This window comes from Dongia sp. P2_B8 (assembly GCF_056404715.1).
Map to the genome: position 1 here is coordinate 55,438 of NZ_JBFUDM010000007.1, position 214,788 is coordinate 270,225.

Below are 214,788 nucleotides of genomic sequence, written 5' to 3' on the forward strand. Positions count from 1 at the left end.
GGGCGAACTCCGGCGCGATCGCGTGGGTCCAATCGGCGTAGAACAAAGCGGGGGCTGCGGCACAATCCGCGAGGCTGAACGCATCGCCCACCGCCCAGATGCGGCCTTTCATATGGTTGTCAAGCCACTGATAGATCGTCTCCAACATCGTCTTCGCCTCCGAGACACCATAGGGGTCCCGGTTCTCTGGCGTCCGGAGACTGTCAAAGACGCATCTCTGCAGCGGGGTCGAGACATAATTGTCGAAGATGCGGTCCAGGCGGCGCACATCGAGCGCTGCCTGGGGGTCGGCCGGTATGAGCTTCACCGGTCCTGGATGATGAAGGTCGAGATGCTCGACGATAATGCTGGCCTCCATCACCGTCCGGCCACCGTCGACCAGCAGCGGAAACTTCTTGATCGGCCAAAGTGCCTCGAAGTCGCGCCCGGTCTGTTCGTCGGTCCATAGCACCTTGAACTCGAAGGGGATCGCATTCTCGTAGAACGCGATCAGGGCCTTCTGCGTGTAGGACGAGAATGGATGGCCATAAAGCTGCAGCGCCATGGATGCCTCGCGATTAACTGGTTGTTATTAGCAATCGGTCTAACACTATCCAGACCGATTTCATTATGCAAGCGGATTTTGCCCGAATAAGCGCGCCCCGGATGCGGGCAAGGTGCCTTGCCGGCCCTGCAAAACCTACCCAAGATGGCCGCCAAATGGATGTCCGGGGTGCAGAACATGGACCAAAAGGCATTGGAGCAACTTCTGCAGCGGGCGGCCACCCATGCCATCCGTTATCGCAGCAATGTCGGTGCGGGATTTCAGGGCGCCAGACGCTCGTTCCTCGACCAGCGTAAGACCTTCAGCGAGCCGGTCCCCGAAACCGGTACCGACGGTGCCGGTCTCATCGACCAGTTGGTACAGGATGCCGAACCCGGCCTCAATGTCATGACCGGCCCGCGCTTTTTCGGTTGGGTCATCGGCGCCTCACATCCCGTTGGCGTCGCCGCCGATTGGCTGACCAGCGCCTGGGGCCAGAATGCGGGCAATCATGTGGCCGCGCCCGCAGCAGCGGCGGTCGAAGCCATCGCCGCCGGCTGGCTGCTGGATCTTCTCGATCTGCCGCGCGAGAGCTCCGTGGGCTTCGTGACGGGTGCCACGGTCGCCAATTTCGTCTGCCTCGCGGCGGCGCGCAGCGAGGTGCTGCGCCGCGTGGGATGGGATGTAGAGGCCGCCGGCCTCTTCGGTGCCCCGCCGATCGCGCTCATCATCGGCGACGATGCGCACACCACGGTCTTTTCCGCGTTGCAGTTCTTGGGGTTGGGCCACGACCGCGTCCGGCGCGTGAAGACCGATGCACAAGGCCGCATGATCGTCGCCGACTTTGCGACAGCCATGTGCGAGGTCGCAGGCCCGAGTATCGTCATCCTGCAGGCAGGCCAGATCAACACCGGCGCCTTCGACAATTTTGCCGAACTCATTCCACTCGTGCGCGAAAAGGGCGCCTGGGTTCATGTCGACGGCGCGTTCGGCTTGTGGGCACGCGCCAATCCCGACCTCAGGCATCTCGCGGCGGCGATCGAGACCGCCGATTCCTGGGCGACCGATGGCCATAAATGGCTGCAGACGCCCTATGATTGCGGCTATGCGATCGTCCGTGATGAAGTGGCGCATCGGCGCGCCATGACCATCGCCGCAAGCTATCTGCCACCAACGCAGGAAGGGGAGCGCGACCCCAGCCACTATGTGCCGGAACTATCGCGCCGGGCGCGCGGCTTTGCCACCTGGGCTATCATCAAGCATCTGGGACGCCAGGGGATCGCCGCGATGATTGGGCGCCATTGCCGGGTCGCGCGGCTGATGGCCGACCAATTCACGGCCGAGCAAGGCATCACAGTCCTGAACGATGTAACGCTTAATCAAATGCTGCTGCGCTTTGGCGCCGACGAAGCGCCGGATCAAGCAGACCTTCTCACGCAACAGACCATTGCCCGCATCCAGCGCGACGGCATCTGCCTTGCCGGTGGTGCCAAATGGCGTGGGCAGCAGGTGATGCGCCTCTCCATCATCTCCGGCGAGACGAATGAAGTGGAAGGCCGCACGGCTGCCGACGCGATCTGCGCGGCCTGGCGCATCGTGCGCCAGCAGCCGCGCTGATCGTCCGCTTTAATGAGCCGCCGCGGCTTTGACTTCGGCTAGATGCTTGGTCGAAGCGAGATATTCCGCCAACGTCAGTGCCTTTTTGCCGGTGAGATGTTCGACGTCATGCGTCACCACATCCAGCAAACCCTTGGCGCGGGCAGCTTCGATGCCGCCAATGGCATCGACCACGAAATCCGGCAGGCCGGCTCCCTTGAGCGCACCATTATACTGTTCCTGAGTCACATCGACGGCAGCGACCTTCTTGCCGAAGACCTGGCCGATGATAGCAGCCACCTCTGCCGGCGTTTGCGATGCGGGACCCGTCGCCTGATAGAGGAAGCTGTCATGGCCCTGCGCTGCCAGCAAAGCCGCAGCAGCGGCGGCCACGTCGCTGCGAGCGACATTGCCAGCGGGTGTCGGCGCGGTCGCGGCATAGACGCCAGCACTCAAGGCATAGGCGATCGTGCCCATCCACAGATTGTCGTAATACATGCCCATGCGCAGGATGGTCCACGCCAGGCCCGAGGCATAGATCGCCTGTTCGGTCTCGAGATGTGCGGCAAAAAGATCCTGTCCGCGATGCGCACCCACGGTCGAGATGTAAATGACGTGCTTCACGCCGGCCGCCTTGGCCGAGGCCACCGCCGCCTTATGCTGCGGCGTGCGGATGCCGGGACGCAGATCATTGCCCGGGATGATCAGCAAGCGGTCGATGCCCTTGAAGGCCGCCGTCAGTTCGGCCGGCTTGTCGAAATCGCCGGCCCGAACCGCAATGCCCTTGGCGGCATAGGCCGAGAGCTTTTCCGGGCTCCTGGTAATGGCGACAATGTCCTTGGGCGTCACACCTTTCGCCAGCAGATTGTCCAGCACCTGGCCACCCAATTGGCCGCCCGCACCCGTTACACCGATGGTCATGTCCGTCTCCTTGAGAGGCGCGAAAGATCTGTTGCGCCGGCCGAATTTCGTGTATGTTACCGATCAGTAACATTCATACTGTTACCGATCGGTAACATAGCCGTCAAGAGACATTTCATGACCGCGCGAAAAACGCTGCCGCTCGCCAGAAAATCTTTCCCCGTGCTGGAAAAATCGGAGTTGCCGCCGCGCGCCAGAATTCTCAAGGCCGCCCATGAACTGTTCTATGGCCAAGGCATCCGCGGCGTCGGCGTCGAGGCGGTAGCTGCCACAGCAGACACCAACAAGATGACGCTCTATCGCCACTTCACCTCGAAGGACGAATTGGTCGCTGCATATCTGCGCGAGGTGGCGGCCGAAATCGAAGGCAGCTGGGACCAGGCCGGCCTTGCACATAAGAATGATCCGCGCGGGCACATCCTCGCGTGGCTGGCCGAGACGGGCCGCCAGATGGAACGGCCGGAGAGTCGCGGCTGCCCGATCACCAACGCCGCCATCGAACTGCCGGAGCCCACGCATCCTGGCCGCCAGGTGATCGAAGAACATAAGAAAGGCATGCGCCGCCGCTTTGCCGAGAATTGCCGCAAGGCCGGCCTCAAGCGCGCCGACATGATCGCCGACCAATTGCTGATGCTGCTTGATGGCGCCGGCGTCTCACTGCAGACCATCGGCCGCGCCGACAGTCCCACCGCCTCGCTCCTGCGTCATGCCGAATGGCTGCTGGGGGTCGAAGAGGCGGAAAAGTAAGGCAGCTGCAATCGCTGTGCTTTTGTGATTGCGGCGACTTGCAGGTCCTCTATCATTCGGCGTCCAAAGAACGGATTGATGCCGAACAACCCATGCACCCTCTATTGCAAACTGTCCTTACCCTGTCGCTGCTCCTCGCCGCGGGACCATTGCGGGCGGAGGAGGTGTTGACGCAGGGGTCATCATTTGCGACAGCTACCCGGGAGCAGGTCGGGGAGCAGTGGACCGTTGCACCCGAACTCTACCAAGCGTGCCCAGATACGTTTGACATGCGCATTTCCTTGGCATCCGATGGCAAAGTCACCGGCACCGAGATGTTGACGCCCGCCGACCCGCGTGACGCTTGCGTGGCCATCCGCGAATCTGCAAGGCGGGCGATCTTGAAAGCGAGCCCCCTCAAGCTACCTCCGGGCCATACCTTCTCCGCTCTCAAAATCCACTTCGACCCATCGATGCCGTGATTATGCGAAGAGGTGCGACGTTCAAGTATTTTCGCCACACCCTGATGGCGCTTGCACTGCTCTGCGTTGCCTGTACCCAAGGAGATCATCTCGGCCAGGCCGTGCATGCACCAAAGCCACCGGCTGACTACGTCTATATTGGCAGCGGCGATACCAGCGAAGAAAAGAAAATCGACGTCAATGTCAATTTCGACCTGATGAAGTCGAAGGACCCGGACAGCAATTTATCGCTACTCTTTGGTATGATCTTCGCCGGCTCCGTCAGCGACGCAAAGCCTGTCACCGCCAGCAGCAAGGGGACCGGGCTCAGCCATCTCGACCCGATCCTCTTCGATTCCGTGGAAGACAGTGCTGAACTGGATGCTACCGCCAACTATCTCGCTGCCCGCTTTCCTGATCGGGATAAGGTGATCGGTCATCTTTTCCGCAGCCCCACACAGCGCTATCTGGTCTGGACAATCTTCGAGACGGATGCCGGCAACAACGCGCTTCTGTTCGATGTCACAAGATGGGCCGCTTTCAAGCGCAAGATATATGCCCAATAGAGACGGCCCGGAACGGACCTTGCCATGCCGGCGCGGCCGCGAAATTGAGCGGCGCAGGTCGAGAAGAACGCCGCAAGCATCATGAAGATCGCCGTCTACACCATCGCGCTCAATGAAGAGCCGTTCGCGCGGCGCTGGGCGGATTCTGCTGTCGATGCCGACTATCGCATCGTCGCAGATACCGGTTCCACCGACGGCACGGTCGCCAGATTGCACGACGCCGGGGTGGACGTGCACAAAATCGCGATTGCACCCTGGCGCTTCGATCAGGCGCGTAACGCAAGTCTTGCCTGCGTACCGGTTGATGCCGACATCTGCATTGCGCTTGATATGGACGAGGTACTCGTGCCCGGATGGCGTGCAGCGCTGGAAGCAGCCTGGGCGTCCGGCACCACGCGCCTGCGCTACCATTTCGTCTTGAACTGGGACACCAAGGGCCGGCCGAAGATCTGCTACTTCGCATCCAAGATTCATCAGCGTCACGCCTATGTGTGGAAGCATCCTGCCCACGAGCTGATCTATCCCCTGCCCGGTATAGCCGAGCAGCTGGCATGGACCGAACAGCTGCATATCCATCAGCATGCCGATGCCAGCAAATCGCGCGGGCAGTATCTGGATTTGATGGCCCTGGCGGTACGGGAGGATCCAGCCGACGACCGCTGTGCGCATAATCATGGCTTCGAGCTGATGCAGCATCGGCAGTACGAGGCGGCCATCGCCGAACTCAACCGCCACCTCGCTTTGCCGAGCGCCACGCGCCGGGCCGAACGTGCTGCTTCCCTGCGCTATATCGGGCGCTGCCACGTGGCACTTGGCCGGCCTCGAGAAGCGCGTGCCGCGTTCGAGCGGGCTTGCACTGAAGCGCCGGAGGCGCGCGAGCCCTGGTACGATCTTGGCAAGTTCTGCATGGCGCAGAAGGATTGGGTGGGCGGGATCGACGCGGCCCGCCAGATGCTGGCCATCACTGAAATGCCGCGCGACCATGTTCACATCATGAAGGCCTGGGGTGTGGCACCGTATGATATCGGCAGCTTGTGCGCCTATTACGCCGGAGAAACGGAGCTGGCGCGAGACTGGTTGACCAAGGCGCTGGAACTTGAGCCGGACAATGCGCGTCTGATCAAGAACGGCGGCTGGATCTTCGGGCAATAAGAATGGAATTGCCAAAAATGGCCAGCAAAAGGGGCAGTCAAGTCGCCTTGGCTGCCCCAGTTTGGCCCCCACCGGATCGTCGCCCTTTTCGGGATCGCCGCCCCTAGATCGGGAGAATGTAAGACCGGCCTATGCCGCTTCGGATTTGCGGTGATAGGCGATGCCGCAATGATGAGCGCAATAGGGCCGGCCGGCTTCCGCGACGTCGCCGCAGAAATGGAAGCCCGGCTGCTTGGGATCACCCACCGGCCAGGAGCAGGATTTCGACCCCGCCTGGGCTGCGACACGAGGTGCCGCCGGCGCCTTCGGCACGGCGATTTCTGCAGCGCGGGGCTCGACCTGAACGTCCGGCGCATGGGCGGTTGCTGCAAAGCGGTTTTCCGACTGCCCGCCCAACTGGGCACTGGGCGCAGGCTGGCTGGCATGCGTCACCGCATGGCGGGCCGGCGGCATCGGCGCCAGGCTTGGCTGCTGCCGACGCTGGGCCGCCGGCTTGCGGCGAGGAGCTGCCGCTTCGGCACCTTCGCGCTTGATCGGCGACGGCCGGCCGGTGAGGCCCAGGCGATGCGCCTTGCCGATCACCGCATTGCGGGTGACGCCGCCCAAAAGTGTCGCAATCTGGCTAGCCGTCTGACCCTGGCCCCAGAGCTTGCGCAGCATATCAATCCGCTGTTCGGTCCATTCCATGATGTCTTCTCCCCACCGGTTCTGTGCTGGCGATATGGCTGGCGCCATAAGCCATAAAGGCGGGGCCAGCTCAAGATATTGAGTGGCCGTCATTTCACCGCACAAGATGCGGGGAGGCAAGAGGGGAAAATCAAAATGTTGTGGATAACACCAGATTCTATTGGAACATATGGTGTTCGACCCACATTATCGGCGACAGGATCGAACCGTGGCACGACCCGCCTGCGTCCTTTCGCCCATCGATCCCCCCGGTCTTAAGTGATCCAGCCTAATCCACCAGGTTCAGCTGGCGGTCGAGGAGGTCGATCAATTCGGGGAGGCGGCGCGAGGATTTGATCTGCCGCTTGCCGGCGAGGAGGATGTAATTGGGATCCTTGTCGCCCCGCAGCAAGACCTTGGTAATGGCGAAGGTCGGCTGCTCCTGAGCCCGCCGGTAGACCGAGAACACCGCCATATTGCTGCGATGGTCGATGGCGTAATCGCGCCAGACGGCATGCGCCACCTTACGGCTGTAGATCCCCAGCAAAAGATTGAGTTCGTCGCGGTTGAAGAAAACCCGGCGACCCTGGCGGCGGTAATCATTAAGAAGGACGAGCTGCGCCATTCGGTCCTTATGCTCACTGAGACGACTCGGCCTTCACCAGAGTCCGAGTAAAGTGTCGCCCAAAGTCGGGAATCCGTAAAGCACCGATCGCCAAAAACGGCGCGTCAGCGCGCATAGGGATAGATGTCGACCTCGGTGGTGGCGGTCCGGTCCGGGGTGTCGTAGCACACCACGCTGGCGAGATGCTGGTAGCAATAGCCCGGATAGGGCCGGTTCTTTTCGGCCTGTTCCTGGGCCATTTCGGCCGCTGTCCGGCAGTATTTGCCCGTCTTGGTGTAATCGATGAGCGAGCAATCGTCGCCCGTGGCAATGGAGGCCAGATGGTCGGAGGCGGTCTTGCCGGTCTGATTCAGCGCCACCCCTTCGACCACGGCATAGGCTGTGGTGCCGGAAATAAATGCTGGAATCGCGGTGGTATCGCAGCCCGGCAGAATGAGTACCGCCGCCAGCAATCCCAGCCACACACCCGCTTGGTTCTTGTCTTGCCGTGCCATCGCCGCTACCCGCCCTCTCGCTTCATTCGGTCCTGACCTCAGGGTAAAGCAATTCCCGTTCCAACCCCGCGCTCCAGGCCCGTCCCCGGCCGCCATCGCCAACACCGTCGCCAGCGCCATCCCTGGCACCAAAGCACGCGCCGGCTGCGGCAAAGCGTTGGTTGGCAAGGCGCAGGCCTTGCCTGTATGTTAGCCCGCAAATAACCGCCCTGGGAGCATGTTCCGGGGCCCAATAAATGTGCCTTACGGGGTTCCAGGGGTCATAAGTGGCTGATATCTTTCAAGAAGTCGACGAGGATCTGCGCCGCGATACAGCGAGCGCCATGTGGGCGAAATACCAGAATCTTGTCTATGGGCTGGTGGCGCTGATCATTCTGGGTACCGCCGCCGTTACCGGCTGGCAGATCTATGACCGCCAAGCGCGGGAAAAGGCCGGAAACGCCTATCTTGCAGCCTTGCAGGCGGCCCAGCAGGACCCGAAATCGGCACCCCAGGTGCTGGGCGAACTGGCTCATGCCGGCGGCCCCTTCGCCGACCTCGCCCGCTTCGACCTTGCCCATGCCGCTTTGAAGGCCGGCGACAAGCAGGGGGCCCTCGACCTTCTCACGACAATGGCGGGCGATGCCAGCTTTGCAGCACCGCTCAAAGGCGCTGCAGCCCTCATGGGCGGCTATGTGGCGCTTGATCTCGGCAAGGCCGATGCTGCCTTGGCGCTGGCCCAGCCGCTCACAGCGGATGGCCAGCCCTACCGCCTGTCCGCGCTGGAAATCACCGGCCTTGCCGCCTATGCGACCGGCGACAAGGCGAAGGCCAAGGAAATCTTCCAGGGCCTTGATGATGTCTTCAAGAAAGAAGCAGCCGCGGGCATCGACACAGCACCGGCCAATCTTCGCAACCGGGTCACCATCATGCTCGACCGTCTCGCCGATTGATCGGCGAGCGGGCGATGCACAGCAGGATCGAACCCAAAATGATTGATGGCGACATGATGGCGACACGGCTCACCACCAAGCCCGCCCAAGGTGACAAGCGGCGAGGCAATCGGGTTATGGCTTTGCTGAGCGCGGGCCTCGCCTGCTCGCTGCTGCTGGTGGGTGCCTGCGACAAGAGCAAGGTGCCGCTGCCGGGCGATCGCGTTTCGGTGTTGCAGCTCAACAGCGATCTCTCTGCCGACCCGACCCTGAGCGATATCGCCGTGCGCCTGCCCAAACCCTATGTGAACAAGGATTGGGCCCAAGTCGGTGGCAACCAGTCTCACGCCATGTATCACCTGCAGGCAGGCTCCGACGTGTTGCAGGAAGTCTGGTCGGCCGATATCGGCTCTTCGGCCGATTCCGCCAACCGCCTGCTGGCCGAACCGGTGATCGCCGACAACATCATCTATACGCTCGACGCCGAAAGCCTGGTGCGTGCCTTTGACGCCACCACCGGCCAACGGCTGTGGCAGGCTGATTTTACGCCAGACGACGAGGATGACGATCTTTTCGGCGGCGGCATCGCTGTCGCGGAAGGCAAAGTCTTCGTCACGACACCCTATGCCAAGGTTTATGCCCTCGACGCCAAGACCGGCGCCTTCATATGGGCAGGCAAGGCACCAGCACCGATGCGCGCCGCCCCCGCGGTCAGTGACGGCCGCGTTTTCGTGACCACCATCGACAATCAGCTGGTGGCCTTTGCCACCGATGACGGCCGCAGACTGTGGTCGAATGCCGGTGTCGAGGAAGCCGCCGGCCTGCTGGGTGGCTCAACCCCGACTGTGCTGGGCAACGTCGTCGTTGCCGCCTACACCTCCGGCGAATTGCTGGCCTTCGACGTGGTCAACGGGCACTCGCTGTGGACCGACAGCCTCGCTGGCAAGGCGCGCACCTCGTCGGTCGCCGCCCTTTCCGACATCCGCGGCCGGCCGGTGATCGACCGCGACCGCGTCATTGCGATCGGCAATGGCGGCGTCATGGCGGCAATCGATTTGCGCCGTGGCGAGCGCTATTGGGACAAGGATCTGGGCGGCACGCAGATGCCCTGGGCCGCCGGCGATTTCGTCTACATCCTGACCTCACAGAGCGAAGTGGTGTGCCTCACCCGCGACGAGGGCAAGATCAAATGGCTGACAGCCCTGCCGCCTTTCGAGGACATGGTGGATCGTGAAGATCCGATCTATTGGTCAGGTCCGGTCCTGGTTGGCGACCGCCTGCTCATCACCGGGTCGAACGGGCTCGCTCTGTCCATTTCACCCTATACCGGCGCATTGCTCGGCAAGCAGGAGCTGCCCGACCGTTCGCACCTGCCGCCGGTGGTGGCAAACGAGATGGTCTATATGCTCTCGGACGACGCCGACCTCATCGCGCTCAAATAGTTTTAGCGCCCGGTAGAACTTCCGGGTTTTTATTGATCGGCACTTAATCTGATGTCTTTGACCGTCGCCATTGTCGGCCGCCCCAATGTGGGCAAGTCGACATTGTTCAACCGTTTGATCCGCAAGCGTCTCGCCATCGTCGACGACACGCCGGGCGTCACGCGCGACCGGCGCTATGGCGAAGCGCATCTGGGCGACCTCACCTTTACCGTAATCGATACCGCGGGTCTCGAAGACGCGGTCGACGACAGTCTCGAAGGGCGCATGCGCCAGCAGACCGAAGCTGCGATCAACGAGGCCGACGTCACCTTGATGGTGTTCGATTCCCGCGCCGGTATCACGCCATTGGACGAGCATTTCGCGCGCATCATCCGCAAGATGAAGAAGCCGGTCATTCTCATCGCCAACAAGGCTGAAGGCCGCGCTGGCGCCGGTGCCGTCAACGAAGGCTTCAGCCTGGGGCTGGGCCAGCCGTTGCCCCTCTCCGCCGAACATGGCGAGGGACTGGGCGATCTCTTCGACGCCCTTGAGCCATTTGCCCTCAAGAAAGCGGGCGAAGAATCAGGCGCTCATCTCGATGCCGATCTCGAGGAAGTGGCGCCGCTCGATCTCGACGAGGACACGGGCGAGGATGATTTCGTCGAAGCCCCGCCGGCGCCCAAGCATATGCAGCTCGCCATCGTCGGCCGCCCCAATGTGGGGAAGTCGACGCTGGTAAATGCACTCCTCGGTGAAGAGCGGTTGCTGACCGGACCTGAAGCCGGCATCACCCGCGATTCCATCGCCATCGATTGGGAATGGCAGGGCCAGGCGATCCGCTTGATCGACACGGCGGGCCTCAGGCGTCATGCGCGCGTGGTCGAGAAGCTGGAGCGTCTCTCTGGCGCCGATACCCGCCGCGCCATCCAATATGCCCATGTCGTCGTCCTGGTGCTCGACGGCAATGACATGCTGGAAAAACAGGACCTCACCATCGCCAGGCAGGTGGTGGAGGAAGGTCGCGCCCTCATCATCGCCGCCAACAAATGGGATGCGGTCGAAGACAAGAACGGCGCCCTCAAAAAGCTGCACGACCGTATTGAATGGTCACTGCCGCAGGCCAAGGGCATTCCCGTCATCACCATGAGTGCCATGACCGAACGCGGCCTTGATAAGCTGATGGCCGCGGTGCTCGAGATCTACCAGACTTGGAACAAGCGGGTCTCGACCTCGAAACTCAACCGGTGGCTCGCTGAGATCACCGCGCAACATCCGCCGCCCTTGGTGAGTGGCCGTCGCATCAAGATCCGCTACATGACCCAGATCAAGACGCGTCCACCCACCTTCGCGATCTTCGCCTCCAAGGCGGACGATCTGCCGGAATCCTATCACCGCTACCTGGTGAAGAGCTTGCGCGACGTGTTCGATCTGCCGGGCACGCCCATCCGCCTGCTGATGCGCCGCACGGACAATCCCTACGACACGGACCGGGAATAAAACCCGCGCGCATTAATTCTCTCTTTACGATTGCGGAATCAAAATTCTCCGATAGCAAACAGCTCGGAGAAAACCTTATGGATTCAGCCTTTCTTGCATTTGATACGCTTTTGAAAGTCGAAAGCCTCGCGAATTATCAATCAGTCCTGCAGCTGGGCGTCGGCCTCAACGTTGTGCTTTCCGGCTATTCCGAACTTCGCCAGAAGTTGGAGTCTGAAATCGAAGAGAAAACCAGCCTCGCTGAAGATCGCATAAAGCAGATCATGTGCCACCGGAAGGAACAGCTTTCGCTCGATTCCAAGAATCAGCGCAGCCGGGACAAGCTGGAACGTGCTCAAAAATACAAAGATAAACTGTCAGAATTTAATTCGGACTACTACGGTGCAAGGACAATATGGCGAAGGAAAGATCAGTTGTTCCTTTCCTTATTGTTGTGCTCTGCGTCCCTATGCCTTTTGTTCTTGCTCGCGTCCAGCTCTTCGAGTTTAGCGATCAAAGCACCTGCCGTCTTGCTGCTGGCATTATCATGCCTGTTGTACTGCCCAGCCGTTGGAGCAATTGTCAGAGCGCTATGGCTCTCTGGCAGCGTTCGCAGAGGATATAGAGCGAAAGCCATGTATGTCACGGGCCAGGTCACCAAGATGTACAATGCCGATTTCAGGCAATTCAATTCCGCCGGTATCGAGCCAAACCAGCATTAGTCCGTGCAGCCTTGGATAAGCTAGCGGCCCTGAGCGGGACCAAGCCGCATTTGGCCGATGTGTCGCTCAGGTCCCGGCTACCTCGCCCCGCCGCCATCCATGACGATGGTCTGGCCGGTGATGTAGCTGGCACCGGCGAGCAGATAGAAGATCGTCTCGGCATAGTCCTGCGGCGTGCCGGCGCGCTTGAGGGGTAGTTTGGCGACCGTCTCGGCCAGTGCCGCGGGATCGAATTTGCAATCCCAACCGGACCCATCCACGACATTCGGTGCGATCGCATTGACGCGCACTTCCGGTCCCATGGCATAGGACCATTCAGTGGTGAGCAGGATGAGCGCCGCCTTGGTCGAGGCATAGACGCTGGAGGATGCTCCATAGCCAAGGCCGGCAGTTGAGGCGACATTGACCACGGCACCCCGGCTCTTCTTCAGATAGGGTGCCGCGGCTTTGAGGCAACGATAGGGACCGATCTGGTTGATGGAAACCAGCTTCGCCCAGAAGGCTTCATCCATGCGGGCAAAATCGTCGACCGGGATCGGCGCGTTGGTGCCCGGCGTACCGGCATTGTTAACGAGATAGTCGAGCCTTCCATAATGGGCGACTGCCGCCTCGATCATCGCTACCACGTCGTCCGGCTTCGAGACATCGCCGGGAAACGCCGCCACGTCATGACCCAGTGCCGTCAACCGCGCAACCTCAGCCGCGAGGCGTGGATTGCCGTGGAGATCGTTGATCGCAACCTTGGCCTTGTTGGCGACCAGCCGTTCGACCGTGGCAAGCCCGATCCCTGATGCTGCCCCCGTGACGAAGGCCACTTTGCCCGATAGATCGGCGCTGATCATGCTGTCATCCCCCATCATGCAAAACCTCCCCAGTCGTAGCTGGGGAGGTTTTCATCTGTCAAATATGATACTGCGTCAGGCACGATCGAGATTGCGCCACAGATTGATGCCAAAGCAGACGATTCCGATGACGGTGACGACCGAGAAGATGCCGGCCAACGGCTCGCCGATCTCAGGATAGCCGGCATGAAGGAGGGCCACGCCGAGCAGCATCAGCGGCGCACCGATATTGTGAAACCAGAAATGCACCTGGGCCAGGCGCGTCGCCGCAAGGTGTGGCTTCAGCAGATAGATGCAGCCGATGATGCCAAAGCTGACCCAACCCAGCAGATTGAGATGGGCGTGCACGGCGACCTGAGAGAAATCCTGCGTCGCACCCATGAAGGCGCCGAGACAGACGGCGAGAACGAAATAGAGTGCGGCGATCTTGAGCAGTCGGTGGGCCATTTTTCGGTATCCCCTTTTGCGGCTGGTGGCGTTGCATGTGCCACGGGCTTATCGCGCAAATGCCCTCCCCGGCAGTGAACGCGATCACAATAATCATGGCATATTTCGTTGCTGGACGAAGCATCAATTGGCTGCGGCAGGTTAGAAAGGACCAGTCCAACCGGGAGAAAAGCCATGTCCGTCACCGTCTTTATCCGCTACCAGATCGACCCCTTCCAGTTGGAAGCGTTCCGGGAGTACGCCGAAAATTGGGGGCGTATCATCCCGACCTGCGGTGGGCATTTGATCGGTTATTTCCTGCCCCATGAAGGCACCAACGACATCGCCTGGGGGCTGATTTCGTTGCCCGATCTTGCCGCCTATGAAGCCTATCGGGCGCGCCTGCGGAAAGACCCGGCCTCACGCGCCAACTTTGCCCTGGCGCGGGAAAAACGTTTCATCCTGCGCGAAGAACGGACATTCTTGGGCGACGTCACCGGCACACGCGACCGGATGCCAGCAGCCGAGGGAGAGCCAGCATGATCGCCATCATCTTCGAAGTGGAACCGGCCGAGGGCCATCGCGACGCCTATCTCGACATCGCGGCCAAACTGAAGCCGGAGCTTGAGAAGATCGACGGCTTCATCTCAGTCGAGCGATTCCAAAGCATCACCAACCCGGGCAAGATGCTCTCGCTCTCCTTTTTCCGCGACGAGCAGGCGGTCATCGCGTGGCGCAATCTTGAAGCGCATCGCAGCGCGCAGGCGGCCGGACGCGGTGGTATCTTTGCCGGTTACCGCCTGCGTGTGGCGCAGGTGCTGCGCGATTACGGCCTCACCGAGCGCGCGGAAGCGCCCGGTGATAGCCGCAAGGTGCATGGATGAAGGTGCTGGCTAGGCGCGCGCGTCGCGCGCGACATAGCTCCAGAAATTGATCGCCAGCGCGACGGCACCCAGAGCCAGGGCTGCCATCCCGATCATGGCCAGCAAATGCCCGGTCGCAAATGCATCCAGCTGGGTCATGGTGAGGCCGATGAGCAGCACCGGCAGGCCGATCATATGGAGCCAGAAATGCGCCAGCGCGAAAACCGTCTCGGTGAGCGCCGGGCGGATGAGATAGATCGCCCCGACAAGGCCGAGGCTGAGCCAACCGAGCGCGCCGATATGGGCATAGACCACGCCCAGCCGGTAATCGGCGATGAGCCCCATATGAAACCCCAGCGCTATCCCCAGCACGAAATAGATCGCCGAAACACCCAGAAGAATGCGTGCCATGAAAACCCCCGCGCCTGAAATTGCGTGGTGGCTCAACCAGGCAACTGCGATTTCGTTCCCGCGTGGGCGAAAGCCCCCTCTCCCCGACCCTCCCCCACGTTGGGGGGAGGGAGTGCCGCTGAGTTCGCTTCAACGGCAGTGTTCAACCTCGCTTTGATTCCCTCCCCCCAACGTGGGGGAGGGTTAGGGAGAGGGGTATCTGTCAGATCTAATGCTTATGCCCGCAACCACCGCTGCCACAGCTGCCGCCGTGGTCATGCGCCGGCGCCTTTGCGGCGCGGGGGTCGCGGCTGAGGCCGTGTTGCTTCAGTGCATCGAGATAGCCTTGCCAGATCTGCGCCTGGTCGCGGCCGAGATCATAGAGATAGCGCCATGAGAAGATGCCGGTATCGTGCATGTCGTCGAACTGGATGCGGATGGCGTAATGGCCGACCGGTTCCACCGCCATGATGCCGACATCGCGCCGGCCCGGCACGATGGTCTTCTGGTTCGGACCATGGCCTTGTACCTCGGCGGAAGGACTTTCCACGCGCAGCAGTTCGGCCGGATATTGGAAAACCTTGCCGTCATCGAACTCGATCTCGATGAGCTTTTCCGCCTGGCGATGGCGGATCTCGACCGGCCAATGCTCCGTGCCCATGGAATCGGTCATGTCACTCATCCACGTCGAGCGGCCGCGCCTCGTCGACCAGCATGATCGGAATACCGTCGCGGATCGGGTAAGCGAGGCCTGCGGCCTTGCTGATCAGCTCCTGCTTCTGCCGATCAAAGACCAGCGGCCCCTTGCTCACCGGGCAGACCAGGATCTCAAGCAGCTTGGGATCGATCAGAATGTCGTTCTCGGGCACGGGATTTCCTATCTCAATGCGGCCAGTCTCAATGCAACCGGTGTTCGCCGCCGCTGGCGGTGACACCGTGAACCTCGAACAAGGCCACCATCATTTCGACGACGGCATCGAGATCGGGGCATTCCAGCAGCGATTGTTTTTCTTCCGGATCGAGCGGCGACATCTGCGCCATGGCGACGACCAGTTCGTCATCCGCCACTTCCTCGATGCCCTTCCAATCGAGCCGCGCCTGCCTTGTCTTCAGATATTCCTGCAGGATGGCGAGAAAGCGCGGCCGGTCGGCCAGCTGGAATTCATGTTCCGCCATGTCATGGGCAAAGGGCTGGAAGTTGGGCACGATCACGCGGTAACCGCCCCTGGCCATCGGCCGCTCTTCCTTGATACGGAAACGAATGAGGCCGGAAAGAATGAGTTGATAGCGACCGTCCGGTGTCTCTTCGAACGAGACGATGCGCCCGGCACAGCCGACCTGATGCACCGCCGGCATATGGTCGGTATGTGTCTGACGGTCGGCACCCCGGCTTTCCACCCCCCGACTTTCCACATTGGGTTCGATCGGCTGCACCATGCCGATCAAACGGTCCGGCGTCTGCAGCGCCGCCCGCACCATGGCGAGGTAACGCGGCTCGAACACATTCAACGGCAGGCGCCCACCCGGCAGCAGCAAGGCATTGGTCAGCGGAAAGATCGGCATGTCGCCGGGCAGATCGGCATAGCCGGGATCGAAGGGACCAAGATTGCTGGGGCCGGAGCGCATGCTGAACGCCTCCTCGTTACGAGAACAGCAGCGACGAGAGGCGCCGGCGCGCGCTCAGGGTCAGTGGGTCGGTGGGGCCCATCGCCTCGAAGAAGGTGACGAGCTGTTTCCTTGACGCCTCTTCATTGTGGGCGCGGTTGATGCGGATGCTTTCCAGCAGCTGGTCGACCGCCCCTTCCTTATCACCGGTCGCAAACAGGGCCTGGGCGAGTTCGACGCGGGCTTCATGGTCCTTCGGATTGGCCTCGACACGGGCCCGCAGCGCATCCGACTGGCCGGCGGCCTTTTGCCCCGCCAACGCCACATCAAGCTGCGCCTTGGCGGCAGCGATCGCCGGATCGTTCAGCTTGTCCTTGGGCGCCTGCCCCAAAAATTCCGCCGCCTGCTCAAGTTCGCCCAAGGCGATCAAGCAGCGCACCATGCCGCCAATGGCTTTCACATTGCCCGGCTCATGTTCCAGGATCTGGCCGAAGATTTCCGTGGCGGTCGCATGATCACCGGCGGCATGAGCTTCATCCGCCTGCTCGAGTGCTTCCTCGATCGGCGACGGGCCGGCTTCACCGCCCGACAATTTCGCAAGGCGTGCCACGAATGCCTTCAATTGCCCTTCGGGCTGCGCGCCCTGGAAGGCATCGACGGGACGGCCCTGGAAGAAGGCGAAGACAGCCGGGATCGACTGGATGCGCAATTGCCCGGCCAGTTCCTGGTTCTCGTCGACATTGATCTTGACCATGCGCACGGCACCGCGCGCTTCCTTGACGACCTTTTCCAGGACGGGCCCGAGCTGCTTGCACGGCCCACACCAAGGCGCCCAGAAATCGACGATCACCGGCACCTGCATCGAGACGTCGATGACATCGGCCTTGAACGCCTGCTGGCTGCTATCCTTGACGAGGTCGGCCGCGGCCGCGGCTCCGTTCGCCAAGCTGGCGCCAATCATATTGTCCATCGTGACACTACTCCTGAAAGATCAGCCTAGATTGGCTCTATAAATGGGCCTTTCGGGCAGATGAATCAACCATCCAACAGAAAGCCCTAAATTCAATGCGGTCAAGGCGTTAGGCGAAGTCAAGGAGCTGCGGTTGGTGCCCCTCTGCCTCGAGAAACGCCAGGAGGTCGGAAGGGGCGATCGCGGTCGATTTGAAATTGACCAGCGGATGCGCATTGACCGGGTTGCAGTCGAGGAGATGCCGGTCCAGCACCATCTTCACCTTGGCACCCTTGTCATTGATGACGGCAAAGGGTGTCACTGCCCCCGGCACGACACCCAGATAAGTCATGAGGCGGTCGGCGGACCCGAAGGAGAGCTTTGCCGCCCCGCCCGTCTCGCCGGTCAGCTTCTCGCCCAGCGCCTTCAGATCCACGCGCCGGCTTTCCTCGACGGTTACCAGCCACATCTCTTCCTTGCGGTTGCGCAGGAACAGGTTCTTGATGTGCCCGCCCGGCAGTTCACCGCGCAAATGCTGACTTTCCTCGACCGTGAAGACCGGGTCGTGATCGACCGTCCGGGTCTGGATGCCCAATGCCTCCAGCCGGGCCAGGAGCTGTGCCGGGCTGGTGGGAATCTGGCTCTGCGCCGCGATGGCGGCTGCGATCTCGCCAGCACGGTCTTCAGGGCTTGTTTGGACGGCAGCGGTGTCGGACATGGCTTCAGGCTTTCGTTAACAGGATTGAAGCCGGGTATAGCCGGGGAAGGCGCCTCCTTACAATGGCCAGCCAGGGGGTGGCCCGCGACGCGCTCGATTCCGCCCTCCGGCCAAATTGGGTGAATCTGGCCAAGTAGCTGATTTACAAAAATAATAAGCCCACTTGCAAATGCGCTGCCGATGCGTATGATGCGCCGCGCTCGTGACGGTTAGCCATCGCGGGCCGCGCAAACAGGGTGCGGGCGTAGCTCAGGGGTAGAGCACAACCTTGCCAAGGTTGGGGTCGAGGGTTCGAATCCCTTCGCCCGCTCCAGTTTGCCTCCAAACGGCCCTTCCGGGGCCGTTTTGCGTTTTACCGGCAGGCGTTGGTCAGATCTTCATTCCTGCCGGCGCAGAATATCGGCGGAGAGTTGACCGACGCATGGCCTTGCCGATGAACTGGTATCGTGCCCTCGCATTCCTTCTCTTGATCGTTGTTTTCCCGACCGCGACCTTCGCGGACGCCGCACCCATCCGCATCAGTTTCCTCAATCCCGGCAAGCATGACGAGTTCTTCTGGCCGGCGGTGAGTGCCGTCATGCAGGCGGCTGCCGACCAGTTCGGCTATCAGCTCGAGATCATCTATGCCGAGCGCGACGCCCAGGCGATCGGTGCCTTGGGCCGGCAGATCATCACCCGCGCCGATCCGCCGGATGTCCTGGTATTGGTCAATGAGTTCCAGGCCGGCGCCAACCTGCTCAAGGCCGCCGACGCAAGGGGCATCAAGGCCTTCATGCTGTTGAACAGCTTCTACGGCGATGAAGCCACCGCCATGGGCAAGCCGGGCGAGATCTATCGGCATTGGATCGGCAGTCTGGTCGCTGACAATGAAGCTGCCGGCCGTCGTATGGGGGATGCACTCACAGCATGCGCCCACAAGACCGGCACGGCGGATGTCGACGGAAAATTTCACGTCCTGGCACTGCTGGGTGATTCCACAACGCCGGCCTCGATCGACCGGACAAACGGTCTTCATGCCGCGATCGCCGCCCATCCCGACATGATCCTCGAGCGGGAATTCAACACCAATTGGCAAACACCCAAGGGCCACGATCTCACCGCGAACTTCCTCAGCTGGGCCGCGGAAAATCAGGTGCATACCGCCGGTATCTGGGCGGCCAATGATGCCTTGGCGATGGGCGCCATCACCGCCGCCGAAGAACGGCAGCTGCAACCCGGCAAGGATCTGTGCATCGTCGGCCTCAACTGGTCACCGGAAGGTTTGGATCTCGTACGCACCGGCAAGATGGCAATGACCGATGGCGGCCATTTCCTGGCCGGCGGCTGGGCCATGGTGATGATCCATGATTATCTCGTGGCGCAAGCGGAGGCCCCGGCAAATACGCCGCACCGCGCCCTCACCTTCCAGATGGCGCCGGTCGACGGCAACAATGTGGCGGAGTTCTTCACCAAGCTCGGCGACCGCGACTGGCACCGCATCGATTTCAAGAGCTTCTCACGGTCCGGCGCCGACAGCGCGGGCGCCACCGATGTCGCCGACGGCCCCTACGAGTTCACACTGCACCAGACGCTTTATCACGCAGAGATGCCAGCGACAGGCGAACCTGCGAACTAGCTGCCGCCCAGCTCAGCGCTGCTACTGCTTCACCACATTGTTGGTGCCCTTCGGCGCCATGTCGATCACCAGCAGCTTCACCGCATCGCTGCCTATATTGGCGGCCTTGTGCCATTGGCCAACCGCTTCGACGATGAAGCCGCCCGTCTCATAGATGTTGGTCTTGCCGGTATCCACATTCGTGACACTGAGCTTGCCCGCCAGAACATAGGCATAGCGGGGATAGGGATGCTTGTGTACCGGCAGCTTGGCGCCGGGTGCTATGTCATAGGTTGATGCGGAGACCTCGGCATCCTTCTGCGGCAGCACGATCGGCTGGCCACTCGCTGTGACGTCGGTGGTCATCACAGGTGTGACGACAACGGCGGGTGCGGGATTGCTCTCTTCTGCCTGCAGGGGTGCGGCAAGGATCAAGAACATGACGGTCAACGAAATCAGCTTCATATGGTGCCTTTCAATGTTCCGCACATACTATGCAGATTGCGTGAGTGAAGCTGCCAGCTTCTCCAGCAGGTCGCGGGTACCTTCTTCGCGGCTTTTCACCGAATCCATGGCGTCGAAAAAAGCATCCTGTTCGGTAAAGACCAGGCGCGTGCCGCTGCCCTGCGCCAGCAACTCGACCGTCGAGAGTGAAGCTGAGAGCGGCTTGCCACCCACTGTCATGTGATAGGAATAGACAATGCGCCGCTCGGGCACGATGTCGTGATAGTGGGCATGAAAAGTCATCTCCGGCCCATCGCCGAACCGAAAGCGCGTGGCTTCGATGCCACCAACACGAAAATCGAGATCGTAGCTGAAAATCTCCCAGCCCTCACCTTCGGCAAACCAGCGCCGCTTGGCAGAAGCCTTGGCAAAGGCCGCAAAGACCCGCGCCGGGCTTTGCGGATAGACCCGCTCGATGCTGAACGTGGCGTGCGCCACATCGAAGCCGTCACCGGCGATGGATGCCTTCTGCGCCGTCATTTTCGCTTTCCCTTCTTCGTCTCCGTCTTTCTTTGATGGGTCCGCTGAGTCGCCGCCGCATCCTCTTCCGCAAGAAGTGCCCCGAGGCGATCGAACCGCCGCTCCATCAGCGCGCGCCGCTCCGCCACCCAGCCGGCCAGAAGATCGAGCCCCTTGGGCTCAAGCCGGCACGTGCGCACGCGGCCAACTTTCTGGCTCACAATGAGCCCACTCTCCTCCAACACCTGGAGATGCTGCACCACAGCGGCCAACGTCATCTGAAAAGGTGCCGCGAGATCACTCACCGACGCCGGCCCCAAACTCAACCGATCCACAATCGCCCGCCGCGTAGGTTCGGCAAGCGCGCGGAGACTGGTGTCGATGGCTGAATAGTTAAGCATTGACTTGAGTATTGGCGATTGAGACGAAATTGTCAAGTCGTGGCTAAAGTAATCGAACCAAAGAGATGGACATGACATCTTTCTTCCTCACCCCCGGGAATAAACCCTCTCCTGCGGCATCTCCTTTCTGTCACCTCAACAGTCAAGGAGACTTCCCATGCGGCCCATTCTTCGCGCGCTTCTCGCCGGTGTTGCGCTTAGCGCGGCTTTTACCTTGCCGGCCTTTGCCGACGAGCCCGCCATGGTTGGCGATAGTTCAGCTGGCAAGATCCTGGTCGATCACAACGGCATGACGCTTTACACTTTCGACAAGGATTCCGAGGGCAAGTCGGCCTGCAATGGCGATTGTGCCGCGGCCTGGCCGCCGCTCAAGGCCGAAGCCGGTGCCATGGCGACGGGCGAGTATTCGGTCATCACCCGCGATGATGGGTCCCTGCAATGGGCCTATGACGGCAAGCCGCTCTACCTCTGGGTCAAGGACAAGGCGCCGGGCGACATCACCGGTGACAAGTTCAAGGACGTCTGGCACGTCGTGCAGCCCGACTAAGGGCGCTATGATCGGCGGGATGCGGGCACTTCCCTCCCCGCATCCCGCCGCATCAAGAAGGAGCCGCCAGCCACGTGAGCGTCGATCGCATAGCAGCCGAGATCGAACCGCAGATTCCGGGTCTGCGGCGCTATGCCTATGCACTGACGCGCAACCATGCGGCGGCCGACGATCTGGTGCAGGATACGCTGGAGCGCGCCTTGTCGCGCTGGCTGCTGCGGCATCGGGATGGTGACCTCCGCGCCTGGCTGTTTGCCATCCTGCGCAATCATTATCTGGGGCAATTGCGGCAGATGAAGCGGCGCGGGGCCCATGTGACGCTCGAGGATGCGCCGCCTTTGCCCGTGCGCGCCCAGCAGGAAAGCAACCTTGAAGCCAAGGATCTGCTGGCGGCCCTGGGTCATCTCCCCGAAGACCAGCAGAGCCTGCTGCTGCTGGTGGGGATCGAGGACTTTTCCTATCAGCAGACGGCCGGCATCCTTGGTATTCCCTTGGGCACGGTGATGTCGCGCCTGTCGCGGGCACGGACCAGGCTGCGCGACATTCTCGACAAGGGCCAAGTCACGTTATTGCGGAGAGTGAAATGACGCCGATCGGCGACGATGACCTGCAGGCCTATCTGGATGGCCGCCTGGAAGGCGACCGCCTGCAGGCGGTCGAGGTCTATCTCGCTGCCAATCCGGAGGTTGCCGCAGGTCTTGCGCACGACCGCGAGATCGGTGCCGCCCTTCGCACTGCCCTGCAGGCGAAATTCACCGAGCCGCTGCCGCAGCGCCTCCGCCTTGCGGAGATCCAAGGGATGCGCCGGCGGAAGCAGATGCGCCAGCTGCGCCTCATCGCCTCCCTCGGCTTTGTTCTCCTGACCGGGGCCGCTGGCGGCTGGTTCGCGCGGGATATGCTGGCTCCCACAAGCCCTGGTATCGACTCTGGCAGTGTCGCTGCCCTCAGCTTCACCCGCGATGCGCTTTCCGCCTATCGCACCTTCGTCGTCGAAAAGCGCCATGCGGTCGAGGTCGATGCGTCGCAGGAGACGCATCTGGTGAGCTGGCTTTCGAAGCGCCTCGGCCGCCAGATTCAGGCGCCGGCGCTTGAGGCCTTCGGCTTTCACCTGATGGGCGGCCGCTTGCTGCCGGCCACCGATGCCGCCGGTGCGGACGTCGCTGCGGCCCAGTTCATGTATGAGAATGACGACGGGCGTCGCATGACGCTCTATGTCCGCACGGGTTCCGACAAAACGGGGGTGGGCGCCGAGACAGCCTTCCGCTTCCAGCAGAGTGGCGATGCCGCGACCTTTGCCTGGATCGACCGGGGCTGTGGTTTCGCCCTCACCGCCCCCACCGACCGCGCCCAGCTGCTGCCGATTGCCGAGGCGATCTATGAGGCCTATGACACAGTCACAGGCGGCTGACTCTGGCAGGAGACCTTCAGTTTCGTCAGCGCTTCACCACATAGCAGCGGTCTGGTTCGGCACTCTCATTGCCGGCGAAGAAGAATTCCAGCCGGTCCCGGGCGATCACCGTGCGGTGCACCGATTTGAAGAAATGGATGCCGACCACGCTCTCGCCGACCTCGACCGGATGTTCGGGATCGTAGACCAGAATGGCGCCGGTATCGGAGAGCGTATATTTGCCCATCACCAGCTTGGGGATGCGGAACAGCGTGTCGCGGCCGGCAAAGATGCCCTCGATCGTGACGCGCTTGGGGCCGCGGCTTTCATAATCGCCACCGGCAACGTCACGCCGGGTCATCTCGACCAGGTCGCGCTTGTCCAGTCGCTGCTGATCTTCCGCACTGATGCCCGTGACGCCGAACAGCACGTCATTGATTGGCATGGTGCCGGCACCCGCCGCCTGTGCCGCCTGCGCCTCGTCCAGGAATTTGTCGATCGACGGGCCGGCATCGGTCACCACCGCACAATCCTCGGCCCAGGCGGGCACGGCCGCCAACGACATGATGCCGCACACGGCCAGCAGCATCAGGCGATGCTGCCAAAGGCGAAATTCCATTGCAGTCCCCCGATCGTGGAGCGCCCAAGCCCATGAAGCGCCTCGATTATAGGTCGCTTCGCCGATTATCGGATGAAAATATTGCGGAGCCACCATCGGTTGACCCAGATCAACGCCGCTATCGCCTATCGCGCCTAGGCTGCGGGTATTGGCAAAACCAACCGAGGACCTGCCCATCATGATTCGCGAGGTTGAAGGCGATATCCTGCTTTCCAAGGCGCAAGTAATTGCCCATGGCGTGGCGCCGAATGATCATTTCGACAACGGCCTAGCCTTGGCTTTGCGCACAAACTGGCCAGCGATGGTCAAGGATTTCCGCCATTTCTGCCAGGAGCGCCATCCCAAGGCAGGTGGGATCTGGTTCTGGTGGGCGCCGGGCGGTCAATCCGCCGGTGTTCAGGGCATCGTCAATCTGCTGACCCAGGAAGGGATCCATGGGGAGGGCGTCTACGACCATGGCGGAAAGCCGGGCCGCGCGACGCTGGCCCATGTCCATCATGCGCTGAAGTCGTTGGCGAAATTCATCCGCCAGGAAGGTATCCGGAGCGTGGCCCTGCCGCGGCTGGCAACCGGTGTCGGCGGGCTGGACTGGGCTGCGGTAAAGYCGTTCATCGACCAGCATCTCGGCAATCTCGGCATTCCGGTCTTTGTCTACAATGTCTATCGCAAGGATGTCGCGGCCATGGAGCCGGGTATTGAGCCCTTCATTCTGCCCGTTGCGGCACCCGGCGGACGCACGGTGCAGCCGAACGTACTGAGTGTGCCATGAGCCATCTGCAGACCATCCGCCTGGAGCTTGCGCGCACCAAAGAGCAGCCGGCGGCCGACCCCGCCTGCGGTTATGAATTCACCGCCCCGCTTACCGCCAACGGACATCTCGATGCCGACGCCTTCAAGTCGCTGAAGAGCGCCTGCCGCGTGCATCGTTTCTGGCAGGGCGAGAAGGCGCAGGAAGGCGCCTTGCGCCATCTTGGTCCGGATCGCTGGGTGTTTTCCTACGCGCCCGGCACCGACGATGATGAGCCGGCCTTCAAATTCGACAAGCATCGCTTTGCCGTCGGTGAGTATGTCTCGATCACCGAGCATGACGGTGTGACGCGCCCATTCAAGGTCGTCTTCATGCGCTAAGATACGCCGCCGCTATCTGAGGGAGATGCCGCTATGCTCACCTACAACGATTGCCTGGCACTGTGCGGCCTCAGCAAGGGTGAAATCGCGGCGATCGCCGAACACGAGCATATTCCGGAAATGCTGGCGACTGAAATGGGGGCCTATCTCTGCCACAACACCGCCGGCGAACGCTGCATCCAGCGCTTCATTCTTGACGATATCGTCGCTGCGGAAGCACGCCATGACCATCGCCACGCCGCGGTACTGCGCGCTGTCCTGCGGCATTTCGTGGCGACCCATCCAAACGCTGATTCCAGCGCCCAGAAGCCGCGCGCTTAAATTCCCCGGTGTTTAAATTCCCCGGCGCTTAGACGCTGGCGATCAAGCGACCCGCGATTCGTGCATCACGGTCGCGGCACGCGACCTGCCATGTGGCTGCCAATGCGCAAAAGCAGGCTCGGTCAGATGGCTGTCATCAATGGTGATGATGCCATCCAACCCACGCACATGAAGGACACAGGCAATGTCTTCGAAGAACTGGCGGTCCCGCTGGAAGGCCGCCAGCAGGTGCCGCGCGTCGGCATTTTTCAGGCCCGCCCGCGCCAGCACGGCTGATCTCGTGACCTGGCAGATGACCGGGCCCGACCAGCTCAATCCGGTGAAGACCACGCAGGCTTCATCGAAGTCATAAACCGGAATTTCATTCACGAATTTCAGCATAGCGATCCACCCATTCATCGACCCGCACAGAACTTAGCTGCAGGATCGGCGATGGCAAATAACGCAAGCTTAACAAGGGCCGCTGAATGGCCTGGGTCACAGACTGTTCACATCTAGGTACCGGCTCTGCCACGAGAGCGGCAGCATTTTATCGGTACGGGATATACGCGGGTGTGGGCGCGATACTAACAAAAAGACGGAGAAAAGGTGACGCCTCATGCCCGGCGATAGGTATAGGCACCGATGCGCAGGATGTTGCCGCTGATTTCGCCCGTGAGCACGAAGTCGAAATCGTCGACGAAGCGGATTCGGGTGCCCTGGCAGGAATAGCGACCGCTATAGGTGCTGTGCCGTATTCCCTGCGTCTTGCTGTAGGTCCCATCGCGGGTGAGAGCGAGGCGTGTCTGGCCGTTGGTATCGTTGATCCAAACGCCCGTTGGTTCAACGGGCGCCAGGCTCTCGACGTCGATGGCGGCAGCGGCATTGCTGCGATGGGCTTGCAAATATTCCATGGTCTTTCCCTCCTCTGGGAACTGGCGGGCGATCAAGGCTGCAGCCGGCCATGACGGGAAGATGGCGCAAACCACCTCTTTGGCGGTAGACCAGAACTGTTTGATTATTGCCCGATCCTCCAAGAGGCTCTCTTTGGGCTTTCCCGGACGCCCAAAGCCGCTATATCCTCCTTTCCAGGCGATCGGGGCTTAGCCTCTGAAAAATTGCGAATTTCCGCCGATTTTTAAGGATGACAATCATGGACCAGCAGACCGAATTTGCCACATTGATTGATCAATACGCCAAGGGCGATGGCCTCCATGAGACCGCCCTGCCGCGGGTTGCCGTGATCAAGGCGAGCAAGCCTTCTGAACCCTTTCACGGCGTCCATCAGCCGACGCTGTGCATCCTGGCGCAAGGGCGCAAGCAGGTGATCCTGGGAGACAAGATCTTCTTCTATGACGCCACCCAGTATCTGGTAGCCACCGTCGATGTGCCGGTGGTGGGCCAGGTGATCGAGGCGACGCCGGAGAAGCCTTATCTCTGCTTCAAGCTGGCCCTCGATCCGAAGGTCATCAGTACGTTGATCCTGGAAACCGGCCTCGATCAAAAGGGGCCTGTTCCCGCCAATCAGAATCCCGGCAGCAGCCTTTCCTTGAGCAGCGTCACGCCGGAACTGCTCGATGCCTGCATTCGCTTGCTGAGGCTCCTTGCCAACCCACGCGATCTGCCGATCCTGGCGCCGATGGCGGAACGCGAGATCCTCTACCGGTTGCTGGTCGGTGCCGATGAAACACGGCTCCTCCAGATCGCCCAGGCCGACAGCAAGCTCCACCAGATCAACCGCGCCATCGGCTGGATCAAGCAGCATTTCGCCGAGCCCTTCAGCATCGAGACGCTGGCGTCGGAAGCGCGCATGAGCGCCTCGGCACTCCATCATCATTTCAAGTCAGTGACGGCGATGAGCCCGCTCCAATATCAGAAGCAGCTGCGCCTGCAGGAAGCCCGCCGTCTCATCCTGCTGCAAGGCTCGGATGCCGCCACCGCCGGCCATCAGGTGGGTTACGAATCCCCATCGCAATTCAGCCGCGAATATAGCCGCCTGTTCGGCGCCCCACCGCTGCGCGATGCAACACGGCTGAAAGCAACACCTGAGATGCTGATGAGCGCTTGAACATGGCGCTCGATCTCGCCCACGTCCGTGCCGACACGCCGGCCACGCAACGCCGTGCCTATCTCCACAATGCCGGTGCGGCACTCACGCCGGCGCCGATCGTCCAAGCGATGCAGGACTATCTGGCACTCGAAGCCGAGATCGGCGGCTATGCGGCAGCGGCGCGTGAGGCTCAGCAGCTGGACGGTGTCTACGGCTCGGTCGCGCGCCTCATCAATGCCGAGGCGCGCGAGATTGCGCTCGTCGAGAACGCGACCGTTGCCTGGCAGATGGCCTTCTATGCCCTGGCGCTCACTTTCCGGCCCGGCGACCGGATCCTGACGGCGGAAGCCGAATATGCCGCCAATTATGTGGCCTTCCTGCAGATTGCCGAGCGCACGGGTATTGAAATCGAGGTGGTGCCAAGCGACGCGGCGGGCGCCCTTGATGTCGCAGCCCTCGAACGCATGATAGATCCGCGTGTGAAGCTCATCGCCATCACCTGGGTCCCCACCAATGGCGGCCTTGCCAATCCGGCGGCGGAGGTGGGCCGCATTGCGCGAGCGCACAACATTCCCTATCTCCTTGATGGCTGCCAGGCGGTGGGACAGATGGTGGTCGATGTCGCAGCACTTGGCTGCGACATGTTCTCGGCCACCGGGCGGAAATTCCTGCGCGGTCCCCGCGGCAGCGGTTTCCTCTACATGCGCCGCGATCTGATGTTGCAGCTGGAACCACCGATGATCGATCATTTCGCCGCCGATTGGGTAGCGCGCGACCGCTACGAACTACGCGATGACGCAAGGCGCTTCGAAAACTGGGAAAACAATTACGCAGCGCGTCTGGGGTTAGGCCTTGCCATCGATTATGCGCTCGACATCGGCATGGGCGAGATCGAAACCCGCTGCAAATCCCTGAGCCGGCATTTGCGCACGGAGCTCAGCGCTCTTCCCGGCGTTACCGTGCGCGATCTTGGCACTCATCCGTCCGCCATCGTCAGCTTCACAATCGAGGGCATCGCTGCCGAAACTGTGGTGGCAAAGGCGCTCAGCGCCAACATCACCATCGGTGCGTCCGACCCCGCCAGCACGAGGATCGATGCCGAACGCCGCGCCCTCCCCACCCTCATCCGCGCCTCGCCGCATTACTACAATACGGAAGAGGAAGTGGACCGGCTGGTAGCGCTGTGTGCTGCGTTGAGATAGGCGCGATCAATAGCACGCCCATTTCGGCATCAGCCTCCCCCCTTGAGGGGGAGGCCGCGCGTCAGCGCGGGAGGGGGGTATGGTGCGACTGGCCGCGCTATGAGTCTGTTCGGAACAACACCCCCCTCCCTAACCCTCCCCCTCAAGGGGGGAGGGGATGTTCCTCACTTCCGGTGCAGCCACCAGCCGGTTTCACTCAGTGAGAAGATCGGTTGGTAGTGTTTCACGGTGTTGGCGGGCACCACGGTCTTGATCTGGTTGTCGAGCAGCAAAGGCGTATCGCCTTCATAGACGATCAGCACGGCATGGCCGACATTGAGATTCATGTCCCGCAGCGCCAGGACGCGCATGTCTTCGGCCGGGATGCCCAGCGCCTTCAGCGCCATGAATTTGGCGATGGCATAATCCTCGCAATCGCCGTCCATCTTCAGGAACTGATAGGGCGTCGCCCAATAGTCCTCGACCCCCCAATTCTTGCGGTCGATGATATAGCGTTCGCCGTTGAAGTAGCGGTTGACCTCTTTGATCTGGGTCATCCGGTCCTTGCCCTTGAGCTCCTCCAGCAGATCCGCCCAGCCATCGGTCGTGCAATCGCCGGCATTGCAGGGTGCTGCTTCATGCCAACGCGCCAGCATGTCGCCCCATTTCGGGAATTTCTTGATCCCCTGATTGGCGAATTCCTTGGTGTTGAAGATCGGCGGATAACCACGCGCTGCCGCCGGATCGGGGAGGATCAGCAACCCCATCAACAGCAGCATGGCGATCCGGATTGTCATTCGGCCGCTGCCTGCGACAGCCTGTTGGTCGACGCGCCACGCACTGCCGACTTGTTCACTTGGGCTTTCAGCTTCTGCCCAACAGCGACGATGGCTTCGATCGCCGGCACCAGTTCGCGGCCGAGCGGCGTCAGCACATAATCGACCGAGGGTGGCGAGGTCGGGCGCATCATGCGTTCCACCACGCCCTTGGCTTCCAAATCCTTGAGGCGCGCACTCAGCATTTTGGGCGAGATCGGCGGCATGTCGCGCCGCAATTCGCCAAAGCGGCGGGGGCCGCCGCTGAGATGCCACACCACATTGGGCGTCCACGCCCCACCCAGCAGCGCCATGCATTCGCCGACCGCACAGGCTTCCGGCGGCAACGGTGATCGATTCTTACGCAGCTTCAAGGCCATGGGCAGTTCCAGTTACCGCGCGGTTACCGGAAAATAGGCTGTCACCCGGTGACGCGGTATACAAAGGTTACCATATCCCTCTAATCTCCGCGACAACAAGCCGACAACGGTTTCCTCGCAGGGTTTCCCTCTCAATTTTCGGAGCAGATTGCCATGGATCCACGCTTTCAGGAGCTGACCGCCGTCTTATCCCTCTATTTCGATGGCCTCTATCACTCCGACACCAAGCGACTTGCCCAAGTGTTTCACCCGCAGGCGATCTATGCCTGTGCAACCGAAGGGACGCTCACCTATCACACGATGGCGACCTATTTCCCGGTGGTCGATGCGCGACCGGCGCCGGCCGCCGGCAATGCGGCACGCGCCGACCGGATTATCTCGATCGAGTTCGCCGGGCCGGTCACGGCCATTGCTGTCGTGAATTGTGCGATCGGTGCCAAATATTTCACCGACCTACTCACTTTCGTCAAACTGGACGGGCGCTGGCAGATCATGGCAAAGGTGTTCCACTTCGATGTGAAGATCCCAATTGCCGCCTAAGATCGGAGGACACGCAGATGTGGCCGGATCGCCGGATACTCGATCTCTTCGGCATTGAACTGCCGATCATCCTCGCCCCCATGGCTGGCAACGTGTTTGCCAACCTCACCGTGGCGGTGGCCGAAGCGGGTGGCCTGGGCTCGCTGCCGACCGCGACCTTCAGCCCGGATGAGCAGCGCACGCAATTGCAGCTCGTGCGCCAGCAGACCGGCAAGCCGATCAACCTCAATTTCTTCTGCCATCAGGCACCTCTTGCCGATCCGACGCGGGAAGAAAAATGGCGCACCGTGTTGAAGCCCTATTACAACGAGTTCGGCGTCGATCCCGCAGCGCCCATCCCCACCAGCAACCGCGCACCCTTTGACGAAAATGGCTGCCGCCTGGTGGAAGAGTTCAAGCCGGAGATCGTGAGCTTCCATTTCGGCCTGCCGGAACAGGCGCTTCTCGATCGTGTGCGCAAGACGGGCGCCAAGATCATCTCGTCGGCCACCAGCGTCGATGAAGCGATCTGGCTGGAGCAGCACGGTGTCGATGCCATCATCGCCCAGGGGGCGGAAGCCGGCGGCCATCGCGGCATCTTCCTCGGCGGCGATCCGCTCATCATTGCTGGCAGCCAGGCCGGCACCATGGCGCTGGTGCCGCAGGTGGTGGATGCGGTGAAGGTGCCGGTGATCGCCTCTGGCGGCATTGCCGATGCGCGCGGCATCGTCGCGTCCTTTGCGCTGGGTGCTTCCGCTGTGCAGCTCGGCACCGCCTATCTCTTCTGCCCGGAAGCCAAGGTGACAGCGGCGCACCGCGCTGCCTTGACCAACGCCAAGGACAATATCACGGCGCTCACCAACATATTCACCGGCCGCCCGGCGCGCGGCATCCTCAACCGCGCCATGCGCGAATTGGGGCCGATCAGTGCCTCGGCCCCAGCCTTTCCCCTGGCCGGCGGTGCGCTCGCCCCGGTGAAAGCCAAGGCCGAGGCACAAGGGTCCGGCGATTTCAGCTCGCTCTGGTCCGGCCAATCTGCGAGGCTCGGCCGCGCCCTGCCAGCGGCCGAGCTCACCCGCACGCTGGCCGCTGAAACGCTGGCCAAGCTCGCCGGACGCTGACATATGGTTTTATACTCACTAAGACGTCATCCCCGGGCGAAGACCCGGGGATCCACTGTTGCCGTGGAGAGTGTGGATGCCCGGATCAAGTCCAGGCATGACGATTCATATTGGAACTGTATCGAAAAGGACTTCTCATGCTGAAACGCCTTCTGCTCGCAAGCTTCCTCGGCGCCGGTCTGGTCATTGCCGGCTGTGCCGCCCCTGCCCCGCAGGCGGTGGCGGACGAGGCCGGTTTTGCCAGCCCCCAGGATCTGCTGGGTGATATCTACAAACAATATGCCGACAAGCCGGCCGGCAGCGGCATCGATCTCAGCACCCCTGGCATGGTGGAAAAATATTTCACGCCGGAGCTTGCGCAGAAGATCAACGCCGATACGGAACGTGCCAAAGCCAACAATGACATTCCGGCCTTGGATGGCGACCCCTTCGTCGATTCCCAGGATTGGCAGATCACCAACCTGGCGTTCGCGGTCGGCAAATCGGCCGAACCCGACAAGACCATGGCCGTGGTGAAATTCAAGAACTATGGCGAACAGAAGGAAGTGAAACTGTCGCTGGCCAAGACCGCTATCGGTTGGCAGATTGCCGACATCGATTGGGGATACGATTCCCTTGCAAAGATTCTGGCGGAGTAAGCGACATGGCAAAACCCCTCACCATCATTGCTCAGGTGCGCGCCCATCCGGGCAAGGAAGACGAGTTGCTGGCGGCCCAGCGCGAGCTGGTGGCCGGCGTGGTCAAGGAGGCCGGCTGCATCCGCTATGAACTCCACGTCTCCAACGAGCTGAAGGGCCGTGTCATCTTCGTCGAAAGCTGGGAAAGCTATGACCTCTGGCAGGATCACATGAAAGCCCCGGCCCTCGCCCAGTTCCGCGCCAAGGCCGGCCACCTGGTCGCCGAAACCATTCTCGACCAGATGACCCCGGATTTGTAAGCCGCTACCGCGCAATATTTACGTCATGCCTGATTTACGTCCTGCCCGGCCCACCTTTGAATCGAGGTTGGCCGGGCATCCGCCTGCTGCGTGAGCCCTGAAGGGGGCTCGACAGTCTCCGCGCAATAGGCTTTGCTGGCACCAATGGAGATGAAGCCGGAACCTGCTGGCAGTATCGAAACCTTGGCGCGCTATTGGCACAGCCTGGCGCGGGGCCAGACGCCGGAGCGCGCATTGGTCGATCCGGCGGCGATCAAGCCGTTGCTGCCTTTCCTCTACATCGTCGAATATGAATTCGACCCCTTCCGTGTGCGCTATATCCTGACCGGCACAGAGGTCGATGTGTGGAACGGCTTCAACCTCACCGGCCGCTATGTCGACGAATTCCTGGTACCCGATCCAACCGGCGCCAACCGCATCCTCCATGATTGCTATGCGGCGGCCCAGGCGAGCGGCCAGCCCGTCCTTGGCAGCTATCACTGGCCGACCCGCGCCGGCTATCAGCTCGATGTGGGTTTCGGCATGTTCCCGTTGCTGGTCGGCGGCATCGTTCGCCAATGCCTGGCCATCGAGGATTACAGCAGCTTCCCCGCCGATGCCGAAGGTATTCCCTTCGAAGATCCCGCCAAGGTCAGCCGGCGGACCGAGCCCAGCTGACCTGTTTCCGCTACTTCATCGCCCCACTACTTCATCGCCTTGGCGATGGTTGCCCCTTCCAGCAGCGTGCCGTCGAGATTGGCGTCGGTGAAATCGGCCTGCTCGAGGCGCGCATAGCTCATCCGTGTCGGCCATTGCCGCACACTGCCGTCGGGCAGAACGGCAGATTGCTGGCCGAGATCGGCGCCGCGGAAACTGGCGCGCCTTGCGATGAGATCGCCAAGATCGGCGCCCTTGAGATCGGCGCCGGCAAAGCTTGCCCCAGTCACATCGGCGCGGCTGAAATTGGCAAGCGACAGGAGCGCCTTCTCGAACCTTGCAGCACGCAGCTTGCAGCGCGCGAACACGGCACCGGTCAGATTGCGGCCGGCGAAATTGCCGCCCGAGAGATCCTTCTCGGTGAAATCGGCCCGGGCACCTTTGGCACCAGAGCTTTCGACCCACGCTTCATGCGCCTTGACGATAGCCTCAAGCGAGGCCGCGGCAGCCGCGGAATCATCGACCATGATCGTGTCGGTGAGATCGAGCTGGTCGAACACGGCCTTGGCGAAATCGACACCAAAGACATTGGCATCCTTGAGAATGGCGCCACCCATCTGCGCACCCTCGACCAAAGCGCGGTTGAGCAGCGCGCCGGTAAGGTTGCACTTCATCAGATTGGCACCGCGGAGATCGGCATCCTTCAAGGAGCAGCCGGACAGATCGGCTTCGGAAAGATCGGCATTGCGCAGGACAGCGCCGGAGAGATCCGTGCGGCGGATCAGGGCCTGGTGCAGCTTGGCCCCGGCGAGATCCGCGCGCTTCATGGTGAGGTGCTCGTCCTGCCCCGGCTCCAGGCGCAATTGCGCCGGCGCCACCACGCCGCCGAAACTGACCAGCAGCGATCCGTCTCGGAAATCGGCGCTGGCGAGCTTGGCGTCGGTGAAATCGGCGCCGGCCAGCTGCGCACCGCGGAAATCGGCGCGCCGGCAATCGGCCTGGACAAAATCGGATCCCACCAGATTGGCACCGAAGAGATCGGACTCCATCAGCTTGGCGCCGCTGAGGTCACAGCGCAGCATCTGTATGCCGGTCATTTTGGCACGGCTGAGATCAACGCCCTTGAGGTCAAGATGGCGGAAGGTGCGAAGTGTCAGATCGGCACGATGGCCATCGCGGGCATTGTTCAGCCACCGCCCATGCGCCAACACGATTTCGCGCAGCGCCTGATCGCGCGTTGAGTGGTCCAAGCCTGGCTCCTCTCCCCGTCCGTGGCATCCACCCAGAAAGATGCGCGCGTCCAAGAGCCCTGAAATTGGTCAGCCTTGACCGATGTCGCATCATTGTGCGCGCCTTGCTCCTTTAAAGCGAGAGGAGCGTGTTCCTGACGCGCATCGGCGTCCCTGCATTATGCGAATGCGAGCGTTGCGCCCGCGTGGGTACCGCAGGTGCGAGATGACCATTACATTCCGCGCCATCATTGCAGTGTCGGAAAGTTGTCATCCCATGCGACCAGAAGCGCCCCATCATCTCCATGACGCCAAGGCCGCGGCGCATGACCTGACATCCAACGCGGACATAGCGGCGCCACCACCGGATGCCAGCATCTCGCGCTGGATGACTTTCCTGATGGCGGCTTCCTGCGGTCTCATCGCCGCCAATCTCTATTACGCGCAGCCGCTGGTGGGTCCGATCAGCCAGTCGCTCGGCCTCTCGCCGCAGATGGCCGGCCTCATCGTCACCATGACCCAGATCGGCTATGGCACCGGCCTGCTGCTGATCGTGCCGCTGGGCGATCTCTTCGAGAACCGCCGCCTCATCCTCACCGTCATGGGTCTGGCAACGCTGGCGCTCATCGCGGCCGGGACCGCGACCCATGCAGCTCAGTTCCTGCCGGCAGCACTGCTCGTCGGCATCGGCTCCTGCGCTGTCCAGATCCTGGTGCCTTTCGCCGCACACCTCGCGCCAGAGGCCAAGCGCGGCCAAGTGGTCGGCAATGTCATGAGCGGCCTCATGTTCGGTATCATGTTGGCAAGACCGGTCGCGAGCTTCATCACCCAGGTGAGTTCCTGGCATGTCGTTTATGTCTTCTCGGTCACGGTCATGTTGTGCCTCGGCCTGGTTCTCTCGCGCATGCTGCCGCAGCGCCGGCCGACTTCGCAGATGAAATATGGCAGCCTCCTCCTCTCCATGGCGTATCTCGCCCTGAAGACACCGGCACTGCGCCGCCGCGCGCTCTATCAGGCCTGCATGTTCGGTGCTTTCAGCCTGTTCTGGACAGCGACGCCACTGCTCCTCGCCAGCCCCGCCTTCGGCATCAGCCAAGCCGGCATCGCGCTCTTCGCCTTGGCCGGCGTGGCCGGTGCCGTGGCTGCCCCCATCGCCGGGCGGCTTGCCGATCGGGGCTGGACACGGCCTGCCAGCGCCTTTGCGATGGTGGTGGCAGCCCTTGCCTTCCTGATGACGCGGATCGTAGAGCCGGGCTCGAGCCTGTCGCTGGGCCTCCTGGTCGCCGCCGCGATCGTGCTTGATTTCGGTGTCTCGGCCAATGTCGTGCTGGGGCAGCGCGTCATCTATGGATTGGGCGCCGAATATCGCGGCCGCCTCAACGGGCTCTACATGGCGACCTTCTTCATGGGCGGTGCCGCCGGCTCCGCGGTCGGTGCCTGGGCCTTTGCCGAAGGCGGCTGGCCGCTCACCGCCTGGATCGGCTTTGCCCTGCCGGTCGCAGCCTTCGCCTATTTTGCGACGGAGAAGCGCTAATCCACCTGCTTGCGTCGCTCGATCGGGATCATGATGATGACCAGCATGCCGATCTCCGCGGGTTCATTGGCATCGGCCAATGGCAGGGTCAGCACATCGTAGATGAGTTGCTGCCGGTTCATCACGAGATTGCGGTTGGCATGACGCGGCACGCGTCCCTCAACGGCGGCGGTGTAGGCATTGACGACAAAGGGCGCATAATCCGTCGGCAGCAATTGGTCGGCATATTTGCCCGTATAGTCGCCGTCGCCGAAATAGCTGACCAGCGCGCTGCCATAGAGACGGAAGCGAAAGCGCAACGGCGCCCTCTCGACGTCGACCAGGATCACATGCCCAAGCGCATAGCGGAACTCGATGGGATCGAGGTCGGCCCGGGCCGGCATCTCGCGCTCACCCGCTTTGTCCCGCCAATAGGCGAAGAACCGCCGCAACACAGGATGGCGGATCTCCGCAGCAAAAGCGTCGGCGTCGAAACCGCTCATGCATTCATTCCGGCCAAGTACCTTTTCCGGTTATCCCCCAATCGCACCAACCAGCATAGGCGGGCCTATCACGGGCTTCAACCGGCGTCCTTGGGCAGCCTCACCGAAAACGAGCAGCTCACCTCTTCAACTGCAGCAAATCCCATCTATTGCCATAAAAATCGGCAAACACCGCCACACTGCCATAGGCTTCATGTCGCGGTTCCTCCAGAAATCGCACACCTCGTGCCAGCATCGCCGCATGGTCGCGCGCAAAATCGTCGCTGTGCAGAAACAGGAATACACGCCCACCTGCCTGATCGCCGATCCGCGCCACCTGTTCCGGCGTCGTTGCCTTGGCCAGCAGCAAACGCGCGCCCCAAGTGTCAGTCCCGGCAGCACCGGAGCCTGGTGGCGCCACCATCACCCAACGCTTGCCCTCACCCTGGTCGAGATCGTCGACCAGGGTGAAACCGAGCACCTGCGTGTAATAGGCAATGGCCTCGCCATAATCCCGCACCAGCAAGGTGACGGCGCCGAGATGTTGATGGGCCGCACTCACACCTTCCACCCCAACCCGCGCATGAAGGCTTCGACGCGGTCGGTGTAGGCGCCGGGTAGGCCGAGCTCGCTGTTGATCTCGCCATGAGTCATCGGTTCGGGTTGCACCTCGACCTTGCCGCCGAGGCTGTTGGCCTTCTTGGCAAAGGCGCGGTTCTGCGGGCAGGAATCGGCCGAACGCTGGCGGCAGATGCCCAGCAAGGGTTGTGTCGCACCCTGCAGCCGGTCGATCGGTGAAGCGGCCGTCCAGGCAGCCGGGTCCTTGCCGAACGCCTCGTCATAAAGCCGCATGTGCCGCGCGTTCATGATGGCGGGCACATCGAGGGCGCCGGAATCGAGCGAGATCGTCCCCTTCCACATCCGCGCACCTTTGGCGGTCGCGATCCCGGGTGCCGCATTGATCAGCGCCACCAGGTGGGCCCCCGCCGAATGGCCCATCAGGATGACATTGTCGGGATCGCCGCCCCAGCCGGCCGCCATCGCTTGTACCTTCACCAGCGCCGCCGCCACATCGTCGGCTTCCTGGAGCGGCGTCACATTGTCATCCATGCGGTAGTTGGCGGTGACGAAGATGATGCCCTTGGGCACCCAGCGCGCGACCTTGTTTTCGACCACGCGGTCCATATCCTTGTCGCCATGGCGCCAGCCGCCGCCATGCACCATGAAAAGGATCGGCGCGTTGGCCGCATGGGCCGGCAGATAGACATCGAACTTCTGCGCACGGTCGGGGCCATAGGCGATGTTCTTCTGCAGGCTGACACCTTGGGGCAAGGCATCGGCCACCGCAGGCACGGTGAACAATAGGAAACCGGCGCAGAAGCCGGCGAGCAGTGTTTTCATCATCATCCCCGATTTCCCCTAGATACGATTTTGCCCATAGATACGAACTTGCCCATAGATACGAACTTGATTGTGGATACGACTTGCTTACATCCACGGGCGGCACCGGCAAACCCTGCGCGCCATCACTGCGCAGTGTTGCCGCCATCGACCAGCAGCGTGGTCCCAGTGACGAAGCTGGCTTCGTCCGAACCAAGGAACGCCACGGCCTGGGCGATTTCCGCCGGCTGGCCGACGCGGCCCATGGGAATGCCGGCGGCGTTCTTCTGAAGACCGGCCACCGTGTCGTCGCCGCGCTCTTTGATGCCACTCAAAAGCATCGGCGTTTCCACATCGCCTGGGCATACCGCATTGACGCGGATGCCTTGGCGGGCATGATCGAGCGCCATCGCCTTGGTCATCATCACGACCGCACCCTTCGACGTGCAATAGGCGAGCTCGCGCTTCCCCGCGACCACCGCCCAGTCGGACGCGATGTTGACAATGGCACCACCTTTGCCATCCGTTTCGAACTGCGCCACCATCTGCCGGATCGCGGCACGGCCGAAGCGGAACACGGCATCGACGTTGACGCCCATGATGCGGGCAAAGTCATCGTCGCTGGTTTCCAGGATGCTGCCGCGGTGGACGATGCCGGCATTGTTGACCAGGATATCCAGCCGGCCGTGCTGCATGACCGCCTGTGCCACCAGCTGGTCGGCCAAGCCCTTTTCCGTGACGTCGCCCGCGATAAAGCTGGCACTGAGCTTCTGGGCAAGCGCATCGCCCTGTGCCTGGTTGCGGCCGGTCAGGATCAGCCGCGCGCCTTCCGCCGCGAACCGCTCGGCAATGGCAAGGCCGATCCCCGACGTGGCGCCGGTGATCAACGCCACTTTGTTTTCAAGCCTTTTGCCCATGATGCCATCCCGCCTTTTGGTAAAATCATCGACGGCAACTTTAGCGGCGGATGAGGGCTGCTGTCAGCGCTTCTTTGCGACCGACTCGCGGATCACCAGATCGGCCTTCAGCATGATCTGCTCGCGCGGCGATTCTTCTGCCTCGAAGACGCGCTTGCGCATCATGCGTAGCGCATGTTCGGCAAAGCGGCGTACCGGCTGGCGCGCGGTGGTGAGGCCGGGACGAAACGCGCCGGCCCAGGGAAAATCGTCGATGCTGGCCACCGACATATCGTCGGGCGCTTTCAGCCCGCGATCATGGAGTGCCCGCATCACGCCGATCAGCATATTGTTGTTGGTGACGAAGACGGCGCTCGGCCGCGGCTTCAGGTCGAGCAGCGCCAAAGCCTCCTGGTAGCCACCGGCTTCCCGGAAATCGCTATGGCGCACGAAATCGGGATGGAGTGCCATGCCGGCATTGGCTATGGCGCGCTCGAAGCCCGCCAGCCGTTCGTCGCCGGTGTGATTGCCCTTGGGGCCGGTGATGATGGCGATTTGGCGATGGCCTTGGTCGATGATGTGCTGCGTCATCTCCATGGCCGTCACGACATTGTCGAGCGTGATCGTGTCGAAGGGCGTGTCGTCCCAGGCATTGTCGACGATCACCAGCGGCAGATCCTGCGGCCAGCTGCCGAAACGGTAATCCTCGCGCCGTCCGGCCGGGCACAGGATCACCCCATCGACGCGCTGCTGGCGCATCAGGCCCAGCATCTTCTTCTCCGTCGCCACGTTAAAGGCGCTGTCGGCGAGGATCGTCGCATAGCCATAGGCCTGGGCCAGCAATTCGACATCGCGCACGAATTCAGTGAAGAACGGGTTGCTGATATCGGGAATGATGAGGCCGATGAGATCGCTGCTGCCCGTGCGCAAGGACCGCGCGACGCCGTCCGGCTGATAGCCGAGCTCGGCGATCGCGCGCTCGACCCGCGCCTTCAGTTGTGGGCTCACAAAGCGCCGGCCGCTGACGCAGGCCGACACCGTCGCCACCGACACCTCGGCCTCGTAGGCCACATCGCGCATCGTCGCCATGCCCCGACTCCAATAACCCGGTCAGGCCCACCAATCCTTGGTGGCACCAGGCGCCCGCGCCGATTGCAGGATAGCGCCGGGGGTGATGGGTTCGATGTCCAGGAGATAGCGATGAATATCGCTCATGCGGTCATAGGTCGCTTGCACGAGATGTTCGCGCTGTACCAGCTGCTGCGGCAGGTCGCGCCGCGTATAGGTCAGGTGCAGCACCCGGCGCCGCGCGCCATTGTTGTTGCGTGTGCCGCTGTGCCACATGGACGAATTGCAGACGATGATCGATCCCGCCGGCGCCTCCACCAGTACTTCGCCGGGATAGGGTGCGCCAAGATCGACCGGCACTCTTGCCTGGTCTTCCGCTGACAAAGGCTGCGGCTGCCAATCATAGCGGTTGACCGCCGAGCAATTGAGCGGTGCCCAATGATGCGAGCCCGGCACCACGCGGGTGGGACCGTTCTCAAGCGTCATGTCGTCAAAACAGACGATGACGTTGAGCACCCACCAATCGCCGGCGAAATGCTTGGGCACGTCGACATGGAGATCCTGCTGCCCCTTGCCCTTAAGCGGCTCGCGCAGATTGGCGCCATGCACCTTGATCTCGCCCAGCAGATAGGCGGAGGCGGCGAGCACGGTCTTGATCTCGAGACAGCGGTCGAATTCGCTCGATTTGTTGAAGATGTTGGAGACGCGGGGGGCACCGGGCTCGATATGGACCTCGTGCCCGCCTTGCTCGCCCTCGACGCTGGAGAGCGCATCGAACGCCTCCCCCATCGCCCGGCATTCGGCCTCTGAGAAGATTCCTTTCCTAAGAAAGAACCCATTCTCGTCGAGCTGACGGCGCTCGGAATCGGTGAAATCGGCACCTGTCACGCCCAGTTCGTGGAGGGCTCTTTTGGTGTACATCAGGCATCTCCAAAAAACGGCTGTTTTCCGCCAGCTAATCGTTTAGCTAATCGATTAGCTAATCGTTTCGCTGGAGCTAATCACAGGTCCCGTTTGCGGGCAAGAGCAGCCCTTAGCTATGCCATGGGGACACACCTGCCTGCGCTTCTGGTATGACAAATTAACTGTCCTATTTTTGCTGCATGTGCGAAGAATACGAACAGCGCAAAACTCACGCCCGAGATGGTCCCAGATGGCCCTGCCGCGTTCGATCCTCGCCCTAGCCGCCGGATGCTTCGGCATAGGTACCACCGAGTTCGTGGTCATGGGGCTGCTGCCGGACGTGGCCCGCGATCTCAACGTCGACATCCCCCAGGCGGGCCTGCTGGTCACCGGCTATGCGGTCGGTGTCGTCATCGGCGCCCCCATCCTCGCCATCCTGACGGCAAGGTTGCCACGCAAGGGTGCCCTCCTCGGCCTCATGGGCGTGTTCATGCTGGGCAATCTCTTCTGCGCCCTTGCGCCCAGTTATGAGCTGATGATGGCAGCCCGCATCTTCACCGCCTTTGCGCATGCGGCCTTCATGGGCATCGGCGCCGTGGTGGCGGCCGATCTCGCCCCGCCGCACCAGCGCGCGCAGGCAATGTCGCTCACCATGGCCGGCCTCACGGTCGCCAATGTGCTGGGTGTCCCCGGCGGCACGGCTTTCGGCCAGGCCTTCGGCTGGCGCTTCACCTTCATCGCGGTCGCCGTCATCGGCGCCATCGCCGCCATCGCCATCACCTTCATGGTGCCGCGCATGAAGGTGGTAAAGGCCAAGTCGATGCTGGGCGAGTTCGCAGTCCTCAAACGCCCGCAAGTGATCCTCGGCATGGGCATGAGCGCGCTTTCGGCCGCCGCCATGTTCTCGGTCTACACCTACATCCGCCCGATCCTGACTGACGTCACCGGCATTCCGGCGACCTCGGTCACCTATGTGCTGGTCGTCTTCGGCGTTGGCCTCACCATCGGCAATCTCATCGGCGGGCGCCTCGCGGATTGGAAGCTGATGCCCTCGCTTATCGGCCTCTTCCTCGGCATCACCGGCCTCCTTGCGCTTTTCACCGTCACCGCCAGCAATCCCGTGACCGCGATCGCGACGCTGATCGTCTGGGGTGTAGCGGGCTTTGCCGTGGTGGCCCCCTTGCAGATGCATGTGGTGAACGAAGCCAAGGGTGCGCCCAACCTCGTCTCCGTCCTCAATCATGCCGGCTTCAACATCGGCTGTGCCTCGGGCGCGTTCCTGGGCGGCCTCCCCATCGCCCATGGTTTCGGTTATGCGACGGTGCCCTGGGTGGGTGCGGCGGTAGCCTTCGCCGCCGGCCTCGTCGGCCTCTTTTCGATGTGGCTGGCAAAGCACCAGGGTGAAGCCGAGCCGGTCTATGTACCGGAAGCGATCGAAGCGGCGCCTGCGGAATAACGCGAGAGATCTAGCCATTCAAGGTTGGGTGGGCCGAAACGGCCGGCTGGAGAAATCCGGCCGGCCGTTTTGCTGTCGCCGGTTTTACCAATTGGCCCCATCAGCACATCATCATCTGATTCTGCTGGATGTCTATCGATGCGGGATGACGGCGGCGCGCTGGTAAGCCTAAGGTTGCCGGCCGGGGTAGGCGGCCTAGTCACGCGCATGTCTCACATAGATCACGCTGGAGGGTGTCCCCATGGCTGAGCTCAATGTGTCCAAGCTTAAGAAAGTGGCCAAACGTACCGCTGACCGCACCCTGCGCGAGCAGGCGGAGCTGATGGCAGCGACCATGCCCACCGATCGCACCGACCATCGCAAGGCAGTCGCCAAAGCCGCCTCCACCCATATCGACGGGATCATTCCCTTGCGCCGCGACGTCACGGCGCTGCTGGCCAAGAGTGCGGCAAAAGCAATGGCGGCCGAAAAGAAACGCGCGGCACTGGCGGCGACGCGCGGCCGCGAGCGAAAGCCGATCCTTGCCAACATGGTCAGCCAGCGCATGAAGGCGTTCGAGACCATGGTGGACGCCGTCACTGTGCCGGCGGCACGGCGCTATCTTGTCAACACACCGATCGATACCTACGGTTACGCGCTCAACTTCGATTCCTTTGCCCTCGTGCCGTCCAACAGCTGGGTCAAATTCAGGATGGAGCGGAGAAAGAAGCCGGGGAGCAACAGCGCGGCGGTGATGTTCAACTTCGTCTGGCAGAACCCAGAAGACAAATATGCCGTCATCAATGCCAATGGCTATTTGATGCTCCATGGCCATTGTTACGTCCGCAGCGATGGCGGCACCTTCCCCGGCGCCCGTGCCGCGGGCCTTGAGATACGCCCGCGCCTCCAATTGTACGACTGGACCAACGAACCTTTTATGATGCTCGGCAGCCAGGAAGTGGCCCCTGCCATCAACCTGCACACGAGCACCGAGGGCTTCTTCGATGATGATGAAGAGGCGCTGGCAGACATATACCGCGGCTACGACATCGACCTGTCCTTGATCCTGGTACCACCGCGCGCCGTGATCGGCCTCGTCGTGTCAGCGGCGATCACATACTACGCTGACAAGGACAGCGGCATCGTCCAGGCCAATTTCTCGGACGGCGCCTTTATGGTCGGCGGTCCAGGGGTCCTGGTGACGGTCGTGAGCTGATGAGGGTCAGCTGACGGAGCACGACTGACGAGGAGAGCGGCCGCGCATGCCAGCACAACCTTGGTCCGGCAAAACGATAGAGTCAGGACCCCGCACGGCGGATTGTCGGGTAAACTGCCCGAACAATCCTCCGAATAGTCCTGCGTCATTGTGCACCACGGAACGAAAGGCATGCACCATCGTTGGATAGGCTTCACGGATCAGTGTGGAGTTTTTCGATGATGTGGGACGAATCAACCGGCATTGAACGGGCCGAACCCGATCGCGGGCACAGCATGGCGCAGCGGCAGATTGCCGTGACGCATAAGCATGTGGCGGCCCTCTCCGGCCTCAAAGTCTATCCCGGCCATCTACCGTTGGATGGTTTGTGCCTGGAAGATCTCACCCGCATGGGCCTCATCCGCCAGGTCCGCGACGGCTATGCCCTGACACCGCGCGGAGTCGAGACGCTGGATGAAGAAGTGGCAACCGCCAAGATGCGCCAGACGATCTATCAGGAGGCGTGAGCAGGGGAATCATAATCCCTTGGTCGGCGGTTCAAATCCGTCCGGTGCTACCATTTTCCCTAAGCATCATCCTAATCGTTAGGGCTCGCGACACGGTCGAGCGGAAGCAGCGACCTGCCGCCATATTGCGAGCGTAGAAGTTCGATAATTTCACCGTGATCGCTATAGATTTCGATCCACGAAGTATCGAATGCCACAACCTCGACCATCGAGGAATCTGACAGCCGTCCAATTGGGCGACCTGTGGTCAATTTTGCCCCCGAAAGGGAAGACGCATGAGTGCCATCTGATGCTACGAAGATGCCATCCATTAATTGCGGCTTCAAACGCACTGAGGCAATCAGGTCCGGGAGGCTTGGTACTACAGAGAGGTGGGCGGCCAAGTGGTCGTAGAATTGGGGGGCGCCGATGACATCAAGCCTGCCTGCATACCAAGTAGCCGAACGAAGAACGTCGGCGGCTCCCAGTAAATCGAGAATGGATGCAATTTGAAATCCGGTACAACTAACTGAGCTGCCGTCGATGTCTTTGCCGTTCAGCGCCCAAGCAAACATCCCACCCTCGTATCCATTGGAGTGACCACAGCTTCGGAGATTGTGTAGATATGATCAAGGAAGTTGCGCGCTATGTCATTCCATTGCAGTGTGTCCCCCGATTGTCACCCGCGCCGGCCAACCTATTGATATTGGCGATTATACTCAGGGGATCATAATCCCTTGGTCGGCGGTTCAAATCCGTCCGGTGCTACCATTCTTTCCAAGATTTCGTTTCGCGATATCCTGACAGGCGGAACAGCCGGCGCCTATTCAACAGGTATGTTGTACATTTTGGCGACCGCGCGATATTGCTCGCATGCTTTGTCGACCTGTCCCAAAGAGAGATAGTTTTGGCCTGCAAACATATGGTCGAACATACTGTTAAGCCTGTACATCTCTGCGGTGGGTGGGCCCTTAAGTGTTTTTGCGCGATCAGCCTCGGGAGCGAGTGTCGGCCATAGAATGGCTTCCATTCTGCGAGCATCGTCTTCTGAGCAGGACGTTGGCGAGTCGGATGACTTAAAAACTGGCGAAGGCTGATCGGATGGTGTTGATGCCGATGATTGAGCCTTCGAGCTACAACCACCAACAAGAATAACCGCCGACAGACAACAATGAAGTAAAAAAACCTGCCTCATTCCAATGCCCTTCAGGCCGTACTCTATAGTTTGTCAGTTCTGTTGAAGCACAAGATGGTTGCAGCCCGCTTCCTGAGATGTCAAGTCAATCAAGTTTGTCCCCCGAGTGTCACCCTCAGTAAGTAAGCCTCTGACATTGCAGATTATACTCAGGGGATCATAATCCCTTGGTCGGCGGTTTAAATCCGTAGGGTGCTACCACTGCTAGGCCCTTGAATGCCGCCATACTTTGACGGCCGAGATCAGCAGAATGCTGGCGAGTAGCGGCAGAATGGCCTCCGCAGGCATAATTCGTAGCAACTGGGCACCGGCAAAGGTCCCAAAGACCGATCCAGTCGCCATGGCTAGCACAAAGGATAAGTTCCGCCGGAGAACGGCGAAGCTGGCGTCTTGGCTGTAGCGGGCGAAACCCACTAACATTGTAGGCAAACTGATAGCCAGCGAAAGACTGCCGGCAAGCTTGACGTCCAATCCGAAAAGCAACGCGAGCGTCGGAATTAACAACTCTCCCCCCGCAACCCCCATCAGCGAGGCGACAGCGCCGATGACAAATCCGGCTGCGACGCCAGCCAGGATCAACTCCGGCCCCGCCAGCAGCGGATGCCCAGCCACGGCGTCATGGCCCATCAGCAGGATGCCCGCTATCAGCACGAGCAACACAGCGATGATCCGGTAAAGCATCTCTGCGCGAAGCCGCGTCGCCCAGCCAGCGCTGAGCCATGCCCCAATCAAACTCCCTGCAAGCAAATTTATTATCACTGGCCACTGAGCGAGGACGTCGGCGAGCGGTACGGCTGGAAGCCGGAACGGTAGGGCCGACGTCACCACTATTAGAATCATGGCCTTGTTCAAGATGACGGCTTCAAGGGCGGCGAAACGAAAGACGCTGATCAGGAGCGGCAACCGGAATTCAGCGCCGCCCAGTCCAATCAACCCGCCCAGCATACCGATAAAAGAACCACCGACAAATCCGCCGGCCCGGTTGGTTTTCGTCGCCGGCGATGGGTCAACCATAGGCTTTCCTCTTGTGGCCTGGTCCCATGAGTCAACTTATTTGAAGTTGGCCCACGCGCGGCCCGCGCATCCAGTAACCCAATACAATCGTTGCTTATACTCCGGCAATCATAATCCCTTGGCCGGCAGCTTAAATCCGTCCGATGCTGCGGGTTACTTCTCCGCAATGCCTTTCCAGTCCGCATTTCCTGCCCCTGCGCCACATCGTCCGGGGCCATTATGCCGCCAAATCCGGCGCTGGCCAGATATGCAGGTGCACCGGTTCGACGCGGCCGCGCACCGCGGTGGGGCCGAGATCGGCAAATGCCGGCATGTCCGGGACGGTGTCGCGCGCCGCGGCAAAGCAAGCATCTGATACCGCGATCCGGCAATCGAAGTCCCGTGTCAGGCGTTCGATCCGCGCCGCCACATTGGCGGCGTCGCCGACCACGGTAAATTCCAGGCGTTGATCGGTGCCGACATTGCCCACGACCGCGGGGCCATAATGGAGGCCGATGCCCAGGCGCACCGGAAACGTGCCACGTTGGGCGCGCTTGGCGCACCAGCGGTCCATCTCGTGCTGGAGTTCAAGGGCGCAGGCAAGGGCGTGGTTCGCCGCCACGGCGCCATTCCCATTCTCCAGCGCGCCGAAAGTCGCCATGAAGCCGTCGCCGAGATATTTGTCGAGCGTGCCACCATGACGAAAAACGATCGCGGTGGCGCGCGCCTGGAAACTGCGCAACAGAGCGACCACCCGTTCCGGTTCCAGTTTTTCCACCAGCGTGGTGAATTGCCAGATATCGGCAAAGAGCACGGCAACATGGCGTATCGCCGGAGCACCGAAGGCATTGGGCGCCTCTGCCAGCATGGCATCCGCGACATCGGGGGAGACATAGCGGCTGAGATCCGCCCGCGCCACTTCGGCGCGTGTCTGGCGCAGCAGCATGTTGCGCCCCCGTGCCACCGCCGCCGCCAGGAGACCGGTTGCAATGGCGGTGAGGACATTCTGCGTCAGCAATGACGAGATGCCGACATAGCGAGGATCGAGCACGATGGCGAGCACTTGAGGTGGCGTGAGATCGCTGCCTGTATCGGGGAAACGCACGGTATCGGGAAGATTGTAGAGCAGAAGGACACCCGTCGACCAAACCGCGATGATGCAGACTCCGGTCCAGATGACATTGCTGGGCCGATAGGACAGCGCAGAGCCGATCAGCAGCAGAATCAGATAGAGAAACTCGACAAAGCGGACACGCATCTGTACCGGCCAATCGTAGGCGATGCTGTCGGGCGGCTGCGTGATGATGACGGCGCTGATCAGCGCCACGTCGAGAAAGATGAAGACCAGCCTGACCGCTTGCGCATGGCGCCAGCGCCGCAGCATATGCGGGACGAGGCCGAGCAGGAAAAAGGCCGCGACCAGGCTGAGATAATAGTAAGTGCGCGGACCTTGGGTGACAAAAGGCAGCCAGATCGCCACCAGGATGACGGCGACGGTGCGCGCCCTGAACGCGAAGGCAAGGCCAGCCTGCTCCTCGGCGCCGATGGCCGCGGTCAGGCGGGCGTCGCCGCGCTGACCAAAGAGTGATCGCTTGCCCCAGAACCCCATGCCGCCACCGGAATCGCTGTTACAGGCGACATAGATAGGTAGCCGGACCGCCTCCCGCAATCCCAGTGTGGCGGATATCAGGGAACGCTTATCGCGCTCGTCCTTTGGGGAAGACATGAGTGAAAGCCGGTCTTGAGCAGCTCGCCGAACAGCTCCGGAAGGACGGCGCGGCTGAAATAGAATCCTTGCGCTTCGTCGCAACGATGGTCCTGCAGGAATGCCAGCTCTCTCGCCGTTTCCACGCCTTCGGCAACGATCCGCAGTTTCAGGCTACGCGCCATGCTGATCACGGCAGCCACAATGGTGGTCTCGTCGGGTGCCGCGGTGATTTGCCGAACAAACGATTGGTCGATCTTGAGAACGTTGATCGGGAATTTTCTAAGATAGCTCAAGCTGGAGTAGCCGGTGCCAAAATCATCGACAGCCAGATGCACGCCCGCCGCGCGCAGCTTCCTGAGGGTCGCTTCCGTCGAGTCAGCACCGTTCATCAGAACGCTTTCGGTCAACTCCAGCTCAAGAAATCGCGGATCTAAGCTCGTATCCTTGAGGATTGTGAATACACTTTCGAGAAAATCTTCATCTCGGAACTCCATGGCCGAGACATTCACCGCAATCGTCGTCAGCGGCGAGCCAGCATCCCGCCAGAGTCGGGCCTGCTTGCACGCTTCATGCAGGACCCATTGCCCCATGGGCAGAATGAGACCGCAATCTTCCGCGACTGGGATGAACTGAGCAGGAGAGATAGATCCGCGGCTGGGATGTGTCCAGCGGATCAAAGCTTCCGCGCCGGTAATCTTTCCGGTCCGCAGATCGACCTTCGGTTGGTAATGCAGGGAAAATTCCTGGCGTTCCAAGGCGCGCCGCAGATCCGCTTCGATCGATTGCCGTTCGACGGCTTTGATGTTCATCGCGGGTTTGAAAAACCGGTAGCTCTGGCGCCCATCTCCCTTGGCCTGGTACATCGCCGTGTCAGCGTTCTTGATCAGCGTCTCGGCATCCAGGCCATCATCGGGATAGATGCTAAGACCAATGCTGGCATTAACGTGAAGGTCGTGCTGGTCGAGGGAATGCGTTTCCGCCACGGCCTGCAACATCCTGCGCGCGGTCATGGCAACATCGGTCGATTGCGTCACTTCCGACAACAGCACGACAAATTCGTCGCCGCCCTGCCGGCTTACCGTGTCGGAACCGCGGACGCAGTCCGCCAGGCGCTTTGCGACCGATTGGAGAAGCTTGTCGCCGACCGAATGTCCCAGAGAATCGTTGATATGTTTGAAGCCATCCAAATCCAGAAACAGCACAGCGACTTTGGTCTTGTGACGCGGTGCGGACATAATCGCCTGGCCGATCCGGTCATTGAGGAGCATGCGGTTAGGCAGCCCGGTCAGGAAATCGTGCTGGGCCGAATGCGCCATCTGCAGCGCGATGGCCCGTTTGGCACTGACGTCCCGGAACACGATGACCGCGCCAGTCACCTCGCCTTCGCGGTTGTGAATGGGAGAGATGCAGTCTTCGACCGGAATCTCCAATCCTTCATGCCCGATGAGGATGCAGTTTGACGGCAGATGCACGGTCTGCTCTTGTCTGACCGCCATCTCCATGGGATCCGGGATGGCTTCCCGGCTGATGGCGTCCAGAAACCGGCAAACACCGCTCATCGGCTGTCCAACAGCTTCCTGCCATGACCAACCGGTGATTTTCTCGGCCACGATGTTGAGGAAGGTGATGTTGCCGGCGATGTCGGTGCAAATGACGGCATCGCCGATGGAATTGAGCGTGACCTGAGCACGTTCCTTTTCCAGGAACAGCGCGTCTTCCATGGCCTTGCGTTCGATGGCGTAGCGGAGCGCGCGCAGGAGCCCGCGCGATTCGATCTGACCCTTGATGAGATAATCTTGTGCACCCTGTTGCAGCGCTTGGGCTGCCAGCGTCTCATCGTCGAAGCCCGTCAGCACCACGAGAGGAATGCGGGGAGCTGCCGTGTGTGTCCGCCGCACTGCGTCCAACCCTTGAGCATCGGGCAGCCCCAAATCGAGCAAGATAATATCGGCCCATTCGTCGGCGAGATAGTCTTCGGCCTCGCTCATGCACGCGACGTGCTTCAATTTGGTGTTGTGTGAGCTCTGTTCGTTGAACATCTCGCGGAGCAGGCGCGCATCCCCCGGATTATCCTCGACCATCAGCAGCGTTTTCATCGCCTGTTGAATCATCCACCGCGCCCCTGCCGCGGCAGCTTGACCTTCATCAACCAGAAATCATTGATGCTTTTTACGAGGCTTTCGAACGCATCCAGCTGCACCGGCTTGCTGAGGTAGCAATTGGCCTGAAGCTGATAGCTTTTCACGACATCCGCTTCGGCTTCGGAGGTGGTCAGGATGACCGTCGGGATCGTCTTCAGGCCATCATCTTGCTTAATGCGGACCAGGACCTCGCGGCCGTCCATTTTAGGCAGATTGAGGTCCAGCAAAATGAGATCCGGGCGTGGGGCGTGAAGGTAGGCGTCCTCCTGCCGCAGAAAGGCCATTGCCTCGACACCGTCGGACGTCACATGCAGATGAACAGATGTATTGGCATCACGGAAAGCTTCCTGGGTCAGCCGGACGTCACCGGGACTGTCCTCCACCAGAAGCACTTCCATGGCCGCGTGAGATCTTGCATGAGCCGTCATGATTTCCTCTTAACTGCCGGCCAAAGTCATTTGACCAGGGAGGGCAAAGTGAAAGGTGGAGCCTTGTCCGAGCTGTGAGTCGACCGAAATATAGCCGCCATGGCGCTCGACAATCTTTTTGCAGATGGCCAATCCTATGCCGGTGCCGGCGAACTCCTCGCGCTTGTGCAGGCGCTGGAACATGCCGAAAATCCTGTCGAAATATTGCGGGTCGATGCCGAGCCCATTGTCGCACACTGAAAACATCCATTTCTTCTCGCCATCTCTTGTGGCGGTGACATGGACGCGCGGAATGCCCGGGTTTTGATACTTGATCGCATTGCCGATAAGGTTCTGGAACAATTGAACGAGCTGCATGTCGTCGGCGACGACGATTGGCAGGACGTCATAGGTCACCAGCGCACCACTGTCTTCGACAGCGCCGCGCAGATTGGCGAGTGCCTGTTGCAAGGCATCTTCACTCGAGGTCTCGAGCAGGTCCTTGCCCTTTGTCCCGACATGCGAATAGGCCAGCAGATCCTGGATCAGGCGCTGCATGCGGCTGGCACCGTCGACGGCGAAGGCAATGAACTGATCGGCATCCGCATCCAGCTTGCCTTTGTACCGCCGCGACAGCAGCTGTGTGTAACTGGCCACCATCCGCAGCGGCTCCTGCAAATCGTGCGAGGCGACATAGGCGAACTGGGTTAGCTCTTCGTTGGAGCGCCGCAATTCTTCCAATTTTTCCAGCAGCAGCGCCTTGGCCTCGTTGCGCGTGGTGATATCGCGAATCGCCGTCGTCACCAAGGTTCCCTCGGCGCTCTGCAGCGGGCTCAGCATGATTTCCATCGGGAATTCGCTGGCATCTTTCCGTAGGCCCCGCAACTCAAGCCCCTCACCCATCGGCCGTGTACGGGAGTGCGCCGCATAGTTCTGCCGATGCTGGGGATGCTTGCCGCGAAATCGTTCCGGGATCAGAATCTCGACAGGTTGCCCGATCAGCTCTTCCCTGTGGTAGCCGAACTGGCGCTCCGTCTCTGCATTGACCAGAATGATGCAGCCCTGCGGATCGGCGATGACCATGGCGTCCGGCGCCGCTTCCAGCAAGCCGCGAAACCGGTCTTCCATCTGCACGAGTTGCATCTGCGCCAGGTGCCGTTCCGCATGCTTGCGAACGCTGATGTCGCGAATGGCCGCCGTCACCAGAATCCCGTCGGGGCTTTCCAATGGGCTCAGCATGATCTCGATCGGAAAATTGCTTTTGTTCTTGCGCCGGCCGGTGAGTTCGATGCCCGTGCCCATCTGCTGCGCCAACGCATCCTCGGCAGAGCGCAGCCCATCCGCCAGCAGCCGTTCGGCAAAGCCTTCCGGGATGATATTCTTGACCTTCTGCCCCACCAGTTCGTCGCGGCGATAGCCGAACTGTTTTTCTGCCTGCAGGTTGAGAAGGACAATTTCTCCACGTTGGTTGACGACCACCATCGCATCGGGTGCCGCCTCCAGCAGCCCGCGATACCGGCTCTCCATCTGTGCCAGATGCCGTTCCGCATCCTTGCGCACGCTGATGTCGCGAATGGCCGCCGTCACCAAGATGCCTTCAACGCTCTCCAACGGGCTCAGCATGATCTCGATCGGGAAGTCGCTGCCGTTCTTGCGGCGACCATAGAGCTCGATCCCCATGCCGATCTGCTGAGCAAGCGCATCTGCCGCGGTCCGGGTGCCGTCCGCCAGCAGTCGTTCGGCAAAACCTTCGGGGATGATGTTCTTGACCTTCTGGCCCACCAATTCGTCGCGGCGATAGCCAAACTGCTTTTCAGCCTGCAGGTTGAGAAGAACGATCTCGCCGCTCTGATTGACCACCACCATCGCATCGGGCGCTGCTTCCAGCAGTCCACGATACCGGCTCTCCATCTGTGCCAGATGCTTTTCCGCATCCTTGCGCACGCTGATGTCGCGAATAGCCGCCGTCACCAGAATGCCATCTGGGCTTTCCAGCGGACTGAGCATGATCTCGATCGGGAAATTGCTTCTGTTCTTGCGCCGGCCGATAAGCTCGATCCCGGTGCCGATCTGCTGCGCCAGCGCGTCCTCGGCGGAGCGCAGCCCGTCCGCCAGCAGCCGTTCGGCAAAGCCCTCCGGGATGATGTTCTTGACCGGCTGGCCGACCAGCTCGTCACGGCGATAGCCGAACTGTTTCTCGGCCTGCAGGTTGAGGAGAATGATCTCGCCGCGCTGATTGACCACCACCATCCCGTCCGGTGCTGCTTCCAGCAGCCCGCGATACCGGCCCTCCATCTGCGCCAGATGCTTTTCCGCGTCCTTGCGCACGCTGATGTCGCGGATCGCTGCCGTCACCAGAATCCCGTCGGGACTTTCCAGCGGGCTCAGCATGATCTCGATCGGGAAGTCGCTGCCGTTCTTGCGCCGGCCGTAGAGCTCAATGCCGGTACCGATCTGCTGGGCGAGCGCATCCGCGGCGGTCCGCGTTTCGTCAGCGACCAGCCGCTCAGCGAAACCTTCGGGAATGATGTTCTTGACCTTCTGCCCGACCAGTTCGTCGCGGTGATAGCCGAATTGTTTTTCAGCCTGCAGGTTGAGAAGAACGATCTCGCCGCTCTGATTGACCACCACCATCGCATCCGGTGCTGCTTCCAGCAGCCCGCGATACCGGCCCTCCATCTGCGCCAGATGCTGTGCCGATTCCTGGCGCTGGGTGACGTCGAGGATCGCCGCTATCACAAGCTTTCCTCCGACTTTTTCCAAGGATAGCGCGTAGTCGGAGAATTGTGCCGACCTTGTTCGCCCTCGCTTTGTCCGACTTTGGTTTGTCTATTAGGTTGGCAGGGCGAGTAAATCCTGCGTAAAGCGAGGCTCATATACGCACAGCCTTTCCGTGAGACTGCAGCGCCGATCTCGCCGATTCCTCTCAGTAAGGCCATGGGGCCGCTGTTTAATGTGATACAGCCTGGCAGCCTATGGCGGCGCGAAACGGCACTGAATTGCTCGTATGCACAAACTACCATAGGTTTTTTCCGGAATAGAAAATAAAACTAATTATCGACAAACTACGGTGACAACATAAAGAAAGGCTTACGATCACCGAAATGAGTGAGAGATAATTCACCAATCTTTGTATGCGCGATCGTTTCGGCCGCGCGGCGTGCGCCGATGCCTGATGCCAGGAGAGGTCGCGCGAGCAATGCTGGGGTGCTTGAGACCCTAGAAACTCGCCCCGGAGAATCTGTTGAGCGGCATTCCGTCGTAGCGCATGAGCCCCACGCAAATGTCGCGGACCAGGGCGAATTTGTGCGGGCCGTGGTCAGGGTAGCGGACCATGTTGTCGCCATTATGCTGGAAGACAAAGCCGCCCTTGCCGTCATCGGTCGGATATTGCCACAGCCAATCGGCTGGCTTGGGGTCGTCTTCGGTCCCGATGTCGGTGAGCCAGAGGGCGCCGGCCGGCATCGACGACCAGCCCCGGGCATATTGGCCGAAGATGCCCTGCCAGCCGTCGAACTCGGGATCCATGTTGCGAAAGAAGCCGAGCGGGTCGTTGCGCACGCGCGCCTTGATGTTGGTGAAAGGGCGCGGCGGCACGGCCTCAAATGCGCTGAGGAACGGCAGCCATTGCACCGCCGGTTCCGAGCAGATGACCATGTGTCCACCGCGCGCGAGGAAATCCAGCAGCAAAGGCTGCAGGTTCCGGAGATGGAACTGGTCGTGAATATGCGGAATGTAAAGGATGTCTGTGGCGGCGAGATCGGCGGCGCTTAGCTGGTATTGCGGGCAGTATTTGAGCTTGCCACCCACCTCCGCCATCGATTGAGCCAAGCCTTCCGGCGCCCATTCCATCGACTCTTCGAAACATTGGAGATAGGTCACGGTAAAAATCGTGCGCACACGCGTTATCCCTAGCTCCCGGTTGAGCCAGGGATAAAAGGCCTTGAGGAAACGCTGGGCGGCCGGCATGAACCGTTCGCCATTATGGACATGAGGATCAAGCGTCGAGACCAGCAGGCGGCCGCCACCCTCGAGCTTGGGGAAGTCGAGCAGCAGGCTGCCGCTGTCATCATCGAGGTTGAGCGCACTGTGGCTGAGAGGATGGAAATCGAAGGCGCCGAACCAGTGCCAGCTCATGTCGGCAATCGGAATGATGTCGTTGAGCGGGTGACGCTGCGCCGGCACATGGATTTCGAGAGTGGGGTTCGGCCTGGTCCACCACAGCCAATCCTTGGTGTCGTTTGGGTGCCATTTGAGATCGACAACGTCGATCCATTCATGGATGCCCTTGCAATGGAAGATGATGAGAAAGCCGCCACCACGTACATAGGCGTTGAGTTGGTCCGCATAGCGCCTGATGCCGGCGCTGTCCATGCCATCGGGAATGACCACTGCGGCATATTGGGCAAGGTCATGGGTCTCCAGCTCGCGGAGATAGATCATGTCGTCGATCTGATGGGTATAATCCTGGAAGGTGGTGAGCTGGCTCGCGACACCCCAGGTGATGTAGGCGATCTTTTTCTGCATCTGCTCTTCAGCGATCGAAGGAGGGGGCGAAGGTGAACCGGCCGCTTTCGAAAGCCGCCCGCGCAATAGGCACGTCGTAGAGCATGGAGAGATTGTCGGCCGTGAGCACATCTTCGACCGGGCCATGGTCGTAGCGGCGCTGGTCCTTCATCAGCAGCACATGGCTTGCCACCTCCAGCCCATGCTGCGGGGCGTGGGTCGAGAAGAGGATCGTGAGGCCCAGGCGGCTGTTGAGGTCGCGCAACATGTCGATGACGATGGCCTGGTTGCGATAGTCGAGCGCCGAACAAGGTTCGTCGAGGATCAGGATCTCGCATTCCGAGGACAGCGCCTGGGCAATCATCACCAGCTGGCGCTGGCCGCCGGAAAGCTCGTTGAACGGGCGGTCCTGGAGATGTGCCACATTCATCTGTGCCAGATATTGCCGCGCGATCTCGTAATCCTTGGCGCGGGGGGCACCGAAAAGGCCGATATGCCGCGCCCTTCCCATCAGCACGATGTCGAGGACGGTGAAGGCGAAGGCCGACTGAAAGAGCTGCGGCACATAGCCGATGCGGCCACGGACCGTGGTGGTGCCGGCGCTGGGCTTGGTGAGGCCGACGAGACAGTTGAGAAGCGTGGTCTTGCCGACACCGTTGGCGCCGAGGACGGCGAGCACGCTGCCCGGTGTCACGGAGAGGCTGTAATCCTGCAGGATGATTTTGTCCGACAGGGCGACGGTGAGGCCGGATATCTCAATCATGGGACCAGCCGCTTTTCTTCTGCATGCGCCGCAGGATGAGGGCGAAGAAGGGCACGCCGATGAGGGCGGTGATGATGCCGATGGGCAGTTCGGCGACCGTCGCGGTACGCGCGATATCGTCGACCAGCAGCAGATAGATGGCACCCAGCAGCGCCGAGACTGGCAGCAGGCGCGCATGATCGGGGCCGACCAGCGAGCGCGCCATGTGCGGAATGATGAGGCCGACCCAGCCCACGATCCCGGAGGTCGCAACGACACCGGCCGAGATGATGGCAACCGCACCGAAGATGGTGGCCTGCACCAGTTCGATGGGCGCCCCCAGGGCGCGCGCCTTCTGTTCGCCCAGCGACAGGATGTTGATCTGATAGCGCAGCAGGAAAATGACGATGGCAGGCGGCACGATCGCCAGCGTCATGAGGAGAAGATCGCGGTAGCTGGTGGCGGCGATGCTGCCCATCAACCAATAGGTGATGGCCGGCAGCTTCTGCTGCGGGTCGGCCAAGAGCTTGACGATGGAGATGGCTGCTTCGAAAAAGGCCGAGACGACCACGCCGGCCAGCACCAAAGTGAGTGTCGAGGTGCGGCCGCGGACACTGGCAAGGCCCTTCACGATGAGGAGACTGCCGATGCCAAACGCAAAGGCGGTGCCGAGCACGATATAGCCGCCACCCACCAGCAGGATGGCAAGAGTTCCACCGAAGGCCGCCCCCGAGGTCACACCGATGATGCTGGGATCGATGAGCGGGTTGCGAAAGAGGCCCTGGAGGGCTGCACCCGAGATGGAGAGACCGGCCCCGATGAGTACGGCGGCGAGGATGCGTGGCAGGCGGATGGCTTCGACGACATCCGCCTGCACCTTGGTCCAGTCCGGCGTTGCTGACGGCACGACATTATCCCAGAGGATGCGGGCGACGTCGCCCATGCCGATACTGTAACGCCCGATGGTGATCGAGTAGAGCACGCAGAAGACCAGCAGCAGCGACAGCAGCAGGACGACAGCCCAGATCGGCATGCGAGTCAGCATCTGGACCCTGACTCGCTTATGCGCCATCGCCAGCATCAGTCCAGCTCAGCCGAAGATGTCGGCGTAGCCGGCAGATGCCTTGTTCTGCTCCAGCTCCAGGATGAAGCGCAGCTGCTCGTCCGTGATGTCCCGCTGATAGATCAGCTTGTAGCCGTCCTTCACCGTGTCGCGGAACTGCTTGGGGTCCGCAAAGCGTGCAGGATGGGCGATGCGCGCCAACCAATCGTCGGAGAGATAGATCTCGGCCGCATCCGGCGAGCGGTTGAATTGCGGGAACTTGTAGACCCGCTTGTTCTTGACCGCGTCCAGGCTGGCCAGCGTCTCATTGCCGTAGAAATCGGCCGGTGTCAGGTCCTGCGCATAAGAGGGGATGACGATGATCGCCGGGTTCCACACCAGAAGCTGCTCGGCATCGACCGTGCGCCACCATTCGCCGGTATTGTCGGCGGCGAGATTCGTGGTGCCGCTCAAGGTGAAGTCCTGCGAGCTGTTGGCAACGATGCGGAAACTGTCCTTGATCTCGTCGACCACCAGCATGCTGACCATCTCGTCAGTCTTGACCTTGGCAAAGACGTCGCGCAGCGCGGCGTTGGAGGCATCCTGCTTTTGCAGGATCTCCTGGGCGCGGTCGATGCGGCCCGACGTATAGCCGCTCAGCATCAGATAGTCGCGGCGATGCTGGTTGGTGCAGCAATCCCAGCCGATGACCTTGAGGCCGACACGCTCCAGGGGTTCGATGATCTTCGGGTCGAAGACCCATTGCAGAACGGCGTCCGGCTTCAGCTCCAGGATCGCCTCGACATTGGGGGCGAAACCGTCGCCGGCCACATTCATGTTGAGCTTCAGGAATTCCGGCAGGAGCTGGGCATAGAAGCTGCCCTCATAGGTCTTCTGCGCCTTCTTGTTGACGCCGACGAAATGCGAGCTGTCACCCTCGACCGCATAATGAACCAGCGGGCCGGAGGCGAACATCGAGACGATGCGCTGCGGCGGGCTGTCGAGCTCGATCACCTTGTTGCGGTGGTCGAGAAAGCGGATCTCTTCCGCTGCGGCGCCGGAAACCGCACCTGTCAGCAAGGCAATTGCCGCGGCGGCACCCAGGCCCCGCCCGGCCAATGTTGTCAAAACGCGCATAGCCATCATCCCCTCTGTGCCATTTCGGCAGGATGTCCTGGCATGCGCGCCCTGGAGATGTCTCCGGACGGTGGCTTGGACGTGTCGGTAGAATTGTGCGCAAGTGATACGCATTCGCAACAACGAAAGCAATGGGAATTAGACGGAGGAATTGCCCTTCGGGCGGGACCCCGCTCACCGACTCTCCCGCATTGGGGGAGGAAATAACGGCTGATAGATTATTCCGGTAGTACCGGCAACCTCTGCGCCAGTTCGTCGACCAGGACGCGGGTGTTTTCGGTGTAGTCGATGGGGATGGTGACGAGATGGACGCCGCCTTTGGCGAAGGCTGCCTCGAGTGTCGGGATGAAGGTGGCGATGTCGGTGACACGGGCGCCGTGGGCGCCGTAACTTTCGGCATATTTCACGAAGTCCGGATTACCGAAGGTCATGCCAAAATCGGGAAACTGATCGACCGCCTGCTTCCAGCGGATCATGCCGTAAGCGCGGTCCTCAAGGACCAAGACGACGAGGTTGAGCTTCAACCGGACGGCGGTTTCCATCTCCTGGCTGTTCATCATGAAGCCGCCATCGCCGCATACGGCCATCACGCGGCGCTTCGGGTAGAGCTGGGCCGCCATCATCGCGGAAGGAAGCCCGGCTCCCATGGTGGCCAGCGCATTGTCGAGCAGCAAGGTATTGGCGACCGTCGTGCGGTAGTTGCGCGCGAACCAGATCTTGTACATGCCATTGTCGAGGGCGACGATGCCGTCGGCCGGGATCACCTGGCGGATATCATGGACGATGCGCTGCGGGGTAAAGCGGTCTTCGGTGGCGCGGTCGGCGATGCGCGCCAGGATGCCCTTGCGCAAGGGCAGAAGAGCGCCGGCCTGGGGCAGCTTGCCTTCCAGCCGGTCGGCGAGCAGCCGCAGACTGGGGCCGAGATCGCCGATCACCTCGGCTTGCGGGAAATAGACCTGTTCGACGGTCGCCGGCTGATAGCCGACATGGATCACCTGCGGTCCCTTGGGCCCCATGATGAACGGCGGCTTTTCGATCGTGTCATGGCCGATGGTGATGATGAGGTCGGCGCGCTCGATCGCTTCATGGACATAGTCGCGTTCGGAAAGCGCTGCTGTCCCCATATAGAGTTCGGTCCCGCCAGGCACCGTGCCCTTGCCCATCTGTGTCGTGAAATAGGGAATGCGGGTGCGCAGCACGAACTGCGCGAGATCCGAGGTCACGCGCGGGCGCGAGGCCGCAGCACCCAGCATGAGGAGCGGACGCTGCGCTGCCAGCACCATGGCGGCGGCACGGTCGAGGGCCTGCTCGCCGGCCACCGGCAGTTCCACCGGATGCGGCGGCACCATCGGCACCAATGTCGCTTCCTCGGCCGCGACATCCTCGGGAAGCTCGAGATGCACGGGACCCGGCCGTTCCTCCTGGGCCACGCGGAAGGCTTCCCGCACCATGGTGGGAATCATGCGGGTGGAGACGATCTGATGGGTGAGCTTGGTCAAGGGCCGCATCGCCGCCACCACATCGACGATCTGGAAGCGCGCCTGGCGCGAGGATTTGACACCCTTCTGCCCTGTGATCATCAACATCGGCATGCCGCCCAGCAGCGCATAGGCAGCACCCGTGGTGAAGTTGAGCGCACCCGGCCCCAGGGTCGCGATGCAGACGCCAGGCTTGCCGGTGAGACGTCCATAGGTCGCGGCCATGAAGGCTGCCGCCTGCTCATGCCGGGTCAGTACCAGCTGAATGGACGATTTGCGCAAGGATTCGACGACATCGAGATTTTCCTCGCCCGGGATGCCGAAGATGCGATCGACGCCCTCATTCTCCAGCGCCGCCACCAACAGATCCGATCCCTTGCTCATCGCGCAGCTTCTCCTGTCCCTGTACTGTCCTTGGGGCGGCATCCTAGGACAGATCAGCCTGTGTCACATATGCGGATGCCGCGCGTGAGATATGCGTGCAAGATTCTGGTTCTGCGCCGTTTCAGCATGGATCATGCCGCGGAAAGGCAAGTCGATCCAGCGCAGCAGCGCGAACATCCTGGTCGATTACCCAGCCCACCGGAAACATCATGTCCCCTGCCCCGCCCGAGAGAGATGGTCCATCCGGGCCACAGCATCGCTTCTTCCTGCCGATCCTGGCGGGGGCCACCTGGCGCGACCGCTGGATCGCTTGCCTGGGGGCGCTGATCAGCATTGCCGCCACCTATTTCGTCTGCCGCCTCGGCCTCGGAGATTTCAACAGGGGTGCCACAGCGCATCTGCCGCTGCTGGTGGCACCGATGGGGGCTTCCGCCGTGCTGCTGTTCGCCGTCCCGGCAAGCCCGCTGGCACAGCCCTGGTCGATCATCGGCGGCAACACTTTGTCGGCGCTGGTCGGCATTACGGTCGCCCATTGGGTGCCTGACCCCGCGCTCGCCGCCGGGCTTGCGGTGGCGCTGGCCATCGCCCTCATGTCGCTGGCGCGCTGCCTGCATCCGCCAGGAGGTGCTGCAGCCCTGCTTGCCGTACTGGGTGGACCGCAAGTGGCGGCGGCCGGCTACATGTTCGCCTTCAATCCCATCGCCCTCAATGCGGTGATGTTGGTCCTTCTGGGCTTTGGTTTCCATAAAATGCTGCGGCACAATTACCCGCATGTGCCGGCGGCTGCAGTCGCCAACACGCACGGCACCAGCGATAAGCAGCCGGCAGCCCGGATCGGCTTCAACGCCGCGGACATCGACGGTGCGCTCGGCGATCTCGGTGAGGCGTTCGACATCGACCGCGGCGATCTTGACCGGCTGTTGCATCAGGTGGAGTTGCGTGCGCTCGAACGCAGCCATGGCAACCTGCGCTGCGCCGACATCATGTCACGCGATATCATCCGCACGCAGCCTGGGGGCCAGATTGCGGCGGCGCGCACGCTGCTGCTAGATCACCACCTGCGCATGCTGCCGGTGATCGACGCCGTGGGCCATGTGGTGGGATCCGTGGGCCTGCGCGAATTGCTGCGGCCGGGGGCCGTCATCGCCGACGTGATGTCGCCAGCCTGGACCATTCAGCAGGACCGGCCGGTCATCGAGCTCATCGCCCCGCTCACCGACGGCAAGACGCATGCCGCCGTGATCGTGGATACGGAGCGGCGCCTGGTAGGATTGGTGACGCAGACCGATCTGCTGGCAACCCTGGGCCGCGTCCCGGCGGCGGGGTAGGCCCTACCCTTTCCGACCGGTGATCAGGCGCGCACTCAGGGCGAGGCTCAGCACCAGCGCGCCGATGAGGGCGAAGGAAAGGCTGAGGCTGGTCCAATCGGCGACGAAGCCGATCGCTGCCGGGCCTAGCAGGATGCCGGCATAGCCGATGGTGGTGATGGCCGCGACCGCATGGCTGGGCGACATCACCGTTTGCGCGCCTGTTGCGGTGTAGAGCACCGGCACGATGTTGGAGGCGCCGATGCCGATGAGCACGAAACCGAGGATTGCCGCCACGTCATAGGGAGCCAGCACGGCCACCATGAAGCCGGCCGTGACGCACAGGCTGCCCATGATGAGGACACGCGTGCCGCCAAGGATGGCGACGATGCGGTCGCCGGTCAGGCGGCCTGTCGTCATGGCGATGGCAAAGGCCGCATAACCGATACCGGAGATGGCACGGTCGAAACCATGCTGGCTTTCCAGGAACACGGCGCTCCAATCCAGCATGGCACCTTCGGCGAGGAAGATGATGAAGCACAGCACCCCGATGAAGATGACGATACCGTGGGGCATGACGAAGAGCGGTGATTTTTTGCCACCTTCATTGCCATAGCGGAGATTGCGGCGGCTGGAAAACAGCAGGATGCCCAGCAAGAGAACGTCGATCATAAGGCTGGCCGGAAAGGGCGGCAGGCCCAGCCAGATGAGCGCGCCGATGACGCTGGCGCCGGCAAAGCCGCCCAGGCTGAAGAAGCCGTGGAAGCCCGACATCAGGGGCTTGGGTGCCGCCTTGTCGACAATCACCGATTGGATGTTCATCGCCACTTCGCCCGTGCCGACCGCCGCACCGAACAGGAAGAGCGTCGCCGCCAGCAAGGGGGCCGAAATGATGTAGCTGAGCAGCGGCAGGGTGGCGCAGACGAGGATACCCGAAAGCAGGATCACGGCGCGGCAGCCATAGCGCGTCGTGAGCGCACCCGATACCGGCATGGCGAGGATCGAGCCCGCTCCAAGGCAAAGCAGCAGCAGGCCGAGGCCGGCTTCATCGAGCCCGGCACGCGCCTTGGCATAGGGCACCAACGGCGCCCAGGCAGCGAGCGCCATGCCGATGAAGAAGAACGCAAGGCGCGTCGACATCTGCGCCGGGCGACCTGGTATCGGGTGTTCTTTGGTCACGGGGTCACGCAGGACTAAGGAGGAAAAGCGGCGCAGTCTAGGCGGCAGCTGCGCCAAGGGACAACCGGCCTTTGTGCAACCCCCGCCTGCCCCAGCAACAGGTCGCCCGTAACAAAACGGCGCTGCCCCCCGAAGACGGATGCAGGAACCGGCGAGGTGGAGGACCGTATGCGCAGAAAAGATGTGGCGATGGCGATCGGCTTCTTTGGGGTGATGGTGACCGGCCCGGCCCTTGCCGATCCGATCGTGGTCGAGCTTTTCACCAGCCAGGGCTGTTCTTCCTGCCCGCCGGCGGATGCCAACCTCATCAAGGTGAGTGACCGGCCTGACGTGCTGGCCTTGAGCTTCGGCGTCACCTATTGGAACTATCTCGGTTGGGAAGACACGTTCGCGCGGGAAGAGTTCACGCGGCGGCAGATGGTTTATGAGGGCAAGCTCGGCCATAGCGGCGCCTTCACACCGCAGATCGTGGTGGGTGGCAAGCGGGATGTGGTCGGCAACAATCTTGGCGAATTGGAAGCGCTGATCGCGGCAGTGGGGCCGGTGGTCAAGAGCCCGACCCTCGAGGTCACGAACGAGCGGCTTCTAATCGGCGCCGGAACGGCACCGGACCAACCGGCCGATATCTGGCTGGTGCGCTACGACCCCAACATCACGCAGGTGCCGGTGGCGCGCGGCGAGAATCGCAAGCGCGTCCTGCCGATCAAGAACGCGGTTAAGGAACTGACGCGGCTGGGTGGCTGGACCGGTTCTGCGACCGAAATTGCACTGCCGCCGGCACGCGACGGATTGGCAAGCGCCATTTTGGTGCAGCAGATTCTGGGTGGCGAGATCCTGGCCGCGAAGAAGCTGTAAAAGCGGCGGCGGAACCGGGGCCGGTCCCGCCGCCGTGCCAGCTATTTCTTGATGAACTCAAGCAGGTCCGCGTTGAAACGGTCCTGATGGGTTTGCGCCAGGCCATGATCGGCGCCTTGGTAAATCTTCAAGGTCGCGTGCTTCACGATCTTCGAGGAGAGCAGCGCCGAGGCGCCGATGGGGACGATCTGATCATCGTCGCCATGGAGAATCAGGGTCGGCACATCGATCTTCTTCAGATCTTCGGTGTAATCCACTTCGGAAAATTCACGGATGCAATCGAGCTGGCCCTTGAGGCCACCCATCATGCCCTGCAGCCAGAAGGAATCGCGGATGCCTTCGGAGAGTTTGGCGCCCGGCCGGTTGTAGCCATAGAACGGCACCGCCAGATCCTTGTAGAACTGCGCACGGTTGTCATAGGTGCCCTTGCGGATCCCGTCGAAAACCGAGAGCGGCAGGCCGCCGGGATTCTTGTCGGTCTTCAGCATCAGGGGCGGAACCGCGCCAATGAGCGCCGCCTTGGCGACACGGGACGTGCCATGGCGGCCAAGATAATGCGCGACCTCGCCACCGCCGGTCGAATGGCCGACCATGATCGCCTGCTTCAGATCGAGATGGTTGATCAGCTCGGCCAGATCATCGGCATATTGGTCCATATGGTTGCCGTCCCAGGTCTGGGATGAACGACCATGGGAGCGGCGGTCATGGGCGATGACGCGGTAGCCACGTTCGCCGAAGAACACCAGTTGCGCATCCCAGGCATCGGCACTCAAGGGCCAGCCATGGGAAAAGACGATCGGTTGTCCCTTGCCATGGTCCTTGTAGAAAATCTCCGTGCCGTCCTTGGTTTTGATGAAGCTCATCATCGTCTCCTGTCGTTACGTTTCTTGGAAGCGCGGTGAATTTACCGCGATGCAGCAAGATAGTCTGCTGTCGATTGCAGATTGGCGTAAGCAAAACCGAGAGCAGCCATAAAAGCCGTGTGGACTTGTTGCGCCGGCACTGTGACGCCATTGAATTCAAGATCGCGCGAGGCACACGCATCGTGGATCACCGTCGGCCTGTAGCCGTAATCGGCAGCGGCGCGGGTGATGCCATCGACACACATATGACTCATGGCGCCTGTGATGGTGAGGTCGGTGACGCCATTGCTCTCCAGAATGTCCTTGAGGCCCGTCTCGCGGAAAGCGTTGACGTAATGCTTGAGGACAACCACCTCATCGCCCTGGTTGAGGACCTTGTCATGGATCCTGGCGCCATCGGACCCGGCCACGAAGAAGGGGGCGTCGGGCTTCGTGAATTCGTGGCGGACATGCACCACCAGATCGCCCTTGGCACGGGCGTCGGCCAGCACCTTGGCCGCATTGTCGGCGGCAGCGTCGATGCCGTGGAGGGTCCATTTGCCACCGGGGAAATAATCGTTCTGGATATCGACGAGGATGAGGGCGCGCTTGGTCATGGGGCTGTTCCTTTGGGTGGGTTGTTGTCTGTGATGGACAAGCTACCGGCCTTGGCCCAAGCTGCCGATTGGCGGAATTGACATTAAAGGGGTCAAAACTGACAATGTTGCGGATGGCGCGGAAACCGAAGCAGGCCAGCTCGGCGGAGGTCGGCCCGGCGGAAATCGGCCTGCTGCTCTATCCGGGCGCGCAGCTGGCAGCCATTCACGGCCTTACGGACCTGTTCCAGGTGGCGGACCGGCTGGCGCAGACACGGGCCGGCACGGCCCAACCTCTGCTGCGGGTGAGCCACTGGCAGGCGGCGGAAACGGGTCCCGACATCCGGTGCGTCTTCGACACCGCGCCGGACTTCCCACATCGGCCTGTGATCATCGTGCTGCCACCCAGCCTCGGGAAAACGCCGCAGCCGGAGATGACGCGGCGCCTGTCGGGTTGGCTCAAGGGACAGCACAAAGCGGGGGCCATCCTGGGGTCGGTCTGCGCCGGCGCCTTCCTGCTCGCGGAGACCGGGCTGCTCGATGGACGCACCGCCACCACGCATTGGAATCTCGCCGAAGCATTGCAGGTGCGTTTCCCGGCGATCAAGGTCGACGGCGACAAGCTGATCATCGACGATGGTGATGTCATCACCGCGGGCGGCCTCATGGCCTGGACCGATCTTGGCCTCAAGCTGGTCGACCGGCTGTTGGGCTCCATGGTGATGATCGAGACGGCGCGTTTCCTGCTGGTCGATCCATCGGGGCGCGAGCAACGCTTCTACAGCAGCTTTTCACCGAAGCTGCATCATGGCGATGCCGCGATCCTCAAGGTGCAGCATTGGCTGCAGGCAGAGGGAGCGCGCGACGTCACCCTGGCTGCCATGGCGGCACGCGCCGGCCTGGAGGCACGCACCTTCCTGCGGCGCTTCGTGAAAGCCACGGGATTGCGGCCGACCGAATATTGCCAGACCCTGCGCATCGGCAAGGCGCGCGAGCGGCTGGAATTTGGCAACCAGACCATCGAGGAAATCGCCTGGGAGGTGGGTTATGCAGACCCTGGCGCCTTCCGCAAAGTGTTCTGGAAGATGATGGGCCTGACCCCCGGCGAATATCGCCGCCGCTTTAGTGTGACGCCGGCGGTGCATGGCTAATTGCCATCGTCTTTCCTGACCGCAAGCTGACAAAGACGTTAATTCGCCTGCTGACGGTGCCGCAAGGTTGCTGACGATGATGCGACTCTGATAAAGGCCTATGGGCTAAAGCTAGTGGGCCATGGGGCCCCTTGCCGCGACCGCCGTGGCTTTCCGCATTCCTGAGTGAGTTCTTTGATGAAGCTGGGCTTCAAGGTCACTGTCCAGAAATTTCCGCCACCGCTGCCGCTCGCCTGGGCTTTCTTGCCGGCGGCTGCGGGCGATGAGGTGACCAAGCTTCATAAGACCCATTACCGCTCGGTCTGGCGCAGCCGCAACTTTCTTGGCGCTGTGGAGATGGTGGGACTGTTGCTCTTGTGGCCGTTCCCGATGGCACCGCGCATCTGGGCGGCGACGCGACGCAACGGCGCACGCATCCAGCAACTGACCGGCAAATCCCTGCTCCGGCAGATGTTGGAGCAGTACTACCTGACGGCGCGCTCCGGCTTCCGACCGTCGGCCTATTACGCGATGGAATGGTATCTACCGGCACATGCCCAGGCGGTAGCCGGCTATGTGCAGCGCTCTGCGACTAAGGAATCGCTCTATCGCATGCTGGCGCCTAAGAAGGCGGCGACGCTCACCGACAAGGTCGGCTTTGCCCGCTATTGCGAGGCGCAAGGACTGCCGGCAGCGACGATCGTTCTGGCGCTGGATAAGGGGCGGGTGACCAGCGAGGGCTTTACCAGCCTGCCGCCACAGAATCTCTTCGTGAAGCGCACCCGCGGTCGCGGTGGCAGCGGTGCGGAAGTTTGGCTCCATGAAAACGGCCGTTACCGCCGTATTGGTGGCGATGCCGCCCAGCATGAGGTGCTGGACAGTGCTGCGCTGGTCGCGCGCCTCTGCCGACTCGCCGCGCACGAGCCCTATCTGGTACAGCCGCGGATGGTGAACCATCCTGACCTCCAAGATCTGTGTCAGGGCGCCCTGGCCACGGTGCGCTTGGTGACGGCCATCAATGAACAAGGCGAGCCCGAACCGATCCGCGCCGTGTTCCGCATGCCGAGCAAGGCCGAAAGTGTCGTCGACAATTTCCACGCCGGTGGCATCGCGACTGCCATCGATCTTGCGACCGGCATCATGGGACCAGCCACCGACCGCGGCCTTGGCCGCACCGTCGGCTGGGTCGACCGGCATCCGATTTCCGGCGCGCAAATCACCGGCCGCACGCTGCCGCACTGGCCGGAGATCCTGGCGCTGGCCCTGCGCGCCCACCGGTCCTACCCGACACGCCTGTTCATTGGCTGGGATATCGCTGACACCGAGGATGGACTGATGATCGTCGAGGGCAACGCCGCCACCGACACCGACATCGTACAGCGCGTGCACCGATCGCCGCTGAGCGAAACACGCTATGCCAAACTGATGAACTGGCACATCGCGAAACTGCCCCATATGTCAGGAAGCTGACGCCCGTTCTTGCACGACAGAAACAGATTTGGGCCGCGGCCCATCGTCCCTATATGTTGAACGCATCGACTTGAATCGCATCGCGGCAAGGCGTCAGGCTCCGCCGGGTACCATCTGGATCTATCGTTCATGAAACTCATCGCCACTCACCGCTACGCCAGCGCTTTTCTTGGCGCGACCTCGCTATTTGCCCTCTACATCATTCTCACACCCGGCACCGGCAATGACTGGATGCTGGATCCGCTCACTGGAATTGTGGCGATCGCAACCAGCCTGATCGTCTGTATGCGATTGGCCCTGGGCGCGCAGACGGAAACAGTTCGTCGCCTCTGGCTGGCCGTGCTCGCACTTTTGCTGCTGGTTTGCATCAGTCAGTTTGCTGAATCGTTCGGCGATCACATCGAAGCCTCCCTTGGCCTCGAGGATGTCGATGACGGTCTTCTCATGATCGTGGCACCGCTTCTGCTCTGGATAACGGCCCGATGCGAGCCGGTCCCCTCGCTCGCCAGATGGATACTCTGGCTGGCCTTCGCGTCGCAGTTTGCCGGCATGATCTGCGACTTCCTCGACGATGGCCGCATCTTTTTCAAGGATGATGCGACCTGGTCCGTCGTGTCGGATGTCTTTGATCTTGTCACCATGCAGCTTTACCTGTTGGGTGCGACGGTGCTGGTCGCGGCACTCAGGTGGCAGCTTTTTACGATCAACCGGCGTGTTTCCCATTTGGGGGATGTCGCGCGCTATCTGTTTGTCAGCCGCCGCCTGTTCGACAGGCATCGCTACCCGCGCATCCATGGCCTGCCCGTGCCCGGTGGCAAGGTGACCCTCGGATTGGTCAGATTCCTGGTCTGGTTCTGGAGAGTCGCTCCCAGGGTCCGCGATGCTTTCGGCCGCAGTTTATGGGATCAGTTTCGCGATATTTGCGTCTTGAGCTTTCGCCATGGGCTCGATGCCCAGGCCTATTACATGTTCGAGCTGTTTCGCCCGCAGGCGATGTCCCGTGCGCCGGGATACCTCACGCGTTACGAGACCAAGAATGGCCTGTTCAAGGTGCTGACCTGGCAGATTCCGAAGGGGCTGCATCGGACGAAATTGGGCGACAAGCTGGCCATGGCGGAATCGTGGCAGCGACACGGCGTTGCGCATATCCCCACCCTGATCGTTGCCCAAGCCGGCGCGCTGCGTTTTGCCACCATGGCAACTGACAGCTTGGCACAGGATCTGTTTGTCAAACCGACACATTCAAAAGGCGCCAGGGGCACGGAAGTTCTGCGGTATGCCGACAGCAATTTCATCGATGATGGCGGCGCGCTTCTGTCGCGTGACCAGATGCTGCAGCATCTCAAGGTCCGCTCAAAGGACGCCGATCTGATCGTCCAGCCACGGATCCAGAATCATCCGCATCTGGCGGATCTGGCGGAACAGTCACTGATCGTCATCCGCGTGATCACCTGCCTGGACGATGCCGGCACGCCGCAAGTCACCCACGGCATGCTGCGCATTCTTTGCAAGCTGGAGCCGACTTGGTCGATCGATGCCGAGTTCGGTGTCGCCGTCGATTTGGAAGCCGGTACGCTGGGCAGGATGGCCGGCGACAAGGCTGAGATTCTGCTCGACTGGTATGATGAGCACCCGATCACCGGTGCCAAGATCCTGGGCCGGCGCGTGCCGCATTGGGACGGCGTTCGTGCGGTAGCCCTTGCCGCCCATCGTCTTTGCTCGGATCGGCTCCTGGTCGGCTGGGACGTCGCCATCGGGCCTGACGGCCCCCTGCTGGTCGAGGGTAATTCCTATGCGGATGTAGACTTCCTGCAACGCGTCCACAGATCCCCGATCAGCGAAAGCCCGCTTGGCAGACTGCTGTTCGACCGCGTCATCGACATTGAGCACCGCATCGCGACAGCTACCTTGTGTGGCAAGTCGGGGGCCCTTCCCGTTCGATCCGGGCCCCCGGCTTGATCATTTGAATCTTGATCATTTGCATTATCCGGTGCGGCAGCCTTGATGCCGGCTGCCGCACTGTGACATCCCTTACGCCGCCTTTTGCGCGGCCTTCTCGCAATTGATCATCCAGGGAATGCCGAACTTATCGGTCAACATGCCAAAGCGGTTGGCCCAGAAGGTCTCCGCCATCGCCATGGTCACTTGGCCATCTTCGCTCAGTGCCTTGAAGATGCGTTCCGCTTCCGCCGGCGCGTCGATCAGAAGTGAGATCGACATGCCTTTGGTGTCGGCCTGGCATTCCGTATGGGCATCGGATGCCATGAGCACCTGATCGCCGATCATCATGCGCGCATGTGCGACGCGGCCCTGGATCTCTGCCGGCATGTCGTCCTTCATCGGCGTGTCGCCATAATTCATCATCATGATGATCTCGCCATGCAGGCACTTGGCGTAGAACTCGAAGGCCTGCTTGCAGTTACCATTGAACGTCAGATAGGGATTGAGCTTCATCTTGGTCTCCATCAAGGTGTGATCAAAGGGTGATGTCGGTCGAAACGCGGCGGACAGAATGAAATTCACGACGCGCCTCATGCTTGGAATTGATCGTCAGAGAATCAATCGTCAGGCGGCCACCAGCACGGTAAAGCCGCCGAAACTCATGCGCTTGGAGTCGAACGGCATGCTATTCATGTTCATGTTGTCGAAGCGCGGGTCGGTCATGACCTTGGCATTGACCTTGTCGCGATGGGCGCGCGACTTGAAGATGACCCATGAAAAAATCACCGTTTCATCACGCTTCATTTTGAGGAGGCGTGGATATGACGTACCGTGTTTCGTGTTGAGATCCTCGCCGACGCATTCCCGTACTTCGAGCGCCCCATGTTCGCGCCAGATCTTGGCGGCCTTCAGCGCCAGACGACGATAGGCGGGCAGGTTTTTCTTCTTCACGGCCAAGAGATAGCCATCGACATAAGGCATCGTCCGTCCTCCGATACATGTTCGGTTGATATAGCCGCCTGACGAAAGGTTGATATCAACATATTGACCGATTGTCAAACCTCGTGTGGCGTGAATTTCGTCCGAAAATTGGGCAGGATTTGGCTACACTCTCTCTATCTGAGAAAGGAACGATCATGCTGGAAACCCTGATCTACCCGTTAACATTGGCGTCAGCTCTGGGGGCTGGGCTGATCGCCGGCGCCTTCTTCGCCTTCTCCAGCTTCGTGATGGGCGCCCTCGCGCGATTGCCGACAGCGCAAGGCATCGCCGCCATGCAGTCGATCAACATCGTGGTGATCAACCCGGTGTTCCTGGGCGTGTTCATGGGCACGGCGATCCTGGGTGCCGCGCTGATCGCCGGTGCTTTGCTCAATTGGTCGACGCCAGGTGCGGCCTATCTGCTGGCCGGTGGTGTGCTCTATATCGCCGGCTGCTTCCTGGTCACGATGATCTGCAACGTGCCGCTCAACAATGAACTTGCCGCCGTTGCCGCAGATAGTCCCACCAGTGTGCAAGTATGGACGAAATATCTGACCAGCTGGGTCTGGTGGAATCATGTGCGCACCGTCGGTGCCCTCCTCGCCTGTGGCGCCTTCATTCTCAATCTGCGTGCCGGTGCCGGCTAGCATCTCATCGCTTGACATCGTTTCGTCATCTTGTGGCAACATAGTGGTCATGCCGCAAAGCTACCGTCGGCGCATTCATTCACCCCCTCGAATCCTAGGGAGCCGCACGATGTTGCACGCCACCGAAAACACCCTGCCAATGATGGGCCGCCGCCAGATCCTGAAATCCTTCGCCGGCATGCCCTTGCTGCCGCTCGCCAGCTCCGTGGGCGGTGCAGCGAGCCTGCTGTTCGGCAATGCCGCGATGGCCGCACCCTTGGTGAAATCGGCGCGCTTCGTGTCGATGGTGGCACCCGACCTTGCCAATGCCGCCGCCATGGCCACCACCACGGTCGCCTCGCGCATGGCGGTGACCTATGAGGATGGTACCACGCAGGATTTCAACCTGGCCTATGAACCCTTCTTCGTCACCGGACAAGAAGTGCCGGACGGCAAGGGCGGCAAGATCCTGGCCGGTGGCTATTACGACATCAAGGGAGCGCCGATCCTCGACGCTTCCTCGCCCGACAAGCCGCAATTCTTTTCCGATTGCCCGGATGGGATGAGCCTCATCCAACTGGAAGGCGCCAAGGTCGACGGCGTCAAGGGCAACCCGGTCTTCGCCGTGGTGCAGTTTGAATATACCAGCGAGGATTCAGCTGGCGGCGACATGTATGGCAAGCTGCCCTCGCCCATCGCCGTCCTCACCCTCGACCAGGACAAGGACACAGGCAAGCTTTCCCTGGTGAAATATTCGCCCGTCGATACCAGCCCGGCCAACGGCCTGTGGATCACCTGCGGCGCCAGCATCTCGCCCTGGAATACGCATCTCTCCAGCGAGGAATATGAACCGGACGCCAGCAAGATCGAGAAGAATGAGGAATTCCAGGCCTACAGCCAGAATCTCTTCGGCGATGCGGCGGCGGCCAACCCCTATCATTACGGCCACCTGCCGGAGATCGCCGTCAATGTGGACGGCACCGGCACGGCTACCAAGCATTATTGCCTGGGCCGCATCTCCCACGAGCTCATCCAGGTGATGCCCGACGAACGCACCGCCCTGATGGGTGATGACGCCACCAATGGCGGCCTGTTCATGTTCGTGGCCGACAAGCCGCGTGATCTTTCCAGCGGCTCACTCTATGTCGCAAAATGGGCCCAGAAGAGTGCTGAGGATGGCGGTTCCGCCGACCTCAGCTGGATCAAGCTCGGTTCCGCCACCAGCGATGAAGTCAAGGCATTGGCCGACAAGCTGAAGGCCGCCGACATCGTCGATGTCAAATGGGAAGACCCCAGCGATCCGAGCTATACCGCCATTCCTTTTAGCGGCAAGCCGAACTGGGTGAAGTTTGTGGACGGCCAGGAAAAGGCCGCGGCCTTCCTCGAGACGCACCGCTATGCCGCAGCCAAGGGCGGCAGCCTCGGCTTCACCAAGATGGAAGGCACCACGGTCAACGCCAAGGACAAGGTGGCCTATTCGGCGATGAGCTACGTCAAGAAGGAAATGACCAACGGGTCTGGCGGCATCTCGGTCAAAGGCATCAATGCCGGCGCCGTCTACGGGCTCAACATGAAGGGCGGCCAGGTGGACGATGGCGGTGCTGCCATCGACAGCGAATGGGTGCCGGTCGACATGGYGGCGGTCCTCTGGGGCGAGGATCTGGAAAAGCCCGATGCGCTCGGCAATCTCGCGAACCCTGAGAAGATCGGCAATCCAGACAACATCAAGTTCTCGGAGAAACTGCGTACCCTCTTCATCGGCGAAGACAGCGGGACCCACGTCAACAATTTCCTCTGGGCCTACAATGTCGACACCAAGGAACTCTCGCGCCTGCTCTCGACACCGTCGGGTGCTGAATCGACCGGCCTCCACGCCGTCGATTCCGTCAACGGCTTCACCTACATCATGAGCAACTTCCAGCATGCCGGCGATTGGGAATTGAAGAAGGACGAAGCCGGCAAGGTGACCGGCGGCCTCCATATCAACGTCTATGAAACGCTGGCGCCGCTGATCAAGCAGAACTATGCCGACAGCCGCGGCAAACTGGGTGGCGTGGTTGGCTATCTGACCGGCATGCCGAGCATGAATAGCTGAGTCTGTTGCATCCCCTCTCCCTAACCCTCCCCCACGTTGGGGGGAGGGAACTAGAGCGAGTGTGGTTGCAATACTGAAAACACCCTCATTGGAATCCCCTCCCCCCAACGTGGGGGAGGGTTAGGGAGAGGGGGTGCATCGACCGGGTCCTCTCTCTCTCAATTCCGCCGATAAAGCACCATGCCGGCGTGATAGAGCACACCGTCGCGGAAGTTGCCGTCGGCGGTGAAGCCGGTGTCGTCGACATAGTCGATGTGATCGCCGGTCAATTTGTAGCGGCCCTGATAGGCACTCTGACGCGATCCACGGGCTTCGTCGTAGCGGTTGTCGGGCAGCAGTTCGTGACGGATATGGCCGTCTTCCGTCACCCACATGCCGACATATTTATTCTGGCCAATATATTTGCCCTGATCCGTCATGCTGCGGTTCCTTTCCCAATACGATGGAAAGGAAGTTAAGCAGCGCGTCCGTTCACGCGAAGACCTGAAGCTCCCGATCTATTGCCTAATGCTGCAGATGCCGCAGCTTGTCGGGGTTGCGCACGATGTAGATGGCCTTGATCTTGCCGTCCTCAATATCGAAGGCCATGCTCTGCAGGGTCTCACCGATCTCGATAGTGACGTAGCCGGGGAGGCCGTCGATCTCGCCCTGATAGAGGATCTGCGGCGTCGCAAAGCCTGGCAGGCGTGCAAAGCCACCAAACACATGCAGCACCTTCTCGATGCCTTCGAGCGGCTTGGCAGCGGCCGGCTTCTTGCCGCCGCCGTCGGAATAGACGATGACGTCGGCGGCCAGCACCTGTCGCAGGCCCGCCATGTCGCCCTGGCGGGCTGCGGTGAAGAAGGCCGCGGCGATGTCGCGCCCCTGTTCGGCCGAGACCGGGAAGCGGGGCTTGGCAGCCTGGACATGGCTTCGGGCTCGCGCCGCCAATTGCCGGCAGGCGGCCGAATCGCGGTCGATCGCCTGCGCCACCTCGGTGAATTCCATGCCGAACACATCGTGGAGCAGGAAGGCTGCACGCTCCAAGGGCGAAAGCCGCTCCAAGGCCATCATCAGGGCAAGTGTCAAATCATCGGTATCGTCTTCCGCCGGCGCGTCCACCATCGGCTCCGGAACCCAGGGACCGATATAGGTTTCCCGCTGCACCCGGGCCGATTTCAGATGATCGAGGCAGAGCCGCGTCACCACCCGGGCCAGGAAGGCCTGGGCGTTCTCAACCGTGGCGCGGTCCACCTGGTGCCAGCGCAGATAGGCGTCCTGCACGATGTCCTCGGCCTCCGCCACCGATCCCAGCATGCGATAAGCGATGCGCACGAGCCGGGCGCGATGTGGAGCAAAGCTGGCGGCGGAGTCCTGAGGGACAGTCATGAGACTATGATTTGGGATGTGGCGTCTGGAACGCGACGTTGATGCGGTTCCAGGCATTGATGGTGGTGATGGCCAAGGTCAGCTGCACTTGTTCTTCCGGGGTGAATTGCGCCTGCAAGGCCTGGAAATCGGTGTCAGAGACAGGCGCGTTGTTGATGCCGGTGACTGCCTCGGTCCAGGCCAGGGCGGCCCGTTCACGCTCACTATAAAGCGGCGATTCGCGCCAGGCACTCAGCAAATAAAGGCGCATTTCGGTCTCATCGTGGGCGCGGGCGTCCTTGGCATGCATGTGCAGGCAGAAGGCGCAGCCATTGATCTGGGAGGCACGCATCTCGATCAGGCACAGGAGGCTGTGCTCCAAGCCGGATTTCTGCACGGTTTCACTGAAGTCGAGCAGTGCCTGCATGTTCTTGGGCGCTACCTGGAACGAATTGAGACGGGCTTTCATGATCATTTTCCTGCGTTTAAGGGGGATACGCAGATAAGACGAGCGGGCCAAGCCCCATGTGACATGGAACTTGAAAAAAGTCAGCGAGCCCGGCGAAAAGTGAGATTGATGCGCTGGGAGCCCAGGACCGGGTGCGATCCCGGCTTCAAGGGGGCGACACCATGATAGCGCAGGCGTGACGGCCCGCCCCAGACCACCACATCGCCATGAAAGAGCGGCACGCGCTGCTGCCGGTCGGTACGGCTGAGGCCACCGAACAGGAAAGTGGCCGGCAACCCCAGGGAAACCGACACGATCGGATGGGCATAGTCGCCTTCATCCTTGTCCTGGTGAAGGGTCAGGCGTGTGCCGGGTTCATAGCGATTGACCAGGCAGACATCGGACCTGAAGCCGGCGAATCCTGCGGCGGCCGCAGCCGCCGTGGCGAGATCGAGGAACTGTGCTGGCATGGCGGGCCAGGGCTGGCCGGTTTCCGGGTCCAGCGGGTCATAGCGATAGCCGCGCCGGTCGGAGACCCAGCCATAGGCACCGCAATTGGTCATCGCGACCGACATGCGAAATCCACCCGGCGTGATCAGGTGCCGGAAGGGTGAGGCCTCGGCGATCGCAGCCACGGCGGAGAGAAGGCCCGGTGCTGCATCGAGCGCAAATCCACGCAGCAGCAGGGCACCCTCGGCGAGGGTTTGCTGGGCAGTGGGCGTTTCAAAAAGATCGGCGGTCATTGTGCGTCGTGAAAGATCAGTCCCAATGTATGGCGGTGGCCGGCCGTGACACGGCTGACGCCATGGCGCAGGTTGACGCGGTAGGGACCGCGCGTCCCCTGCACCGGACGATGATGCACCGCAAAGAGTACGGCGTCACCCTTTTGCAGGGGCACGACCATGGGGCGGGATTGCTGGCGCGGGCGCTGTTCGGTGAGCACGAAGTCGCCGCCCGTGAAATCGGCGCCCGGCTGCGACAGCAGGATCGCAAGCTGCAGCGGAAAGGCCAGCTCACCATAGAGATCCTGATGCAGGCAGTTATAGTCGCCAGCCTGGTAGCGCAGGATGAGCGGCGTCGGCCGCGTTTGCCCCGCCGCATGGCATTGCCGGATGAAATCGGCATGCATGGCCGGATAGCGCAGGTCCAGCCCCATGGTTTCGTTCCAGCGGTTGGCGATGGGGGCGAGACGCGGATAAAGCGCCTGGCGCAGATCGCTCACCCGTGCCGGCAAGGGATAGGCGAAGTATTTGTATTCACCGCGGCCAAAACCGTGGCGTTCCATCACCACCCGGCTGCGATAGCGCGCCGCATCGTTATAGCCAGCGACAAATTCATCGCAGGCGGCAGGATCAAGAAAGGCCGGCAGGATCGCGTGACCTTCAGCATCAAGAGCATCGCCGATCGCGGTCCAGTCGTGTGCCAAGCCACCGGTCAAGTCCCTCGTCATGACCCCCGTCACGACTGGGCTTCCCAACCGAGCAGTACCCGTTTGCGGGCAACACCCCAGCGATAGCCGGAAAGCGCACCATCGCCGCGCAACACGCGGTGGCAAGGAATGGCGACGGCGACCGGGTTTGCACCGCAGGCCGATGCGACGGCGCGGACCGAATCCGGTGCGCCGATGCGCCGCGCGATGTCACCATAGCTCGCCGTCTCTCCAGCCGGGATCTGCTGCAAAGCCTGCCAGACCTGGCGCTGGAAGTCGGTGCCGCGCAGATCGAGGTCCAAGCCCAGCATCTGCGCCGGATCGCCGATCAAAGCTGCGGCCTTGGTGAAAGCGTCAGCAAGGCCCGTATTGTCGGCCAGCAGCTGAGCCTGCGGAAACCGGTGTTTGAGATCGGCCGTGAGCTCCACAATATTGTCGCCGAGCAGCAAGGCGCAGATACCCTGATGCGATGCGGCCAACAGCAAGGTACCCAATGCACTGGGACCGATCGCATAGCGAATGAGTTCACGTACCACATCCGGCTTGCATCGCTTGCAGGGTCGGAAGCCCGCAGCTTCCGCTTCCTGCGCTGTCGTGTGGAAGGCGATATTTTCCGGCCGCGCCGGACGAGCTTTGCAGGAAGGTCGACAATAGACGCCGCTGGTCTTCACTGAATAGAAAAAGCGACCATCGGCCCGGGGGTCGCGGGACAAGATTTGCGCCCAGCGCGGATCGCGGCTGGCGGCGGCAGCTGTCGGGGCAAGCTTGGAACGAGTCATCACGGTTTCTTTCCTCATGACCATGCTGCCGGGAGATGTAGCGGCCGCGCACCCCCCGCGAACTCCGCTTCTTGTGCCCGATTTTTGTGCCGGATTTTGTGGCCGCCCTGGGGCCGCCCAATCTCGCCGTCATCGCACCTTGATGTGAGACTTCAATCCTGCAATCCAGGCTTCAGGTCCTCGCCGTTAAGGGCTGCTTAAGATTTTGCGGACAAAATACCTACAAATTCCAGCGAAAACTCGGAAGAAAGCTTTTAGATGTCCATTGCGGTCCGCGCTTCAGGCATGTCGATCAAGACCATTCTGACCGGCGTCTTTGGTGCCATTGCCCTGCTGCTGGTTGTGAGCTCCGGCCTGTCGCTCTGGCATGGCTGGATGAACTATGAAAGCGCCAGGCACATCGAGGAAACCAGCGCCGTCGACAAGCTGGTCTTCCAGGCCATGCAGGCCCTGCGCGACGATCGCAGCGGTCTCAATCGCGCCATGCTGTCGAAAGATCCAATCGACGCGGATGGCCGCAAGGATCTCGACAAGGCTTATCAGAACGCAGCGACAAAGTTGGCAGACGCGCTCTCGGCGATCGCTGGGGGCGATCTGCCGGATCGCGACCAATGGCTGGCCAAATTGCAGCAGGGGGCAACAAAATATGACGGCCTCTATCGCCAGGGACTGGCGATGCTCGATACACCGTTCGAGCAGCGCAACATGGATCTGCGCAAGGAATATTACAATTATGCCGCCGACTTTGTTGGCGAGATGGGTGATGCCTCGGCGAACTTCGCCGGCTCCATACGTCTGGTCGATCCGGTGATCGATCAATTGCTGGCGGCGCGCAGCCTGAGTTGGGTCGTCCGCGATCAGGATTCAACGTTCCGCCGTCAGATCGAAGATGCGCTGATCGCTGGTGCATTGATGCAGGAAGGCAAGGAAAAGGCCATCGACGCGCAGGGTCGCGTGGAAACGGCCTGGGATATGCTGCTGAGCGTGCTTGATGCCGGCGAGACGCGCGCCGAGCTCCAAAGTGCGATCGAGGGCATCCAGAAAGGCTATTTCACCGAATTTGCGCCGAAGCGCGACGAGATCTTCGAGAAGCTGGTGGCCGGTGAAAAGGTCGAGATGTCCTCGAAGGAATGGCGCGATTTTTCAAAGCCCGCATCGGACCTGCTCAAAGGCTTCGTCGTCCTGGTTGTCGACGTTGCCCAGCTGCACGCTGCTGAGAAGACCGCGGCATACCGGACCGGATTGATCATGGATGCCCTTCTGGTTGTGGCAGCCTTGATCCTGTGTGCGCTCGGCCTTTATGTCGTCGGTCGCCGTGTCGTGCGGCCGGTCTCGAACCTCACGCAGGCGATGTCCAATCTGGCAAGGGGCGATACCTCGATCGAGATTCCGGGCCTCGATCACAAGGATGAGATCGGGGCGATGGCCGCGGCGGTGGAGGTATTCAAGGAAAATGCCGTCGAACGTCAGCGGCTGGAAGCAGCCCAGCAAGCCGAGCTCGCGGCACGCCAGCAACGTGCCAGGGCGGTCGAGGATTTGATCAGCAGCTTCGATGCGCAAATCAAGGACGTCCTCAACACCGTGACAGGTGCGGCCACCCAGTTGAATGGCACGGCGCAGGAAATGAGCGGGGCTGCCGCCGACAGTGCGGAAAAGGCGACCGCCGTGGCTGCCGCGTCGGAAGAAGCGAGTGCCAACGTCAAGACGGTGGCGGCGGCAACCGACGAATTGACGAAATCGACCCATGAAATCGGCCAGCAGGTCACCATGTCGCAAAGCATCGCGCGCCAGGCGGTGACGGAGGCGGAACGCACCAACGGTACCGTGGCCGGCCTGGTCGAAACCGCGGCCAAGGTGGGTGAAGTGGTGGAACTGATCAACTCGATCGCCTCGCAGACCAACCTCCTCGCCCTGAACGCGACGATTGAGGCGGCCCGCGCCGGCGATGCCGGCAAGGGCTTTGCCGTGGTGGCGTCGGAGGTGAAGAACCTCGCCAACCAGACGGCACATGCGACCGAACAGATCGCCCGCCAGATCCAGGCCATGCAATCGGTGAGCGGCGACGCCGCCCACGCCATCAAAGGCATCGGTGGTACCATCGTCCGTATCGACGAGATCGCAACCGCCATCTCGGCCGCCGTCGAGGAGCAGAATGTCGCCACGGCGGAAATCGCCGGCAATGTCCAGCAGGCCGCCCGCGGCACCGAGGAAGTGTCCAGCAACATCGTCCAGGTCAACGAAGCGGCCACGCGCACCGGCGCCTCGGCCCATCAGGTGCTCTCTGCGGCAAGGGAATTGACCCAGCAGGCTGAGGCGATGCGCAGCATGGTGTTCAAGTTCCTGGCCGAGATGCGTGTCGCCTGAGGTGGCTGGGATGCCGCTATGCCATTGTGTGGTCCAGCTCGGTGCGGCGAGATAGGTTGGCTCTTGCTCCGCTCGGCAGAATGAGTTGAGATTGCAGCTCATTGTTGCAGTGGTGGGAAGAATATGGACCGGATCGATGCCATGCGCGTCTTCGTGACGGCGCTGGATGAAGGCAGCCTGGCAGCAGCCGGCCGGCGCCTCGGCCATTCCGCCGCTGCCGTGACGCGTGCCATCGGCCTGCTGGAAACCCATGTGGGGACCCAGCTGCTCCACCGCACCACGCGCTCGCTCCGCCTCAGCGACGCGGGCGAGCGCTATGCCGCAGCCTGCCGCCGCGTGCTCGCTGAACTCGCGGAAGCGGACCTGCTGGCAGCCGGCGAAGGGGCGGCACCGCGCGGGCTGCTCACCCTGACAGGGCCTCTGGCCAGTGGTGCCCATGTATTGCGGCCGATCCTGGATGCGTTCCTGGATACCTATCCGGAAGTGCGGGCACAGCTGCATCTTCTTGATCGCAAAGTCTCATTGATCGACGAGGGCGTCGACGTCGCGATGCGCATTGCGCATCTTCCCGACTCCAGCCTCATTGCGCTGCGGGTCGGCGAGGTGCGCCGCGTGGTCACGGCAGCACCCAGTTATCTTGCCAGTCGGCCGAAGATCACAGTCCCGGCCGATCTCGCGCAGCATCAATGCATCGCCATGACCGTGTTCGGCTCGGACAATTGGACTTTCCCGCATGGTAAGCCCGGCAGCACCGCACAAACCATCAACATCGTGCCGCGGCTGGTGGTGAATACGGTCGAGGCTGCCGTTGCCTCGGCCGTCGAGGGGCATGGTTTGACGCGGGTGTTCTCGTATCAGGTCGCCGATGAGGTGCGCGTGGGGCGGTTGGTAAATGTGCTGGTCGATCCGCCATCGGCGGCCCTGCCGGTGCATCTGCTGACGCCGGAGGGCCGCCTGTCGGTGCCCAAGGTGCGGGCCTTTGTCGATTTCGCTGTACCGCGGCTGAAAGCCGAGCTGGCGCGGATTTCGCAGCTTTAACCCTTGCCGGCTTCCTGCTTGCGATAGTCCTCAACCGGCAGGCCACCCACACCCCAATCTTCAAGCTCAACCTCGTCGATGACAACGAAGGTGGCCGAAAGCGGCTTGCCCAGCACGTCGCGCAGAAGCTCGCTTACTCCCTTGATGACCGCGGCCTTCTGCGCGCGCGTGGTACCGCCTTCGCGGGTGATCTTGACATTGACGTAAGGCATCGAACTCTCCGTTGTTAGCCGGCAATCTGCCGCCCGCCAGCTTCTTAGCTGGCAATCTGCCACCCGCCAGCCTCTTAGCTGGCAATCTGCCACCCGCCAGCTTCTTAGCTGGCGATCTGCCATTGCCCGGCATGGGCGCCGCCATCGACATGCAGGATTTCACCGGTGACGAAAGCAGCCTGGTCGAGATAGAGCACAGCGTCAACGATCTCGGCCGTCTCGCCCAGGCGGCCCATCGGCTGCAATTTGGCGAGAAAGGTCCGGTCGGCATGCTCATTCATCGGCGTCCGGATGATGCCCGGCGAAACCGCATTCACACGGATACCGGCGGTCGCATACTCGGTGGCGAGCGATTTCGTGATGGCGGCAAGTCCACCCTTGCTGAGGGCCGCAAGACCCGTCGGCAAGACACTGAGCGGCTGATCGACCAAGGATGTCGTCACGTTGACGATATGGCCGCTGCCTTGCTGCAGCATCTGCCGCGCCGCGCGCTGTGTGATGTGAAAGAAGCCGGCGACATTGACGGACATCACGGCGTTGAAATCTTCGACGGAGTAGTCGACGAAGGGCTTGCCGATAAAGATACCGGCATTGTTGATCAAGGTATCGATGCGGCCAAAGCGCGCGAGCGCGCCAGCCACGACCTTGTCGGCCACCGCCGGATCGGCGATGTCGCCGGCAATGCTGAGAATATCCGCATCCTCGCTGGGCTTGACGCTGCGCGAGTTGGCGACCACGCGGTGACCCTGGCGGCGGAATCCGGCGACCAAGTCGGCGCCAATGCCCTGCGAAGCGCCGGTGATGACAATAACCTTCTGTACCTGTGCCATTTGACTTCCTTCCGTGACAAGACGCGGTTTGCGTCGGTCGTCCAGAAATAGGGGGCATGATCCAGCGCCGGAAGCGCTGCCGACCGAAAGGCAGCCTTCCGCCAAACAGCATAATCGCCAGGTGGCATTGCAGATCCCGCAATCAGCAGGCGCGCCTGGCGTGCGCAATTATTAGGGTGGCGGGAACCTGATGTCCCCGGGCGGGTTTATCGGCTGCTGCGGTTCATGTGGGGAGGGGTACCATGCGCTGGCTTGCTGCAATTATCATTGCACTGCTTTGGCTGTTGCCGATCGCCATCGGCTTCTTCACCCTGCCGGCAAGGGCCGGCGACGGTGTCTATCTCGCCCCGGCCGTCTGGGCGGACTATCAGATCTATTTGAAAAATTTGGGAAATGAGCCGGCTTATTATGCCGTCACCACGGATGGGCTGGGCGGTGCGCCCACCGGCTGTGCACTCACCAAATGCCTGCCCAATGCGGCTGGCAAGACTGGCGCCAGCGAAGATGAGGCGCTCAAGCGTTGCCAGGACGTCTCGCCGCCCAGCCGCAGCTGCGTGATCTTCGCCAAAGGGTCCGACATCGTCGTCGATTACGAGATGCGGGACTATTGAGGATCAGGGTGTGAGGGTCGGCTGCGTGTTAGGCGCGCGCGGGCCTTCTGCTTCGGTCACCTCCGAGAGCATTCCTTCGTTGACGATCGGCAGGATCTCACCCAGCCACAAGGCATGGACGAGATGATCGCTGCGCTCCCGGCCGGTATTGGGATGCACCAGGATGGCAAGCCCATGGCGGTTGAGCATCAGCCAGGGCACCAGCTGCGCGAAGGTCGGGACGTCGAAACTGATCTGGTACATGGCCCGGTCATGCGGCCCGACCAGCCGGTCATGGACGCGGCCCAAGGAGACGCTGAAGCGCTCGGCGATACGATCCCGTAGATCCAGGGCGACGGCCCGCTGTTCCGCACCATCAAAATAGATATGCGCGTGATAGCTGGCGATCTCGGCAATCGGGTGCAGATCCATGATCGGTCACCGCGCCGCCACGGCGACGGCGACACCGGCCATGACGCCGCCGGTGGTGCGGTTGATCAGCTTCATATGCTGTGGCGATGCGACCAGCTTGCGCGCCCGTGCCGCCAGCATCGCATAGACCATCATGATGGCCGTCAGGATCACCGCCATCATCAGGCACAGTTCAACGATGGCAAGTCCGCTCATGTTTTCGAGCGCCACTACTTGGGGCAGGATGGCGAGGAAGAACACCATGGTCTTCGGATTGCCGAGCGTCATGGAAAGGCCGCCCAAAGCAAGACGCAAGCCCTCGCCCTTCACATAGATCTGTTCGTCAGGTGAGGTTGCCGGCGCCCGCCACAGTTTCCAGGCCAGGAACAGCAGATAGGCGGCACCCGCATATTTGATGATGGTGAAGATCAGATAGAAATTCTGCGCCAGGACCGCCAGGCCGCTCACTACCAGGCCGAACCAGACCAGGTCGCCAGCGACCATGCCGAGGATGAAGGGGAAGGTGCGGCGATGCCCCGTCCCCATGGCGCGCGCGATCACCGCGGCAACGCCGGGCCCGGGCGTCACGACCGCCAGTGCATAGATACCGGCAAAAATAAGCAAGGCCATTGGTGACATGGGCGGAGCTCCAAAACGCAAGGATGCGGTCGCTTTTCTAACGCAAAAGAACGCCTGGGGCGACCCTGGTTTCTGCATAGCTCCCTTTGCAGAAAGGGCGAAAGCGGAACCCCCTTCGCTACCAATCGTTAATGGCATGGGATTAGGATCGGGGGGTCGCGTGGCAAGAAAAGTCGGTGAATGTCCAAGCCAATCAAGGTGATCAGCTGGAATCTGTGGCATCGCGGCGGCGCCCTGGTTTCCGACCTCGCAGCCCTCGTCGAGGCCGAACGGCCCGATCTCCTCCTGATGCAGGAAGCCAAGCTGCCGCTGGAGGCCCTGCCGCAATTGGTGGGCGGCTATTTCCATTGGCAGGCCATGCAGAAGCGGGTCTATGGCCTGGCCTATTGGTCGCCCCACGATCTTCACCAGGCCCATTCCGTACCCCTGCCCGTCTCGCCCTTTCCGTTGCGCGTGCCGCCACGCCTGGCGCAGATGCTCAAGTTCGGCGACATCACCTTTGCCAATGTGCATCTCTCCCACGGGCAGATGCTGAATCGGCGCCAGTTACTGACCATCGCCCATGCGACCGACGGGCCCACGGTGATCATCGGCGACTGCAATGCCGTGGGACCCATCCTGCTGCCGTCCTTCGACGAAGTCGGACCGGTCGATCCCACACACAAATACCGCACCCGGCTCGACCGCTGCCTGGTGCGCGAGATGTCCTGCCTGCAGGCACGTGTGCTGGCGCGGGGACCATCGGACCATCATCCGATCGAGGTGCTGTTGGCGCGGGGATAGCTTTGTCGTCATGCCCGGGGATGACGATTTAGGTTAACAACCATCGTCACAGATACGGCAGCAGCAGGCGCGCCGCGCGGTCGCGCAGGCGGACGGGCAAGGGACGTTGCCGGAGTCGTTTCACGGTCAGTGCTCGTCCCTTCTTGCGATCAATCTCAGCCTCGAGGATCTTGGCGAAGGCCGTGTCGAACACTTCGAGATTGATTTCGAAATTGAGCCGCATGCTGCGCACATCCCAATTGGCGCTGCCGATCAGCGACCAGCGGCCGTCGACGGTCAACAGCTTGGAATGTTCGAACGGCTTGGGAGCCCGCCAGATATGGCCACCAGCCTGGAGAAACGGCTCGACATGGGCCCGTGTCGCCCAATCGATGAAGGCATGGTCGGATTCGGCGGGAATCACCACCTCGACCGCAATGCCGCGCATCGCCGCCAGTGAGAGGGCGGTCACAAGCCTGTCTTCCGGCAGGAAATAGGGTGTCACGATCTTGATTGAGCGGCGCGCGCAGCCGATCGCCTGCTGGAACATGAATTCGATCTTGTCGACATCCTGATCAGGACCCGAGGTGATCACCCGGGCTTCGGCATGACCGGTCGCATCCAGCAGCGGGAACCAAATCTTGCCCTTCAACTCCTCGGCCGTGGTGAAGTGCCAGTCGGCGGCGAAGGCTTCCATGACCTGCGCCACCACCGGCCCGGTGATCTCAAAATGCTCATCGCGGATCGGGTCCGCCGGCTTCTCTTTCAACACATTGCCGGCAACGATGTTGATGCCGCCGAGGAAGGCCGTGCTGCCATCCACCACCAGGATCTTCTTGTGGTTGCGCAGATTGAGGAAAGCCATGTGCCAGGGTACGAAGGAATGCATGAAGCGCGCGACCGGCACCCCAGCGGCGCGCAGCTTGATGACCGCCGGGGAAAGCAGATAGCCGCTGCCGACCCCGTCAACCATGACGCGGATCTCAACCTTGCGGGCCTGGGCATCCATGAGCGCCGCGATGAAGGCCTCGCCCACCGAATCAGCTCGGAAAATATAGCTGGCAAGGGCAATGCTGGTCTGCGCGGTGGCAATCGCCGCCAGCATGGCCGGATAGGCTTCGTCGCCATTGCGCAACAGGGTGATGCTATTGCCCTTTTGCGTCGGCCAGGGCGTGATTTTGCCCACCGCCAATTGCAGCGGCGCCAGATGGTCACGCCGCAAGGGCGTTTCCGCATAGGCATGGCGGTGCAAGGCACGCCGCCTGCGGCTGATGCGCGTAGCCTTGCGCTGCACGCGGTTGATGCCCAGCAGCAGATAGAGAAAACTGCCGACGATGGGCGACAGCCATGCAAGACTCATCCAGCCGATGGCCGAGCGCACGTCGCGCTTGCGCAGCAGCGCGTGGAAGGTGACCGCGATAGCGCATGCCACATGGATGATGGTGAACCAGTGATTGCTGAGAAAGATCAGAACGTCGCTCATTGAAACCATTGCGGTCGACGTTCCGCGAGCCAGTTGATGAAGCGATGCATGCCGCGCTTGATGATCGGTATGTCGACGCCCAGCAGGATAAGGCCCAGCGGCAACATCCACAGGCCCAAGACCGGCAGGAAGCCGAAGACGCCGCCTGGAATGAGGCAGATCGCGACCGGCATGCGCACCCAGCGTGCCGCCGGGCGGCGAATCCAGCGAATCGCTTTGCCCGCCCAGGGCGGCAGATGCGAGATCAGCTTTTCGATGCGCTGCTCGGCGAGGATTGCTGACTGCGCCTGTTCCGTCATAACGACTTGAAATCCTTCGGCTGGTGGCGCCATAACCCTATGTGGTGTCATCGGTTCCGCAATGCACCAATGAGAATTCATGCGGCAACCAGTTGCCTTTCGTCCCGAAATGACTAGATATGTCGCGGCATGGTGATGTCGCCCGAGCAGCGTGATGTGTGATCCAAAACAGCCATCACCTTGTTTCGTCTATATTTTGGGAAGTCCAACCACCCGCGGCTATCGTACCTATGTGGGTTGGACACTCGATCTTACGCGCCGCCTGGCGCAACATAATAACGGCAAGGGTGCCAAGTCTACACGTGGCAGCACCTGGACATTGCTCTATTATGAGCAGTACGAGACGCGACGTGAAGCGATGAGTCGGGAATGGTATCTGAAACGCGACCGCGCGTTTCGCAAGAAAGTATGGCCCGTGTCGGTGTGACGATTTGGCGGTTGGGGATGACCGGCAAACGGCAAACGGGCAGCAGGCATGAGGGGTAGGAAAAATGATCGATACAATCGAGGCCTATGATACGGCAGCAGCGGAATTGATCGCACGCTATCGCGACAGCGCATTGCAGATCGCCAAGAGCCGCGTCGCGCAATTCGAAGGTGCGGGCGATTGGAAAATGCATCGTCGCTCTCTGATGGTCCTCACCGCTGTCGAGCGGTTGATGGAGCAGCCGCGCTGACGTGCTGATCGAGACCGAACGTCTCCTCCTGCGCACATGGGAAGATCGCGACCGCGCGCCGTACGCCAAATTTTTGAGCGATCCCATCGCGCGCAAATATTTCCGCAGCGTGATTGATGCCGAGACGGCAAGCCGGTGGATCGATGGCTATATCGACGAACTGGCGACGACCGGTTTCGGCTGGCGCGCTGTTGTGCGGAAATCGGATGGCGCCCTTATCGGCGATGCCGGCATCGGCATGATCGATGAACCGAGCCGTGCCGTGATGCACGGTGCCCCCCTGGTTGAAGCCGGCTGGACGATCGGCCGCGACTATTGGGGCCAGGGCTATGCCACCGAAGCCGCCACGGCCTGCCTCCATCACGCCTGGGCCCATCATGGCCTTGGGGAAGTGGTGGCCGCCGCCCACCGGGACAATCTGGCGTCGCACCGGGTCATGGACAAAATCGGCATGCAGCGCGATCCGGCAGGTGACTTTCTGGACCCGCGCTTTGCCGAGGGTCACTGGCTGCAGCCCCATATCCTCTACAGAATCAGCAATCCCGGCTTAACTAACTGCGGCGAAACACTAAACTGAGATTATTGGCCGGCATTTCGGTGATCTCCGGGGCGGAAAAGCCGGCTGATTTGGCCAGATCCACCACCACACCGAGGTCGCGAACACCCCAGGCCGGGTTCTGGTCCTGGAGCTGCCTGTCGAAGGCTTCGTTACTGCGCGCCGTGTGCCGCCCCTCCCGCTTATAGGGGCCGTAAAGATAGAGCGGCGCCCCCGGCCGCAACAGCGCCCCTGCGCCGCGCATCAGCCCCTCGGTCGCGGCCCAGGGAGAGATATGGATCATGTTGATGCACAGGATGGCATCAGCCGCCGTCACTGGCCAAGGCTGGTCGGTGGTCGAGAGCCGCAGCGGCGGCAGGATATTGGGAATGTTGCTGGATGCGACCCAGGCCGCGACGCTGCGCAGGCTGTCGACCGTGGGATCGGTCGGCTGAAAAGTCAGTTCCGGCAGATGACGCGCAAAATGGATGACATGCTCGCCACTGCCGCTGGCGATTTCCAGCACCGTGCCGCTGACGGGCAAGATCTCGCGCAACACCGCGAGGATCGGGTCGCGGTTGCGTTGTGCCGAGGGGGCAAAGAGCCTTGGGTCGGTCATCAGCTGTGCCCCGTCTCTTGCGTCTCGATCCGGGCACCGCTGGTGAGCGTCTTGTGGACCGGACATTTTTCCGCGATCTCGATCATGCGGGCACGTTGTGCCGCATCAATGTCGCCAGCAATGGTGATCTCGCGCGTGAACAGATCCGGCGGCGTCTGGTCCTTGTCTTTGCTATGGGCGACGCGGACGCGCAGATGATTGACCGGCCAGTTCTTCTGCCTTGCATACATGCGCAAGGTCATGGTGGTGCAAGCACCAAGTGCCGCACAGAGAATGTCGAAAGGCGCCGGACCGGAACCAAGACCACCCGCTGCGATCGGCTCATCGGCAATGAAGCGGGTGGCGCCAGCCTTCACCACGACCTGGAACTTGCCACCGCCGGTTTCCTCGACCACGACATCGTCGATCGGCATTTCATCCGCCAACTCCTGGTCGGCACCGAGATAGCGTGACGACCAGGCCGCAATGACATCGGCCGCATAGGCGGCATCGGCGGGCCGGGTCAGCAGATGATCGGCATCGGCCAGCGAGACATAGCTTTTGGGATGCTTGGCAGCCTGGAAGATGGCGCCGGCATTTTCGGCGCCGACAGTCTGATCGACCGGTGAATGCAGGATCAGCAAGGCGCGATGGAGATGGGCGATACGGCTTTTCTGATCATGCTTTTCGAGATCGTCGATGAAGGAACGGCGCATGTTGAAGGGGCGCCCGCCAAGATCGACCATGGCCTCCCCCTTATCCATCAGGGTCGCAAGCCCGTCGCCGAATTGCCCCTTTACGTGCTGGACATCGAAAGGCGCCCCGATGACGGCGACAGCGGTGACGCTGGGAAGATCTCCCGCCGCAGCAAGCACTGCAGCACCGCCCAAACTGTGGCCGATCAGCAGCTTGGGCGCCATGTTCTTGGCGGCCATTTCCGCCACCGCCGCCATCAGGTCGCGCACATTGCCGCTGAAGGTGCTGTCGGCGAAGTCGCCGCCGCTCTCGCCAAGGCCGGTGAAGTCGAAGCGCAGCACGGCAATGCCGCGCTGGGTCAGCGACCGGGCGATGCGCACAGCGGCGATCGATTGCTTGGTGCAGGTAAAACAATGCGCAAAGAGAGCAAAGGCGCGCGGCGACCCATCGGGCAGATCGAGCCGGCCGGAGAGTTGGTGCCCGTCCGCACTGGTGAAATCAAATGGTTCGGTCGCCATGCTCTTCTCCGCGAAAATCCCAGCCCGGCAGATGAGGCAGCATAAGGAGCAGTGCGCTAGGCCGCAACGCGTTGCATACGGGTGCGCCCCAGCAGCAGCCAGAAAGCGATCCCCATATTGACCAGATTCCAGGCAATGCCGTTGAGAAAAGCCACACGGTAGGAGCCAGTAAGATCGAAGATGAAGCCGGACAACCAGCCGCCCAGCGCCATGCCGACCACCGTCGACATCAGGACCAGGCTGACGCGGATACCGGCCTGATGCGCCGGAAAATAATCACGCACGATGAGCGCGTAGCTGGGCACGATGCCACCCTGCGACAGACCGAAGAGCGCCGACACGATATAGAGCGACGTCAACCCATCGAAGGGCAGATAGAAGATCAGCGCCAGGCATTGCAGGGTCGAGCCCAGGATCAGCGTGCCCAGGCCGCCGATGCGGTCGGCGATCATGCCCGACGCCAACCGGCTGACCACCCCCATGAACAGCATGATCGACAGCATTTCGGCACCACGCGCGGCGCCATACCCGAGATCGCCGCAATAGGCGATCATATGCACCTGCGGCATGGACATGGCGACACAGCAGGCGATGCCGGCGAACATCAGCACACCCTGCAGATAGCCCGGCGCCGTCTTATGCGTGGGGGCCGTGGTGATCGGCGTGCGCTTGCCGTCGGCTGCGCGGCCCACGACCAGCGGCCGGCGCCGCATCAGCAGCGCCAACGGCAGCATGGTGACGACGCACACGATTCCAATGCCGGCATAGGCGTGGCGCCAGCCGTAATTCTCGATCGCATGCTGCAACAAAGGCGGCCAGATGGCACCGGCGAGATAATTGCCGCTGGCCACGATGGCGACCGCAATGCCCCGCTTGCGCATGAACCACAGCGAGACATCGGCCACCAGCGGGCCGAAGGTGCTGGAACTGCCCAACATGCCGATGAGCAGCGCCTGGGCCAGGATGAACTGCCAGTAATTCTGCGAAAACGCGGCGGCCACGAAGCCGATACCCAGCATCGTGGTACCGAACAGCAGCGGGATCATGATGCCGCGGCGGTCGGCGAGGCGCCCCATCATGACGCCGCCGGCGGCAAAGCCGATCATGGTCGCGGTATAGGGCAAGGATGCGCCACCGCGGCCAACGCCAAATTCCTGTTCGATGGTGGGCAGGACAACGACCGCCGACCACAGGCCGATCCCGCCGATGGTGGCGATGGCAAGGGCTGCCAACAGGCGCCACCAGGCATAGCGGCTGTCGGCCAAATCCAGCAGCGCCGCGGACGGAACGTTCCCCATGATCCTGTCTTCTTCCCAGCTCGATCTTCCTGATGGCTCGCTGCCTTGGTAACCGATGGCCACCATGGCGGCAATTCATTCTGCGGCATGGCTGTCATGTTTCCTGGCATGCCAACTGGGATAATGTGGCGCAATCAGCTAGAACTTGGCGGCTAGAACTTGGCGGCCGGAACTTGGCAGCTGGAACTTGTCTCCAAACAATCGGGAGAATGCATTCGTGAAGATTGTCGTCCTGGGCAGCGGCGTCATTGGCGTCAGCACCGCCTATTATCTGACACGCGCCGGACATGAGGTGACGGTGCTCGACCGCCAGAACGGGCCGGCGCTGGAAACAAGTTTTGCCAATGCCGGCGAAGTCTCGCCCGGCTATTCGGCGCCCTGGGCCGCCCCCGGTATTCCCCTCAAAGCCCTTAAATGGCTGTTCATGCGGCACCGGCCGCTGGTGATCTGGCCCAAGCTCGACCCCGCCATGTGGCTGTGGGGCCTGCGTATGCTGAGGAACTGCACCACCGAACGCTATGCGCACAACAAGGGCCTGATGCTGCCCATCGCCAGCTATAGCCGCGATGTGCTGGCATCCTTGCGCGAAGAAACCGGCATTCAATATGACGCCCGCATGCAGGGCACCTTGCAGCTCTTCCGTCTGCAAAAGCAGTTGGATGGCACCGCGGCGGATACGCAGGTGCTTGCAGCAACAGGCATTCCCTACGAGGTGCTGGATGTCGAGGGTTGCCTGCGGGTCGAGCCCGGCCTCAGGCATGTGCGCGAAAAATTCGTGGGCGGTTTGCGCCTGCCGCAGGACGAGACCGGTGATTGCTTCAAATTCACCAACGCGTTGCGGGACCTTGCCGAAGCTGCCGGCGCGCGGTTCCGCTACAATATTGAGATCAAGGGCATCGTTCGGGAAGGTGGCAGGATTGCCGGCATAGAGACTGGCAGCGAGCGCGTCACCGGTGACGCCTATGTGGTGGCATTGGGCAGCTATTCGCCGCGCCTGCTCTCACCACTGGGCCTCCACGTCCCGATCTATCCCGTGAAGGGCTATTCGCTGACCTTGCCGGTGACGGCAGATGATGGCGCCCCGCAATCCACGGTGATGGATGAGACGCATAAGGTCGCGATCACGCGGCTGGGCGACCGGATCCGCGTCGGCGGCACGGCAGAGCTCGCCGGCTACAATCTCACTTTGCGCGACGGGCGGCGCGACACCCTCACCCATGTGGTGAGCGATTTGTTCCCGCAGGGTGGAGATATCGCGCGCGCCGATTTCTGGTGCGGCTTGCGGCCGATGACGCCGGATGGCCCGCCAATCATCGGCCGCACGCGCTATGACAATCTCTATCTAAACACAGGCCATGGCACGCTGGGCTGGACCATGGCCTGCGGATCGGGCCGCATCATGGCCGACCTGATTTCCGGCCGTCAGCCCGAGGTGGATATCAGCGGGCTCGGCCTGGAGAGGTATTAGTTCACGCCGCGCGGTACGGCAGGGCGCCGAGATAATCCTTCTTGCCGACATCGACGCCGTTGTGACGCAGGATCGCGTAAGCGGTCGTGATATGGAAATAGAAGTTTGGCACGACATGCTGAATGAGGAATTCCTCGCCGGAGAGAGTCTTGCCTTCCCAGCGCGGCTGCGTGATGCGGCGTGTCGCTGACTCGGCAAAATCAGCTTCGGTCAACTTGCGCAGGATCGCACTGGTGGCCGCGATGCGCGTCTTGATCTCCGCCACGGTCTTTTCCGTGTCCGGAAAGGACTGAACCGACGCCTCTTTGCCGATCAGCCGGGCGGCGCCGATATTGGCGGTGTCGCAGGCGATCTGGATCTGGCGCATCAGGTTGAACTGGTCGGGTGCCAGGCGCGAGCCCAGCAGCACTTCCATGTCGATCTTCTTCGGCTCGGCATAGGTCGCGGCCTTGTCGAGGATGGCACTGAGATTGCCGAGCATCTTGGAAAATTGCGGCACGACGATTTGATAGATCATGGCTGGTTCCCTTTGGCTATTGGATCTGCGGCAGACATTTGGCATCGGCGCGAACAGATACCCGATTCCAAAGCCGTTGGCGGCAGAAATCGACAGATCCCAGCAGAGGCGAAAGGCCCCAGCCGCGGCAAGGGGATGAATCCGGTTGTGCGGCACCGATGGGAATCAGGCTGCGCCCATATATCCCTGTGCCCGGTCGACCACGAAGTCGATGAAGAGACGCGTGCGCACCGGCAAGGCGCCGCTGCCGGCGGCCGCACCCAGGAAGACGGCGTGGATTTCCTCCTGCTCTTCCGTTTCATAGGCGCTCAATATCTGTACCAGCCGCCCGGCCTGCACATCCTTGGCGACATGATACCGCGCCAGCCGCGCGATGCCGAGGCCGGCCAGGGCCAGTTCGCGCAGGGTCTCGCCATTGTTGACGATGACATTGCCCAGCATCGGCACCGCCTGCCTGACGCCCTTCTCCTGGAAACTCACCTCGTTGACACTGCGCCGGAAATTGAAGTTGAGGCAATTGTGCCGGGCAAGATCCGCCGGCCGACGCACGGGCGCATGCTGCTTGAGATAGTCGGGGGCTGCCACCATCAGCCGCGGGCTGGTACCGATCTTGCGCTTCACCAGGCGCGAATCCTTCAAGGGTCCGACGCGAACGGCCACATCGGTGCGTTCGGCCAGAATGTCGATGACGTCGTCGGTGAGGTTGAGATCGAGTGTCACGCCGGGATGGACGCCAAGGAACTCCTTGAGAATCGGCAACAGCACGTGAGTCCCGAACGCCACCGTGGTGTTGATGCGGATGCGCCCGCGCGGTGCCACCGCATTCTGGCCGATGCTGCTCTCGGCATCCTCGATCTCTGCAAGGATCGCGCGGGCGCGTTCGTAATAGGCGTCACCCTCTGCACTGGGGCGGAGGCTCCGGGTCGAACGCAGGAAGAGGACCACGCCCAGCCGCTGTTCCAGCCGCCCGATCAATTTGGCGACCGCGGAGGGAGTCAGGGTCAGTTGCCGGGCGGCGGCGGAGAAACTGCCGGTCTCATAGACCCGGACAAAGATTTCCATTTCGCCTGATTTGTTGCCAAGCATGATTACCGAATTAATTTCATAAGTAATATTCTTAGCCGAACCATAGTCCAAAGTTGATCGGAGGTCCATGTTGCAGTGCAACGGCCCTCCCCCGGGCCTTCCTTTTGGACAGGAATGGGATCATGCCCGCAGCCCTCTTCGCCCTCACCGCCGGCGCCTTCGGCATCGGCACCACGGAATTCGTCATCATGGGCTTGCTGATGGAAATCAGCGGCGATTTCCATGTCTCCATCGCCAGTGCCGGCCTGCTCATCAGCGGCTACGCGCTGGGCGTGCTGGTGGGTGCCCCGATCATGACGGCGCTGACCGCCGCCTGGCCGCGGAAACGGGTGCTCCTCGGCCTCATGGTCCTCTTTACGCTGGGCAATCTCGCTTGTGCGCTCGCCCCCGATTACAACACGCTGATGGCCGCCCGGATTGTCACCGCCTTTGCCCATGGCGCCTTTTTCGGCGTGGGCTCGGTGGTCGCAACGTCCCTGGTCCCGCGCGAAAAGCAGGCGAGCGCCATCGCCATCATGTTCACCGGCCTCACCGCCGCCAACATCCTCGGCGTACCGTTCGGCACCTGGCTGGGCCAGGCCTTCGATTGGCGTGCGACCTTCTGGGCCGTGGCCGCCATCGGCATCGTCGCCACCATCGCCACGGCGATTCTGGTGCCGGCCAAGGACGATGTTGCCGGCCCGCGCTTGAGGGATGAAATGCGCGCTGTCCTGCGGCCGCAGGTGCTGCTTGGCTTTCTCATCACCGTGCTGGGTTTCGGCGGTGTGTTTGCCGCCTTCACCTACATCGCACCGGTCCTCACGCAAGTGACGGGCCTGCCATCCAGTTGGGTGGCGCCGATCCTGCTGCTGTTCGGCGGCGGCCTGGTGGTCGGCAATCTGGTCAGCGGGAAATTCTCCGACCGTGCGCTCATGCCGACTTTGGTCGGCAGCCTGGTGTTGCTGGCAACGCTCTTGCTCGCCATGACCTGGGCCAGCCAGAATGCGGTTACCGCCATCATCGGCGTGGGCCTGCTGGGGGCCGCCGGCTTTGCCACTGTCCCGCCCTTGCAGCTCCGGGTGCTGGGCCAGGCGAAGGGTGCGCCCAACATGGCCTCGGCGCTCAACATCGGTGCCTTCAACCTCGGCAATGCCATCGGCGCCTGGCTGGGTGGAACCGCGATCGATGCGGGTCTCGGTCTCACCTCTGTCTTCTGGATCGGATCTCTGATAACCGTCGCCGGATTGGTGGTCACCTTGATCAGCTGGCGCCTCGACGCACGAACTCAGCCAGCCGTTCTCGCCGCCTGCCCGGCGGCCTAACCGACCTCTAAAGGAGAACTCACATGATTCATGTCAACGCAAACGGTGCCAGCATCCCGGCCCTCGGTTTCGGCGTCTTCCGCGTCAACGAGGCAGATACCGCACGCATGGTGAAGCATGCCCTGCATATCGGTTACCGTCATATCGACACGGCGCAGATCTACGGCAATGAGGCTGCGGTCGGCGATGGCATCAAGGCATCCGGCGTGGCACGGTCCAGCATCTTCCTCACCACCAAGGTCTGGGTGAAGAATTTCAAGGCCGCCGATTTCGCCCGCTCGGTCGATGAAAGCCTTGCCAAGCTGAAGACCGATTATGTCGATCTGCTGCTGCTGCATTGGCCGAACAAGGATGTGCCTTTGGCCGAGCAGATCGCCAACCTCAATGCCGTGCAGAAGGAAGGCAAGGTAAAGCATATCGGCGTCAGTAATTACAATCGCGCCCTGATAGCCGACGCGGTCAAGCTCAGCGCCGCGCCTATCGTCACCAACCAGGTCGAATATCATCCCTATCTCGACCAGACGCCGCTGCTGAATGCGGCAAAGGCCGCCGGGATCAGCATCACCGCCTATTACGCCATGGCCGACGGCAAGGTGCCGACAGAGCCGCTGCTGCAGGAGATCGGCGCACGGCACGGCAAGAGTGCCGCCCAGGTGACCTTGCGCTGGATCCTGCAGCAAGGCCTGGTCGCCTTGTCGAAGACCGTGAGCGAAGCGCGCGCCGCCGAGAATCTCGACATCTTCGATTTTTCGCTGACCGCCGACGAGATGGCCGCCATCCACGGTCTTGCCCACAAGGCCGGCCGCATCGTCAGCCCCGATGGGTTGGCGCCAATCTGGGACGCGGCCTAAATCTAGCGGCGCGCGGCCTTCTTGGCGGGGACCTTCTTGACCGTGGCTTTCTTGGCTGCGGCCTTCGGCATCATGACCAGTCCGTCCCACGCCAGCATGGCCGCCTCTGCCGTGGCCAGCAAGGCGGCATGGTCTTGGGCATCGCGGGCCTGCAACGACATGCCTTGCTGCACGGTCATGTAGAAGGTGGCGACCGCGCGGCAATCGAGCGATGCCGGCAGCAGGCCGGCACGCACATCCTGCTGCAGGCGTTGGATCACGAGATCGAGCGCATGGGCGCGCCGCGCCGCAAGGCCCGCGGCCACGCTGTCCTCGGCATCGCCACCCACGATCGCCCCCAGCACGACGAGACATCCCGGCGGATTGGCCGGATTGGCATAAGAATCAGCGGCGGCGCGCAGCAAGGCACGGATTGCCATCTTGGCGCTGGGTGCCTTGGGCAGATGGTCCCAGAGAGCCACCCCCTCCGTCCGGCCATAAAGGTCGACCGCCTGCTCGAACAATTCTTCCTTGGTGCCGAACGCCGCATAGAGGCTGGGCGAGTTGATGCCCATGGCRTCGGTCAACTCCGCCATCGAGGCGCCCGCATAGCCTTTTGCCCAGAAAACTTCCATGGCACGGCGGAGTGCCGTGTCTTGGTCAAAGGCGCGGGGGCGGCCACGTCCAGTCATGATTTTTGGGTCGCTATCCGATTATTGTGACGATCGTTAAATAAATCACTTGCCCCTGCCTGGCAAGTGCGCGATTTAATTTGTATCGATCATTACATAATAGGATTTCATCATGACGAAACTGCTTGGAAAGACGGCCCTGGTCACTGGCGGCAGCCGCGGCATCGGTGCTGCCATCGCCCAACGGCTCGCAGCCGACGGCGCCGACGTGGCGTTCACCTATGCCAACAGCGCCGCGGCGGCGGAAAAGGTGGCGGCCAAAATCCGACAACTCGGGCGCAAGGCACTGGCCATCCAGGCCGATAGCGGTGATCCCGTCGCGGTCACCAATACCGTGAAGCAGGCGCGGGCTGAATTCGGCCGGTTGGATATCCTGGTGAATTCCGCTGGCATAGCCTTGCACACGCCCTTTGCCGAGATCAGCGTCGCCGACTATGACCGGCTGATGAACGTCAATGTGCGTGCCGTCTTCGTGGCGGCGCAGGCTGCGGCCACGGTGCTGGCGGATCACGGCCGCATCATCTCGATCGGCAGCAACCTTGCAGACCGCGCGGCGTTTCCGGGCCTAACGCTCTACACCATGAGCAAGACGGCGCTGATCGGGCTCACCAAGGGGTTGGCGCGCGACCTCGGGTCCCGCGGCATCACGGTCAATCTGGTGCAGCCGGGGTCGACCAACACCGACATGAATCCGGAAGACGGTGCCAATGCCGACGCGCAGCGCGGCCTGATGGCGATCCCCCGCTTCGGGACGGCGCAGGATGTGGCCGGGCTGGTGAGCTATCTGGCCGGCGACGAAGCCCGGTCGATCACGGGTGCCGCCTTCACCATCGACGGTGGCTTCAACGCGTGATGCCCCGCCCCCGGACAAGGCTTCGCCAGTGACCGGGCGTCAGACCATAGCGGCACTTGAACTGGCGGGTGAAATGGCTTTGATCGGCGAAACCGGCGCCTAGGGCGGCGTCGGTCAGCCCCTGCCCCGCTGCCATCAGACGCCGCGCCTGTTCAAGCCGCCGCATGATCAGATAATTGTAGGGCGAGGTACCGAAGATGGTGCGGAACTGCCGTGCCAGCGTGAACCGGTCGAGGCCGCTGATTTTCTCAAGCGCATCCGACGTCACAGTCTCAGCGCTGTGGGCGTCGAGAAACTGGCGGGCAAGATCTGCTTGGGCGTAGGCTGCCTTCGGCGGCCGGCCACGGGCGGATCTCCACGCCGACGGATCGTTTACCAGCAGCGCATCGGCAAGCGCTGCGGTGATATGATCGGCCGCCAATTCCTCCAGCGGCTGGTCGATATCGCTGAGCGCCAGATGCAGGGCCGCGACCAGACGCGGTTCGCGCGAGACGGCTTCACGCAGGAATGGCAGGTGCCGGGTCTTGCCGTCCAAGGCGGCCGCGATGAGATGCGGTGCCACATAGATCATGCGGTAGCGGAAGCCGCCTACCACGCCAGCGCGGCCGTTATGCGCTTCATCCGGATGCAGCACCATGACCTGCCCGGCCTCACTGTCGCGCCTGGCACCGCGATAGTCGAAACTCTGCACACCGGAGAGTGTGAGCCCCAGCGCATAGGTATCGTGACGATGATCGTCATAGGCATGGCCGGTGAAACGCGCCTCAAGCCGCTCGATGCCGGATGCCGCCGGGCCGAATTTTATCCAGTCGCCCCTATCCCTGTTGCCGTTATCGTCCGCGCCATTTCCACAGGATCGTTCAAGACCCGGGGCGTCCGGTTTGGTTATCTTCCGGCCCATGACAGATCTACCTCAACGTTTCGACACCAAGATCGCCATCATCGTGCGCGAGGACCTCGCCACCTGGCAGAAGCTGAATGTGGCGAGCTTCCTGGCCGGTGGCCTGCCTGGATCATATCCGGAATTGCCGGGCGATTTCTATCGTGACGGTTCCGGCCGGCACTATGGTAAGCTCATCCGCCAACCGATCCTGATCTTTGCCGCAAGCAGCGCGGAGTTGACCCGTACAAGACAGCGCGCCGCCGATCGCAACCTGCCAATCTCCATCTACACCAGTGAATTGTTTTCCACCGGCAATGACCAGGATAACCGCGCCGCGGTAGCCGCCGTGCCGACCGAGGCACTCGATCTTGTCGGCCTTGCCATCCATGCCGACCGCAAGGAGGTCGACAAGGTGGTGAAGGGGTTACGCCTGCACGGTGATTGAGCGCAGCATGTCCGCCGTTGCCGCATCGGCGGGCAGGAAGGTTTCGATGGCGAGCTCGGACAGGGTCACATCGACCGGCGTACCGAACACCATGGTGGTACTGAGGAACGAGAGCACCCCCAGCCCCGTCTGCAGGCGCAGCGGTACGGCGATGGCGGCATCGCCACCGGTTGGCACGGCGTCGTTGGCGGGACCTGGATAGCCCAGCAGCTCTGCCAGCAGATCCTGCAAGACGGCATCGCCGGTCGTGGCAATCTGCCGCTTCAGCCGGTCGAGGAGATGGTGCCGCCATTCACCCAGATTGACGATGCGTGGCGCGACGCCGTCGGGATGCAGGCTGAGGCGCAGCACGTTGACCGGTGTCGCCAACAGATGTGGTGCAGCCCCGGCGATCAACGGCGCCAGCATGGTGTTCGCCGCCACCAGCTGCCAGTGCCGGTCGATGGCCAGCGCCGGATAGGGCTCATGAGCTTTCAACAGGCTTTCGATCGCCGTTCGAACTGGCGCCAAGGCCGGATCATCCAGCCCCCGCTCCGGATAAAGCGGCGCAAAGCCCGCCGCCAGCAGCAGCAGATTGCGGTCGCGCAAGGGGATCTCCAACCGTTCGGAGAGACGCAACAGCATGTCGCGGCTGGGGGACGCACGGCCCGTTTCCAGGAAGGATAAATGCCGGGTCGAGATATCGGCATCGAGCGCCAGATCGAGCTGGCTCAGCCGCCGAAGCTGGCGCCAATGGCGCAGCTGGTCGCCGGCTTTGCTGGGGGCTGGGGCAATGTGTGGCTTGTTCATGAAAGCGATCATAGCGTCGGAAGATTATCGCCGCCATTACCTCCCACGTAATCGACGGTGCGCGGATCTGCCGCCACATTCCCCAACGTTCGCCATTCGAAACCTTGGAGGAATAAGATGATCAACGCACAGGAAATCGCCCGGAGCTATATCGCCTGCTGGAACGAGATCGACATCGACCGCCGCCGCGCCCTGCTGGAAACGCTGTGGTGCCAGGATGCGCTCTATGTCGATCCGATGATGAAGGGTGAAGGCCGCCAGGAAATTGACGCCCTCATCGCCGCTGTACAGGCACGCTTTCCCGGCCACAGCTTCACCTTGAAGGACGGTGCCGAGGCGCACAATGACCGGCTGCGCTTTTCCTGGTCGCTGGGAGCCAATGGCGACCGCACTGCCGCACCTGTCGCCCACGGCACGGACTTCGCCGTGATCGCCACCGACGGCCGCATCGCCAGCGTGACCGGGTTCCTGGATCAGGTGAACATGTAGCTGGGTCTGTTTTGCAGGCATCATCCCCGGCGCCGACCCTGGGACGGATCACCACCGTTCCGGGGTTTTCCCGTGCGGGACTATTCGGCCGCCTTGGTCTGCTTCAAGGGCAGTTCGGTCTGGCTGCGCAAGGCGGGCTCTGCCAGCAGCTTGGCAACGTCGGCCTTGGGCATCGGCTTGCCCAGCAGATAACCTTGTGCCTGGTCGCAATCTTCCGCCTGCAACCAGGCAAGCTGGGTTGGTGTTTCGACACCTTCCGCGGTGACCGTGATGCGCAATGAGCGTCCCAGCGCGATGACCGCACGCACGATCGACATCGAATCCGGATTCTTTTCCATTTCCCAGATGAACGACCGGTCGATCTTGATCTTGTCGAACGGGAAGCGGTGCAGATAGCTCAAGCTGGAATAGCCCGTGCCGAAATCATCGAGCGAGATGCGGATGCCGGCCGCTTTGAGCACCGTCAGGGCAGCCAGGGTGCGTTCGGTGTCCTCGATGAGGACACCTTCGGTGATTTCCAGTTCGAGCCGGTTGGGAGAGAGGCCTGTCTCGGCGAGAATGCCCAGGATCTCCTCCGCCAGATTGGCCTGGCGGAACTGAATGGGTGACAGATTGACGGCAACGATCTTGTCGTCCGGCCAGGTTGCCGCTTCGCGGCAGGCATTGCGCAGCACCCAGGCACCCAGCTGAATGATGAGCCCGCATTCCTCGGCCAGCGGAATGAAGTCGGCCGGCGAGACATTGCCCCGCTCGGGATGTTTCCAGCGCAGCAGCGCCTCGAAGCCCAGCACCGCCAGCTGATCGCAATCGACCAGCGGCTGGTAATGAAGCTCCAGGCGGTCGGCGGCCAGGGCCTGGCGCAGGTCGCGTTCGAGATGGCGGCGTTCCTGCAGCCGCAGATCCATTTCCGATTCGAAGAAGCGGAAGGTGCCGCCACCGGTTTCCTTGGCACGGCCAAGTGCCGTGTCGGCGGCACGGACCAGATCGTCCCCACTGACGCCGTCGCTGGGATAAAGCGCGATGCCGACGCTGGTGCCGACGACGATTTGATGGCCGCAAATCTCGAAGGGCTGGGCGATGGCCTTCACCAGGCGGTCCGCCATGACGGCCGGCCCATCCGGATGTGCCAGGCCCACCTGAATGAGGGCGAATTCGTCGGCGCCAAGACGCGCCACGGTATCGTCGGCGCGAATACTGTCGTTGAGCCTTCCTGCTACCTGGCGCAGCAGTTCATCGGCGATCTCTGGCCCCAGCAGGTCGTTGACCGGCTTGAAGCGATCGAGATCGAGGCACAGGATTGCGACCGTGGTGCCGCTGCGCTTGGCGCGCGCCAGCGCCTGGGTCAGGCGGTCGCGGAACAGATTGCGGTTGGGCAGCGCCGTCAGCGCATCGTGATGCGCCATATGGGCGATTCGTTCGGCTGCTTCCTTGCGTTCACGGATGTCGCGCACGGCAATCACGCGCGCATCGCCATTTTCGAACGGCATGGTGCGCGCATGGATTTCGACCGGGATCGCGCTGCCATCGGCATGGCGCAGTTCCATCTCGATGCGGGATTCGCCAATCTCCGGCGCTTCGCCGCGGGCCAGGGCCGACAGTTGCGTGCGCAACCGGTCATGGCTGGACGGCATCGAGATGTCATAGAGGCTGCGGCCGAGCAGCAGATCCTGCGGCCAGCCGAGGATCGCCGCCATGGCGGTATTGACGTCGATGATGATGCCCTCGCGGTGAATGACGAGGCCTTCGAAGGTCGCGTCAGCCAATTGCCGGAAGCGGGCTTCGCTTGTGCGTAACCGCGCTTCGCTGACGCGCAAGGCCGCGGCTTCTGCGGTGGCACGGGCCGAATGTGGCATGAGGTGAAAGAGGATATAGGCCAGACCCGACAGCACCAGAACGGCGCCGATGCCCAATAGCCACACGATCTGGTGTTCGGCGATGGTTTCGAAGGCGCTCAGCATTCCGGCTTCTCTCTGGTCCCCGGCAAGTGGCCGGGGCGGGTGGTGTACGGGCCAGGCCCGGACGCACCAGCCTTATAGGCCGGAAAGTCTGAATCAGAGATTAAGCGCCACACACCATGATATGTGCTGGGTATTAATCCCTGACCTGCATCAAAAGCGCAGGAACGGCTGGCCGAGGATGGCCTGGACGAACGTGCCGAGGACCAGCGCCAGCTGAAATGATGCCCCCGACCAGACGATCCGGCGAGCCAGGGCCGTCGGGGCCAGGGTCGGGGCCAGGGTTGGAGCCAGGCGATCGGCGAGCCAGCCCAGGACAGGCAGGGTCTGCATCAGATGGGTGGCAAAGAAATGAGGGACCCTGAGATCGCCGCCATCGGTCGACCAGCCGACCAAAGGCAGGCCAGCAGCATCGCTCCTCGTGCCGCCGATCCAATGGCCGGGCGGCAGGCCCATCGCCTCTGGAATCTGGCCGGAGCCAAGGATGCCCGCCGTGACCAGGGTCGCCAGCGCCCCCAAGGCAAGGCCGAGGCCGGCACCCAGGTGCAGGCCGGACCCGAGACCGGCACGCGGCGCCTTCAGGATGCGGATGCCGAGATAGCAGGCCGCTGCCACCAATATGACGGCGCCGACCCCCATCACCTGATAGAGGGTGAATTCGAGCATGGTGCCGTCGTTGAAATGCGAGGCACGGCCGCGCGCGGCCTGCAGCGCGATATAGCCGACCTCGAACAGGCCGGCCAAGGCGGATGCCAGGAAGGTCGCACGCAGAAGCGATCGGCCACGTTCGGCCGGCGCCACCAGCTGCACCAGCAAGGCCAGGGTGGCAAAATGGAGGGCCAGCGAGAGCTCGAACTTGATCGGCTTCACCCAGACGCTGATACCGTTCAGAAGCCGCGGATCGGTTTGCAGCAGCAGCAGGCTGGCCGGCAGCAGCGCCAGCATCAGCAGCAGACTCTGCAGCGCGATGAGGCGCGGCTGCTCTGCAATTGATACTGAGTCGCACGGATTTGCAGGGGCGCGTGAGGTCGAATGTGCGAGCATGGAGATCATCATGGCTACGCCCCCATGACCTGATTGTGGCCAAGCCTGCGCGCTGCCAGCACGGCATAGAACAGCAACAGCCCCAATGGCCCGAACATGAAGGTGGCGGCGAGGATCGGCGCCTGCAGGAAGCGGTTGAGGGCAATCGCGTCAGCACGTCCGGCGATCCAGATGCCGACGAAGAGATCGAAGGCGAGGTAGTGGATCCATCCGGCGAGCAGCACCGGATCGCTGGCAAACAGCCGCCGCACGGCATCGATGGAATCGAACCCGCCACCCTCGACCTGGAAGAAATAGCCAAGGATAAGCGTGACATAGGCCAGCGCGAGCATGGTCAGCAGGCCGTAGCGCAAGGTCTGCTGCAAGGCCGGCCAACGCGGCGCCAGGATCAACGCCAGCCAGCCCAGCATCGCTGCGCCATTGGCCATGCCGAACAGGGATTGCCAGTTCATGGACGTTCCTCCGCAAAGCCTAATCTAGTCAGTGACTAGATATTTTCTAGAATATGATCTTGCCATTGTCAAGATAGCGTTTGACGGGAATCCGCCGGAGCAGGTAAGCAGCTGCAACAGGAAAGTCGGATATGGCCAAGAAGGCGAGCTATCACCACGGCAATCTGCGCGCGGCCCTGCTGGCGGCGGCACTGGATCTCTTGGAAGCCGATGGCCTCCACGCTCTCTCTTTGCGCAAGGTCGCGGCGGAGGCGCGGGTCTCGCATGCTGCCCCGGCCCATCATTTCCCAAATCTCAAGGCCCTGCTCACGGCACTTGCCGTCATCGCCTTCGAGCGCTTCTCGGAATCAATGGCAGCAGCGCGGCAGGCGGCCCTCAAAGAACCGGCGGCGCAAGTACGGGCGGCAGGCGACGGCTATCTCAATTTCGCCCGCGCCAACCCCGCCCTCTTTCGCCTGATGTTTTCCGAAAGCCAGCTCGACTGGTCGGATACGGTATTGAAGGTGGCGGCCGAGGCGAGCTTCCGTCATCTGGTCGAGATCACGGCACCCTTCGCCGACCAGTTGGGTCTCACGACACCGGAAGAGCGGCAGGAGCTGGAGCGGCTGGTCTGGGCGAATGCCCATGGCTTTGCCCATCTCTATACCGACGGCAAGATGCAGGGTGTGGCAACGCCACCGGACCTCGTGCGATTTCTGCTGCCGCGCAATTCGCCATAAATTTCGAAGATCAGCCGGTGAACAATTCCAGCTGCCATTCCATTTCGCTGGTGGTGAGCGGGTAATCGGTCCCGCCGCGCGGATTCAAAGCCTGGTGCGGCGGGATGCCGGCGATCTTCAACTGCAATTGCAGCGCCTGGCGCATGGTGAGCTTCGACTTCCAGGCCAGGGCCGTCACCGCCTTGGCGCTCATCGAACCCAGGATCTTCTTCACGATCACAGCATTGAGGCCGGCATCGCGGGCAAGGGCTGCCATCACCTGGTCGCGCTTCCCGCCAGCGATGGCACCCGACATCGCCTCTTCATCGCCGGGCGCCGGCGTTGCCTGATTGTCGGCCGCGTCGCGTTGCTTGGTTTCGGCAGCCAGGCGCTTCTTCACGGCCTTCGCCACCGCCTTGGCCGTCGCCTTGTCGAGATCAGGCCGTGCGGTGAGGAGATCGAAAAGAGACGAGGAGACAAAATCCGCTAGCCGCTTGATGGCATTCATCGGCAGCAGCGGGCGCTTCACCAGCGGTTCCTGCCATTCTTCGACCGAGGGCGCCTTTTCCAGGATGAGGTCGAGCGTTTCTTCGCGGATCTGCGCGCTCTTATTGTTGAGGAGATCAGTGATGGTATCGGTTTCCTCCGGCACCTCGACGGCCGCCGCGACGATCGCATCGGCCAGCCGGTCGCCGACGCGGCGGCGCTTGGCGATGGCAGTAAGCGCGCCACGGATCGGCCCGTTGCTGATGATCTCCATGAGATCGTCATCGGTCAGGATCGGCGAATATTGCAGGACCGGACCAGCGACCTTGATTTCGAGATCGCGAGCCAGTTCCTGGATGATGTGCGCGGGCGCGTCGGTGAGGTCCTTCAAGGCTTCGGCGACGACGCGCCGGACCTTGATCGCCTCGTCGCGTGCCAGCGTCTCCAGGACTTCGATGGTGAGGTCGCGGATCTGCGTGCGTGCTTCCTGCGACAGTTGCGGCGCCAGGCGCGCGATCTTCTGCGCCAGCAATTCGCGCACACCTAGATCGGTATCGCGGGCCAGCAACAGGTCGGCTTGGCGTGGTGTCGCTTCATTGCCGGCAATGGCGCGGCGCACATCGGCCGATTTGTCTTCGGCGAGGAAATAGAGAATCTCGGGCCGCAGATCGTCGCGACGGGCAAGCTCGCGGCGCTGTGCGTCAGAACCGGCGGCAGCCAGGCGTTTTGCTTCTTCGTATTCCATCGCTAATCCACCACCACGTAACTGCCCTTGCCGCCATGCTTGATGCGGTACATGGCTTCATCGGCCCGCGCCATCAGTGCATCGAGCGAATCCAGCTCCCCGCTTTTTCCCCCATCCCTGCCAGCGTCGCGCAGCATGGCGATGCCGATGGAGAAGCCGAGCGGCTTTTCGACGCCGGGGGCAAAACGCGCAAGATCCCTGGCCGCCAGCTGCAAAGCTTCGGCCTTGGCAACAGCTTCGGCACGATCGATGTCGTCGAGCCAGGCCACGAATTCGTCGCCACCCAAACGCCCGATCGGATCGCGCACCCGCAACTGCGCCCGCAAGATGTCAGCCGTGGCAATCAGTGCCGCATCGCCCTGGGCATGGCCGAAGCGGTCATTGATCTGCTTGAAATTGTCGAGATCGATATAGAACAGTGCGCCACCGTGATGATCGAGCCTTGCCCGGKCGACCGACCGGGCTAGCGTGCTCTCGAAGCCACGGCGGTTGAGAAGGCCGGTGAGCGCATCGGTCGTGGAGAGATGGCGCAGCTGCTCATGGCCCTTCAACTGCTCGATCAGCACTGCCAATTGTTCGGCCAGTTCGCCCAGCAGGAAAAGATCGTCTGCCATCCAGTCGCCGCGCGCGATGTCGCGCCACAGGATGAGGATGCCGACCTTGTGCCCATCATGCCGGCACAGGAAGGCAAGGCCCAGGCGCTGGCCGTCCTGGGCGATGGCCACACCTTCGGCCGCCTGACCGGCAGCCTGGATCAGGATCGGATCGGCGGCAGACGTTTCTCCACCGAGATTTTCCAGTGTATCGCCGTCGGCAAAACGGCCGACCCGGCCGATCTCGGCGCCCACGGCCTGGATCGCGGTATTGAGCGCGGTGGCAATGGCCGCGGCCGGTTCGATGGTCCGGCGCAAGGAGCGCAGCAGGTGCACGACCAGCCGTTCACGGTGCCGGGCTTCCGCCAGTTCCGTCTCGCGCGCCTTCTGCGCGGTGATGTCGCGGGCAAGGCCGCGCGCACCCCGGAATGGGCCGGAGGGGCTGAGCGGCTGCCCCTGCACCAGCAGGCAGAGCGGCCGGTCGCCCTGGCCACGCATCCACAGTTCCGAGCTGCCATGAGCACCGGCAAAGGCCTGATCGGCACCATCGGCCAGGGCAAACTCCTGCGGCTTGCGGCCGATGAGGTCGCTGGGCGCATATCCCATGGCCTGCGGGCCTGAGACAAAGGCAAAGGCGCCCTCGGCGTCCAACTCCCAGGTGAAATCGGCGGCAGCATCGATGAGATCTTTGAAGCGCTGCCGGGAATCAATGAGCGCGCCACGGAGCGCGCGTTCCAGGCTGATATCGCGTGCCAGCAACAGCACGCCGCTGCCATCAAGCCCGGCGCCATCCGGCCCGGCGCTGGCCGGCCCGGGACAGGGCAGAATCGACAGATCAAGCGACAGGGTCTTGCCATCCCCCGAGGGCAATTCAAAAGCGGCGATGCGGCCGGCGGTACCGGTCCGGGCCGCCAGCAGGGCGGATTCCAGTTCCGCAGGCGGTGCACCGAGCAGCGCCACCAAAGGGGATGCCGCCGCATTGGCGGCGATGACACGTTCATCCGGCCCCAGCAGCAAGGCGGGATTGCGGTCTTCGGCCAGCGGTCCGCCGGGGGCAAAAAGCCTGGCGGCAGCAGCGAGCGGCGCATCATGGGGCGCATTCTCTGGCGGGGTAATCTTGGCCATCATGGCCAAGAGATTGCCTTTTCCATGATTAATACCGTGTTAAGCGGCTGATGCTTGCCCGCGGCGGTGACAGGTCATAAGGTCCGGGGCCACAAGGTCCGGGCAATAGAATCTGACGGCGCAGATTTCGCGGAAAGTCGTTGAGGGTCATGTCGTTAAGTGGGGTAAAACCGGTCGGTACCTGGATTTTCGATCTCGACAACACGCTTTATCCTGCGTCTTGCCGGCTGTTCGACCAGGTGCAGCTGCGCATCCGGCAATATATTCGGGAAAATCTGGGGCTTTCGGAGACGGAGGCCCTCAGCTTACAGAAACGCTATTTCCAAGAGCATATGACCACCTTGCGCGGCCTCATCGTCAATGACGGGATCGATCCCCACCACTTCCTCGATTTCGTGCATATGATCGACCTTTCAGCATTGGCACCCAATCCGGCCCTGGACCAGGTGATCGGCGCCTTGCCTGGGCGCAAGGTGATCTTCACCAACGGATCGGTACCGCATGCCCAGCGGGTCATGGAGCGGGTCGGCATCAGCCGCCATTTCGAAGCGATCTTCGACATCGTCGCCTCGGACTTCATCCCGAAGCCGGATCTTGGCGTCTATCGGCGCCTGTGCGCGGAATACCGGATCGATCCCGAGGCAGCCGTCATGATCGACGACATGCCACGCAATCTTGCGCCCGCCCATCAGCTCGGCATGACCACCGTCCTGGTCAAGACCGATGACGATTGGTCGGGTCCGGAGGGTGACTCGTCCTTTATCCATCACGTGACCGAGGATCTGACCAGCTTTCTGGCGCCCTTCGGCACGCTTCAAAATTCCAACGTGGAGAGCAAGTTATGAGCGATTTGGCCTCAACCATTGACGCCGCCTGGGAAAAGCGGGCCGAGATCAGTTCCGCGACCAAGGGCGAGGTGCGCGATGCGGTGACACAGGCGCTGGCCAAGCTCGATGACGGCACCCTGCGGGTCGCTGAAAAAATCGGCGGCAAGTGGCAGACCAATCAGTGGCTCAAGAAAGCCGTGCTGCTCAGCTTCCGCTTGAACGATTCCTATCTCATTCCCGGTGGCGGTGATTTCCCCGGCGCGGGTCCAGGTGCCTGGTATGACAAGGTGCCCTCGAAATTCGCCGGCTGGGGCGAGAACCGCTTCAAGGCCGCGGGCTTCCGCGCTGTCCCCGGTGCCGTCGTGCGCCAGAGCGCCTATATCGCGCCCAGCGTCGTCCTGATGCCGAGCTTCGTCAATGTCGGCGCCTATGTGGATTCCGGCACCATGGTCGACACTTGGGTCACCGTCGGTTCCTGCGCGCAGGTTGGCAAGAACTGCCATATCTCCGGCGGCGTGGGTCTGGGTGGCGTGTTGGAGCCGCTGCAGGCGGGACCCGTGATCATCGAGGATGATTGTTTCGTCGGTGCGCGTTCGGAAGTGGTCGAGGGCGTGGTCGTCGAGACCGGCTCGGTCATTTCCATGGGCGTCTTCATCGGCAGCTCGACCAAGATCATCGACCGGGTGACCGGCGAAGTACATTATGGCCGTGTGCCGGCCTATTCCGTCGTGGTCCCCGGTTCCCTGCCAGGCAAGCCGTTGCCTGACGGCACGCCGGGGCCCAGCCTTTATTGTGCAGTCATCATCAAGCGGGTCGATGAAAAGACCCGCTCGAAGACCTCAATCAACGATCTGCTGCGGGATTGAACATCTTGGACCCAATTCGCCTCGCCCAGGATTTGATCCGCCGTCCTTCCGTGACACCGAAGGACGAAGGCGCCATCGGCGTCCTTGAAGCGGCCCTGGGCACGGCGGGGTTCACCAATCATCGCCTGGCCTTCGCCGCACCTGGCACGGCGGAGATCCAGAATCTCTATGCACGCCTCGGTGGCAACCGGCCGGGGAAGAATATCTGCTTTGCCGGCCATACCGATGTCGTACCGGTCGGGCGCGCCGAGAGCTGGAGCATCGATCCCTTCGCCGCCGAGATCGTGAACGGCAATCTCTATGGCCGCGGTGCCGCCGACATGAAAAGCGCCATCGCTGCCTTTGCGGCAGCGGCGGCGCGGTTCACCGCCAAACGGCAGGGCAAGTTCGCCGGTGCCATTTCACTGCTCATCACCGGTGACGAAGAAGGCCCGGCGGTCAACGGGACCAAGCCGGTGCTGGATTGGCTGGCAAACAAGGGCGAAAAACTCGACGCCTGCATCGTCGGCGAGCCGACCAATCCCGCGAAGCTTGGCGAAATGGCCAAGATCGGCAGGCGCGGCAGCTTTACCGGACGGCTCACCGTCCATGGTATCCAGGGTCATTCCGCCTATCCGCATCTCGCTGACAACCCGATCCACCGGCTCTCCACCATGATCGCGGCCTTGACCGAGCCGCTGGATCAGGGCTCGGCGCATTTCCCGGCCACCACGCTGCAATTCGTGACGGTCGATGTCGGCAACCCGGCCAACAATGTCATTCCCGCCGAAGCGAAGGCGGTTTTCAATTCGCGTTTCAATGACCTTCATACCGCCCGGAGCCTGGAAGCCGAGATCCGGCGCAGGCTGGATGCGGTCGGCGGGCGTTACGATCTTACCTGCGAATGTTCCGGCGAATCCTTCCTGACGCCGCCGGGCGATCTCTCGGCTCTGCTGGTGGCGGCGGTCAAGGCCGAGACTGGCCTGACGCCGGAGCTTTCCACCACCGGCGGCACCTCAGATGCGCGCTTCATCAAGAATTTCTGTCCGGTGATCGAGTTCGGGCTGGCCGGCGCCACCATGCACAAGGTTGACGAGCATGTGCCGGTGGCGGACATCGAGGCCCTGAGCCGGATCTATGAGCGCGTGCTAGACGCTTACCTGGATGCCTAGCTGGGCCGAGACACTGGCAGCCATGTCGGGCCTGAAGCGCCTGTTGCGCTTCGATGCCACCTTCGTGCAATGGTTCGACCGCAGCCCGCAAGGCGCCTTGCGCTCCTTCGGCCTGATGATCCCGGCCATTCCACTGTTTCTGATTCTGCGCTTTGTCGACATGAGCCTGGCGCCAGGCGTCGACATGCTCCGTGTCGTCGCGGTCACCCTCATCAATTACGTGCTGAGCTGGGTGATGTTCCCGCTGATCCTCATTCTCATCGGGCGCGCGGTCGAGCGCGAGGTGCAGGCGATCGGCGCGCTTGCCAGCTATAACTGGTTCGGCGTTGCCTTGATGGCTGTCGGCTGCGTCTTCGTGCTTCTCGACAGCACGGGCCTCATGGGCGGGGCAACCGACGTTCTCAGCATCCTGCTGCTGATCGCCTCTCTCGTCTATGAGGTCTTTCTGCTGCGCGTCCTCATGGGCTTAGGGTATGGCGGCGCCGTCCTGCTGGTCATCGTCGACTTCACCCTGACGCAGAGCCTCTACATCCTGCTGATGTCACCCATCATGTCGACGACGGTGAGTTAGCGCAGGCGGCCTTACGCCGCGCCTGGTCCGATGGCGGCCTACGCCGCCCGCTCCGATGGCGGCCTACGCCGCCTGGGCCCTCTTCAGCCGCAGAACCCGCAAGCGGCTTTCGACATCTTCCTTGTTGAGATAGGCGCCCGCCAGACGGCGATAGCCGGTATAGGCGTCGCGGGCATGCAGCAGGCGCCAATTGTCGAACAGCACCACAGAACCCGGCAGCAGACGGCGGCGATATTGCAGGCTGCGATCGTTGGCAAGTATTGCGAAGGCCGCATAGGCCTCCTGGAACATCGCCATGCGGGCGGGTTCCAGCGCAAAGGGTGCGCGGTCATGATTGTTGAAGCTGATCTGCACCAGGCGGCCCGTCGAATCCTCGCGCAACAAGGGGCGGCGCGCCATCAGATGGATGCCCTTCTCATGGTCGATATATTGGCCCGGCACGTCGATCTCGGTCAGGATGCGATAGAGGTCGGGCGTCTGGCGCTTCATGATCTCGGCGATGCGGAACCCATCGACGAAGACATTCTCGCCGCCGACACAATCGACGCCCAAACAATGGAACATCTGATAGCCCGGCGCATCGAAGCTGTAGGTGCCGTCGGTATGCGGCCCGATTGCCAATGATGTATAGGCGGTGTCCTTATGTTCCATATTGGCGGTGAAATCCCAATAACTGCCAAAGATGGTCTTGCGGATATAGGAGATGCGCGTCGCCACCGCCTTGGTCGCTTCCGGGGTCGCCGGCGTTTCTTCAACGAAACAGAAGCCGAAGCGCTCGACCTTTTCGAGATAGGTCTCGAGCACCGTATCGTCCGCCATCAGCGCCGCGTAGGTGACCTGCGGGAAGTCGGCCGAGATTTCGGCATCGTTCCAGGTCGCGATTTCGGAGGTCAGGATTCCGACCGGCTGCACGGTCTGCTGCAATTCGTCCGCCGTGAAGTGGCTGGCGTGGCCGTCGGGCCAGGTGAGGCGCAGGCTCTTGCCGCCAGCACCCAATTCCAGCGCCGTCACGGCCAGATCCTTGGGCAGGGCAAAGGTGTCGAGCAGGCGCTGCTGGGTGTCCGGGTGCCGGCATTCGGCGCAAGTGCAGTGATCACGCAACCAGGAATTGGTGAAGGTGTGCGTCGAGCTGTCGGCAAAGGCAGTTTCGATACCGCCGCGAACCACCGCTGCATGGGTGAAATGGGTCATCTGCGCCTCCTACGCCAAGAAGATGTTGCGTGCATTCTTATTGTACGTTTGTATAACACTCAAGAAGAATCTTCGCGTGGGGCCAAAATTGGTTCGGACTTAGGGCCAGAGGGTATTAGTATTTGGTTCGGACCTAATCTGGGGACGTCAGGGGATACGACGCGTGGCTGACAAAGAACCTAAATTTACCCGGGACTTACCGGAGTCGCGGCGACGGCAGTTGATCGAGGCGACAGCGCGCAGTCTGGCGCGTCATGGCCTCGATGGCACCACTGTGCGCGTGGTGGCGGCGGAAGCCGGTGTTTCACCCGGCCTCGTGCGACATCATTTTGCCGGCATGCACGACCTCATCGCCGAGACCTATCGCTGGACCGGCAAGGAAGTCGAGAAGGCCCTGCGCACGGCCTTGAGTGCCGCCCCGGAAACGCCGGAGGCGCAGTTGCGGGCCTTTGTCGATGCCAGTTTCTCCTCGCCGATGCTGGACCCGGATCTTCTTGGCGTGTGGCTCACCTTCTGGAGCCTGACCCGCACCGATCCTGAAATCCATGCCATCCACAGCAAGGTCTATGCCGATTACCGGAAGCGGCTGCAGCGCTATCTCAGCGGCATTGCCGATGAGCGGAAGCTCGATCTCGATGCGCGCCTGGCTGCCCTCGCCTTCACCGCGATGCTCGATGGGCTGTGGCTGGAACATTGTCTCGACCCCAGCACCTTCACCGCCATCGAAGCCCGCCAGATCGCCCATGACTGGGTCGACAATCTGAAGGCCGGCAGGTTCATGGCGCACACAAGGACGGAAGCTGCCAAAGCAGACGGCGTGACGTCAGCCGCCTAGCCTTTGGAGTTTTGGCGATTGAGGGGTCCTGACACTCTTGTCATGATACGCGCCGCGTAGTACACTTAGCGTATGATCAGGTCGTTTCGCGACAAGGATACGGAATCGCTCTGGCATCACGGCAATTCACGCCGCTTTGGCAATATCGCGCGAGCAGCACTTCGCAAGCTTTACATGCTGCATGTTGCTGAGTCACTCGATGACCTTCGCGTCCCGCCAGCAAACCGGCTGGAGATTCTGAAAGGTAAATGGGCCGGATGGCACAGCATCAGAATCAATGACCAATGGCGAATCGTGTTTCGCTGGCAAGGGAAAGAACCCACGGAAGTCGGCATTGTTGACTATCACTGAGGATCGCATATGAAGCCCATCGTCATTCACCCAGGCGAAATTTTGCTGGAAGAGTTCATGCGGCCGCTCGACCTCAGCGCCAATGCGCTCGGCCTTGCCTTGCATGTGCCGGCCAACCGCATCCTCGCAATTACCAAGGGCAGGCGGTCGATCTCGGCCGACACAGCCTTGCGATTGGCGCGCTATTTCGGAACGACGCCGGAATTCTGGTTGAACCTGCAAGCACTGTTCGATCTCAAGAAAGCCAGCGTCGAGGAAGGTCCGCGCATCCGGCAGGAAGTCCGTCCCCGCGCCGCCTAATACACCACGCGGGTGAGATAGAGCCCGTCGGGCGGCGAGGTGGGGCCACCGGCGGCACGGTCGCGCGCATCGAGTGCGCGCGTGACATCGCGGGCCGACCATTTGCCTTCGCCGACCAGGCGTAGCGTTCCCACCATATTGCGCACCTGGTGATGGAGGAACGAGCGCGCCTCGGCGATGATCTGGATCTCCTCGCCCTGGCGCATGACGTCGAGGCGATCGAGCGTCTTTACCGGCGATTGCGCCTGGCAGAGGCTGGCGCGGAACGTGGTGAAATCATGCTGGCCGACAAGCCGCTGCGCTGCCTGGTGCATGGCATCTGCATCGAGCGGAATACTGACCAGCCAGGCGCGGCTGCGATCCACCGTCAAGGGCGCGCGGCGGTTGACGATGCGGTAGAGATAGGCGCGGCCGATCGCCGAAAAGCGAGCGTGGAAATCCCCGTCGGCGATGTCGCAGGCGATGACGGCAATCGGCTGCGGCTTCACATGGAAGTTGATGGCCGCCATCAGGCGCTGCGGGTCGATGGCCTTGGCGATGTCGACATGGGCGACCTGGGCCAGGGCATGGACGCCGGCGTCGGTGCGGCCGGCGCCATAGACATTGCAGTGCTCCTGCACCGTGGCGAGGACGGCTTCTTCCAATGCCTGCTGGACCGAGGGGCCATTCTCCTGCCGCTGCCAGCCGACGAACGGTCCGCCATCATATTCAAGCGTGAGGCGGAAGCGGGTCATGCGAGGATCGTTCCTTGCGGCAACTTTTGCCCGCGCAGGAAATCGGCCGCCGCCATCGGCTTCTTGCCGGCCTTCTGCAGCAAGGTGAGGCGCAGCGCGCCCTGCCCACAGGCGATGGTGAGCGCATCATCAAGCAGCATGCCGGGCGCGCCGGAACCTTTGACGATGTCGGCGGCGAGGAGTTTCAATCTCGTGCCATCGGGTGCCAGGCACCAGGCGCCCGGCACGGGTGCAAACGCCCGGATCTGGCGTTCCAGTTGAACCGCATCCTGCGACCAATCGATCTGCGCCTCGGCCGGCGAGATCTTGGCGGCATAGGTGACACCCTCTGCCGGCTGTGCTGTCGCCGGCAATGGCAGGGCGGCCAATGAAGCGACGATCATCCTGGCGCCAAGTACCGCCAGAGCATCGTGGAGCTGGCCTGCCGTCATGGCGGGGCCGATGGCCAAGGCTTCCCGCATCAGCATGGCGCCGGTATCGAGCCCGGCATCCATCTGCATGATGGTGACGCCGGTCTCGGCATCACCAGCAAGAATGGCGCGTTGGATGGGAGCGGCCCCGCGCCAGCGCGGCAGCAGGGAGGCATGGATGTTGAGGCAACCGAGGCGTGGTGCATTCAGCACCGGTTGCGGCAGGATGAGACCGTAAGCGGCAACGACCGCGACATCCGCCTTGAGAGCCGCAAAATCGGCCTGGGCTTCGGATGTCTTCAACGAAACCGGGGTGCGGACCGGCAGATTGTGCTGCTCGGCAAGGAGCTGCACCGGCGATTTCCGGAGATCCTGGCCGCGGCCGGCCGGGCGCGGTGGCTGGCTGTAGACAGCGACCACCTCATGCCCGGCGCCCTGGACCGCAGCCAAGGCGGTCGCGGCAAAATTCGGCGTGCCCATGAAGATGATGCGCATGCGGGAGGCCCGGTTCGTCAGGCCGGGACGCCGCCGGCGCCCGTCTTTTTGGCCTTCAGCAATTTCCTGAGGATGATGTTGCGCTTCAGCGAGGTCAAATGATCGATGAACAACACGCCGTCGAGATGATCGATCTCATGCTGCACGCAGGTCGAGAGCAGGCCTTCTGCCGTGAGCTCGCGCGCGACATTGTTCTCGTCGAGATATTTGACGACGCAGGAAGCTGGCCGCACGACGTCGGCGTAATGCTCCGGAACGGACAGGCAGCCCTCATTGTATTCGGCATCGTCGTCCGAGACCCAGACGATCTCCGGATTGGCCATGCGTAAAGGAGCGGGCGGCTCATCGTCGCCGGCAAGATCCAGCACGATGACGCGCTTCAGCACGCCAACCTGCGGGGCTGCGAGGCCGATACCGGGGGCCTTGTACATCGTCTCCAGCATGTCATCCATCAACTGCCGGATCTCGGCATCGACGGAGGCCACCGGCAACGATTTCTTGGCCAGGCGCGGGTCTGGTGCAACGAGGATCGGTAACTGGGCCATGGTCTCTTTGACTACTCCGTACGCAGCAAGCGGGTTCTAACACCCCTCACCCTAACCCTCTCCCCGCGAGCGGGGCGAGGGAATGACATGCAACGTGCTTTAAAGCCCCTCGCCCCTCTGGAGAGAGGGTTGGGGTGAGGGGTCTCAACACACTCGTCGCTTTCGCGCTTTACCTATGGATTCCGGGGGCTATCGTCAAGCAAGGAGGGGTGGCTTTCCATCCCGATTCGGCCTCGGCACGCTATCTTGGGGCCCAAATCCAAGGAATTACTATGGAATCGAGCCCTTTCCTGCTGGCTCTGCTTGCTTTCATCGCCCTGCTGCTGGTGGCGGTATTGGTGCTGGTCTGGCACGGGCGGCGCCCAGCCGAGGTCCAGGCCCCGGTCGACCCCCGGCTCGACCAATTGGCCGGGCAGCTGCAGGCCCTCTCCGCCGCCCAGGCCTCGGCCCAGGCCGCCATGGACCAGCGCCTGGATGCGCGGCTCAACATGCTCTCCGATCGGGTGCAGGAGCGTCTCACCTTGTCCGCCACCGAGGCTGGGCAGTCCCTGGGCGAGCTCAAGGAACGCCTGGCCGTCATCGATGCCGCGCAGAAGAACATTGCCGAGCTATCGACCCGCATGGTGAGCCTCCAGGACATCCTTTCCAACAAGCAGGCGCGTGGTGCCTTTGGTGAGGTGCAGCTCGCCGACATCGTCCGCACCGTGATGGCGCCCATCAATTACGAATTCCAGGCGACATTGTCAGGTGGCAAGCGCGTCGATTGCCTGTTGAAGCTGCCCAATCCGCCGGGTCCGATCGGCATCGATTCAAAATTCCCGCTGGAATCCTATCGCGCCATCCGCGATTCCGCCGACGATGCCGCCCTGGTCCTGGCACGGCGTGAGTTCTCGACCGCCATTCGCCTGCACGTCAGAGCCATCGCCGAGAAATACATCGTGCCCGGCGAGACCGCCGATTCCGCGCTGATGTTCGTCCCCTCGGAAGCCGTCTATGCCGAGATCCACGCCAACTTTCCCAATCTGGTCGAAGAAGCGGGGCGCGTGCGGGTGTGGATCGTCTCGCCCACCACGTTGATGGCGACGCTCACCACCATGCGCGCGGTCTTGAAGGATGTGCGCATGCGCGAGCAGGCCCATGTCATCCAGGCCAAGGTCGGCGAGCTGTTCAAAGACCTTGAGCGGCTGGATACGCGGGTCGGCAAATTGCAGCAGCATTTCGACCAGGCCGTCGACGACGTGCGCCAGATCCGCATCTCCACCGACAAAGCGCTCAAAAAAGCCGACGACATCGAAAGCGTCGGCTTGGAAGCACCGGAAGCCATGCCGGCGGTCGCGACCGTCGCGGTGCCAAATCCTCTCCTGGGTGCAAAGGGTTAGGCGCCACCGCACCGGTTTTACTTGAATCGCCGCGCAAGTCCCCTACATTCCTGTGACAATTGGTTGCAGGGGCGGTTGGTGGATCACCCGCCCTGGCCGGTAAACAACCGGTTTCGAAACAACCGGTTTTGCGAACAATCAGCCTTTTGGGGGAAACGCCATGTTGGGTACTTTTGCGATCTTCGTCATCGTCCTGATGGTCGTTGCCATCCTGCTGGTGTTCATGGGCATCAAATCGGTGCCGCAGGGCCGCGAATGGACCATTGAGCGTTTCGGCCGCTACACCCACACGCTGCGACCCGGCCTCAATTTCATCATCCCCTTCGTCGACCGTGTCGGCGCCAAGATCAACATGATGGAATCCGTGCTCGATGTTCCGACACAGGAGGTCATCACCAAGGACAACGCCATGGTGAGCGTCGATGGTGTCGTCTTCTACCAGGTGCTGGATGCTGCCAAATCGGCCTATGAAGTCAACGATCTCGAGAACGCCGTCCTCAACCTCACCATGACCAACATCCGCACCGTGATGGGCGGCATGGACCTCGACGAGCTGCTGTCGCTGCGCGACAAGATCAACGCGCAGCTCCTCCACGTGGTCGACGATGCGACCCAACCCTGGGGCATCAAGGTGACGCGCATCGAGATCAAGGACATCGCGCCGCCGAAGGATCTGGTGGAGAGCATGGGCCGGCAGATGAAGGCCGAGCGCGACAAGCGCGCCTCCATCCTGGAAGCCGAAGGCCTGCGGCAGGCCGCCATCCTGAAGGCGGAAGGCCAGAAGATCTCCAACATCCTCAAGGCCGAGGGCGAACGCGAAGCTGCCTTCCGTGCTGCCGAAGCGCGCGAGCGTGCTGCCGAAGCCGAAGCGAAGGCGACCGACATGGTCTCGACCGCCATCAGCAAGGGTGACGTCCAGGCGATCAACTATTTCCTTGGCCTCAAATACACCGAGGCCCTGCAGGCGATCGCCAGCGCACCCAATCAGAAGGTCATTCTGATGCCGCTTGAGGCCAGCAACGTGATCGGCGCCCTGGGCGGCATCGCGGAACTCGCCAAGAGCGCCTTGAGCGATCAGGCCGCAGCAGCACCCCGGCGCGGCAGCGTGCCCACCAACCAATCGTAAGGCCAACCAACCGTAAGGCCAACCAATCGTAAGGTAAGAGTACTGAGCCATGAGCGATATCGGCATCACCTTTCAGCTTGAATTCTGGCATTGGATGATCCTGGCCGCGGTCCTGGCCGGGATTGAGATCCTCACCCCCGGCTTTTTCTTCCTATGGCTGGGAGGTGCGGCACTCGTCACCGGGATCCTCGCCCTCATCGTCCCGGCTTTGAGCTGGGAGAACCAGGTGCTGGCTTTCGCCGTGCTGAGCGGTGCTTCAGTCCTGGGCTGGTACAAGTTCCGCCACACGCTCACCAGCGCCAGCGACGACATGACCCTCAATCGCCGGGGCGAGCAGTTGCTGGGGCGCAATGCGACGCTGTCCGAACCGATCATCAACGGCCGCGGGCAGATCAGGATCGACGACACGGTCTGGCGTTGCGAAGGGCCGGACCTTGCTGCCGGCACCCAGGTCAAAGTCGTGGCGATGCGCGGCGCCATGGTGACCGTGGAAAAAGCTGCCTGAACATCCCACAATCGGCGTTCATCACTTTTAAACTTTCTTAAGATCATCCTGGAAGGCGCACCTGCCGTGGCATAGAAGCGGCAGGTGGCGCTTGCCCCGACCCGAGGCCTGACCCTTCCTGGCCAGATCGACGGCAAACGACTAAAATCCAGGGAAAGATCAGAACCGTGAAAGTCACCGGCGCGAATATCGACGAGCTCACGCAGAAGGCGGAGCTGGAATTCCACGACGAAGCCACCACGCGATTTGCCGACATGAACCGCCTGCTGGACGATATCGCCAGCAATGGCGCCAATGACGGCTATGTTTCGGAATTGCTGGCACATGCCCATAATCTGCGCATCACCGGCAGCTCCTTCGGCTTTCCGGTGATCACCCTCATTGCCCAGCGTCTGGAAGCCTATCTCAACGATCTCACCCAATGGTCGGACAAGACCCAGCGCGATATCCAGGAATTTACCGACGCGGTCGGCGAGATGCTGGAGCGCAAAGCACAGCCCGACGATGATGAGATTGCCAAGCTGGTGCGCGGCCTGCCCAACCAAGTCAGCCGCACCTTCTCGCCCGGCGATGTCGAGATCCGCAATGTCGAGATCCTGCTCATTACCCCGGCCCGCTCAGTCGCCAAGATCCTCTCGAAACAGATCATGGCCTGCGGCTTCCGCGTCAACGCTGTCCAGGACCCGATCGAGGGCCTCACCACCGCCATGCGCCTGCGCCCGGACATGGTGATCACGTCCCAGGTCATGAAAGGCCTCAACGGCGTCGATCTCATCCGCGCCTTGAAAGCCATGGAAGGGACCGAGCAGATCCCCTGCGCCGTCCTTACCAGCCAGGAGCTTGATTCCGCCGCCTTCTCCCGATTGCCCCAAGGCAGCCCGGTGCTACGCTCCGGCGGCAATTTCGCCGACGATTTTGCGAAAGTGGTGACACAGTTGGGATTGGGGTGAGTTCTTCTTTTCTCTCTCCCTTTAGGGGAGGGGATAGTGTCGCGGTCAATCGGCAAAAACGACGCTAGGCTGCACAAGGTCGCTTTGGTCACCAGGATAATCGCCGAACGACCAGAACTTTCCCCACGGAACCGAAACAATATCCTCACGCCCAATGGTGGTAGTGGGTAAAGCTGGCTGTTTCGGGTCAACGAGATCTTCATCACGAGCAACAATGAATGTATCCCGCCCAAGGATTTGAGGCTCGGTATCGTTTGCGCCGCTGAGTTTAACGGATCTATCGGATATCCTGGCAATGTAGGAGCTATTGTCCGGGTCATTCAGCGCTTCGACGATATCCTTCAACGCCCATCCGACATGCGCCTTAAGACTGAGATTCTGCTGTGTGAGGGTGATGCTAGTTGCATTGACGTTGATCGCAAAGGTACCTGGCACGAAGATGTCGCCAGGCACCGCGATCATCCGGACCAACGTCGGCTCATAGTTGACCGACGCCAGTACTAATTGCCCGCGCTGCAGGTGGATTTTGTGCGGGTCATATTTAAACCCGTACAGTGTTTCTCCAGCCTTCACCAAAGGCGTATCGTCGGGTGCAAAAATGAAGAGCGGTGCGGGCAAACGCATTTGTTGCAAGGCAAGCAAAGAGAACACCGCGATGTTGACGATCAACATGGCGACAGACAACCAGCCGGGCACAATCCGAATGGTGGCTGGGTCTCGCAATGCGACCCGCCAATGCGCGAAGGCAGAAGCGGCACCGAAAACAATCCAGAAGCCCCCGATAAGCAGCAGCAGTAACAATTCGAAATGCCAAATGTGCGGCAACAGAATGATCGCCATCATGATTATGGAAAGTGCAACGGTCCGCCTTTGCCAGTCATTCGCCGCATCGCGCGCCGGCAGACCCAGATACGCGGCCCCAAGATAAGGAACGAATAGAGACAGCAGTGTCGCAAAGAGCAAATGTGGCCATAGAAAGTGGGGGCGCCTTTTTGCCTCAGCAGCTTCACTCAATGCCATCTCGCTTCTCCAATTTGAGCCTGCGCCATTGTAGGCGATGGCATGCTGCCATCACAATTATGGCGTGCTTTGAGTTCGTCATAGGCAATAATGACAGCGACTCTGTCTTATCTTCTGTTTCACCTCACCCCAAATCCTTCATTAACCATTCCTTTGCCTTAAAGGCCGGAGAATGCATTTAATGGTTCTGGGTTGATCCGCGGTGCCTTGGGGAGAGGTTGGGTACCGTTCGGTCGCTAGGAGGGTCATGAGCGACATGTCGGCGGTGCACGGGGTGGCACAACCCTGGCTGGCCAGCTATCCCACGGCGGTGGATGCCACGACGCCGATCGTGGCAAAGCCGGTCTATGCGCTGCTCGACGATACTGCGGCCCTTTACCCCACCAACGATTGCGTCGATTTCCTCGACAAGCATTACAGTTATGCCGAGATCAAGCGGGAGAGCGACAAGGTCGCCAAGGGCCTGCAGCGCATCGGGCTCAAGCCCGGCATGCGGCTGGGGCTGTTCCTGCCCAACTGCCCCTATTTCGTGATCTTCTATCATGGGGCGCTGAAGGCAGGCGCCTGCCTGGTCAATTTCAACCCGCTTTACGCCGAGCCGGAAATCGAGCGCCAGATCGCCGATGCCGAGGTCGATTTCATGGTGACGCTGGATGTCACCCAGCTGCTGCCCAAGCTCGATGCCGTGCTGGCGAAGTGCCGCGTGAAATCGGTCATCGTCTGCCCGATGGCAAACCAGCTGCCGTTCCCCAAGAACATGGTCTATCCCTTCATCATGCGCTCGACCCATGCGCGCATGCAGGTCGACAGCCGGCACATTTCCTATCGCGACCTGGTTGACAATGACGGCGCCTATGCGCCGGTCGAGATAGATCCAGCCCGCACCACCGCGCTGCTGCAATATACCGGCGGCACCACCGGCGTGCCGAAGGGGGCGATGCTCAGCCACGCCAATGTCTATATCAACGCCATCCAGTCGAAGCGCTGGTTCTATACGGTGGATTCCCCGCAGGCGAAGACCATCGGCGTCTTGCCGCTGTTCCATGCCTTTGCCATGACCTGCGTCATGAATTGGACGCTGGCGGTCGGTGGCTGCATGATCCTGGAGCCCAAATTCGACACGCTGAAACTGTTGCGGCTCATCCATCGTAAGCGACCCACCGCCTTGGTGGGTGTCCCCACTCTGTTCAACGCCCTGCTCAACTTTCCGCAATTCAAGGATTTCGACCTCAGCTCAATCGTCTTTGCCATTTCCGGCGGCGCACCCTTGCCCGCCGAGGTAAGGAAGAAATTCGAGGAAGAAAGCGGCTGCCGTCTCATTGAAGGTTACGGCCTTTCCGAGGCTTCCCCGGTCTGCACCTGCAACCCGGTCCATACCGGCGGCAAGGCAGGATCGATCGGCCTACCCTATCCTTTCACATCTTGTGAGATCGTCTCACTTGATGATCGGAAGACGCGCATGCCGGTGGGTGAAAAGGGCGAGATCTGCTTCCGCGGTCCCCAGGTGATGCAGGGCTATTGGAAGCGCCCGGATGCCACCGATGAGGTGATTGTCGATGGCTGCCTGCGGACCGGCGATGTCGGGCATATCGATGAAGACGGCTTCGTCTTCATCACCGACCGGCTGAAGGAGATGATCAACGCGTCCGGTTTCAAGGTCTATCCGCGCGTCATCGAAGAGGCGATCTATGAATATCCTTCCGTCAAGGAATGCGCCGTCATCGGCATCGACGATCCCTATCGCGGGCAGAACATCAAGGCCTTCATCGTCTTGAAGAATGGCGAGACCTGCACGCAGGAAATGCTCGATGCTTTCCTGGAGACCCGCCTCTCCAAGATCGAAAAGCCGCGCTTTTACGAATTCCGCGCCGACTTGCCCAAGAGCATCATCGGCAAGATCCTGAAGAAAAATCTGGTGGACGAGGAAAAAGCCCGCGCCGCCGCCCAAAACAAGCCCTAAGGGGGAGAAGAAATTATGCAAGAAGCCGTCATTGCGGGCTACCAGCGCTCGCCTTTCCATTTCGCCAACAAGGGCGCGCTCATCAAAGTGCGGCCCGATGATCTGGCCGCCGCGGTGGTGAAAAGCCTGATCGCCAAGACCGGTGTGGAGCCCAAGGACATCGAAGATCTGCTGCTGGGCTGCGCCTTCCCGGAAGGCGAACAGGGTTTCAACGTGGCGCGCCTCATCGACCTCATTGCCGAATTGCCGCAATCGGTGGCCGGCGCCACGATCAACCGCTTCTGCGGCTCCTCCATGCAAAGCATCCATATGGCGGCTGGCGCCATCGCCATGGGGGCGGGCGAGGCGTTCCTGTGCGGCGGTGTCGAAAGCATGACCCGGGTGCCGATGCTGGGCTTCAACCCGATGCCCAACCCGGCGCTGAATGAAAGGCTGCCCGCAGCTTACATCTCCATGGGCACCACCGCCGAGAACGTTGCCAACAAGTACAAGATCAGCCGCACCGAGCAGGAAGAATTCGCGGTCGCCAGCCAGAACAAGGCGAGTGCTGCGCGGGCTGCCGGCAAGCTGAAGGATGAGATCGTCCCCATCCAGGCGGGCAAGGATCTGGTCAGCGAAGACGGCACCATCCGCGACGGCACGACCCTTGAAGCCCTGGCCGGGTTGAAGCCGGCCTTTGACGCCAATGGCTCGGTCACCGCCGGCACCTCCTCGCCGCTGACCGATGGGTCGGCCTTCACCCTGGTCACCTCAGCCGACTATGCCAAGGCGCATGGCCTCAAGGTGCTGGCGAAGATCCGCGCGGTCTCGGTGGCCGGTTGTGCACCGGAGATCATGGGCATCGGCCCGGTCGCCGCCACGCAAAAGGCGCTGAAGCGCGCCGGCCTCACCATCGACGACATCGACATCATCGAACTCAACGAAGCCTTCGCCTCGCAGTCGCTGGCCTGCATCCGCGATCTCAAGATCGACATCGGACGCGTCAATCTCGATGGCGGCGCCATTGCGCTGGGGCACCCGCTGGGCGCCACCGGTGCCCGTATCACCGGCAAGGCCGCGTCACTGCTGAAACGTGAGGGCAAGAAGTTCGCCTTGGCCACGCAATGCATCGGCGGCGGCCAGGGCATCGCCACCATCCTGGAGGCGGTGTGATGGCCATCCAAAAGGCCTGCGTCATCGGCGCGGGGGTGATGGGGGCCGGCATCGCCGCCCAGATCGCCAATGCCGGCGTGCCTGTGCTCCTCCTCGACATTGTCCCCAAGGAGGGGCCAGGAAACGATGGGGGCCGGTCGGCCATCGCCAAGGGCGCCATAGATAAGCTGCAGAAGGCCGACCCGGCGCCGTTGATGTCGAAGGCGGCTGCAAAGCTGATCACGCCTGGCAATATCGAAGATGATCTCGACCAATTGGCCGATGTCGATTGGGTGGTCGAGGCGATCATCGAACGCCTCGATCTCAAACAGGGCCTCTATCACAAGCTGGAGGGCAAGCGGAAGAAGGGCTCGATCCTCTCTTCCAACACCTCGACCATTCCGTTGAAGACCTTGGTCGAGGGCATGCCGGAGAGCGTGCAGTCTGACTTCTGCATCACCCATTTCTTCAACCCGCCGCGCTACATGCGCCTGTTGGAGATCGTCGGCGGCGCCAAGACACGGCCACAGGTCATTGCCGACATCAGCGATTTCGGCGACCGCATGCTGGGGAAGACCATCGTTCACGCCAAGGACACGCCGGGCTTTGTCGGCAACCGCATCGGCGTCTTCTGGATGCAGGCGGCGGTCAACGCAGCGCTCGATCTCGATCTCACGGTCGAAGAAGCCGACGCCATCATGGGCCGGCCGATCGGCGCACCCAAGACCGGGCTCTTCGGCCTCCTCGACCTCGTCGGCCTTGATCTGATGCCCCATGTCGACAAAAGCATGGCAAGCCTGCTGGCACCCGACGACGCCTATATGAAAATCCGGCGACCCTGGCCGCTGTTGGAAAAGATGATCGCGGATGGCTACACGGGTCGCAAAGGCAAGGGCGGCTTCTACCGGCTCAATACGGCGGGCGGCGGCAAGGTCAAGGAATCGGTCAATCTCAAAACGGGTGAATACGCCACAAGCGACCGCGCACGCTTGGAGTCCGCCGATGCGGCCAAGGGTGGATTGAAGGCACTGGTCGGCTACAAGGATAAGGGTGGGCAATATGCCTGGCGTGTCCTCTCCGCCCTCCTTTCCTATGCCGCGTCGTTGGTGCCGGAGATCGCTGACGACGTGGTCGCTGTCGATCAGGGCATGAAGACGGGCTATAATTGGAAGCGCGGCCCCTTTGAAATGATCGACCAGATGGGTGCCGCCTGGTTGGCCGAGAAACTGGCCGCCGAGAAATTACCGGTGCCACCCTTCCTCAGCGTTGCTGCCAAGGCCGGCGGCTTCTACCGGGTGGCGAATGGTCAGATCGAGCATCTGAAGCCCGACGGCACCTACACCAAGCTGGTGAGGTCCGAAGGCGTGCTGCTGCTCTCCGACATCAAGCTTGGCGCCAAGCCGATCATCAAGAACGGCTCCGCGTCGCTCTGGGACATCGGCGATGGGGTCGCCTGCCTCGAATTCCACAGCAAGATGAACTCCCTCGATCCCGACAGCCTCGCCATGGTCAAGCAGTCGGTCGATCATGTGGCCAAGAAGATGAAGGCGCTGGTCATTCATAACGAGGCCGAGAACTTCTCGGTCGGCGCCAATATCGGCCTCGCCCTCTTTGCCGCCAACATCGCCATGTGGCCGATGATCGACGATCTCATCGGTACCGGCCAGGCCTCCTACAAAGCCGTGAAATTCGCGCCCTTCCCCGTGGTTGGCGCGCCATCCGGCATGGCGCTGGGTGGCGGCTGCGAGGTGCTGCTGCATTGCGCTTCCATCCAGGCCCATGCCGAAACCTATATGGGTCTGGTCGAGGTCGGCGTCGGCCTCATCCCGGGCTGGGGCGGATGCAAGGAGATGCTGCTGCGATTCCAACCTACAGGCCGCGACCCCAAAGGCCCGATGCCCCCGGTGGGCCAGGCCTTTGAGACCATTTCTTTGGCCAAGGTGGCGAAGTCTGCGGCGGAGGCCAAGGAGATGCGCTTCCTGCGCGCCCATGACGGCATCAGCATGAACAGGGACCGCCTGCTGTTCGACGCCAAAGCGAAGGCCTTGGCCATGCTGGCCGCCGGCTATGAAGCACCGAAACCCCAGGAACTGCGCCTGCCCGGTCCCACCGGCCGCACGGCGCTGCAGCTCGCCGTCGAAGGGTTTGCGCTCCAAGGCAAGGCGCTGCCGCATGATGTGACGGTGTCTGACGCGCTGGCGGAGGTGTTGTCCGGCGGCAAGACCGACATCACGGAACTGGTGACCGAAGATCAGCTGTCGAAGCTGGAGAAGAAAGCCTTCATGACCCTGCTGCGCACAGGCCCAACGCTTGCGCGGATGGAACATATGCTCGGCACCGGCAAGCCGCTCAGGAATTGATGATGATCGAGCCAGGTCGATCCACGCCCCCCTCTCTAGCTCTCCCCCTCAAGGGGGGAGAGGACTCCACCGAGCGTGTTGCTCGATCGAATCTCCCTCCCCCCTTGAGGGGGAGGGTCGGGGTGGGGGGTATCGTGCGACCGGGTTCAGACTCTGGAGAACAACATGCCCGCCTATAAAGCCCCCTTGCGCGATATCCAGTTCGTGCTCACCGAATTGCTGCAGCTGGAGAACCTGCCGCAGCAGATTCCCGATTTCGTCGAGGCGACGCCGGATCTGGTGCAGGCAGTGCTCGAAGAGGCGGCGAAATTCTGCGAAAATGAGCTGCAGCCACTCAACCATGAAGGCGATGAAGAGGGCTGCCATTACGACAAGGGCACCGTCACCACGCCCAAGGGTTTCAAGGAAGCCTATGCCAAGTTCATCGAAGGCGGCTGGACCGGCCTGCCCTGCGATCCGGCCTATGGCGGGCAAGGATTGCCGAAACTGGTGAACTTTGCGGTCGAGGAGATGATCTGTTCGGCCAATCTCTCCTTCGGCATGTATCCGGGCCTCTCCAACGGCAATTACAATGCGATCCATGCCCATGGATCGGAAGAGCAGAAGGCGCTCTATCTGCCGAAACTGGTCGATGGCACCTGGACTGGCACGATGTGCCTCACGGAACCGCATTGCGGCACCGATCTCGGCCTCTGCAAGACACGCGCGGAAGCCAATGCAGACGGCTCCTACAAGCTTTACGGCACCAAAATATTCATCTCGGCCGGGGAGCATGACCTCGCGGAGAATATCATCCATCTGGTGCTGGCGCGCCTCCCCGATGCGCCGGCCGGCATCCGCGGCATCTCACTCTTCGTCTGTCCGAAATTCCTGCCCGACAAGGACGGCAAGCCCGGCGCCCGCAATCCGGTGGTCTGCGGCTCCATCGAGAAGAAGATGGGCATCAAGGCGTCGTCGACCTGCGTCATGAATTTCGACGGCGCGCAAGCCTGGCTGGTCGGCAAGCCGCACAAAGGCATGTCGGCCATGTTCACCATGATGAACACGGCCCGTCTCGCCGTCGGCATGCAGGGCCTGGGCATTGCGGAGGCCGCCTATCAGGGTGCCGTCACCTATGCCCGCGACCGCTTGCAGATGCGCGCGCTCACCGGCGCGAAGTTTCCCGACAAACCCGCTGATCCGATCATCGTGCATCCTGATGTGCGGCGCATGCTGCTGACCATCCGCAGCCTCAACGAAGGGTGCCGGGCGCTCGCCTATTGGGTCGGGCGCGAGCTCGACGTGTCGCTGCATCACCCGGACCCGGAGAAGCGGCAGGAGGCCGATGATCTGGTGGCCCTGCTGACGCCGGTGGTCAAAGCCTTCCTGACCGATCACGGCTTCAATGCCGCCAATCTTGGCGTGCAGATCTATGGCGGCCACGGCTATATCCGCGAATGGGGCATGGAGCAGCTGGTGCGCGACGCGCGCATCACCCAGATCTATGAAGGCACCAACGGGATCCAGGCGCTCGACCTGGTGGGACGCAAGCTGCCGACGGGAACCGGGCGTCTCGCGCGCCGCTTCTTCCATCCGGTGAGTGATTACATCGAGACCGCCAGTGAGATTCCGGAGATGGCGGAATTCGTCCTGCCGCTTGCCAAGGCCTTTGCCAAATTGCAGCAGGCCACGGCCTGGCTGGCCCAGGCCGGCCTTGCCAACCCCAATGAGGCAGGTGCTGCGGCCACCGACTATCAGCGCCTGTTCGCGCTGGTGGCGCTGGCCTACATGTGGTGCCGCATGGTGGAAATCGCGCTCTCTAAGAAGAACGAGGATAGCGATGGCTTCTATGCCGCCAAGGTGATGACTGCGCGCTTCTACTTTGCGCGACTGCTGCCTGAATCGAATTCCCTGTTTACGACATTGATGGCGGGATCTGACTCATTGATGGCCATGCCGGCAGAGGCTTTTTAAGTTGCACGCCGTCGGAAAAGCTTAAGCGATTTTAAGCTTTAACCATAGAATCAGGCCTATCTGACAGGTCTGTCACACGCCCTCAGAAAAGTCGGGGGTTTGGTCACAGCCACCTCACAGCTGAGAGATTCTTCTCACAACGGAACTGTCGTAGTTTGTCGGCATTCTGTCTCGCATGGTGACTGGTCGAGTCGGCTTCAAGGGAAATGATCCCGACTCAGTCAAGGCAAGACGGGTTCAAACCTTGGCAGACAGGTCGCCCCAACGGGACGGGATGCTATCGATGATGCGCAACGCAAAGACGGCGGCGGCGAGAAGCCTCGCCACCGCGACGGTGGTGTTTGGCCTGACGGCAGGCGCCATGTTGCTGACGGTACAGACGGCATCGGCCGGTGTCGATGAAGGATCGCTTGGCTATCGCTTCGGGATCAGCCTCGCGCAATTCAAGACCATGCCGCTTCCCTTCGACGATTTACCCAAGGACGCCACTGTCAAATGCGGTGATGATCCCGAGCTGCACAACCGCATGGTGGGTTACGTTGCCCGCGACGAAGCGCGCTATGAGAGCGTCGGCATCAAGATCTGCCGCGTGGTGGCCCCGGATCCTGCCAACCGCTCCTGGTGGCGTCCGGTCGAATTCACCATCAACGGCGTGAAAGCGCGCCTGCGTTTTGATTTCATGGAAGTGGCCGCCAAGTCGGACGACGCCGAGGTAACCACCGTCAGCATGGACGAAACCGGCTTCAGCGACGCCCTTTACGGCGGCAACGACCTTTCCACCCCGGCAGCACACAGCTATGCCCTGGTGGCGGCCCGGGTCATGCCGGTTCATGCCAAGGATGGCTACAAGCTGATGGCAGGCCTCAACCAGCGTCTGGGCGAATCGACCGTCACCAAGGATCAGGTTGAAATCGCGCCCGGTATTTCCTTCAACATGCAGGTCCCCACCTGGCAGCGCGGCGACATGACCGTCACGGCGTGGGATCCCAGCGAACTTGGCCATTACGACCTGGTTTTTACCATGACCAGCGCCCGGCAGACCTTCCAATCGCGCCTTGGCGACATTCAATAAGGTAGTTTTGTCCATATAATTCAGGGTCTTGCAGAATTCTCGGAGCTTGCTGCGGCTTTGTGACCCGCGTCACTGCAAATCGGCGGCCCTTAGCCCAATATCATGGGTGTCGGCAGGTCACCCCCCTCCCTGTGGCCTGCCGGGAGTTTCCCTGAGTTTGCGATTGAACACTTGGGTGTCACCAGGATTGGACCTTCGCGGTCCCTAACCCCACACCCCGCCGGCGGGCCTCATTGCCCCCCTAAACTGCCCGCCGGCGACCCCTTTCTTTCACCGTTCCATCCCATGTCAGTGAAACGTCATCCGCAGTCGGTCATGTTGGCCAGCATGGGTCGTGGAAGCGTCATACCGATGTCATCGTCTCGACAAAATGATCCGGTAGGACTTGCAGCCAATGACGCAGGATCAGCAGACGAGAGCCTGACAATGAGCGTTGCCGCCAAACGAGAAGACATCTTCGTGAAACCGGTTTTGATCGGCGTGCGTGGCTGGTATTTCCAGCCCCTGAAGCAGATCCGGAGCGGCTATCGCGCCGTCCGTGCCAGCTGCCTGATGCCGCGCCCGGCTAACGACCGTTAGACACTGAAAACAAAAAAGGCCAGGCCCTGCCTACGCACGACCCGGCCCTTTTCTGGCCGCCGCTCAGATCTTCATCTCAACCAGGCTGTAGCCTGCGGGCAGTTTCGCCGCCTTGATGTCGAGATGATCTGCAACCAGCGGAATCTCGACGATCGTCCCCTCATCCAGCGTCAGGCGCACCGTTGCGTCGGTGAAGAGCGCCGCCTCCGCCCCCTCCCTTTCCACGAAGATGCGGTCGATACCCTTGGGGTAGGTCGCGTTGACAAGTTCGATCTTCGGCATCCATTCCAGCGGCGCGTCATGATCCATATCGTCCTGGGTCGCCACCAGCATCATGCGCTGCAACGGTTCCGTCTGGCTGGCATAGGTGATGATGACGGCACCGTTGGCGGTATCGCCGAACAGTTCATCGTCGGCCGCGGTAATCTTGGCATGGAAGGCAAAGATGCGCTCAAATTTGAACCCGCCATGGGCGCCCATGGTCGCCCATTGGCCCACCGGGCCTTCGCCGGTGGCGTTGAACAGATATTTGCCGCTCTCCAAGGAATAGACGGCATAGGTATCGGTTTCAACACAGCAGCCGTAGCGCGTCAGCGTCAGGAACGAACTGCTGGCCCTGACATCATTGGCCTTGCCCGTGATGGTGAAAGCCGCCTCACCCTTGCCCTTGTCGGTCAGCGGATAGGCCGTCACCTTGACCGTCGCTTCCTCGATCGATTGTTCGATCTCTGTCCCTTCAAGTGCCACCTGGTGTTCTTCGATCTCCAGCAGCTGATAGATGAGCGCGTTCTTGGCCGCGACTGAGGGCAGGACATTGGTCTGATAGCGCCGGCTATCGGTGGTGATGCGGTAATTGGCGCCGTCCTTGACTACGGCGATGGTGGATGGCGCCGTTTCCTGCACCAAAGGCTCGGCGTAAGCAAAACCAGGCAGCAGCAATGCCGCCGCTAACAAAAGCATGCGCATGATTCACCCATAATTGGCTGGCGTCCCCGAATAGAAAGGGTCTCACGCCTTGGTCGCAACCGCAAGGCGATGGGTTCACCCTAGAGCGGGATTTCAACGAGCTTGTACCCCGCCGGCAACTTGGCGGCCTTGAGATCGAGCCGGTCGGCCGTGATGGGAATCTGAACGGCCGTGGCATCGTCCAGCTGCAGCCGCACGCTGGCATTGCCAAAGACGGTAGCCGGATCGCCGACATGATCGACCAGGATGTCGTGGGTCCCCTTTGGATAGGTGTCACTGACAAGGTCCAGCTGCGGATACCATTCATGGGGCACGTTCTCGGCCATCGCCTCGACAGGAATCACCAGCATGAGCCGCTGCAGTGGCTGCCCCTGGTCGGCATAGCTGATGATGGCGGCACCATTGGGTTCGCTGGCAAACAATTCCGCGTCGGCAGCGGTTTCGCGGACATGGGCTGCGATATAGCGCTCCAGGCGATAGGTCCCTTGCGCGCTGAAATTCGCCCATTGGCCGGAGGGTCCGTTGCCGGTCGCATTGAACAGATATTCACCGGTCAACAGGCTATAGATGGCATGAGTCGGCTGCTCGATGCAGCAGCCATCGCGCGTCAGGGTCAGGAACCCGCCATAGGCGGTAACGCTGTCGGCCGGCGCCTCGATGGTATAGGCAAGCGGTCCCTTTCCCTGCGCGTTCAAGGGATAGACGGTGACCTTGGTGTTGGCTTCCAGGTAATGGAAATCGGCTTGCGGTCCATCGATGGCGACATTGTGCTGGTGAATGTCGAGCAGTTGCCAGATGGGTGCATTGCTGCGGTCGTACCAGGGCAGCACGATGGTCTGATAGCGCTGGCTGTCGCTGGTGACCCGGAAATTGTCACCATCCGACTCAATCGACAGGGCGGCCGGCGCCGTCACCGCGACCAGCGGATCGGCCACAGCCGGGATCGTGCCAGCGAGCAGCAACATCGCCGAAAGCAGGACGCGCATGTATCACCTATGGTTGGGGGATGCCCGACGAAAAGCGTCTCACGGCTTCGTCGTTCCTACAAGGCGGCCGGTTCAAACCGCTATTTCAGCGCGTCCTTGATGCCATAGGCGATATAGGCGCCGCGCAAATAGAGCGGCCGCAGGAAAGGCAGCGGGAATTTCGGCGGCGCGCGCCGGATGAAATTCGGCCGTTCATCGACGCCGCCCGAACTTGAGCCATTGGCCATTGCCCGCGCGGCGGCACGGCCCGCCCAGGTCCCCATGGCAACGCCATTGCCGTGATAGCACATGGCGAAATAGGTGCCGGGCTGATCGTCCCAGGCACCGACATGGGGGACGAGGTCCTGGGCCAGACAGAGCAGGCCCGACCAGCGATGGGTGATCTCGACATCCTTCCAGGCCGGATAATAGGCGCGGAAGCCAGCCTCGATATTATCGAGCTGCCGGTTGAGGGCGCCGGGTTCGGCCGACAGGCCACCGCGTCCACCGAACATGAAGCGGCCGTCGGGCAGCAGGCGGAAATAATGCAACAAGTAGCGGAGATCATAGACAGGCGTGGTGTTGGTCCAGCCTTGGGCGCTGAGCTCGCCCTGGCTCATCGGCCGCGTTACCACGATCGAGGACAGGGCCGGCAAGATGCGCCCGCCGAAACCATCATGCAGATCTTCCGAGGTATAAGCAGCCGTCGCGATCAGCACCTTGTCGGCGCGCACCCGGCCACGCGCGGTGGTCAGCACATGCTTCGCCCCGTCACGCGTCCAATGGATGACCTCGCTGTTGGCATAGATCCTGGCGCCAGCCTTCTGGGTCGCCGCGGCAAGGCCGTTGACATATTTCCACGGGTTGAGCCCGAAGCCATTGGGGTTGGCGACACCAGCATAAAGGCCGGGCGAATTGAAGCCGCCGGCCACCAGTTCTTCCTTCGACACGAAGACCTCATTGGCGCCGAAGGTCCTGGTCATGAAGGCAGCTTCTTCCTTGAGGCTGTCGATCATGTCGGGCCTGTGGGCCAGCGAAATCTCACCGGTTCCGGTCTTGTCGATATCGAGGTTCTCGTGCACGACGATGTCCGCCACCAGCTCGACCGACGCCTTCTGGCTGCGCCAGAATGTCTTTGTCTCTTCCAGTCCGAACTTCGCCAGCATCTTGGGCCAGGGCATCTTGGAGGAGCCCATGCAGCAGAAGCCACCATTACGGCCGGAAGCCCCCCAGCCGACATAGGCGCGCTCCAGCACCACGGCTTGGAGTCCGTGATCACGCTGCAGATGATAAGCTGCCGAGAGACCGGTATAGCCGCCACCGATGATCGCGACGTCTGTGTCGATCTCGGCTTCCAGCGTCGGATAGGCCGGAAAATCTGTCTTTGAATCACGCCACCAGCTTTTCACCGGATTGGCGGGATCGAGGGCGGTTGGATGATAGAGATGCTTCATGATTTCTCGCTCGTTTCCCAGCGGCCGCCGCGTTCAGCGTAGAAGCTGTCCGAATAGGGATACCACCAGGATTGCAGTTCGGCTTTGTGGTCCAGCATCACCATCTTGGATTGCCGGAAGGCATTGAGGCCGAGACGTGACAGCGCGCGCCCGAGGCCGGAAAGTTTCCAGCCGCCGAAGGGCAAGGCGTCGTTGTCACCCAGCACATTGTTGACCCAGACCATGCCGGCCTCGATCCTGTCGATGGCAGCCATTGCTTCATCGAGCTTCGCCGTGAAGATGGCGGCGCCCAGACCGAAGCGGGATCCGTTGGCAAGGTTTATGGCTTCGTCGAAATCGCGCACCCGGACAATCGGCGCCACCGGCCCGAACATTTCCGCCTGCATGAGATCCATCTCCGGCGTCACGCCGGTAAGAATGGTCGGTTCATAGAACCAGCCGGTATTGAATGCCGGCGGCACGCGGCCGCCACAGGCGACCCTGGCACCCTGCGCCACCGCCTGGTCGACCAGCCGCATCACCTTGGCGCGCGCGGCTTCCGAGACCAGCGGGCCGATCTCGACATTCTTGAGGCCGGGACCGATGCGCAAGGCCTTGGTGCGTGTCACCATGGCGTCGACAAACGCATCATGCACTTTCTCATGTACATAGAGGCGCTCGGTCGAGGTGCAGATCTGGCCGGAAAGATGGAAGGCGCCCGTGACCGCCGCTGCCGCCGCGATGTCGGGATCGGCGCTGTCCATGACAATGAGCGGATCGGAGCCACCGGCTTCGATGACGCAGGGCTTCAGCAGGCGTCCACAGGCTGAAGCCACCTCGCGCCCCGCCTCGACCGAGCCGGTGAAAGCGACGACGCCGATGCGATCGTCCTGGATGAGCGCCTTTGCCGTATCGACACCGCCGGTGACGCAGGAGACTAGGCCCGCCGGCAGCACCTTGAAATGTTCCATGAAGGCCAGTGTCGACAAGGATGTCGCCGGCGCCGGTTTGATCACCACGGCATTGCCGGCGGCAAGCGAAGCCGCCACGGTAAATGCCATCAGAATGATCGGAAAATTGTAGGGCACGATGTGCGCCGTCACGCCGTAGGGATACCAACGTGCATATTGCGTGGAATTCGGCGCCGTGGGTGCCGCCACAAAGCCCCCATCCTCCCGCGCCAGTTCAGCGAAATAGCGGAAGATGGGGCCGACATTCATCAGCTCGCCGACGGATTCGGTGAACGGCTTGCCCATCTCCAGAGTCATCAGTTCGGCAGCCGGTCCAGCGGTCGCTGCCGCCATGGCATCGGCAAGCTTATGCAGGGCGGCTGCCCTGCTCTTGCCATCCAATGCCGCCCATTCCTTCTGCGCCGCCCGCGCCTGGCTCAACACCGCATCCAATGAAGCTGGCGTACATTGTGCGATCCGCCCCACCGTCGAGAGATCGGCCGGATTCTTCACCTCAGTCAAAGGCGCACCCGGCGCCGCCACATAGTCATTGGCGACGAAAATCTGGCCGGCGGATGGATCGAAGGTGGTCATGATAATGCTCTACCTCTATGAGAGCGGCTACCGAATCATATAAACTTTGCGCACCGTCTCATGGACCCGGCAGGTGCCCTTCCAATCCTGCGGGAAGAAGGCGATCGTGTCGGGATAGATCTCGATCACTTCGCCGCTCTCATGGGTATAGGTGCAGCGCCCGAGCATGAAATGGCAGAACTCGTCGCGCGTCACATGGCAGTTCCAGAAGCCCGGCGTGCAGATCCAGATGCCGGTCTCGTTCTCGCCATTTGGGCCCTTGTGCAGCAGGACGCCAGAGGTCATGGATTGGCCTTCGATCATGGTCGGGATCGGGCCCCAATCCTTGACCTCGGTCACGGATTTCGGATTGTAGATCACGGGTGTGGTCACGGGATGCATACTCCTATCGCAGCATATAGACGTTCCGCAGGGTCTCATGAACCGTGCAGATGCCGGTCCAGCCGGCAGTGAAGTGGACACAGGTGCCGGGCTTGACCTCGATGACTTCGCCATCGTCGCGCACATAGGTGGCGCGGCCACTGATGAAATGACAGAATTCGTCGCGTGGAATGGCAAGCGGCCATTTCCCCGGCGTCACGACCCAGAGGCCTGTTTCCGGCGAATTGCCGCCAACACTGGCATCCGGGCGCTTGAACAGAAGCCGGCCGGATGAGCGCGATGGTCCTGCCAGGCAATCCGGCTGCTCGCCCCAATCGGCGAGATCGTCGAAGGTGAGCGCGTTATAGATATGCGGCGCCGAAGAATCGAGCTTCGATGTCACGGCTTGAAACTCCCCGTGGTCGCGATCTCAGCGAGGATGTTGGCAGCCTTCTCGGTGCCCTTGGCCGCCTGCATGTGCTTGGCGACCTCGTTGAGGCGCTGCTTCATGCCCTTGTCCGCCAGAAGACGCGCGATCATCTCCGCGAGTTGCCCTTCGGTCCACGTATAGCGCGGCAGCTGGTCGCCATAGCCGGTATCGTGAATGCGCGCCGCATTGTCGAGACCGTCCCAGCAGAACGGCATGATGATCGCCGGCTTCCCGAAGAACAGCGCCTCGTTGAAGCTGTTGTTGCCGCCATGATGGATGAAGAGATCGACATGGGGGATGACAGCCGGCTGCGGGTACCAGCTTTCCAGATGCACATTGCCCGGCACGTCTTGATACTCGCCGATATAGTCGCCGACATTCATCAGGAACCGATAGGGCAGCTTGACAAAGGCCTTGATGAGATTCTTATAGAGATCGACGTCGGCCGCCCCCAGCGAGCCATAGGAAACGTAGATCAGCGGCTTGTCGTTATGGATGCTGAAGGTCGGCACAGTATAGACGCCTTCATCGCGGACGCAGCCTTCGAGATACTGGAAGCGCTTTGGATCGAGCGGTGTCCGGCGCTTGAAGGCCAAGGGCTTCGGATAGAGCAGCAGGTTCATGGTCGGGCTGGCTTCGAAGAACTCACCCAGGGCATAGGATTTCTCGCCCTGCTTCGCCAGAAACTCGTTGAAGCGTGCATGCACCGGCTTCACCAGATCGAGGAAACGATCCTCGAACGCCTTGAAGCCGGCCTTGTCGTTCTCATGGCAGCCGGAGAGATGCGGTGGAATATCCGGATCCGGGATTTCGTTTTCCGAACAGGAGATGATGCGGACCCAGGGACAACCGGCTTTCTTGATGGCCGGAAACAGGATCACATTGTCGACGGCGACCAGATCCGGCTTGATGCGCTGCAGATGTGCGTTCAAGCCCTCTTCCGCGATCACGGCAGAATCGACGATCGCCTCCCAGACCGGAATGACATAGGTCGGCAGCTGATCGATGGGGGACAGGCGGAAATGCGGCTGCTTCTCGGCGATGAAATTGGCCCAGAATTTCGCGATCTCTTCGTCCGACATGCCACCTGACATGTCGACCAGATTCTCCTCGAACCCATATTTTTCAAAGACACCCTTGAAACCCTTGTCACACACGAAGACCGGGTTGTGCCCCATCTGGCGCAGGCGCTGGGCGATGCCGACGCAATTGAGCGCCGGACCGAACGCGGCCTCCGGAAACAGGACGATGGTTTTGCCTTTGCTCATGGAAAATTCTCCCTGGGAACCAATTCTAGTCGGACAATATCAAACTGTTGGCCGCCGGCCAGCCGCACCAAAGCCGGTTGCCCCGCGCTACATGAGTGGTGATCGGGTTGGCCGCATGGAGACGCGCCACCAGCGGCTTGGCTTGATCCGGCAGATTGAGATGCAGGATCAGGTCCTGGCCGAGATAGGCAAGGCCTTCGACCGTCGCCGCGATGGCGCCGGCAAATTCCATTTCCTGCACCACGACACGTTCCGGCCGCACGGCGAGCGAGCCACCGGCACCCATCGGCACATCATCGATATTGCCAGCGCCGAACACGCCCAACCCAGGCACCTCGAATCCATTTGCGCCGCGCGATCCCTCAAGGAAATTCATCTGGCCGATGAAGTCGGCGACGAACCGGCTGTTGGGCCGCTCATAGAGTGCCCGCGGTTCGTCCAGCTGTGCGATGCGGCCCTGGCGCAACAGGGCAATGCGGTCTGCCATGGTGAGCGCCTCTTCCTGGTCATGGGTGACAACCAGGAAGGCGATGCCGGTTTCCTGCTGCAGGCGTTTGAGCTCGATCTGCATCTGCTCGCGCAGTTTCTTGTCCAGAGCACCCAAGGGCTCGTCGAGCAGCAGCAATTTCGGCCGCTTCACTAAAGCACGCGCCAAGGCGACGCGCTGCTTCTGCCCGCCTGACAATTGCCCCGGCTTACGCTTTGCCAAGGCAGACAATTGCACCATCTCCAGCACCGCACCCACGCGCGCCTCAAGCTCAGCGCCGCGCAACCCCTCCATCTCCAGCCCATAGGCGACGTTGGCAGAGACCGTCATATGTGGAAACAGCGCGTAGGATTGGAACATGAGATTGATCGGCCGGCGATTGGCCTTGATGTTGGTGATGTCGGCGCCGTCCAGCAGGATGCGCCCCTGATCCGGCTGCTCGAAGCCGGCGATCATGCGCAAGAGCGTGGTCTTGCCGCAGCCGGATGGCCCCAACAAGGCGAAGAATTCGTCTCCACCGACGCTCAAGGATAGATTGTCGACCGCGGCAACCTCGCCGAAGCTCTTCGAGACGCCCACGACTTCCAGCAGAGCGCTCATGCTTCCACCTCGCGGTTGATGCGTTGCGAGAGGAAGATGAGAAAGAAGGAGACGAGCATCACGATGGTGGCCACCGCATTGACGTCCGGCGTCACACCGAATCGGATCATGGCGTAAATCTGCATGGGAAAGGTGATAGAAGCGGAACTGGGCCCGCTGGTGAAATAGGCGATGATGAATTCGTCGAAGGAAAGCGTGAAGCCGAGCAAGGCAGCTGCGATCACGCCGGGCGCGATGACCGGGAGCGTTACCCGGCGGAAAGTGGTGAACTCGCTGGCGCCAAGATCGATCGAGGCTTCGATGATCGAGCGGTCGAAATGCTTGAAGCGCGTGCGCACCACGGCGCAGACGAAGGAGATCATGAAGGCCGAATGGCTGAGCACGATCGAATGCACCCCGAGGGTCAGCTTGATCAATGAATAGAAGCTGAGCAGGCTGATCGCCATCACGATATCGGGGATGATCATGGGGGCGGCGATAAGCGCCTCGGTCGCCACCCGTGGGCGGCGCTCCTCCAGGCCCATGGCGAGCAGCGTGCCGATCACCGTCGAGATCAGGGTGGCAAGGGTGGCGATCAGCAGAGAGTTGCTGACGGAAGCGATGATCTTCTGGTTGGCAAAGAGCCTGCCGTACCATTCCAAGGAAAAACCGGTCCAGACATTGGGCATGCCGGATTTGTTGAAAGACAGAGCCACCAGCACCAGGATCGGGCCATAGAGGAAGACGTAGACCAGGAAAAGATGCGAACTCAACCAGGCCTGGATCGGGTTGCGGGCAATCATCCGGCGCGCTCCTCCCGGTCTCGGCGGTTGATCAGCACCGCCTGGATGGTGAGGAGCAGCATCATGACACCGATGACGATGGCCGCGATGGCCGAGCCGAACGGCCAGTCGCGCGCCGTCAGGAACTGGTCATAGATGAGATTGCCGATCATCGTACGCTTGCCGCCGCCCAGCAGGTCCGGCGTCACGAAATTGCCGATCGAGAGCACGAACACGAAGACCGAGCCCGCGGCAATACCGGGCAAGGTCAGCGGCAGGGTCACCCGCCAGAAGGTCATCAATGGGCTGGCGCCAAGATCCGTCGATGCCTCGCGCAGTTCCGGTGCCAGCTTCGAGATCGAGCTGAAGAGGGCCAGGATCATGAACGGCACATAGGCATAGGTCAGGCCGGTGATGATGGCAAAATCATTATAGAGCAGCGGCAGCGGCGCATCGATCAGCCCCATGCCGATAAGCGTCCGGTTGATCAGCCCCTCGCCGTTCAACAGCACCATCCAGGCATAGGTACGGATCAGGTAGTTGCTCCACAATGGCAGCATGACCAGGATAAGGTACGCCATCTGCCGGCGCTTTGGCATGAGCGCTATGCGATAGGCCGCTGGATAGCCCAGCGCCAAGGAGATCAAGGTCGTGATGAGTGCAACCCGCGCCGAATTCCAGAAGATCTCGGCATAGAGCGGATCGATGGCGCGCACATAATTCTCAAAGGTGAAGATATAATCGATGCCGCCATAGATGCCGCGCTCGAAGAAGGAATTCACCAGCAGCAGCGCGCAGGGAACCACCAGCAACAACATGATCCAGGCAATGCCCGGCCCCGTCAGCACGATGCGGCGTGAAACAACCATGATGATCCTGAAACAGAAAAATGGCGGGACCCGTTACAGGCCCCGCCACGCAACAAAGAAGCTTAGTTTGCGCTGGTGATTTCAGTCACTGTCTTCGACCACAATTTCTGGCCTTCGCCAAGGTCGCGCAGCTGCTCGAACTTCAGCAGTTCGGCGGGCGTGATGCCGAGATTGGGATATTGCTCGATGAGCTTGGGATCGAGCGCCTCCATGGCCGCCTTGTTCGGCACTTTGTAGAGGATGTTCTCCGCCACCCAGCGGTGCACATCCGGCTTCAGCACATAGTTGATGAAGGCTTCGGCCGCTTCCTTGTTCTCTGAGGCGCTCGTCACCACCATGGTATCGACCCACATGTCGCTGCCTTCCTTGGGGATGACGTATTTGATGGCGGCGTTTTCGGCGATGCCGTAGTTGCACCAGCCATCCCAGGCCTCGACCATTGCCGCCTCGCCCGACACCAGCTTCTGGTAGAAGGTGGTGTCGTCATAGGTGAGCAGCGTTTTCTTGGTTTCGATGAGCTGCGCCTTCGCCTTGGCGATTTCTTCTTCATTGACGGTATTGACCGAATAGCCCAGCGCCAGCAAGGCCGGCATCATCAGCCAACGATCGGTCGCCAGCATGGTGGTCTTGCCCTTGATGGCGTCGGCGGGCTTCAGCAAATCGTTCCAGCTGGTCGGCGCCGTGGTGACGACGTCGCTGCGATAGCAAAGGCCGGTGGTGCCCCAGGCATAGGGCACGGAATATTTAAGGCCCACATCGTGGCTGAGCTGCATCGCCTCAGGGTAAAGATTGGCAAGATTGGGGATCTTGGCGTGATCAAGATCGGCAGCCAAACCCAGCTTGTGGAGCGCTTCGCCGAACTGGCCGGACACGAACAGCACGTCATAGCCTTTGCCGCCCGAAGCCACGACCTTGCCCATGATTTCTTCATTGGTGGCATGGACCGTCATTTCGGCCTGGATGCCGGTTTCCTTGGTGAAATTCTCCAGCAGGTCCTTCGGCATATAGCCGTCCCAATTGGAGATGACGATCTTGCCGTCGGCAAAAGCGGCGCTGCTCAGCGTCACCATGAGCACACATGCCGCGATACCCAGTGCCTTTGGTCCCAGTGTCTTCTGGATCATTTTTATCTCCCTGTTTAGCGCGAGTGGAGCTGCAACAACCACCGCAACCCCGGCCTCGGCAGGGGGTTAGCATCACGGGTGGCGCCAGAGGCCGTCAACAGAAAAATGAAAAATCAGTTGACTATTTTCACTGAAATGTTCTGAACTCCACCCTACTTCATGCAACCAGCCCCAAATCGTCCCGCAGCTTTAACCCGCCACAGCTTTAACCCGATTGCAGGCATGCCAAGATCAATCGCCAAGCCAGCCGCCTCAAAGCGCCCATCTGCCGCCCGGAAGGCCGCCGCCGCCTCTGGGCCCGCCGCCGGAACCGCTGTCCCGCCGACCAAGATCGCCGATCTGTGGCTGGGCCAGCATTTGCGCGGGCTTCGCAAGATGCATGACCTGTCGCTGGAACAGCTGGCCGAGCGCTGCGGCCTGTCGGTCGGCGCGCTCAGCCAGATCGAGCGCGGCATCACCTCGCCCACCATGCGCTCGCTCCGGCGCCTCTCCGAAGTCTTCAACGTACCGATGTCGCAGCTGTTTCATGAGGGCGAGTATCCGCCGGTCGAGGAACTGGGCCGCATCGTCCGCGCCCAGGGCAGGCGGGTCCTGAGCCTCAATACCAGCGGCGTGCAGAAGGAACTTCTCACCCCCGCCGCCGCCGGTGCGCTGGAGATCTACCTGGTTACCATCGCTCCCGGTGGTTCATCAGGGCCTGAGCTCTATACCCATAAGGGCGAGGAAGGCGGCTATGTCATGGCTGGCGAGATGCTGCTCGAGGTCGAAGACCGTACCTTCCATTTGAAGACCGGAGATTCTTTCCGCTTCAAAAGCCAGACCCCGCACCGCTTCGCCAACATCACCAAGGCCGAGACAGTCGTGGTGTGGACCAACGTGGTGGGCTAGTAATTTCGTCATGCCCGGACTTGATCCGGGCATCCACACTCTCAACTGCTGCAGTGAATCCCCGGGTCTGCGCCCGGGGATGACGTATTAAATTTGGACTACTAGCCGCCAACAACTCTCTCCGCTAATCTGCGCCCCATGCAAACATCGTGCGATCTTGTCATCATTGGCGCCGGTGCTGCCGGTCTCGCCGCCGCCGATGCCGCGATCAAGGCCGGGCTGAATGTCGAATTGCTGGAGGCAATGGACCGCATCGGCGGTCGCGCCTTTACCGACACAGTGAGCCTGCCCGCCCCCTTCGACCATGGCTGTCAGTGGCTGCATTCCGCCAGCATCAACGCGTTCCGGGAGGAGGCCGACAAGCGCGGCTTCCGCTATTGGAAGACGCCGTCCAACATCCGCATCCATGAATGCAAGGGGTGGCTCGACGACGACGCCACCGAGGAATACTGGGCCTTCGTCCACGCGACCTACGAGAGGATCAAGGCAGGAGCCCTCGCCGGCGATGACTGGGCAGCTGCCACCTTCATCGACCAGAACAATCCCTGGGCACGGCTGTTCGCCCGCGATTATGCGGGCTATCTCGCCGCTTCCCCAGAGCATTCGTCAGCCCTCGATACCGGCCGCTACAACAACACGCAGGAGGATTGGCCGGTCGAAAGCGGCTATGGCGCGCTGATCGCCGCCACCTATGCCCATGTCCTCGTCCACCTCAATTGCCCGGTGAAATCCATCGATTGGGGCGGATCGGAGATCATGGTGGGGACCTCCAACGGCATGATCTTCTGCCGCGCCGCGCTGGTGACCGTGCCGATCTCGATCCTCAAGGAAGACCGACCGAAATTCTTTCCGCGGCTGCCGGACTGGAAGCGCCACGCGATCGACCGCATCGAGATGGGCTATGCCGAGAAGGTTGGCTTTTGGCTGAAGCGCGACCCCTGCCCCGGGATCGACATGCATTTCGCCCTGCCGAACGGGCCGGATGCACCGGATGCCGCCTTCCAGGTGAAGCCCTATGGCCGGCCGATGATCACCCTTTTTGCCGCCGCCCATTTTGCCCGCGATCTCTTCGCGCAGGGCGAAGAAGCAGCCATTGCCGAGGCGAAAAAGCTGCTGGGAGATGTCTTCGGCACCGATATCGCCCGCGATGTCGTGACCGCCAAGGCAACGCAATGGGTCACCAATCCCTGGGTGCGCGGCGCCTATTCTGTGCTGTCGCCCGGCGGCGGCGAGGCTAGGGCGGAACTGGCCCGGCCCATTGACGACAGATTGTTTTTCGCCGGCGAGGCCAGCTCACCGGATGCCTTCACGACCGCCCATGGCGCCCGCCAGAGCGGCGTCGATGCAGTCAACACCATCGTGGCGGCGTTAGCCAAATAAAGGTCCGGACTAGCCCGCGCCAATTCACTCCGCTAATCTCGCGCCATGCAATCCTCATGTGACCTGGTCATCATCGGCGCTGGGGCCGCGGGACTGGCGGCTGCCAGAGCCGCCCTCAACGCGGGGCTCAATATCGAGATCGTGGAGGCCGCGGGCCGCATCGGTGGCCGCGGGCACACCGATACCGCGAGCTTTCCCGAACCCTTCGACATGGGCTGCCAATGGCTTCATGCCGCCAGCATCAATCCCTATACGAAAATCGCCGACCGCCTGGGTTTCCGCTATCGCCGCAGCAATTTCAACTATCGCATCCATGACGGCACCTGGTGGCTCAACGACCAGCTGGTGAGCCAGTTCGGCAGCGATCTTGCAGGCTTCTATGACCGGGTCGCAACGGCGGGCCAGGCCGGGCAGGACCTGCCGGCCGCTGATTTCATCGCCGCCGATGACCCCTGGGGCGCCCTCATCCGCCGTGCCTATACCGGCTACATGGCTGCATCCCCGGAAACCGTCTCGACCTACGATACGTCGCGCTTCCGCTTTACCGAGGAGGATTGGCCGGTCGAAGACGGCTACGGTGCCCTTATCCAGCGCGATGGCGAGGATCTCGAGGTCAACCTCAACTGCCCGGTGAAATCCGTCGATTGGGGCGAAAAGGAGATCATGGTCGGCACGGCCAAGGGCATGATCTTCTGCCGCGCCGTGCTGGTGACCGTATCGATCGCAATCCTGCAGGCGGAGCGCATCAAATTCTTCCCGCTGCTCCCCGATTGGAAGCAAAGCGCTATCGGCCGTATCGACATGGGCCAGGCGGAAAAAGTCGGCCTGTGGCTGAAACGCGATGTCTTCACCGGCCTCGATCCGCATTTCGCCATGCTCAATTGGGATAATGCACCCACGGCGGGCTTCCTGATGCGCCCCTTCGACCGGCCGATGGCCACCATGTTTGCCAGTGGCGATTTCGCCCGCGATCTCTTTGCCCAGGGGTCGGAGGCCGCCATCGCCGAGGCCAAATCCCTCCTCGCCAGGATCTGCGGCACCGATATCTTGAAGGAGATCGCAGCGGCCAAGGCCACCAATTGGGTCACCGACCCCTGGCATCTCGGCGCCTATTCCGTGCTGAAGCCCGGCGGCGGCGAAGCCCGCGCCGAACTCGCCCAACCCATCGACAATCGCCTGTTCTTCGCCGGCGAGGCCACCTCAACCGACGGCTTCTCAACGGCGCACGGTGCCTATAACAGCGGCGTCGTAGCGGCGGAGACTATTCGCAAGACGTTAGCTTAGCGGCTCTTTTGCGTTCTTCCCCACCAATGCTAGAGTTGACGGCATTTCGGGGGAAGCGCGTCAGTCATGAAGTTGTTTGCCGGTTTCAAGTTCGGGCGGATCGAGGGTGTTGTCATTCCCTTGCTGCTGCTATTGGCGGCACTTGTCTTGCGCCACCAAGACCCGATGCCCCTGCAACAGTTGCGCAACATCGTATTCGACACATATCAGCGCATCGATCCACGCCCCTATGACGAAACCCTGCCAATCCGCATCGGCGATATCGACGAAAAGAGCCTGAACCGATTTGGTCAATGGCCTTGGTCCCGGGCGCAAATGGCCAAAATTATTGATCGATTGCGGGAACTCGGTGCGGCAGTGGTCGCCCTTGATATCATCTACGCCGAACCGGATCGCACGGCGCCCAAAGCTGTAGCCGACAACCTTCCCACAGACTCGAGTTTTGACGCAGCACGCCAGATCATGGCAACCCTGCCGGACCCCGATCAGATCCTGGCCGATGCCATTGCCAAGATTCCCACCATCGTCCCTTTTGCCGCCTTGAACAGCGACCCACAACGCCCGCAAATCTTGCCGATGCGCAAGGCCGGTTTTGTCTTCGGCGGTGACAGTCCGGGACGTTTCATCTCACCCTGGCGCTACTGGGTCTCGTCCTTGCCGATGCTCGAGCAAGTTGCGATCGGCGTCGGTTCAGTCAATGCCGACCCGGATTTTGATGGCACGATCCGGCAGATATCTTTGTTCCTCCAACTCCCGGACCCCAGCAATCCGACACCATTCTATCCCTCTCTTGCCGCCGAAACGTTGCGCCTGGCACAGGGGCAAAGCACATATGCCGTGAAATCCTCGGGTGCCAGCGGGGTTCTTTCCTTCGGGGAACATACCGGCATCTCGGTCGTCAAGATCGGGCAGGCCATCATACCGACAACACCCAATGGCGCAGTCCTGCTCTATGACAGCGGTCATCAGCCTGCTCGTTTTTTTTCGCTGGCCGACCTGATGGAGCCCGATTTTGACCCCAGCATCGTTGCAGGGCGTATCATTTTCATCGGCAGCTCGGTCGAGGGCCTGCGCGACTACAAACCGACGCCGAACGCCGAATCGACAACCGGCGTCGAGATACATACCCAGATCGCCGAGCAGATTTTCAGCGGCGTTTATCTACATCGTCCGGATTGGGCCTTTGGCCTGGAGTTTGTAGCTCTCGGCGTGTTCGGTATCGTTCTCATCGTCCTGGCACAGCGGCGCGCAGCGATCCTCGGCCTGGCAATCGCCGTCGTGGCGATTTTCGGCTCCTTTGGTACATCCTATTATCTGTTCCGAACTCAAGGATTCCTGCTCGATCCACTCTATCCGGCAGGAGCTGCCTTTCTGATTTTTGTTACCGCGACTCTTATCGGCTTTATCCGTACCGAGCGGGAGAAAGCGCATGTGCGCGGGGCCTTCTCGCGGTACCTGTCGCCGATCCTGGTCGATCAACTCTCCAAGAATCCCGAGAAGCTGAAATTGGGCGGCGAGCTGCGTGAACTCACCGTGATGTTTAGCGATATTCGCGGCTTCACCAAGCTTTCGGAGGGGTTGGACCCCCAGCGCCTGACCACCGTCATCAACAGCTTTCTCACGCCCATGACGCGGGTCATTCAAAACCGCCAGGGCACCATCGACAAATATATCGGCGATTGCATCATGGCGTTCTGGAATGCGCCCATTGATGTCGAGCCGCATGGCCGCATGGCCATCCTCGCCGCTTATGACATGCGCGCCGAACTTGTCCGTATCAATCAGCTTTTTGCCGCGGAATCCGCCCGTACCGGTGACAAGCTGATCGAGATCAAGATCGGCATGGGCCTCAATTCCGGCATCTGTTGCGTCGGCAACATGGGGTCCGACCAGCGCTTCGACTATTCGGTGCTGGGCGATACCGTGAATACTGCGTCGCGCTTGGAAAGCCTGTCACCGGCCTATTTTGTCGATCTGGTGATTGGTGAAGAAACCGCCGCCACCGTCCCGGATTTCGCGCTGCTGGAACTCGATCAAGTGCGGGTCAAGGGCAAGAACGTGCCGGTGCGCATCTTTACCGGCCTCGGCGATGAGAGTGTGGCCAAGACCAATAGCTTCCTTGGGCTCAAAGGTGCCCATGATGCGATGCTGGCGGCTTATCGCGGACAGGCCTGGTCGGCAGCCAAGGCAGCGCTGGCGCTGGCGCGCGAGGCGGCCCCAGACCACCTCGCCAGATTCTACGACATGTATGAAGCCCGCATCGCCCAGTTCATCGCGGCCCCGCCGCCCGAGGATTGGGACGGTGTTTATGTGGCGACGACCAAGGGCGGGTAAGGACAGATCGAAGCCACACTTTCTGTCGTCATCCCCGGGCTTGACCCGGGGATCTGCCTGCGACGGCTAGGCGGCTGATCTTGATCCCCGGGTCAAGCCCGGGGATGACGGGTAAAATGAGAAGAGCTCGTTAGACATGGCAGACGAGCCGCGGTCAGCAACTCAATCCTCGATATCGAGCGCGTAGCCGGCCGACCGCACGGTGCGGATAAGATCCGGCATGCCGTCGATGTTGATCGCCTTGCGCAAGCGGCGGATATGGACGTCGACCGTCCTCGGTTCGACATAGATGTCGCGGCCCCAGACATGGTCCAGCAATTGCTCGCGCGAGAAGACGCGGCCCTGATTTTCCATGAGGAATTTCAGCAGGCGGAACTCCGTCGGCCCCAGATGCAGGTCGCGATTGTCGCGGCGCACCCGGTGGGTCGCGAGATCCATCTCGAGATCGGCATAGATGAGGTTCTCTTCGCCCGATTGCGGCCGGGCCCGGCGAAGCGCTGCCTTGGCCCGCGCCATCAGCTCGGAGGGGCTGAACGGCTTCGTCACGTAATCATCGGCGCCGGTTTCCAGGCCCCGGATTTTGTCGGCTTCCTCGCCCTTGGCGGTCAGCATGATGATGGCTGCGGATTTCAGGTCCGGCGTACGACGGATCTGTCGGCAGACTTCGATGCCGGAGACCAGCGGCAGCATCCAATCTAGGAGGATGAGGTCGGGCGTTTCTTCCCGAGCCTTGACCAGCGCATCTTCACCGTTGGTCGCTTCAACGACCCGGTAGCCTTCGGCTTCAAGATTGTATTTGAGGAGCGTGAGCAAGGCCGGCTCGTCCTCGACCACCAGCACCACCGGTTTGGCGCGCTGGTCGGTCGTAACCTCGCCCCGGGGCGCATCCGCCCGGCGGGGGCGTTCAGCCATTGATCGCAACATTGGTCGTATCTCCCTTGGGGCGCGTCTCGTCGATGGGTTTGCCATGGACCAGGAAGTGCACCGTTTCGGCGATGTTGGTGGCGTGATCGCCAATCCGTTCGATGTTCTTGGCGATGAACAGCAGATGGGTCGAGGCACCGATATTGCGCGGATCTTCCATCATGTAGGTGAGAAGTTCGCGGAACAGCGAGTTATACATCTCGTCGATGCTCTCGTCCGAGCGCCAGGCAGCAATCAGCCCTTCCGCATCGTCATTGGCATAGGCCGAGAGGACCGCATTGATCAGCTTGATAGCAAGGTCGCCCATGCGCGGGATCGAGCCCGTGGGCTTCAAAGGTGCCTGCTGGTTCAGTTGCAGGGTACGCTTGGCGATGTTCTTGGCATAGTCGCCGATGCGCTCGATATCGGACGAGATCTTGATCGCCGCCACAACCTCGCGCAGATCCTTGGCCATCGGCTGACGAAGTGCCAGGATCTTGAGCGAGTCCTGCGCCACCGTCATTTCGATGGCGTCGATCCCTTTATCGCTTTCGATGACACGAACAGCCTTGTCGGAGTCGCGCTTGGCCAGCGCATTGATGGCATCGGCCAACTGCGCTTCGGCACGACCGCCCATGGCCAGGATCTGCTCGCGCAGGCGGCGCAATTCTTCGTCGAAGCTCTTGACGATATGGTCGGGGGCTTTTTGCGGCATCATCAATTGCTCCTCAGCCGAACCGGCCGGTGATATAGCCCTGGGTCCGTTCGTCCTTCGGGCTGGTGAAGATCTGTTCAGTATCGCCCCATTCGATCAATTGTCCGAGATGAAAAAATGCGGTCTTTTGGCTGACCCGGGCGGCCTGCTGCATGGAATGGGTGACGATGACGATGGTGAAATTCTCGCGAAGCTCGTCAATCAGCTCCTCGATCTTGGCCGTGGCGATAGGGTCGAGGGCCGAGCAGGGCTCATCCATCAGGATGACTTCCGGGCTGACGGCAATGGCGCGGGCGATGCACAGGCGCTGCTGCTGACCGCCCGAAAGGCCGGTTCCCGGCTGGTCCAGGCGCTCCTTGACCTCTTTCCAGAGGCCGGCCTTCTCCAGGCTACCCCGCACGATTTCGTCGAGTTCGCCCTTGGTCCCGGCCATGCCGTGGATGCGCGGCCCGTAAGCCACATTGTCGTAGATCGATTTCGGGAACGGGTTCGGCTTCTGGAACACCATACCGATGCGCGCCCGCAGCATCACGACGTCGAGCTTCTGGTCGTAAATGTCCTGGCCGTCGAGGGTGATCTCGCCACCCACCTTGCAGCCGTCGATAACGTCATTCATGCGGTTGAGGCAGCGCAGGAAAGTCGATTTGCCGCAACCCGACGGGCCGATCAGTGCCGTCACCATGCGTTCCGGCACGTCGAGATCGACGTCGAACAGCGCCTGCTTGGAACCGTAATGCACGGTCACCTTGCGGCCATGCATCTTCGCGAGTGTGGGAGAGATTGCGTTCATGAGATCCTACCAGCGCCGCTCGAATTTGCGGCGAACAAAGATGGCGATAGCGTTCATGGAAATGAGGAAGGCCAGCAGCACCATGATGCCGGCGCTGGTCTTTTCGATAAAGGCACGCTCCGGGCTGTCGGCCCAGAGGTAGATCTGCACCGGCAGGACAGTCGCCGGATCGGTCGGGCCATGCGGCACGTCGACGATGAAGGCCACCATGCCGATCATCAGCAGCGGTGCCGATTCGCCGAGCGCCCGGGCAAGGCCGATGATGGCACCGGTCATGACGCCCGGCATGGCGAGCGGCAGGACATGGTGCGTCACCACCTGCAAGGGCGAGGCACCAATGCCATAGGCAGCTTCCCGGATCGATGGCGGGACAGCCTTCAGGGCTGCGCGCGTCGCGATGATGATCGTGGGCAAGGTCATCAGCGCCAGCACCATGCCACCCACCAGCGGCGCCGAGCGCGGCAGGCCGAAAACACCGAGCAGAACAGCAAGTCCCAGAAGACCGAACACGATCGAGGGGACGGCAGCAAGGTTGTTGATATTGACCTCAATGATCTCGGTGAGCCGGTTCTTCGGCGCGAATTCCTCGAGATAGATGGCGCTCATGACACCGAGTGGCAAGGCGAGGAGCACCGTCACCAGCATGGTGAAGATCGACCCCATCAAGGCGCCGAGGATACCGGCCTGTTCCGGCTCGCGTGAATCACCTGCAGACAGGAAGGTGCTGTTGAAGGCGCTTTTGATCTGGCCCTTCTCCTTCAGCGCATCGAACCAGGAGATCTGCGTGTCCGACACGACCCGCTCGGTTTCAGGCAGGTCGCGCTTGATGAAGCCTTTCGCGAGCATGTCCATATCGTCGGCTGCCACGACCCAGAAACGCTGCGTGGTACCGGTGAGCGCCGGATTGGCAAGTACGGCCTGGCGCACGGTGTCGCCGGCGCTGTTGCTGACCAGATTGTAAAGCAGCTTGCGATCGGCGCGGCTGGTGACATCCGGGAAGGCGGTCTTCAACGCTTCCTTGACCAGGCCCTGATAGTCAGCCGCCACCAAGGTGTCTGTGTCGTTCTTGCCATCCGGCGTGATGACGGCGGGGTCGAGCACGATGTCGAGCGCGACCTCGGTACGGTAGAAAGCGCTGTAGCCCTTGCTGCAAACCGAGACCAGCAGGACTGCCAGCATGGCGATGGCGAGACCCACTGCCAGCTGGCCATAGAAGCGGAAACGACGCTCGGCGGCATAGCGGCGGCGAATCCGCCTTTCGCTGAGGTCCGGGCGCTTGATGCCGACCTGATCCATTTGGGCGTCACTCATATTGCTCTCGATATTTCTTGACGATGCGCAGGGCAACGATGTTGAGGATGAGCGTGATAACGAACAGCAGCAAACCAAGGGCGAAGGCCGCCAGCGTCTTCGGGCTGTCGAATTCCTGGTCGCCCACCAGCAGGGTCACGATCTGCACGGTAACCGTGGTGACCGCTTCCAGCGGGTTGGCGGTGAGGTTGGCGGTGAGGCCCGCCGCCATCACCACGATCATGGTCTCGCCGATGGCGCGGCTCACCGCCAGCAGCACGCCGCCCATGATGCCGGGGAGGGCTGCCGGGACGACCACTTGGCGGATGGTTTCGGATTTGGTGGCACCCAGCGCAAAGGCGCCATCGCGCATGGCCTGCGGGACAGCATTCATCACGTCGTCGGACAGCGAGGAGATGAACGGGATGATCATGACACCCATGACAAGGCCGGCAGCCAAAGCCGATTCTGACGCGACATCGACACCGATATAGGCGCCAAAACCACGGATGAGCGGCGCCACCGTGAGGGCCGCGAAGAAGCCATAGACCACGGTCGGGATACCGGCCAGGATTTCGATGAGCGGCTTAGCCCAGGCACGCGTCCTGCGGCTAGCATAGTCGGAGAGATAGATCGCCGACATGAGGCCGATGGGAACAGCCACCACCATGGCGATGACGGTGATGAGCAACGTGCCGGCGAAGACCGGGATGGCACCGAAGGCACCGGACTGCCCGACCTGATCGGCGCGGATCGCCATCTGCGGCGACCATTGCAGGCCAAAGAGGAATTCGAACGGCGAGATCTGCGCAAAGAAGCGCAGGGCTTCGAACACCAGCGACAGCACGATACCGACCGTGGTCAGGATCGAGAGCAGCGAGCAGACGATGAGCAGCACCATGGTGGCGCGTTCGACCGCGTTGCGGGCACGGAAGCTGGCACCGACATGGCGCTGTGCCCAGGCAAGCCCGATGGCAGCAACACCCAGGGTCGCCGCCGCGATCGCTGCCCAGATGACGTCATGGCCCGTCCTGGAATCGCCCGGCAGGTAATGGGCGGCCACGGCACCAAGAACGAGGGCCAGCGCGCCCGGCACGAAGGCGCCAAGACCGACGAAGATGCCGTGATAGCCGGGCAGCGAATGGAGTTCGCGGGTGGCGCCCCGGACACTGGCAAAGGCGCGGCGACGGCCGAGCTGGAAGCCGACTGAGCTGAGGAGCAGCAACAGGCCACCGGCGATCCAGGGCAGCAATGCCGAGGTACCGCTGAGATCGATGCCAGCACCGAGCGAGCTTGCAATCGGCAGGGCAGCAAGGACGGCTGCCGCCACCTCGGCATGTTCCGGGGCCGGCATCGGCACCATGCCCTTGTCGGCAAGATAGCCTTGCGGGCCGGATGCTTTTTCGCTCACAAATTCCGCAACGAATTCGGCAAGGCCCGGCACGATCGCACGATGCTGTTTCTTGACATAGAGATAGAGCTTGCGCGCAATCTCGTAGCTACCGTTGATGATATTGTCTTCCGTGGGTTCGATACCGTCCATGACGCTGCCCTGCAGCTTGTCGCGGTTGTCGGCAAGGAAGGAATAGCCCAGCACACCGAAGGCGGTCGGATTGCCGCTCAATTTCTGGACGATGAGGTTGTCGTTCTCGCCGGCATCGATATAGGCGCCATCCTCGCGCAAAGTCTGGCACTTGGCCTTACGTGCCTTCTCATCCGCAATGGCGGTGATTTCAGGGAAAGCGTGGCAGGCCTTCTCCATCACCAGTTCCAGGAACGCATCGCGGGTGCCGGAGGTGGGCGGCGGGCCTAGCACTTCGATCTTGTCGGCCGGCAGGGACGGATTGACCTCGGACCAGAGCCGATAGGGGTTGGTAAGGAGCACGCCGTTGACCGGCACCTCTTTCGCCAGCGCCAGATAAAGATCCCGGATCGACAGGCTGCGCGGTGCCGCCCCTTTGGCGGCCGCCAGCACGATGCCGTCATAGCCGATCTCAACCTCGACGATGTCGGTGACGCCGTTCTTCTGGCAATCGGCCTTCTCGCCATCCTTGATCGGGCGCGAGGCATTGGCAATGTCCGGGAAGCCTTCGCCGACACCGGCGCAGAACAGCTTCAGGCCGCCGCCGGTCCCGGTCGATTCCACCACCGGGGCCTTGAAGCCCATCTGGCTGAAATGCTCGGCAACCGCCGTTGAAAACGGATAGACCGTGGACGATCCCACAATATGGAGCTGGTCGCGGGCCGCAGCTGCCTGCGGCAGCAGGCCGACGCCGATGAGTGCCGGAACCAAAACGAGGCCCAGCAATGTGGTAATCCGAAGCCGGCGGTAACCCAGGAAGCCGCGTTGGCGAAGCATGTTGGAGCTCTTTCCCTTGTCGTCGCCCGGCTGAGTACGACACTAATGTTACAGCTTGATGAACCTCCAAAAAAGACGCACTGACAAGGGCTTAGATTCACTCTGGCGGCAGCCGGCCTTGACGAAAGGCGGTTGAATCGGCCAGTTTCGGCCCTTCGGTTCAGATTTCCCGGGGTGGACGCCATGGCCTATGACACCAACAACATCTTCGCCCGCATCCTGCGCGGCGAGATTCCCTGCGATAAAGTCTATGAGGACGACCATGTCCTTGCCTTCCGGGACATCCGCCCCCATGCCAAGGTCCATGTCCTGCTCATTCCCAAGGGCGCCTATGTCTCGCTCGAGGATTTCGCCGGCAAGGCCTCTGATGCCGAGATCCTCGCCTTCCACCGCGCCATCCCCAGGATCAGCGCCAAGGTGGGCGTTGCCGTCACTGGCTACCGGGCCATCGCCAACAGTGGCGCCGACAGCCATCAGGAGGTCCCGCATTATCATCTGCATCTGCTGGGCGGCCAGCGCCTGGGTCCGCTGCTGAGCCTGCCGCAGTAGCGACCTGTGAGCGTCGCTCACGGCTGCTGCCAGATTTCGTCGATTGTGGGAATCACCATTGCACGCCATGAACGGCCAGCCACAAGCAACAGCCAACCACGGACTGGGAGCTGCCGACATGCTGACCCTCTATGACAGTGCGATTTCCGGCAACGCCTACAAGGTACGGCTGCTGCTACACCAGCTGGGCTTCGCCGTGAAGCGCATCGAGATGAATGTCGATGATGGCTCGACCCGCACGCCGGATTTCCTGAAGGTGAACCGCAACGGCAAGGTACCGGCGATCGTGTTGGCGGACGGCACGGCGCTCTCGGAATCAGACGCCATTCTCTACTATTTCGCCGACGGCACGCCATTCTGGCCGGATTCGAAGCTTGATCGCGCTCGCGCGCTGCAATGGATGTTCTTCGAGCAGTATAATCACGAACCGAGCATCGCCGTCGTCCGCCACTGGGTGGCACATCTGGGAAGGACACCGGCGAACGAACCACAGCTGCCGGCCAAAATCGCCGCCGGTTACCGGGCGCTCGATGTCATGGAAGATCATCTCGGGCACCATGATTTCTTCGTCGGTAAAAACTATTCGGTCGCCGACATCGCCCTCTACGCCTACACCCATGTCGCTGATGAAGGCGGCTTCGACCTCGGCCGCTATCCCGGCATCACGTCATGGCTCGCGCGCGTGGCAAGCCAGCCACGCCATATTCGCATCACCGACTGAAACCGTCGCTCAATCAGCGATTTCGTAGTCGACCTGGATCATGCTTCCGAAGGCGAATGCCACGCATCCCACGTCGGCATCCTTGCACCATTGCAAAGCGCGTGCCGGAAAATCGCCGGGGTGGCATCGGCCGGTGGGGCAATAGGAATAGGCAGAGGCCAGCCCATTGTCGGTGACGACGAATACGCCAGTGCCGGATCCGAGCTTGAGTTTGTACTCTTCGAAATCCTGCCAAACAGCGCGAGAAATTAGCAGGGTTTCGTCACTATTGACCTTGACCCAGCTTTGCTGCGACTGGCAGGCCGCAAACGTCATGGCGCCCAGCAGGGTCGCTACGTGAATGCCTTTTCGCTCGATATATGGCATTGCCATCTAGTTCGCGATCTCAAAAAATACGGTATGTCGACCTTCCCGCACGCTGGGAAAGAGCCTGAGCTTACGCATCGACGATCTCAGTCGACGATTTCGTAATCGACGAGGATTGAGCTCCCCTGCGCAAAGATCACGCATTTGACACCGGCACTCTCGCACATCTCAATCACTTTGCCGGTGTAGCTGCCAGCGCGGCATTTGGTTTCCGGACAATAGGTGTAGGCCGATCCCGTCCCGGATTCCGTCACCGCGAACGCGCCGGCAGCTGATCCCTTGATGCGCAGATACTCTTCGTAATTGGCCCATACCGCGCTGGTGATCTGCAGCTTCTCATCCGGTGCGAGGGTCGCGCGCCCGGCCTGCGGCTGGCAGGCCCCGAGCAGGCCGCAGGCCAACACCAGAAGACCGGCGGCGAACAAAGAAGATCGATTGAACGACATGATGGCTACCTATTCCGCGACCGCGTAATCGACGACGATATCGCTGTCCTTGGCAAAGACGATGCATTTATAGCCATCGGAGGCGCAATTCTTGATCGCCTCCGACGAGTAGTTGATGTGGTAGTAGCAGGCCTGGGCGGCGCTGCAATAGCTGTAGGTCGCATAGTAGCCGTCTTCCGACACCACGAAGGCACCGCGTGCGCCGCCGCTCACGGCCTGCAGATATTTTTGATAATAGTCCCAGGTGCCCTTCGAGATGACGAATTTCTCGTCGGCATTGAGTTTGATGCGCCCGGCTTGCGGCTGGCACGCCGACAGCAGTGGCATGGCGAGCAAGACGATGGACAGGCTGGCCAAGGCCGCCCGGAAATGATGACGCAAGAACGCCCCCTATTAGTTTACGCACCCACCGGCATGCTCGCATATTCCGAGAGCGCCGCCAAGCGTTGTCGTATTTGCGTCAGCGATAGGGGTCGGCCGCATCGCGCAGGCCGTCACCAAGGAAGTTGAACGCCAGCACCACCACGATCACGGGAACGATCGGCAGCATCAGCCATGGATAGAGCGCCACCACGTTGATGTTCTGTGCCTCGTTGAGGAGGACACCCCAGGAGGTGATTGGCGGCCTGATGCCAAGACCGAGGAATGAGAGCGCCGTCTCGCCAAGGATCATGCCCGGAATGGCCAGGGTGGCCGAGGCGATGAGATGGCTCATGAAGCTTGGCATCAGATGCCGGAAGATGATGCGTCCCGGCGACGCGCCCATCAATTGCGCGGCCACGCAGAAATCTTCTTCGCGCAGCGACAGCAGGCGCGAGCGCACGGCCCGGGCGAGACCCGTCCAGTCGATCAGCCCCAGGATGACGGTAATGCCGAAATAGACCAGCATCGGCGACCAGGTGACGGGCAGGATCGCCGCCAGCGCCAGCCACAGCGGCAAATGCGGGATCGAGCGCAGCACCTCGATCGCCCGCTGCATCAGATCATCGACCCAGCCGCCATAATAGCCGGCAAGGCCACCGAAACTGATGCCGAGAATGAAGCTGACCGTGACACCGATGAGGCCGATGGTGAGCGAGATGCGCATGCCGTAGAGCACGCGCGAGAGCATGTCGCGGCCGAGGCGATCGGATCCCAGCAGGAACAGCGGCGTATCATTGTCCGGCGGGCAGAACAGATGCACATCGCCTGGGATGAGTCCCCAGAACTTGTAGGAATCGCCGTGGCAGAAAAAGCGGATCGGGCGTGGATCGATCACGTTCTCGGTATAGATCCGTTGCAGATTTTCCATGTCGAGCTTGTAGTCGAGCGCATAGACGAACGGCCCGATGAACTCGCCCTGATGGGTCCAATGGATGCTCTGCGGCGGCGCATAGATGTAATCGACATTGCGCACATGCTGGCCATAGGGCGCCAGGAATTCGATGAACAGGATGGCAAGATACATGAATGCCAGAACAAGGCCGGCCGCAACCGCTACCCGGTGGCGGCGGAAGCGCAGCCACATCATGCGCCATTGCGATGCCAGATAGATCTTCTCCAGCGCCGGATTGACGCGGTCGACGGCATAGGGATCGAACGGCGCCTGGCTGACGAAATGGGTGAGGTTCGATCCATGGTGGATCGAATGCCGCGGTTCACCACCCAGGGTGCTGTCTTGCGGGCCGGGCACGGGAATATCACTCATTTGTCGGCTCCCGCACCCAGGCGGATCCGGGGATCCAGCAGCGCCAGCAAGACATCGGAGATGAAGATGCCGATGACGGTCAGAAACGCCATGAACATCAGGAACGATCCGGCGAGATACATGTCCTGCGACCGCAGGGCAGAAAGCAGCATCGGTCCGGTGATGGGCAGCGACATCACCACCGACACGATGACCGAACCGGAAATCAGCTCCGGCAGCAGCGACCCGATATCGGCGATGAACGGATTCAAGGAAATGCGCAGCGGATAGCGCAGCAGCAATTTCATCGGTGCCAGGCCCTTGGCACGGCCCGTCGTGACATATTGCTTGTTGAGCTCGTCGAGAAGATTGGCGCGCAGGCGCCGGATCATGCCGGCAGTTCCCGGCAGGCCGATCACCAGGACCGGCACCCACATATGCTGGACGACGCTCATCACCTTGGCCAATGACCAAGGCTGGCCGACATATTCCGGTTCCATCATGCCGCCGATCGAGGTGCCGAACCAGATATTGGCGAAATAGAGCAGCACCAGGGCAATGAGGAAGCTCGGCGTCGCCAGGCCCAGATAGCCTAGGAACGTGAACAGATAGTCGAACAGCGAATATTGATGGGTCGCGGAATAGACCGCGATCGGGAAGGAGACGATCCACACGAACAGGATCGAGGCCAGCGAGATGATCACCGTCAACGTCAGCCGATCGCCGACCACTTCGGAGACCGGCAGGTTATGCTCGAAGGAATAGCCAAGATCGCCGAACAGCAGGCCGCCACTCTCATGGTGCAGCCCGTCCCACCGGCCGAACATCCAATGCAGATATTGCACATGGACCGGCTCGTCGAGGCCATAGGTCTTGCGCAGGAACTCCATCTTGTCCTGGTCCATGTTCTCGCCGCGGGATTGCATTTCGGCCATCATGGTTTCCAGGAAATCGCCGGGTGGCGCCTGAATGATGACGAAGACGAGCATGCTGATGGCCAGCAGGGTCGGAACCATGACCAGCACGCGCTGAATGAGATAGCGAAGCATTGTGCCGGATTCCTATTGCAGCCGGTTTTCGACTGGGCTGAGTTCTTTGGCTTTGTCCTGCCAGAAGGTATCGGGCCGGTAGATCCCGAAATGCGCCCCCGGTTCCCAGGACCAGATCCCCTTGTCGGGAATATTGTGCATGCCCTTGGCCACCACGACCGGCTGCGGGATATTGGCAACGGTCCCGATGGTATAAACCTGTTCCGACCAGAGCTGCAGGATATCCCCCCAGATCGCCGTGCGGGCAGCACTGTCGGTCGATTCCCGCCAGGCCTTGAGAAGGTCGGAAAGCTTCTGCGCCTCCGGAAGGTCGACCGGCGTCCCGTTCATGCCGCTGGTTTCAAGAAACTGCCCCCATTTCGGCCACATCAATTGCTGCTGAGTGAAGGGGGCAAATTCCTGCGGGCTCATATCGGCCGTCGGCAGGCCGTTATCGACGCCAAAGAACACCGACATGATGCTGTCGCCGGCAAAGACCCGGTCGCGGAACACTTCGCGCTGCGACGGTTTCACGAACATGTCGATGCCGATCTCGCTCCACGTATCCTTGATCAACTCCAGAATGTCCGATTCCTCGGTCGATTCGCCCGCCGTGTCGATGATGATGGTCATGCGGCGGCCGTCGGGCAGCAGGCGGAAATGTTCATCGTCGCGCGCGGTGAGGCCCATCTCGTCCAGCAGCCGGTTGGCGGTCGAGACGTCAAAGCTCGACCAGGCTGTCTGGTAATGCGGCTTGAACAGCGGGCTCAGATTCTGGATCGTGTTGGCGCCTTCCTTGCCAAGGCCGTAATAGATCGCCTGGTTGATCTCGTGGCGGTCGATGCCAAGGGACAAGGCGCGGCGGAAGCGGACATCGCGGTTGACGGCGCGCCATGCCTCGTCGTTGCAATTGAGGTTGGGATAGAGCGCAAAGTTGGAGCCGCGGCTGTCTTCCCAAAGATGCAGCGAGAAGCGACCGCTTTTCTCGGCCTGCTTGAGGAATGTGTAATTGTCAAAGCGGATATAGCGCGCCTGCAAGTCGGTCTCGCCCGCGCCGGCCTTGGCGGGAATGAGCTTGCTCTCCGCCACATCGAACACCACTTGGTCGAGATAGGGCAGCTGCTGCCCCTTGGTATCGACCCGGTAGTAATAGGGGTTGCGCACGAACACCAGCCGATCGGCCGGCGGCTTGATCCGCAGCACCCAGGGATCGAGCGTCGGCAGTTTCGGATTGTCGTTGCGATAGAGATTGCCGCGCCGGTTGAGCAATGCCGCCCAACTCGGCTGGCCGCTATCCTTGACGGCCGCTTCCAACTCCGCCGGATCGGCATATTTCTGATGGAATTTTTTCAGATATTTCGACGGCGCATAGATATAGAGCGGCCCGGCAGCCGCCAGCGCCGGCAGGAATTCGGTGTTGGCCTTGGGCCAGGTGTAGCGGATGGTGGTGTCGTCGATCACCTCGACCTGCGGCGGCGTGCCATCGACCAGCATGGTTTTCGGCGGGCCGGCCGGCATCAGATCGGCATTGTTGGCGACATCTTCCCACCAGAAGCGGAAGTCCTCGGTGGTGAAGGCCTTGCCGTTCGACCATTTGTGGCCCTTGCGCAGATGGAGGGTGAAGATGCGGCCCTCCTGCACGTCGAAGCTTTCCAGGAGATCCGGCACGATCTTATAGTCGCGGTCGTAGCCCACCAGGCGCGCATAGGAATAGGCCACCAGGATGCGGCTGTCCTTGGGACTTGCCATCAACATGCGCAGCTCGCCGCCTTGCTTGCCAAGCTCGGCCATGCTGGCCACGGCAGGGTTCTCCGGCAGGCGTTCCCCAACCGGCGGCAAATCGCCCTTGGCTTCGCTGTCGGCATAATAGGCCGGGCCGATATAGCTGCCGGCCTCGGCCGCCACAGCAAAGCGCACAGCGGGCACGAATGCAGGAGTGATGAGAAGAGCGGCCAGCGCTGCCTTCAGCAAGAATCTGCTCATGCTGCAATGCTCCGGATAGCAAGGCCGGCACGCACCCAATGCCCATTGCCGATATCGACCAGGGTCGGCTGGTTGTCGGCATCGATGGTGAAGGGGGCGGCCCAGGCGGATGGCAGGGACGTCTTGCCCTCCATCACCTTGTTGAAATCGAGCGGGTTCTCAAGCGACGGGTTGGGCACCGCGGCCAGCAGCGCCTTGGTATAGGGATGCACCGGGTTGCGGAACAATTCCTTGGTCGGCGCCAGTTCCACCACCTTGCCGGCGCACATCACCATGATCCGGTCGGCGACATAATCGACCACTGCCAGATTGTGCGAGATGAAGATGTAGGTGAGTCCCAATTTATCCTTGAGATCGCGCAGCAGGTTGAGAATCTGTGCCTGGATCGACACGTCGAGCGCCGAGACCGGCTCGTCGCAGATAATGAGGTCGGGCCGGAGTGCCAACGCACGGGCGATGCCGATACGCTGCCGCTGGCCGCCGGAGAAGCTGTGCGGATAGCGCCGCAGGTGCCGGATATCGAGCCCCACCAGCGCCATCAATTCCTTGACCATCTCGGCCCGCGTCGCCGCATTGCCGACATTGTGGATGATCAGGGGCTCGCTGATGATGTCGAACACCGTCATGCGCGGATTAAGCGACCCGATTGGGTCCTGGAACACGAACTGCACACGCTTGCGATAGTCGGCAAGCTGCTGGCCGGCCATGTTGCGCACATCGACCTGCCGGCCGCGATCATTGTAGGTGATCTCGCCGGTATCGGCCGAGATCGCCTTCATGATGATCTTCGACAAAGTGGTCTTGCCGCAGCCGGACTCACCGACCAACCCCAGGCATTCGCCGCGCTGCACATCGAAACTGACGTCGGAGACCGCCGTCACCGATTTCTGCGCCTTCATCGACCAGAAGCCGCTTTTACGGATGGTGAAGCTCTTCGAGACATTGGCGACGTGGAGCAGCGGCCCCGCCATTTCCGGTCCCGTGGGCAAAGCAAGCTTGTCGGCAAAAAGCGGACCGGCCTCACTCTTGATTTCGCGGATCGGCACCAGCCGTTCCTCGGGCCCCATGCCGAAGCGCGGGACAGCGTGCAGCAAGGCCTTCAGATAAGGATGCTCCGGCGCCTGGAAGATTTCCTCGACCGGCCCGGCCTCCATCACCTCGCCCTGATACATGACGACGACTTCGTCGGCGATGTTGGCCACGACGCCGAGATCATGCGTGATCATCAGCATCGCCATGCCAAGCTCGGCCTGCAGGTCGGCCATCAACTTCAGGATCTGCGCCTGAATGGTGACGTCGAGTGCTGTCGTCGGTTCGTCGGCGATGAGCAAAGCGGGCTTGCACACCAGCGCCATGGCGATCATGGCACGCTGCCGCAACCCGCCGGAGAGTTCGAACGGATAGGTCTTCAAGGCCCGTTCCGGGTCCGGAAAACCGACCGCGCGCAGCATGGCCAGCACACGTTCGCGACCCTCGGCGTCGGACATCTTGGAATGGAGATGGAGCGCTTCGCAAATCTGATCGCCGATCGTATGGACCGGCGAGAGCGACGTCATCGGCTCCTGGAAAATGATCGAAATGGCGCCACCGCGAATGGCACGCATGGCCGGGCCGTTGCGGTCGAGCTTGGCGATGTCGACGATACCGCCCTGGACACCCCAATCCCCGCCATGTCCGGCACGGCGGTCGAACAGGATTTCGCCCGAGCGGATCAATGCCGATTTTGGCAGCAGGCCCATGATGGCCTGGGCGCAGACCGATTTGCCGGAGCCGGATTCACCGACCAGGGCCACGGTCTTGCCTGCCGGCACCCGGAACGAAACACCCCGGACCGCCTGGACCGCGCCGCCTTCCAGCGCGAAATCGACGGCCAGGTTGTGGACGTTGAGCAAATCGGTCATGCCGGCACCTCGATGCCCAGCGACAGCAGATTATGGGCGGTATAGGCATCGACCAGGATGCCGTTTTCCTTGGCAACAAGAGCTGCCTTCGTCACCAGGCTCTGGAAATGCGGCAGGTCGGAATCGACCGTGATGCTGCCCCCATCGCCCTTCAGCTTCAACGTCATCCACCCCCCCTTGTTCCGCCCGAACACGGATCGTACCGCGTAAAAACGCAAACTCAACCCTTTGAGATCGCGCCAGGCGATGTAACGGCGCACCCAGGGGCCGGAACGGATGCCATCTTCACCAACTGTGATGCGCGTCACATGTCGGTTGGCGGCATTGGCGGTAACGATCAGGAAAAACGCGGCCAGCGCGACGAAGAACCAGAAGATGCCGGTGCCGGATTCGGTCGAGGACAGAATCTGGATGGAGGCTGCAAGCCCCAGAACGCCTAACAGGTAATCCTTGACCAGCGCCGATAGCGGATACCGAAACTCAAGCATGAAAAGCCAACCCCTAACCCCTTTACCCAGCGCTTGTTGTCCTGCGCCAGTATGCAGCCGCTAACGCGGCGGCCAAAGGGCGGATGGCGAGACGAAGGTATCGCGCAGCCCCCTTTGGGCGAGCCAATCTTGCAGGTTCTCAAGAAATCGCCAAGTGGCGGTATCATGAACCAGGTGATGGGTGAGGATTCCGGTCGGAATGTCACGGCCGGCAAGGCCGGTCCGGCGGGCGGCCAGATGCTGGACAAGCCTGCCCAAGGCCGCCTCCAGCCCGACAAAGCCCCGGGAACCGCGCCAGTCGATCACATCGACCTCGGTATTGACCTCCAGAAGCCCGTTGATCGGTGCCGGCGCGCTGAACGGTGGCTCGGCAAAGCGGGTAAGGCCCCGAAACCCCAATGCCGGCAGATCGGGTAGCCAGGCAGCCGCAATCCGGTTCCAGGGCGGCGTCAGCACGGGCAAAAATTGTGCGCCGAAACTGTTCTGCAACCGGGCAAAGCCAGCTGCAAGACCATCCCGGACATCCCTCTCGCCACGCGTTGCGGGGAACTCGCTGTTCTTGGTGCCGGCCGGGGCATGGCTTTGATGGGCGATACCGTGCTGCAGGACAAAAGCCTGCGGCCAGCCGGCCAGCATTTCCGCAAGGCTCGGCTGTAGCGGCCGGTCGGGGGCGGCCGGAATGACGGCCAGCGCCAGGGGCGCCTGTGCTACCCGCTGCAGGGTCTCGAGCGCCGGCGTTGCTGCCACCGCATCATCATCGCGCCACCAGAAAGTGGGCCTGTCGCCGGCCGCGTGCCACAGATCCAGCTCGCGCGCGAGGGCGTCCCACTCATGCATTGACCCGCTCATGTGTTCGACTGGGCTCGCTGCTTTGCCGCCAAGGCGGCGAGCACGATGCGCGCCGATTGCGCGGCACCGTCGAGATTGAGCGCGATCGGCAACGCACCTGTCTGTGCCCGGCGCGTCAAGGTCGCGGCCAACAAGGCCGGATCCAGATTCTCGAAATCCAACACGTCGAGCGCGTCGCGTTCGGCCAGCAGGTGCGCGCGCAATCCCTGCTCGCTCTCTTGCCCTTCGGCAAAGGGCACGATCACCGCCGGCGTCTGCAGCGCCAGCAATTCCATCACCGTGTTGTACCCGCCCTGGCTCAAGGACACATGACAGGTGGCGAGCAGGTTGGTGAAATCCGCACGGAAGCGATCGACCACGATGCCGGGATCGATGGCTGCCGCCTGTTCCAGCATCCTGAAATCCACATCCGGCAAATTGCGCCCGGCCACGAAGCGCCAGCGCCGCTCCTTCAAGGTCGACAGGCGCCGCGCAGCAAGGGCGGCTGCAAACAGTGGTCCGCCCACGGCGCCACCGCCCGCCGACACCAAAACCTCGCCATTGCTGCGATCGGCCGTGGCAGCCACGCTCAGTTTTTCGACGACATAGCCGGTGTAATGCAGCCGGTCGGCGATCGCCTGCGCGCGGGGAAAGGTGCGTTCGAACGGCACCAGGGCCGCATCGCCGTGCACCAGCACCAGATTGAAATACCGCTTCACCAGATCAGCTGCTTCCAGCACCCGGTCTTCGCGCCCCTTGTCGACCAGGATATCGCGCACCGAACTTGCCAGCAGCAGCTTCTGGTTCTGCGCCCAATAGAGCAATGGCAGCAATTCAAAACGGAACTGGCGCCGGCCGAACGGATACATCTCGATGACCAGCACATCGGGCCGGAACGCGGCAGCCTCCCGTAACAGCGTGTCACGGCGGCGATCCTTCCAGTCGCTGTCGATGGCATGGCCCTGCTCATCCAGCAGCGCCGAGAAGGCCGCATCGGCCGCAAGGCAGGGCGGCAATTGCAGGATGCCGGCGCCACCGAAATCGACATCCGCCACCGGCATGCCGCCGGACAGCACCATCACCTCGGCCCCGGCATCGCAAAAGGCCCGCGCCAGCGCCGCCGCCCGGCGCAGATGCCCGATGCCCAGCAGATGCTGCACATAAAGAGCGATGCGGACCTTAGACATGTGCAGCCCTAGACATGTGCAGCTCTGGCTTGAGGTACGGCCATGTCGATGTTCAACTCCATGATCTCGGGTAGCCTGTCGGCGTGAATCCGGAAGAGATGTGCCCGCCCGTCCTTCAGCTTTACCGGCGGCTTTTCCATCATCTGCCAGCCGGTGGCCAGCGCATAGAGTGCACGTTGCACCGCTTTGTGACTGACCAGCACCGTATCGCGCCCCTCGGCGGCCACGCGCTGCAGCAGCGGCAACAGGCGCGCCTGCACCTCGCGCGGACTTTCGCCGCCCGGCGCCCGGAAATCGAGCCCCAGGGACTCGCGCATCTCCGCCTCGGACCCCGGCGCACCGCGCAAATCGGCGAGCGACTGCCCCTCCCAATCGCCAAAGCTCATCTCGCGCAGGTCGGCGGCAATCTCCGCCAGCGTGTTGGGGAACAGGATTGCCGCGGTCTCGCGCGCCCGCGTAAGTGGGCTCACGAGCAGCCGCCAGTTTTGCCAAGCGATCGGCACCGACCAGCTCGCTGCGACAATGCGACCCTCCGGCCCCAGGCCGATATCGGTCCGCCCCTGCAACCGCTTCTCGACATTCCACTGCGTCGGCGCATGGCGGATGATGGTGCAGCTGATCATGACGCCCCTGCTTTGCTCAGCACTTTTCCCAGCTCCTTGCCCAGGGTCGCTGCCGCCGATCCCATGTCGTGAAATTTGAGCGCATGGGCGCGCGCGGCAAGGCGCACCGGCCCCAATTCGCGTTCCAGCGCGAAATCCACGTCGGCAGCAAAAGCCGCGACATCGCCCGGCGCCGACAGCCAGCCGGTTTCGCCATCGGCGATGATGGCCGGGACACCCCCCGACGCACCGGCGATGACCGGTGTCCCGCAGGCCTGCGCCTCCAGAAGCGCCATGCCGAAAGCTTCGTTGATCGCCGGCCAGACAAAGAGATCGGCGCTGGCATAGATCTCCGGCAACTCATGGGCCGGCTTCAGGCCGAGCCACGCGACACGCTTTTTCACCGGCGCAAAGGCCGCTTCGACCTCGGCCCGCGCCGGACCGTCACCGACGATCAGCAGCTGATAGGCCCGTGTCACATGCCGCAGCGCATCGGCCAGTGTCTGGTAGGACGCCAGCTTGTCGCCCTTGCGCATCATGGCGACCGCGAGCAGCCAGGGCATGTCGGGATCGAGATGGTAATGCTGCGACAGTTTCAATCGCCCCAGGGAACGATCCGGCCCGCGCGCGGCCGAAGACCCGACAAAGGCCGCGATATCGAGGAAGGGCGGCAGGTCAATGAGGCGTTTCGCTTTCACGATCCCGCCAAGGCATTCCTTGTCCACCGGGTTGAGGCAGAAAATCGCCGCTGCCTGCTTGATCGCCGCTTCCGCCGCTGCGTGGGAAACGGCGAAGGGCCCTTGCGCGCGCTTGGGCGCGTGGCTCGCCTCCGCCACCAGATAGGGAATATCGAGCGCCTGTGCGACCCGCGGCCCGATCCAATCCACCGCCTTGTAATAGAGATGATAGGTGAACCAGGCCTGCGGCCGCTTCGCCTTGGGCAGCTTCTTGTATTTGGCAATGAGTTTGTCGGCCAGCTGATGTCCTTTGGCCGCCATCCGCCGCTGTTCCGCCTCATCGCCGACGGAGAGCCGCGCCCGGAACCGGCTCGCCAACACCAGTTCCGCCCCCGCAAGCTTCAACGCCTGCATAAGCAGCCGCGCCACCGTCCGGTCGCCGGAGGGATCAGGATGGTCAGGGGCTTTCAACGGGGCGTAGAACGCAATTTTCATGACCCGGATGGTGCCGGGCGAAGTGCGGCGGGTCCAGATAAAAATTGGCCGTCAAAGCAGTTGCGCCTGCCCGTCGGCACTCAGGGTAAGCGCCTCCTTGATCATCCGGTCCGGGTCGGCAAAGAACTGAGCCATCATCTGGAAGTGGGGCGTTGCCCGGTAGTTCACCTCGGCAATGCCGTCCTGCGTAAGATGCAGCAACGTTGCACCCGGCAACGCCATCAACAAAGGTGCGTGCGTTGCCAGCACGATCTGCACCTTGCCTGACTGTCCCCAATTGTGGAGGAGGCGCATCAGCTGCAACTGCCGCGATGGCGACAGGGCACTCTCCGGCTCGTCGAGCAGATAGAGCGCCTGCCGGCTGCCTTGCAGGCGGTTCTCAAACAAGGCAAGGAATGATTCGCCATGACTTTGCCGATGCAGATGCAGATGCCGCTCGCCATAAAGCTGGCGAATGATCGGCCAATCCAGCGCCATCTCTTCCACATATGAGGTCAGGTTGACGTAGGAATCGGCCCGGAAAAAGAACCCCTGCGTCGCCTTGGGCAACCAGGACGCCCGCAGATGCTTGGCAAGCTCCGACCGTTCCGTATCCGGTGCCTGGTAATAATGGTCCCGGCTGCCACCGCCGGCATGGAAGCCGGCTAATTCAGCCAGGGCTTCCAGCAAAGTTGACTTACCGGTCGCGTTCTCACCCACCAGGATTGTGACCGGGTTCGTGAAAACCAACTCGAAATCAGCATCCTTAAAGATCGGCAGGTTGAAGGGATGCACATCCTTCGGGCGGCCTTCGTCACGCCATCTGACAGATCGCAGGAAGGGTGCGCGCAGTATTTGGGGTCGGGCAGTCATGCAGGATTCCTTGACACTCTCCGCATCATATACCCTTATTAGTTTATTATTTGAAGAAATTTTTCTTATTTATTGCATTTGCGCTCAAGGCGCGCTGGTAGCTTTTGTCGCACCGTCTACGATCATCTGCGCAAGCTTGTCATAGCCGGCTGCCTTGAGCTCGGCCACCTGCTCCTGATCCGAGGTGGTACGGTCAATCGATGCGCTGATCGCGTTGCTCTCGACCGATGGCGGCAAAATCATCCGCCAATTCCCCGTCCCGACGTCGAAGATCGCCGCTTTCAATCGGATTCGCATTTGCTGCGATTCATCAGGAATCACCATGCCAACGATCGGCACCCAGGAAATCGTCTTTGTCACGCCCCGCGTCGTCAGCGCTTCAAGTGCGCCCCAATAAATCAAGATTCGATGATATCCGCCTTTTGCAGCGGCAAGACGCAGTCGTTCGCCATAGGAGCCGGTCCTGCCCTCATTGGCCGCGCCATTATAGGCATAGGTCTGCGAGGTCGGCAGGCCGGAAAAAGGCGCAACGGCAAAATGGTCCTTGAGAGCATCCGTCATCGCCTCGTCGGGAACGATCGCGCCGGACTGAACAACCAGCAACGGCTGTCCAAGCTCTGCCGAGATGGTCTCATTGTGCGCAAGCGCTGCGTCGATATCACCCTGAAAGGAAGTCTTCTGCTGCTCGGGAACCAGAAGATCCAGTTCATCGATCTCGCCGCGGTAGAAGGCATTGTTCGATCCGTAGTACCCGTCCGCCTGATATCCGGAATTTGAAATGGAGCGCGTACTGCAGGCGCTCAGCGTCGCTGCCAACACAGCCATCGTCAGAACGAAGCGTCGATACATGGCATTCCCCTCACCCGTGATTGCGCGATCGCCGACAGACACGCGCTCAGTGCGCGCCGCCTTGGTCGACATGCCATCATTGATATGGGAATCGGGCCGCATTGCGGCGCCAAAGGGGAAAGATGAAGGTCGACAGCCAGTTCTGCAGCAAGCACAAATGCAAATATTCGATCGTATCGCCCGCGAAAGACGCTTAGCCGTGCGCGGCGAGATCCATTCTGAACCGCCGCTCCAGATCGTTGATCCCGGCATCCATGGCGAAATGGCCGCGGAGGCGGGCGAAGCCGGCGTTGGCCAGGGCCTCGCGGCGAGCAGGATTTTCGATGAGAGTCTGCAATGCCGTCGACAGGGCTGGCGCATCTTCCGGCGGCACCAGCAATCCCGTTTCGCCATCCCGGATCAGTTCGGGGATACCGGAGATGTTGGTGGCAACACACGCAAGGCGCTGGCTCTGCGCTTCCATCAGCACGTTGGGCAAGCCGTCGCGATCACCGTCTGCGGCGATTTGCGCGGCGAGCACGAAGAGATCGGAATGGCGATAGGCGCCCAGCACCCGCTCCTGCGGCAGGGCACCCAGCCAGTTGATGCGATCGCCGATACCCAGCGCCAGTGCCTGCCCCTTCAACTCCGCATCCAGCGGCCCGCCGCCGATATGCGTGAGACGCCATGAACAGCTGGCAGGGAGCTGCGCCAGCGCATCCAAGAGCACCGGATAGCCCTTCTTCGGCACCAGCCGCCCAACGGACAGGATCTCCACCGGCGCGCTCGCCGCCGGTGTCCGCAGCGGCGGCTCCGGAAAGCGCGTGAAATCCAGCCCGTGATAGACCAGCGCCACTTTCTGACGCGTATCCGCAAGGCCTTGCAAATGCGCATGCCCACTCGCGGTGCAGGTCACCAGCCAGTCGAGGCTGGCAAGCTTCTCTCGTTTATCCCAGTCGGGCGACGTCCAGATATCCTTGGCATGGGCCGAGCAGCTCCACGGCACATCACCCATCAGATGGGCGTAATAGGCGACCGAGGCCGGCGTGTGCAGGAAATGCGCATGGAGGCGCACGACATCCGCCGGCATTTCAGCCAGCAGCACACAGGCCTGGCCGAAGCGGCGCCCGCGATTGGGCGTGGGATCGCGCACGAGATCCTTGATCCATTGCAGCAGCGCACGTCCAAAACCCGGCCGCCCGAAGCACCTGCCCACGGCTTTGAGCACTCGGACCGGTTCCTGATAGAGATATTCCGGCAGATAGGTGACCTTCGCCTTGATCTCGTCATGGACCGGATGGCGGTATTTGTCGGTGGGAAAGCGCAGGCTCCAGATTTCAATCGGGATGCCGCGCTTCTCCAGCGCCAGGATCTCCTGGGCGATGAAGGTTTCCGACAGGCGTGGATAACCCTTCAAGAGAAAGACGATGCGGCCGGTCATGGGAGGAATCACCGAGCGAAGCAAATTCTTTCGTCATACCCGGGCTTGACCCGGGCATCCACACCATCAACGGCAAGAGTGGATTGCCGGGTCAAGCCCGGCAATGACGATGGTGTTAGGCGTCGGAAAAGAGGGATCATCTACCGCTTGCGTTGTGCAAGGCGCAGCGAGGCCGGGCGTCTTCCGCGTTCCAGCGCATGCTGGGCGAGGCGGTTGACGTTGTTAAGCCCATCGAGCAAGCCCGGCACGACGACGTCGGAGGGCAGCGATTGCTGCGGCAAATGCCGGAGGGCGGTTGCCATCTTGCGCCCGTCGCGAATGCCATCATCTTCCAGCATGCGCGCAAGCCCTAATTCTTCGGCCTTGGCGGCGCGCAGGAACTGTTCCATGCGTGGGCGCGTCCGGGGCACGATGAGGGCGCGCTTGTCGAACGACACGATCTCGCAAAACGTATTGTAACCGCCCATCGCCACCACGCCGATGGCGCGCGACATGACATGTTCCATCTGCGCATCGAAGGTGATTGCCTCGACCTTGTCGAGCTTGGCGGCGCGCATCAGRAACTCGGCCTGCCGGTCGGAATGCATGAACGGCCCCAGCACCAGCAAGGCCGGGTGCGGCAGGCGCGGATCGCATTCATAAGCACGCAGCACCCAATCGACCATGTCCTCGCCGTCGCCGCCACCGCCGGTGGTGACCAGGATATAGGGCGCCTCGATCTTCTGCAGCGGAACCGGCGTTCCCGGCCCCTGCGGCAGCGAGCGGTGCAGATAGCCGGTATAGATCATCTTGCGCTGCACGGATTTGGGCAGCTCGATCCCTTCCAGCGGGTTGCAGATCTGCGGCAGGCCATAGATCCAGATGGCGTCATAAAGGTCCCGGAGCGCCGGCATCACCTTCTTGCGCCGCCATTCCGGCACCAGGGCCGCCGGCTCATCCATGATGTCGCGCAGGCCCAGAACCAGGTGCGTGCCGCGTTCCTTGAGCATCTCCAGCGTTTCCGTCACCTCGCCGCGGAGGCCCAGAGGCTCCTTGTCGACGATGAAGATATCGGGATCGAAGATTTCCGCCGTGTGCTTGATGATCGAGGAGCGCAGCGCCAGCGTCTCCTCCGTGTCAATGAGGAGCGAGAGCGACGTATAATCGCCCGAACGCAGCTTGATGACCCCGGGAATCCGCACAAAATCGACCCGCGCCCGGAAATTGAAGCTGCCAATGATCGGCGATCCGGTCAAAATGATGACCGACATGTCCTTGTTCTGCTCGACCAGCCAATGGGCAATGGTCTGGCAACGGCGCAAATGGCCGAGGCCGAACGAGTCATGCGAGTATATAAGGACGCGGGCGCCCCTGGTCATGGCGTCTTCCATTTGCACGCGTCCCGATCCCCCCGAACGTCGCGAGCCGAAACTCCAAGCACCCAATCTGCTTGTTGGCGGAGTATGGCACAGGAGAAATGCCCCTCGAAAGGCAAAGTTTGGTGACGTATCGTCGCCCCTGGGTCAAGCCAAAGCATTGACATCGCGTGATAATTCGTTTCCATTGCGGTTGGATCGTATAATGTCGCGCCAAGTTTCAGGGGGCCACCGGGGTCATGGAGCCGAGATTATTCAAATATATCTGGCGCCATTCCTGGCGAGACCAGCTGCCGATCCTGGTGGTGGTCGCGCTGGCGCAGGTGATGTATCTCGTCTCGCTCGATTTGCCCAAGCGAATTGTGAACGATGCGATTCAAGGCCGTGCGTTCATGGTCGACAGCGACGCGGTCGTCGCTTGCAAGCAGGCCGCTGCACAAGCCACACCCGTGACGCCTGGCGCGGAAAGCGGTCAAACTGCACCCGCCACCAACAATGTCGCCAGCCAGCCAGCGGCCGCGGCACCCGCTGATGCAACACCGGCAGTACCCTGCCCGCCGGCCGACCAGGCACTCACCAAGCTGGACCCGAACAAGAAAGCCGACTTTCTGAAATTCACACTGCCCTTGCCGGATTTCCTCGGTGGGTCGATCACGCTCTTCGACGGCTTCCAGCTCGACCAGCTTTATTATCTCTTCGCCCTCTGCCTCTCTTATCTTTTCTTCGTCGTCCTCAATGGCTGGCTGAAGCAGACGGTCAACACCGAAAAAGGGCGTCTTGGCGAGCGCATGCTTCGCCGCCTGCGCTTCGAGCTTTTTGACCGCGTCCTGCAATTTCCCCTGCTGCAATTCCGCAAGGTGAAGCAGGCGGAAATCGCCACCATGATCAAGGACGAGGTGGAGCCCCTGGGCGGCTTCATCGGCGACGCTTTCATCACGCCGGCCTATCTCGGCGGCCTCGCCGCCACCGCCCTGCTGTTCATCTTCATGCAGAATGTGGAGATGGGTTTCGTCACTGTCGCCATGCTGAGTGTCCAGATTGTCGTCATCCCCAAGCTGCGCGTCAAAATCCTGATGCTGGGCAAGCAGCGCCAGCTGACGGCACGGCAATTGGCGGGGCGCATCGCCGAAAGTGTCGATGGCGCGGTGGAAATCCATTCCAATGACACCTCGAATTTCGAGCGCGCCGACATCATCGACCGGCTGGGCCGCATCTTCCAGATCCGGTTCGACCTCTACCAGCGCAAGTTCTTCGTCAAATACATCAACAACATGATGGCGCAGACGACACCCTTTCTTTATTTCGTGATCGGTGGCTATTACGCGCTGAAAGGGGAGTTCGACGTCGGTACGCTGCTGGCCGTGATCAGCGCCTATAAAGACCTGCCCTCGCCGATCAAGGAACTGATCGATTGGGATCAGTCCCGCCAGGACGTGCAGATCAAATACGACCAGGTGATCGAACAGTTCACGCCGGCCGGCATGCTGGACCCGAAGCTGCAGGCGCTCGATGCCGAGAACAGCATCGACCCCTCACCCTTTGCGCTGGAGCGCGTTGCTTATCACGACGAAAGCGGCGCCATGCTGGTCGAGGATGTGTCCCTGGAACTGGCGCCAGGCGAACATATCGCCTTTGTCGGCTCCAACAACAGCGGCAAGGAAGCTTTGGCGGCCTTGATGGCGCGGCTGGTCAGGCCCAGCAGCGGCAACATGCGCTATGGCACGCGCGACCTTGCCGAGCTGCCGGAGGCGATCACCGGGCGGCGCTTTGCCTATCTTGGCGACGAGACTTATCTGCTGCCGGTCTCCCTCGAAGAGAATCTTCTCTACAGCCTCAAGCACCGGCCCGTGCGGCAGGCGATCTATGAAGGCGATGCGCTGGTGCAGTTCGATCGCCGCAAATATGAGACGCGCCGCGCCGGGTCGCCCGAACTCGATATCAATGCCGACTGGCTCGACCTTGAAGGCGCCGGCGTCGAAGACCGCTATGGCCTGGAAGTGCGACTCATGTCGCTGCTCCAGGTGGTCGAATTCGAGGACGATGTCTATCAGTTCGGCCTGCGCGGCAAGGTCGACCCCAAGGACAATAACGGCCTTGCCAGCCAGTTCCTGCATGCCCGCGCCGCCGTGCGCGAGCGCTTGGCGGAACCGCAGATGGCGGCTTTGGTCGAGCCCTTCGATCCGGAGCGCTACAACCGCAACATGACGGTGGCGGAGAACATCCTGTTCGGCACCGCCCAGGGCAGCGAATTTGCCGCCGACGCACTTGCAACCAACGCCCATCTTGCAGCCGTGCTGGCATCGGCCGAAGTTGCCAAGGACCTCATCGCCCTTGGCCAGCAGATCGCCACGACCATGGTTGAATTGTTCGCCGACCTGCCGGCGGGCCATCCCTTCTTCGAACAGTTCAGCTTCATTTCGGCCGAGGATCTGCCGCGCTTCCAGCAGTTGACCGGCCGCCTGCAGCGCACCGGCGTCGACGCTGCGACGCCCGAGGATAAACGGCGCCTGGTTGCCTTGACCTTCCCCTATATCGAGGCGCGCCACCGTTTGGGGCTGATCGACGACAAGCTTGAAGCCAAACTGCTCCGGGCCCGCACCCTGTTCCGGGAAATGCTGCCCAAGGACATGGCTGGCGCCATCGAATTCTACGACCCCGCGCGCTACAACATGGCCGCCACCGTGCAGGACAACATCCTCTTCGGCCGTCTGGTCTATGGCCAGGCCCAAGCCGCCCAGAAGGTTGGCGCCGTGCTGTCCGAAGTGGTCGATGGCCTCAATCTCAGAAGCCGGGTCATCGCCGTCGGCCTCGGCTTCAATGTGGGGGCTGCCGGCCGGAAGCTCTCGGTCGCCCAGCGCCAGAAGGCCGGCCTCATCCGCGCCTTGCTGAAACGCCCGCAGCTTGTCATTCTCAACAACACGATTTCGGCGTTTGACGAAACCAGCCAGCGGCGCCTGCTGGCCGGGATCCGCAAGGACCTGCCGGACGCCGCCATGATCTTCGTCACGCATACGGCGGCTTTGGCCCGCGGCTTCGACCGGGTCGTGGTGATGCAGAACGGGCGTGTCGCCGAGATCGGCAAGCCGGACGAGCTCGACAAGCCGAATTCGACGTTCCAGGCATTGCTGGCCACGGCAGAGGGCTAAGAGGTTGGCTTAACGGATGATCCTTGGATCCGGGTTTGGGTGAATGCGGATCTTCTTTCTATCGGGATGGACGAGATGAGTATTCAGGAAGATGTCGAGGCACTGAAGCGCATTCCGCTTTTTGCCAAGGTCGAACCGGCCAAGCTCAAGCTCATGGCTTTCGCCAGCGAGCGGGCGCAGTACCAGCCGGGCGACCAGCTGTTCCATCAGGGTGATGTCGCCGACGCGGCCTTCATCATCCTGGGCGGGTCGGCGGACATTCTGGTCGAAACCCAGGGCGGCCCGCTGAAGGTGGCCGATGTCGGCCCCGGCGCCTTCGTGGGCGAGATCGGCATTCTCATGGACGTACCGCGCACCGCCACCATCCGCGCTACCGAATCGATGATCGTCCTCAAGATCACCAAGGAGCTGTTCTTTCGCATGGTGACGGATTTCCCCTCGATCGGCATCGAGGTCATGCGGGTGCTGGCACAGCGCATCGAACATATGAACGTCCAGCTGCGCGAAGCGGTGGCAGCCAGAAAATGAGTAGATGCAAGTGAGTGGGTGCAAGTGAGTCGCCTCGACAGTTTCATCCGCCGCCTGGAAGCGCAGCGCAGCTGCCTTGGCACCGCCCGCGACCGCAGTCTTGAGGTGCCGGGCGTGGTGCTGGAATTGGGCCTTGGCAATGGGCGCACCTTCGATCATCTGCGCGAGATCTGCGCTGGGGGATCACATCGCCGCGAGATCTATGTGTTCGACCGCCAGGTGGCAGCGCATCCAGATTGCGTGCCGGCGCCCGACCGCCTGTTCCTCGGCGATTTCACCGACACGTTGCCCAGAGCCTTGCAGCAACTGGGGCGTGGATCCGCCGCCTTCATCCATGTCGACCTCGGCAGCGGCGATGCTGCGGCAAGCCAGGCGCTCGCCGCCCAAATTGCGCCGCAAATTGCCGCTTTGATGGCGGAAGGCGCCGTCCTGGTCAGCGACCAGCCGATGCCGGACCCGGCCCTCCAGCCGCTCGACCTGCCGGCCGGCGTGAAGCCTGGCCGTTATTTCATGGCGGAGAAGCGGGCATAAGGAATGAGATCCAGCAAACACATGCGTATCCCCGCTATCTGGGCCACCCTCCTTTGTTTCCTGCTGCTCGGACCGGCAGCCGCTTTCGCCAAGGTCGCCGACGACCGCATCAGCGAGCCGCGCAAGGTTGGCTCGCCCATGGGCGCCATCGGCATGGTGCTGCGCCTGGGTGCCGATGGTTCGGCGCTCGGCACCGGCTTTCTGGTCTCACCCTGTCATGTGCTGACCGCAGCCCATGTCGTCAGCGAGGCGGACGGCATCAACGCCAACCAGGTCCTGCTGTTCTTTGCCGGCACCGGCGAATTGGGGCCGGAATATAAAGAGGCGCATTCCTTCGGCGATTTGAGCCCGGCGCGGCCCCTGGTCTGGGGCGAGTCGCACAATTTCGACAGCGGCTCCACGGCCGACCGGCGCGATGCCTGGCATAAGGCCGGATGGGACGATTGGGCGCTGCTGAAGCTCGACCGCTGCCTGGGCGACGAATACAGCTACCTCAAACTGCTGCCGATCTCGACCGCGGATTTCGCCCGGAACGGCGGCGCCAGGCCCGTCATCTCGGCTGGCCTCCCGGCCGATCACAACAATGACACGCTGACCGTCGACCCCACCTGCACCATGCTGGGCCAGGTCGACAGCACCGGCTGGCAGCATGATTGCACGACCATGCCCGGCAATTCCGGTGGCCCGATTCTCGCCGCCAAGCCCGAAAGCGGCGAGGACTGGCCGCGTGTCCTCGCCCTCACCGTCATCGGCAAGAACGAGCATTGGGACGAGCTGAAGCCCCAGATCGTCGATGTCACGTCACCGGACTATCTGCTGCTGCTGCCGACAGCGGTTCCGGTCTCGGCCTTCTTGCCCCAGATCGCGCCCTTCCTGCCGCCGGACCCGCGCGTTGCCGCCTACCTTGCCAAGCATCCCGAGCCGGACCATGGCTATGACATCGAACAACCCAAGCCCGCGATCGCCGATCTCTCCCAGGCGCTGGCGCGGCAGCCGCATTCGCCCTTGCTGCTGACACGGCGCGGCTTCTGGCTGGAGATCGCCGAGGATCTGCCGGCGGCCCTGGTCGATTATGCGGCAGCCCTCAAATCCAGTCCCAATTTCGCCCCAGCCCGTTATGCCCGCGCCCTGCTGCTGGGGTCGCGCGACGACAAGATGCAGGACGATGCCAAGGCCGCGAAGGCCGATCTCGACCAGCTCATCGCCCGCTTCCCGCAAATGCCGCGGCTGCGCATCAGCCGCGGCTCGCTGCTGTTCGGCGCCTATGACTACCGCCAGGCGCTCGTTGATTTTGACGCGGCCTTGAAGGACGACCCGACCAATGTCTCAGCCAGGCTCACCCGCGCCAACGCCCGTGTCGAGCTGGGCGACATGGATGGGGCTGGCGACGATTACGACAAGGTCATCAAGGCACGGCCGGATGCCGCCTATTTCCGGGTACAGCGCGCCTACTACTTGATGCGCGTTGGCAAGGTCAAAGAAGCCTTTGCCGACATCGACGCGGCACTTGAGATCGAACCGGACATGCCCTCGGCCATCAGTGCCAGGGCAGCCCTCCACCTCGACACCGGCGAGATCGAGGCTGCCTTCCAGGACACGCAAGACGCCGTGAGATTGGATCCGAAATCCGGCGGCCATGTAGCGCTCCGCGGCACGGTGAAGCATATCAAGGGCGATCTTGCAGGTGCCGTCGCCGATTACCGCGAAGCAGCCAGGCTCGATCCCACCGAACCCTTCGATCCGTTGCTGGAGTTCCTTGCTCTAAACGAACTTGGCAAGCGCGATGAAGCGAAGGCGGCCCTCCGCGGCCTGCTCAAACGCTGGCCCGATGCCGAATGGCCGGCACCCCTCGCTCACCGCCTGCTGGGTGATATCGACGATGCCGCCTTGCAAAAGGCCGCCGGCAACGGCACCGAGATCCTGCGCAAATACCAGGATTTCGATTGGCATTTCTATCTCGGTGCCCTGGCCATGATCGAGGGCGACAAGGCACAGGCCCGCACCTATCTCGACCATGTGGTCGACACCGACATGCGCCAGTTCCTGGAATACAGTATCGCCCGCATGTTCCTGGAACGCCTGGGCGGCCGGAGCTACCTGAAGACCAATTGAGGTTGGGCGGCCGATCGTCACCCCGCGCACCAAAGCCCTCCCCCTTCAGGGAGAGGGGGAAGAGCAGCCCCGCCGCCTCTTCTACCGCGCCTGCACCCGGGAGAGGAATTCTTCCACCGCCTGGCGCAGATTGGCCTGCTCGCTCATCATGCCGTCGACCGAGGTCAGCAGATCGTTGGCCGCCGACCCGGTGCGCTGGTTGGAGCTTGCCACCATGGCGATGGTCGAGGTGACTTCCTGCGTGCCGCGGGCCGCCTGCTGGACACTGCTGGCGATCTCCGCCGTGGCGGCACCCTGTTCTTCAACCGCAGCCGAGATGGCGACCGCATCTTCGCGGATCTTGCCGATGGCGCGCGAGACGCTCTTGATCGCATTCATGGCACCGGATGAGGTCGACTGAATCTCGCCGACGAAGCCCGCAATATCCTTGGTGGCCGATGCCGTCTGGTTGGCGAGGTTCTTCACCTCCTGCGCCACCACCGCAAAGCCCTTGCCGGCATCACCGGCGCGTGCCGCTTCGATCGTGGCGTTGAGGGCGAGGAGGTTGGTCTGTGCGGCGATCTTCTCGATGAGGCTGACCACATCGCCGATCCGCTGCGCCGCTGCCGCCAGGGCATCGAAGATGCGGTCGGTCTGCTCCGCTTCGCTCACCGCCTCGCTGGCGCCATCGGCACTGGCCGACACACGCCGTGTGATTTCGGCGATCGAAGCCGAGAGTTCCTCGGTGGCGGCCGCCACCGTCTGCACGTTGACCGCAGCCTCATTGGCCGCCGCCGACACCGTGGTCGCCTGCGAGCTTGATTCGGTGGCGAGATGGTTGAGGCTGCCGGCCGTGCTTTTCACCTGGTCGGTGGTGCCGGCGATGGCGGTCAGCGACCGCTTGACCAGCCCGTCGAACTGCGCGCACAGCGATTGCAGGTCGCGGCCATGCTGGAGCTCGGCCTCGCGCTTGACCGCGGCCTCTTTCTCCAGGCGCTCAGCCTCGAGCGCATTGAGGCGCAGGCTTTCCAGCGCCGACGACAGGCCGCCGATCTCATCCGCGTAGCGCCCTTCCGGCACCGGCTGCTCGAACCGGCGCTGCGACAGGGCTGCCACCGAATTCATCAGCACGCCGATCGGCCGCGTCAACCGGCCGAGGATCGCACCGATACCAACCACCGGCAGAATGAGGGCGATCAGCAGGGCGATGCCTGCACCGATCATCACCGTCAACGCCGCCTGGCTCTGGCCTTCGGCATGATCGACCGCTTCGTCGAGTGCTGCAAAGCCTACGGCCAGAATGGCCTCGAACGGGCTGTTGCACATCTTGTTATAATCTTTGACCACCATGGCCGGGTTGCCGCTGCCATCGAGGCCGGCCATCAGGCTATTCATCTTGCCCTGGACGTCGCTGGTGGCCGCGCGCGCTGCCTTGACGGCATCGGTGATGCGCACTGGCTCGCTCGGCCGGTTGATCAACTCCTCCAGCTGTGTCAGCGACATCGTATAGGCGCCGATCCGGTCATGCCATTTGCCGGCAATCTCGGCATCGATCGGCTTGCTGGTCAGCACATTGGGCCGCAGCAGCGAGCATTGCAGGCCGAACTGATCGCGCACCGCCCAGGCCGAACGGCGCACCTGGATCATTTCGGCGACATAGGGATCTTGCAGGCGCACGGAATTACCGAGCTGCACGGCGATCGCCGAGAGGCTGGTCGTGAGATTGGTGATCGACGTCCGCCACTCTTCCGGACCGCCCGAGCCGCGCTGGTCTTTCGGCTTGGCAAATTCCTGGTCGACCAGGGCGTTCTTGTCGATCTGCGCCTGGAATTTCTGGGTAAGGTCGGCGACCAGCCGGTCCTTCTCTGGGATCTGGATATGATCGATCGCCGCCATCGCCGCCTGATATTTGGCATCGACGTCAGCACGCATCTCCTTCATGGCAGGACTGGGATCGCCATCGCTGCTGATCGCGTTGGTGACCTTGGCCAGCTGGCCGCGCACGGCCAGGATGGCGTTGAAAAGAATCCGATCCGTCTCGGTCGCATCCTTGATTTCCAGGGCCGAGCGATAGTCGCGCAAGCCACCGGCCGCGATGACACCCGTGGCGACCAGCAGGCCGATCAGGGTGACGCTCTGCAGGACAATCAGAAGACGCGAAATGGACGTGCGGAACATGGATCCTCGCTCACTACTCAATTATGCCGGACTCAATTATGCCGGGCTCAATTATGCCGGCAGGCAAGCGTCCGCACGCACGAGCGGCGACGGCTGACCCCGGCTTCCGCGCCATCCTGCAGGGCAATCCCTTAAGGAACCTTAATGTCGATGCCATCGAAACCATTGATTCTTGTGGCTTCTGCACCACAGATAGTCGAAAGCTCACACCGGATCCGCGCAAAAACACGACTGCGCATCACACATGCGCAATCCGAATTTAAGGTGAATTTTCGGTTACTGAGCCTTGGGTGGGGACAGTCTGACCCCCGTCACCCAAAGGGTGACAGCCGGATCCCCGTCACCCTTTGGGTGACAGCCTGAACCACGTGACCTCACCGGTGGTGAAGAGGTCGCGCGCCTTGCGGTACCACAAAGGCGGGGCATGGTCGCCGACGATCAGGATGTCGGTGGGCGGCATGCCGGGCTGTGACCATTCCTTGGCGATGGTCTGCAGCAATTCGATCCAGGCATCGGTCATGATGCACACTTCCCGCTCCGGCACCGGCCCATCATGGGTCTTGCAGTCCAAATGCTTGTAGCCCTGGTCGACCAGCACCGGGATATGGGTATTGACCGTCAGCAGATAGGTGAATTGCGGACTGGTCGCTTCCCGGACGCGTTTGGCAACCCGCGTCACCAGCGCGGGGTCGCAGATGCCGACGAATACGCTACCGCACAATTGCTCGCCAGGCTGATAGACGTCCGACCCGAAGAACCGTTCCTGGAAGCCGATATTGGGCCACCATTGCGACCGCTCGAACATCTCGCCGGAAAAGCCGTGATAGGCGGACGTCTTATAGCCGAACGCATCCATGCGGAATGGCAGGCAGTTGAGGTCCGGTTTCGCCAGCCGGTCGAGATAGCTGTCATGGGTGGCGCAGAATTCGCGCATTTCGGCGGCGGTGGTGCCGCCGATGAAGCTGTTCATGCCCTCGGTGATGTCATAGCGGGCACCGATGTTCGAGGATGCGATCGCATCCTGCAGCAGCTTCTGCTGCGCCGGATTGGCGAAATGGCCCATCGCCTCGACGATCACCACCAGCATGTGGCGGCCATTGGGCTTCTCGACCAGCTTGATGAAGCCGGATTCCTTCATCGCCGAATCGAATACGATGTCGCGGCCGAGATTGAGCCAGAAATTGGAATGCCGCGGCATGTTGAGGGCGATGTCGGTCGGCAGCGCCACCACGCCCAGCAGCAGCATCGGCAGCCAGCGCGCGCGGCGCAGGGTCTTGGCATGGCCCAGCAGCAGATAGAATGTGTAGCCAAAGACCAGGATMACGGTCGCGATCAGCACGATATAGAGCTTCGAGCTCAGGATATCGAGCTCGTGGATGAACTGCAGGGCGAAGACAGCTTCGGTCAAGGTCAGGCCGAACATCTGCGTCGCACAGAACATGATGTCGAAGGCAAGGGCGCCGACGAACAGCAGGATCACCAGCGGCCCCGGCAGGAAACGGGTGCTGGCCGCCGCCAGCAAATAGAGAATGATCGGCAGCGTGCGCGGTGGCACGCTGATGCCAAGCAGGGCCAAGGCGACAAAAGCAAGATTAGGCAGGACCAGTCCAACGATGACCAGCAGAACCGACGGCCGGTGCAGCCACTGCGTGACGCGCAACAAGGTTGGCGATTTCATCCTATCTGCCCCTCAGCTGCGCTGTTCGAAACCCAAGAGGACGTTGACCGTGTTGACCCCCAGCGCGTCGACCGCATAGCCGCCTTCCATCACAAAGAGGGTCGGCAGATCGGCCCAGGCAATGCGTTCGCCCAATTTCCGGTAATCCTCTTCCTTGAGCTTGAAGCGCGAGATCGGGTCATGTTCGAACGTATCGAGGCCCAGCGAGATCACGAGCGCCTCGGCGCCATATTGCGCGATGCGCTTCAACGCCACATCGAGGGCGCTGGCGTAATGCGGCCAGTCGGTGCCCCAGGGCAGCGGCAGGTTCATATGATAACCCTCGCCGGCACCGCGGCCGATCTCGTCGGCATAGCCGATGAAATAAGGAAATTCCTGTTTCGGGTCGGCATGCAGCGACACGGTCAGCACATCGTCGCGCTCATAGAACATCGCTTGCGTGCCATTGCCATGATGATAGTCGACATCGAGGATCGCGACGCGCTTTGCTCCCTGATCGCGGAATGCCTGTGCGGCGATCCCGGCATTGTTGAGGAAGCAATAGCCGCCATAGAAATCGCTGCCGGCATGATGTCCGGGCGGGCGGCAGAGGGCAAAGGCCGCGCGCTCGCCGGTCGCCACCAGCTTCTGCGCGGTGAGCGCCACCTGCGCCGAGGAGAGAACCGCGCGCCAGGTGCCCGGCGTGATCGGCGTCCCGGCATCGATTGCGTAATGGCCGAGCTTGCCGTCGATGCAATCGGAGATGCGCCGACCCAGGCTTCCACGCGAGAGTCCCGGTACCGGCCAGACATGCGGCAGCGCGTCGAAGGTCCGGCCCGACGCTGCCCATTCGTCCCAGGCGGTCTGCAGAAAATCAACCAGGCCACGATCATGGACCTTGAGGATCGGGTCGAGGCCGAAATCCTGCGGCGCCAGCACCTCGCCCAATTGCGTGGCACGCACGCGATCAAGGACGATGTCGGCCCGCCGCGGCATTTCATGCGCCTTCATGAACTGCCCTTCCAGCAGCTCATGCTTGCCGTCCTGCAGCCGATGGTCTTCGCTGTAAACCGTTCTCATGATCCCCTCTGGTTGCGCCCAAGATGAGCCAACCCCCGCGCCAAAGTCAAACAGGTGTCAAATGGCGCGGGGGTGTCCTGGCGGCTACCTTAAAATTTCGGACGCGACCGCGTCTTGGTGTACCAGCCGCCGACCGCCTCTTCATAGGCGACGGCGGCGCGAAACACGTCGGCATCCGAATAGGTGCGGCCAATGAGCTGAATCGAGGTCGGCACGTCGTTACTGGCATGGCCCGTGGGGACCGCCAGCACCGGGCAGCGCGACAACGTGTTGAACGGCGTCGTCATGCACCAGGCCAAAACCTTGGGCAGCGGCGATATCTTGCCGTTGATGCGCACCACATCCTTGTTCTCGTCGAAATCGGCCTTTACTGCCGGCAGTGCCGTCGTGGGGCAGATGAAAAGATCATGCTTCTCCATCATCGGGCCGAACGTGTCATACATCTTGATCGCCCCTTCCATCGATTTGAAGAAGGATTGGGCGTTGGACTTTGCCCCCTTGCGCGCGAAATTGCGGGCATAGGTTGTCATCAGTTTGCCGTATTTCTTGGCGGTCTGGTTGAGCTGCGTGCCAAAGAGATGCTCGAGATGCCGCATGCCGGTATCGATCGCATCCCGCGTCCAGCCCAGATCCACCTCCTCGACTGTGGCACCCAGGCTTTTGAAGACATTGAGCGCCTTCTTCATGTTGGCGACCACGTCCTTGTCGACCTCATAGAGGCCGAGATCGAAGGAATAGGCGATCTTCCAACCCTTGATCGGCTTATAATCGGTGGGCAGGCGCAGCTTGGGGCGCAGCGAGGCAATGTCGTGGGGGCTCGGACCGCAGATCACGTTCTGCAGCAAAATGGCATCCTGCACCGAGCGCGCCATCGGCCCGGTATGGCAATAGGGATCGAGGTTGAACGGCGCATCGTCCGGGTTGCGGCCATAGGGCGGCTTGTAACCCACCACACCGCAGGCCGCGGCCGGGATGCGGATCGACCCGCCGATATCGGACCCCATGGCAAGCGGCGCCGTGCCGGCGGCAAGTGACGCCCCCGACCCGCCCGACGAGCCGCCGGTGGTGAAGCGCCGGTTCCATGGGTTGCGCGTGACACCCCAGAGGCGCGAATGCGTCCACGAGGCGCAGGAGAATTCCGGCGTCGCGGTGCGCGCATGCACGATGCCGCCAGCCGCGAGGATCCGCTCATTGTTGGCCGAGGTCTTGTCGGGGACGAAATCCTTGGTGGTGAGCGACCCATAGGATGTCGGCTTGCCGGCGATCCAGCTTTCATCCTTGATGGCGATGGGCAGGCCTTCGAGGGCACCGACGCGGCCATCCTTCTTCATGAACTTCGCTTCGGCGGCCTTGGCGAGACCCATCGCCTCGTCGTAATGCTTGAAGGTGAAGGCGTTGATCTTCTTTTCGACCGTCTCGGCGCGCTCGATGACGGCGCTCATCAACTCGACCGGCGACAGCTTCCGCTTGCGAAACAGCGCCGCCGCCTCGGTCGCAGTCATATAGATGAGATCGTCGTTCTTCATGATGTTCCCCTGACAATGGTTCTTCAGAACTCTCTCTATTCGTCATCCCCGGGCTTGACCCGGGGATCAGCTTCAGCCGCCGAGCTGTTGCCAGCTGATGCCCGGGTCAAGCCCGGGCATGACGACCGAAAATCAAATCCCCAACGCCTGCTTCACGGCATTGATCGCCGCCAGCGTCTCGCGCAGCAGTTGGGCGTCGCGAAAATCCGGCCAGCTGGAAAGCTTCACCGCGGTGAAGCCTGCCTGCGGATCTGAATAGATCAGCTGGCCAAAGACACCGCGCGCGAGCAGCACCGGCGTCCGGTGATCCTCGTGCCAGAACTGGTTCTGATAGGCGCCATTGGGTGTCGCCACCCGGTAGTCGCCGGTGAACTTGTCATGATCGCCAAAGCGGCATTGACGCACCCACTCCGCCGGCACGATCTGCCGGTTGTTGAAGAATCCGTCCTGCGTCAGCATCTCGCCAAAGCGGGCATAGTCGCGCAAGGTCGCGTTGAAGCCACCATCGGCCAGCGCGTAGCCGGCCGCATCGACCGTGTAATTGCCACTCTCCTCCGCCCCCAGGGGCTGCCACAAATCGCGACTCACGATGTCCGGCAAACGCTGGCCAGCCACGCGTTCCAGCACGAAGGCCAGCACATCGGTCTCGATCGAGCGATAAGAGAAACGCGCGCCATGCTCGGCCTCCTTGGCCTTGAGGCCGAGGACCACCTCCCAGACGGAAGTCGGCCAATGCCGCGTATCATTCTCGGGCTTGGCCTTCCAGCCGCAGGCCACATCGATGCGCCCGATATCCGAATAGGGATCGGTGTAGGTCTCGTCGAAGGCCACACCGCTGGTCATGTTGAGCACCTGCTGGACGGTGGCGCCCAGATAGGCCGTGTCTTTGAGGTCCGGCAGATAGTCCGTGATCGGTGCCGCGATATCGAGCTGGCCGCGGCTGGCAAAGATGCCGACCAGGATGCCGATCAGCGACTTCCCCACCGATTGCGACAGATGCAGCGTGCGCTCATTCATGCCGTTGAAATAGCGCTCCGCCACCACTTGGCCACGGTGCAGCACGATGAAGCCGTCGGTGTAGCTATTGTCCAGGAACCGGCCGACTGTGCTGTCGCCATGCGCGCCGCGATAGGCGATGTCGTCGATCGGCTGCGGTGCCCGCGGCAGCAATGAGGCCGGTTCCCGCCCGCGCCACACTTCCGCCGTCGCCACGATCTCGCGCACATGCTGGAAGGTCCATCGATTCTGCGGCGCCCTATCCCAGTTTTCGCGCGTCCAGGCAACACTGGTCGTCATTGCTGATCATCCTTCAGTGAGCGCGCGCTTGATGGCATGGATGGCGGCCTTCGATTCCAGATAGAGGGCATCGTCGAGGAACACCGGCCAGCTCGATAATTTGACGGCCACGATATCCAGCACCGGGTCGATATGGATCCACTGCCCGAAGACGCCCAGGCATTCCAGCACCGGCGTCTCATAATCCTCGATCCAGAACTGGTTGCGATAGGCGCCCTTGGGCATGGAGGCGCGGTAGTCCGGGCCGAACAAAGCCGGGTTGCCGCGCCGTGTCTCATGAATCCAGGCCGCCGGCACGATCTGGCTGCCATGGAAGAACCCGTCCTGGGCGATCATCTGGCCAAAGCGCGCATAGTCGCGCAGCGTCGCGTTGAGACCGCCGCAGGCAAGAGCGTAGCCCGCCGGATCGACGGTGTAGCAGGCGCTCTCTTCGGCGCCGAGCTTCTGCCAGATCTCGCGGCTCATCAGTTCAGGCAAGCGCAGGCCGCTCACCCGCTCCAGCGCAAAAGTGACGACATCGGTCTCGATCGAGCGGTAGAGGAAGCGCGAACCATGCTCGGCTTCCTGTTTGGTAAGGCCGAGGATCTGGTCCCACATCGTGGCCGGCCAGATGCGCGTGTCGCCCTCGGGTTTCGCTTTCCAGCCGGAGGCGACATCGGTCTGCCCGACATCGGAAAAGGGATCGGTATATTCCTCGGAATAGGCAACGCCCGACCCCATGTCGAGCACATGCTGCACCTTGGCACCGTTATAGGCGGTGGCTTTGAGCTCCGGCAGATAGTCGGTGATCGGCGCCTGTGGGTCGAGGAGCCCGCGCCCGGCCAGGATGCCAGCGAGCACGCCTGTGAAGGATTTCGCCACCGATTGCGAGAGGTGCAAGGTGCGCGGATTCATGTTGTTGAGATAGGTCTCGGACACGATCGCCCCCCGGTGCAGCACCAGGAAGCCGTCGGTATAGCTGTCATTGAGGAAATCGGCGACCGTGATGGTGCCGCGGGCACTTTGGAATTTGAGGGTGTCCAGATGCCTGAGGTCGCGCTTGAAGGCGTGCGGCGGGTTGGGGCCGCGCCAGACCTCGGCGGTCGGCACGATTTCGCGCACATGCTGGAACGACCAGCGATTCCAGGGCGCCCGGTCCCAGTCGGCGCGCGGAACGGTGCGTTTGGGGGGCGATCCCTGCATGATCGGCAAGGCCGCGCCTGAATCTTTTGTCGGGCCAGGCATTATTCAAGTCCGGCATGATGACGAAAAATCCCGGCAGCTTGGCAGCTGCCGGGATCTCACATGCGCTTACTTCGTCAGTTCGGTCCAGATGGCGGTGTAAAGCTCCGTCACCTCCGGCGGGCAAGCCGCCTGGATGAAGGTCTTCTGGCCTTCCGGCAGGTTGATTTCCGGGGCCGCCGCGAACTCCTTGTCGAGGAACTTCTCGGAGCCGGTGATGCCGTTGGCGTATTTCGCAAAGTCCGAAATCAGCGCGGCGTTTTCCGGGTCCATGATGAAGTTCTGGAACTTCTTCGCGTTCTCGATGTTGGCGGCACCCTTGATGACCGCGACGTTATCCATCCAGACGGCGAGGCCTTCCTTCGGATAGCCATAGACGATCTTCGGGTTCTGGAGACGCGCGCGCATCGAGGCGCCGTTCCAGTTCAAGCCCGCCATGATGTCTTCCTTGGCGTACTTCTCGACATTGCCGTAATCCATCGAGATCCAGTTCGGCTTCGAGGCCATCAGCAGGTCGCGAATTTCCTTCAGCTGGGTCTTGTCGCCGTTGCACACCGGGTTGAAGCCCTTATAGGCAAGAGCGGCACCGATGACATCGTTCATTTCCGGGACGACGTTGGTCTTGCCCTTGAGCTCGGCCGGCGTGTCGAACAGGATCGCCCAGGTGTTCGGGTCGCCCTTATAGGCGCCGGTGTTGACCGTGAGGCCGGTCGTGCCCCACTGCCAGGGAACCGTGTAGTTGCGGCCCTTGTCGAAATCGACATCGACCCAGCGCGGGTCCATGTTCTTGAAGTTCGCCATGCCACTGGGCTTGGTTTCCTCGAGCAGGCCTTCGTCGATGAAGATCTTCACGAAGTTGTTGCTCGGCACCACGATGTCGAAGCCATGACCGCCGGCCTTGATCTTCGCCAGCGCGACGTCGTTCGAGTCATAGTCGGTCACCGTCACCTTGACGTTGAATTCCTTCTCGAACTTCTCAATGAGCTTGGGGTTGGTGTAATTGCCCCAATTGTAGATGTTGAGCGTGCCACCGGCGGGCGCTGCTGCGGCAGGTGCCGCGGCCGCGGTTTCCGTGGTGTTCGTCGCAGCCGGAGCCGCTTCCGTGGTCTCCGTCGTATTGGTGGCAGGCGCCGTCGTCGTGGTATTCGACGATGCCGCCGCATCTTCCTTCTTCTCACCGCAGGCGCTCAGCGCCAACATCACGGTAAGCGCCATGGCCGTACTCTTAAAAGCCTGTAGATATGTCAATTGAACCTCCACCTATCTGCTGAACCGCCCTTTGACCGGGCCATCTTCTTGATCTTGTAACCTGTCCCACCAAGTGCCTTAGGCCCCATTCCGTTCCCGGAACAGGACGCCTCGGTCATGCTTTCTTCCTGTTGAGCAGGAAGAAGATCGTCACCATCACGATCGATATCGCCAGGAAGACCGACGAGATGGCATTCATTTCCGGGGTCACGATGCGCCGCAACTGACCCAGCATATAGGTCGGCAACGTATCCTGTCCGCCCGATTTCACCAATTCGGTGATCACGACATCGTCAAGCGAGATGACGAAGGCCAGCATGCCGCCGGCCAGGATCCCCGGCCACAGCAGCGGCAGGGTGACATAGCGGAACGTCCGGAACGGCGTCGCATAGAGGTCGGCGGCCGCCCGCTCCAGCGACAGGTCCATGTTCTCGAGACGCGCCCGGATCGGCAGATAGGCAAAGGGAATGCAGAACGCCGTGTGGGCGATCAGCAGGTAGCCAAGCCCGGTATAGCCGGTCGCCACCTTGATCGCCGCGAAGAAGATCAGCAGCGACACGCCGGTCACGATTTCCGGCACCATCAGCGGCTGGTTGATGAAGGCATAGATGAAGGTGAGGCCAGGAAACGGCTTGGTGCGCGTCGTGGCCAGGGCCGCCATGGTGGCGACGATGGTCGAGACCACGGCGGCAAACGAGGCGATGGTGAGCGAGCGCACCGACGCGTCATAGACCTGCACATTGGCCCAGGCCGATTCGTACCAGCGCCAGGAGAAGCCGGCCCAGATCGCAACCGATGTCCCGGCGTTGAAGGAATAGACCACCAGCGTCAGGATCGGCGCATAGAGCATGACGAAGCAGATCATCGCCATGGTGGTGAAGCCGGTCTGCTTGCGGACGTCGAACACCGGTCCCCGGCGTCTCCGTTTCACGGGTGCTGCCTCAGCCATGACGCGCCTCCGTCTTCGAGGCGTTCTTCACATAGAACAGCAGGGCGATCATCACGATGGCCATGAGTGTGATCGAGAGCGCCGCCCCCAGCGGCCAGTTGCGCCCCTGCCCGAACTGCATCTCGATGAGGTTGCCCAGCATGAGGTTGCGCCCGCCGCCCAGCACGCGCGGTGTCACATAGGCGCCGAGCGAGGGGATGAAGACCAGGATCGAGCCGGCGATGACACCGGGCTTCACCAACGGGAAGATGACATGGCGCAGCACGCGAAAGCGCGTCGCATAAAGATCGTAACCGGCCTCGACCAGGCGGAAATCGATGCGTTCCATGCTGGCATAAAGCGGCAGCACCATCAGCGGCAGATAGACATAAAGCAGGCCCATCATGACCGCAAAATCAGTGAACATGATCTGGATCGGCGCATCGATGATCCCCAGCCCCAACAGCAGTGAATTCACGATGCCCTCGTTGCGGATCACTTCCATCACCGCGAAGGTGCGGATGAGAAGGTTGGTCCAGAACGGGATGGTGATCAGGAACAGCCACAGATCGCGCGAGCGCTCATTGCGCGTGGCGATGAAATAGGCGGTCGGAAAACCGAACACCAGGGCGAGAATGGTGGTGAAGAAGGAGAGTTTGACCGAGCGCCACAGGATCGACATATGCGCATCGGCCAAGGTCACGGCATCGGTGAAAATGTCTTTCGTGAACACCACGCCGAACCAGGCATCGGTCGAGAAATGCCATTCGACACCGCCATAATCGCCCTTCTGCAGGAAGGAATAGACCACCACGATGGCGAGCGGCCCGATGGCCGCGAACAGCAGGATGATGAGCGCTGGCGCTGAGAGCAGCCAACGGCCGCGCGTCTCGCGCCGGTCGGCGGCGGCGGACGCCTTGGCTGCAAAAGATTTTACTTCTGCCATGTCAGATCAATCCTTCAGGATCTGCATGGCTTCGGGCGCGATGCGCAGGCCCACCGCATCGCCTTCTTTGAGGACCTCCTGATGGCCACGGCGGTTCTGCACGCGCACCGTCACCTCGGCCGTTTCCGCGCCATCGAGCCGCACATGAAAGGTCGTGTCGGTCCCGAAATAGACGATGTTTTCGACCACGCCTGAGAGATGCGCCTCGCCGCCCGGCCGCACCAGATCGATGCGCTCCGGCCGGACTGCCAGCGTCACCTTGGCGCCGACACCGACACTTTCGCTCAAAGGATGGCTGATGACGACACCCGACGGCAGCTTGATCTGGCCGTCGGCGGCGATCCGCTGCATGACTTCGGCTTCGATGAAATTGGTCTCGCCGATGAAATCGGCAACGAACCGGACGGTGGGGTGCTCGTAGATCTCGGTTGGCGACCCGATCTGCAGGATCTTGCCTTTCGACATGACCGCGATCCGGTCCGACATGGTCAGCGCTTCTTCCTGGTCGTGTGTCACGAAGATGAAGGTGATGCCGGTCTCCAGCTGCATGCGCTTCAATTCGATCTGCATCTCCTTGCGGAGCTTCAAATCGAGGGCCGAGAGCGGCTCGTCGAGGAGCAGCACCTTGGGCCGGGGGGCAAGGGCGCGGGCCAATGCCACGCGCTGCTGCTGGCCGCCGGAAATCTGGCTGGTGCGGCGGTCCCGCAATTCCTCCATGCGCACCAGCTTCAGCATGGCGGTGACCGTCGCCTGCACCTCGGCCTTGGGCTTGCCCAGCATCTGGAGGCCAAAGGCGATGTTTTGGGCGACCGTCATGTGCGGGAACAAAGCGTAGGACTGGAAAACCGTGTTCACATGGCGCTTGAAGGGCGGCAGATGCGCCACTTCCTCGCCTTCCAGCAGGATGCTGCCATCGGTCGGCATTTCGAAGCCGGCAATGAGGCGCAGCAAGGTGGTCTTGCCGCAGCCCGATGGCCCCAAAAGGGTAAAGAACTCATTCTGTTGAATGGTGACCGAGACATTATCCAGGGCGCGAACCTCGCCGACCCCCGCCCCGAAAATTTTGCTTACGTTTTTAGCTTCGACAGCTACAGCCGCTGACACGATTGAACGTCCCCGTCGTTATATGCGCCATCCGCCTCACCCCCTACCCTTTGTCTGGGCTCGGTCTTCATATGGACCAGGATTTTGCGCGAAGCCCAGATTAGGCATTCGGCGCACAAGGTCAATCACGGCGTTGCACAAAAGTTAAATAAGTTGCCTGATTTTCATTTTACCGATGGTGCCAGATGCCAAGTCGATGGCGCCTGACATGACGCAGGCGCACGTTGGCATTACCCGCAATAGCATCGGCGACATAGATCGAAACCGAACCGCCCCCACCCCGGAGGCGAATGCCGACCTTCGTCGGCGGCCCTCCCCCTAAAGGGAGAGGGCTTTGCTGGTGAGCTTGAACGATCAGATGCGCTCCAAACTCCCTCTCCCTTTAGGGGGAGGGCCGGGGTGGGGGCATGAGCGAAGACTCTCTCCCACCACGCACCCAACCCAACCAATCGGTCAAAACCCCTTCGCACCGAACCCGAACCGCAAACGAACCGAACACGAACCAATCCCGTCACCATCCCCGCCGCCCAATCTCCACCATCGCCACCGCCCCCATCGTCATGGTCCGCGAAGGCGGACCACCCACGAGTTGCTTTCTTCAACGTCCGACAGACTCGCGGAGTCGACATATGGCACACCTCGATATTTGACGAAGCGTCGTCAACAGCGCTGTCTCTATAGTATTGATTGAAAAGGCCAATCGATAATGCTGGCGTGTGGGGTTCTTGCTATCGATAATCAATATTGTCGCTGCCCAAAAATCAAGAAAGTTAGGTCCGTGAACACCTCGATATCAGCCGCAACGCTCAGGGACCTTCGCAATGAGCTTGCGCGCGCAATTGCCGAGACCTCGGCACCGAAGGTTGCGGCTCTATGCGTGCGCCTGGGACTGCGGGAAAGCGACGGCGACGATCCCTGGAGCGGGAAGTACAAATACGCTGAAAGGCGACTGACCGATCTTTCCGAGGACGAGCTTGTGAACTGCGGCCATAGACTGCTCAAAGAGACAGAGCATTTTGATCTTCAAGAGTGCCTTGCCCGGATTGAAGAGAAAGAGGCGCCTGCAGTTGCCATTCTCACCCGCCGCCGCCTGATTGATGTCTTCTCCAGGCGCCGCCTGGCGACCGAGATGACGAACATTGCATTCCTCTGTACTCTGTGGCCGAAAAATAAGGTCGTTGATCCGCAAGCCGAAGTGATGGACAGCATCACCACCTATCTTGGTGGAAAGCACACGCAGCAGCCAGCGCCGACGGCGGCAGAGCTGCTAGAAAAAGTCGGCCTACTCACTTGCTCCCGAACACAGTTGTTTCGGTTCATTGAGGCCGTGACTGGTCCAGAAGCACAATCGGAGGATTTTCAGGGCAAACTCGTCGAAGAAATCGACCAGGTCCTGCGAAAAGATGGGCTAATGCTGAGTCCGGGGAAGCTCCAGGCCGGCAGCCCGACTTACGTTGTGAAAGTATTGCCCGCAGGCTCGCCTGCCGACACTGCCATTTCAGCAGCCTTAGAGGCATTTGACCCAATACGTGTGCATACCCGGTGGCTAGCCGCCCTTGACCGGCGCGCGAGTGAACCAGAGGGAGCTATAACGCTTGCACGGACTCTGCTCGAAGACGTGAGTAAATGGCTTCTCGACGAGGCGGGTCGGACTTGGCAAGAAAAGGATGATCTTCCGATCCTATATCGCAAACTTTCAAAGACACTAAAACTGGCTCCCGACGATCACACTGAGGAGGTCTTTAAGAAAATCCTCGGCGGCTGCCAAAGCATAGTGGAATCGCTCGGCACCCTACGTAACAAGCTTGGCGACGCTCACAGCACGGGCCCAAAGAGGGCGCGCCCGAAGGCGCGGCACGCAGAACTGGCTGTCAACTTGGCCGGTGCGATGGCAACCTTCCTCGTCGCAACCTGGGAGGAGCGACAAAAGGAACCAAGTGGGTCAGCACCAGATACAACGGTAAAGTCGTAGCCACCCCACCCCCCAATATCCTCCCAACGGATGGCCCCCAGCACGCCCCTTTGCGTTGCTGGCATCTCCCAAAATCCCTACACTTCTTCGCCTATCCCGGGCCTTTCCCCCAGATTGATCCCCGGACTGATGGGGGGTGTGCCCGCGGGGGCCGGCTGTCATGCCTGCCCGGGAAGGAGCCACATGCACCATGCGCAGGATAGGGACGGCGATATTGGGATCTGGCAGCGGCTTTTGCTGATCGCCGCAATTGCCAGTGCCATCGTGTCGTCGGCAGCCGTCATGTCATTTGCCTTCGCCGACAATTCGGCCCGCCCGGCGCTTGCGGTGACAGGGTTCGATTTCACCGACACGTCCGGCGAGACGGTCGACCGGACCGCGGAACATGATGCGCGCCTCAAGGCATTCGATACCACCTTGCGCGACGATCTTGCCGGCAGCGAGAAGATCAAGCTGGCAAGCCTCAACTGTGCGGCAGGTCCCTGCACGGCGACTGACCCCGGCGTCGAGACCCTGGCGGCTGAGGCAAAGGCTGCCGACATCCGGTACCTGCTGGTGGGCGGCGTTCACAAGATGAGCACGCTGGTGGGCTGGGTGGAATTCGCCGTGCTGGACATCACCGGCGACAAACTGCTCTGCAACCGGCGGCTGACCTATCGCGGCGACACCGACGATTCCTGGCAGCGCGCGGCGAGGTTCGTGGCGCGCGACCTGGAGCAGTACTGCATTCCATAAGATCCTCCGCCGCGTCGCAAAATCTCCCCCAATCCCCGAGTAATCCCTAGCGCGCTTTCCGGGCGGGGCTGCTAGATTGCCCCCGTTCCGGCCGCCCGGCCCCCGCCTCGCGGGCTACCCAGACGGCCGATCGAGAGCGTTCCCCAAGCGACGTCCATGAGCATTGAGCGATGAGCACGAACCGAAACAAGAACAGACGGCAATTGCCGCCCTTGAACGCGCTGCGCGCCTTCGAAGCGGTGGCAAGGTTTCTGAGCTTCACCAAGGCCGCCGAAGAACTGCTGGTGACGCAGAGTGCGGTGAGCCGCCAGGTGAAGAATCTCGAAGACATATTGGGTGTCGCCCTCATCCTGCGGAAGGCGCAGCTGGAACTGACCGAGGAAGGAAAGCGCCTGCTCCCCGTCCTCACCGACAGTTTCGACCGCATGGACGTGGTCATCGGCAGCTTCCGCCGCCAGTCGAAGAAGCCGCCCTTGAGCCTTGCTGTCCCGCCGACCTATGCGCGCCGCGTGATGCTGCCGCGCCTCCCGGATTTCCAGCGCGCCAACCCGGATCTTGAAATCCGTATCGAAACGCCGCCGGTCAATCCGGATTTCCGCAATTCCGGCCATGACCTTGCCATCATGTTCGGCGAGATGGAGGCCGAGGGCCTCATCGCCGATGTGCTGATGCGCGAAAGGTGGAGCCCGCTTGCCTCGCCCGAGCTCATCAAGAAAGCTGGCTGGCCCGACCTCAAGGCGATGATTGCCAAGGCACCGCTCCTTCACATCCGCCAGGGCAATGATTCCTGGCACGATTGGCGGCAGCTCGCCCGCCAGGTTGGCTTTGCCGGCCTCCCCGTCGAACGCGGCCTGGTCGTCGAGACCGCCGACCAGGCGGTGCAGGCAGCCCTTTCCGGCGGCGGCGTCGTGGTGGTCGATCCCGTGCTGTGCGCCGATGAGGTGGCGAGCGGCAAGCTGGTGGCGCCGTTCGAAATCAGCATGCCCACGGGCCGCGTCTATACTTTGGTGTGCCGCGCCGACGAAACCGACCTCGCCCGCATCGCCGCCTTCCGCGCCTGGGCCCTCTCCGCTCTGGTGGAAGCGCCGTCGGAGATGGCCGCGGAACCGCTTGACGAAGATGAATCGTAACACCCCTCACCCCGACCCTCTCCCCGCCCGGAGGCGAATGCCGACCTTCGTCGGCGGCGCGGGGCGAGGGAGTGTTGAGCGAGCTCGACCTAAAGCCCCTCGCCCCGCTTGCGGGGAGAGGGGTTGGGGTGAGGGGCCTACGCCTCAATGACTCCCCAGGAAATCCAATCCCGCCTGCTCTATCGTGACGGGCTGATGCTGATCATCGACAAGCCGGCGGGCCTCCCCGTCCATACCGGCCCCGGCGGCGGCGACAATCTGGAACGCTATTTCGATCATCTCCGCTTCGGCCTGCCGAAGGCGCCCGCCTTGGCGCATCGCCTCGACCGCGACACGTCGGGGTGCCTGGCATTAGGCCGCCAGCACAAGGGCCTCTCGCGTCTGGGCAAGCTGTTCCAGGAAGGCAAGGTCGAGAAGACCTATTGGGCGATCACCACCCAGGCGCCGCCGGAAAAGTCCGGCACCATCAATGCCAGTTTGAAGAAGCTCACCACACGCGCCGGCGGCTGGCGCATGATCGTGGTGGATGATGACGACAAGGACGGGCAGAAATCGGTGACCGATTACAAGCTGCTGGGCTCCGGCCCGAATGTGCATTGGCTGGAGCTCCACCCGCGCACCGGCCGCACCCACCAGATCCGCGTGCATCTGGCCCATCTCGGCTGCCCGATCCTGGGGGAGCCGCAATATCTGCCGCCGAACTCCCCGAAGCCCAATCAGCCGCTTCATCTTCATTCCCGGTCGCTGATCCTGCCGCTTTATCCGAAGAAGGATCCCGTGAAGGCCGAGGCCCCACCGCCCGCCCACATGCTCACCGCCTTGAAGGCCTGCGGCTATTCGGGCTGAAGCCAGCTTCCCATCAGCTTCCCATTTTTGGGCGCACGCGCTAGCCTGCGCGCAAGATTGACCCATCACCGGAAAAGCCAGCCGCATCATGAACCAACAGGATCAAGCAGCCTTCATCGATGGCATGTGGCGGGACGAAATCGTCCCGACCCTCATCGATTACATCCGCATTCCCAACAAATCGCCGGCCTTCGATCCTGATTGGGTGGCGCATGGTCATATGGACCGCGCCGTCGACCTCTTTGCCGGCTGGGCGCGCGGCAAGCTCGGCGCATTGCCGGGTGCGACACTGGAGGTGGTGCGGTTGGCCGAACGCACACCGGTCATCTTCATCGAGATTCCGGGCAGCGATTCATCGTCGCAGGATCGCGTGTTGCTTTATGGCCATCTCGACAAGCAGCCGGAAATGGTTGGCTGGCTCGACGGCTACGGCCCCTGGATTCCGCGCCTTGAGGGCGACAGGCTTTATGGCCGGGGTGGTGCCGATGACGGCTATGCGATGTTCGGCGCCTTGACCGCGATACTGGCTTTGGCGCGCGCGGGCAAACCACATGCGCGCTGCCTCATCCTCATCGAGGCCTGCGAGGAATCCGGCAGTTATGACCTGCCCTACTATGTCGAACATCTCTCTGCCCGCATCGGCGATCCGTCACTGGTGGTCTGCCTCGATTCCGGCTGCGGCAATTACGACCAGCTCTGGCTCACCACCTCGCTTCGCGGCATGCTCGGCACCAACATGGTCGTGCGCGTGCTGACCGAGGGTGTGCATTCCGGCGACGCCTCGGGGGTCGTGCCGTCGAGCTTCCGTCTTGCGCGCCAGATCATCTCGCGCCTCGAGGATGAGGTGACCGGTGCCATCAAGCCGGAGAGCCTGCATGTGCAGGTTCCGGCCGAGCGCATCGCCCAGGCGCGCATTGCAGCTAGCGCCTTGGGCGAAAGCATCCATGGCAAGTTCCCCTTCACACAAGGCATGAAGCCGGTCAGCGACGATCTCACCGAACTTGTCTTGAACCGCACCTGGCGGCCGCAGCTGGCCGTCACTGGGGCGGAGGGCATGCCGGCCTTTGCCAACGCGGGCAACGTGCTGCGGCCCTATACCGGTGTCCGCCTCTCTTTGCGCCTGCCGCCCACCCTCGATGCTGACGCAGCGCTTGCCACCGTCGAGAAGCTCCTCACCGAGAACCCACCCTACGGTGCCGAGATCGTTTTGGAGCATCTCGAGGCCAGCAAGGGCTGGAACGCCCCCAAGCTCGCCCCCTGGCTCGAAGCCTCCCTCGACACGGCCTCGAGATCAGCCTTCGGCCGGGAGCCCGCTTATATGGGAGAGGGCGGCAGCATCCCCTTCATGGCCATGCTGGGCGAACAGTTCCCCAAGGCGCAGTTCGTCGTGACCGGGGTGCTCGGCCCCCATTCCAATGCCCATGGGCCGAACGAGTTTCTCCATGTGCCGACCGGCCAGCGCGTCACTCGGACGGTGGCAAGGGTGCTGGCCGACCACTGGGCCCGCTGAGGGGGCTTGTATAGACAAGTGGTTAATTTCGGCCCGATGGGTCAGAAAAAATCGTTGTTTTTCAAGGGGGCTGAATCGGCTTGTTTTGGCGGGCTTTGGCGGTTATAACCCGCCCCGCACGGCATTAATGCGTCCAGGGCGAACCAGAGGGCATGCCCAACCGCAGCCGAATGCAGCAATCTAATCAATAGGATATGAAATGCCCAAGATGAAGACGAAGAGCGGCGCCAAAAAGCGCTTCAAGCTCACCGCCAGCGGCCAGGTGAAATTCAAGCCGGCCAACAAACGTCACGGCCTCTCCAACCGGCCGACGAAGATGAAGCGGCAGACCCGCCGCAATGAAGTGATGTTCGAGGCTGATGCCAAGAAGGTCATTAAATTCTTCCTGCCCAATGGGCTCTGACGTAAGTCGCTGACGGAGAACTGAAAAATGGCTCGTACCAAACGCGGCGTCACCTCGCACGCCAGGCACAAAAAAGTTCTCGAGATGGCCAAGGGCTATGTCGGGCGCTCATCGACGAATTTCCGTATTGCGATCGAGAAGGTCGAAAAGGGCCTGCAATACGCCTACCGCGACCGCCGCGCCAAGAAGCGCGACTTCCGCGGCCTGTGGATCCAGCGCATCAACGCCGGTGTCCGCGAGCATGGCCTCACCTATTCGCAGTTCATCAACGGCGTGAAGCGCGCTGGCATCGAAGTCGACCGCAAGGTCCTCTCCGATCTCGCGATCCACGAGCCGGCCGCTTTTGCGGCGCTGGTGAAGCAGGCGCAAGAGGCGTTGGCGAAGTAAATTTCGGCCATGCCGACAATACGCCTGAAGCATCTTTATGTGATTGCAACCGTCGCCCTGGCTTTGCCAGCGGTGACGGCTTGCGATTCCTATAAGGAGGATGTGGCGACGGTGCAGCAGGCTGAGAGCATCGTTCCCGGCAAGAGCAACGATGCGCTGGCGCGTGAAATCGCCGGTGCGCGCGGGTCGATCAAGTGGAACGGCGCCAAGGCCGAACGCTATAACAACGATGCGATCGTCCTGGTGACCGCCAATATCGACCGCGTCGGCCAGTCCGGGGCTGACCATAAGATCGCCCTCGAATTCATCAACAATCGCGAGACCCGCAAAGTCGCTTTCGAGCAGGCCTATATCGACGGCAAGCCGCAGAGCCTGCTGGGTGGTGCTTTGACGTTGTTTCTGCTGCAATTGGACTGACCGGCCGCGATCGCGCCAGATATGGAACGAGAGCATGGAGGCCGGATCATCCGAGCCTCCTTTTTTGTTTGTGAGCTACGATCAACAGGGACTTGTCAAACATGTCGACTGAAGCGGGGCAGGACCTAAACGGTCTGCAGAAGAAGTGGCTGGACGCCGTGGCTGCCACCGGCAGCGTCGACGCGCTGGAACAGGTGCGCGTCGATGCGCTGGGCAAGAAGGGCGAGATTTCCGGCCTGATGAAAGTGCTGGGCACGATGGGCCCGGATGAGCGCAAGGCCTTCGGCGCCAGGCTCAATGTGCTGCGCGACGAGGTGGCCAGCGCCATCGACACGAAGAAGACCGGCCTTGCCGATTCAGCGCTCAACGCCAAACTTGCGCGCGAAACCCTGGATCTCACTTTGCCGGCGCGTCCCGAGATGGAAGGCCGCATTCACCCGATCACGCAGACGGTCGATGAGATCGTCGCCATTTTCGGCGAGATGGGCTTCTCTGTGGCCGAAGGGCCGGATATCGAGGACGATTTCCATAATTTCACCGCGCTCAACATCCCGGCCGATCATCCGGCGCGCCAGATGCAGGATACCTTCTATCTGCCGGCGAAGCCCGATGGCAGCCAGATGGTCTTGCGCACACACACCTCGCCGGTGCAGATCCGCACGATGCTGAAGGGCGAGTTGCCGATCCGAATCATCTGCCCGGGCCGCACCTACCGCGTCGATTCCGACATGACCCATTCGCCGATGTTCCATCAGGTCGAAGGTCTGGTCATCGACACTACGACCAACATGGGGCACCTCAAAGGCTGCCTGCAGGATTTCGTGCGCGCCTTCTTCGGCATCGACAATCTGCCGGTCCGTTTCCGCCCGTCTTATTTCCCCTTCACCGAACCCTCGGCCGAAGTCGATATCGGCTGCGACCGCTCAGGCGGCGAGTTGAAGCTCGGTGCCGGGAAAGATTGGCTGGAAATTCTGGGCTCCGGCATGGTGCACCCCAAGGTGCTGGAAAATTGCGGCATCGATTCCACCAAGTACCAGGGCTTTGCCTTCGGCATGGGGATCGAGCGCATCGCCATGCTGAAATACGGCATTCCGGATCTCCGTACCTTCTACGAATCCGACCTACGCTGGCTGCGCCATTACGGATTTGTGCCCCTTGATATCCCCACGATGGTGGGAGGATTGACGCGATGAAATTCACACTCTCCTGGCTGAAGACGCATCTCGAGACCGATGCGGACCTTGCCACCATTACCAAGAAGCTCACCGATCTCGGCCTCGAGGTCGAAGGCGTCGAGGACAAGGCGCTGGCGCTGAAGCCCTTCGTCGTGGGGTACGTGGTCGAAGCTGTGCAGCATCCCAATGCCGACCGGTTGCGTGTGTGCAAGGTCGATGCCGGCAATGGCATCGTGCAGGTGGTGTGCGGTGCCCCCAACGCGCGCACCGGCATGAAGGGCGTGTTCGCCCCCGTGGGCACGCATGTGCCAGGCACCGGCCTCGATTTGAAGGCCGGCAACATCCGCGGGCAGGATTCCAACGGCATGCTGTGCTCGGCGCGTGAATTGGGCTTGGGCACCGATCATGACGGCATCATCGAACTCCCCGAGGATGCGCCGGTGGGGAAAAGCTTCGTCGAATATCGCGGACTGGGTGACCCGATCATCGAGATCAAGATCACGCCGGACCGCGCCGATTGCCTCGGCGTATTTGGTATCGCGCGCGATCTGGCGTCCGCGGGTCTGGGCAAGTTGAAGCCGCTCGCGGCAAAGCATGTGCCCGGCACCTTCAAGAGCCCGATCCAGTGGCAGATCGATGAGAGCGCCAAGAGCGGCGTTTTCTATACCGCCGGCCGCTATTTCAAGGGTGTGAAGAACGGTCCCTCGCCCCAATGGCTGCAGGACCGGCTGACCTCGATCGGCCTGCGCCCCATTTCAAAGCTGGTCGACATTACCAATTTCGTGACGTTCGATCTGTGCCGGCCGCTTCATGTGTTCGACGCCGACAAGGTGAAGGGCAATGTCACGATGCGTTCGGCGAAACCCGGCGAAACCATTGAGGCGCTCGACGGCAAGACCTATGCGCTGGAACCCGGCATGATCGTGATCAGTGACGATCAGGGGCCGGAAGCCATCGGCGGCATCATGGGCGGGCTCGCCTCGGGCTGCACCGACGCGACGGTGAATGTCTTCCTGGAAGCAGCACTCTTCGACACCATCACCACGGCGAAGACCGGCCGCAAGCTCGGCATTCAGTCGGATGCGCGCTATCGCAACGAGCGCGGACTCGATCCGCAATCGGAAATCTGGGGCATCGATGTGGCGACACAGCTCATCCTTGAGCTGTGCGGCGGCGAGGTTTCGGAAGTGACCTCAGCCGGCACGATCCCCGCCGGCACGCGCGAGATCGCTTTCCGCCCGTCCCGTGTGCTGGCCCTGGGCGGTGTCGAGGTTGCTGTGGCAAAGCAGAAGCAGATCCTCATCGACCTCGGCTTCAAGGTCGCGGAGAAGAGCGCCGACAATTGGTCGGTCACCACGCCGACCTTCCGCGCCGACGTCGAGGGCGAGGCCGATATCGTCGAGGAAGTGATGCGCGTGCATGGGTTTGATCATATCCCGGCGACGTCTTTGCCGCGTGCCACAGCGCTGCCGGTCGTGGCCGTCACCTTGGGCCAGAAGCGCGTGCAGCAGGCAAAGCGCCTGTTGGCGGTGCGTGGCCTCAATGAGACCGTGACCTTCAGCTTCATGCCGGGCAATGTGGCGGCGATGTTCGCCGGCAACAATGCGCTGGTGCCGCTCGCCAACCCGATCAGCGCCGATCTTGATGTCATGCGTCCCAGCATTCTCGGCAATCTGCTGATGGCGGCGGCCAGGAATGCGGCGCGCGGGTTCAGTGATCTCGGCCTCTTCGAGATCGGGCCGACTTATCTGGGTGAGACCGCGAAGGACCAGGTGTTGGCCGCGACCGGTATCCGTGTCGGGACCACACCCCGGCATTGGCAGGTGAAGGCACGGCCCTTGGATGCATTCGATGCCAAGGCCGATGCGGTAGCACTGCTCTCGGCGTTCGGTGTGCCGGTCGAGAATCTGCAGATCGAGGCATTGGCGCCCGCGCATTATCACCCGGGCCAGTCGGCTGTGTTGCGTTTGGGTCCGACGATCTTGGCGCAATTCGGTGCTATTCATCCCAAGGTACTGCAGACTTTGGATGTGAAGGGCCCGGCAGTCGGGTTCGAGCTGTTCCTCGAACGCCTGCCGATGCCACGCTCAAAGGGCACCGCGCGGCCGCTGTTGAATGCGTCCGCTTTCCAGCCCCTCGAGCGCGATTTCGCCTTCATCGTCGATGCGGGTGTTGCTGCCGAGAAGCTGGTGAAAGCCGCCAAGGGTGCCGACAAGATCCTGGTGACCGAGGTGAAGCTGTTCGACATCTTCGCCGGGGGTTCATTGCCCGAAGGCAAGAAGTCAGTAGCCTTGTCCGTCGTGCTGCAGCCCCGCGAGAAGACGCTGACCGATGCCGAGATCGAAGCCGTGTCGGCGAAGATCGTTGCCGCGGTCAATAAGGCGACGGGTGGGGAACTGAGGAAGTAAGCCCCCTCACCCTGACCCTCCCCCACGTTGGGGGGAGGGAAGCGTGTTGGGGTTAGGTTCAGTCACCTACTCTAGCAATCATCGCCCATACCCCCCTCCCTACCCTCCCCCTCAAGGGGGGAGGGAAATTTAAGTTTGGCGCAATGAGGCGCTCGGTGCAGTCCTCTCCCCCCTTGAGGGGGAGAGTTAGAGAGGGGGGTGGGCGTTCAGTTTCGTTCTGCCAGAATCATCGCCCATGCCCCCACCCTGATCCCCCAGGTAGGGAGAGAGGGGATGTGGTGCCGCTGGGCAGAACGAGTTGGCCCGTCATTCCTGGGCATTCACGAGCCGCCACGAACTTCGACATTCTTTCGCCAAAATTGCGCGCCCAATATATGGTCCAACGAGTTCATCTTCAGGCCGCAGGACCGACCATGGGAATAGTCGACAACATTTCGCAGTTCTTCGACACGGTTTTCTTGTTCTTCCTGATGGCAATGATCCTGGTTGGCCTACCCGCGGTCATCCTGAAGCTCGTCTCATCGCTTTTCATCATGCAGGCCGCACCGCGATCAAGGCGGACGCTTGTTGGACGTTCTCTGACGGCCGGGCTGGCATCAGGCCTGCTGGCAATTATGGTTTACTTCGCCTTTTCCAGTACCGGAAACTTCTTGCCCTTCCTGGCAGGGCAGTTGCTGGCCGGTGAAATCTATGCCGGGTTAACGATGCTCGTCGTCATGACGATTGCGGACTACCTTTCGTGGCGAGCCATGCGCGTGAGCACAGGTTTGCGGCGCGTGACGGAGGGACTAATCTGGCTGGGCGGCAGCAACATCTGGATCGTCTGGGCGCTATGCTTGATGTGGACATTTGGAAGCTTCGAACTTGCTAGACCTTGCTATGACAATTATGCGCGAGCCGAATCGGCTGGAGTCGACGTCGATGCATGCACTGGCGATGCGCGGTCCTATTGGGCATTGCATCCCGATCTTTGGGGCGCCATTGCTCATTGAGCGAACTGCCGCATTGTAAACCCTCTCCTCAACGTGGGAGAGGGTGCGAGGCGAGGCCGAGCGGGTGAGGGGTCTCTCAACGAGTCCGGTCGTTCCATCCCTCTCTCCCTGACCCTCCCCCACCGCCGACAAATGTCGGCCTTCGCCGACTGCGGGGGGAGGGAAGCGTGTTGGGGTTAGGTTCAGTCACCTACTCTTCGACAATCATCGCCCATACCCCCCTCCCCACCCTCCCCCTCAAGGGGGGAGGGGGATTTAAGTTTGGCGCAATGAGGCGCTCGGTGCAGTCCTCTCCCCCACGCCGACGGGAGGGGGAGAGGTAGAGAGGGGGGTGGGCGTTCAGTTTCGTTCTGCCAGAATCATCGCCCATGCCCCCACCTTAACCCTCCCCCTAAAGGGAGAGGGGATTGGACCCAGTTTCGCCCCTTGATTCTCCCGCCGTAGGGCCGCATATGAGCGGTTAAATCGTCTGTTCAAAGTTAGGAGAATTCCCCGGTCATGACGCAGGAACGCCATGGTTTTCAGGCCGAGGTGTCGCGGTTGCTGCACATCGTCGCCCATTCGCTCTACAGCGATAAATCGGTCTTTTTGCGCGAGTTGATCTCGAACGCGTCCGATGCCTGCGACAAGCTGCGCTATCTGGCCCTCACACAGCCGGAATTGCTGGAAGGCGGCGGGGATCTGGCCGTCACCCTTGCCACCGACAAGGAGAAGAAGATCCTGACCATCGCCGACAATGGCATCGGCATGAACAAGGATGACCTCATCAGCCATCTGGGCACCATTGCCCGGTCGGGATCGGCCAAGTTTTCGGAAGAGCTGGCGTCGGCCAAGACCCAGGAGCAGAAGGTTTCGCTCATCGGCCAGTTCGGCGTCGGTTTCTATTCCGCCTTCATGGTGGCGGACAAGGTCGAAGTGGTCTCGCGCAAGGCCGGTGAGACCCAGGGCTGGCGCTGGGTGTCGGATGGAACCGGCGAGTTTACGGTGGAGAGCGCCGAGAAGGCCGGCCGTGGGACCGAGATCACGCTGCACCTCAAAAAGGAAGAATCCGAGTGGCTGGAGGCAGCACGCATCGAGCATGTGATTACGCAGCATTCGGAGCATGTGGCACTGCCCATCCATCTGGTGGATGGTGGCCAGGAGAAACATGTCAACCAGCAGGCAGCGCTCTGGACCAAGTCGAAGTCGGACATCAGCGCGGAGCAATATCGCGATTTCTACCGCCACATCGCCCATGCCTTCGACGAGCCCTGGGCCACCATTCATTTCAAGGCCGAGGGTAAGATCGATTACACCGCCCTTCTCTTCATTCCGGGGCAACGGCCGTTCGATCTGTTCAATCCGGAGCGTAAGCAGTCGCTCAAGCTCTACGCCAAGCGCATCTTCATCACCGACCAGTCGGATGAGATTCTGCCCGGCTGGCTGCGTTTCGTGAAGGGGCTCGTGGATTCCGAGGATCTGCAGCTCAACATCAGCCGCGAGATGCTGCAGGCGAGCCCGCTTCTGGCGAAGATCCGCGCGGCATTGGTGAAGCGGATCCTCGCCGACCTCAACAAGCGCGCCAATGACGACGACAAGGCGCCTTATGAAACCTTCTGGGACAATTTCGGTCCGGTGATCAAGGAAGGGCTCTATGAGGATGTGACCGCGCGCGACGAGATCTTGAAGCTGGTGCGCTTCCGCAGCACGGGAAGCGATGGCTGGGTGAGTCTCACCGACTATGTCAGCCGCATGAAAGAGGGTCAGAAGGCGATCTATTACATCGCCGGCGAGAGCCTGGACACCGTCTCGCGTTCGGCGCAGCTGGAAGGCTTCAAGGCCAAGGGCATCGAGGTCCTGTTGCTCACCGATCCCATCGACGAGTTCTGGATTCCGGCGGTGGCGAAATTCGGCGAGGCGGAATTCCGCTCGGTGACACGCTCTGGCGCCGATCTCGAGGGGGTGGCGACCCCGGAAGACAAAAAGGACGAGAAAAAGGAACCGGTCGCCGAGGGCGTCGACAGTTTGATCTCGTTCCTCAAAGTGACGCTGAAGGACAGTGTGAAGGATGTGCGCCTCTCGGAACGCTTGACCGATAGCGCCTGCTGCCTGGTGGCCGATTCCGGCGACATGGACATGCATCTCGAACGCCTGCTGCGCCAGCATAAGCGGCTGGAAGCGAGCCTGCCGCGGGTGCTGGAGATCAATGGCCGGCATCCTCTGGTGACCGCCATGACCAAACAAGCGAGCAAGGACGGCAATTGGACCGAGCTGGCCGAGGCGGCCTGGCTGCTCCTCGATCAGGCGAAGATCCAGGATGGCGAGCCGCCGGCGGATCCGGCCCTCTTCGTGAAGCGGCTGAATTCGCTGCTGGCGAAGGCGATTTGAAAAGGCATAGCCCTCTGTCCACATTTCTTTCGTCATGCCCGGGCTTGACCCGGGCATCTCTTTCGGCTGGGCTCTGTTCATCAGTCGCAGGCTGATCCCCGGGTCAAGCCCGGGGATGACGATCTGAGAGAATGGGGGCTATCCGACCATGAGCAACCTCATCTTCCGCCGCGCTGTGCGCGCCGATCTCGAGGCCATCGTCGATCTGCTGGTCGACGATGTGATCGGGGCCAGGCGTGAGGATGGGTCGCGGCCGTTGCATGCCAAATATGTCGCAGCGTTCGAGGCGATTGAGCGTGATGCCAATCAGTTTTTAGCGGTGGTGGAGGAGGCCGGCGAGATCGTGGGGTGCCTGCAGCTCAGCTTCATTCCGGGCATCGCGCGGCGCGGCATGTGGCGCGGGCAGATCGAAGGCGTGCGGATCAAATCGACACGGCGCGGTGGCGGGCTCGGCCACAAGATGTTCGATTGGGCGATCGCCGAATGCCGCGCCAAGGGCTGCGAGATGGTGCAGCTCGCCATGGACAAGACGCGCTTGGATACGCTGCGCTTCTATGAATCGCTCGGCTTCAAGGCGAGCCATGAGGGGATGAAGCTGGAGCTTTGATATCTGTCAGTGGGTCGGTTGCAGCACCCCCTCACCCTGACCCTCTCCCGCGAGGGGAGAGGGAATGAGATCTGTCGGCAAGACTTCAACCTGACAATGAGGTCCGACTGAGGAAGCGTGGCACCAAGCCCCTCTCCCCTTGTCGGCGAATGCCGACATTCGTCGGCGGGGCGGGAGGGGGTTGGGGTGAGGGGGCTTTAGACCCGCTCCATCAGCAACCTGGCTGCGGCGAGGTCTTCGATCGCGGTGCCGACTGATTTGAACAACGTGATCTCGTCTGGCGATTTGCGGCCTTTATGGACACCGCGGGCGAGGTCGAAGAGGTCGGCGCTGATGCGCTCTGGCGTCAGGGCGCCGGCTTTGATGGCCTGGACGATATCGCCGGCTTCCTTCAAGGCGCCATCGCGTGTGTCGACGAACACGGTCGACCGGCGGACGGCTTCGTCGTCACTTTCGCGCATCTCAGGCAGGAAGGCGCCGACGAGGTCGAGATGCTGGCCGGGGCGCAGCCATGCACCCTTGACCAGCGGGTCGTAGGAGAGGGTCCCGGTGCTGATGATGTCGGCGCGCTTCACGGCGGCTTCGAGATCGCGCACCGCTTCCACCTCGATGCCGGCGGTGGCGAGCTTTTTCACCTGCACCTCGGCCTTGGCGAAGTCGCGGGCCCAGAGCAGGTTCTTGGTGATCGGGCGGGTGGCGCGGTGAGCTTCGATGAGCGGCTGCGAGAGGGCGCCGGCGCCGATCATCAGATGCGTGCTGGCGTCAGACCGTGCGGCGTAAGACGCAGCCAGCGCCGAGGCAGCGGCGGTGCGGCGCACGGTCAAGGACTTGCCGTCCATCAGCGCGCGCGGGGCGCCGGTGAGGCCGTCGAGGAGCAGGTAGATGCCCTGCACGGCCGGGAGATTGCGAGCCCCGTTGCCCGGCGTGATGGTGACGATTTTGATGCCGACCGACTTGCCGGCATCCCAGGCGGGCATGAGGAGCAGCGTCTGGTCCTGTTCGCCCGGCACGGGGATGCCGTGATGGTGGCGGACCGGCACGGTCCAGCTGCCTGCAAAGGCATCGCGGAGGCTCGCCACCAGGCTCTTGTAATCCAGGTGGCGGGCAATGGTTTCCGGGGTGAGGTAGGGGATTTGATCGGTCATGATGGCCGGCACATTAACGATGCTGCGATAGGCCTGCAATCTTGCAATATTTCACTTTTATTTCAATTAGATGGATACATTTGCGAGTCGGGCCTGAATTGGGTACACCAGAGGCTTCGGGGCGTGGTATCCTGACCGCATGAATCGATCTTTCACGATCACGAGCTGCAGCCCAAGGAATATGAGGACCGGAATCCGCCTTGGCTAAGAAGCTCTTCATCAAGACCTATGGCTGCCAGATGAACGTCTATGATTCCGCCCGCATGGCGGATGTCCTGGCACCGCTCGGCTATGGCATGACGGATTCTCAGGCCGATGCCGACATGGTCATCCTCAACACCTGCCATATCCGCGAGAAGGCCTCGGAAAAGACCTTCAGCGAATTGGGCCGGCTGAAGCAGGACCAGGCGCGCCGTCAGGCGGAAGGCCAGGACATGATCATCGCGGTCGCCGGCTGTGTGGCACAGGCCGAGGGGCCTGAGATCATGCGCCGGGTGCCGGAGATCGACATCGTGCTGGGGCCGCAGACCTATCACCGCCTCCCCGAAATGGTGGCGCGCGCCACGCGGGCGCGGGATGCGCGGCGTGGACAGCCGCGGGCGTTTCATGAAAAGCGCATCGGTGCCGGCGTGCTGGACACGGATTTCCCGGCGGAATCGAAATTCGACCATCTGCCGGAAGCGATGGCGCCCCAGGGCGTCTCGGCGTTCCTCGCCATCCAGGAAGGCTGCGACAAGTTCTGCACCTTCTGCGTGGTGCCCTATACGCGGGGTGCCGAATTCTCGCGGCCCGTCGCCAAGATCGTTGCCGAGGCGAAGAAGCTCTCCGCCCAGGGTGCGCGGGAGATCACGCTCCTCGGCCAGAACGTCAACGCCTATCACGGCGAGGCAGCCGATGGGTCGAGCTGGGGTTTGGCGCGGCTGGTGCGGGAGATCGCCGACAAGGTGCCGGAGGTTGCGCGCATCCGCTACACCACCTCGCATCCCCGCGACATGGATGATGATCTGATCCAGGCCCATGGCGATGTGCCGCAGCTGATGCCGTTTTTGCATCTCCCCGTGCAATCGGGGTCGGACCGGATTCTCTCCGAGATGAACCGGCAGCACACGGCCGATCATTACCGGCGCATCATCGCGCGGTTGCGGGACGTGCGGCCGGATCTGGCGCTCTCCTCCGATTTCATCGTCGGTTTCCCGGGCGAGACGGATGCCGATTTTGCCGCGACGATGAAGCTGATCGAAGATGTCACCTTCGCACAGAGCTTCTCGTTCAAATACAGCCCGCGGCCAGGGACACCGGCTGCCAATATCGAAACCCAGGTCGAGCTGCCCGTGATGGATGCGCGGCTCCAGGAATTGCAGGCGCTGCTCGAGAAGCAGCTCATTGATTTCAACCGCGCCACCTTGGGCAAGACCGTGCCGGTCCTGTTCGAGCGTATCGGCCGCGATGCCGGCCAGCTGGTCGGCAAGTCACCCTATCTGCAGGCGGTGCATGTCGATGCACCGACGGACGAGATCGGCCAGGTCGCCGATGTCGAGATCACCGCCCTGGGTCATTACACCCTGGGCGGCGTGCTTGCGGCGAGCCCCGCCGCGATGTTTGAACCGGAGAGAGCTATCGCGTGAGTGCCACCCCCCTCGCCCCGATCGCCGCACCCCTTCACCTGCAATTCGAAGACAACAGGCTGCTGCCGCAGCTCTTCGGCCAACATGACAAGCATCTGGCCCGCATCGAGCAGGAGCTCGGTGTTTCCATGGTGCCGCGTGGCAACCAGCTGGCCATCTCCGGCCCGGCGGATGCCGTCACCATTGCAAAGCAAGTCGTGACATCGCTCTACCAGCGCCTGAAACGCGGGCTCGAGGTCGATGCCGGCGAGATTGACGCAGCGCTGCGCCTCAACCGCCTTGATGAAGGGTTGGAGCCCAATCTCTTCGACGGCAACGGCAAGGACGGGACAGCCATCCGCACCGCGCGGCGGCACATCACGCCCCGGACCGCGATGCAGGCCAAGTACATGCGCATGCTGCATGAGCATGAATTGGTGTTCGGCCTGGGGCCAGCCGGTACCGGCAAGACTTATCTTGCCGTCGCCGTGGCGGTCGCCATGCTGACCAAGGGTGCCGTCGACCGGATCATCCTGTCGCGTCCTGCGGTCGAAGCGGGCGAGCGGCTGGGCTTCCTGCCGGGTGACATGCGCGAGAAGGTCGATCCCTATCTGCGGCCGCTCTACGATGCATTGAACGACATGCTGCCGGGCGACCAGGTGGTGAAGCGCATGACTTCGGGCGAGATCGAAGTGGCGCCCTTGGCGTTCATGCGCGGCCGGACGCTGGCACATTCCTTCGTCATTCTCGACGAGGCGCAGAACACCACCCCGATGCAGATGAAGATGTTCCTGACCCGCCTCGGCCAGGGCTCGCGCATGGCGGTGACCGGCGATCTTTCCCAGATCGATCTGCCATCCGGCCAGAAATCGGGGCTGCGCGATGCGCTCGACGCCGTCGAAGGGATTCCCGGCATCGGCGCCGCGCATTTCACCGAGGTCGACGTCGTGCGGCATCCGCTGGTGGCCAAGATCGTCGGCGCCTATGACGCCCGCGACAAGAAACTGAAAGGGTGATGACGGACGCAGCCGCCATCAAGATCGGTTTCAGCGTCGCGGACAAAGGCTGGGACGAGGCGCTGCCGGAAGCGGCCAAGGTTGCACGCCTGGCGGCGCGGCGGACGATCAAGGCGGCACTCGAGGCCGAGGCCTTGCCCTGGAAGCGGCTGCGCGAGGCAAAACATGTGGTGCTGGGGATCACACTTGAAAGCGATGCCGGGCTTCGCCAGCTGAACCAGGGCTATCGCGGCAAGGACAAGCCCACCAACGTCCTCTCCTTCGCCGCCCTCGATGCCGGCTTGCCGCCCAAGGGTGTCCCGCTCAATTATCCCTGGGAGCTGGGCGACGTGGTCCTGGCCCTGGGGGTGGTGCGCCAGGAAGCCGCAGCGCAGGGCAAGACGCTGTCACAGCACTATTGCCATCTCGTGATACATGGTGTGCTACATTTGCTGGGCTTCGACCACGAAAACGATGGCGATGCCCTGGTCATGGAAAATTTGGAACGGGACATATTGGCCGGTTTCGGCTGGCCGGATCCGTACAAATAACTGGTCCCTATAGATGAAGTGAGTTTGGAAGAGCTATGAGCGACATACCTTCTACCCGCGGCGCGGCCGAGGAATCGGGAAAACCGCGCCTGGGGTTCAAGGGCCTGATGCGCCTGTTTCGCAAGAAGGCCAGCAGCGAGAATGCGCTGCGCGACGCGATCGAGGAGCTGATCGAGGAATCCGAAGCCGGCGACGATGGCGAGACGCCGCTCGATTCCAACGAATCCTCGCTGCTGCTCAATGTGCTGAAGCTGGGCGATCTCACCGCCTATGACGTGATGGTGCCGCGCGCCGACATCAAGGCGGCGTCGGAGAATATCGACCTTAAGGGCCTCATCCAGATGGTGCGCGAGTTTGGTCATTCGCGCCTGCCCATCTACCGCGAAGATCTCGACGATATCGTCGGCATCGTCCATGCAAAGGACGTGCTGACCTTCTTCCCGGATCCCGACAAATTCCAGCTGAAGAAGATCCTGCGCGAACCGATGTTCATTTCGCCCTCGATCCCGGTGCTCGACCTGTTGCTGCAGATGCGCCATGGCCGCGCCCATATGGCGCTGGTGGTGGATGAGTATGGCGGCATCGACGGGCTGGTCACGATCGAGGATCTGGTCGAAGAGATCATCGGCGAGATCGAGGACGAGCATGACGTGGTGAAGGGCCCGCATTTGGTGCAGCGCCCGGACGGCACGCTGCTTGCCGATGCCAGGACCACCATCGAAACCTTCGAAGACAAGGTCGGCCCGGTGCTGACCGACGAAGAACGCGAAGCCGATATCGACACGCTGGGCGGGTTGGTCATGTCCCTGACCGACCGCGTGCCCTTGCGCGGCGAATTGGTGACGCATGCCTCCGGCATCGCTTTTGAAGTGCTGGATGCCGATCCCAGGCGCATCAAGCGCCTGCGCGTGCGCAACATTCCGGACGCCAGCAAAACCCAAGAAAAGCCGGCAACGAAGGACTGACCATCATGCCCTTTATGGTGCGGCTCAACGCGTGGGTTGGCGCGCTTTCCGGCTGGCGCCGGCGCGGCTTTGCGATCCTGCTTGGCGCCATTTCGGCCCTGGCCTTTGCGCCGGTGCATTTCGTCCCGGCCATGGCGGTCGCGCTCGTCGGCCTTTACTGGCTGGTGCAGGCAGCACCCACGCGGCGCCGGGCGTTCAATGTCGCCTGGTTCTGGGCCTTCGGCCATTTCGCCGCCGGCAATTTCTGGATCGCCAATTCCTTCTTCCTCGACATGGTGCGGTTCGGCTGGATGGTGCCGCCGGTGATCGGCGGCCTCGCCGCCTTCCTGGCACTCTATCCCGCCTTGGCCGGCATGGTGATCTGGCGGAAGGGCGATCTTGGCCCGGCACGCATCATCGCCTTTGCAGGCTTGTGGGTGATCGGCGAATGGCTGCGGGGCCATGTGTTCACGGGCTATGCCTGGAACCTTGTCGCCTATGTTTGGGACGTCAGCCCGGCGATGATGCAATCGGCCTCGCTCTGGGGCAGCTGGGGCTTGGGCGTCTTTACCGTCGTGATCTTCACCCTGCCCGCCAGTTTGGGCAGTGCCGATCTCCGTCTCATGCGCCACGCGCGGTCGGCAACCTTGTTGGCCGTGGCCTTGCTGGCAGCTCTTTGGGCCGGCGGCATCTGGCGCCTGTCCGGCGACGCCGGCGGCCATGTGCCCGGTGTCAAACTGCGCATCGTTCAGGCCAATGTCAGCCAGGCTGAAAAGCTCAAGGGCGGGTTCGCCGCCCAGCATTTCGAAAAGCACCTGGCGCTCACCCGTGACACGCCGGGACTCGAGCAGATCACCCATGTGATCTGGCCCGAATCGGCCGTGAGCTTCCTGCTCGACCGGGATCCCGCACTGCGACAGAAGATCGCAGGCATTATTCCGCAAAATGGCGCGCTTTTGACCGGTACAATCCGTGGTTGGCCCCAGACCGGCGATCTTGAGCAGATCTGGAATTCGCTGGTGGTCATGGATGCGACCGGCGAGATCCGCGCCCAGGCCGACAAGGCCCATCTGGTGCCGCTCGGCGAATATGTCCCGATGCGTAAACTATTCCCATTCATCAGCAAGCTGACGCCGGGTGCCATGGATTTCTCGGCAGCCCCTGGTCCGGCAACGATTTCCGTCCCCGGCGCCCCGGATGTCGGACCGTCGATCTGCTACGAAGTGATCTTTCCCCACGCCGTTGTTGATGAAAATCATCGTCCTGCGTGGCTGGTCAACATCACCAACGATGGTTGGTTCGGCAAGTCGCCGGGGCCTTATCAGCACTTCACGTCCGCCAGGTTCCGCGCCGTCGAGGAAGGCATTCCTCTGATACGTGCGGCCAACACCGGCATTTCCGGTGTCATCGACGCCTATGGACGCATCGAGACACAATCGACCCTCGGCGAAATTGCCGTCATCGACGCGGAACTTCCGGTTGCATTGCCTGTTACAGCCTTTGCGCGTTTCGGTCCCTGGGTACCCGGCATGCTCGTGCTTGTTACACTCATTCCTATGGCCTTGCGGCGACGATCTGCGTAAGATGTGTTAGAAATTCATCCAGTAGTTGAGAGTGATTCTAATCCCTATCCATAAGGCTGGACGAAGCGATTGACCGACCTTGTGGCGTATGACAAGACAATCTCGTCAGTATGACGGCCAATAAGACGAATTGCTGGTGATCCGGTGTTTTCTACCCTCGAATGTAGGGGCGAATACACGGGATCATGGGACAAGCCGACCGGAGTTCGACCTTGGCAACGGCGATAAAATCGCCATGAGATTCATGCGATAAATAGCCAATTGCTGATCGCCCGAAAGCTGGATCGCGAGGAGTGAGAGAGAGATGGCAAAAGCTACCAAACAAGCAAGTTCCCCTAAGGGACGTAAATCATCTGGCCGCATGGCCAGCAAAGGATTCCCGAATCCGATCGACGTGCATGTCGGCCAGCGCATCCGCCTGCGCCGCACCTTGCTCGGCATGAGCCAGGAAAAGCTCGGCGAAGCGATCGGCCTGACGTTCCAGCAGGTTCAGAAATATGAGCGCGGTGCCAACCGCGTCGGTTCCAGCCGGCTCTTTGACCTGGGCCGCGTGCTCGATGTGCCCATTTCATATTTCTTCGAGGACATGCCCAATTCCGTGCAGGAAAAGAGCCCGTCAAAACTGATGGGAGTGGCAACACCGGCACCGGTCGATTACGAACCCGACCCGATGGCCAAGCGCGAGACCCTGGAACTGGTCCGCGCCTATTACAAGATTCCCCATGCCTCGGTCCGCAAGCGCATCTTCGAGCTGACCAAGTCCCTGGCCAAGAGTTCCCTGGTCGACGAAGACTAGGGCTGAGGCCAGCCCCAGGAACGGGCCCGAATAGGCCATTTTCCGGCCCTTTCCAGCCGCCAGCCTGGGGTTTGCCGCAACTAAAACCCGCTTGACCCAGGAATCCCGGTCAACCATGATCCCGGCCGCGCCGCGGCCGGGATTTTTGCTGTCCGAATCCAGGGGATAAACGCCCCTCCTCGAACACCTCCCTCCCGCCTCAGCACCGTGAACTTGTCGAACCTTTTTTGAGCGGGAATCCTGCCAGTGTCGAAATCCAACTATCTGTTCACCAGCGAAAGCGTGTCCGAAGGCCATCCCGACAAGGTCTGCGACCGTATTTCCGACAGCATCGTCGATCTTTACCTCGGCGCCGAGCCCGAGGCGCGCGTCGCCTGCGAAACGCTGGCCACCACCAACAAAGTGGTCCTGGCCGGCGAAGTCCGCGGCCCCGCTTCGATCACCCATGAAAAGCTGATCGAAACCGCCCGCCGCGCCATCAAGGAGATCGGCTACGAGCAGGAAGGCTTCCATTGGAAGACCGCCAGCATCGATTGCTATGTGCATTCGCAGTCGGCCGACATTGCCCAGGGCGTCGATTCCGCCGGCAACAAGGATGAAGGTGCGGGCGACCAGGGCATCATGTTCGGTTATGCCTGCAAGGAGACGCCGGTCCTGATGCCGGCACCGCTGCAATATGCCCACCAGATTTTGAAGCTGATGGCGGACGACCGCCACAGCGGCAAGGTCAAGGGCTTTGGCCCGGACGCCAAGAGCCAGGTGACCCTGCATTATGAAAACGGCAAGCCGGTCAAGGCGACCTCTGTCGTCGTCTCGACCCAGCACAGCGCCGACCTCGACCAGGCCCAGGTCCGTGACCTGGTGCGCCCCTATGTCGAGCAGGTCCTGCCCAAGGGCTGGTTCCCGAAGGAAGATGAATTCTACGTCAACCCGACCGGCAAGTTCGTGATCGGCGGCCCCGATGGCGATGCCGGCCTCACCGGCCGCAAGATCATCGTCGACACCTACGGCGGTGCGGCCCCCCATGGCGGCGGCGCCTTCAGCGGCAAGGACCCGACCAAGGTCGACCGTTCGGCAGCCTACGCCGCGCGCTATCTCGCCAAGAACGTGGTGGCCGCGGGCTTTGCCGAAAAATGCGCCATCCAGGTCGCCTATGCGATCGGCGTTTCGAAGCCGCTCTCGGTCTATGTCAACACCTACGGCACCGGCACGGTCAATGAAGAGAAGCTGGTAACGGTGCTGGGCGAATTGATGGACCTCAGCCCCCGCGGCATCCGCAAGCATCTTGGCCTCAACAAGCCGATCTATGCGCGCACCTCCTCCTACGGTCATTTCGGCCGCGAGCCGGAAGCCGATGGTGGCTTCTCATGGGAGAAGCTGGATCTCGTCGCCGGCCTGCAAGCCGCCTTCTGATCAGAGAAGCTTGATGTCTGAAAAGCCCGCCCCGGCGCCGGGAGGATTCCCGGGCAGGAGATCGATCCCGCTTCTTTGTTCGTGCCGGCGCTGCAGCAGCATTGGCTGGAGATCGGATTCGGTGGCGGCGAGCATCTTGCCGCACAAGCTGCCGCGCATAGAGATGTGGGGCTTATCGGCTGCGAGATTTTCCTCAACGGCATTGCCTCAGCCCTCTCGCATATCGAAGCAGAGGCGCTGGAGAATGTACGCATCTATCCCGAAGATGTGCGGGATCTGCTGCCGGTCTTGAAGGGTGGGACGTTTGACAAGATCTTCCTGCTGTTCCCGGACCCCTGGCACAAGGTGCGCCACGCGAACCGGCGTTTCGTCAACCAGGCCAATCTCGACATCGTCGCCAATTTGCTGAAACCCGGCGGCGAATTCCGCATCGGCAGCGACGATCCCACCTATATCGGCTGGGCCTTGGCCCACACCACGCGGCACCCTGCGTTCAAATGGCTGGCGAGCAAGAGCAGCGACTGGCTGGTGCGCCCCGACGATTGGCCACCCTCGCGCTATGAGCAAAAGGCCATCCGCCAAGGCCGCGTGCCGCATTACTTCAGGTTCAAGCGGGTTTAATCATCACGAAAAAAAAGCACTTGTCGCTGTTCTCTTTTTGTACCATGCTCTTCATAGGCGTAATACTCTATGCGGGAGCATCCAGTGGGAGAAAGCGAGCAAGCAGCGAAAAAGGAAGAGGCACGCGAGGCCTTCGGCGAGGGGCTCGCGCATTTCAACGGCTGGCGTAGCAGGGAGCATTCTCCCAGCAAGGCCGTGGAATTGATGGAGCGCGCGGCAGAACTCGGTTCAACCGAGGCCATGGTGCATTTGGGCCAGTGGTACCTGTCGGATGCCCTCGGTGCACCAAGCCGCAGCCGGGCCAAAGCATGGTTTCAAAGAGCGGCCGAGGCCGATGATGGCGACGGCCAATTTGAACTCGGCATGCTTGCCGAAGAAGACGGCGATTTTGCCGAGGCTGCACGGCAATATCAAATGGCGCTCGACGGCAAACATGATGAAGGCGCCTGCGGCCTGGCGAGACTGATGCTCGAAGGAAATGGCGTGTCACAGGATATCGCGCAGGCACTTGAGATACTCGAACTCGCCAGCAGCGAATACGATAGCGCCGAAGCAAGCTATTTGCTCGGCGTCCTATACGATGAAGGCAAGCTCGTCGAACAGGACCGGGAGCGGGCCGGCGGTGAATTCTTCATCGCCGCCGAGCTGGGTCACGTTCTAGCGCAGATGCGCTATGGCGAAAGCGCAGAGGCTGGTTGCGGTGATCCAGATGCACCGTTCGATGCCTATGTCTGGACACATGCCGCTCTCGAACATCTGCCGGTGGAGATCAAAGCCCGTGCCGAGGCCACCCTTGCGCGCATCGCGTCCACCATGACACCGGAAGTTCGAGCACTGGCCGACGCAGAAGCGATTAAAATGCGCTTCAGCGGAGTCTTGCCGATCCGTCCGGCATTGCGTGTTTAATTGGCCGAACGCAGCGAGCAATGCACTATGGAAAGCGACGGGCCGACAGATGCCGATAAGCAATTCAATTTAGGGCGGAATCTGCTCTACGGCTATGTCGGTGAGCCGGATGTGGCCAGAGGATGCTACTGGCTGGAGAAGGCCGCGGCACAGAACCATGCCAAAGCCCTCGCGCATTTAGGAAGCTTGTATCTTTACGGCCATCATTGCCCCGCCGATCCGCCGCGTGGATTGGAGCTTCTCCGGCGCTCCCTGGAGGCCGGGAACGTGGAGGCGCTGAATATGCTCGGCTCGTTCTATCTGGAGGAAAACTGCCCGATGACTTACGACAAGGCGAAGGGCGCCGATTACTTTCGTCAGGCAGCGGAGGCCGGTAACTATTCCGGCTTGTTCAATTACGGACTATGGAACGAGTTGGAGGGAAACTCCGCCGAGGCCGTGAAATGGTTCCGGCTGGCCGTCGAGCAGAAACATTCTACGGCACGCTATCGGCTGGCCGGCCTTCTCGCCGATGGCAAAGGCGTCGCACAGGATATCGACGAGGCGTGCGAGCTTTATATGTATGCCGGCGGTGAGCAGCAATATCCGCTGGGCTATTTTGGCTATGCCCGATTGCATGACGACCCGAAATACGGGCGCCAGGATTTAGCCGAGGCTGCCGGCTTCTACTTTTTGGCGGCTGACAAGGGCGTGGCCGAAGCCCAACTGCGCTATGCCGAACTTGCCGACCTCGGCTATGGCGATCCGAAGAACAAGTACGACGCCCATGTGTGGACGCGCGTCGCGATGGAACATCTTCCGGAAAATGAGATGCCGCGCGCCGAGGCCAACTTGGCGCGCATAAAAAAGAAACTGGGCTTTTGGCGATTGCGGCCTGCAGATAGGGAAGCTGCAAAGATCATCGCGTTCTTGAAGCCGTACGGCAGGTGCTGACGAGACGCGAAGACGGGGTCGTTACGCAGCGGCCTTCCACTCAATACCCTTCGGCGAGGGCGTGAAGATTTCGACGCCTGTGTCGGTGACGCCCACGGAGTGTTCGAACTGCGCGGAGAGGGACTGATCTCGCGTCACGGTGGTCCAGCCATCGCCGAGGATTTTGACGTCGGCCTTGCCGGCGTTGAGCATCGGTTCGATGGTGAAGATCATGCCGGGTTCCAGCACCACGCCGGTGCCGGGCTTGCCGTAATGCAGGACCTGCGGGGCGTCGTGGAAGATACGCCCCACGCCATGGCCGCAGAAATCCTCGACCACCGAGAGGCGGTTCTTGTGGGCCAGGGTCTCGATGGCGTTGCCGACATCGCCCAGCGTGTGGCCGGGCTTCACCTGGGCAATGCCTGCCATCAGCGATTGATAGGTGATGTCACAGAGACGCCGCGCCTTCACGCTGGCTTGGCCTGCAATGAACATGCGGGATGAATCGCCATGCCAGCCATCGACCAGGGGTGTCACGTCGATGTTGAGGATGTCGCCATCCATGAGGATCTTCTTGTCCGAGGGGATGCCGTGGGTCACGACGTGATTGACCGAGATGCAGCTGGCGTGCTGGTAGCCCTTATAGCCGATGGTGGCCGGCACGCTGCCATGGTCGCGCATGAAGGTTTCGCAGAGCTTGTCGAGCGCTCCGGTGCTGATGCCGGGCCGCACATGATCGGCAATGAAGTCGAGCGTCTGGGCGGCAAGCTTGCCGGCACGGCGCATGCCCTCGAACCCCTCGGCATCGTGGAGCGGGATGGGGCGGTTGTTCATGTCGCGCTGGGCGGAGAATCTGGTCATGAGGCTTCTTTAAAACTGAAACGGGCGGAGGTCAAATGGAGGTGGGGTTTGGTACTGCCGGGCGATCTCGTCCCCTCTCCCCTCGCGGGAGAGGGCTAGGGTGAGGGGGTGCTGGCGTTCAGTCTCGTCGTCCCACCCCCTCACCCCGACCCTCTCC

The 214,788-nt window shown here is 61.7% G+C and carries 218 protein-coding genes, 1 tRNA gene and 1 pseudogene (1 of these 220 only partly in view); 101 read left to right on the plus strand and 119 right to left on the minus strand.

Annotated features, from left to right (window positions below; translation table 11 throughout):
- A protein-coding gene (locus AC1DWZ_RS18795) for a glutathione S-transferase family protein (protein WP_477170474.1) crosses the window boundary here: on the minus strand, positions 1–544 show its 5' portion. 113 nt of this gene lie to the left of the window's left edge; the window shows 544 of its 657 coding nt (coding positions 1–544); the start codon lies at positions 542–544; its stop codon lies beyond the left edge, outside the window.
- Between the two features lie 177 nt (positions 545–721).
- Between AC1DWZ_RS18795 and AC1DWZ_RS18800 the strand changes: the two genes are divergently transcribed.
- Positions 722–2,140, plus strand: a complete 1,419-nt coding sequence (locus AC1DWZ_RS18800) for a pyridoxal phosphate-dependent decarboxylase family protein (RefSeq protein ID WP_477170475.1) — start codon at positions 722–724, stop codon at positions 2,138–2,140.
- 9 nt (positions 2,141–2,149) lie between these two features.
- On the opposite strand, the gene AC1DWZ_RS18805 is transcribed toward AC1DWZ_RS18800, so the two are convergent.
- Entirely contained in the window at positions 2,150–3,040 is an 891-nt protein-coding gene (locus AC1DWZ_RS18805) for an NAD(P)H-binding protein (protein WP_477170476.1), read from the minus strand.
- Between the two features lie 117 nt (positions 3,041–3,157).
- Between AC1DWZ_RS18805 and AC1DWZ_RS18810 the strand changes: the two genes are divergently transcribed.
- The 4 genes from AC1DWZ_RS18810 to AC1DWZ_RS18825 all read left to right on the plus strand — a co-directional run bounded on the left by AC1DWZ_RS18810 (position 3,158) and on the right by AC1DWZ_RS18825 (position 5,945).
- On the plus strand, positions 3,158–3,787 hold the full coding sequence (locus AC1DWZ_RS18810) for a TetR/AcrR family transcriptional regulator (RefSeq protein ID WP_477170477.1): 630 nt from the start codon (positions 3,158–3,160) through the stop codon (positions 3,785–3,787).
- A 38-nt stretch (positions 3,788–3,825) separates the two neighbouring features.
- A complete protein-coding gene (locus AC1DWZ_RS18815) occupies positions 3,826–4,248 on the plus strand; it encodes a hypothetical protein (protein ID WP_477170478.1) in 423 nt (140 codons plus the stop codon).
- Positions 4,249–4,292: 44 nt separating this feature from the next.
- Complete coding sequence (locus AC1DWZ_RS18820) at positions 4,293–4,793, plus strand: hypothetical protein (RefSeq protein ID WP_477170479.1); 501 nt, start codon at positions 4,293–4,295, stop codon at positions 4,791–4,793.
- A gap of 81 nt (positions 4,794–4,874) precedes the next feature.
- Positions 4,875–5,945, plus strand: a complete 1,071-nt coding sequence (locus AC1DWZ_RS18825; protein WP_477170480.1) for a tetratricopeptide repeat protein — start codon at positions 4,875–4,877, stop codon at positions 5,943–5,945.
- Between the two features lie 129 nt (positions 5,946–6,074).
- On the opposite strand, the gene AC1DWZ_RS18830 is transcribed toward AC1DWZ_RS18825, so the two are convergent.
- The 3 genes from AC1DWZ_RS18830 to AC1DWZ_RS18840 all read right to left on the minus strand — a co-directional run bounded on the left by AC1DWZ_RS18830 (position 6,075) and on the right by AC1DWZ_RS18840 (position 7,730).
- Positions 6,075–6,632 carry a GcrA family cell cycle regulator gene (locus AC1DWZ_RS18830; RefSeq protein ID WP_477170481.1) on the minus strand — a complete coding sequence of 186 codons (558 nt, stop codon included), beginning with the start codon at positions 6,630–6,632 and terminating at the stop codon, positions 6,075–6,077.
- Between the two features lie 268 nt (positions 6,633–6,900).
- Positions 6,901–7,236 carry a DUF2794 domain-containing protein gene (locus AC1DWZ_RS18835; RefSeq protein ID WP_477170482.1) on the minus strand — a complete coding sequence of 112 codons (336 nt, stop codon included), beginning with the start codon at positions 7,234–7,236 and terminating at the stop codon, positions 6,901–6,903.
- Between the two features lie 104 nt (positions 7,237–7,340).
- A complete protein-coding gene (locus AC1DWZ_RS18840; RefSeq protein ID WP_477170483.1) occupies positions 7,341–7,730 on the minus strand; it encodes a hypothetical protein in 390 nt (129 codons plus the stop codon).
- 266 nt (positions 7,731–7,996) lie between these two features.
- Here AC1DWZ_RS18840 and AC1DWZ_RS18845 point away from each other — a divergent pair, with 266 nt between their 5' ends.
- The 4 genes from AC1DWZ_RS18845 (at position 7,997) to AC1DWZ_RS18860 (ending at position 12,260) form a co-directional block, all read left to right on the plus strand.
- Positions 7,997–8,662, plus strand: coding sequence for a tetratricopeptide repeat protein (locus tag AC1DWZ_RS18845; RefSeq protein ID WP_477170484.1), 666 nt, complete (start codon positions 7,997–7,999; stop codon positions 8,660–8,662).
- 38 nt (positions 8,663–8,700) lie between these two features.
- Complete coding sequence (locus AC1DWZ_RS18850; protein WP_477170485.1) at positions 8,701–10,083, plus strand: PQQ-binding-like beta-propeller repeat protein; 1,383 nt, start codon at positions 8,701–8,703, stop codon at positions 10,081–10,083.
- 51 nt (positions 10,084–10,134) lie between these two features.
- Complete coding sequence (der, locus tag AC1DWZ_RS18855) at positions 10,135–11,559, plus strand: ribosome biogenesis GTPase Der (protein ID WP_477170486.1); 1,425 nt, start codon at positions 10,135–10,137, stop codon at positions 11,557–11,559.
- Between the two features lie 77 nt (positions 11,560–11,636).
- A complete protein-coding gene (locus AC1DWZ_RS18860; protein WP_477170487.1) occupies positions 11,637–12,260 on the plus strand; it encodes a hypothetical protein in 624 nt (207 codons plus the stop codon).
- A 77-nt stretch (positions 12,261–12,337) separates the two neighbouring features.
- On the opposite strand, the gene AC1DWZ_RS18865 is transcribed toward AC1DWZ_RS18860, so the two are convergent.
- Both AC1DWZ_RS18865 and AC1DWZ_RS18870 read right to left on the minus strand, forming a co-directional pair.
- Entirely contained in the window at positions 12,338–13,120 is a 783-nt protein-coding gene (locus AC1DWZ_RS18865; RefSeq protein ID WP_477170488.1) for an SDR family NAD(P)-dependent oxidoreductase, read from the minus strand.
- Between the two features lie 57 nt (positions 13,121–13,177).
- Positions 13,178–13,549: a cytochrome-c oxidase gene (locus tag AC1DWZ_RS18870; protein WP_477170489.1), complete on the minus strand. Its 372-nt coding sequence runs from the start codon at positions 13,547–13,549 to the stop codon at positions 13,178–13,180.
- A 174-nt stretch (positions 13,550–13,723) separates the two neighbouring features.
- On the opposite strand from AC1DWZ_RS18870, the gene AC1DWZ_RS18875 reads away from it, so the two are divergent.
- Positions 13,724–14,071: an NIPSNAP family protein gene (locus AC1DWZ_RS18875; protein WP_477170490.1), complete on the plus strand. Its 348-nt coding sequence runs from the start codon at positions 13,724–13,726 to the stop codon at positions 14,069–14,071.
- Positions 14,068–14,412, plus strand: a complete 345-nt coding sequence (locus AC1DWZ_RS18880; protein WP_477170491.1) for an antibiotic biosynthesis monooxygenase family protein — start codon at positions 14,068–14,070, stop codon at positions 14,410–14,412. The genes AC1DWZ_RS18875 and AC1DWZ_RS18880 overlap by 4 nt, the downstream gene beginning before the upstream one ends.
- Positions 14,413–14,421: 9 nt before the next feature.
- On the opposite strand, the gene AC1DWZ_RS18885 is transcribed toward AC1DWZ_RS18880, so the two are convergent.
- The 6 genes from AC1DWZ_RS18885 to AC1DWZ_RS18910 form a co-directional block, all read right to left on the minus strand.
- Positions 14,422–14,802, minus strand: coding sequence for a hypothetical protein (locus AC1DWZ_RS18885; protein WP_477170492.1), 381 nt, complete (start codon positions 14,800–14,802; stop codon positions 14,422–14,424).
- A gap of 208 nt (positions 14,803–15,010) precedes the next feature.
- Positions 15,011–15,454 carry a gamma-butyrobetaine hydroxylase family protein gene (locus AC1DWZ_RS18890; RefSeq protein ID WP_477170493.1) on the minus strand — a complete coding sequence of 148 codons (444 nt, stop codon included), beginning with the start codon at positions 15,452–15,454 and terminating at the stop codon, positions 15,011–15,013.
- Between the two features lies 1 nt (position 15,455).
- Positions 15,456–15,650 carry a Trm112 family protein gene (locus AC1DWZ_RS18895; RefSeq protein ID WP_477170494.1) on the minus strand — a complete coding sequence of 65 codons (195 nt, stop codon included), beginning with the start codon at positions 15,648–15,650 and terminating at the stop codon, positions 15,456–15,458.
- 28 nt (positions 15,651–15,678) lie between these two features.
- Entirely contained in the window at positions 15,679–16,407 is a 729-nt protein-coding gene (locus AC1DWZ_RS18900; protein ID WP_477170495.1) for an LON peptidase substrate-binding domain-containing protein, read from the minus strand.
- Positions 16,408–16,423: 16 nt separating this feature from the next.
- Positions 16,424–17,356 (minus strand): thioredoxin, encoded by a 933-nt coding sequence (gene trxA, locus AC1DWZ_RS18905; RefSeq protein ID WP_477170496.1) that lies wholly within the window; start codon positions 17,354–17,356, stop codon positions 16,424–16,426.
- 109 nt (positions 17,357–17,465) lie between these two features.
- Positions 17,466–18,053: a prolyl-tRNA synthetase associated domain-containing protein gene (locus tag AC1DWZ_RS18910; RefSeq protein WP_477170497.1), complete on the minus strand. Its 588-nt coding sequence runs from the start codon at positions 18,051–18,053 to the stop codon at positions 17,466–17,468.
- A 238-nt stretch (positions 18,054–18,291) separates the two neighbouring features.
- On the opposite strand from AC1DWZ_RS18910, the gene AC1DWZ_RS18915 reads away from it, so the two are divergent.
- Positions 18,292–18,366, plus strand: a tRNA-Gly gene (locus tag AC1DWZ_RS18915).
- Between the two features lie 108 nt (positions 18,367–18,474).
- Positions 18,475–19,668, plus strand: coding sequence for an ABC transporter substrate-binding protein (locus AC1DWZ_RS18920; RefSeq protein ID WP_477170498.1), 1,194 nt, complete (start codon positions 18,475–18,477; stop codon positions 19,666–19,668).
- Positions 19,669–19,689: 21 nt separating this feature from the next.
- On the opposite strand, the gene AC1DWZ_RS18925 is transcribed toward AC1DWZ_RS18920, so the two are convergent.
- The 3 genes from AC1DWZ_RS18925 to AC1DWZ_RS18935 are packed head-to-tail and all read right to left on the minus strand — an operon-like array spanning position 19,690 to position 21,089.
- Positions 19,690–20,112 carry a cupin domain-containing protein gene (locus AC1DWZ_RS18925; RefSeq protein ID WP_477170499.1) on the minus strand — a complete coding sequence of 141 codons (423 nt, stop codon included), beginning with the start codon at positions 20,110–20,112 and terminating at the stop codon, positions 19,690–19,692.
- A 27-nt stretch (positions 20,113–20,139) separates the two neighbouring features.
- Positions 20,140–20,631 carry an SRPBCC family protein gene (locus AC1DWZ_RS18930; protein ID WP_477170500.1) on the minus strand — a complete coding sequence of 164 codons (492 nt, stop codon included), beginning with the start codon at positions 20,629–20,631 and terminating at the stop codon, positions 20,140–20,142.
- Positions 20,628–21,089: an ArsR/SmtB family transcription factor gene (locus AC1DWZ_RS18935; RefSeq protein ID WP_477170501.1), complete on the minus strand. Its 462-nt coding sequence runs from the start codon at positions 21,087–21,089 to the stop codon at positions 20,628–20,630. The genes AC1DWZ_RS18930 and AC1DWZ_RS18935 overlap by 4 nt, the downstream gene beginning before the upstream one ends.
- Before the next feature lie 79 nt (positions 21,090–21,168).
- On the opposite strand from AC1DWZ_RS18935, the gene AC1DWZ_RS18940 reads away from it, so the two are divergent.
- The 3 genes from AC1DWZ_RS18940 to AC1DWZ_RS18950 all read left to right on the plus strand — a co-directional run bounded on the left by AC1DWZ_RS18940 (position 21,169) and on the right by AC1DWZ_RS18950 (position 22,966).
- A complete protein-coding gene (locus tag AC1DWZ_RS18940; protein ID WP_477170502.1) occupies positions 21,169–21,558 on the plus strand; it encodes a COG4315 family predicted lipoprotein in 390 nt (129 codons plus the stop codon).
- Positions 21,559–21,632: 74 nt separating this feature from the next.
- Positions 21,633–22,145, plus strand: a complete 513-nt coding sequence (locus tag AC1DWZ_RS18945) for a sigma-70 family RNA polymerase sigma factor (protein WP_477170503.1) — start codon at positions 21,633–21,635, stop codon at positions 22,143–22,145.
- Entirely contained in the window at positions 22,142–22,966 is an 825-nt protein-coding gene (locus tag AC1DWZ_RS18950) for an anti-sigma factor family protein (protein WP_477170504.1), read from the plus strand. Before AC1DWZ_RS18945 ends, AC1DWZ_RS18950 begins: the two co-directional genes overlap by 4 nt.
- Before the next feature lie 25 nt (positions 22,967–22,991).
- Here the strand turns inward: AC1DWZ_RS18950 and AC1DWZ_RS18955 are convergent, their stop codons facing one another.
- Positions 22,992–23,564 (minus strand): hypothetical protein, encoded by a 573-nt coding sequence (locus AC1DWZ_RS18955; RefSeq protein ID WP_477170505.1) that lies wholly within the window; start codon positions 23,562–23,564, stop codon positions 22,992–22,994.
- 178 nt (positions 23,565–23,742) lie between these two features.
- On the opposite strand from AC1DWZ_RS18955, the gene AC1DWZ_RS18960 reads away from it, so the two are divergent.
- From AC1DWZ_RS18960 to AC1DWZ_RS18970, 3 genes are read left to right on the plus strand one after another with little or no spacing between them, the layout of a single operon-like run.
- Positions 23,743–24,333: a macro domain-containing protein gene (locus AC1DWZ_RS18960; RefSeq protein WP_477170506.1), complete on the plus strand. Its 591-nt coding sequence runs from the start codon at positions 23,743–23,745 to the stop codon at positions 24,331–24,333.
- Positions 24,330–24,692 carry a hypothetical protein gene (locus tag AC1DWZ_RS18965; RefSeq protein WP_477170507.1) on the plus strand — a complete coding sequence of 121 codons (363 nt, stop codon included), beginning with the start codon at positions 24,330–24,332 and terminating at the stop codon, positions 24,690–24,692. Before AC1DWZ_RS18960 ends, AC1DWZ_RS18965 begins: the two co-directional genes overlap by 4 nt.
- A 33-nt stretch (positions 24,693–24,725) precedes the next feature.
- A complete protein-coding gene (locus AC1DWZ_RS18970) occupies positions 24,726–25,013 on the plus strand; it encodes a hypothetical protein (RefSeq protein ID WP_477170508.1) in 288 nt (95 codons plus the stop codon).
- Between the two features lie 42 nt (positions 25,014–25,055).
- Here the strand turns inward: AC1DWZ_RS18970 and AC1DWZ_RS18975 are convergent, their stop codons facing one another.
- Positions 25,056–25,394, minus strand: coding sequence for a DUF1488 family protein (locus AC1DWZ_RS18975; RefSeq protein ID WP_477170509.1), 339 nt, complete (start codon positions 25,392–25,394; stop codon positions 25,056–25,058).
- Between the two features lie 215 nt (positions 25,395–25,609).
- Positions 25,610–25,906 carry an Atu4866 domain-containing protein gene (locus tag AC1DWZ_RS18980; protein ID WP_477170510.1) on the minus strand — a complete coding sequence of 99 codons (297 nt, stop codon included), beginning with the start codon at positions 25,904–25,906 and terminating at the stop codon, positions 25,610–25,612.
- Between the two features lie 239 nt (positions 25,907–26,145).
- On the opposite strand from AC1DWZ_RS18980, the gene AC1DWZ_RS18985 reads away from it, so the two are divergent.
- Complete coding sequence (locus tag AC1DWZ_RS18985) at positions 26,146–27,060, plus strand: AraC family transcriptional regulator (protein WP_477170511.1); 915 nt, start codon at positions 26,146–26,148, stop codon at positions 27,058–27,060.
- A gap of 2 nt (positions 27,061–27,062) precedes the next feature.
- Positions 27,063–28,244: an aminotransferase class V-fold PLP-dependent enzyme gene (locus AC1DWZ_RS18990; RefSeq protein ID WP_477170512.1), complete on the plus strand. Its 1,182-nt coding sequence runs from the start codon at positions 27,063–27,065 to the stop codon at positions 28,242–28,244.
- A gap of 164 nt (positions 28,245–28,408) precedes the next feature.
- Here AC1DWZ_RS18990 and AC1DWZ_RS18995 read toward each other — a convergent pair whose 3' ends face one another.
- Together AC1DWZ_RS18995 and AC1DWZ_RS19000 are read right to left on the minus strand one after the other, a co-directional pair.
- Complete coding sequence (locus tag AC1DWZ_RS18995) at positions 28,409–29,020, minus strand: transglutaminase-like cysteine peptidase (protein WP_477170513.1); 612 nt, start codon at positions 29,018–29,020, stop codon at positions 28,409–28,411.
- Positions 29,017–29,418 (minus strand): winged helix-turn-helix transcriptional regulator, encoded by a 402-nt coding sequence (locus AC1DWZ_RS19000; protein WP_477170514.1) that lies wholly within the window; start codon positions 29,416–29,418, stop codon positions 29,017–29,019. The genes AC1DWZ_RS18995 and AC1DWZ_RS19000 overlap by 4 nt, the downstream gene beginning before the upstream one ends.
- 153 nt (positions 29,419–29,571) lie before the next feature.
- On the opposite strand from AC1DWZ_RS19000, the gene AC1DWZ_RS19005 reads away from it, so the two are divergent.
- The 5 genes from AC1DWZ_RS19005 (at position 29,572) to AC1DWZ_RS19025 (ending at position 32,652) form a co-directional block, all read left to right on the plus strand.
- The gene (locus AC1DWZ_RS19005) at positions 29,572–29,958 is read left to right on the plus strand and encodes a nuclear transport factor 2 family protein (RefSeq protein WP_477170515.1); all 387 of its coding nucleotides are present in this window, start codon (positions 29,572–29,574) and stop codon (positions 29,956–29,958) included.
- Between the two features lie 17 nt (positions 29,959–29,975).
- Positions 29,976–31,058 (plus strand): NAD(P)H-dependent flavin oxidoreductase, encoded by a 1,083-nt coding sequence (locus AC1DWZ_RS19010; protein WP_477170516.1) that lies wholly within the window; start codon positions 29,976–29,978, stop codon positions 31,056–31,058.
- Between the two features lie 137 nt (positions 31,059–31,195).
- On the plus strand, positions 31,196–31,696 hold the full coding sequence (locus tag AC1DWZ_RS19015; protein ID WP_477170517.1) for a DUF3828 domain-containing protein: 501 nt from the start codon (positions 31,196–31,198) through the stop codon (positions 31,694–31,696).
- 5 nt (positions 31,697–31,701) lie between these two features.
- Positions 31,702–31,995, plus strand: a complete 294-nt coding sequence (locus AC1DWZ_RS19020; RefSeq protein WP_477170518.1) for a putative quinol monooxygenase — start codon at positions 31,702–31,704, stop codon at positions 31,993–31,995.
- A gap of 150 nt (positions 31,996–32,145) precedes the next feature.
- Positions 32,146–32,652, plus strand: a complete 507-nt coding sequence (locus AC1DWZ_RS19025; protein WP_477170519.1) for a PAS domain-containing protein — start codon at positions 32,146–32,148, stop codon at positions 32,650–32,652.
- Positions 32,653–32,678: 26 nt separating this feature from the next.
- On the opposite strand, the gene AC1DWZ_RS19030 is transcribed toward AC1DWZ_RS19025, so the two are convergent.
- On the minus strand, positions 32,679–33,881 hold the full coding sequence (locus AC1DWZ_RS19030) for a pentapeptide repeat-containing protein (protein ID WP_477170520.1): 1,203 nt from the start codon (positions 33,879–33,881) through the stop codon (positions 32,679–32,681).
- 205 nt (positions 33,882–34,086) lie between these two features.
- Between AC1DWZ_RS19030 and AC1DWZ_RS19035 the strand changes: the two genes are divergently transcribed.
- Positions 34,087–35,394: an MFS transporter gene (locus AC1DWZ_RS19035; RefSeq protein WP_477170521.1), complete on the plus strand. Its 1,308-nt coding sequence runs from the start codon at positions 34,087–34,089 to the stop codon at positions 35,392–35,394.
- On the opposite strand, the gene AC1DWZ_RS19040 is transcribed toward AC1DWZ_RS19035, so the two are convergent.
- The 6 genes from AC1DWZ_RS19040 to AC1DWZ_RS19065 all read right to left on the minus strand — a co-directional run bounded on the left by AC1DWZ_RS19040 (position 35,391) and on the right by AC1DWZ_RS19065 (position 40,120).
- Positions 35,391–35,876: a PAS domain-containing protein gene (locus AC1DWZ_RS19040; RefSeq protein ID WP_477170522.1), complete on the minus strand. Its 486-nt coding sequence runs from the start codon at positions 35,874–35,876 to the stop codon at positions 35,391–35,393. The two genes, AC1DWZ_RS19035 and AC1DWZ_RS19040, sit on opposite strands and share 4 nt — an antisense overlap.
- Before the next feature lie 118 nt (positions 35,877–35,994).
- Entirely contained in the window at positions 35,995–36,417 is a 423-nt protein-coding gene (locus tag AC1DWZ_RS19045) for a VOC family protein (RefSeq protein ID WP_477170523.1), read from the minus strand.
- On the minus strand, positions 36,414–37,262 hold the full coding sequence (locus tag AC1DWZ_RS19050) for an alpha/beta hydrolase (protein WP_477170524.1): 849 nt from the start codon (positions 37,260–37,262) through the stop codon (positions 36,414–36,416). Before AC1DWZ_RS19050 ends, AC1DWZ_RS19045 begins: the two co-directional genes overlap by 4 nt.
- Positions 37,263–37,381: 119 nt before the next feature.
- Positions 37,382–38,152, minus strand: a complete 771-nt coding sequence (locus AC1DWZ_RS19055; protein WP_477170525.1) for an SDR family NAD(P)-dependent oxidoreductase — start codon at positions 38,150–38,152, stop codon at positions 37,382–37,384.
- A 63-nt stretch (positions 38,153–38,215) separates the two neighbouring features.
- On the minus strand, positions 38,216–39,220 hold the full coding sequence (locus tag AC1DWZ_RS19060; RefSeq protein ID WP_477170526.1) for a LacI family DNA-binding transcriptional regulator: 1,005 nt from the start codon (positions 39,218–39,220) through the stop codon (positions 38,216–38,218).
- Positions 39,221–39,241: 21 nt separating this feature from the next.
- Entirely contained in the window at positions 39,242–40,120 is an 879-nt protein-coding gene (locus AC1DWZ_RS19065; RefSeq protein WP_477170527.1) for a phytanoyl-CoA dioxygenase family protein, read from the minus strand.
- A gap of 232 nt (positions 40,121–40,352) precedes the next feature.
- Between AC1DWZ_RS19065 and AC1DWZ_RS19070 the strand changes: the two genes are divergently transcribed.
- The 3 genes from AC1DWZ_RS19070 (at position 40,353) to AC1DWZ_RS19080 (ending at position 43,259) form a co-directional block, all read left to right on the plus strand.
- Positions 40,353–41,558 carry an MFS transporter gene (locus AC1DWZ_RS19070; RefSeq protein ID WP_477170528.1) on the plus strand — a complete coding sequence of 402 codons (1,206 nt, stop codon included), beginning with the start codon at positions 40,353–40,355 and terminating at the stop codon, positions 41,556–41,558.
- A 241-nt stretch (positions 41,559–41,799) separates the two neighbouring features.
- Positions 41,800–42,753 (plus strand): hypothetical protein, encoded by a 954-nt coding sequence (locus AC1DWZ_RS19075; RefSeq protein ID WP_477170529.1) that lies wholly within the window; start codon positions 41,800–41,802, stop codon positions 42,751–42,753.
- A gap of 218 nt (positions 42,754–42,971) precedes the next feature.
- Positions 42,972–43,259: a hypothetical protein gene (locus AC1DWZ_RS19080; protein WP_477170530.1), complete on the plus strand. Its 288-nt coding sequence runs from the start codon at positions 42,972–42,974 to the stop codon at positions 43,257–43,259.
- Between the two features lie 71 nt (positions 43,260–43,330).
- Here AC1DWZ_RS19080 and AC1DWZ_RS19085 read toward each other — a convergent pair whose 3' ends face one another.
- The 11 genes from AC1DWZ_RS19085 to AC1DWZ_RS19135 all read right to left on the minus strand — a co-directional run bounded on the left by AC1DWZ_RS19085 (position 43,331) and on the right by AC1DWZ_RS19135 (position 58,971).
- Positions 43,331–43,813, minus strand: a complete 483-nt coding sequence (locus AC1DWZ_RS19085) for a hypothetical protein (protein WP_477170531.1) — start codon at positions 43,811–43,813, stop codon at positions 43,331–43,333.
- A gap of 824 nt (positions 43,814–44,637) precedes the next feature.
- Positions 44,638–45,447 carry a sulfite exporter TauE/SafE family protein gene (locus AC1DWZ_RS19090; RefSeq protein ID WP_477170532.1) on the minus strand — a complete coding sequence of 270 codons (810 nt, stop codon included), beginning with the start codon at positions 45,445–45,447 and terminating at the stop codon, positions 44,638–44,640.
- 217 nt (positions 45,448–45,664) lie between these two features.
- Positions 45,665–47,152, minus strand: coding sequence for an adenylate/guanylate cyclase domain-containing protein (locus tag AC1DWZ_RS19095; RefSeq protein WP_477170533.1), 1,488 nt, complete (start codon positions 47,150–47,152; stop codon positions 45,665–45,667).
- Positions 47,113–49,245 carry an EAL domain-containing response regulator gene (locus AC1DWZ_RS19100; protein ID WP_477170534.1) on the minus strand — a complete coding sequence of 711 codons (2,133 nt, stop codon included), beginning with the start codon at positions 49,243–49,245 and terminating at the stop codon, positions 47,113–47,115. The genes AC1DWZ_RS19095 and AC1DWZ_RS19100 overlap by 40 nt, the downstream gene beginning before the upstream one ends.
- A complete protein-coding gene (locus AC1DWZ_RS19105; RefSeq protein WP_477170535.1) occupies positions 49,242–49,703 on the minus strand; it encodes a response regulator in 462 nt (153 codons plus the stop codon). The genes AC1DWZ_RS19100 and AC1DWZ_RS19105 overlap by 4 nt, the downstream gene beginning before the upstream one ends.
- 9 nt (positions 49,704–49,712) lie before the next feature.
- Entirely contained in the window at positions 49,713–52,421 is a 2,709-nt protein-coding gene (locus AC1DWZ_RS19110; protein ID WP_477170536.1) for a PAS domain-containing sensor histidine kinase, read from the minus strand.
- A gap of 480 nt (positions 52,422–52,901) precedes the next feature.
- Complete coding sequence (locus AC1DWZ_RS19115; protein WP_477170537.1) at positions 52,902–54,209, minus strand: hypothetical protein; 1,308 nt, start codon at positions 54,207–54,209, stop codon at positions 52,902–52,904.
- A 7-nt stretch (positions 54,210–54,216) separates the two neighbouring features.
- A complete protein-coding gene (locus AC1DWZ_RS19120; RefSeq protein WP_477170538.1) occupies positions 54,217–54,951 on the minus strand; it encodes an ABC transporter ATP-binding protein in 735 nt (244 codons plus the stop codon).
- Complete coding sequence (locus AC1DWZ_RS19125; protein ID WP_477170539.1) at positions 54,944–55,975, minus strand: FecCD family ABC transporter permease; 1,032 nt, start codon at positions 55,973–55,975, stop codon at positions 54,944–54,946. Before AC1DWZ_RS19125 ends, AC1DWZ_RS19120 begins: the two co-directional genes overlap by 8 nt.
- Positions 55,976–56,020: 45 nt before the next feature.
- Positions 56,021–57,109 carry an ABC transporter substrate-binding protein gene (locus AC1DWZ_RS19130; protein WP_477170540.1) on the minus strand — a complete coding sequence of 363 codons (1,089 nt, stop codon included), beginning with the start codon at positions 57,107–57,109 and terminating at the stop codon, positions 56,021–56,023.
- A 218-nt stretch (positions 57,110–57,327) separates the two neighbouring features.
- Complete coding sequence (locus AC1DWZ_RS19135; protein WP_477170541.1) at positions 57,328–58,971, minus strand: acetolactate synthase large subunit; 1,644 nt, start codon at positions 58,969–58,971, stop codon at positions 57,328–57,330.
- 209 nt (positions 58,972–59,180) lie between these two features.
- Between AC1DWZ_RS19135 and AC1DWZ_RS19140 the strand changes: the two genes are divergently transcribed.
- Positions 59,181–60,299 (plus strand): HPP family protein, encoded by a 1,119-nt coding sequence (locus tag AC1DWZ_RS19140; protein ID WP_477170542.1) that lies wholly within the window; start codon positions 59,181–59,183, stop codon positions 60,297–60,299.
- Between the two features lie 3 nt (positions 60,300–60,302).
- On the opposite strand, the gene AC1DWZ_RS19145 is transcribed toward AC1DWZ_RS19140, so the two are convergent.
- A complete protein-coding gene (locus tag AC1DWZ_RS19145) occupies positions 60,303–61,418 on the minus strand; it encodes an MFS transporter (protein ID WP_477170543.1) in 1,116 nt (371 codons plus the stop codon).
- Between the two features lie 207 nt (positions 61,419–61,625).
- On the opposite strand from AC1DWZ_RS19145, the gene AC1DWZ_RS19150 reads away from it, so the two are divergent.
- The gene (locus AC1DWZ_RS19150; RefSeq protein ID WP_477170544.1) at positions 61,626–62,312 is read left to right on the plus strand and encodes a DUF1223 domain-containing protein; all 687 of its coding nucleotides are present in this window, start codon (positions 61,626–61,628) and stop codon (positions 62,310–62,312) included.
- A gap of 41 nt (positions 62,313–62,353) precedes the next feature.
- Here the strand turns inward: AC1DWZ_RS19150 and AC1DWZ_RS19155 are convergent, their stop codons facing one another.
- A complete protein-coding gene (locus tag AC1DWZ_RS19155; RefSeq protein WP_477170545.1) occupies positions 62,354–63,175 on the minus strand; it encodes an alpha/beta fold hydrolase in 822 nt (273 codons plus the stop codon).
- A gap of 41 nt (positions 63,176–63,216) precedes the next feature.
- The gene (locus AC1DWZ_RS19160) at positions 63,217–63,771 is read right to left on the minus strand and encodes a cysteine hydrolase family protein (protein ID WP_477170546.1); all 555 of its coding nucleotides are present in this window, start codon (positions 63,769–63,771) and stop codon (positions 63,217–63,219) included.
- A gap of 113 nt (positions 63,772–63,884) precedes the next feature.
- Here AC1DWZ_RS19160 and AC1DWZ_RS19165 point away from each other — a divergent pair, with 113 nt between their 5' ends.
- The 3 genes from AC1DWZ_RS19165 to AC1DWZ_RS19175 all read left to right on the plus strand — a co-directional run bounded on the left by AC1DWZ_RS19165 (position 63,885) and on the right by AC1DWZ_RS19175 (position 68,309).
- Positions 63,885–64,901, plus strand: a complete 1,017-nt coding sequence (locus AC1DWZ_RS19165) for a GlxA family transcriptional regulator (RefSeq protein WP_477170547.1) — start codon at positions 63,885–63,887, stop codon at positions 64,899–64,901.
- A gap of 177 nt (positions 64,902–65,078) precedes the next feature.
- Positions 65,079–66,350 (plus strand): sugar-transfer associated ATP-grasp domain-containing protein, encoded by a 1,272-nt coding sequence (locus AC1DWZ_RS19170; protein WP_477170548.1) that lies wholly within the window; start codon positions 65,079–65,081, stop codon positions 66,348–66,350.
- A gap of 129 nt (positions 66,351–66,479) precedes the next feature.
- Positions 66,480–68,309, plus strand: a complete 1,830-nt coding sequence (locus AC1DWZ_RS19175) for a sugar-transfer associated ATP-grasp domain-containing protein (RefSeq protein WP_477170549.1) — start codon at positions 66,480–66,482, stop codon at positions 68,307–68,309.
- A gap of 72 nt (positions 68,310–68,381) precedes the next feature.
- Here AC1DWZ_RS19175 and AC1DWZ_RS19180 read toward each other — a convergent pair whose 3' ends face one another.
- Both AC1DWZ_RS19180 and AC1DWZ_RS19185 read right to left on the minus strand, forming a co-directional pair.
- Entirely contained in the window at positions 68,382–68,873 is a 492-nt protein-coding gene (locus AC1DWZ_RS19180) for a VOC family protein (RefSeq protein WP_477170550.1), read from the minus strand.
- 42 nt (positions 68,874–68,915) lie between these two features.
- Positions 68,916–69,272, minus strand: coding sequence for a DUF1428 domain-containing protein (locus AC1DWZ_RS19185; RefSeq protein ID WP_477170551.1), 357 nt, complete (start codon positions 69,270–69,272; stop codon positions 68,916–68,918).
- A gap of 155 nt (positions 69,273–69,427) precedes the next feature.
- Here AC1DWZ_RS19185 and AC1DWZ_RS19190 point away from each other — a divergent pair, with 155 nt between their 5' ends.
- Positions 69,428–69,919 (plus strand): anthrone oxygenase family protein, encoded by a 492-nt coding sequence (locus tag AC1DWZ_RS19190; protein WP_477170552.1) that lies wholly within the window; start codon positions 69,428–69,430, stop codon positions 69,917–69,919.
- A gap of 109 nt (positions 69,920–70,028) precedes the next feature.
- Positions 70,029–71,993, plus strand: coding sequence for a PhoX family protein (locus AC1DWZ_RS19195; protein WP_477170553.1), 1,965 nt, complete (start codon positions 70,029–70,031; stop codon positions 71,991–71,993).
- Between the two features lie 158 nt (positions 71,994–72,151).
- Here the strand turns inward: AC1DWZ_RS19195 and AC1DWZ_RS19200 are convergent, their stop codons facing one another.
- The 6 genes from AC1DWZ_RS19200 to AC1DWZ_RS19225 all read right to left on the minus strand — a co-directional run bounded on the left by AC1DWZ_RS19200 (position 72,152) and on the right by AC1DWZ_RS19225 (position 75,996).
- Entirely contained in the window at positions 72,152–72,412 is a 261-nt protein-coding gene (locus AC1DWZ_RS19200) for an Atu4866 domain-containing protein (protein WP_477170554.1), read from the minus strand.
- 85 nt (positions 72,413–72,497) lie between these two features.
- Complete coding sequence (locus tag AC1DWZ_RS19205) at positions 72,498–73,361, minus strand: sigma-70 family RNA polymerase sigma factor (RefSeq protein WP_477170555.1); 864 nt, start codon at positions 73,359–73,361, stop codon at positions 72,498–72,500.
- A gap of 4 nt (positions 73,362–73,365) precedes the next feature.
- A complete protein-coding gene (locus tag AC1DWZ_RS19210; protein WP_477170556.1) occupies positions 73,366–73,809 on the minus strand; it encodes a carboxymuconolactone decarboxylase family protein in 444 nt (147 codons plus the stop codon).
- Positions 73,810–73,889: 80 nt separating this feature from the next.
- Positions 73,890–74,531, minus strand: a complete 642-nt coding sequence (gene alkB / locus AC1DWZ_RS19215; RefSeq protein ID WP_477170557.1) for a DNA oxidative demethylase AlkB — start codon at positions 74,529–74,531, stop codon at positions 73,890–73,892.
- On the minus strand, positions 74,528–75,238 hold the full coding sequence (locus tag AC1DWZ_RS19220; RefSeq protein WP_477170558.1) for a 2OG-Fe(II) oxygenase: 711 nt from the start codon (positions 75,236–75,238) through the stop codon (positions 74,528–74,530). Before AC1DWZ_RS19220 ends, alkB begins: the two co-directional genes overlap by 4 nt.
- Before the next feature lie 8 nt (positions 75,239–75,246).
- Positions 75,247–75,996, minus strand: a complete 750-nt coding sequence (locus tag AC1DWZ_RS19225; RefSeq protein WP_477170559.1) for a methylated-DNA--[protein]-cysteine S-methyltransferase — start codon at positions 75,994–75,996, stop codon at positions 75,247–75,249.
- Positions 75,997–76,254: 258 nt separating this feature from the next.
- On the opposite strand from AC1DWZ_RS19225, the gene AC1DWZ_RS19230 reads away from it, so the two are divergent.
- A complete protein-coding gene (locus AC1DWZ_RS19230) occupies positions 76,255–78,360 on the plus strand; it encodes a methyl-accepting chemotaxis protein (RefSeq protein WP_477170560.1) in 2,106 nt (701 codons plus the stop codon).
- A 123-nt stretch (positions 78,361–78,483) separates the two neighbouring features.
- On the plus strand, positions 78,484–79,398 hold the full coding sequence (locus tag AC1DWZ_RS19235) for a LysR family transcriptional regulator (RefSeq protein ID WP_477170561.1): 915 nt from the start codon (positions 78,484–78,486) through the stop codon (positions 79,396–79,398).
- Here AC1DWZ_RS19235 and AC1DWZ_RS19240 read toward each other — a convergent pair.
- Positions 79,395–79,610: a tautomerase family protein gene (locus tag AC1DWZ_RS19240; protein WP_477170562.1), complete on the minus strand. Its 216-nt coding sequence runs from the start codon at positions 79,608–79,610 to the stop codon at positions 79,395–79,397. The genes AC1DWZ_RS19235 and AC1DWZ_RS19240 overlap by 4 nt on opposite strands.
- 104 nt (positions 79,611–79,714) lie before the next feature.
- The gene (locus AC1DWZ_RS19245) at positions 79,715–80,440 is read right to left on the minus strand and encodes an SDR family NAD(P)-dependent oxidoreductase (protein ID WP_477170563.1); all 726 of its coding nucleotides are present in this window, start codon (positions 80,438–80,440) and stop codon (positions 79,715–79,717) included.
- Positions 80,441–80,682: 242 nt separating this feature from the next.
- Between AC1DWZ_RS19245 and AC1DWZ_RS19250 the strand changes: the two genes are divergently transcribed.
- On the plus strand, positions 80,683–81,051 hold the full coding sequence (locus AC1DWZ_RS19250) for a hypothetical protein (protein WP_477170564.1): 369 nt from the start codon (positions 80,683–80,685) through the stop codon (positions 81,049–81,051).
- Positions 81,052–81,054: 3 nt separating this feature from the next.
- Here AC1DWZ_RS19250 and AC1DWZ_RS19255 read toward each other — a convergent pair whose 3' ends face one another.
- Both AC1DWZ_RS19255 and AC1DWZ_RS19260 read right to left on the minus strand, forming a co-directional pair.
- Positions 81,055–81,462 (minus strand): DOPA 4,5-dioxygenase family protein, encoded by a 408-nt coding sequence (locus AC1DWZ_RS19255; protein ID WP_477170565.1) that lies wholly within the window; start codon positions 81,460–81,462, stop codon positions 81,055–81,057.
- 6 nt (positions 81,463–81,468) lie between these two features.
- Complete coding sequence (locus AC1DWZ_RS19260; RefSeq protein ID WP_477170566.1) at positions 81,469–82,080, minus strand: LysE family translocator; 612 nt, start codon at positions 82,078–82,080, stop codon at positions 81,469–81,471.
- A gap of 180 nt (positions 82,081–82,260) precedes the next feature.
- Here AC1DWZ_RS19260 and AC1DWZ_RS19265 point away from each other — a divergent pair, with 180 nt between their 5' ends.
- Positions 82,261–82,863, plus strand: coding sequence for an endonuclease/exonuclease/phosphatase family protein (locus AC1DWZ_RS19265; protein WP_477170567.1), 603 nt, complete (start codon positions 82,261–82,263; stop codon positions 82,861–82,863).
- Positions 82,864–82,909: 46 nt separating this feature from the next.
- Here the strand turns inward: AC1DWZ_RS19265 and cls are convergent, their stop codons facing one another.
- Positions 82,910–84,325, minus strand: a complete 1,416-nt coding sequence (gene cls / locus AC1DWZ_RS19270; RefSeq protein WP_477170568.1) for a cardiolipin synthase — start codon at positions 84,323–84,325, stop codon at positions 82,910–82,912.
- Positions 84,322–84,624 carry a hypothetical protein gene (locus AC1DWZ_RS19275; protein WP_477170569.1) on the minus strand — a complete coding sequence of 101 codons (303 nt, stop codon included), beginning with the start codon at positions 84,622–84,624 and terminating at the stop codon, positions 84,322–84,324. The genes cls and AC1DWZ_RS19275 overlap by 4 nt, the downstream gene beginning before the upstream one ends.
- A 154-nt stretch (positions 84,625–84,778) precedes the next feature.
- Here AC1DWZ_RS19275 and AC1DWZ_RS19280 point away from each other — a divergent pair, with 154 nt between their 5' ends.
- The 3 genes from AC1DWZ_RS19280 (at position 84,779) to AC1DWZ_RS19290 (ending at position 85,878) form a co-directional block, all read left to right on the plus strand.
- A complete protein-coding gene (locus tag AC1DWZ_RS19280; RefSeq protein ID WP_477170570.1) occupies positions 84,779–85,051 on the plus strand; it encodes a GIY-YIG nuclease family protein in 273 nt (90 codons plus the stop codon).
- Between the two features lie 64 nt (positions 85,052–85,115).
- Entirely contained in the window at positions 85,116–85,301 is a 186-nt protein-coding gene (locus AC1DWZ_RS19285; protein WP_477170571.1) for a hypothetical protein, read from the plus strand.
- A gap of 1 nt (position 85,302) precedes the next feature.
- Positions 85,303–85,878 (plus strand): GNAT family N-acetyltransferase, encoded by a 576-nt coding sequence (locus tag AC1DWZ_RS19290; RefSeq protein ID WP_477170572.1) that lies wholly within the window; start codon positions 85,303–85,305, stop codon positions 85,876–85,878.
- On the opposite strand, the gene AC1DWZ_RS19295 is transcribed toward AC1DWZ_RS19290, so the two are convergent.
- Genes AC1DWZ_RS19295 through AC1DWZ_RS19305 form a run of 3 tightly spaced genes read right to left on the minus strand, consistent with a single transcriptional unit; the run spans position 85,853 to position 88,946 of the window.
- Entirely contained in the window at positions 85,853–86,455 is a 603-nt protein-coding gene (locus tag AC1DWZ_RS19295) for a DUF938 domain-containing protein (RefSeq protein ID WP_477170573.1), read from the minus strand. The genes AC1DWZ_RS19290 and AC1DWZ_RS19295 overlap by 26 nt on opposite strands.
- Complete coding sequence (locus AC1DWZ_RS19300; RefSeq protein WP_477170574.1) at positions 86,455–87,648, minus strand: bifunctional alpha/beta hydrolase/OsmC family protein; 1,194 nt, start codon at positions 87,646–87,648, stop codon at positions 86,455–86,457. The genes AC1DWZ_RS19295 and AC1DWZ_RS19300 overlap by 1 nt, the downstream gene beginning before the upstream one ends.
- Positions 87,649–87,704: 56 nt before the next feature.
- Positions 87,705–88,946 carry an MFS transporter gene (locus AC1DWZ_RS19305; protein WP_477170575.1) on the minus strand — a complete coding sequence of 414 codons (1,242 nt, stop codon included), beginning with the start codon at positions 88,944–88,946 and terminating at the stop codon, positions 87,705–87,707.
- 217 nt (positions 88,947–89,163) lie between these two features.
- Between AC1DWZ_RS19305 and AC1DWZ_RS19310 the strand changes: the two genes are divergently transcribed.
- Positions 89,164–90,414 (plus strand): D-amino acid dehydrogenase, encoded by a 1,251-nt coding sequence (locus AC1DWZ_RS19310; RefSeq protein ID WP_477170576.1) that lies wholly within the window; start codon positions 89,164–89,166, stop codon positions 90,412–90,414.
- 1 nt (position 90,415) lies between these two features.
- Here the strand turns inward: AC1DWZ_RS19310 and AC1DWZ_RS19315 are convergent, their stop codons facing one another.
- Together AC1DWZ_RS19315 and AC1DWZ_RS19320 are read right to left on the minus strand one after the other, a co-directional pair.
- Positions 90,416–90,931: a DUF1993 domain-containing protein gene (locus AC1DWZ_RS19315; protein WP_477170577.1), complete on the minus strand. Its 516-nt coding sequence runs from the start codon at positions 90,929–90,931 to the stop codon at positions 90,416–90,418.
- Between the two features lie 165 nt (positions 90,932–91,096).
- Positions 91,097–92,017 carry a LysR family transcriptional regulator gene (locus AC1DWZ_RS19320; RefSeq protein ID WP_477170578.1) on the minus strand — a complete coding sequence of 307 codons (921 nt, stop codon included), beginning with the start codon at positions 92,015–92,017 and terminating at the stop codon, positions 91,097–91,099.
- A 122-nt stretch (positions 92,018–92,139) separates the two neighbouring features.
- On the opposite strand from AC1DWZ_RS19320, the gene AC1DWZ_RS19325 reads away from it, so the two are divergent.
- Together AC1DWZ_RS19325 and AC1DWZ_RS19330 are read left to right on the plus strand one after the other, a co-directional pair.
- Positions 92,140–93,318, plus strand: coding sequence for an MFS transporter (locus tag AC1DWZ_RS19325; RefSeq protein WP_477170579.1), 1,179 nt, complete (start codon positions 92,140–92,142; stop codon positions 93,316–93,318).
- A 23-nt stretch (positions 93,319–93,341) separates the two neighbouring features.
- Positions 93,342–94,169: an aldo/keto reductase gene (locus AC1DWZ_RS19330; protein WP_477170580.1), complete on the plus strand. Its 828-nt coding sequence runs from the start codon at positions 93,342–93,344 to the stop codon at positions 94,167–94,169.
- A 2-nt stretch (positions 94,170–94,171) separates the two neighbouring features.
- On the opposite strand, the gene AC1DWZ_RS19335 is transcribed toward AC1DWZ_RS19330, so the two are convergent.
- Positions 94,172–94,840, minus strand: a complete 669-nt coding sequence (locus AC1DWZ_RS19335; RefSeq protein ID WP_477170581.1) for a TetR/AcrR family transcriptional regulator — start codon at positions 94,838–94,840, stop codon at positions 94,172–94,174.
- A 112-nt stretch (positions 94,841–94,952) separates the two neighbouring features.
- Here AC1DWZ_RS19335 and AC1DWZ_RS19340 point away from each other — a divergent pair, with 112 nt between their 5' ends.
- Positions 94,953–95,693: an SDR family oxidoreductase gene (locus tag AC1DWZ_RS19340; RefSeq protein WP_477170582.1), complete on the plus strand. Its 741-nt coding sequence runs from the start codon at positions 94,953–94,955 to the stop codon at positions 95,691–95,693.
- Here AC1DWZ_RS19340 and AC1DWZ_RS19345 read toward each other — a convergent pair.
- On the minus strand, positions 95,683–96,594 hold the full coding sequence (locus AC1DWZ_RS19345) for an AraC family transcriptional regulator (RefSeq protein WP_477170583.1): 912 nt from the start codon (positions 96,592–96,594) through the stop codon (positions 95,683–95,685). The two genes, AC1DWZ_RS19340 and AC1DWZ_RS19345, sit on opposite strands and share 11 nt — an antisense overlap.
- Here AC1DWZ_RS19345 and AC1DWZ_RS19350 point away from each other — a divergent pair.
- A complete protein-coding gene (locus AC1DWZ_RS19350) occupies positions 96,593–97,021 on the plus strand; it encodes a DUF2000 family protein (protein ID WP_477170584.1) in 429 nt (142 codons plus the stop codon). The two genes, AC1DWZ_RS19345 and AC1DWZ_RS19350, sit on opposite strands and share 2 nt — an antisense overlap.
- Here the strand turns inward: AC1DWZ_RS19350 and AC1DWZ_RS19355 are convergent.
- Positions 97,001–97,810: a helix-turn-helix domain-containing protein gene (locus tag AC1DWZ_RS19355; protein ID WP_477170585.1), complete on the minus strand. Its 810-nt coding sequence runs from the start codon at positions 97,808–97,810 to the stop codon at positions 97,001–97,003. The genes AC1DWZ_RS19350 and AC1DWZ_RS19355 overlap by 21 nt on opposite strands.
- Positions 97,811–97,927: 117 nt before the next feature.
- On the opposite strand from AC1DWZ_RS19355, the gene AC1DWZ_RS19360 reads away from it, so the two are divergent.
- On the plus strand, positions 97,928–98,299 hold the full coding sequence (locus AC1DWZ_RS19360; RefSeq protein ID WP_477170586.1) for a nuclear transport factor 2 family protein: 372 nt from the start codon (positions 97,928–97,930) through the stop codon (positions 98,297–98,299).
- An 80-nt stretch (positions 98,300–98,379) separates the two neighbouring features.
- Here AC1DWZ_RS19360 and AC1DWZ_RS19365 read toward each other — a convergent pair whose 3' ends face one another.
- The 3 genes from AC1DWZ_RS19365 to AC1DWZ_RS19375 all read right to left on the minus strand — a co-directional run bounded on the left by AC1DWZ_RS19365 (position 98,380) and on the right by AC1DWZ_RS19375 (position 101,750).
- On the minus strand, positions 98,380–100,257 hold the full coding sequence (locus AC1DWZ_RS19365; protein WP_477170587.1) for a putative bifunctional diguanylate cyclase/phosphodiesterase: 1,878 nt from the start codon (positions 100,255–100,257) through the stop codon (positions 98,380–98,382).
- Between the two features lie 150 nt (positions 100,258–100,407).
- Complete coding sequence (locus AC1DWZ_RS19370) at positions 100,408–101,310, minus strand: hypothetical protein (RefSeq protein ID WP_477170588.1); 903 nt, start codon at positions 101,308–101,310, stop codon at positions 100,408–100,410.
- A gap of 2 nt (positions 101,311–101,312) precedes the next feature.
- Entirely contained in the window at positions 101,313–101,750 is a 438-nt protein-coding gene (locus AC1DWZ_RS19375) for an ABA4-like family protein (RefSeq protein WP_477170589.1), read from the minus strand.
- Positions 101,751–101,881: 131 nt separating this feature from the next.
- On the opposite strand from AC1DWZ_RS19375, the gene AC1DWZ_RS19380 reads away from it, so the two are divergent.
- The gene (locus tag AC1DWZ_RS19380) at positions 101,882–102,469 is read left to right on the plus strand and encodes a TetR/AcrR family transcriptional regulator (RefSeq protein ID WP_477170590.1); all 588 of its coding nucleotides are present in this window, start codon (positions 101,882–101,884) and stop codon (positions 102,467–102,469) included.
- 10 nt (positions 102,470–102,479) lie between these two features.
- Here the strand turns inward: AC1DWZ_RS19380 and AC1DWZ_RS19385 are convergent, their stop codons facing one another.
- Positions 102,480–103,679: a DUF2336 domain-containing protein gene (locus tag AC1DWZ_RS19385; RefSeq protein ID WP_477170591.1), complete on the minus strand. Its 1,200-nt coding sequence runs from the start codon at positions 103,677–103,679 to the stop codon at positions 102,480–102,482.
- A 2-nt stretch (positions 103,680–103,681) separates the two neighbouring features.
- The gene (locus AC1DWZ_RS19390; protein ID WP_477170592.1) at positions 103,682–105,400 is read right to left on the minus strand and encodes a sensor domain-containing diguanylate cyclase; all 1,719 of its coding nucleotides are present in this window, start codon (positions 105,398–105,400) and stop codon (positions 103,682–103,684) included.
- Between the two features lie 146 nt (positions 105,401–105,546).
- Between AC1DWZ_RS19390 and AC1DWZ_RS19395 the strand changes: the two genes are divergently transcribed.
- From AC1DWZ_RS19395 to AC1DWZ_RS19410, 4 genes are read left to right on the plus strand one after another with little or no spacing between them, the layout of a single operon-like run.
- The gene (locus tag AC1DWZ_RS19395) at positions 105,547–106,242 is read left to right on the plus strand and encodes a pyrimidine 5'-nucleotidase (RefSeq protein WP_477170593.1); all 696 of its coding nucleotides are present in this window, start codon (positions 105,547–105,549) and stop codon (positions 106,240–106,242) included.
- A complete protein-coding gene (dapD, locus tag AC1DWZ_RS19400; RefSeq protein WP_477170594.1) occupies positions 106,239–107,090 on the plus strand; it encodes a 2,3,4,5-tetrahydropyridine-2,6-dicarboxylate N-succinyltransferase in 852 nt (283 codons plus the stop codon). Before AC1DWZ_RS19395 ends, dapD begins: the two co-directional genes overlap by 4 nt.
- Positions 107,087–108,241: a succinyl-diaminopimelate desuccinylase gene (dapE, locus tag AC1DWZ_RS19405; RefSeq protein WP_477170595.1), complete on the plus strand. Its 1,155-nt coding sequence runs from the start codon at positions 107,087–107,089 to the stop codon at positions 108,239–108,241. The genes dapD and dapE overlap by 4 nt, the downstream gene beginning before the upstream one ends.
- Positions 108,234–108,812, plus strand: coding sequence for a hypothetical protein (locus AC1DWZ_RS19410; protein ID WP_477170596.1), 579 nt, complete (start codon positions 108,234–108,236; stop codon positions 108,810–108,812). The genes dapE and AC1DWZ_RS19410 overlap by 8 nt, the downstream gene beginning before the upstream one ends.
- A gap of 63 nt (positions 108,813–108,875) precedes the next feature.
- Here AC1DWZ_RS19410 and AC1DWZ_RS19415 read toward each other — a convergent pair whose 3' ends face one another.
- Positions 108,876–110,003, minus strand: a complete 1,128-nt coding sequence (locus AC1DWZ_RS19415) for a trimethyllysine dioxygenase (RefSeq protein ID WP_477170597.1) — start codon at positions 110,001–110,003, stop codon at positions 108,876–108,878.
- 163 nt (positions 110,004–110,166) lie between these two features.
- Here AC1DWZ_RS19415 and betI point away from each other — a divergent pair, with 163 nt between their 5' ends.
- From betI to AC1DWZ_RS19430, 3 genes are all read left to right on the plus strand, one after another.
- A complete protein-coding gene (gene betI, locus AC1DWZ_RS19420) occupies positions 110,167–110,838 on the plus strand; it encodes a transcriptional regulator BetI (protein ID WP_477170598.1) in 672 nt (223 codons plus the stop codon).
- A 72-nt stretch (positions 110,839–110,910) separates the two neighbouring features.
- Positions 110,911–111,189, plus strand: a complete 279-nt coding sequence (locus AC1DWZ_RS19425) for a type II toxin-antitoxin system RelE/ParE family toxin (RefSeq protein WP_477170599.1) — start codon at positions 110,911–110,913, stop codon at positions 111,187–111,189.
- Between the two features lie 9 nt (positions 111,190–111,198).
- The gene (locus AC1DWZ_RS19430) at positions 111,199–111,489 is read left to right on the plus strand and encodes a HigA family addiction module antitoxin (RefSeq protein WP_477170600.1); all 291 of its coding nucleotides are present in this window, start codon (positions 111,199–111,201) and stop codon (positions 111,487–111,489) included.
- Here the strand turns inward: AC1DWZ_RS19430 and truA are convergent.
- Genes truA through def form a run of 3 tightly spaced genes read right to left on the minus strand, consistent with a single transcriptional unit; the run spans position 111,486 to position 113,673 of the window.
- A complete protein-coding gene (gene truA / locus AC1DWZ_RS19435) occupies positions 111,486–112,223 on the minus strand; it encodes a tRNA pseudouridine(38-40) synthase TruA (protein WP_477170601.1) in 738 nt (245 codons plus the stop codon). The two genes, AC1DWZ_RS19430 and truA, sit on opposite strands and share 4 nt — an antisense overlap.
- Positions 112,220–113,128, minus strand: coding sequence for a methionyl-tRNA formyltransferase (fmt, locus tag AC1DWZ_RS19440; RefSeq protein ID WP_477170602.1), 909 nt, complete (start codon positions 113,126–113,128; stop codon positions 112,220–112,222). The genes truA and fmt overlap by 4 nt, the downstream gene beginning before the upstream one ends.
- Positions 113,129–113,145: 17 nt before the next feature.
- Entirely contained in the window at positions 113,146–113,673 is a 528-nt protein-coding gene (gene def / locus AC1DWZ_RS19445; protein WP_477170603.1) for a peptide deformylase, read from the minus strand.
- A 272-nt stretch (positions 113,674–113,945) separates the two neighbouring features.
- Between def and AC1DWZ_RS19450 the strand changes: the two genes are divergently transcribed.
- The 4 genes from AC1DWZ_RS19450 to AC1DWZ_RS19465 all read left to right on the plus strand — a co-directional run bounded on the left by AC1DWZ_RS19450 (position 113,946) and on the right by AC1DWZ_RS19465 (position 117,633).
- Positions 113,946–115,052 carry a DNA recombination protein RmuC gene (locus AC1DWZ_RS19450; RefSeq protein ID WP_477170604.1) on the plus strand — a complete coding sequence of 369 codons (1,107 nt, stop codon included), beginning with the start codon at positions 113,946–113,948 and terminating at the stop codon, positions 115,050–115,052.
- 160 nt (positions 115,053–115,212) lie between these two features.
- Complete coding sequence (locus AC1DWZ_RS19455) at positions 115,213–116,178, plus strand: SPFH domain-containing protein (protein WP_477170605.1); 966 nt, start codon at positions 115,213–115,215, stop codon at positions 116,176–116,178.
- Positions 116,179–116,227: 49 nt separating this feature from the next.
- On the plus strand, positions 116,228–116,683 hold the full coding sequence (locus AC1DWZ_RS19460) for an NfeD family protein (protein ID WP_477170606.1): 456 nt from the start codon (positions 116,228–116,230) through the stop codon (positions 116,681–116,683).
- A 167-nt stretch (positions 116,684–116,850) separates the two neighbouring features.
- Positions 116,851–117,633, plus strand: coding sequence for a response regulator (locus AC1DWZ_RS19465; RefSeq protein ID WP_477170607.1), 783 nt, complete (start codon positions 116,851–116,853; stop codon positions 117,631–117,633).
- Positions 117,634–117,678: 45 nt separating this feature from the next.
- Here the strand turns inward: AC1DWZ_RS19465 and AC1DWZ_RS19470 are convergent, their stop codons facing one another.
- Entirely contained in the window at positions 117,679–118,653 is a 975-nt protein-coding gene (locus AC1DWZ_RS19470; RefSeq protein ID WP_477170608.1) for a hypothetical protein, read from the minus strand.
- Positions 118,654–118,900: 247 nt separating this feature from the next.
- Here AC1DWZ_RS19470 and AC1DWZ_RS19475 point away from each other — a divergent pair, with 247 nt between their 5' ends.
- From AC1DWZ_RS19475 to AC1DWZ_RS19500, 6 genes are all read left to right on the plus strand, one after another.
- Positions 118,901–120,613: a long-chain-fatty-acid--CoA ligase gene (locus AC1DWZ_RS19475; protein WP_477170609.1), complete on the plus strand. Its 1,713-nt coding sequence runs from the start codon at positions 118,901–118,903 to the stop codon at positions 120,611–120,613.
- 15 nt (positions 120,614–120,628) lie between these two features.
- Positions 120,629–121,765: a thiolase family protein gene (locus AC1DWZ_RS19480; protein WP_477170610.1), complete on the plus strand. Its 1,137-nt coding sequence runs from the start codon at positions 120,629–120,631 to the stop codon at positions 121,763–121,765.
- Positions 121,765–124,104, plus strand: coding sequence for a 3-hydroxyacyl-CoA dehydrogenase NAD-binding domain-containing protein (locus AC1DWZ_RS19485; RefSeq protein WP_477170611.1), 2,340 nt, complete (start codon positions 121,765–121,767; stop codon positions 124,102–124,104). Before AC1DWZ_RS19480 ends, AC1DWZ_RS19485 begins: the two co-directional genes overlap by 1 nt.
- Positions 124,105–124,269: 165 nt before the next feature.
- A complete protein-coding gene (locus AC1DWZ_RS19490; RefSeq protein ID WP_477170612.1) occupies positions 124,270–126,057 on the plus strand; it encodes an acyl-CoA dehydrogenase C-terminal domain-containing protein in 1,788 nt (595 codons plus the stop codon).
- A 283-nt stretch (positions 126,058–126,340) separates the two neighbouring features.
- Positions 126,341–127,129, plus strand: coding sequence for a hypothetical protein (locus AC1DWZ_RS19495; RefSeq protein ID WP_477170613.1), 789 nt, complete (start codon positions 126,341–126,343; stop codon positions 127,127–127,129).
- 426 nt (positions 127,130–127,555) lie between these two features.
- Positions 127,556–127,708 (plus strand): hypothetical protein, encoded by a 153-nt coding sequence (locus AC1DWZ_RS19500; protein WP_477170614.1) that lies wholly within the window; start codon positions 127,556–127,558, stop codon positions 127,706–127,708.
- Positions 127,709–127,771: 63 nt separating this feature from the next.
- On the opposite strand, the gene AC1DWZ_RS19505 is transcribed toward AC1DWZ_RS19500, so the two are convergent.
- From AC1DWZ_RS19505 to AC1DWZ_RS19555, 11 genes are all read right to left on the minus strand, one after another.
- Complete coding sequence (locus tag AC1DWZ_RS19505; RefSeq protein ID WP_477170615.1) at positions 127,772–128,668, minus strand: hypothetical protein; 897 nt, start codon at positions 128,666–128,668, stop codon at positions 127,772–127,774.
- Positions 128,669–128,754: 86 nt separating this feature from the next.
- Positions 128,755–129,660 (minus strand): hypothetical protein, encoded by a 906-nt coding sequence (locus AC1DWZ_RS19510; RefSeq protein WP_477170616.1) that lies wholly within the window; start codon positions 129,658–129,660, stop codon positions 128,755–128,757.
- Positions 129,661–129,740: 80 nt separating this feature from the next.
- Entirely contained in the window at positions 129,741–131,093 is a 1,353-nt protein-coding gene (locus AC1DWZ_RS19515; protein WP_477170617.1) for an NAD(P)/FAD-dependent oxidoreductase, read from the minus strand.
- On the minus strand, positions 131,090–132,616 hold the full coding sequence (locus AC1DWZ_RS19520) for an aldehyde dehydrogenase family protein (RefSeq protein ID WP_477170618.1): 1,527 nt from the start codon (positions 132,614–132,616) through the stop codon (positions 131,090–131,092). The genes AC1DWZ_RS19515 and AC1DWZ_RS19520 overlap by 4 nt, the downstream gene beginning before the upstream one ends.
- Before the next feature lie 27 nt (positions 132,617–132,643).
- Positions 132,644–132,988, minus strand: coding sequence for a cupin domain-containing protein (locus tag AC1DWZ_RS19525; RefSeq protein ID WP_320500159.1), 345 nt, complete (start codon positions 132,986–132,988; stop codon positions 132,644–132,646).
- A gap of 13 nt (positions 132,989–133,001) precedes the next feature.
- Positions 133,002–133,379, minus strand: a complete 378-nt coding sequence (locus tag AC1DWZ_RS19530; protein WP_477170619.1) for a cupin domain-containing protein — start codon at positions 133,377–133,379, stop codon at positions 133,002–133,004.
- The gene (locus tag AC1DWZ_RS19535) at positions 133,376–134,674 is read right to left on the minus strand and encodes a glycosyltransferase (RefSeq protein ID WP_477170620.1); all 1,299 of its coding nucleotides are present in this window, start codon (positions 134,672–134,674) and stop codon (positions 133,376–133,378) included. Before AC1DWZ_RS19535 ends, AC1DWZ_RS19530 begins: the two co-directional genes overlap by 4 nt.
- Before the next feature lie 25 nt (positions 134,675–134,699).
- The gene (locus tag AC1DWZ_RS19540) at positions 134,700–135,761 is read right to left on the minus strand and encodes an ABC transporter ATP-binding protein (RefSeq protein WP_477170621.1); all 1,062 of its coding nucleotides are present in this window, start codon (positions 135,759–135,761) and stop codon (positions 134,700–134,702) included.
- Positions 135,758–136,543, minus strand: coding sequence for an ABC transporter permease (locus tag AC1DWZ_RS19545; RefSeq protein ID WP_477170622.1), 786 nt, complete (start codon positions 136,541–136,543; stop codon positions 135,758–135,760). The genes AC1DWZ_RS19540 and AC1DWZ_RS19545 overlap by 4 nt, the downstream gene beginning before the upstream one ends.
- Positions 136,540–137,391: an ABC transporter permease gene (locus tag AC1DWZ_RS19550; protein ID WP_477170623.1), complete on the minus strand. Its 852-nt coding sequence runs from the start codon at positions 137,389–137,391 to the stop codon at positions 136,540–136,542. Before AC1DWZ_RS19550 ends, AC1DWZ_RS19545 begins: the two co-directional genes overlap by 4 nt.
- Positions 137,392–137,453: 62 nt before the next feature.
- Entirely contained in the window at positions 137,454–138,515 is a 1,062-nt protein-coding gene (locus AC1DWZ_RS19555; protein WP_477170624.1) for a polyamine ABC transporter substrate-binding protein, read from the minus strand.
- Between the two features lie 222 nt (positions 138,516–138,737).
- Between AC1DWZ_RS19555 and AC1DWZ_RS19560 the strand changes: the two genes are divergently transcribed.
- The 4 genes from AC1DWZ_RS19560 to AC1DWZ_RS19575 all read left to right on the plus strand — a co-directional run bounded on the left by AC1DWZ_RS19560 (position 138,738) and on the right by AC1DWZ_RS19575 (position 144,401).
- Positions 138,738–139,403 carry a cupin domain-containing protein gene (locus AC1DWZ_RS19560; protein WP_477170625.1) on the plus strand — a complete coding sequence of 222 codons (666 nt, stop codon included), beginning with the start codon at positions 138,738–138,740 and terminating at the stop codon, positions 139,401–139,403.
- A gap of 138 nt (positions 139,404–139,541) precedes the next feature.
- Positions 139,542–140,783 (plus strand): flavin monoamine oxidase family protein, encoded by a 1,242-nt coding sequence (locus AC1DWZ_RS19565; protein ID WP_477170626.1) that lies wholly within the window; start codon positions 139,542–139,544, stop codon positions 140,781–140,783.
- 45 nt (positions 140,784–140,828) lie between these two features.
- Positions 140,829–142,067, plus strand: coding sequence for a flavin monoamine oxidase family protein (locus AC1DWZ_RS19570; protein WP_477170627.1), 1,239 nt, complete (start codon positions 140,829–140,831; stop codon positions 142,065–142,067).
- Positions 142,068–142,133: 66 nt separating this feature from the next.
- Positions 142,134–144,401, plus strand: a complete 2,268-nt coding sequence (locus AC1DWZ_RS19575) for a CHASE2 domain-containing protein (RefSeq protein WP_477170628.1) — start codon at positions 142,134–142,136, stop codon at positions 144,399–144,401.
- Positions 144,402–144,563: 162 nt separating this feature from the next.
- On the opposite strand, the gene phoB is transcribed toward AC1DWZ_RS19575, so the two are convergent.
- The 6 genes and pseudogenes from phoB to AC1DWZ_RS19605 all read right to left on the minus strand — a co-directional run.
- On the minus strand, positions 144,564–145,325 hold the full coding sequence (phoB, locus tag AC1DWZ_RS19580) for a phosphate regulon transcriptional regulator PhoB (protein WP_477170629.1): 762 nt from the start codon (positions 145,323–145,325) through the stop codon (positions 144,564–144,566).
- Positions 145,306–146,022 (minus strand): phosphate signaling complex protein PhoU, encoded by a 717-nt coding sequence (gene phoU / locus AC1DWZ_RS19585; RefSeq protein WP_477170630.1) that lies wholly within the window; start codon positions 146,020–146,022, stop codon positions 145,306–145,308. Before phoU ends, phoB begins: the two co-directional genes overlap by 20 nt.
- 10 nt (positions 146,023–146,032) lie before the next feature.
- Positions 146,033–146,809 (minus strand): phosphate ABC transporter ATP-binding protein PstB, encoded by a 777-nt coding sequence (gene pstB / locus AC1DWZ_RS19590; RefSeq protein ID WP_477170631.1) that lies wholly within the window; start codon positions 146,807–146,809, stop codon positions 146,033–146,035.
- 6 nt (positions 146,810–146,815) lie between these two features.
- Complete coding sequence (pstA, locus tag AC1DWZ_RS19595; protein ID WP_477170632.1) at positions 146,816–148,120, minus strand: phosphate ABC transporter permease PstA; 1,305 nt, start codon at positions 148,118–148,120, stop codon at positions 146,816–146,818.
- Positions 148,113–149,351 (minus strand): phosphate ABC transporter permease subunit PstC, encoded by a 1,239-nt coding sequence (gene pstC, locus AC1DWZ_RS19600; protein ID WP_477170688.1) that lies wholly within the window; start codon positions 149,349–149,351, stop codon positions 148,113–148,115. Before pstC ends, pstA begins: the two co-directional genes overlap by 8 nt.
- Positions 149,352–149,513: 162 nt before the next feature.
- Positions 149,514–150,458 (minus strand): annotated as a pseudogene (locus tag AC1DWZ_RS19605) (substrate-binding domain-containing protein); the annotation flags it as partial.
- Between the two features lie 183 nt (positions 150,459–150,641).
- On the opposite strand from AC1DWZ_RS19605, the gene AC1DWZ_RS19610 reads away from it, so the two are divergent.
- On the plus strand, positions 150,642–151,007 hold the full coding sequence (locus AC1DWZ_RS19610) for a histidine triad nucleotide-binding protein (RefSeq protein ID WP_477170633.1): 366 nt from the start codon (positions 150,642–150,644) through the stop codon (positions 151,005–151,007).
- A 118-nt stretch (positions 151,008–151,125) separates the two neighbouring features.
- On the plus strand, positions 151,126–151,728 hold the full coding sequence (locus tag AC1DWZ_RS19615; protein ID WP_477170634.1) for a glutathione S-transferase family protein: 603 nt from the start codon (positions 151,126–151,128) through the stop codon (positions 151,726–151,728).
- Between the two features lie 9 nt (positions 151,729–151,737).
- Here AC1DWZ_RS19615 and AC1DWZ_RS19620 read toward each other — a convergent pair whose 3' ends face one another.
- The 16 genes from AC1DWZ_RS19620 to AC1DWZ_RS19695 all read right to left on the minus strand — a co-directional run bounded on the left by AC1DWZ_RS19620 (position 151,738) and on the right by AC1DWZ_RS19695 (position 167,874).
- On the minus strand, positions 151,738–152,100 hold the full coding sequence (locus tag AC1DWZ_RS19620) for a hypothetical protein (protein ID WP_477170635.1): 363 nt from the start codon (positions 152,098–152,100) through the stop codon (positions 151,738–151,740).
- 80 nt (positions 152,101–152,180) lie between these two features.
- Positions 152,181–152,540 carry a hypothetical protein gene (locus AC1DWZ_RS19625; RefSeq protein ID WP_477170636.1) on the minus strand — a complete coding sequence of 120 codons (360 nt, stop codon included), beginning with the start codon at positions 152,538–152,540 and terminating at the stop codon, positions 152,181–152,183.
- A 9-nt stretch (positions 152,541–152,549) separates the two neighbouring features.
- On the minus strand, positions 152,550–152,921 hold the full coding sequence (locus AC1DWZ_RS19630; RefSeq protein WP_477170637.1) for a hypothetical protein: 372 nt from the start codon (positions 152,919–152,921) through the stop codon (positions 152,550–152,552).
- Between the two features lie 79 nt (positions 152,922–153,000).
- Entirely contained in the window at positions 153,001–154,227 is a 1,227-nt protein-coding gene (locus AC1DWZ_RS19635; protein WP_477170638.1) for an ABC transporter permease, read from the minus strand.
- Positions 154,224–155,255, minus strand: coding sequence for an ABC transporter permease (locus AC1DWZ_RS19640; protein ID WP_477170639.1), 1,032 nt, complete (start codon positions 155,253–155,255; stop codon positions 154,224–154,226). The genes AC1DWZ_RS19635 and AC1DWZ_RS19640 overlap by 4 nt, the downstream gene beginning before the upstream one ends.
- Positions 155,256–155,267: 12 nt before the next feature.
- Complete coding sequence (locus tag AC1DWZ_RS19645; protein ID WP_477170640.1) at positions 155,268–157,217, minus strand: ABC transporter substrate-binding protein; 1,950 nt, start codon at positions 157,215–157,217, stop codon at positions 155,268–155,270.
- On the minus strand, positions 157,214–159,118 hold the full coding sequence (locus AC1DWZ_RS19650) for an ABC transporter ATP-binding protein (RefSeq protein WP_477170641.1): 1,905 nt from the start codon (positions 159,116–159,118) through the stop codon (positions 157,214–157,216). The genes AC1DWZ_RS19645 and AC1DWZ_RS19650 overlap by 4 nt, the downstream gene beginning before the upstream one ends.
- Entirely contained in the window at positions 159,115–159,606 is a 492-nt protein-coding gene (locus tag AC1DWZ_RS19655; protein WP_477170642.1) for a hypothetical protein, read from the minus strand. Before AC1DWZ_RS19655 ends, AC1DWZ_RS19650 begins: the two co-directional genes overlap by 4 nt.
- 60 nt (positions 159,607–159,666) lie before the next feature.
- On the minus strand, positions 159,667–160,443 hold the full coding sequence (locus AC1DWZ_RS19660; protein ID WP_477170643.1) for a polysaccharide deacetylase family protein: 777 nt from the start codon (positions 160,441–160,443) through the stop codon (positions 159,667–159,669).
- 8 nt (positions 160,444–160,451) lie between these two features.
- On the minus strand, positions 160,452–161,621 hold the full coding sequence (locus tag AC1DWZ_RS19665; RefSeq protein ID WP_477170644.1) for a glycosyltransferase family protein: 1,170 nt from the start codon (positions 161,619–161,621) through the stop codon (positions 160,452–160,454).
- An 8-nt stretch (positions 161,622–161,629) separates the two neighbouring features.
- Complete coding sequence (locus AC1DWZ_RS19670; protein WP_477170645.1) at positions 161,630–162,244, minus strand: histidine phosphatase family protein; 615 nt, start codon at positions 162,242–162,244, stop codon at positions 161,630–161,632.
- On the minus strand, positions 162,241–163,395 hold the full coding sequence (locus AC1DWZ_RS19675) for a glycosyltransferase family 4 protein (protein WP_477170646.1): 1,155 nt from the start codon (positions 163,393–163,395) through the stop codon (positions 162,241–162,243). Before AC1DWZ_RS19675 ends, AC1DWZ_RS19670 begins: the two co-directional genes overlap by 4 nt.
- Before the next feature lie 51 nt (positions 163,396–163,446).
- Positions 163,447–164,247: an AAA family ATPase gene (locus AC1DWZ_RS19680; protein ID WP_477170647.1), complete on the minus strand. Its 801-nt coding sequence runs from the start codon at positions 164,245–164,247 to the stop codon at positions 163,447–163,449.
- A gap of 84 nt (positions 164,248–164,331) precedes the next feature.
- Complete coding sequence (locus AC1DWZ_RS19685) at positions 164,332–165,168, minus strand: lipoprotein YafT (RefSeq protein ID WP_477170648.1); 837 nt, start codon at positions 165,166–165,168, stop codon at positions 164,332–164,334.
- Positions 165,169–165,289: 121 nt separating this feature from the next.
- A complete protein-coding gene (locus AC1DWZ_RS19690) occupies positions 165,290–166,516 on the minus strand; it encodes a glycosyltransferase family 4 protein (protein ID WP_477170649.1) in 1,227 nt (408 codons plus the stop codon).
- Between the two features lie 140 nt (positions 166,517–166,656).
- Entirely contained in the window at positions 166,657–167,874 is a 1,218-nt protein-coding gene (locus AC1DWZ_RS19695; RefSeq protein WP_477170650.1) for a glycosyltransferase family protein, read from the minus strand.
- A gap of 236 nt (positions 167,875–168,110) precedes the next feature.
- On the opposite strand from AC1DWZ_RS19695, the gene AC1DWZ_RS19700 reads away from it, so the two are divergent.
- The 4 genes from AC1DWZ_RS19700 (at position 168,111) to AC1DWZ_RS19715 (ending at position 174,188) form a co-directional block, all read left to right on the plus strand.
- Entirely contained in the window at positions 168,111–171,017 is a 2,907-nt protein-coding gene (locus tag AC1DWZ_RS19700) for an ATP-binding cassette domain-containing protein (RefSeq protein ID WP_477170651.1), read from the plus strand.
- A 75-nt stretch (positions 171,018–171,092) separates the two neighbouring features.
- Entirely contained in the window at positions 171,093–171,545 is a 453-nt protein-coding gene (locus AC1DWZ_RS19705) for a cyclic nucleotide-binding domain-containing protein (protein ID WP_477170652.1), read from the plus strand.
- 24 nt (positions 171,546–171,569) lie between these two features.
- Positions 171,570–172,076, plus strand: a complete 507-nt coding sequence (locus AC1DWZ_RS19710; RefSeq protein ID WP_477170653.1) for a class I SAM-dependent methyltransferase — start codon at positions 171,570–171,572, stop codon at positions 172,074–172,076.
- A gap of 21 nt (positions 172,077–172,097) precedes the next feature.
- Entirely contained in the window at positions 172,098–174,188 is a 2,091-nt protein-coding gene (locus tag AC1DWZ_RS19715) for a tetratricopeptide repeat protein (RefSeq protein WP_477170654.1), read from the plus strand.
- An 81-nt stretch (positions 174,189–174,269) separates the two neighbouring features.
- On the opposite strand, the gene AC1DWZ_RS19720 is transcribed toward AC1DWZ_RS19715, so the two are convergent.
- From AC1DWZ_RS19720 to AC1DWZ_RS19765, 10 genes are all read right to left on the minus strand, one after another.
- Positions 174,270–176,345, minus strand: coding sequence for a methyl-accepting chemotaxis protein (locus AC1DWZ_RS19720; protein WP_477170655.1), 2,076 nt, complete (start codon positions 176,343–176,345; stop codon positions 174,270–174,272).
- A gap of 340 nt (positions 176,346–176,685) precedes the next feature.
- The gene (locus tag AC1DWZ_RS19725) at positions 176,686–178,023 is read right to left on the minus strand and encodes a sulfatase-like hydrolase/transferase (RefSeq protein ID WP_477170656.1); all 1,338 of its coding nucleotides are present in this window, start codon (positions 178,021–178,023) and stop codon (positions 176,686–176,688) included.
- A gap of 12 nt (positions 178,024–178,035) precedes the next feature.
- The gene (locus tag AC1DWZ_RS19730; RefSeq protein WP_477170657.1) at positions 178,036–179,082 is read right to left on the minus strand and encodes a histone deacetylase family protein; all 1,047 of its coding nucleotides are present in this window, start codon (positions 179,080–179,082) and stop codon (positions 178,036–178,038) included.
- 89 nt (positions 179,083–179,171) lie between these two features.
- Positions 179,172–180,608: an amidase gene (locus AC1DWZ_RS19735; RefSeq protein WP_477170658.1), complete on the minus strand. Its 1,437-nt coding sequence runs from the start codon at positions 180,606–180,608 to the stop codon at positions 179,172–179,174.
- A 132-nt stretch (positions 180,609–180,740) separates the two neighbouring features.
- Entirely contained in the window at positions 180,741–181,904 is a 1,164-nt protein-coding gene (locus tag AC1DWZ_RS19740; RefSeq protein WP_477170659.1) for a serine hydrolase domain-containing protein, read from the minus strand.
- Between the two features lie 6 nt (positions 181,905–181,910).
- Positions 181,911–183,128, minus strand: coding sequence for a serine hydrolase domain-containing protein (locus AC1DWZ_RS19745; protein ID WP_477170660.1), 1,218 nt, complete (start codon positions 183,126–183,128; stop codon positions 181,911–181,913).
- Between the two features lie 66 nt (positions 183,129–183,194).
- Positions 183,195–184,340: an extracellular solute-binding protein gene (locus AC1DWZ_RS19750; protein WP_477170661.1), complete on the minus strand. Its 1,146-nt coding sequence runs from the start codon at positions 184,338–184,340 to the stop codon at positions 183,195–183,197.
- A 148-nt stretch (positions 184,341–184,488) separates the two neighbouring features.
- Entirely contained in the window at positions 184,489–185,322 is an 834-nt protein-coding gene (locus AC1DWZ_RS19755; protein ID WP_477170662.1) for an ABC transporter permease, read from the minus strand.
- Entirely contained in the window at positions 185,315–186,247 is a 933-nt protein-coding gene (locus AC1DWZ_RS19760; protein ID WP_477170663.1) for an ABC transporter permease, read from the minus strand. Before AC1DWZ_RS19760 ends, AC1DWZ_RS19755 begins: the two co-directional genes overlap by 8 nt.
- A gap of 6 nt (positions 186,248–186,253) precedes the next feature.
- Positions 186,254–187,351 (minus strand): ABC transporter ATP-binding protein, encoded by a 1,098-nt coding sequence (locus AC1DWZ_RS19765; protein ID WP_477170664.1) that lies wholly within the window; start codon positions 187,349–187,351, stop codon positions 186,254–186,256.
- 778 nt (positions 187,352–188,129) lie between these two features.
- On the opposite strand from AC1DWZ_RS19765, the gene AC1DWZ_RS19770 reads away from it, so the two are divergent.
- The 13 genes from AC1DWZ_RS19770 (at position 188,130) to AC1DWZ_RS19830 (ending at position 202,300) form a co-directional block, all read left to right on the plus strand.
- Positions 188,130–189,323 carry an abortive infection family protein gene (locus tag AC1DWZ_RS19770; protein ID WP_477170665.1) on the plus strand — a complete coding sequence of 398 codons (1,194 nt, stop codon included), beginning with the start codon at positions 188,130–188,132 and terminating at the stop codon, positions 189,321–189,323.
- Positions 189,324–189,506: 183 nt separating this feature from the next.
- Entirely contained in the window at positions 189,507–190,058 is a 552-nt protein-coding gene (locus AC1DWZ_RS19775) for a DUF2380 domain-containing protein (protein ID WP_477170666.1), read from the plus strand.
- A 170-nt stretch (positions 190,059–190,228) separates the two neighbouring features.
- Positions 190,229–191,188, plus strand: coding sequence for a LysR substrate-binding domain-containing protein (locus AC1DWZ_RS19780; protein WP_477170667.1), 960 nt, complete (start codon positions 190,229–190,231; stop codon positions 191,186–191,188).
- A gap of 147 nt (positions 191,189–191,335) precedes the next feature.
- On the plus strand, positions 191,336–192,034 hold the full coding sequence (locus tag AC1DWZ_RS19785) for an RluA family pseudouridine synthase (RefSeq protein WP_477170668.1): 699 nt from the start codon (positions 191,336–191,338) through the stop codon (positions 192,032–192,034).
- An 88-nt stretch (positions 192,035–192,122) separates the two neighbouring features.
- Positions 192,123–193,544: a M20 family metallopeptidase gene (locus tag AC1DWZ_RS19790; protein ID WP_477170669.1), complete on the plus strand. Its 1,422-nt coding sequence runs from the start codon at positions 192,123–192,125 to the stop codon at positions 193,542–193,544.
- A 199-nt stretch (positions 193,545–193,743) separates the two neighbouring features.
- Positions 193,744–193,947, plus strand: a complete 204-nt coding sequence (gene rpmI / locus AC1DWZ_RS19795) for a 50S ribosomal protein L35 (RefSeq protein WP_298688312.1) — start codon at positions 193,744–193,746, stop codon at positions 193,945–193,947.
- A gap of 27 nt (positions 193,948–193,974) precedes the next feature.
- Complete coding sequence (gene rplT, locus AC1DWZ_RS19800) at positions 193,975–194,334, plus strand: 50S ribosomal protein L20 (RefSeq protein WP_477170670.1); 360 nt, start codon at positions 193,975–193,977, stop codon at positions 194,332–194,334.
- A gap of 9 nt (positions 194,335–194,343) precedes the next feature.
- A complete protein-coding gene (locus tag AC1DWZ_RS19805; protein WP_477170671.1) occupies positions 194,344–194,751 on the plus strand; it encodes a hypothetical protein in 408 nt (135 codons plus the stop codon).
- 101 nt (positions 194,752–194,852) lie between these two features.
- Positions 194,853–195,944: a phenylalanine--tRNA ligase subunit alpha gene (gene pheS / locus AC1DWZ_RS19810; protein ID WP_477170672.1), complete on the plus strand. Its 1,092-nt coding sequence runs from the start codon at positions 194,853–194,855 to the stop codon at positions 195,942–195,944.
- Positions 195,941–198,334 (plus strand): phenylalanine--tRNA ligase subunit beta, encoded by a 2,394-nt coding sequence (pheT, locus tag AC1DWZ_RS19815; protein ID WP_477170673.1) that lies wholly within the window; start codon positions 195,941–195,943, stop codon positions 198,332–198,334. Before pheS ends, pheT begins: the two co-directional genes overlap by 4 nt.
- A 275-nt stretch (positions 198,335–198,609) precedes the next feature.
- Complete coding sequence (locus AC1DWZ_RS19820; protein WP_477170674.1) at positions 198,610–199,326, plus strand: hypothetical protein; 717 nt, start codon at positions 198,610–198,612, stop codon at positions 199,324–199,326.
- Between the two features lie 498 nt (positions 199,327–199,824).
- Entirely contained in the window at positions 199,825–201,693 is a 1,869-nt protein-coding gene (gene htpG / locus AC1DWZ_RS19825; RefSeq protein WP_477170675.1) for a molecular chaperone HtpG, read from the plus strand.
- Between the two features lie 148 nt (positions 201,694–201,841).
- Positions 201,842–202,300 carry an N-acetyltransferase family protein gene (locus AC1DWZ_RS19830; protein ID WP_477170676.1) on the plus strand — a complete coding sequence of 153 codons (459 nt, stop codon included), beginning with the start codon at positions 201,842–201,844 and terminating at the stop codon, positions 202,298–202,300.
- A gap of 197 nt (positions 202,301–202,497) precedes the next feature.
- Here the strand turns inward: AC1DWZ_RS19830 and lhpI are convergent, their stop codons facing one another.
- A complete protein-coding gene (gene lhpI, locus AC1DWZ_RS19835) occupies positions 202,498–203,445 on the minus strand; it encodes a bifunctional Delta(1)-pyrroline-2-carboxylate/Delta(1)-piperideine-2-carboxylate reductase (protein WP_477170677.1) in 948 nt (315 codons plus the stop codon).
- A gap of 200 nt (positions 203,446–203,645) precedes the next feature.
- Here lhpI and miaB point away from each other — a divergent pair, with 200 nt between their 5' ends.
- From miaB to AC1DWZ_RS19885, 10 genes are all read left to right on the plus strand, one after another.
- Entirely contained in the window at positions 203,646–205,070 is a 1,425-nt protein-coding gene (gene miaB / locus AC1DWZ_RS19840; RefSeq protein ID WP_477170678.1) for a tRNA (N6-isopentenyl adenosine(37)-C2)-methylthiotransferase MiaB, read from the plus strand.
- Complete coding sequence (locus AC1DWZ_RS19845) at positions 205,067–206,065, plus strand: PhoH family protein (protein WP_477170679.1); 999 nt, start codon at positions 205,067–205,069, stop codon at positions 206,063–206,065. Before miaB ends, AC1DWZ_RS19845 begins: the two co-directional genes overlap by 4 nt.
- Entirely contained in the window at positions 206,065–206,595 is a 531-nt protein-coding gene (gene ybeY / locus AC1DWZ_RS19850; protein ID WP_477170680.1) for an rRNA maturation RNase YbeY, read from the plus strand. The genes AC1DWZ_RS19845 and ybeY overlap by 1 nt, the downstream gene beginning before the upstream one ends.
- 35 nt (positions 206,596–206,630) lie before the next feature.
- Positions 206,631–207,560, plus strand: a complete 930-nt coding sequence (locus tag AC1DWZ_RS19855) for a hemolysin family protein (RefSeq protein ID WP_477170681.1) — start codon at positions 206,631–206,633, stop codon at positions 207,558–207,560.
- A 5-nt stretch (positions 207,561–207,565) separates the two neighbouring features.
- A complete protein-coding gene (lnt, locus tag AC1DWZ_RS19860; protein ID WP_477170682.1) occupies positions 207,566–209,122 on the plus strand; it encodes an apolipoprotein N-acyltransferase in 1,557 nt (518 codons plus the stop codon).
- 361 nt (positions 209,123–209,483) lie between these two features.
- The gene (locus tag AC1DWZ_RS19865; protein ID WP_477170683.1) at positions 209,484–209,918 is read left to right on the plus strand and encodes a helix-turn-helix domain-containing protein; all 435 of its coding nucleotides are present in this window, start codon (positions 209,484–209,486) and stop codon (positions 209,916–209,918) included.
- Between the two features lie 246 nt (positions 209,919–210,164).
- Positions 210,165–211,331 carry a methionine adenosyltransferase gene (gene metK, locus AC1DWZ_RS19870; protein WP_477170684.1) on the plus strand — a complete coding sequence of 389 codons (1,167 nt, stop codon included), beginning with the start codon at positions 210,165–210,167 and terminating at the stop codon, positions 211,329–211,331.
- A gap of 81 nt (positions 211,332–211,412) precedes the next feature.
- Complete coding sequence (trmB, locus tag AC1DWZ_RS19875; protein WP_477170689.1) at positions 211,413–211,952, plus strand: tRNA (guanine(46)-N(7))-methyltransferase TrmB; 540 nt, start codon at positions 211,413–211,415, stop codon at positions 211,950–211,952.
- Between the two features lie 84 nt (positions 211,953–212,036).
- Complete coding sequence (locus AC1DWZ_RS19880) at positions 212,037–212,858, plus strand: tetratricopeptide repeat protein (protein WP_477170685.1); 822 nt, start codon at positions 212,037–212,039, stop codon at positions 212,856–212,858.
- A gap of 27 nt (positions 212,859–212,885) precedes the next feature.
- Positions 212,886–213,791 carry a tetratricopeptide repeat protein gene (locus tag AC1DWZ_RS19885; protein ID WP_477170686.1) on the plus strand — a complete coding sequence of 302 codons (906 nt, stop codon included), beginning with the start codon at positions 212,886–212,888 and terminating at the stop codon, positions 213,789–213,791.
- A gap of 21 nt (positions 213,792–213,812) precedes the next feature.
- Here AC1DWZ_RS19885 and map read toward each other — a convergent pair whose 3' ends face one another.
- Positions 213,813–214,631: a type I methionyl aminopeptidase gene (gene map, locus AC1DWZ_RS19890; protein ID WP_477170687.1), complete on the minus strand. Its 819-nt coding sequence runs from the start codon at positions 214,629–214,631 to the stop codon at positions 213,813–213,815.
- Positions 214,632–214,788 lie beyond the last annotated feature (157 nt).

Coding starts and splice junctions, on each gene's coding strand:
- AC1DWZ_RS18800 (WP_477170475.1), top strand. CDS start 722: ATGGACCAAAAGGCATTGGAGCAACTTCTGCAGCGGGCGGCCACCCAT.
- AC1DWZ_RS18805 (WP_477170476.1), bottom strand. CDS start 3,040: ATGACCATCGGTGTAACGGGTGCGGGCGGCCAATTGGGTGGCCAGGTG.
- AC1DWZ_RS18810 (WP_477170477.1), top strand. CDS start 3,158: ATGACCGCGCGAAAAACGCTGCCGCTCGCCAGAAAATCTTTCCCCGTG.
- AC1DWZ_RS18820 (WP_477170479.1), top strand. CDS start 4,293: ATGGCGCTTGCACTGCTCTGCGTTGCCTGTACCCAAGGAGATCATCTC.
- AC1DWZ_RS18825 (WP_477170480.1), top strand. CDS start 4,875: ATGAAGATCGCCGTCTACACCATCGCGCTCAATGAAGAGCCGTTCGCG.
- AC1DWZ_RS18830 (WP_477170481.1), bottom strand. CDS start 6,632: ATGGAATGGACCGAACAGCGGATTGATATGCTGCGCAAGCTCTGGGGC.
- AC1DWZ_RS18835 (WP_477170482.1), bottom strand. CDS start 7,236: ATGGCGCAGCTCGTCCTTCTTAATGATTACCGCCGCCAGGGTCGCCGG.
- AC1DWZ_RS18840 (WP_477170483.1), bottom strand. CDS start 7,730: ATGGCACGGCAAGACAAGAACCAAGCGGGTGTGTGGCTGGGATTGCTG.
- AC1DWZ_RS18850 (WP_477170485.1), top strand. CDS start 8,701: ATGATTGATGGCGACATGATGGCGACACGGCTCACCACCAAGCCCGCC.
- der (WP_477170486.1), top strand. CDS start 10,135: ATGTCTTTGACCGTCGCCATTGTCGGCCGCCCCAATGTGGGCAAGTCG.
- AC1DWZ_RS18860 (WP_477170487.1), top strand. CDS start 11,637: ATGGATTCAGCCTTTCTTGCATTTGATACGCTTTTGAAAGTCGAAAGC.
- AC1DWZ_RS18865 (WP_477170488.1), bottom strand. CDS start 13,120: ATGATGGGGGATGACAGCATGATCAGCGCCGATCTATCGGGCAAAGTG.
- AC1DWZ_RS18870 (WP_477170489.1), bottom strand. CDS start 13,549: ATGGCCCACCGACTGCTCAAGATCGCCGCACTCTATTTCGTTCTCGCC.
- AC1DWZ_RS18875 (WP_477170490.1), top strand. CDS start 13,724: ATGTCCGTCACCGTCTTTATCCGCTACCAGATCGACCCCTTCCAGTTG.
- AC1DWZ_RS18880 (WP_477170491.1), top strand. CDS start 14,068: ATGATCGCCATCATCTTCGAAGTGGAACCGGCCGAGGGCCATCGCGAC.
- AC1DWZ_RS18885 (WP_477170492.1), bottom strand. CDS start 14,802: ATGGCACGCATTCTTCTGGGTGTTTCGGCGATCTATTTCGTGCTGGGG.
- AC1DWZ_RS18890 (WP_477170493.1), bottom strand. CDS start 15,454: ATGACCGATTCCATGGGCACGGAGCATTGGCCGGTCGAGATCCGCCAT.
- AC1DWZ_RS18900 (WP_477170495.1), bottom strand. CDS start 16,407: ATGCGCTCCGGCCCCAGCAATCTTGGTCCCTTCGATCCCGGCTATGCC.
- trxA (WP_477170496.1), bottom strand. CDS start 17,356: ATGGACAATATGATTGGCGCCAGCTTGGCGAACGGAGCCGCGGCCGCG.
- AC1DWZ_RS18910 (WP_477170497.1), bottom strand. CDS start 18,053: ATGTCCGACACCGCTGCCGTCCAAACAAGCCCTGAAGACCGTGCTGGC.
- AC1DWZ_RS18920 (WP_477170498.1), top strand. CDS start 18,475: ATGGCCTTGCCGATGAACTGGTATCGTGCCCTCGCATTCCTTCTCTTG.
- AC1DWZ_RS18925 (WP_477170499.1), bottom strand. CDS start 20,112: ATGAAGCTGATTTCGTTGACCGTCATGTTCTTGATCCTTGCCGCACCC.
- AC1DWZ_RS18930 (WP_477170500.1), bottom strand. CDS start 20,631: ATGACGGCGCAGAAGGCATCCATCGCCGGTGACGGCTTCGATGTGGCG.
- AC1DWZ_RS18935 (WP_477170501.1), bottom strand. CDS start 21,089: ATGTCATGTCCATCTCTTTGGTTCGATTACTTTAGCCACGACTTGACA.
- AC1DWZ_RS18940 (WP_477170502.1), top strand. CDS start 21,169: ATGCGGCCCATTCTTCGCGCGCTTCTCGCCGGTGTTGCGCTTAGCGCG.
- AC1DWZ_RS18950 (WP_477170504.1), top strand. CDS start 22,142: ATGACGCCGATCGGCGACGATGACCTGCAGGCCTATCTGGATGGCCGC.
- AC1DWZ_RS18955 (WP_477170505.1), bottom strand. CDS start 23,564: ATGGAATTTCGCCTTTGGCAGCATCGCCTGATGCTGCTGGCCGTGTGC.
- AC1DWZ_RS18965 (WP_477170507.1), top strand. CDS start 24,330: ATGAGCCATCTGCAGACCATCCGCCTGGAGCTTGCGCGCACCAAAGAG.
- AC1DWZ_RS18970 (WP_477170508.1), top strand. CDS start 24,726: ATGCTCACCTACAACGATTGCCTGGCACTGTGCGGCCTCAGCAAGGGT.
- AC1DWZ_RS18975 (WP_477170509.1), bottom strand. CDS start 25,394: ATGCTGAAATTCGTGAATGAAATTCCGGTTTATGACTTCGATGAAGCC.
- AC1DWZ_RS18980 (WP_477170510.1), bottom strand. CDS start 25,906: ATGGAATATTTGCAAGCCCATCGCAGCAATGCCGCTGCCGCCATCGAC.
- AC1DWZ_RS18985 (WP_477170511.1), top strand. CDS start 26,146: ATGGACCAGCAGACCGAATTTGCCACATTGATTGATCAATACGCCAAG.
- AC1DWZ_RS18990 (WP_477170512.1), top strand. CDS start 27,063: ATGGCGCTCGATCTCGCCCACGTCCGTGCCGACACGCCGGCCACGCAA.
- AC1DWZ_RS18995 (WP_477170513.1), bottom strand. CDS start 29,020: ATGACAATCCGGATCGCCATGCTGCTGTTGATGGGGTTGCTGATCCTC.
- AC1DWZ_RS19000 (WP_477170514.1), bottom strand. CDS start 29,418: ATGGCCTTGAAGCTGCGTAAGAATCGATCACCGTTGCCGCCGGAAGCC.
- AC1DWZ_RS19005 (WP_477170515.1), top strand. CDS start 29,572: ATGGATCCACGCTTTCAGGAGCTGACCGCCGTCTTATCCCTCTATTTC.
- AC1DWZ_RS19010 (WP_477170516.1), top strand. CDS start 29,976: ATGTGGCCGGATCGCCGGATACTCGATCTCTTCGGCATTGAACTGCCG.
- AC1DWZ_RS19015 (WP_477170517.1), top strand. CDS start 31,196: ATGCTGAAACGCCTTCTGCTCGCAAGCTTCCTCGGCGCCGGTCTGGTC.
- AC1DWZ_RS19020 (WP_477170518.1), top strand. CDS start 31,702: ATGGCAAAACCCCTCACCATCATTGCTCAGGTGCGCGCCCATCCGGGC.
- AC1DWZ_RS19025 (WP_477170519.1), top strand. CDS start 32,146: ATGAAGCCGGAACCTGCTGGCAGTATCGAAACCTTGGCGCGCTATTGG.
- AC1DWZ_RS19035 (WP_477170521.1), top strand. CDS start 34,087: ATGACCATTACATTCCGCGCCATCATTGCAGTGTCGGAAAGTTGTCAT.
- AC1DWZ_RS19040 (WP_477170522.1), bottom strand. CDS start 35,876: ATGAGCGGTTTCGACGCCGACGCTTTTGCTGCGGAGATCCGCCATCCT.
- AC1DWZ_RS19050 (WP_477170524.1), bottom strand. CDS start 37,262: ATGATGATGAAAACACTGCTCGCCGGCTTCTGCGCCGGTTTCCTATTG.
- AC1DWZ_RS19055 (WP_477170525.1), bottom strand. CDS start 38,152: ATGGGCAAAAGGCTTGAAAACAAAGTGGCGTTGATCACCGGCGCCACG.
- AC1DWZ_RS19060 (WP_477170526.1), bottom strand. CDS start 39,220: ATGGCGACGATGCGCGATGTGGCCTACGAGGCCGAGGTGTCGGTGGCG.
- AC1DWZ_RS19065 (WP_477170527.1), bottom strand. CDS start 40,120: ATGTACACCAAAAGAGCCCTCCACGAACTGGGCGTGACAGGTGCCGAT.
- AC1DWZ_RS19070 (WP_477170528.1), top strand. CDS start 40,353: ATGGCCCTGCCGCGTTCGATCCTCGCCCTAGCCGCCGGATGCTTCGGC.
- AC1DWZ_RS19075 (WP_477170529.1), top strand. CDS start 41,800: ATGGCTGAGCTCAATGTGTCCAAGCTTAAGAAAGTGGCCAAACGTACC.
- AC1DWZ_RS19080 (WP_477170530.1), top strand. CDS start 42,972: ATGATGTGGGACGAATCAACCGGCATTGAACGGGCCGAACCCGATCGC.
- AC1DWZ_RS19085 (WP_477170531.1), bottom strand. CDS start 43,813: ATGTTTGCTTGGGCGCTGAACGGCAAAGACATCGACGGCAGCTCAGTT.
- AC1DWZ_RS19090 (WP_477170532.1), bottom strand. CDS start 45,447: ATGGTTGACCCATCGCCGGCGACGAAAACCAACCGGGCCGGCGGATTT.
- AC1DWZ_RS19095 (WP_477170533.1), bottom strand. CDS start 47,152: ATGTCTTCCCCAAAGGACGAGCGCGATAAGCGTTCCCTGATATCCGCC.
- AC1DWZ_RS19100 (WP_477170534.1), bottom strand. CDS start 49,245: ATGATTCAACAGGCGATGAAAACGCTGCTGATGGTCGAGGATAATCCG.
- AC1DWZ_RS19105 (WP_477170535.1), bottom strand. CDS start 49,703: ATGACGGCTCATGCAAGATCTCACGCGGCCATGGAAGTGCTTCTGGTG.
- AC1DWZ_RS19115 (WP_477170537.1), bottom strand. CDS start 54,209: ATGCAGAAAAAGATCGCCTACATCACCTGGGGTGTCGCGAGCCAGCTC.
- AC1DWZ_RS19120 (WP_477170538.1), bottom strand. CDS start 54,951: ATGATTGAGATATCCGGCCTCACCGTCGCCCTGTCGGACAAAATCATC.
- AC1DWZ_RS19125 (WP_477170539.1), bottom strand. CDS start 55,975: ATGCTGACTCGCATGCCGATCTGGGCTGTCGTCCTGCTGCTGTCGCTG.
- AC1DWZ_RS19130 (WP_477170540.1), bottom strand. CDS start 57,109: ATGCGCGTTTTGACAACATTGGCCGGGCGGGGCCTGGGTGCCGCCGCG.
- AC1DWZ_RS19135 (WP_477170541.1), bottom strand. CDS start 58,971: ATGAGCAAGGGATCGGATCTGTTGGTGGCGGCGCTGGAGAATGAGGGC.
- AC1DWZ_RS19140 (WP_477170542.1), top strand. CDS start 59,181: ATGTCCCCTGCCCCGCCCGAGAGAGATGGTCCATCCGGGCCACAGCAT.
- AC1DWZ_RS19145 (WP_477170543.1), bottom strand. CDS start 61,418: ATGTCGACGCGCCTTGCGTTCTTCTTCATCGGCATGGCGCTCGCTGCC.
- AC1DWZ_RS19150 (WP_477170544.1), top strand. CDS start 61,626: ATGCGCAGAAAAGATGTGGCGATGGCGATCGGCTTCTTTGGGGTGATG.
- AC1DWZ_RS19155 (WP_477170545.1), bottom strand. CDS start 63,175: ATGAGCTTCATCAAAACCAAGGACGGCACGGAGATTTTCTACAAGGAC.
- AC1DWZ_RS19160 (WP_477170546.1), bottom strand. CDS start 63,771: ATGACCAAGCGCGCCCTCATCCTCGTCGATATCCAGAACGATTATTTC.
- AC1DWZ_RS19165 (WP_477170547.1), top strand. CDS start 63,885: ATGGCGCGGAAACCGAAGCAGGCCAGCTCGGCGGAGGTCGGCCCGGCG.
- AC1DWZ_RS19170 (WP_477170548.1), top strand. CDS start 65,079: ATGAAGCTGGGCTTCAAGGTCACTGTCCAGAAATTTCCGCCACCGCTG.
- AC1DWZ_RS19175 (WP_477170549.1), top strand. CDS start 66,480: ATGAAACTCATCGCCACTCACCGCTACGCCAGCGCTTTTCTTGGCGCG.
- AC1DWZ_RS19185 (WP_477170551.1), bottom strand. CDS start 69,272: ATGCCTTATGTCGATGGCTATCTCTTGGCCGTGAAGAAGAAAAACCTG.
- AC1DWZ_RS19190 (WP_477170552.1), top strand. CDS start 69,428: ATGCTGGAAACCCTGATCTACCCGTTAACATTGGCGTCAGCTCTGGGG.
- AC1DWZ_RS19200 (WP_477170554.1), bottom strand. CDS start 72,412: ATGACGGATCAGGGCAAATATATTGGCCAGAATAAATATGTCGGCATG.
- AC1DWZ_RS19205 (WP_477170555.1), bottom strand. CDS start 73,361: ATGACTGTCCCTCAGGACTCCGCCGCCAGCTTTGCTCCACATCGCGCC.
- AC1DWZ_RS19210 (WP_477170556.1), bottom strand. CDS start 73,809: ATGAAAGCCCGTCTCAATTCGTTCCAGGTAGCGCCCAAGAACATGCAG.
- alkB (WP_477170557.1), bottom strand. CDS start 74,531: ATGACCGCCGATCTTTTTGAAACGCCCACTGCCCAGCAAACCCTCGCC.
- AC1DWZ_RS19220 (WP_477170558.1), bottom strand. CDS start 75,238: ATGACGAGGGACTTGACCGGTGGCTTGGCACACGACTGGACCGCGATC.
- AC1DWZ_RS19225 (WP_477170559.1), bottom strand. CDS start 75,996: ATGACTCGTTCCAAGCTTGCCCCGACAGCTGCCGCCGCCAGCCGCGAT.
- AC1DWZ_RS19230 (WP_477170560.1), top strand. CDS start 76,255: ATGTCCATTGCGGTCCGCGCTTCAGGCATGTCGATCAAGACCATTCTG.
- AC1DWZ_RS19235 (WP_477170561.1), top strand. CDS start 78,484: ATGGACCGGATCGATGCCATGCGCGTCTTCGTGACGGCGCTGGATGAA.
- AC1DWZ_RS19240 (WP_477170562.1), bottom strand. CDS start 79,610: ATGCCTTACGTCAATGTCAAGATCACCCGCGAAGGCGGTACCACGCGC.
- AC1DWZ_RS19245 (WP_477170563.1), bottom strand. CDS start 80,440: ATGGCACAGGTACAGAAGGTTATTGTCATCACCGGCGCTTCGCAGGGC.
- AC1DWZ_RS19250 (WP_477170564.1), top strand. CDS start 80,683: ATGCGCTGGCTTGCTGCAATTATCATTGCACTGCTTTGGCTGTTGCCG.
- AC1DWZ_RS19255 (WP_477170565.1), bottom strand. CDS start 81,462: ATGGATCTGCACCCGATTGCCGAGATCGCCAGCTATCACGCGCATATC.
- AC1DWZ_RS19260 (WP_477170566.1), bottom strand. CDS start 82,080: ATGTCACCAATGGCCTTGCTTATTTTTGCCGGTATCTATGCACTGGCG.
- AC1DWZ_RS19265 (WP_477170567.1), top strand. CDS start 82,261: ATGTCCAAGCCAATCAAGGTGATCAGCTGGAATCTGTGGCATCGCGGC.
- cls (WP_477170568.1), bottom strand. CDS start 84,325: ATGAGCGACGTTCTGATCTTTCTCAGCAATCACTGGTTCACCATCATC.
- AC1DWZ_RS19275 (WP_477170569.1), bottom strand. CDS start 84,624: ATGACGGAACAGGCGCAGTCAGCAATCCTCGCCGAGCAGCGCATCGAA.
- AC1DWZ_RS19280 (WP_477170570.1), top strand. CDS start 84,779: ATGTGTGATCCAAAACAGCCATCACCTTGTTTCGTCTATATTTTGGGA.
- AC1DWZ_RS19285 (WP_477170571.1), top strand. CDS start 85,116: ATGATCGATACAATCGAGGCCTATGATACGGCAGCAGCGGAATTGATC.
- AC1DWZ_RS19295 (WP_477170573.1), bottom strand. CDS start 86,455: ATGACCGACCCAAGGCTCTTTGCCCCCTCGGCACAACGCAACCGCGAC.
- AC1DWZ_RS19300 (WP_477170574.1), bottom strand. CDS start 87,648: ATGGCGACCGAACCATTTGATTTCACCAGTGCGGACGGGCACCAACTC.
- AC1DWZ_RS19305 (WP_477170575.1), bottom strand. CDS start 88,946: ATGGGGAACGTTCCGTCCGCGGCGCTGCTGGATTTGGCCGACAGCCGC.
- AC1DWZ_RS19315 (WP_477170577.1), bottom strand. CDS start 90,931: ATGATCTATCAAATCGTCGTGCCGCAATTTTCCAAGATGCTCGGCAAT.
- AC1DWZ_RS19320 (WP_477170578.1), bottom strand. CDS start 92,017: ATGCTTGGCAACAAATCAGGCGAAATGGAAATCTTTGTCCGGGTCTAT.
- AC1DWZ_RS19325 (WP_477170579.1), top strand. CDS start 92,140: ATGCCCGCAGCCCTCTTCGCCCTCACCGCCGGCGCCTTCGGCATCGGC.
- AC1DWZ_RS19330 (WP_477170580.1), top strand. CDS start 93,342: ATGATTCATGTCAACGCAAACGGTGCCAGCATCCCGGCCCTCGGTTTC.
- AC1DWZ_RS19340 (WP_477170582.1), top strand. CDS start 94,953: ATGACGAAACTGCTTGGAAAGACGGCCCTGGTCACTGGCGGCAGCCGC.
- AC1DWZ_RS19350 (WP_477170584.1), top strand. CDS start 96,593: ATGACAGATCTACCTCAACGTTTCGACACCAAGATCGCCATCATCGTG.
- AC1DWZ_RS19345 (WP_477170583.1), bottom strand. CDS start 96,594: ATGGGCCGGAAGATAACCAAACCGGACGCCCCGGGTCTTGAACGATCC.
- AC1DWZ_RS19355 (WP_477170585.1), bottom strand. CDS start 97,810: ATGAACAAGCCACACATTGCCCCAGCCCCCAGCAAAGCCGGCGACCAG.
- AC1DWZ_RS19360 (WP_477170586.1), top strand. CDS start 97,928: ATGATCAACGCACAGGAAATCGCCCGGAGCTATATCGCCTGCTGGAAC.
- AC1DWZ_RS19365 (WP_477170587.1), bottom strand. CDS start 100,257: ATGCTGAGCGCCTTCGAAACCATCGCCGAACACCAGATCGTGTGGCTA.
- AC1DWZ_RS19370 (WP_477170588.1), bottom strand. CDS start 101,310: ATGATGATCTCCATGCTCGCACATTCGACCTCACGCGCCCCTGCAAAT.
- AC1DWZ_RS19375 (WP_477170589.1), bottom strand. CDS start 101,750: ATGAACTGGCAATCCCTGTTCGGCATGGCCAATGGCGCAGCGATGCTG.
- AC1DWZ_RS19380 (WP_477170590.1), top strand. CDS start 101,882: ATGGCCAAGAAGGCGAGCTATCACCACGGCAATCTGCGCGCGGCCCTG.
- AC1DWZ_RS19385 (WP_477170591.1), bottom strand. CDS start 103,679: ATGGAATACGAAGAAGCAAAACGCCTGGCTGCCGCCGGTTCTGACGCA.
- AC1DWZ_RS19395 (WP_477170593.1), top strand. CDS start 105,547: ATGTCGTTAAGTGGGGTAAAACCGGTCGGTACCTGGATTTTCGATCTC.
- dapD (WP_477170594.1), top strand. CDS start 106,239: ATGAGCGATTTGGCCTCAACCATTGACGCCGCCTGGGAAAAGCGGGCC.
- AC1DWZ_RS19410 (WP_477170596.1), top strand. CDS start 108,234: ATGCCTAGCTGGGCCGAGACACTGGCAGCCATGTCGGGCCTGAAGCGC.
- AC1DWZ_RS19415 (WP_477170597.1), bottom strand. CDS start 110,003: ATGACCCATTTCACCCATGCAGCGGTGGTTCGCGGCGGTATCGAAACT.
- AC1DWZ_RS19425 (WP_477170599.1), top strand. CDS start 110,911: ATGATCAGGTCGTTTCGCGACAAGGATACGGAATCGCTCTGGCATCAC.
- AC1DWZ_RS19430 (WP_477170600.1), top strand. CDS start 111,199: ATGAAGCCCATCGTCATTCACCCAGGCGAAATTTTGCTGGAAGAGTTC.
- truA (WP_477170601.1), bottom strand. CDS start 112,223: ATGACCCGCTTCCGCCTCACGCTTGAATATGATGGCGGACCGTTCGTC.
- fmt (WP_477170602.1), bottom strand. CDS start 113,128: ATGCGCATCATCTTCATGGGCACGCCGAATTTTGCCGCGACCGCCTTG.
- def (WP_477170603.1), bottom strand. CDS start 113,673: ATGGCCCAGTTACCGATCCTCGTTGCACCAGACCCGCGCCTGGCCAAG.
- AC1DWZ_RS19450 (WP_477170604.1), top strand. CDS start 113,946: ATGGAATCGAGCCCTTTCCTGCTGGCTCTGCTTGCTTTCATCGCCCTG.
- AC1DWZ_RS19455 (WP_477170605.1), top strand. CDS start 115,213: ATGTTGGGTACTTTTGCGATCTTCGTCATCGTCCTGATGGTCGTTGCC.
- AC1DWZ_RS19460 (WP_477170606.1), top strand. CDS start 116,228: ATGAGCGATATCGGCATCACCTTTCAGCTTGAATTCTGGCATTGGATG.
- AC1DWZ_RS19470 (WP_477170608.1), bottom strand. CDS start 118,653: ATGGCATTGAGTGAAGCTGCTGAGGCAAAAAGGCGCCCCCACTTTCTA.
- AC1DWZ_RS19475 (WP_477170609.1), top strand. CDS start 118,901: ATGAGCGACATGTCGGCGGTGCACGGGGTGGCACAACCCTGGCTGGCC.
- AC1DWZ_RS19480 (WP_477170610.1), top strand. CDS start 120,629: ATGCAAGAAGCCGTCATTGCGGGCTACCAGCGCTCGCCTTTCCATTTC.
- AC1DWZ_RS19485 (WP_477170611.1), top strand. CDS start 121,765: ATGGCCATCCAAAAGGCCTGCGTCATCGGCGCGGGGGTGATGGGGGCC.
- AC1DWZ_RS19490 (WP_477170612.1), top strand. CDS start 124,270: ATGCCCGCCTATAAAGCCCCCTTGCGCGATATCCAGTTCGTGCTCACC.
- AC1DWZ_RS19495 (WP_477170613.1), top strand. CDS start 126,341: ATGATGCGCAACGCAAAGACGGCGGCGGCGAGAAGCCTCGCCACCGCG.
- AC1DWZ_RS19500 (WP_477170614.1), top strand. CDS start 127,556: ATGAGCGTTGCCGCCAAACGAGAAGACATCTTCGTGAAACCGGTTTTG.
- AC1DWZ_RS19505 (WP_477170615.1), bottom strand. CDS start 128,668: ATGCTTTTGTTAGCGGCGGCATTGCTGCTGCCTGGTTTTGCTTACGCC.
- AC1DWZ_RS19510 (WP_477170616.1), bottom strand. CDS start 129,660: ATGCGCGTCCTGCTTTCGGCGATGTTGCTGCTCGCTGGCACGATCCCG.
- AC1DWZ_RS19515 (WP_477170617.1), bottom strand. CDS start 131,093: ATGAAGCATCTCTATCATCCAACCGCCCTCGATCCCGCCAATCCGGTG.
- AC1DWZ_RS19520 (WP_477170618.1), bottom strand. CDS start 132,616: ATGACCACCTTCGATCCATCCGCCGGCCAGATTTTCGTCGCCAATGAC.
- AC1DWZ_RS19535 (WP_477170620.1), bottom strand. CDS start 134,674: ATGAGCAAAGGCAAAACCATCGTCCTGTTTCCGGAGGCCGCGTTCGGT.
- AC1DWZ_RS19540 (WP_477170621.1), bottom strand. CDS start 135,761: ATGAGCGCTCTGCTGGAAGTCGTGGGCGTCTCGAAGAGCTTCGGCGAG.
- AC1DWZ_RS19545 (WP_477170622.1), bottom strand. CDS start 136,543: ATGATTGCCCGCAACCCGATCCAGGCCTGGTTGAGTTCGCATCTTTTC.
- AC1DWZ_RS19550 (WP_477170623.1), bottom strand. CDS start 137,391: ATGGTTGTTTCACGCCGCATCGTGCTGACGGGGCCGGGCATTGCCTGG.
- AC1DWZ_RS19555 (WP_477170624.1), bottom strand. CDS start 138,515: ATGATCCAGAAGACACTGGGACCAAAGGCACTGGGTATCGCGGCATGT.
- AC1DWZ_RS19560 (WP_477170625.1), top strand. CDS start 138,738: ATGCCAAGATCAATCGCCAAGCCAGCCGCCTCAAAGCGCCCATCTGCC.
- AC1DWZ_RS19565 (WP_477170626.1), top strand. CDS start 139,542: ATGCAAACATCGTGCGATCTTGTCATCATTGGCGCCGGTGCTGCCGGT.
- AC1DWZ_RS19570 (WP_477170627.1), top strand. CDS start 140,829: ATGCAATCCTCATGTGACCTGGTCATCATCGGCGCTGGGGCCGCGGGA.
- AC1DWZ_RS19575 (WP_477170628.1), top strand. CDS start 142,134: ATGAAGTTGTTTGCCGGTTTCAAGTTCGGGCGGATCGAGGGTGTTGTC.
- phoB (WP_477170629.1), bottom strand. CDS start 145,325: ATGTTGCGATCAATGGCTGAACGCCCCCGCCGGGCGGATGCGCCCCGG.
- phoU (WP_477170630.1), bottom strand. CDS start 146,022: ATGATGCCGCAAAAAGCCCCCGACCATATCGTCAAGAGCTTCGACGAA.
- pstB (WP_477170631.1), bottom strand. CDS start 146,809: ATGAACGCAATCTCTCCCACACTCGCGAAGATGCATGGCCGCAAGGTG.
- pstA (WP_477170632.1), bottom strand. CDS start 148,120: ATGAGTGACGCCCAAATGGATCAGGTCGGCATCAAGCGCCCGGACCTC.
- AC1DWZ_RS19610 (WP_477170633.1), top strand. CDS start 150,642: ATGGCCTATGACACCAACAACATCTTCGCCCGCATCCTGCGCGGCGAG.
- AC1DWZ_RS19615 (WP_477170634.1), top strand. CDS start 151,126: ATGCTGACCCTCTATGACAGTGCGATTTCCGGCAACGCCTACAAGGTA.
- AC1DWZ_RS19620 (WP_477170635.1), bottom strand. CDS start 152,100: ATGGCAATGCCATATATCGAGCGAAAAGGCATTCACGTAGCGACCCTG.
- AC1DWZ_RS19625 (WP_477170636.1), bottom strand. CDS start 152,540: ATGTCGTTCAATCGATCTTCTTTGTTCGCCGCCGGTCTTCTGGTGTTG.
- AC1DWZ_RS19635 (WP_477170638.1), bottom strand. CDS start 154,227: ATGAGTGATATTCCCGTGCCCGGCCCGCAAGACAGCACCCTGGGTGGT.
- AC1DWZ_RS19640 (WP_477170639.1), bottom strand. CDS start 155,255: ATGCTTCGCTATCTCATTCAGCGCGTGCTGGTCATGGTTCCGACCCTG.
- AC1DWZ_RS19645 (WP_477170640.1), bottom strand. CDS start 157,217: ATGAGCAGATTCTTGCTGAAGGCAGCGCTGGCCGCTCTTCTCATCACT.
- AC1DWZ_RS19650 (WP_477170641.1), bottom strand. CDS start 159,118: ATGACCGATTTGCTCAACGTCCACAACCTGGCCGTCGATTTCGCGCTG.
- AC1DWZ_RS19655 (WP_477170642.1), bottom strand. CDS start 159,606: ATGCTTGAGTTTCGGTATCCGCTATCGGCGCTGGTCAAGGATTACCTG.
- AC1DWZ_RS19660 (WP_477170643.1), bottom strand. CDS start 160,443: ATGCATGAGTGGGACGCCCTCGCGCGCGAGCTGGATCTGTGGCACGCG.
- AC1DWZ_RS19665 (WP_477170644.1), bottom strand. CDS start 161,621: ATGTCTAAGGTCCGCATCGCTCTTTATGTGCAGCATCTGCTGGGCATC.
- AC1DWZ_RS19670 (WP_477170645.1), bottom strand. CDS start 162,244: ATGATCAGCTGCACCATCATCCGCCATGCGCCGACGCAGTGGAATGTC.
- AC1DWZ_RS19675 (WP_477170646.1), bottom strand. CDS start 163,395: ATGAAAATTGCGTTCTACGCCCCGTTGAAAGCCCCTGACCATCCTGAT.
- AC1DWZ_RS19680 (WP_477170647.1), bottom strand. CDS start 164,247: ATGACTGCCCGACCCCAAATACTGCGCGCACCCTTCCTGCGATCTGTC.
- AC1DWZ_RS19685 (WP_477170648.1), bottom strand. CDS start 165,168: ATGTCGACCAAGGCGGCGCGCACTGAGCGCGTGTCTGTCGGCGATCGC.
- AC1DWZ_RS19690 (WP_477170649.1), bottom strand. CDS start 166,516: ATGACCGGCCGCATCGTCTTTCTCTTGAAGGGTTATCCACGCCTGTCG.
- AC1DWZ_RS19700 (WP_477170651.1), top strand. CDS start 168,111: ATGGAGCCGAGATTATTCAAATATATCTGGCGCCATTCCTGGCGAGAC.
- AC1DWZ_RS19705 (WP_477170652.1), top strand. CDS start 171,093: ATGAGTATTCAGGAAGATGTCGAGGCACTGAAGCGCATTCCGCTTTTT.
- AC1DWZ_RS19715 (WP_477170654.1), top strand. CDS start 172,098: ATGCGTATCCCCGCTATCTGGGCCACCCTCCTTTGTTTCCTGCTGCTC.
- AC1DWZ_RS19720 (WP_477170655.1), bottom strand. CDS start 176,345: ATGTTCCGCACGTCCATTTCGCGTCTTCTGATTGTCCTGCAGAGCGTC.
- AC1DWZ_RS19730 (WP_477170657.1), bottom strand. CDS start 179,082: ATGAGAACGGTTTACAGCGAAGACCATCGGCTGCAGGACGGCAAGCAT.
- AC1DWZ_RS19735 (WP_477170658.1), bottom strand. CDS start 180,608: ATGAAGAACGACGATCTCATCTATATGACTGCGACCGAGGCGGCGGCG.
- AC1DWZ_RS19740 (WP_477170659.1), bottom strand. CDS start 181,904: ATGACGACCAGTGTTGCCTGGACGCGCGAAAACTGGGATAGGGCGCCG.
- AC1DWZ_RS19745 (WP_477170660.1), bottom strand. CDS start 183,128: ATGCCTGGCCCGACAAAAGATTCAGGCGCGGCCTTGCCGATCATGCAG.
- AC1DWZ_RS19750 (WP_477170661.1), bottom strand. CDS start 184,340: ATGGCGCTTACCGTGATGTTGGCGCTGAGCGCCTGCGGTGAGAAGAAG.
- AC1DWZ_RS19755 (WP_477170662.1), bottom strand. CDS start 185,322: ATGGCTGAGGCAGCACCCGTGAAACGGAGACGCCGGGGACCGGTGTTC.
- AC1DWZ_RS19760 (WP_477170663.1), bottom strand. CDS start 186,247: ATGGCAGAAGTAAAATCTTTTGCAGCCAAGGCGTCCGCCGCCGCCGAC.
- AC1DWZ_RS19775 (WP_477170666.1), top strand. CDS start 189,507: ATGCACCATGCGCAGGATAGGGACGGCGATATTGGGATCTGGCAGCGG.
- AC1DWZ_RS19780 (WP_477170667.1), top strand. CDS start 190,229: ATGAGCACGAACCGAAACAAGAACAGACGGCAATTGCCGCCCTTGAAC.
- AC1DWZ_RS19785 (WP_477170668.1), top strand. CDS start 191,336: ATGACTCCCCAGGAAATCCAATCCCGCCTGCTCTATCGTGACGGGCTG.
- AC1DWZ_RS19790 (WP_477170669.1), top strand. CDS start 192,123: ATGAACCAACAGGATCAAGCAGCCTTCATCGATGGCATGTGGCGGGAC.
- rpmI (WP_298688312.1), top strand. CDS start 193,744: ATGCCCAAGATGAAGACGAAGAGCGGCGCCAAAAAGCGCTTCAAGCTC.
- rplT (WP_477170670.1), top strand. CDS start 193,975: ATGGCTCGTACCAAACGCGGCGTCACCTCGCACGCCAGGCACAAAAAA.
- AC1DWZ_RS19805 (WP_477170671.1), top strand. CDS start 194,344: ATGCCGACAATACGCCTGAAGCATCTTTATGTGATTGCAACCGTCGCC.
- pheS (WP_477170672.1), top strand. CDS start 194,853: ATGTCGACTGAAGCGGGGCAGGACCTAAACGGTCTGCAGAAGAAGTGG.
- pheT (WP_477170673.1), top strand. CDS start 195,941: ATGAAATTCACACTCTCCTGGCTGAAGACGCATCTCGAGACCGATGCG.
- htpG (WP_477170675.1), top strand. CDS start 199,825: ATGACGCAGGAACGCCATGGTTTTCAGGCCGAGGTGTCGCGGTTGCTG.
- AC1DWZ_RS19830 (WP_477170676.1), top strand. CDS start 201,842: ATGAGCAACCTCATCTTCCGCCGCGCTGTGCGCGCCGATCTCGAGGCC.
- lhpI (WP_477170677.1), bottom strand. CDS start 203,445: ATGACCGATCAAATCCCCTACCTCACCCCGGAAACCATTGCCCGCCAC.
- ybeY (WP_477170680.1), top strand. CDS start 206,065: ATGACGGACGCAGCCGCCATCAAGATCGGTTTCAGCGTCGCGGACAAA.
- AC1DWZ_RS19855 (WP_477170681.1), top strand. CDS start 206,631: ATGAGCGACATACCTTCTACCCGCGGCGCGGCCGAGGAATCGGGAAAA.
- lnt (WP_477170682.1), top strand. CDS start 207,566: ATGCCCTTTATGGTGCGGCTCAACGCGTGGGTTGGCGCGCTTTCCGGC.
- AC1DWZ_RS19865 (WP_477170683.1), top strand. CDS start 209,484: ATGGCCAGCAAAGGATTCCCGAATCCGATCGACGTGCATGTCGGCCAG.
- AC1DWZ_RS19885 (WP_477170686.1), top strand. CDS start 212,886: ATGGAAAGCGACGGGCCGACAGATGCCGATAAGCAATTCAATTTAGGG.
- map (WP_477170687.1), bottom strand. CDS start 214,631: ATGACCAGATTCTCCGCCCAGCGCGACATGAACAACCGCCCCATCCCG.